This is a genomic window from Neobacillus jeddahensis (genome assembly GCF_000612625.1).
GTDB classification, from domain to species: domain Bacteria; phylum Bacillota; class Bacilli; order Bacillales; family Cytobacillaceae; genus Neobacillus; species Neobacillus jeddahensis.
Window position 1 is genome coordinate 1 of the sequence record NZ_CCAS010000003.1, and the last position, 167,026, is coordinate 167,026.

Consider the following 167,026-nt stretch of genomic DNA (forward strand, 5'->3'; position numbering starts at 1 on the left):
TTGCTGCAAGCGCCTAAAAGAAGTGAAGCTGATAAAATTCCCGCTGCGATTGAATATTTTTTAATTGCCATTTGGTTTTCCCTCCTGATTTGTAAAGCTAATTTTTATATAAGTCTCTACTGTCTGTATGTTAAGTGACAGTAGAGATTTTTCCAAAAGTTACATTATTTGATCGATCCGCTCGTGATGCCTTTGATAATATGTTTTTGCATCGAGAAGAAGAAAATTAACAACGGTATGATGCCAAGCACAAGTGCGGCTAACGCTAAATCCCATTGTTTTGTATATTGACCAAAGAAGAAGAAGGTTGCTAATGGAATCGTCCGTAATTCTGGATCTTGAAGGACTAATGATGGTAGCAAGTAGTCATTCCAAATCCACAAACTGTTTAAGATAACGATGGTGACAGTAATCGGTTTTAGTAGTGGAAAAACAATTCTCCAGAATACCCCGAATCTAGAACAACCATCAATGATCGCTGCCTCTTCTAGTTCGACAGGAATCCCTTTGATAAACCCATGATATAAGAAGATGGTCATTCCTGAGCCAAAGCCTAAGTACATGATGACAAGACCCCAAATACTGTTTAACATCCCAAGATTACCAGCTGTTTTGATCAGCGGGATCATGATCGATTGAAAGGGAATAATCATCGCTGCCACGAAGGTCATGAAAATAATGTTGCTAATTTTCTTTTTTGTTCGAACCAGCATATAGGCAGCCATCGAACAGAATACAACCAAGACGATATTACTTAAAACGGTAATGATGAGTGAATTTGTGAATACCTTCAGATAATCCAATTTTTCAAACGCATTCACATAGTTGTCGAGCATGAAAACCTTCGGTAGTGCCGAAGTGTTTGAAAGGATCTCGGCAAACGGTTTTAAAGAGTTTGAGATCAAATAGTAAAATGGTATTAAAAAGACAAGTCCAAGCAGGATGGCGAAGATTTCACCAATAAATGTCTTTCCTGTATACTTGTTTCCCATTAGGATTCAACCTCCCTCTTCTTCGAAATTGTTACTTGAAGGACGGTAATCGCTGCAACAACGATGAAGAAAATTAATGCTTTTGCCTCACCAATACCATAGCGGTTATTGACGAATGCTTCTGTATAAATATTAAGCGCTAACATTTCAGTGGATTTGAATGGCCCTCCGCCTGTTAACGACAGGTTCGCATCAAAAATCTTAAATGATGAAGCAGTAGTTAAGAATAAACAGATGGTAACAGCTGGTGCGACAAGTGGCATGGTAATGTGACGAAGAATTTGCCATCTGTTAGCGCCATCAATTTTTGCTGCTTCAATTAATTCCTGCGGTACGTTTTGCAAGGCTGCGATGTAAATAATCATAATGTAGCCTGCACCTTGCCAAACACTGACGATCACGATTCCCCAGAAGGCCGTATTTTGATCGCCAAGCCAGGCTAACTCGAAAAATGGAATCCCTGTTAGCTGACCAAGGGATGCAAAGCCTTTTACAAAAATAAACTGCCAGATAAATCCTAGTAGTAGTCCACCCACCATGTTAGGCATAAAGAAGATGGTACGGAGAATATTTCTTGTTTTCAACATTTGCGTAACCAGTAAGGCTAAGCCAAAGCCAATCAGATTGGTCAACAGAATGGATACGACTGTGTATTTTGTTGTAAGTAAAAAGGATGCCTGAAATTGCTTGTCCTCGGTAAATAAGTATTTAAAGTTATCTAGTCCAACCCATTTGATATCTCCGGTAATCCCATTCCAGTCGGTAAAGGCGTAATAAACACCTGTGAAGAATGGTATAAGGACGATAATAGCAAACGCTAACAAAACAGGACCAACAAAGAGGGTAAATAACCCTGCATCCTTCAGCTTCTTTCTTTTAAAGAAAGGAACGGACGCTTGTTTCGTTTGGTTAGGAATGACTGTTGGTTCGACGCTTTTTAGTTCACTTTGATTTTTCACTGACTGCACCTCCCATATCTTCATTTTAGAGATTATTAAAAATTATGAAACGGCTTACATTGACCGGTAGGGTGGAAAATATTGAACAGTAGATTGTAGGGGGTAAAAAATTGTCCAATGAAAAATGAAGGAATTGTATGCTAAAATGGGAGAAATCCACCTCGATGGTTGGACGATCCTAAGGATTGGGAAGGGGGAAGGCTAGTTAGCTATGTCATGCACTAGCCAGATTTATATGCAATGGAGTATTCGCACAAAACTAATTGTTACGTTAATGGCTGTCATCATTCTCCCTTTTGGAATTGCCATTACGTTTACTTATTTTCAAACAACAAAAGCACTAAATGACCGCTTTGTAGCGACAAGCCATGACCTGATTGTCAAGGGGGAGGAGGAACTAAAAACCTACCTAGATGATGTGGCGGAAATGTCAACCGTACTCTATCGCTATACCCCTTTTATGAATGTGATGAGAGACGGGGTAGCACAGAATTTAACTAGTAATCAAGAAGAGGTGCGCAGAGCGTTAGCCTACCTATTAAATTCGCGGCCAGAAATTGAGCAAATGCTTCTTTATATAGATAAAGGAAAAGACTCCTACACCAATTATCATTCGAGGATCAGCGGCAGGGGGAAATATGAGAGTATCTTGTCCAATCCCTATTACTCTCGTTTAAGTCGCTCGGATATCTTTTCTGTCATTGAACCACCACATGAAATTTATAGCTACAATAATCAGTCCGTCATCCCTAATTCCGAGAAGAATCAAGTTCTAAGTTTTCACACTGTGATTCGAGATGTCCCTTTGGAAAATATCTTAGGGTTTATGTCGATTGATATTAATCTTTCTAAAATTAGTGACCTAGCGGGCCGGTTATATACCGATGGAGTTGAAGACCTTTATATCATGAATGAAAAGGGAGTGGTCATTTACTCCTCCGATCAAGAGGTCATTGGAAAGGAAAATAAAGAGAAGTGGTACAAGCAAGTGAAGAAGGAGCGGGAGTCAGGGAAAAGTCTTGAATGGGACGACTCACAATTTTCGGGTGTTATTGTCTATGAGAAATTTACGGATTCGTATAAGGGTTGGTATATTGTCAAAAGAATTCCTTATAATGTTCTCTATCAGAGTGCCCGGCAAACAGCTTTTATTACAATTTTGATTGGGATCATTACACTTGTGATTGTATTAATAGCCACCTTGTATATTTCGTTTCGACTCACTGCCCCGATCAAGGTATTAATTGCCAATATGAAAAAAGTAGAAAAGGGTGAATTTGAAGCGGATTTTGATTCACTAGGAAATGATGAGATAGGAATGCTCGGACGCCATTTCAAGCTAATGATTAGCCGGATAAATGAATTGATTGAGCGTGAATATAAGCTGGAGATTGAAAATAAGTCCTCGCAGTTGCGGGTTCTTCAGTCACAAATCAATCCGCATTTTCTCTATAATGCTTTTCAATCGATTGGGACTCTGGCACTTAAATTGAAGGCCGTCCCCGTGTATTCGTTATTAACCTCATTATCAAATATTATGAGATACAGCATGAATATGAAGGATGATATCGTTCCGCTATCGGCGGAGCTGAAGCATGTCCAATCGTATTTGTTATTACAGAAACAACGATTTTATGAGCAGCTCGAGTTTGAATTAACGGTTGACAAGGATGTCGAGGGGATTTTGGTTCCGAAGATGATTTTACAGCCTGTTGTAGAAAACTGCTTTAAGCACGGATTTGATCAACAAATGGAGAAAGCTTATATTCAGATTGAAGCCAGTCTGAAGGATGAGGGTACTTTGTTAATCAGTGTGAAAGATAATGGAATCGGCGTGAAGCAGGAACAGTTGGAAAAAATGCGCAGCGAATTGTTCCTGGGCCTGTCAAAAGAAGACGGCAGCAGAGAATCGATCGGCTTAAAAAATATATACGATCGCTTGCAGATTTATTATAGTAATCAGGCGAAAATGTCGATCTACAGTGAAGAGAAAGGTGGCTTCACAGTGACGATTGAGATGCCAAAAGCGATGCCGAAAGAGGTGGATCATTCATGAAAGTCTTAATTGTTGATGATGAAAAACACGTACGTGAAGGAATTAGGCTACTAGGTGCTTGGGAGGAACATGGCATTGACGAGATTTTTGAAGCAGCTAATGGAGAAGAAGCGATCGCGCTTATTCAAACCATTCGTCCAGAGATCATTTTCTCCGATATGAAAATGCCCAAAATGGATGGCACCCAACTGCTTGAATGGATTAAAGAGCATCAGCCGAACAGTAAGACCATTGTTGTCACTGGTTATGATGATTATCACTATATGCGAAAGGCGATTCATTTTGGAAGCTCTGACTATCTGTTAAAACCAGTGGATCCTGAGATTCTAAATCATACGTTAGAAAAGGCAGTCAAGGAATGGAAGAGGGAAGAGGCGGAACGAGAAAGCAAAGAAAGTACGATAATCTTACTAAATGAAATGAAGCCTATTTATCGCGATCGCAAGCTCACCCAGCTTTTAAATAGCGAAAATAGGAATGAAAATTTGTTCAGTGAATTCGGCTTAAACGGTTCGCAAAATTATCTAGTTGCCTTAGTACGGATTGATGGAACGACGGTTAAGGCGTTTCAAGGGGATCGTGATCTTGCCTACTTTACCGTCCTAAACGTGATAAATGAAACCGTTATTGAACATGATTGCGGGATTGGCTTTCGTTACTTATCCCATAAGGGTGAGATTGTTATCATCTTTTGGGAGTTGTTTGAGCAAGTTGACAAGCTTTTAGATAATATATATAGGTCGTTAAAGAGTGCCATGGATATCTCTTGTCCAATTGCGATTGGGACGATGGTCCAGCCAAACGAAAAATTACTTGATTCATATCATCATGCTAAACAGGTTTTATTCAATAGTAATATCTTAGATCAGCATGAGTCGAGGGTTTATCGGCATGAACAATTACAAACCATCCCGTTCCTCAATCTGATGTCATATTCATCAAGTTTTGAGCTGGCTTTACAAGCTGGTAAAATAGGTGATGACGTAATCGATCAAATCAGCCACGATCTTACCGAAAACGGCTATTTAACACTAAATCATTTACTTTACTTTGAAAATGAGTATTTGGTAATCAGCCACAAGTGGTATAAAACTTATAAATTGCCGTTTAAGGCATCCGATCATCTTGAGGAACGCATTGCGTTATTTTTCGACCATAACGGAACCTTTCAGCTTGAGGCCTACAAGGAAAGAAAGAAACGTGAAATTGCTGTCTTCTTGAAGAAAGTGAAAAGAACTACCCAGCAAAAAAATAGTAATATTATTTATGATATTGAAAAGTATCTGCAGGCCCATTTCGATCGAGAGGTTAAGCTACAGGAGATTTCTGAGCATTTTTATATCAGCAGAGAGTATATCTCGCGGAAATTCAAGCAGGAGTTTAATGTCAATATCACTGATTATATGGTGAAGATTCGGATGGAGCGCGCTAAATCATTACTAAAAAATAGCCAATTAAAAATCTATGAAATTGCCGGCATGATCGGTTACCAGGATGATAAATATTTCCGGAAAGTGTTTAAAAAGGTGGAAGGCATAACGCCAAATGAGTATCGGGAATTACATACGTTTCAGAAATGAGCTGTCATAAATAATAATAAACAGGGGGTAAATATAACTAGTAAATTTAGTTATGTTTACTCCCTGTATGGGAATGGAATTTATAAAGAGAATTTAAGCATTCGTCGCTTTTACGGCACTGAATGCTTTTTCTCTTTAGTAGGGGTTTAGGGTCCGACATATGTAAGCGTTACAAAAATAGCAAAATAGTATATGTTTTCATTAGATGGTCTATGTTTTATCAACAATATACGTTATAAGATAAGTTTATGGATTTTAAGCGACTTCTTATCAAAGATACTAAGAAATAGGTATGAAAATAGGATGGGAGGAATAGAACATGGAAAAAAAATTACGTGTTGGCATCATTGGATGCGGAGGAATTGCGAAGGGAAAGCATTTGCCAAGTTTGGCTAAGCTTTCACAGGTAGAGATGGTGGCTTTCTGTGATATCGAAGAGGAGCGTGCCGTTGAGGCTGCTACTAATTATGGAACTGAGGCTGCTGCAGTTTATGTGGATTATCAACAACTATTAAAGGACAAGACAATTGATGTCATCCATGTATGTACTCCGAATGATTCTCATGCTGATATTACAGTTGCCGCATTGGAAGCAGATAAGCATGTAATGTGCGAGAAACCGATGGCCAAAACAGCTGCAGATGCCAGAAGAATGGTGGAAGCAGCATCGAGGACAGGAAAGAAATTAACAATTGGTTATCAAAACCGTTTTCGTACGGATAGTCAGTACTTGCAAAGGGTATGTGAACGCGGAGATCTAGGGGATATTTATTTTGCCAAGGCCCATGCGATTCGACGACGGGCTGTTCCTACTTGGGGAGTATTCCTTGATGAAGAGAAGCAAGGTGGAGGCCCGCTAATTGATATTGGAACGCATGCACTCGATTTAACCCTTTGGATGATGAATAACTATAAACCTAAAGCTGTATTAGGAAGTACGTTTCATAAGCTTGGGCAAAAGAAGGATGCCGCAAATGCTTGGGGACCTTGGGATCCAGAGAAATTTAAGGTGGAGGATTCAGCCTTCGGTTATATTACGATGGAAAATGGTGCCACAATTATGCTTGAATCCAGTTGGGCCATCAATATGCTGCAAACAGGAGAAGCCAAATGTACACTAGCAGGAACAGAAGGCGGTGCTGACATGTTGGACGGCCTGCGCATTAATGGAGAGGATTTCAGCAAGTTGTACACAAATCACATCAATTTGGATGCAAAAGGTGTTGACTTTTATGACGGAGAAACGGAAGGTGCAGCCGAATTAGAAGCAAGATTGTGGATTGAAAGTATCATAAATGGTACCGAACCGGTCGTTAAACCCGAGGAAGCCCTAGTTGTTACAGAAATACTGGAAGCCATTTATAAATCAGCGCAAACAGGGGAAGCGGTTTATTTTAATAAGTAAAAAAGGGGGAGAAATAATATGGCAAGTCGAAACTATCAATTAGTGATTGTTGGGTATGGCGGAATGGGGAGCTATCATGGCAAGCTGCTAAAAGAAAATCAAAGCATAAATGTAGCTGGAACCTATGATATTTTAGCAGAGAGAAAGACAGCCTCTATAGCTGATGGATACAAAGCGTATGAGAGTTTAGAAGATGTGTTATCAGATGATACGGTTGATTTTGTTCTTATTGCGACTCCTAATGATGTCCATAAAGAAATTGCAATCGCAGCTTTAAAGGCAGGAAAACATGTCATTTGCGAAAAGCCGGTTACGATCTATAGTGATGAGCTAGTCGAGATAATGGAGACGGCCAAAATCAATGACCGTGCCTTTATTGTCCATCAAAACCGCAGATGGGATGAAGACTTCCTAACGATGAAAAAGGTTTATGATGAACAATCAATTGGAGATGTTTTCCATATTGAGTCACGAGTACAAGGGGCCAATGGAATTCCTGGAGATTGGCGCCACCTGAAAGAATATGGCGGCGGAATGTTGCTGGACTGGGGCGTCCATTTATTAGATCAGCTATTATTTATGGTTGATAGCAAGATTACGAGTGTTTATGCTAACCTGAGTTATATTTTAGGGGACGAGGTAGATGATGGATTTCAGGTGTCAATCACATTTGAAAACGGAATTACTAGTTTAGTGGAAGTTGGAACAACCAATTTCATTCAACTGCCGCGTTGGTATGTAAAAGGAACAAAAGGGACAGCAGTCATTTATGATTGGGATATTAATGGAAAAATCGTGACGCAGAATTTTGGCGAAGTAGAAGCACCAAAACCAATTAAAGCGGGCCAAGGATTAACGAAAACAATGGCTCCTCCTTCTGAGAAAGCTGTGAGTACATCGGAGCTGCCTAAAGTAGAAAAAACAATGGAAAGCTTCTATGAGAATGTCGTTTCAGTGGTGGAAGGCAGTGCTGAACCAATCGTTAAAAACGAGGAAGTTTTACGCGTCCTCCAATTAATGGAAACGATATTTAAATCTGCTGAAACAAATGAAGTCATCAAGGACTTTGAGCTTGCACCAATAACAACAATTTAAAATGTTAAAAAGCTAGAATAGCTCAGCTATCTAGCTTTTTAACCATTATTCAAGACGACGATACATACCAGGAGCAACGCCATATTTCTTTTTAAAAACACGATGAAAATAGGGATAGGTGCCAAAGCCGCAGTCTTCAGCAATTTGTTCGAGTGTATGAGTAGTGTACTTCATCCGTTCAAGGGCAGCGGATATGCGGATTTCTTGCGTGTATTCCATGATGGTTTTCCCAACACTGCTTTTAAAAAGATGAACGGATCGGGAGACACTTAGTCCTGCATGACGTGCCACATCCTCCACTTTAAACTGGGTTGTCGCATGCTCCTCGATATATCGCATCATTCGTGTGACTGGATATGGATAATGGTAGGAGGGGACTGTTTCACCAACAGTACGTTCAAGCGTTAAACAAAGGGCGCGGACTAGATAGTCGGCAAGTTCCTCATTCTGACTTGAACCAGGACGTCTTTTTTCAATAATAATCTGACGCCATAAGAGCAGCAGTTTTTCATCTAATTCAATACGGGAAACGGGAGGCTTGTTGGCACGATTCCACCATTCGTCGAGCCACTCGCCCTCGCATCCGATGTGATAGTCTCCGCTGATTTGCCCTTCATTGACTAAAAGTTCATAATGATCGCCTGGTTTAATTAGGAGGAGGTCGCCTTTCTCAAGTTCTAGTTTTGTTCCTTTTACGACTACTTCGCATATCCCTTCTGTTTGCAGTCGAAAAAGATAGGACGGGTATCCGGCTTTATGTTGGGAATGATATCCCTTTGTATGATAGGAATAGCCGCAAAAAAGTATGTTGGTGGTCATAATTTCCCCTTCAAAAAAGATAGCAGAATAGTAGATGTATTAATTATATCATCTATGTTTATTAGTAGAAATACAATATAAGATGTAATCAAATAAGCTGTGATTATGAGAAATGGAGGAATAACGATGAAAAACATTCCAGTAGCAGTTCAAATGTTCACATTACGGGAAGAAAGTGCGAAAGATTTTGCGGGTACTTTAAAAAAGGTGGCAGAGCTTGGATTTGACGGTGTTGAACTTGCAGGATATCACGGATTAACAGCGATTGAAATAAAAGAATTATTAGATCAGCTTGGACTGAAGACAGCTGCCTGCCATGTACCGCTTGATCAATTGGAGAATAATTTGGCACAAGTGATTGAAGATCAAAAGATATTAGGAAGTAAGTATATTGTATGTCCATATTTAATGCCAGATCGACGCAGTGAAAGTGATTACAGAGCCCTTATTACTTTTTTAGAACATGCGGGTGAGATTACAAGCCAAGAAGGGATATCCCTTTGTTACCATAATCACGATTTTGAACTTGAGCGCTTATCTGATGGCAGAATGGCACTTGAAGCAATCTTTGATGAAACAAACCCTAACATCGTAAAGGCAGAGCTTGATATTTACTGGCTGACTAAAGCGGGCCAAAAGCCGGAAGAGTGGATCGAACGATATCAAAATCGAACACCGCTTATTCATTTAAAGGACATGACAATCGATGACGAACAATTTTTCGCCGAACTTGGCACAGGCGGTGTTGACCTAGAAGCTGTGCTTAATATGGGCGAACAAGTTGATATCCAGTGGTGGGTGGTCGAGCAGGATGCTAGCCGTCGTACCCCTCTAGAAAGTATTGAAATCAGTATCAATTATTTAAAAACAAAGATTTCACATCTCATCAGTAAATAGTTTTGTTCAATATTTTTCACCCTATTTGTCAATGTAAGCAGTTTCATTAATTCGAGCAAGCTTTAAAATAATAGATAAAGTGACCCATGAAAAGGAGCGTTTAATCATGCTGAAAGTAACTGTTTGGAATGAAAATCGTCATGAACAAAAAAGTCCAATTGTAAGGGATATCTATCCAAATGGCATCCATGGAACCATTGCTGAGTTCCTTCAGTCTGAAGGGCTAGAGACAAGGACGGCCACTTTAGATGAGCCGGAACATGGTTTGACGGATGATGTCCTAAGAAACACTGATGTATTAGTTTGGTGGGGACATCAAGCTCATAATGAGGTGAAAGATGATATCGTTGAGAAGGTTCGCCAGCGTGTTCTTGAAGGAATGGGACTGATTGTTCTCCACTCCGGTCATTTTTCGAAAATCTTTAAGACATTAATGGGAACCAGCTGTGATTTAAAATGGCGGGAAGCCGATGAAAAGGAACGTCTTTGGGTCGTCAGCCCAAGTCATCCAATTACAGAAGGAATTCCTGAATATATTGAATTAGAAAATGAAGAAATGTATGGTGAGCATTTTGATATTCCGCAGCCAGATGAACTAATTTTCACCAGCTGGTTTGAAGGCGGCGAAGTATTCCGAAGCGGCTGTACATACCAGCGTGGAAACGGGAAAGTATTTTATTTTAGACCAGGTCATGAAACGTACCCTACTTATCATAACAAACTTATTCAGCGTGTTATTATCAATGCAGTGAAATGGGCGGAGCCAGTAAAACGAGAACGTCCGGTTTACGGTAATGCGAAACCACTCGAAGTTCTTAAGGGAGGAAATTAATATGAAAAAGATACGGATTGGCGTAATCGGCTGCGGCAGTATTGCCCAGCATCGTCATTTACCGGAATATCAAATGAATCCTAATGTCGAACTTGCTGCCGTTTGTGATATTAATCAAGAGCGGGCATTAGAAATTGCTGAAAAATACGGCGTCCTTTCCTATACAAGCTATGAGGAATTGGTGAATAGCGGTAAAGTAGACGCGGTAAGTGTTTGTACACCAAACTATCTTCATGCACCGATCACGATTGCTGCCTTAGAAGCAGGTCTCGATGTCCTGTGCGAAAAACCAATGGCGACCTCTAAAGAAGAGGCGGAGGCGATGATTGCAGCAGCAGAAAAGAATGGCAGAAAATTAATGATTGGTCATAACCAGCGCTTTGTGCCGTCCCATCAAAAAGCTCGTCAACTGATCCAAAGTGGAGAAATCGGTAAAATATACAGCTTCCGTACGGCATTCGGTCATGGCGGGCCAGAAAACTGGAGTGTAGAAGGAAAAGAGGGTTGGTTTTTCCAAAAGGAAAAAGCCTTCGTCGGAGCAATGGGCGACTTGGGTGTCCACAAAGCTGACTTGATTCGTTATGTGTTAGGGGAGGAAGTAACGGAAGTAGGTTCATTTGTAGAAACGAATGCCAAGGATTTTACCGATGTTGATGACAATGCCGTTTGTGTATTGAAAACAGAAAGCGGTATCATCGGGACACTTGCTGCGAGCTGGGCCTATGTCAGCAGGGAGGATAACTCTACGATTATTTATGGCGAAAAGGCCATTCTTCGATTAGAAGATGATCCAATTAATTCCCTAGTTGTTCAATATAGCAATGGCGAGGTAGTGAAGTATGAGCTAGGCAAAATTCAATCGAATGAATCGGGAGGCCAAAACAATACCCATGTCATCGAGCATTTTGTTCATGCTATTCTGCTTGATCAAGAGCCTGCAGTAACTGGTGAAGAAGGGATGAAATCACTAGAGGTTATCTTAGCAGCACTTCATTCAAATGAAACGAAGCAAATTGTTCAAGTAAGGTAACGTTTAAGGAACCTCCATATAGACGAGTTGGCGTATTGGAATGCGGCCAACTCTATGTATTTAATAAATAACAGTTCATAAAAGTGAGGAGAGAGTACTATGAAACTAGGTGTCTTTACGGTATTATTTGCGGATAAAACATTTGAGGAAATGTTAGATACGGTTCAAAAGGCAGGGTTACATGCGGTTGAAATTGGAACTGGCGGCTATCCTGGGAATCATCACTGCGATTTAGATTTGTTATTGGAAAATGAAGAGGCAAGGAAAGCTTATGCTCGTAAAGTGGAGGAACGCGGATTGATCATTAGTGCATTCAGTTGTCATGGAAATCCGATTTCACCGGAAAAGGAATTTGCTCAAAGCTCGCATGAGACACTGTTAAAAACAATTAAACTCGCATCTTTACTGAATGTACCCGTTGTCAACTGTTTTTCAGGTACAGCAGGTGACCACGAAGGAGCGAAGTATCCTAATTGGCCGGTTACCCCTTGGCCGAACGAGTATGGCGACGTCTTAAAGTGGCAATGGGAGGAAAAGCTCATCCCTTATTGGAAAGAAGTCGGTCAATATGCGAAGGACCATGATGTGAAAATTGGTCTTGAGCTGCATGGGGGCTTTTTAGTACATACCCCGTATACACTGTTAAAATTGCGTCAGGAAACATGTGATGCGATTGGGGCGAACTTAGATCCAAGTCACCTTTGGTGGCAGGGAATCGATCCAGTTGCTGCCATAAAGATCTTGGCAAAGGAAAATGCGATTCACCATTTCCATGCTAAAGACACGTACATTGATCAGGAAAATGTCAATATGTATGGCTTAACGGATATGCAGCCATATGGTGAGGTGCGAACAAGGGCCTGGACATTCCGTTCCGTCGGCTGTGGTCATAGTTTAAAGGAATGGTCGGACATGATGAGTGCCTTAAGAACCTATGGCTATGATTATGTTGTCAGTATTGAACATGAAGATCCAATTATGTCGATCAATGAAGGCTTTACCCGTGCGGTTACAAATTTACAAACGATATTAATTGAGGAACCTGTTTCGACTATGTGGTGGGTTTAACTGGATTCGCCGATAAACGTGAAATTCGCTGATAAACCCTTGAACGGTGCAAAAGGTTGACAACATTTCTGTCAAAAACGGCAACTGTTCCAGGGATGGGGCTAATTTTTCAAAAATGAGGTGCAACATGAGTAAAAAATGGTGGAAAGAAAGTGTCGCCTATCAAGTGTATCCAAGGAGCTTCATGGATAGTAATGGAGACGGAATTGGTGATATAAAAGGGGTCACCTCCAAATTAGACTATTTAAAAGAGTTAGGGATCGATGTCATTTGGTTATCACCGATGTACAAATCACCTAATGATGATAATGGCTATGATATATCAGATTACCAGGATATTATGGATGAATTTGGGACAATGGCTGATTTTGATGAACTCCTTGAGGGCGTTCATCAACGAGGGATGAAGTTAATTTTAGACCTAGTCATCAATCATACGAGTGATGAGCATCCATGGTTTATTGAATCACGTTCATCTAAGGATAATCCGAAGCGCGATTGGTACATTTGGCGCGATGGGAAGGATGGCAAAGAACCGAATAACTGGGAATCGATTTTTAGCGGCCCTGCTTGGAAATACGATGCAGACACTGCCCAATACTTCATGCACATCTTCTCAGCGCGGCAGCCCGATTTAAACTGGGAAAACCCAGAAGTCCGCGAGGCGTTACAGTCCATGGTCAATTGGTGGCTGGATAAAGGAATCGATGGTTTCCGTGTCGATGCCATCTCCCATATTAAAAAGGAACCAGGCTTCCCAGATATGCCAAATCCAGAAAATATAGATTATGTACCGTGTTTTCCGAAAATGATGAATGTTGATGGAATCGATGAGTTTTTGACGGAATTCTCACAAAAAACGCTAAAAAACTATGACATCATGACGGTTGGCGAGGCAAACGGTGTCGGGCTGCAGGATGCCGATAAATGGGTCGGCGAAGAAAATGGCTATTTCAATATGATTTTTCAGTTTGAGTTTTTAGATCTTTGGGATAAGGATGTTGACGGATCGATCGATGTTCGGAAGCTGAAAAAGGTATTAACAAAATGGCAAACGGGCTTAGCAGGTCGAGGCTGGAACGCTTTATTCATTGAAAACCATGACCAGCCCCGCCGGGTATCGAGCTGGGGCAACGACCAGGAATATTGGAAAGAAAGTGCCAAAATGCTGGGAACCTTATATTTCCTCATGCAGGGCACGCCCTTTATTTACCAAGGGCAGGAAATTGGCATGACGAATGTCCAATTCCCATCAATCGAGGATTACAATGATGTCGGCATGGTTAACTATTATCAGGTGGAATCTGCAAAGGGCCGCAGTCATGAAGAAATCATGAAGGTGGTCTGGGAGAAGGGCCGCGATAATTCCCGTACCCCTATGCAATGGGATGCCAGCAACAGGGGTGGCTTTACCGCTGCGGAGAAAACCTGGCTTGGCGTGAATCCAAATTATAACGAAATCAATGTCGAGGCACAGGTAAATGATCCAGATTCCATTCTCAGCTATTACAAAAGCTTGATTCGCTTACGAAAAGAGAATCCGATTTTTGTTTATGGGACATACGAATTGTTATTGGCTAATCATCCGAAGCTATTTGTGTATACACGAAAGTTAGGAAAGAAGACAGCCATCGTCATCAATAACTTTAGTAAAAAAACGACAAGATTTAGGGTGCCAGGCACGGTTTCTTATTCAACATCTATATTAGTTCTCTCTAATAATGATGCAGCGGATCAGAAATTACAGAAAGAGTTCACATTAAAGCCTTATGAAACAAGGGTTTATTTCCTAAAGTAATCGAGAAGGGGCATCTGCCCTTTTTCTATTGGTCCTAGTTAGGGAGAATTTTTATAAAAGAGATCGTTATTTTATAAACATTGGATTTATTCTACAAAAAGATAGAGGAATTTTACAAAATTTCGAATGATTCTACAAAAAACGGCCGTGTTTCTACAAAAAACAGCATTAATTCTACCTGGAAATTCACTTACAATTAATGAATTGTACCAACTTTTAACTATTGGGAGGCAACGACGATGAAACATACTTGGTGGAAAGAAAGCGTTGTGTATCAAATTTACCCACGCAGCTTTATGGATAGTAATGGGAGATGGGATAGGAGATTTAGTTGAGATGACGGAAAATAGCCTAGAAATTAGCTTACGACCATATGAAACAAGGGTATATCGCTTATAGTCCTTATTATAAAAAAAGACGATTCGGATATTCGAATCGTCTTTTTGCTGATCACTGTTGCTCCTTATAAGAATTCTGCAGCGTCAAACCCGTCTGTTAATTTTAGGAATGGATTTCAATTGGAAAAACCTACGATTGTTAAAGTTGTTTATTTTTGTTATTTTAAAGGTATCAATAATTTACAACATATTTGTTACCTATTGCTTTGAACAAGGAGAAATCAACGATGAGAACGAAAAAGATAAACACTCAACTACAATGGAAGCTCATAATTGGTTTAATCTTTTTAATAGAGCTGGTGAATGTGGGAATTTCTATTCTCCTTCCTTCTGTTATGTTGGTTAAGTATGTTTCTATTATCATTATGATCGCAACTCTGCCCGTTCTTACTGTAACGTTTAAACAGATGAGAATGACAGATGAAGAGTCTAGCCAAAATAAACTAAAATTAAAAAATATTTTTGATACGCTTGATATCGCGATTTGGTCCCATGATTTAAAGTCCGATACATTGTTAATAACACCAGGAATTGAAAAATTGTATGGCTATTCCTATATTGATTTTTATAAGGACTTAGACCTTTGGAAAAAGGTGATTTACCCGGAGGATCAACATGTATTATCAGAAAGAGCCATGAAGTTAGACAATGGTGAGACCGTTACAAGTGAGTATCGGATTATCCGGCCAGACGGTGAGGTCCGCTGGATTCAGGATAGGGGATTTCCGACTCTAGATAATGAAGGGAATTTTGTTGATTTTAATAGTGTACTATTTGATATCACAGATCGAAAAGAAAGTGAGGCGCGCTACCATAGTTTAGTAGAACTGTCGCCTGATATCATTGCGGTCGTTAGTCATAATAAGATCGAATACATTAATGATGCAGGGTGTAAATTGGTAGGTGCCAATCATCCGAACGAACTAATCGGACAATCTCCGTTGAAGTTTGTTCCAAGAGAAATTGTCGAAGCCTTTAGAAACAAGAAAAATCAACATTATGAAAAAACAATCAGACTTGAATTTCAGATTAAGCCATTAAATGGTGTGACGATTGATGTAGAAATGACAACGGCACCTGTCTTTTTTGAAGGAAGATTTGCAATCCAGGTGGTTGGCAGGGATATCACAGAGAGAAAGATGGCGGAGAAAACGATCCAAAATATGGCGTACCACGACTCACTGACGGGTTTGCCAAATCGAAATCACTTTAGGAATCATCTGAATGACGTGTTAAATGGACTACAAGAAAATAAAATGCTAGCCGTGTTATTTTTAGATTTAGACCGTTTTAAAATTATCAATGATACGAAGGGGCATTCGGTTGGAGATTTGGTCCTTCAAAAGGTAGCCAGCCGATTAGAAGTAGCTGTAAAAAAAGAAGGCTTTGTTTCGAGGCAGGGTGGAGACGAATTTATTATTCTGCTAGAGCAGATTGATAAAGAAAGAGTTACTATGATCGCCCAGCGAATTCTTTATGAATTTTCACAGCCAATAATGGTGAATAGTCAAGAATTCTTTGTCACTCCTAGTATTGGAATCAGCCTCTATCCAACGGATGGAATAGATGAAGTCACTCTAATTAAGAATGCAGACACGGCCATGTATCAAGCCAAAGATCATGGAAAAAATAATTTCCGATTCTATTCTTCTAATTTAGATGGGATTTCCGTACGGAAAATGGAGCTAGAAAATGGTTTAAGAAAAGCCATCGAACAGAAGCAATTGCGCCTTCATTATCAGCCGCAGGTTTCACTAACTACCGGGGAATTAGTAGGAATAGAGGCGTTAATTCGCTGGCAGCATCCCGAGCATGGAACGATTGCACCTTCGGAATTCATCCCACTGGCGGAGGAAACAGGTCTGATTGTTCCAATTGGCAAATGGGTGCTGTGGGAAGCTTGTAAGCAAAGAAAAGCTTGGGAGCAGGCAGGACTGGTTCACGATATTCCAATCGCTGTCAATGTATCGGTCCGTCAATTTGAAGATGACCACTTTATCGAATATATTTCGACAGTACTAGATGAGTTAGAGCTGGAAGCCAACCATTTAGAATTGGAAATTACAGAAAGCATCATGCAGAACTTAGAGAATTCAACGATCATCCTTAATCAGCTGAAAGAGCAAGGGGTATTACTGTCTATCGATGATTTTGGAACAGGCTATTCTTCCTTAAGTTATTTAAAGCATTTGCCGATTGATAAAATAAAAATTGATAAATCTTTCGTGGATGATATTATCTATCACTCGAATCAAGGCATTATGGTGAAAACAATCATTGATATGGGATTGAATTTAAATTTTGCTGTTATTGCTGAAGGAATCGAAACAGATGAACAGCTTACCTTTTTACGGAGTAACGACTGCAAGATCGGGCAAGGCTATCTATTTAGCAAGCCTATATCAGCAAATGAAATGGAAGAATATCTTCAAAAACAAATTGAAAAAAGTGGTATCCAGGTCTAAACGTGGATACCACTTTTTTGAAGTGTGAGTGTTGTCTGTTGATTTTCGCTCCTATCAACAATATCCTTAAAGATTCCTCTTATACAGATATTTTTACTTTTCTTATCCGCTCCCATGGCTTCATTTGCCAACGCTTTAATGCGAAACAGCCTCGGAGCCATTCGTCAGCCCCTTGAGCTAACCAAACCCCTAATAATCCTAAACCGTAATGAATCCCAAGCAAGTAACTAAGGGATACCGCAATGCCCCACATCGAGAGCATGCCGATGACGACAGGAAAGCGAACATCTCCAGCTGATTTTAAAGAACCCATCAAAACGATATTCATAGCCCTTCCAGGCTCAACAAAAACAATTGCCCATAACACCGGTAGACCAATTACAATGATTGCCGGGTCTTCTGTAAACGTCTCGAGAATCGGCGAGCCAATTAGGGCAATAAGTAAGGAGGTAATGGTCGAGGCTACCATAGAAATTTTTAAGGTGCGAATCCCCCGTTTAAGGGCACGATCATATTGTTTACCACCAATGTACCGGGCGACTAAGAGCTGTGTCCCTTGCGCAATTGCCACGGTAAATAAGAAACAAATCATGTTTATATTTAATATATATACACGTGCAGCTAGAGAAGCTGTTCCCATTGAAACGACAAAGCTCGTAATGATCAGCTGGGATAATTGATATGAAAGATTCTCTCCAGCTGAAGGAATGCCAATCGCAAGTAACTCTTGAATGTCATCTTTTTTTGCTGTAAAGATGTCGCGAATGGTCAGGTTTAATGAAAGTCTGTCATACACTAGGTAGATTAATGCAATTACAGCAAAGGCACGGGCAATGACCATGGACCATGATACACCGGTAACACCAGTAATTGGCAACCCGAAAACCCCTGAAATCGCCACGATGTTTCCAATAATACTGATTAGGTCCATGACGACTGTAACGACCATTGACTCCTTCGTGTATCCATGACTCCTTAACACGGCACTGAGCGCTAAGGAAATAGATTCGAAGAAAAGGGAAATCCCGCAAATACGGACAAAGGTCAGCCCATAGTTAAAGACTTTCCCTTTGATGTCAAATAATAATAGCATTTGTTCCCCAAAGAAAAAAACAATCAACGATACGACAATGCCAAACCAAACGTTCAAGCCAAATACAGACCGAGATAATTGATGGGCTTTGCTGAGCCGGCCTGCTCCGAGGTTTTGACTGATTAAAACAGTTGCCCCAATCGAGGTTACCGTGAACACTAAGATAAAGATATTCAATAATTGATTGGCAACACCAACACCGGCGGCCGCTTCATCTGAAAAATGACTTAACATAAAGGTGGCAATAATCCCAATGCCCATATGTAGTGCAAGCTCAATAAATAGTGGCCAAGAGATACTAAAAAGTGATTGTTCTTGATATTTATTTGTAGGTTCTTCCAAAGTCGCAATACTCCTTTTCCCTAGTAACATATTAGAATATAAATTTCATTGTACATCTAACGTGGCGTTAAAAATAGGGGGGAATCGATGATATTTCTACTTTATGCCAATGGTAGTTCAGAAAGACATAAGCAAAAAAATGGCTGACTTTAATCTCATAAAGTCAGCTAAGGAGTGAGTCGATAGAGCTGTGATTAGTAAAATGAATCAAGGGGGATTAATACCCCCATTTCATTGCGACTGTTAAGGTACAGCAGCTTTCGGGTTGGTTTTGGGTAGGCTGCGGTTGCGTCGAGAGAATGAAATGCACACCACTAGGGGTGAACTGGGTCACCACTGGAACCTTTAGACCAATTGTTTTGATGAGTTGATCTACTTCCGCCTTTTTCCCTTGTTGGGCAGCACTCATCATTTTATGCGAGAATTGAGCATCCCCTAACCGATCTAACAAGACACTCCCTTGTTGCATTAACAGATGAAATGACTTTACCGATCCTTCAAAAATTTTTGTATCTACTGGTGGATAAGAGCGGAAATGGGGAGCAACCGTTTGGATTGGATAAGGTGGCAAGGGGATGGTCCGATAAAGATATGGATTGTAGTACACGCTTTACTCTCCTTCCATATAAAAAAACACAGGACATTATACGGTATGACATGATCGGTTCTTTGGTGACCTAGAGTCAAACAGGAACCGTGTCATAAAAAAGCGCAGACATCATAGAAGATCTCTGCGCTTATTCATGTGGATGCCTTAATCAAGGCGACCGGCTTATTTAATTTTAATAACACCGCTCGATACGTCTAGGTCAAGTTTATATTTACCTGAGCCATGTTTCCCGTCAAGACTATGTTTTGTTTGCTTTTGGGCCGTTAATGGGAAATCACATGAAATGATCCCGCTGCTCTTATCACCATTAAGAGTAAAGTCTGCGTTCTTAGGTAAATCAATGGATGCAGCTCCAGAGCTTAGATTTAATTCGACGGAATCTGTTAATTTATCCATTTGAATATCAAGCTTGCCAGAAGAAACAGTTGCATCCACTGGTCCAGTATAATGCTGGATCTCCATTTTACCGGAGCTAAGCTGAAACTTACCCGAATCCGCTTTAAGTGAATCAATCTGTACATTACCTGACGATACATCATGATCAAAGCGTTTGACGATAAGATTCTTAAGGTTCATTTGACCTGAGCCGATATTTACATTTAAATCCTTTAACTTTACTGGGTTATCCGCTTGACCAGAAAAGTTGACCCGACCTGAACCTAAATCTATATCCATGTTACGATCATAGGTTTCCGGTATATAGATTTTTAGTTCCTTCTTTTTAGAGAAGCCCCAGCTGAAGGAATTAAACCACTTGTTTTTGATAGAAACCTCGACGGTGTCGCCATTTTCCCTGACGATGAGCGTTCCTTTGCCATTATAAACAGCTTTTAAATCTTTACGGTCTTCTGGAATAATGGTTGTACTGACACTAGAAAGATTCATGTCAATCAGGTCGATATCGTTGGTAATCGTGGCTTGATTTTCATTTTGACTAGACTTGAACCAGTTAAATTGTGCTGCTTGATGAAAAATAATATATAACCCTGTGATAATCAATAACAGTATTAAAATTCTTTTCAATACTTTCATCCCCTTTTTTACATCTTCTATATACATAATAGGAAATCCTCCGCTTTTACTCAATGAACCAGGGATTTATTTCTTGCTAAGACTTGAGGCTGATTTTCTTCTGCTTAATTGGTGTATCAATAATGCTGTGGACACCTCGTCATTAAGAAGAATGCCCATCATAAAAAAGCATCCTCTCAATATAATCTGAAGGGATGCTTTTTCGTCGTCCGATGCTAAAAATTTTTTACCTTACCTCGATAAAAGGGCTTCTTTTTTAATCGTGAGGTGTGCAAGAATTCCTCTAGTGCACCTGAACCTAATAACACGCCAACCAAAATGAAAAGAAAACCATAAACGTGTGAAAGGGAAATCTTTTCATTCAAAAACAGGACGGCACCAACTAATGAAAAGAAGGGATTGAGGTTAATGAAAATAGCGGATTCGGCTACGCCGACCTTTCCAATCGATGAGTTGTAAATCATATGACCCATAGCGGTGGCGATGATCGCTGATGCTAGGAAAATCATCCACACACCAAAGGATCCGTGGGGAATATCCGCCAATCCATGTGGTTCCTTAATCAAACTAATGATAAATAAAATAATCGATCCCATCACCAGCATATACCCTGTCATTAATCGGGGATCCAATGTTGGTGAGATTTTCTTGATCATCACAAAGCTAAACGCCTGCGTGAAAATGGATAGAAACACGTAAATGTCACCAATTGAAATGGAACTAATTCCGCCTTTATTTCCGATCATCACAATGAACGCTACCCCTGTTAATCCAAAGAGTATCCCGATTATTTTTAAAAGGGTCACTCGGTCCTTTAGAAAAATGAAGGCTACGATCGTAGACAGTAACGGACTTAGTCCTAGAATAAGACCACCATTTGAGGCAGTTGTTTTTGACAATCCCATCGATAAAAAGAAATGGTGGCAAACGACATTAAAGAAACAGGCAATGGTAATGTAGACAGCTTCCTTTTTGGTCGGCAAGCGGACCTTTTTTAAAAAAGAAAGAATGATAAAGACACAGATGCCTGCGGTGAAAACGCGAAGGGAAGTGATCGTGATGGGCTTAAAGCTTGTCACGATAATCTTTGTTGCGATCACATTGAATCCCCAGGAGGCCATCGCGAAGACTAAAAGCATATAGATTTGGAATTTCTCCGTTTTGATCAATTTCTTCACTACTTTCCCGGTCAGTATTATGTATTTTCTGCTCAATTCAGGCAAAAAAATAGATGCCATTATTATACAATGGATTTACACAATAGTATTAGTGTTTTTTTTCGGTTTTCGAAATAAATCTCTAGAACTAAGTGGTAAAATTGAAAATCCCCTTTTTATGAAGGGGATTTTAGTGGTTATTGGGCATCGATCTGAATATGTTCAAATTTAGATACTTGGAACAGGCCTTGGTCCGTCAGTTTTAATTCCGGAATGACGGGTAGTGATAAAAAGGATAAGGTTAAAAACGGGTTGAAATGATCGTTAGCCCCTAGCTGCTTGAGGGCGAGATTAATCTTGTTGAGGTGGGAATACACCTCAGGATAAGGGCGATCAGACATCAAACCGGCAATCGGAAGTTCAAGAGAAGCAATCATCACCCCTTGATTAACAACAATCATACCCCCTTGCATTTCTTTCATGGCATTGGCTGCCACAAGCATATCGCGATCATTCGTTCCCGCAATAATAAGATTGTGAGAATCATGAGCGATGGTGGTGGCAATCGCTCCGGATTTTAGCCCTAATCCTTTGACAATTCCTAACCCAATCGCAGCTGTCATGTGATGCCGCTCCACGACCGCTATTTTTAATTGATCATTACGAATAGAGGGTTGAAAAAATCCTTTATCACACCTGTTTACCTGCTCAATTAAATGGACTGTTACCAGACTATTAGGGATGATTTCAATGATATTTGCTTTGTTACTTTTTAAAGGAATATGAAAGTGAGCTTCCGTTAACTCATGAAACCGAACCGATCCACCTATTGGTTCGGAATCAATAGGGGTGTTGAACTCTGCTTTATTTACCAGTTTCCCTCCCTCGACAACCGCTTTGCCCTCTTTAAATACATCTGTAATTTGGATGGTCTCCAGGTCATCGAAAAGAACAAAATCCGCTTTATATCCAGGGGCAATGGCTCCTTTCTCCCCAAGCCCAAAACATTCTGCTGCATTAATCGAGGCCATTTGAATAGCCGTAATCGGGGAGAGACCAAGTGAAATGGCTAGGCGAACATTATGATCGATACTTCCTTCGTGAACGAGGTCATCTAAATGTTTATCATCTGTAACAAATAGACAGCGACGGGCGTTGCGCTCGTTCACAACTGGAATTAACTGTCGTAAATCCTGCGCAACAGTACCCTCGCGAATCATTAAATACATCCCGAGCTGAAGTCGTTCTTTTGCTTCCTTGACCGTTGTACTTTCATGATCTGTCCGAATGCCAGCAGACATATACACATTCAAGTCAGCACCGCTAAGGCCTGCTGCATGGCCATCAATTTTTTTTCGATATTGCTTACTATCGAGTAGCTTCGTCATCATGTCTTGTTCAGCATGTAAAACAGCCGGGAAGTTCATTACTTCAGCTAAACCAAGCACTTGTGGATGATGATAAAATGGCTCTAAATCTTGCGCATTCAGAATGGCACCAGAATGCTCAAAGTTCGTGGCCGGAACACAGGAGGGGAGCATAAAGTAAAAATCGAAGGGGAGGTTTTCTGAAGAATCCAGCATATATTGGATTCCATCTGCCCCTAACACATTGGCAATTTCATGCGGATCTGCAATTACGGTTGTGACCCCGTGGAGGAGGAGAACCTTAGCAAATTCACGAGCGGTTACGGTAGATGATTCGATATGGACATGGCCATCAATGAAGGCAGGTGAGACATAACGCCCCTTCGCATCGACGACATTTTCCCCCTCATAGTCACCGATTCCTGCAAAGTATCCATCGACAATGGCAATGTTCCCTTCCATGACTTCACCATTAAAGACATCGATGACTTTCCCATTTTTAATGACAGTATCTGCCGGCTCTCTTCCAGATGCTACAGAGATTCTTCTTGTTAGGTGATTTCTCTCCATCGTCAACATCCTCTTTTTTAGGTTATGAGTGTCTAGTTCTTAAATTCCTACTGTTTTTCCAAGTTTAGTATTCCACTTTATCCTGAGAATTCTCCCATGTTTTAAACGGTAAGGCACCAGTTGATGGGGAAATTTGCTTCATGGGGATTTTTCGGAGCTCGACCGGGAGCTCGAGCTGCTCATAAATGAATTGATCATCAAACCCGATCTTAGCGGCATCCTGTTTGGTAGCGGCATAATAAACTGCTTTTGGACGGGCCCAATAAATGGCCCCGATGCACATAGGACAAGGCTCACAGCTCGTATAGATTTCACAGTCATCGAGTTGAAAAGTATTTAAATGTTTGCAGGCATCGCGAATCGCCTGTACCTCAGCATGTGCAGTTGGATCATTTGAGGTGGTTACTTCATTTCGACCCCTTCCAATTATTTTTCCATCTTTGACAACAATGGCGCCAAATGGTCCGCCATGACGGGTGATGACATTATTGAGAGCTAACTCAATTGCTTTTTCCATAAACAGAAAATCTGACATAACAACCTCTCCGATCTACTATATATTAATTAGGTTTGCTTACATGCTGATACGATATTTTATGGGAACATGTGCATCTCCGTAATCATAAGCAACAAGGAAGTTGTGGGAATTTCCTTGACGAATTAGAACTATTATTCTACAACTCTCCTCTATTTTCTCCTATCCTGTAAGGGTATCTGACAGACTTTTTTACTAACCCAGTGTAATGTTAATTTCCGCTTCAGGCACGCAAGCTTCAAGTGGGTCTCTTTTAACCGATTATATGGTTGATTTGGAAAAGTAATGAATAAATACCTTGTGAGATTTTATGACATCAATGTAGATGCATATGCGTCAATTAGATAATATAAGGAAAAAGCTGATGACAGAATTTTTAACACGAATTTCCAGTAATCAGTCGTTGTAATGATCCATGTGTCTATACAAAAAAAGTGACCATGTGATTTTTTTTATTAGGAGGTCTATAGTTGTTTAATTAGGGGGTCTTAGATGGACGGGATACATGAGATTTTAGAGGCCATTTATTCATCCTCACAAGGTGATGTTCTGGCCACCATCATTCGAGTAGAAGGGTCAGCTTATCGTAAAGAGGGTACTTCGATGTTGTTTAGGAATGATGGCTCACAAGTTGGCCTGCTAAGTGCAGGCTGTCTGGAGGTCGATTTAGCTTGTAGGATTGAAGAGACCAAGAATCAACGGACAACTCAAACGGTTGTTTATGATATGCGGGAGGAGGAGGACTTGTCATGGGGACAGGGGGCAGGCTGCAATGGCGTGATTAGTGTACTACTTGAACCGATTGATGCCTGTCTTCGTGATCACCTTTGTAAATTAAAGTTTCATCTAGAAGAAGGAAAAAGGGTTACAATGCTGAAAAAAATAACAGAAAATTACAACGTTTCAGATTATTTATTTGTAACTGATGATGGTAATCTATTTGGAAAGTGGCATGGCGGAATATCTGTCCAAGTGAAAAACCTGCTTACCGAGATTCATCAAACCACTCGAAAAAGTGGGCTGCGCTTTTTGACGGAACTGTCTTCACAAGTTTATCTCCATACATTTGAGCCGAAGCCACGGTTAATTGTGTTTGGGGCAGGTGCAGATGCCATTCCTCTGGTAAGGCTTGCCGCTCAGGTTGGTTTTTCCGTAATTGTGTCTGATTGGCGCTCTGCCTTGTGCAATGAACGGTGTTTTCCAGACGCGCATAAGCGAATCGTTGGCCACCCCAGTGACGTGTTGTCAGCCCTTCCATTATCCAATCTAGATTCTGTCATCATCTTAACCCACCATTTCCAAAAAGATAAAGAATTGCTTCATCAATTAAACGGAAAAAATTTGCTTTATTTAGGCGTGCTAGGTTCATCATCAAGAACGAGACGATTACTGGAGGGAAAGGCTATTCCATCCGACGTTAACAGCCCAGTTGGGTTGGCGATTGGAGCGGAAGGACCTGAAGAAATCGCCGTTAGTATTGTGGCGGAACTCATTCAACGGCAACGGACAAAGCGGTCTGCAAAGGTGGTCTGCCATTGAAGGATCACGGCATCATTGCGGTCCTGCTTGCAGCAGGTAAGAGCAGTCGCATGAAGACAAATAAATTGGCCCTCCCTCTTGGTAGGACAACAATTGGCAGTTCCACCCTACAGAATGCCCTTTTGTCAAACCTGGCCCATATTATCGTGGTAACGCGAGCGGAGGATCGCTTACATTGGATAGACTCCACCCTCTTTGAACCAGTCCTGCGAACAAGGTGGAGTACGGTTACCTGTCAGGACGCTGATCAGGGGCAGGCCCATTCACTAAGCTGTGGCGTACTGGCAGCGATAGAACGGAAGCCAAAAGGGATAATGATTCTACTTGGAGATCAACCTTTTTTATCGTTCCAATTGATTAATGACCTAGTGGAGAAATATGAAGCTCGTAGTCTAAAGGAAGGAACGATTCCTTTTCTTGCCGCCAGTTTTCAAGGGATTCCAAGGCCGCCGATTATCTTTGCACCGGAAATGTTTCCGGAATTAGTAGCGTTAAAAGGGGATGAAGGGGCACGCAAGCTTATCCAAACACAAGCATATCCAGAATTAGTGGTGAATTATGAGAATCGCTGTGATTTTTTAGATATGGATACAAAGGAAGAATATGAACAATGGAAAGGAGTTGGCAGCAGTCATGATTAGGCAGGGAGCAACGATGCTGCATTCTCCAACTGTTTGGCTGCCTGATGAGTTGGTTGCAGCTTGGGAATTCAAACAAACCTATGGATCGGAGGCCAGTTTTATTGCTGGCGGGACACTTCTCCAAACGAACTGGGTGAAAAATCACGCGTTTCCGCCTCATTTAATCAGCTTAGCTGGCATCAAAGCATTACACGGAGTGGGAAAAGAGCTCGTTCATGGAGAGACCGTGATCCGGATTGGTGCGTCCACCACGTTACAGGCATGTAGAAAGGAGTCATTATTGGTCCAACAAGCCCCTCTATTGGAAGAAGCAATTCGGACGATTGCAGCCCCCGCTATCCGCAATCGGGCAACCGTCGGTGGCAATGTTGGTGGCAGATTTGGTGACATCATTCCCGCCCTTTTAGCAATGGATGCTTCGCTCGCCCTATTTGATGGTACGGATACACGACTGGTTGCGTTATCTGATTGGATAAAAGATAGTGAGCCCGACCGTGATTCTATTCTTGTCTATGTGACTATTCCAGAAAAAAGTTCAGCTCGAAAAGAGGCGTATTTTTATAGAAAAATAGGTTATCGTGATGCCTTTTCTCCTAGCATTGTGACTATTTCTGGTTATTGTTACGTGAATGAGGAAAAAAAAATCGAAGAAATTCGACTAGCGGTAAGCGGGGGGACGACCCAACCACAGCGGTTGATAAAGAGTGAGCAGAAGTTAATCAGCTCATGCCTTACAACTGAAAAGAAAGCAATTGCCTTTCAATCGATAACGGCAGAATTTGCGGCAGCAACCGACTCATTTACGACAGCCGAGTATAAGAAAACGGTCGCCGCCAACTTAATCATTTCCGAACTAATGAGATTAGCCGGTTAACGGAGGGAGAAATCCAAATGAACATACCAGGTCAGAAAAAGAAGATCCGTCCTGACGGGCCAGATAAAGTAACCGGCAATCTAAAATACCTCACCGATTTAACATTTCCCAACATGCTATATGGAAAAATAGTAAGAAGTGCGTTACCACATGCCGAGATTTTATCCATTTCCACAGATGAAGCAGTCAAGCTCCCAGGGGTCCAGGCCGTCGTTACGTATCAAGATGTCCCTGGATTCAATGGTTTTGGAATTATTTTTCCAGATCAGCCGGTTTTGTGTAAAAATCGAGTCCGGTATCTCGGTGATGCTCTCGCTGCAGTGGCGGCGGATACAGAGGAAATAGCTGAGCAAGCACTCCAATTGATTAAAGTGGACTATAAGCCGCTGCCAGTGGTGGATTGCCCTGAAGATGCATTACGGCCTAATGCTCCACGGCTCCATCCAGATGGGAATATCCTCCACCATGCTCATTACCAAAAAGGAGAGGTAGATCAAAGCTTTCAGGATTGTTCAGTAATCGTGGAAGAAACCTATGAGCTGCCTAGGCAAATGCATGCCTATATGGAAACAGAGGGTGGCGTGATTGTCCCAGAACCGAATGGAAAATTGACGGTATATGTTGGAACCCAGCATGGCTTTAAAGATCGGTTTCAATTAGCAAGAATATTGAATATGCCTGAGACAGATATTCGGGTGGTTTCAAGTCCAATGGGGGGCTCGTTTGGCGGAAAGGATGAACTAAATATTCAGCCATATGGTGCTTTACTGGCCTTGGCAACAAACCGTCCAGTGAAGATTCACCAGAGTAGACAGGAATCGGTGAGAGCTGGACTTAAGCGCCATCCCATGAAGATTACCATGAAAACAGGGGTGGATAAGCAGGGAAATCTACGCGCCCATAAGGTAAAAATCATCGCCGATACGGGGGCATATGCGACATTAGGGCCTGCCGTGTTAGATTTTGCAGTCGAGCATGCACCAGGGCCATACATGATTCCACATATTGAAATCGAGGGATTCTCTGTTTTTACCAACAATGGGGTAGCCGGTGAATTTAGAGGCTTTGGGGGCAATCAAATCACCTTTGCACTGGAAGGGCAAATGGATCGACTTGCTGAAAAGCTACAAATTGACCCGATTGAATTTCGCCAGAAAAACCTTCGCAAGGCAAACGACCCTGGTCCCTTGGGACAAAGGATTGCCCCAACAAATGGAGCGCTGGAGGTTCTTCAAGCGATTAAACAATCCCATTCTGAAGAAGCATTAGTGTGGAAGGCAGCGCCGACTGAAAAATGGAAAAAGCGGGGTACCGGTATTGCAGTGACGATGCATGGCGGCGGGCTTGGGGTCGACCGGGTCGATCCGGCAGGGGGGCGTCTCTCTTTTTCAAAGGAGGGGAAAATTGAAGTCGCCTTTGGCTTTGAGGAATGCGGCCAAGGACTATTAGGGGTTATTGAAGCCCTAGTCATGAAGGAATTTGCCTGCGAAGCGAGCGATATCCGAATGGTCATAGGCGATACCGCGTTAGTGCCTGTCAGTGGCTCTTCAACCGCTTCAAGAGCCACCAGCATGGTGTGGCATGCCTTAGAAAGAATGAAAGATTCGTTTCGCACACAGCTGTTTGAACTCACACAACTCGTTACAGGGATATCTGCAGATCAATTAGAAATGGGGCCGGGAGGGATTTGGCGGAGGGGGGAAGCAACTACCTCTACACTGTGTGTTTCCTTTTCGGAACTGGCGGAGAAAATGCCGAATGGACGGTCCATTCATGTTCATACCTCATTTAACTTTCCGACTAGTCCTGATGCAACCGTAGGGGGAAGTCACTTTTTATATGCCTTTGCCGCAGTCATGGCCCACGTGGAAGTCGATTTGTTGACTGGAAAGGTAAAGGTATGCGCGCTTGACCAGGCTGTTGCTGCCGGTCCTGTTGTCACGCCATTAGGATACCGAGGTCAGATTGAAGGGGGAGGAGTGATGGCCTTGGGGTATACGTTGATGGAAGAAGCAAAGATGGAGGAGGGAATCTATCTAACAGATAATTTTGATAGTTACTGGATCCCCACGATTTGCGATGTTCCCTATCAGATGAATGTTGAAGCGATCGAAAAGCTGATTGAGGGCGATCCATTTGGGCCAAGAGGGGTTGGCGAGATTGGGACAGTGGCTGTTGCTCCGGCCATTGCTAGAGCGATCTATGATGCGACAGGCTGCTGGGTGAAAAAATTGCCAGTATCTCCTGAATTCCTCTTAAAATCTATCAGTTTGGGAGAGATGAAACCATGGATGTAAACAACAGAGCTGATCATCCAGAACCATTACCGCTGGCAGATAAAATGGACCTTATGCTGACGGTTAATGGTGTCCCACGCAAATTGAAGGTAGCTCCAGCAGCGAGGCTTGTTGATATTTTACGAGAGGATTTAAGGCTGACTGGTACGAAAATATCGTGTGAACTTGGCCGCTGTGGGGCGTGTGCCGTCGAGGTGAATGGGGAATTAGTTAATTCCTGTTTACTGATGGCTTATCAGGCCAGCGATGCCTCCATACAAACAATCGAGGGTGTAATGGAGGATGAAGTCTATCATCCGATTCAACAGGCATTTTTAGAAGAGGGCGGGTTTCAATGTGGCTATTGTACTCCAGGGATGGTGATGGCAGTCAAGGCGCTGTTGACTGACTACCCCAACCCCACAGTCGAACAGATCCAAGAAGGCCTTTCGGGGAATCTATGCAGATGTACCGGATATGGCGGAATTTTTCGCGCTGTTGAAAAAGCAATGACTAGTTTACAGGATAAGCAGATTGACAATCCCCGCTTCGTATTAACGATTCAACAGGTCAATCAAATGGAGAAGGAGCTATTTGTCGACTCCTTCGGCGGGGTATTTGAGCATTCCCCATGGGTGGCGGAAAAGGCGTGGGAATGTCTGCCGTTTCAATCACGTAAGGAACTCTTACAATCGATGAAAACCGTTGTGGAAGCAGCTGATGAATCGTTACGATTGCATCTTTTGCGTGCCCATCCCGATCTTGGATCAAGGTTAGCGATGTCCGAGGCTTCAAAAAAGGAGCAGGCAGGGGTAGGACTTCATCAGTTATCGATGGAGGAATATTCCACGTTTATCGCGCTTAATCAGCGTTATGTTGAAACATTCGGTTTCCCCTTTATCATCGCTGTAAAGGAACAAACCAAAGAGACGATTCTTGCTGCCATGAAGGAGCGTGTGGAGTATCCGTACGAGGATGAATGTGTGACAGCGGTAAATGAGGTATATAAAATCGCCGGATTTCGTTTACAGGATTTAATCGACTAAGGAGATGAGGAAATGAAGAGAACGATGTGCTATGGAAAAGAAGCGGTGTGGGTGTATCGGACATATGCCAAACCGCTTACAGAGGTGCGGGCCATCCCGGAATCACCCTTTACTGGTCGAGGAAATATTCTGTTTGGCATGAATGTGAAGGTAGCGGTGGAGGGAGAGGCTTTTTTGCCTTCTTTTAAAGAGGGGGATAACACCTTAGTGGTCGCCACAGATTCGATGAAGAATTTTATCCTCAAACATGCTGGTGACTACGAAGGTGCCACACAGGAGGGTTTTCTCGAATTTGTCGGCCGCCGCTTCCTTGAAACGTATCCACAAATGACGGGGGTTACGATTTCTGGTGAACAAATCCCCTTCGACGAGCTTCCTGTCCCAGAAAAAGACGGCTTTAAACCGAGTCCACTCGTTTTTCGCTACTCCTTAAATGAGCAGCCATGTGCTTCGATTGATGTGAAGCGGACAGACGATGGGATTGAGACAACCGATCACTTAAGCAGTTTAAAGGGATTGAAGTTGATTAAGGTACGGGGCAGTTCGTTCTTTGGCTATGTAAAGGACGAATATACGACACTGCCAGAATCCTATGACAGACCGCTATTTATCTTTTTAAATATGGAATGGCGCTATAACGATTTGGAGGCAGCACGAGGGAATTTAGCGGAGGGGTATGTGGCAGCCGAGCAGGTCCGCGATATTGCCTATACCGTCTTTCATGAGGCGAACTCGCCGTCCATTCAAAATCTGATTTATCGTATTGGTCAGCGGATTCTTTCTCGTTTTCCGCAATTACTGGAGGTCCGCTTTGAATCGAATAACCGCACCTGGGAAACGATCCTGGATGAAATCCCAGCCTCTACCGACGGAAAAGTGTTCACCGAACCACGTCCACCGTTTGGCTTTCAACGGTTTTCGATGACGCGGGAGGACCTTGAGCAAGCCGAGGATTCGGGCCAATGACGGGAAGACTAACGACACATGTACTGGATCTAAGCATGGGCAGGCCTGCCAGTGGTGTGTTAGTGGAGCTTTGGCAGGTGGAGTCAGAGCCCCAATTTGTCAAGGACAGCTATACAAATAAAGATGGCAGACTTACTGAGCCACTACTAGAGGGCGATAGCTTGAAACAAGGAATCTATGAAATTCGTTTTCATGTGGGCGATTATTTCCGTAAGCTTGGCACGATCCACTCTGAGCCAGCCTTTCTTGATTGTGTTCCCGTTCGTTTCGGAGTGTCCGAACGAGAATCTCATTACCACATCCCGCTGCTGATTTCACCAGGTGGCTACAGTACGTATCGAGGGAGCTGAGGAGCATATGACCAAGGTACTTTGGATCAAAAAAGGACTTGTGTTTATCGATGATCGTTTTCAAGAAGTCGATATCAAAATAATCGATGGGAAGATTGACTCTCTCCACCCGAGTGTAGCAGTACCGCTTCAAGAGAAGGCAGCCACTACCATTGATGCCAGTGGCTGTCTCGTGGTTCCAGGCTTTATCGATGCCCATGTCCATTTTAATGATCCAGGTCGAACCGATTGGGAGGGCATGGAGACCGGCAGCAGGGCAGCGGCGAAGGGCGGGACAACAACCATCTTTGATATGCCACTTAACAGTTCACCCTCGGTCACAAACGTGACAACTTTACGCGAAAAAAAGGAGTACTTATCTTCATTGGCGTCTGTCGATTATGCCCTCTGGGGTGGAATAACCGAAACGAATCTCACAAATCACTCAGAATTAGAAGAAATGAGTTCAGGGATTATTGCTTGGAAGGCGTTTATGAGTGAGAGTGGGATTGCCGATTTTCCGTTTGTTTCTCCGGGGGGATTGGAACAAGCGATGCAAACGGCAAAGGATCACCATAAGATCCTCGCTCTCCATGCGGAATGGGAGGAGGAGATTGCTAGATTAACAGTCCAGTATCAGACCGCAAAAGGGAGTGAGGGACGCCAAGCCTTTTTAGCCAGTCGGCCCATTTCCGCGGAAGAAAAGGCAGTAAGCCATGGTTTGGAGCTTGCGGCTAAGTATGGAACAGCAGTTCACTTTGTTCATATTAGCTCAGCGAGGATAATTGGTCTGATTGATCAAGCAAAAAAAAGTGGTGTTAACGTAACGGTAGAAACATGTCCGCATTACTTACTATTTGATGAGATTGATTTTCTTGAAAAGGGCGCTTTGCTAAAGTGCTGCCCACCGCTTAGGCCACGATCTGAGGTGGAGGGATTATGGGATTGTCTAAAGAATGGGTTGATTGACACGATTGGGTCCGACCATTCTCCTTGCTTGTATTCGATGAAATTGACTCCGTCAATCTGGGAGGCATGGGGCGGCATCCAAGGCGTGCAATTTACTTGGCTTGCTCTCATTGATGAGGCTCTGAGGCGGAATATCCAACTGAGCGAGATTGTGCCATTAGGGACAGCCCGTGTGGCCGATCGCTTTGGTATTGCCGACAGAAAAGGGAGACTTCTTCCAGGGTTAGATGCTGATGTGGTCCTCATCCGTTTAGATGAAACAACACTGGCCACAAAAGAATCGTTTGCTTTTCGCAATCAGTATTCACCCTATGAAAACAAGGAGTTTTTACTAAGGGTCAAGAAGACGATTTTACGGGGGAACGTAATTTTTGATGATGAAGAAAATAGAATCATAGAGAAATACGGTCGAGAATTGTAAGAAGGAGGGGCAACGATGGGCGGGTTTCCGACTACGATCGGTGAAGCGATTGAGTGGCTCAGTGCATATGGAGGAGAAGCAGATGGCGGAGTTACGCGTACCCTCTATTCCAAGCCATGGCAGGAGGCACAGCATGCGTTGAAAGAATGGATGGAACAGCTTGGCTTAGCGGTCAAATTTGATGCAATTGGTAACTTATTTGGCAGATTAGTAGCACGTGATGCCCATGCCCCGACAATCCTCATCGGATCCCATGTCGATACCGTAAAATCAGGAGGGAAGTATGACGGAGCATATGGAGTACTTGCGGCCATCTTAGCAATCGACCAGCTTAACCAAAAAGACGGGCAGCCTGATGTAAACCTGGAGGTGGTCTCCTTTTGTGAAGAGGAGGGAAGTCGCTTTCCCCTTGCTTGCTGGGGTTCTGGGATGATAACGGGCGTGTATTCCTTTCAAAATATCGTGGGTGTAAACGATTCGGACGGGATCACGTTTGCGGATGCGATGACGCAAGCTGGCTTTGGTACCACCCATCCAGCTGAGGTGCGACGGAAGGATATCGATACCTTTCTTGAATTACATATTGAACAAGGTCCGAGTTTGGAGAAACAGGGGAAATCTATTGGGGTGGTCCAGACGATTGTTGGACAGAAACGGTACCGGATCATGATTAAAGGGGAGTCCAATCATGCAGGTACGACCATGATGAAGTGGCGGAGAGATCCGTTACATGGAGCTGTTTCCATGATAGAGGCCCTATATGAAATGGCGAAGGAGTTCGACGAAGATCTCGTCACGACAGTCGGCCAGGTCAGTGTCGAGCCGAATGTGCCAAACGTAATCCCAAGTCAAGTGGTGTTTACAGTGGATGTCAGGCATCCAACTGAATCAGTGTTAGTTTCTTTTTGTGAAGGGATTTCTCGACGATTTCGCGAAATCTCTACACAGAGGGAGTTGGATTATGAAATGGAGCTATGGCATGAGGTTGCACCAGTCCAAATGGATCGAAATCTTAATGAGGTTATTCAAACGATATGCACCAATCACCATCTTCCTTATCAGCTAATGAATAGTGGGGCAGGGCATGATGCCCAGCTGTTTGCACCGATTTGTCCCACAACCATCGTGTTTGTTCCAAGTCAAGCGGGTATTAGTCACTCACCCTTAGAATTTACATCATCCAAAGACTTAGAAGCAGGCTTATGTGTTCTAACCGAATTAGTAAAGCAGTTGGCCTACAAGAAACAAGGAGGAGTGGTTTTATGAATCAAGATAAGGAAAAACTGATCAAGTGGATTGAGGAACATGAAACAGATTTAATCCGTTTTTTAAAAAAGATCGTGCAAACACCTTCCGATAATCCCGGTGGAGATTGCCTGCCGATTGCAACGAAGTTACATCAAGAACTTGACGAACTTGGCTTCGACGATGTTTCTTTAGTACCAGTAGTTGAGGCCGATGTAAAGGCCGTCGGAATGATGAGTGTAGCAAACGTGGTCGGCAGGAATAAATTTGGAGATGGGCAGGGCCCAAGCATTGTCTTAAATGCCCATGGTGATGTCGTCCCACCCGGCTTGGGCTGGAGTGTCGATCCATACGGTGGTGAAATAATCGATGGAAAAATGTATGGCCGTGGCGTAGCGGTGTCAAAATCTGATATAGCTGCCTATTCCTATGCTGTTTTAGCTTTAAAACAGGCACAGGTTCAGCTCACGCTAAAAGGGACTGTTGACCTCGCCTTTACCTTTGACGAAGAAACAGGCGGTGAAATTGGACCAAAATGGCTGCTAGATAAAGGAATCGTTAAGCCGGATCTCGCGATTGCGGCCGGATTTACGTATGCTGCGGTTAATGCCCACAATGGCTGTTTACATTTTGAAATCAAAACAACTGGAAAATCGGCCCATGCCGCCTTACCGCATACGGGAATTGATGCGATAGAAGCGACGACCGATATTTTACAGGCATTATATACCTATCGAAAGACACTCGCGGTTAAAAAATCCGCTGTTCCTGGTATTGATCACCCTACATTGGTGGTGGGGCTCATTTCGGGGGGGATTAATACCAATGTGGTTCCTGATGAATGTACAATCAGGATTGACCGCCGCCTGATTCCAGCTGAAGACGCGGTGCTCGCGGAAGCAGAGTTATATAAGGTGGTCAACGAAGCAGTCGCCCATATTGAGGGTCTAAAGGTGGATATCACGAAGATTCTCCATGCCGATAGCTTCGGACCTGTGCCTGAGGATGCCCCGCTTATTGCCACGTTGGCGGCAAATTGGAAGGCACTAATGCATGGGAAGGGAGAGCTGTCGATTAACGGTGTTCCGATCTATGCTGATGCGCGCCACTTTTATGCAGCCGGAATTCCGACGATTATGTTTGGGGTTGGCCCTAGGCTGTTAGAGGAAGCGAATGGACATCGGGCCGATGAACATATTCGCCTGGAAGATTTACTCGATGCAACAAAAATTATTGCCTGTACCTTATATGACTTATTGGCAGGTAAGCCAGAATGAAATTGACGCAGCGAGAACAGGAAAAGCTCCTAATTGTAGTTGCTGCTGATTTGGCCAGGCGCCGCAAGGATCGAGGCTTGAAACTAAATTATCCAGAGGCAATCGCCCTGATTACGTACGAGATTATGGAAGGGGCCAGAGATGGGAGATCGGTGGCGGAATTAATGAGCGAAGGGACGAAGATTTTGACAAGTGAGGATGTGATGGAGGGAATTCCGGAGATGATTCACGATATCCAAGTCGAGGCCACCTTTCCTGACGGCACCAAACTCGTAACCGTTCATGAGCCCATTCGATAGATTGCTATTTTTAAAGGGGTAATTTTTATAAAAATGGAGTAATTCTACAAAAAGGGTTATTCTACAAAACTATAGAAGAATTCTACAAAAATAAGGGTTAATTCTACAAAATTGAAGAGGAATTCTACAAAAATAAGATTTATTCTACAAAAAATCCAAATAATTAAACAAAATATGTAAAAATTACCCAATTGTTTAAATCCATCAAAATAGGAGCTGAAAGGAATGATTCCTGGTGAATATCGATTACGACAAGATCCAATTGTTTGTAATCAAGGAAGGCCCACGTCAAAGGTACTGGTCCTCAATAAAGGGGACCGCCCCATTCAAGTAGGGTCCCATTTTCATTTTTATGAGGTAAATCGTGCGCTTAGTTTTGAACGGGGCGAGGCGTTTGGCAAACATCTCAATATTCCGGCTGGCACCGCTGTCCGGTTTGAACCAGGTGATGCCAAGGAGGTCGAGCTCGTCCCCTTTGCTGGCAGGCGCGAGGTTTATGGACTGAACAATCAAACTGACGGCAGATTAGATGCAGTAGAGGAGGACAAATCATGAGTTTTCGTATGTCGAGAAAGCAATATGCCGACATGTTTGGTCCGACCACTGGCGACGCCATTCGCCTCGCAGATACCGATTTATTTATCGAAATCGAAAAGGATTTTACCGTTTATGGAGATGAAGTCAAATTTGGCGGGGGGAAGGTGATCCGGGATGGAATGGGGCAGCATCCGCTGGCAACCCGAGCTGACGGAGCACTGGATGCAGTGATTACCAATGCCATCATTGTGGATTATTGCGGAATCTACAAAGCGGATATCGGCATTCGTGATGGCCGAATCGTTGGGATTGGCAAAGCGGGTAATCCCTTATTAATGGAGGGAGTCGATATGGTCATCGGGGCTAGCACAGAGGTGTTAGCTGGTGAAGGCATGATTGTTACCGCCGGAGGCATTGATGCCCATATCCACTTTATCAGTCCGCAGCAAATCGAAACCGCGTTAGCCTCAGGTATTACCACAATGATTGGCGGCGGCACAGGTCCAGCGACAGGAACCAATGCGACCACCTGTACCCCTGGGGAATGGAATATTCATCGTATGCTGGAAGCAGCTGAAGAATTTCCGATGAATCTTGGTTTTTTAGGCAAAGGAAATGCCTCTGCGGAAGAACCGTTAATTGAACAAATCGAGGCTGGAGTAATCGGGCTTAAGCTTCACGAAGATTGGGGCACGACTGCTTCGGCGATTGATCACAGCCTAAGGGTCGCGGACCAATACGATGTGCAAGTCGCGATTCATACCGATACCTTAAATGAAGGTGGCTTTGTCGAGGATACGTTGGCAGCGATCAATGGCAGGGTGATCCACACCTATCATACGGAGGGAGCCGGAGGTGGACATGCACCCGATATTATTAAAGTCGCGAGCTATCCCTATATTTTGCCTTCGTCCACCAATCCCACCCGTCCCTATACAAAAAATACATTAGATGAACACCTTGACATGTTGATGGTTTGTCACCACTTAGACCCGGAAGTACCAGAAGACATTGCCTTTGCTGATTCCCGGATCCGTAAAGAAACAATTGCAGCAGAGGATATTCTTCATGATATCGGCGTGTTTAGCATGATTAGCTCCGATTCGCAAGCAATGGGCCGGGTCGGCGAGGTGATTACAAGGACTTGGCAAACCGCTGATAAAATGCGAAAGCAACGTGGCAAGCTTTCCGAGGATAAGGGGGTCGGTGACAATTACCGAGTCAAGCGTTATATTGCCAAATACACCATTAATCCCGCCATTACGCATGGGATTGTAGAGGAGGTTGGTTCAATCGAGGTCGGGAAGCTAGCGGACCTCGTAATCTGGGATCCCGCCTTTTTTGGGGTGAAGCCGGAGATGGTCATCAAGGGGGGAATGATTGCCCACAGCTTAATGGGCGACCCGAATGCCTCGATTCCGACACCACAGCCGGTCTTATACCGTCCTATGTTTGCTTCATATGGAAAGGCTAAATATTCCACCGCGATTACGTTCCTGTCCAAGGCGGCAATTGAGCTCGGTGTCCCGGAAAAGCTAGGGTTAAGAAAACAAATTAAACCGGTGCAAGGAATCCGTCAACTGCGTAAACAGGATATGAAGCTCAATGGTGAAATGCCAAAAATCGAAGTGGATCCGCAAACCTATGAAGTACTCGTGGATGGAGAACTTATTACCTGTGAACCTGCAGAGGTATTACCGATGGCCCAGCGCTATTTCTTATTTTAGGGGGAACCAAAGTGATTATTGAAAAAATCGTTGGCAATGTCGATGAAATTTCCACATCTGGCCGCCACATTGAACGAGTGTATGTATCAAGTGACGACCTGGTGAAACGGATTCAACGGGTGACTACAGACCATGGAAAAGAACTAGGTATTCGCTTAAAGGAACCGAGAGATCTCATTGATGGAGATATCTTATATATGGATGAGCGAAATATGATTGTGATTAGTGTGACGAGTGATGACCTGCTCGTAATTCATCCAACAACCATGATGCAAATGGGCGAGATTGCCCATCAATTGGGGAATCGCCATTTGCCAGCACAATTTGAAGGAAAGGTCATGCTGGTGCAATACGATTACCTTGTTCAAGAGTTACTCGAACAGCTTGAGGTTCCTTTTTCCAGAGAGGAGAGAAAAGTGAAACGGGCATTCCGGCATATTGGACATTCCCATGAATAATCAGCTCCTCACCTTATTGCAGATTGGGGATTCCAACTTTCCATCAGGTGCCTTTTCCCATTCCTTTGGGTTAGAGACCTATATTCAGGATGGAACGGTTCACAATCAGGAAACTTTTTTTCATTGGTTAAGAATTTACTTGGAAAAACAGCTAGTCTATACCGATGGGCTCGCCTTTCGCCTTACATTTGACCATTTAGCAGACAATCATTTGACTGAAATCTGGCAGCTTGATCAAACATTATACGTGCAAAATTTGCCAATCGAAACCCGTCAGGCAAACCGACGAATTGGTGAAAGGTTTATCAAAATGGGAATCGACCTCTATTCGATTCCTTTATTAGAGCAGTATTTAGCCAAGATCCGCGAAGGTGAAGCTTATGGTCACCCTGCGATTGTCTTTGCGATGATTAGTGATGATTTAAAAATAGACCGGGACGAGGCGATGGTCACCTTTTTGTACTCGACAATCACTTCGCTTGTTCAGAATGGTGTACGCGGCATCCCACTTGGACAAACGGCCGGTCAAAGAATGCTAGTAGAAATTCAGCCCTATGTCTGGAAGGCAATGGAACGAATTAAATGCCTGGAGAGAGAAGACTTTGGAGCGGTGGCTCCAGGGTTGGAAATTGCACAAATGCGGCACGAGCGGCTTCATGTTCGCTTATTTATGTCGTAAATGACCGAGAAAGAAGGGGAAAAGATGGAACCGATTCGGATTGGAATTGGCGGACCAGTAGGCGCTGGAAAGACGATGCTGGTCGAGCGCTTAACAAGACATTTACAGGATGAACTAAACATGGCGGTTGTCACGAATGATATCTATACGAAGGAGGATGCCCAATTTTTAATCAAAAATAGCGTCCTCCCAGCTGATCGGATTATCGGTGTGGAAACGGGCGGCTGTCCACATACCGCCATTCGTGAAGATGCATCGATGAATTTTGCCGCGATTGATGAACTAATAGCGAAGCATCCCGACTTAGAGCTTATTTTTGTCGAGAGTGGGGGCGATAATCTAGCTGCGACGTTTAGTCCCGAACTTGTCGACTTTTCTATTTATATTATCGATGTGGCCCAAGGGGAGAAAATTCCGCGCAAAGGCGGACAAGGCATGATTAAATCAGATTTGTTTATTATCAATAAGATCGATTTAGCCCCCTATGTAGGTGCTAGCTTAGCGGTAATGGAGGCAGATACGAAGGTGGCCAGGGGGAACAAGCCCTATGTGTTCACCAATTTAAAAACAGATACCGGTCTTGACGAAGTGATTGCATGGATTAAACGAAATGCGTTATTGATAGGGTTAAGCTAAGTGGGCGAACTGACCGGATTCTTGCAGCTAACAGGTGCGCGGAAAGGGAGGAAGACGATTTTAAAAGAATCCTATTCTGAAGGTGCCTTTAAACTAACACGACCGCTTTACTTAACGCAGACTGGCGAAGCCTACTTTTATATCATGAATCCTGGTGGCGGCTATGTGGACGGCGATTCTTATAGAATGAAGATTTTTCTAGAGGATGCAGCGGTGGCAGTGCTGACTACCCAATCATCGACCAAAATCTATAAGACGAAAAGCAAGCCCGCCTATCAGGAGATGGACATTTACTTAAAGAGTGGCAGTGTATTGGAATATTTGCCTGATCCGGTTATTGCCTATCAGGACGCGTGCTTCAAGCAAAATATGGTGGTACGAATGGAGCCGGACTCTTCTTTTCTGTGCTCGGATATTATTACCCCAGGCTGGGCACCTGATGGATCCTGGTTTCAGTATGATCTCGTGCAGTCGAAGGTGAAAATTTATATGGGCGAAAGGATAGTTTTATTTGATCATGTTAAATTAGAGCCTGATGTGGATACGACTGGGATTGGCATAATGGAGGGCTTTACTCATTTTGGAACGATACTTGTCATTGATTCGCGGATCGATTCCGCCTTTGTAGAGGGATTACAGGAGCGCTTGGAGCTTATGTCAGCCGTCAGAATCGGCTTATCAATTTTAGCAGTGCCGGGATTTGCTTTAAGGGTATTGGCAAATTCGACGCAGGCAATCGAAGCGATTCTATCACTTTGTCATGAAATAGTCCGAACGAATCTATTTAAAATCGAACCTGTTTTTCTAAGAAAATATTAAGCAACCATCGGCAGTTTTCGTGAGTGCCGATTTTTTTGTGTCTTTTAACTGGAAATTGTGAGGCGGGTCTTTGTTAACGTATAATGGAAGTAACTATTATACATTTCATGGGAGGTCCAGATGACAAAACTATTTGTGGATAAAAAAATTGATATTGCTGCACCTGCAGCACTTGTGTGGGACGTTCTAACGATCAGTGAATTAAATCGACAGTGGGCCGTGGAATTTTCAAGTGGTGGACCACAATTTCATCTTGAATCGACGTGGGAAATGGAAAGTCCTGTTCTTTGGAAGGGTGAGGACGGAACAGTCGTTGTCGAGGGCAATATTACAGCGCTCGAGCAGGACAAACTTCTTCGCTTTACCGTATTTGATGTGCGCAGTCCAGAGCGTCCCCATGTGACAGATGAAGATGGTATTACCTTTAAGCTGTCTGAAAATCAGGGGCTGACGACACTCCATGTGTTACAAGGAGATTTTGGCGTAATGACCGATGGACAGATCTACAGGGATGCAAGTGCGGATATCTGGGATAAAGTGTTGCCAAAGGTAAAAGAAATGGCGGAACAACGTATAAAATAGATCGTTTAACTGGCTGGGAACTTTAAACCTAGCCGTTTTTCTTGACCGCTAGGAAAGCATAACTTTCCCATTAGGCATAAGTGCAACTTTTTTAAAGGAGGAATGTGCCATGAATATCATTGACCTGCATTGTGACGCCTTACTTAAACTCCAGGAGGCAAAAGGGACGATTCGGTTTGCCGATGGAGCAGAACTGGAGACCAATAAATCTCGTTTACTACAAGGGCAAGTGAAGGTTCAGTGCTTTGCGATTTTCATTGAACCAGACATAAAAGGGGATCAGAAATTTCAAGTAGTCCTCGAACAAATCGATTATTTTTATAAGGAAGTGCTTGGAAAGAATCCTGATATGGTCCACATCAAAGACTGGGCTGATTTTGATCGTCTAAAAATAGGTCAAATCGGAGCGATGCTCACACTGGAAGGCGTGGATGCAATTGGCAATGATTTGTCGAAGCTCCATATCCTCTATCAGTTAGGCGTCCGGTCTGTGGGTCTGACGTGGAATCAAGCGAACCTTGCAGCTGATGGCGCTGGCGAACCACGCGGAGCTGGGCTGACACTATTAGGGAAAGAGATTGTCGCGTTTAATAACGAGCATCAAATCTTAACGGATGTGTCGCATTTAAGTGATAAGGGAACGTGGGAGGTACTGGAACTGGCCAAGTATCCAATCGCCAGTCACTCTAATGCAAGGGCACTCTGCCATCATCCCCGAAATCTGACGGATGAGCAGGCAAAGGCGATGTTTTCTAAAGGCGGATTGATCCATGTGGTTTATAATCCCCCTTTTATTAAAGAATCTGGCGAGGTGACGATTGCTGATCTAGTCCACCATATTGACCATTTTTGTTCGTTAGGGGGAGTAAAGCAAATTGGGTTGGGCTCCGATTTTGACGGGATTTCCACCTTCATTACCAATTTAGAGGATGCTTCAAAAAGCCAAAACCTCATTAATGAATTGCTGAAGTATTATAAAGAGGAAGAGGTTAAAGGCTTTGCTTATGAAAATTTCCTCAATCTCCGGCCAGGGATTGGGAGATAGGCTAGGGAATTGGCTCGAACTTTAGACGGATTCCTACTAGAAAACAAGTAAAAAAGGAGACAACCATGTACCTTACTATAAAAGAAACTGCAGAATATTTATCAGTCCCAGAAGCAACCGTTAAGAATTTGATTCAGCAAAAGAAAATTCGCGCCCTATTTGATGGAGAAGAATACCTCATCTACAAAGAACAATTCAACACCCACCTCAAACAACTAGAAAAATACAAACAACTCGTTGAGGACATTTTAAGCGAACCCATTCCGGAAAGTATAGACGTCAAAGACGAAGATTAGGTGCTTCTTTTGATGCTTCCTTTGGTGCTTCTTTTGGTGCCTGACACCATTCGTGGACACTGTCCTCTCGAGGTGGACACTTGATTAGAGGTGATTTTGATGGCGAGGATTATTCTTAAGCGGATTTATGAGCCAGTTGATGAATTGGATGGTTGTCGGATTTTGATTGATCGGTTGTGGCCGCGCGGGATATCGAAGGATGAGGCCAGATTGTCGTATTGGTTTAAAGAGGTTGCACCTAGCAATGAGCTGCGAAAATCGTTTTGTCATGTGCCAGAGCTTTTCGAAGAATTTCGCACTCGGTACCTTGAAGAGCTTCGTACCAACGAAGAGAAGCAGGACTTAATCAGGCAAATTGTCGACTTGGCGGAAAAAGATGCGGTTACCCTTCTATATGGTGCTAAGGACCTTGTCCATAATCACGCCCAAGTTTTGCTAGAGGAACTGAACCGATTAAAAGAGCAATAAGAAAAGCTCCAGGAATCTGTCTATTGGCTCCTGGAGCTGGACAATTTTTGAAGTCAAATTTCCTATCTTTTAAAGAAAAGGCAGATGGCCCCAAATGGTCATCTGCCTTTTAATCTTTGCGGAAACGTCCCATGACTTCTAATGTTTGCGTGATATTGACAAACGCCTTCGGATCGATTTTTCTTATCGTATGTTTCGTTTCGTTGAGTTCGAATTTCGTAATCACTGTCGTTAACACCTTTTTAGGCCTATGGGTGTAGGCGCCTTCAGCATCTGTCACCGTAACCCCCCTAAGATGTAAGTGAATCAATGCCTCAGTAAGTTCTTCATATTGATCGGTGACAATCGTTAGGGTTAATTTATGATGAGTGGTGTACACCATATCCACCGCACGACCCGCAACATAAATGGCAATGATCGTATACAGGGTAATATTCCAGCCAAAGATGAGTCCCGATCCGGCCACGACCAAAAGATTTAGACATGTGTTTAAAAAACCAACCTGTACATTCTTCTTTTTCGCAAGGGTAAGACTGATAATATCCGTTCCGCCCGTTGACCCGCCAATACGAATAATCAACCCTACGGCAATGCCATAGAGTGCTCCGCCAATAATGGAGGAGAGGAGAATATCAGGGCTAATCGCATGAACGGGAATAAATTTCATGCTAAAGGATAAAACAAAAACAGAATAACCTGTTAGCAAAATGAATTTTTTTCCTAAATATTTTAGTCCTAATAAAAATAAAGGAATATTAATCAGTAAGATAACGGTCCCCGTATTCATATTCGTAAAATGATGAATAAAAAAAGCGATGCCTGTTACACCACCGGATGTTAGCTTATGGGGAATTAGAAAAGTATTAAAGGCAAATCCGAAAAGCATCGAGCATAATCCTATGACAACCATTTGAAATATTAGTCGGAACAAACGAAACACCTCTATCAATTTTGTGCTTTTTTATTAAACACCTCTTTTTATTGTGAGTCAATTAATTTTATTTAATGTCATCAAATGTTAAAAAACAATCTGACGTTTTTTTAACATTCTAATGAAGGCTATGTCATGATTATGCTTACTAGGTTGATTTGAACAGAAGCCAACAAATGTAGAAAACAAAAAACGCCTGACAATCGTAATGAGCGGGGTTTTTAATGTGGAAAATATCAAACAGATAATCGATTTGCTTGGCTTAGAAACAGAGGATATTCCAAAGATTGATTTAAATATGGACCAAGTCATCCAATTATTGTTTGGCTATTGTTCCCTAAAAAGGGACCTGCACTTTATTTATGGAAACGTCGTTAACATCGGAGCCAACTGTAATTTTTTCTGATGAACAGTCGTGTATTTTTACGCTGTCTGCTTTATTTTCTCCACCGAAAACTTTAATGGCTGCACCAAAAGTGTTAAAATTTTCGAAAGTGATCTGATTTAACACGATATTTCTGGCCCGATATTGAATAGCAATAAGTGGATTCCCTTGGTAATCATAGTCTGGATCACCCAATAATAAGAAATGGCTAATCACGACATTTTTATAGGCGGACACGACCAAACCACGAGGTGTGGAATCTTGATAGAGGTCTGTGAAAATGGGTGCGATTCCCACTAGGTTAACTCCCACAATATTGTAGGCTGTGAGTGATTCGGTATCTGTGCCTTGATGGTGGCCGATATGGCGGAAATTGAAAGACCGGTTATCGTTCACCGAAATATGCCCGATGATCTGGACATTGGCAGCCGCTGAGGAATTTTCGTGTGCCTTGATTTCGATTCCTCCAAAGCAACGGGCACTAGAATTATTGACGAGAAGAACATTTCGTGAGCCATCGTCAATTTCAAATCCATTCGAATTGGAATAACCTTTTCGATGGGCCCGTCCGCTTGGATCACACATATGGCATTCAGAAATATAAATATAGTCACTATGATGGGTAGTAATCCCGTCATCGCCGAAACCGTAACCGGTAAGAAGGTCAAGCCAGATATATTGGCTGCCACCACGGGCACGATAGCCGTCCCCACCATAATTGTATAGTGTCGATGACACGTCGAAGCAGTGCAAGCCTGGATTAATTCCTTCTACGTTTTTTACCCAGCCGTAGGTTACATTTGCATACGTGAGGCAGCTTGAATGATTTCCCCATGTACTGGTTTTTGTTGCGTCCCCAAGTCGCTCGACATTCCAATCCAAACTCATTCCCTCTATAAGAATATGATGATTACCGCGCCAATGGTTTGCATTTGTGATGAGCCGCGTTCCTTTCGGAGTCTGATCATGAAGCTTAATGGTCGTGTTTCCGGGATCTGAGCCAATCAGGTATGTCCACGATGGCAGTCGAAGTCCCTTGGTCACATACGTGCCAGGTGGGATGATCACCTTGACTCGACCGCGGCCAAGTGCCCGTTTAAATGCAGTGGTGCAATCGGTTATCCCATCCCCAACAGCCCCACAATCGACCACATTGATTTCCGTTGTAATGGTGGTTTGGAGCTTAACGTACTCCACGTCGAGCTTGTCCTTCCAATCTGGGACTACCTTTCCATCCGGATCGATCACCAATCTTGTTGGCTGAGGCAGTGGGGTCTGTTTTGCTATAAGGCGGAACAGCTTTTCTTTGATTTTTTCCGAAAAAGAACGAGGTCTATTCTGAATAGAAAGAGGGAGAACTGAAGTGTTGTGGCATTGCTCCAAATACTGTTCTGCTTCTTGGATTACAATTTTTAAATCTAGTGCTTTATCAGTCATTTCATCAAGCAGTTGTTTATTTATAGACGGGTCATGAGTTTTATCGAAAGTAGTCATTTTGTTTCACCCCAATAATCTTCTTACGGTTATTATAGACTGTTCGAGAATGAAAGGGAAAATGAGTGACAATCTCCACAGAAAGTAACAAATATCTGAATTTTTTTTGAACGATTATAATGGTAGAACAGAATTGCCAGTATTTCGTTTACGATAGGAGGAGGACGATCGAATAGGAGGGTGTTGGTGATGATGAAGTACAAAAAATCAATTGGGATACTGGTTTTCATTATTGCTGTATTATCACTAGTTGTTACCTTGTACGCAATCTTTTCTAATCAAGGAGCAGGGGAATACAAATACAAGTCGATCTTCGGTGAAACCGTATCGATTTATGGGAAGGGACTTTATCAGCACGATTCCGTAACGATGGCCACACAAGCACTAGCACAGGATTATGTCACGTTAGTTTTAGGCATTCCTTTGCTGCTGGTTTCGCTTAATATTGCTAGAAAAGGTCTGCTAAAGGGAAAATTGCTATTAACAGGGACGCTCGGATATTTTTTGTATACTTATACTTCCTATTCGTTCCTAGCCATGTACAATTCGATGTTTCTCATTTATATTTTACTCATGTCCGCTAGTTTCTTTGCTTTTACACTCATGATGATTTCGTTCGACATTCCCAGTTTACCGCAGTATTTTAAGAAAAGATTTCCTGCAAAATTTATCGGCGTTTTTTTATTAACCGTTTCATGCTTATTTACGTTGATGTGGTTAGGAAAAATTATAGTGCCATTGCTTCACCATTCACAGCCAGATGGGTTAGAACATTATACGACCCTCACGATTCAGGCGCTTGATCTTGGCATTGTGGTACCAGTCAGCTTTTTGTCGGGTTTCTTGCTCATCAAACGGAAGCCATTTGGCTACTTACTTGCAACTGTCATCACCATGAAGGAAGTAACCCTATTAACGGCCCTAACCGCCATGATTTTCCTACAAATCAAAGCGGGCATCCACATAAGCCCAGCCGTGATCACACTCGTTCTATTACTAAACATTATCATCCTCTATATCATGTTTATCATTATGAAAAACGTAAACGAGGTGACAGACACCATTCATGGAAAGGTGTACACTGCAGGTGGACATTGAGTTTTTGTTGTAAGAGAGGGTGGTCTGTTGGTGAATGACGGAGTAATAGTGCTAAAAAAATGAAAGCCCTTCCGTTTTTGGGGATGGAGGGCTTTTGAATGGGTAGCAATGTTCATTTCTTCACAAAGGAATGAATCATAATTTATTAAATGACGAATCCGGCGATCAGGAGGGCGATTGGAAACAGGCTGCAGAAAACAATTCTTGCTGGACTGACTTTTCCATATAAAACAACCGTACCGATTTGTTGATCCCAAGTGGACTTCCCATTCTTTTTTAGGTCGAAAAATGAAAAATAAAAGCAGACAAAATTGATGAGTGGTACGCCAAAACCCATGCCAGCAGCGGTTACAAATATTGAACGCTGTAGTGCAGTAAGGAAATCAATCCGATCGCCATTTAGCTTACAGAGACGAACGTTTAGAATGAACTTACCTAAGGTGTTTCCAAAGATAGAAAGGATGATGGCTTCTACCGAAATGTAGAAAATGAGACTGAGCATAAAAATAAAGATTTTTGAAGAATCCACAATAAATTTTGGCGAGAAGATGGATACAAAGGTGATGAGGAAAAGGGAAAATAACGATAGATCAAACAGTCTAGCTAAGTAACGAACAACGGGTCTTCCGCTTGGATAAGTGTCCTTTGCTAATTCCTTCCATTCGCTAGCTACATTCATTGAAGTCTGTATTTCCTGTTTTGATGTAAGGCTGGTTCCTGGAAATAAATCAAGACTATTTGCCAGTTGCCAGTTGTTCATATCCTTTGACCAAACAAAAGTTTCAGTAGATAAAATTCCTTGTTCAAACAATTTTTTCAGTTCAAATAATCCAACAGGACCCTGCTGCTGATGATCCCGTATATAAAACCAAGTATTTCCTTCCGATGGCTCCATTTTTATTCCCCCAATCAAGCTAAATTATACCATGGAGAGACAGGAGCAAATTTTATTGGTAAGGGGTAATTTTGAACAGTTTCTGACATTTTTAATCCAAAGGATAAAAGAAATAAGGATGAAAAATACTAACGGATGTTCGGAGGTGAAATCAAATGGAGCAAAAGAATTTTGAACAAATTTATCAAGAATATAAAGAGCAAAGTGAACAGCGGGCTGAAACTGATCAAGGATTTAGTGCTGGAAAAGAAGGCATCGTGGCAGTGAGGAAGAACGAGGAAGGGGATATTATTGCATTTAAGACAAGTGCTGGCCGAGAGTTGGATTATGTAACCGCGTTAGAAGAAGCAAAGTCCGGTAATCTTAGCCATGTTGATGTTTTTCACAAATATGGCAGAGATATCATTCGGAGTGAGCCGGATGGAATAAAAGAAAATAATCTTGATCAATTACCTGAATTTTAATTTAAACAAAAATGCGCTGGGCCGGGCCCAAGCGCATTTTACTTATATAACAGCTCATATTGCTCAATTTTATCCTCATAGGTTAGCGTAACACCAATTTCATCCCAGCCGTTCAATAACATTTCTTTCGGGTATGGCGCAATATCGAAGGAAAGTGAAAATCCTTCGTTGTCCGATACGACTTGATCTTCAAGGTTAACTGTTAAGCAATATTCACGAGCTTCGGCGTTTTTCATAATGGTTTGCACCTGATCTTCACTTGCTTGAATGGCAAGGATGCCGTTCTTGACACAGTTGTTTTTAAAAATATCAGCAAAGCTCGGTGCAATCACAATTTTAAAGCCAAAGTCCTGAACAGCCCACGGGGCATGCTCGCGTGAAGAGCCGCAGCCAAAGTTTTCACCGGCTACCAAAATCGAAGCCCCTTTATATTTCGGATCATTTAATGAAAAATCAGGGCGAGGGTTACCAGCGTCATCAAAACGCCAATGGTAAAACAGGAATTGACCAAAGCCACTGCGTTCAATCCGTTTTAAAAACTGTTTCGGAATAATTTGGTCTGTATCAATATTGGACCGATTCAAGGGATATACAAGCCCTTGATGCGTACGTAATGGTTCCATATTAGCTTACCTCCTGGGCCGTAAACTGGCGAACATCGACAAAATGCCCCATAACTGCGGCAGCTGCTGCCATTTCAGGACTAACTAGATGGGTGCGAGCTCCGTTACCTTGACGGCCTTCGAAATTTCGATTAGATGTGGAAGCACAGCGTCCACCTGGTGGAACGATGTCATCATTCATAGCAAGGCACATACTGCAGCCAGCCTCACGCCATTCAAATCCTGCTTCTTTAAAGATCTGATCAATGCCTTCTTTTTCAGCAGCCAGCTTGATGCTAAAGGAACCTGGTACGACAATGGCGGTAACCGCTGGATTAACCTTCCGGCCACGGACCACTTCTGCCGCTTTTTGTAAATCGCTTAACCGAGAATTCGTACAAGAACCGATAAAGACATGGTCTATTTTTACACTGGAAATGGGCTGACCTGCCTCTAGCCCCATATAATCAAGGGCACGGACAATTTCATCCTTCTCACTTGGCTTATCGCTTGCATCTGGAGTTGGGACGCTAGCAGTAACAGGAATACACATACCAGGGTTTGTTCCCCACGTAACCTGTGGTTCGACGTCGGCGGCTTCAATCTCAACAACCGTATCATAGACTGCACCTTCATCGGTGGCGAGGGAGCGCCAGTAGGTAACAGCTTCTTCAAATGCCTCACCTTGAGGGACATGTCTCCGACCGCGTAAGTAGTCAAAGGTTGTTTCATCTGGGGTAATTAAACCTGCCCGAGCGCCGGCCTCAATCGACATGTTACAGACGGTCATCCGCTCATCCATGGAGAGGGAGCGAATAGCTTCGCCTGTGTACTCAATTACATAGCCAGTTCCAAATTGGACGCCAAATTTCCCGATAATCGCTAAAATTAAATCCTTTGCCGTAACGCCAGTCCCAAGCTTGCCATTTACTTTTACATTTAGTGTTTTCGGAGGGGCTTGCCACAGTGTCTGCGTGGCTAGAACATGCTCAACTTCACTCGTACCGATTCCAAAAGCAAGTGCACCAAATGCACCGTGTGTGGATGTATGACTGTCACCACAGACGATCGTTTTTCCTGGTTGGGTCAAACCAAGTTCAGGGCCAATGACATGGACAATCCCGTTATCGGGGTGATGAATGTCGGCAAGCGTTACACCAAATTCCTGACAGTTTTCTTGTAAAGTATCAACTTGTTTTTTCGATATCGGGTCATTAATGGTAAGACGTTGGCGTGTTGGGATATTATGATCCATTGTGGCAAAGGTAAGATCAGGGCGGCGGACCTTGCGTCCGTTCATCCGTAATCCCTCAAATGCTTGGGGTGAGGTTACTTCATGAACGAGATGCAAGTCAATATACAATAAATCAGGCTTTCCTGCCTCCCGATGGACAACATGCTGTTCCCAAATTTTTTGAATAATGGTTTTTGGTGTTTGCATAGCTTCCTTCCTCACGTAAATAGATTTATAGGTTGGTAAAAAAGGAGGGTGAGGTGTGGGCCCACCCAATCTATTTCTAAAAATAACAGCTGGCGATACATTTCGATGCATTTTGTGATTTGATATAATCGACAATCAGTTTCGTCATTTCTACTGTCCCGACAATACGTCCATCCTGCACTTGAAGATCACCCGTGTGGAAGCCAGCATCGAGAATGGATTGAACGGCATCCTCAATCACTTTCGCTTCGTCATCTAAGTTAAAGGAGTACCTAAGCATGAGAGCGGTGGACAGGATCATTGCCACAGGGTTAGCAATTCCTTTCCCGGCAATATCCGGTGCTGATCCATGAACGGGCTCATACAGACCAAGACCATCTTCACGTAAGCTTGCCGAAGGGAGCATTCCAAGTGAACCGGTTAATACTGAAGCCTCATCACTTAAAATATCGCCGAAGAGATTTTCCGTCACTATGACATCGAATTGGGTTGGACTGGTAATTAATTTCATGGCGGCAGCATCCACTAAGAGATGGTCGACCTTCACATCTGGATATTGAGCTTTTTTCTCTTCGACCACTTCTCGCCAAAGCTTGCTGGATTCTAGAACATTTGCTTTATCGACTGAGGTTAACTGACCACGTCGCTGCTGGGCTGCCTGAAATCCTTTATCTACAATTCTTTCAATCTCTTTCCGTGTATAGGCAAGCGTATCGACGACAGCATTTCCGTTATCGCGCCGCTCACTAGGTGTACCAAAATAGAGGCCGCCCGTTAACTCACGTACAATAAGGAGGTCGCTTCCGGCAACTACTTCTTCCTTGAGTGGCGAAGCATGGAGCAAATTCTTAAACCCTTTGATTGGCCTTAAGTTTGCAAATAAGTCGAGTGCTTTACGGATTCCAAGTAAGCCCCGTTCCGGACGAAGGTGGGAAGGATTACGATCCCATTTTGGTCCACCTACAGCACCTAGCAAAACAGCATCTGCTTGTTTGCAGGCACCAACGGTTGCTTCTGGAAGGGGAGTGCCATAAAGGTCGATGGCTGCTCCTCCGATTTCATGGGTTTCAAAGCTAAAACTATGATTATATTCTTCAGCTATCGCATGTAACACGTCTTTTGCAGAGTTAATAACTTCCTTGCCAATCCCATCACCGGGAAGTAAGACAATATGTTTTTTCATTAGAAGCAACCTCCTCATTTTTTTGTGAAATTTATTATAGAGCCGGCTCTTTGACAGCAGCTTTTTGATTGAAAAATACACGATTGACGGCGTTCAAGAAGGATTTTGCCGATGCTTCAAGGACATCCTGGGCAGAGCCGCGCCCGCTGACTGGAGTTCCATTGACGGTCATTTTTACATGAACCTCTGCAAGGGCATCACGTCCTTGGCCAACAGAGCTCAACCTAAAATCAGTGAGATGAATTTCCTCTTTAATCAAGGACTCAAGGGTGTTCATTAGTGCTTCGACACTACCTGAACCAGTGCAGGCCGTTTCCACTCGATCTCCATCCGGCGTGGTTAGGGCAACCGTTGCTGTAGGGAGGTTGGCTGAACCGTACTGAACCTGGAAGGCGACCAATTCATATTTTTTCACATCAATCGTGGTCGTTTGAATATCGGTTAAAATGGTAAATAAATCTTCGTCGGTTACTTCCTTTTTTCGATCGGTTAACTGTTTAAAGGCGGTAAACGCTTCACCAAGTTTTTCAGGCGATAAGGTAAACCCCATTTGTTCAATTTTATCCTTAAACGCATGGCGTCCCGAATGTTTCCCAAGCACTAAATCATTGGACTTAACTCCCACTAATTCTGGGGTAATAATCTCGTAGGTTAACGTATTTTTTAAGACGCCATCCTGATGGATCCCGGATTCATGGGCAAAGGCATTCTTCCCAACTACGGCTTTATTAGGAGGAACAATCATGCCAGTAAAGCGGCTGACAAGGTCACTTGTGCGTTTAATTTCTTTTAAAACTAGATTCGTTGTAAACGGATATTTATCTTTGCGAATATTTAAGGCAACGGCTATTTCTTCTAACGAAGCATTGCCTGCCCGTTCGCCAATTCCATTTATTGTCCCTTCCACCTGGGTCACACCGTTTTCGATCGCTGCGAGCGAATTGGCAACAGCCATCCCTAGGTCATCATGACAATGGCAGGACAGGGCGGCTTTATGAATATTAGGGACGTTTTCTCTGATATAGCGGAACATCCTTCCGTATTCTTCAGGCGTTGTATAGCCGACAGTATCAGGAAGATTGATTACGGTGGCCCCAGCATCAATTACTTTTGTAATGATTTGAACAAGAAAATCCAAGTCCGAGCGGGAGGCATCCTCAGCAGACCATTCGATATGCGGAAACCGCTGCTTTGCATAGGCAACCATATCTACTGCTGTCTGAACAACCTGCTCTGGAGTTTTCATCAGTTTATATTTCATATGGATAGGGGAGGTAGCAAGAAATATGTGCAACCTTGGTTCCGCCGCATCCTTTAATGCATCCCACGCAATGTCAATGTCCGATTTTGTTGCGCGTGCCAAGCCTGTGATTGATGAGTTTTTAATCGTCTGTGCAATGGCTTTTACTGCTTCGAAATCGCCTTGTGAGGAAGCCGGGAAGCCGGCCTCCATAATATCAACCCCAAACCGCTCTAGCTGTCGTGCGATTTCTAATTTTTCTAGCTGGTTTAAATTCACCCCAGGGGACTGTTCTCCATCACGTAAGGTTGTATCAAAGATGTTAACGTGAACCATTTACCACCACTTCCTTCTTTGCAGTTACTGGTTTTTTAATAAACGGCATTAACGCACGAAGCTCGCGGCCGACCTGTTCAATTTGATGATTGTTTTCACTGCGGTTGATCGCGTTAAATTGTGGGCGGTTCGCTTGGTTTTCAAGGATCCAGCCTTTCGCAAACGCACCAGTTTGAATATCAGTTAAGACCTCTTTCATCCGCGCTTTTGTATCCGCATTTACTACACGTGGCCCGGAAACGAAATCGCCCCACTGTGCTGTATCAGAGATAGAATAACGCATGTTTTCAAAGCCACCTTCATATAAAAGGTCAACGATTAGTTTCAATTCATGTAAACACTCGAAATAAGCAACTTCAGGCTGATAACCTGCTTCAACAAGAGTTTCGAAACCTGCTTTAATAAGGGCTGTAGTACCACCGCAAAGAACGGCTTGTTCTCCGAATAAATCGGTTTCTGTTTCTTCCTGGAATGTCGTTTCCAATACTCCAGCACGAGCGGCGCCAATTCCTTTTGCATAGGCAAGAGCAACATCACGAGCTTGGCCAGTGTAGTCTTGATAAACCGCATATAGGGCAGGAACTCCGGCACCTTCTGTATATGTCCGGCGAACTAAATGTCCTGGACCTTTTGGTGCAACTAAGAAGACATCGACATCGGCAGGAGGGACGATTTGGCTAAAGTGAATATTGAATCCGTGAGCAAAAACAAGAGAGTTACCAGCTTCGAGATTAGGCTTAATGCTTTCTTCATAAACCTTTGGCTGCATTTCATCAGGGAGGAGTACCATCACTACATCGGCTGCAGCGGTTGCCTCCGCAACGGAACGAACGTCAACCCCATCTTCGACTGCCTTATCCCATGATTTTCCGCCGCGTAAACCAACGACAACATCAAAACCGCTTTCTTTTAAGTTCAATGCGTGTGCATGACCTTGTGAACCATAACCGATTACAGCAATTTTCTTTCCTTGTAAAACTTCCTCTTGAATATCTCCGTTATAAAGTACCTTTACCATGTTTCATCATCCTTCCAGGAATATTATTATTTTAATAGTGCATGTGCTGCTAGTTCGTTAACTTGTGGCTGATGCCCACGTTGTAAGGCTGTCAATCCAGTTCGGGCAATTTCTTTAATGCCATATGGGCGAAGTAGTTCGATCAAGGCGTCAATTTTATCAGGACGTCCTGTGATTTGAATGGCTAAACTATCTTTACTCACGTCAATGATCAGGGCACGGAAGGGGTCAATGATCCCATTAATTTCGCTCCGCAATTGACTGCTGCTAGCGACTTTTATTAAAGCAAGCTCCCGTGCGACAATCGCTTTATCGGTAATATCGGAGACTTTTAATACATCGATTTGCTTGTTTAATTGTTTGGTGACTTGTTCAAGTCGTTGTTCATCTTCCACTTCTACGACCAGAGTCATTTTTGAAATGCCTTCTGTTTCGGTAGGACCGACAGAAATGCTTTCAATATTGAACTGACGCCTTTGCAAAAGACCTGTCACGCGATAGAGGACCCCGCTTCGATCTTGAACCGTCGCTGTTATGATCCGTTTCATGGTTTCACCCCAATCATTTCGTGGATTCCTTTACCAGGTGCGATCATTGGAAAGACCTTCTCTTGCTGAAGCACCCGACAATCGACTAAAACTGGCCCATTATAGGCAAAGACTTCTGGTAAAACCGTGATGAGTTCTTCTTGGGTGTCAACTCTATATCCTCGAATCGAATAACTTTCTGCCAGCTTGACAAAGTCTGGCTGTGTATGAAGAATCGATTCGGAAATGCGATTCCCGTGCAATAACTCTTGCCATTGGCGAACCATTCCAAGGGCACCATTATTGACGATGATGATTTTAACGGGAAGGTTTCTCTCATAAATAATCGATAGTTCTTGAAGCGTCATTTGAAAGCCGCCGTCCCCAACAATCGCGACAACTGTACTATCTGGTGCAGCAATTTGCGCGCCAATCGCAGCGGGGAAGCCAAAGCCCATTGTGCCCAGGCCACCGGAGGTAATCCAGCGGTGCGGCTGCTTAAAGGTGTAATATTGCGCTGCCCACATTTGGTGCTGTCCTACATCCGTTGCGACGATGGCGTCTCCATTGGTCACTTTATGAACGGCTTCGATCACCCACTGAGGACACATACCGTTTGAATCATGCTTAAACCAAAGCGGATAATCTTGCTTGTATTGTTTCAATGTTTCCAGCCATTCCTCATGGTTAGGAGATTCCTTCGTTTCAGTCCTCAGTTCCGTTAATGCTTCCTTCGAATCGGAAACAATCGGAATTTGGGTTGGTACATTTTTTCCGATTTCTGCTGGATCGATGTCGATATGTGCCACCTTTGCATTGGGGGCAAAATGTTTGAGATTGCCTGTTAAGCGATCATCGAACCGAGCTCCGAAATTAATTAATAAATCACATTCGTATAAGGCCATATTTGCTGCATAGGTGCCGTGCATTCCTCCCATTCCTAACGAGAGAGGACTATCTGCTGGGAAGGTCCCAAGCCCGAGTAAGGTGGTCACCACTGGTAGTTGATGCTGTTCAGCAAAGGCCGTTAATTCAGCAGATGCTTTTCCATGAAGCACGCCAGCACCAGAAAGGATGACTGGCTTTTTCGCTTTCGTGATCGAATCAGCCAATTTTTTAATTTGCAGTGGATTTGGCTTGGTTGTTGGCTGGTAGCCTGGCAAATTAATGGTTGCTTCTTTGGGTTCTTCGGAAAGTAATCCAGCTGAAATATCTTTTGGAATATCGACTAAGACGGGACCTGGACGGCCTGTAGAAGCAATATGAAAAGCTTCCTTCACGATTCTTGGTAAATCGGCTATCGATCGCACCTGATAGTTATGCTTTGTAATCGGCGTTGTGATCGCCATCACATCAGCTTCCTGGAAAGCGTCTGTTCCGATGACATTACGTGCAACCTGCCCAGTAAATACCACTAGTGGTAGAGAGTCCATCATTGCATCTGTAATTCCCGTAACCAAGTTGGTGGCGCCAGGCCCTGATGTAGCAATGACGACCCCTGGTTTACCTGTGATTCGTGCATATCCCTCAGCTGCATGAATCATTCCTTGTTCGTGACGGAAGAGGATGTGCTGAATAGTACCCTGAGCTCGATAAATGGCATCATAAATGGGTAGGACTGCTCCACCTGGATATCCAAATAACGTCTCAACCCCTTCTTTTTTTAATAAGTCAATAAGAAGGTCGGCACCAGTCTGTGGAGCCGTACTGGTTTGGAATTCCAGCTCTTTTGCTTCTACTTTCACGTCGAAAACCCTCCTTGTGGATAGTTAAATATTTCAATAATACATCTTAATGCTGTGGCTTTTAAAAATGGATGAAGCTGTTTGGTTTGATTTCCAAATCATTCCAAGTTTTGTAGAATAATTGCGTAATTTTGTAGAATTCTTTGTTAGTTTTGTAGAATTCCTACGAGATTTTGTAGAATAACCAATTAGATTTGTAGAAAACCCTCCCGTTTTTGTAAAATCCCCACAAACATATAGGCGATTTTGCTACTAACACAGTAAAAAAGACCTGTTTCTCCACGAATAAACTGCAGTCAAGACATCAAAAGCAGAATAATCGGGGAGAAAAGGCCTCTTTTTCTCGGTACCACCCGGTTTTTACAGTATCCTTACGAATACTGCCTTATGAAGCGACAATAAAATGGACTTACGCTTCTTTTTGTAACAGGTGCACAAGTTTGGACACCCGATTGAGCCTACTTCAAACAACTGTTCAGCTCAACACTCAGGGATGATGTCGGAATAAGTTGTATTACTGGGCTCACAGCAACCCCAGCTCTCTGAAAATACCATTTCTTATTCCTTTATTCCCGTCATCGATTTCATACTATTTTTTTGTCAAATGAAGATCACTTAACACTTTAGCACCTTAACTTCTTTAAGAAGGGGAGGGGCACTAATGGGTTCCCTATGGTCTTGATCTTTTGCATACTATCTAGCTCCAGCGACCAGCGACTAGTGTACTTCACTAACCGGGTGCTTCCGCTTTAAATCTTCATAATCCCGCCAGTATTGGCAGAGGTAACGAGCTTTGCGTATCTTGCAAGATACCCGGTTTTAATTTTTGGCTCTGGTTTCACCCAGGCATTGCGTCTTTCAGTCAAAACCTCATCATCGACTAGAAGTTCAATGGAACGGGCTTCCAGGTCGATTAAGATTTTGTCGCCATTTTCAACGAGTGCGATTGGACCACCTTCAGCTGCTTCTGGAGAAATATGACCGATGGAGATTCCACGGCTAGCCCCAGAAAAACGCCCGTCAGTGATAAGGGCAACTTCTTTGCCCAAGCCACGACCCATAATAGCGGAAGTAGGAGCGAGCATCTCCGGCATTCCTGGGCCGCCTTTTGGGCCTTCATAGCGGATAACCACAACATGGCCTGCTTGAACAGTCCCATTATTAATATTTTCTTGTGCTTCATCCTGTGATTCAAACACAATCGCTTCACCCAGGAAGGTTTTAATGGAAGGATCAACAGCTCCAACCTTGATCACACTGCCATCAGGAGCAATGTTTCCATATAGGATGGATAGTCCACCAACAGGGCTATATGGATTATCTTTTGTCCGGATGACCGTTTCGTTTGTGATTGTTGCCTCATTCACATTTTCATAAAGAGTTTTACCTGTAATGGTTAAGCGGTCCTTATGCAATGCGCCGTCTACCTTATAGAGTTCATTAATAATGGCACTAACTCCGCCAGCTCGATGGATATCTTCCATTGAATAATCGGATGCTGGCATAATCTTTGCTAAATAAGGGACCCGCTCAGCAATTTTATTAATCTCACTTAAGTCATAGTCAATACCAGCTTCGTGGGCAATTGCCAATGTATGAAGGACAGTATTGGTTGAGCCACCCATCGCCATATCGAGTGCAAAGGCATCATCAATGGCATCACGAGTAATAATGTCACGAGGACGAATATCTTGTTTTACGAGTTCAATTAAATGTTTAGCTGCCTGACGAATTAGTTCATGTCGTTCTTCAGATGTAGCAATGATGGTGCCGTTACCGGGAACCGTCATCCCTAAAACTTCCATTAAACAGTTCATGGAATTAGCTGTAAACATCCCGGAACAAGATCCGCAAGTAGGACAGGCATTCGTTTCAATGTCTAACAGCTGCTGCTGACTGATTGTTCCATTATGATAAGCACCAACACCTTCAAAAACAGAGGTGAGGGAAAGATTTTTTCCAGTCGAAGGTGACACGCCTGCTTCCATCGGACCACCGGACACAAAAACAGATGGGACGTTCGTTCTGGCTGCTGCCATTAACATTCCAGGAGTTATTTTGTCACAGTTGGGAATGTAAAAGACGCCATCAAACCAATGGGCATTGATCACTGTTTCGGCACTGTCGGCGATAAGCTCGCGGCTCGGCAGGGAATAGCGCATCCCAATATGTCCCATCGCGATTCCATCATCTACCCCGATTGTATTAAATTCGAAAGGAATGCCGCCGGCCTCACGAATCGCTTCTTTCACAATCTCACCGAAATGATTAAGGTGCTTATGTCCTGGAATAATTTCAATAAACGAGTTACAAACGCCAATAAATGGCTTCTCAAGATCACTCGTTTTAACCCCTGTTGCATATAAAAGACTACGGTGGGGTGCTCGATCAATTCCCTTTTTAATCATGTCGCTACGCATTTTCTTTGCTCCTAACTAACGTTTGCGTGGGATGCTCCTGCTGGGTAACAAGCCACACCGTCTGTTGTTACAATTTTCCTATATTCCTCTAAGAGAACCTTTGTTACTTCCCCTGGTTTTCCCTCTTTAATTTGACGGCCATCGACATCGATAACAGCGATGACTTCAACGGCTGTTCCAGTTAGGAACACTTCGTCTGCTACATAGACATCGTGGCGAGTGAAGGGTGATTCTCTAACGTCAAAGCCCTTGGCTCTTGCCACATCCAGGATGGCGTTACGCGTAATTCCTTCTAATGCCCCTAAATAAACGGGTGGAGTATAGATGACCCCATTTTTTACGATAAAGATATTGTCTGCTGAGCCTTCAGTAACATACCCTTGATCGTTAAGCATTAATGCTTCCTCAACGCCAGCTTGATTCGCTTCTAATTTAACGAGGATATTATTTAAGTAATTTAGTGATTTCACTTGTGGACTGAGGACATCTGGACGATTCCTTCGACTTGCAACAGAAGCAATCTTGATTCCACGTTCGTAATACTCTTTAGGATACATACTCAATTCTTCAGCAATAATAATTACATTTGGTTTCGAGCAGGAAGATGGGTCAAGGCCGAGATTACCTTTACCTCGGGAAACAACGACACGAATATACGCACTTTCCAGCTGATTTTTTCTAATGGTTTCAACGATTAACTGCGTCATTTCCTCCTGTGTGAATGGAATCTGCAGCATAATGGATTGAGCTGATTCGAATAGTCTTTTTAGGTGGGCATCAAGTCTGAAGACATTTCCGCTGTAAACACGAATACCTTCAAAAACACCATCACCATATAAAAAACCATGATCAAATACTGATATAACAGCATCTTCTTTCTTGACGAATTCTCCGCCAAGGAAAATCCATTGACTTCCCAACTTAACCACTCCTTTTAATGATAGACCGCCACACATAATAAAAATATAATTGAAAAAGTTTGCCTTCCTCAGCATCATTGGATGTTGAATACTGGCAGTGTCAGATATGAATGATTATTTTCGATAATCATACAACCAATCGATAACATGGTCAATATAGAAATCTGACAATTCAAAACAATCAAAATATGTGATAGCGTTTTCATTCTTATTCTAATAAGGAAAAGCACGAAGAAAATTTTTTGAAAATTTTTTCTTTTAGATGTGTAAAGAGGAGGAAAATGGAGGGAATTTAAAGGAGAGTGTAGGAAAATCGATGTGTTTTCAGCCATAAAGGAATCGAATTTATTCTAGTGGAAATAGGGTCTATCCTATTTTGGCAAGATATTCGTACACTTCCCGTAAATCACGAAGACCTTTGTTTTCGGCAAGCTGTAAATAATGTCCCCAGATTTGAGCAGTCATGATTGCATCGCCAAGGGCATGATGCCGATTCTGTATATCAACATTACATTCATTGCATACAACTTCAAGCGGTGCTGACTTGAGGGCCGGGGAAGATAAGCGGATCAGGAAGGAAGTATCAATGATACGGTGGCTAAATTTCGTTCGTAATATGTCCCAAGTCATTTTCTGCATAAAGGATTGTTCATGCTTGGAGTGGTGAGCCACGAGCACATCACTTTTAACATACTGAAAAAATTGCATTAATACCTCAGTGGCAGGTGGCGCTGTACGTAATTCGGTTACTTGAATATTCGTTAATGACGAAATTTCTTCTGAAAGTGGTCCGTCTGATTTCACTAGCGAATAAAAGGTTTCCTGCTCTTTGATGTGAGGTCCCTGCATTTTGATTGCGCCAATTGAGAGGATTTGATCGCCCTTATCGGGAAAAAAGCCTGTTGTTTCTAAATCAAAAACGACTACATTTAATTCGTTAAGTGGTGTATCTAAGTAATTACTTTGTTTCATTTCGCGTTGTAGTTCTCTAAGAAAAGCCATTTGTTGTGGAGTTGATGCTCCTAGCACACTTGCATAAACGTTTGAACTTAGTTTCCCTGATATTTGCCTGAAAAATTGGATCATCTCATTCATCTCCATCGGTATCGTCCTTTTCTAGCAGCCTTCTAACATGATGAAAAAGGGCGGCACCATTTTTGATTATCTCTTTTATTTCCTTCGTTTGTTCTTTTGTAAGCATATGAATGGCCAAATAATGACCGGAATCATAATTTGTGTGATCTCCAAATAACAGTCGGTATTGAAGGAGCTTTAAAAACTGCTGCTGGTAAAATTGTTTGCCAGCAAACGGAAAGCAACTATCTGGTATCTTTTCGAGACGTAAAAGGGTTGAGGTTTCCAATCGTTTTTCTTTAATAGATAAAAGACGTACGGCATTTACATAGGGGTATAACCCAATTTCTTTTATATTAAGAGCCCCAGCATGCGGACCGTGTGTTTCTACTAAAAGCTTGCCTAACACGTTGATTCCTTTTTTGAGATGCAAGGTATTACGTAGAGATTTTGTGAGTAATTGTTCTTTATTGGTTGTTTGATAGAGATGCTTTTTTAACTGGTCAACATAGGTACTTTCGCCATAGAAAGATCTTCCGTCCAGAAAAATTAACAAATAGCGAATCGATTCCCAAGAGGACTCAAGGACCCACTTTGTTAGCTGCTGCTGCCATTCGGCTATTGATTTACACCAGAAGGGATTGCTGGCCATGACGCCACCATCACAATAGGGGTAGCCCGCTTGAAATAATCCTTTAGAAATCTCTCTTCCTAACGTTAAAAAGTAGGATTTAACCTCATCATTTTGATCGTGATAGATAATCCCATGGTCTTGATCACTCCAAACGGATTGTTCAAGCCTTCCAGCACTACCCATTACAAAGAAGGAGAAGGGAGAGGGTGGGGGGCCATGTTGATCGATTACTTGATTAATAGCTACTTCTACCACTTGTTTGATGATTTCATCATGCAAGTGGTTTAGCTTAAAGTGTTCATGAACAGCTTCGTTTATGTGTTCCTGTTTGAATTCTACGATCTTGGAGTAAATGTTATCTTCCATGGTTTCCACCTCCCATCTCAACAAAACAATAAGGTAGTCAATCCCTTGTTTTAAAAAAAGGATTGACTACCAAACTATATCTTAGTTAGTTTAAGCATTGATCTTTTGTTCGGCCTTCAGTAATTCAGGGTAACCGTAGCTACCATGCTCACTCATATCAAGACCAATGATTTCTTCCTCTTCCGTCACACGCAAGCCATTCATAGCTTTTTTCATAATCGCTAAAAGGATGAAGGAAACAATAAAGGCGAAAGCTGCACAAGTAACGACACCCAATGCTTGAACGCCTAATTGGTGGAGGCCGCCTCCATAAAATAAACCTGGTTTACCGACTGTTGCTAATTCCTTTGTGGCAAAGAATCCAGTTGATAGTGTACCCCATACCCCGGCTGTACCATGGACGGAAAGGGCTGCAATTGGATCATCAATCTTCACTTTTTCAAAGAAACGAATGCTATAGAATACGAGAATACCAGCGATAAAACCAATCAGAACAGCTGCCCATGTTTCAACGAAGGCACAGGATGCGGTGATGGCAACCAATCCAGCTAATGCTCCATTAAGCATCATTGGCACATCGGCCTTACCTAATACGATCCAAGAAATGATCATGGCAGCGATCGTTCCAGCAGCAGCAGCAAGATTTGTATTCATGGCAACAAATCCAAAGAAGGCACTGTCAACAGATAAAGTACTGCCAGCATTAAATCCAAACCAACCTACCCATAGAATAAGCACACTCAAGGCGGTAAATACTTGGTTATGCCCGGCAATATTATTTGCGGAACCATCTTTATTGAATTTACCAATCCGAGGTTTTAAGAGAATCGTAGCAGCAAGTGCTGCCATGGCACCAGTTAAATGAACAACAGTTGATCCGGCAAAATCTTGTTTGCCATGCTCTGCTAACCAGCCGCCGCCCCAAATCCAATGTGCGATAGGTGGATAAACAATGACTGAGAATAATAAGGCAAATACGAGATAGGCCCCAAGCTTAGCTCGTTCGGCGAAGCCGCCAAAGGCAATTGTTAACGAAATACCCGCAAAAGCTAATTGGAATAAAAAGAAAACGGAACCTGATAATGGTAAGCCATCGATGTCATAGCCGGAATAGAGGAAATCGGAGAATCCAATCAAAGGATTTCCTTTGCCAAAAATTAACCCGTAGCCAACTGCCCAAAATACGATCGAGCTAATACCAAAGGTAAGTATCGTTTTCCCCGCAATATGTCCTGCGTTTTTCATTCTGGTTGAACCTGTTTCGAGAAGGATAAAGCCGCCGATCATTAAGATGACAAGTACAGCTCCTACCATAACCCAAAGACTGTTCATTAAAAAAATTGTATCCATCTTTTTTCCCCCTTTATGATAATGTTAATTTTTATAACATTCAGTGTAGTTGTATTTTCACATGAATGTCATGTTTGTTTCTATAACTTTGGGAGGAAATCTGACATAGTTTTTGAAAGTAGGCTTATTTTCTGACTTTGCGGAGGACGACTAACAAAGAAAAAACCTCACTCTAATGTAAGAGACGAGGTTTTTATGGGGAAATCTATTACTGGTTCTTTCGCATTCCAAACTGTGCATTAAGCTGTCCTTGAATCATTTTCCGACGAATATCTTCTTGATTTTGTTTCTTTTGTTCGCGCAGCATTTCCTTCCTGATTTCATGTGTCTGGACGCCATCCTCAATTTTGTTGGCGATGTCCATTAGTAATTCCACATCAGAAAAAGAAAATTTACGACTTCCCCCGGCCGATCTTTCAGGGAAAATTAGTTTCCGTTCTTCATAATAACGGATTTGTCTTTCGGATAGACCGGTAAGATCCCTGACAATGCCAATTGTTATGACCTTCTTATCCTTATAAGATAAATCTTTTCCCATGTTAGTCGCTCACCACACCCTATTATCTGCCATATTTAGAATATTGTAAAATATTATACGTTAGATTTTCTCACATGAATCAAGATTTTTCTACTATAAAACTATTTTTAAGAGAGGGACTCATACGGAGTTGAAAAAGACATTATTTTTTGGGGGGAATAGACCTTTTATAGAGACTCTCCAGTTCTCGGATGGTGAGGGATTGCAGTTCAGCCGATGAATCCATTCGTTCTGATTCAATTATTTTTTTTATATAAAATTGCCTTAGACGTTCGAGTCCTCTTCGTAAGTGAGTAGTCAAAGTCCTTCCTCCTTTAAGAGTTAAGCATTTTGGAGTCTTCTTAACAGCTCATTTCCTTTCGAACCCATCGTTTTCATTAGCTCTTCATACAATTCATCTCTTAATTTATCTAATTGCAGAATTCTTTCCGCTAATTTAATTTCATGTCTTTGAACCATTCCTTTTTCTTCCCTTCTATATTTCAGTTTATAATGAAAAGTTAACTGAATTTTTAGCTCTTGTCAGTGAAGATGTTAGAAAAATTCACAAGCTATTTACATTTTTTAATGTCATGTGACAGAAACCCTAACTATGTATATCTAAACAGACAAAAAACCGGACTTTTGAATGTCCGGTTTTGTAGTTTCTAATATTCTCCGTCAAACGGGGTAAAGGGAACATTAAATCTTCTTTCTAAGGCTCGAACGCGTTGATTGACCCGCTGCAGGCGGCGTTGTAATTGGGTTACGTCCTTTTGCAGTTGATCGATCTCTCTTGTTTGACGCTCATTTTGCCTTTCGAGCTGGTTCACTCGACGTTCAAGCTGTTGTGGTTGTCGATTAGGGTCATATGTGTCTAGCTGTACATAGGGATTAAAAGTCTCATTTGGAACGTAAGAATGAAACTGTTCAGTTGGAACAAAGGAATTCATGTGCTCGACAGGAACATACGAATGGTGTTCAATCGGCATTTGCGGTTGTTGATAATAGCCATATGGGTACATGTGGGCATCTCTCCTTATGTGATAATACCCTATAGATTATGTAGCTGTTATGGGTGGGAAACGGCGAATGCCTATTTTACACTACGGATATACAGGTAAATAGGGAGAAAAAACTATTCATGCATTGTTCTATTACCGTATTAATATAGTAAAAAAATATATGATTGAATAAAAAAACAAAAGTTGTTATAATCATTTATATTCAAAATATTATCAATCTTTTAATAAATCACTTTTATAAAAAAATAATTAGGGGGACTAAAAATGAAAAAATTTACATTCGTTTCAACCATTATGATGATAGGGTTGCTCTTAATTCTGTCAGCTTGTGGGACAAGTAAAACGGGGGGAAGCGAGAAAAAATCGTTAAAAGTAGTGACCGATGCCGCTTATGCACCATTTGAGTACCAAGATAAGGGGAAAATTGTTGGCTTTGATGTAGATTTCGTTAATGCCGTTGCAAAAGAAGCTGGTTATGATGTGAAGATTGAGCACGTCGGCTGGGATCCAATCTTTGTTGAGATTGAAAAAAAGACAGCTGATTTCGCCGTTTCTGCGATCACGATTACACCGGACCGCGAAGATTCGTATGATTTCTCTGTTCCTTACTTCTTATCAAAAAATGAAATCCTTGTTCCAAAAGGAAGCACCATTAAGAGTGCCAAGGATTTAGAAGGTAAAAAGATTGCTGTGCAGAATGGTACGACTGGAATGGAAGTTGTTGAAAAACTTTTCGGTAAAAATAATGAAAATATTAAAAAATTCGAAAATAACAATTTGGCAATCCTTGAGTTGAAAAATGGCGGGGTTGATGCAGTAGTTGCTGATAACTCGGTTGTAGAAACGTATGTAAAAAATAATCCAAAAGACAATTTTGAATTCATTGAAGATGACGGTACGTTTGATAATGAATTCTACGGTCTCTTGTTACCAACAGGAAGTAAGCTAAAAGGTGACCTAGACAAGGCAGTGAAAGAAGTCATTGATAATGGTACCTATGCGAAAATTTACAAAAAATGGTTTGATGTTGAACCAGACACTGACATCCTAAAAGATCAACAATAGTAAACTACTAACCAAAATTAAAATTGCGTAACTTCTAAATCAAAGGCGGTTACGCAATTTTTGGTTAAATGCCTAAACTTCACTTACATAGATTTATCCGCACCGTACAATGGAGGGCGATCGATAATGGATTTTAGATGGGATATTATTGTAGAGTACTCACCCTTACTTTTGAAGGGGACATTATTAACAATTGGTTTTTCACTCGCCAGCATTTTGATTGGGACAATCCTCGGTTTATTTATCGGATTAGGAAAAATGCTGCGAAATAAATGGTATGCCTTACCGTTTAAATGGTACATCAACTTTTTCCGTGGTACGCCATTAATGGTACAAATTTTATTAATCCATTTTGCTGTTGTACCGGCCTTCATAGGTACAACCAACGCCATAGCAGCAGCCATTCTAGCCCTGTCCTTAAACTCAGCTGCTTATGTGGCAGAAATCTTCCGGGCCGGGATTCAATCGATTGACAGGGGACAAATGGAAGCGGCCCGTTCACTTGGGATGACCCATGTACAAGCTATGAGGTATGTGATTTTGCCACAGGCACTAAAGCGGATGATTCCACCGCTAGGCAATGAATTTATTGTTCTTGTTAAGGATTCATCGCTGGCAGCCTTAATTGCTGCTCCAGAATTGATGTACTGGGGGAGAGCGATGCAAGGTCAATATATGCGCCCGTGGGAGCCGTATCTCTCCGCGGCTGTCATTTATCTTGTGTTAACGTTATCGTTAAACTACCTGTTAAACTATTTTGAAAAAAGGTGGGCAACCGAATGATCCAGGTGAAGAATTTAAAAAAATCATTTGGCAGTAACGAGGTGCTAAAGGACATTAATGTGACCGTCAAGCCGAAAGAGGTCGTTGTAGTAATTGGTCCATCTGGCTCTGGGAAATCAACATTTCTCCGCTGTATCAATATGTTAGAAACAATCACAGGTGGATCGGTGTTAATTGAAGGGGTCGACATAACTGATAAAAAAACCGATATCAATAAAATTCGCACCGAGGTTGGCATGGTGTTCCAGCAATTTAATCTTTTTCCCCATAAAAAGGTGATTGAAAACATCATGCTTGCTCCGATGAAGGTTAGAAATATTCCGGCCGAAGAGGCCAGAAAGAAGGGCTTAGAGCTGCTACGCAAAGTAGGCTTAGAGGATAAGGCCGATGCCTACCCAGATTCTTTATCTGGCGGACAAAAGCAGCGGGTTGCCATTGCCCGAGCACTTGCGATGGAACCGAACATTATGCTATTTGATGAACCGACATCTGCCCTCGATCCGGAAATGGTTGGAGAGGTTTTAGAGGTTATGAAGGAGCTTGCCAAGGAAGGGATGACAATGGTTGTCGTCACGCACGAAATGGGCTTTGCCAAAGAAGTGGGTGATCGCGTTATCTTTATGGATGGCGGTTTGATTGTCGAAGAGAAGGTTCCAAGTGAGTTATTTGATAACCCACAAGAGGAACGGACAAAGGCATTTTTAAGTAAGGTATTATAATGAAATTTTCTAAGGAGGGGATGACAATCGTCATCCCTTCTTTGTATCTCACTACACATCAAATTCAAATGTTTCCACAATTTTATCCGCTTTGATGCGATTTTGGCAAAGCTTAAATACTTGTTCAAAAAAAGCTTCAACTTCTGCTGCAATCGTTGGCAGTTTAATGTGGAGAGTTGTTGAACCAAACATTTGCTTGAAATAGGCTTTTCTCTGATCGTTTTTCCCATCCCGTTTAAATGGCTTGTAGGTCCAAAGGAGATGAAGGCCTTCCTCCAGTACTTGAATCTGCCGGATCTCTGCACAGGTTGTCGATTTGTCATGTGCATATATGACTAAATAAAAGTTCTGATTACGATGCCAATCAATGAATAGAAAATAATAGCCTGTTTCTGTTGCAGGTCTAAGCACTTCATAGGCAGCCAATGTACTTTTACCATTCGTCCATTGATGAAATTTCGGTAAGGTCCCTCCTCTTGTTTCAAGTTTCCGAATCTCATACGTTTCCGGTCTCGATTTTTCTATTAAATTGGATAGTGAAAGAGCGTGTTCCTTTTCCAATGCTATATTCTCCTTTAAGGGGTTTGTGTTCATTATACTTTGACGATAGGGGAAAAAGGAAGATGCTCAAATCATGGTTTAATGTATTCTTTACGCGAATAGAAGATGGTATACTTTAATTATTGATAATTCTGAAAAATAGGAGGAAGACGATGAATTTTTATAAAGAAGATTTACAGTTTCAATCCTTGTTAAAAGAATTACTAACTCCGGACTTTTTTCAATTCGCCGACAAGGAACTGACAGTGTTTGGTGAAAAATGTGCGACAGTGATGGATGAGCGAGCTAGATTTACCGATCGTGAGGGCCAGCCCCGCTTAATCAAATACGATGCCTATGGAGAAGATGTATCAACCGTCTGGGTAAATGAGGGCTACCGAAAATCGGTAGAAGAAACCTATAATACGGGAATTGTTGGCTATGTTCATAAGGATATTCCGGCACTTGGGGAGAAGGGGAATTATGTGTATTCCTATGCTCAAGGATATTTATTATCACAAACAGAGCCAGGGTTTTATTGTCCAGTCACCCTAACAATGGCCACCGCCTATTTATTAGACCATTATGCATCGGAAGAAATTAAGAAGAGATTTTTGCCTCATGTGATTTCGACAGGTGAAGTCCCGCTTTATGAAGGGGCGACATTTTTAACAGAGCGCCAAGGTGGCTCAGATGTAGGGGCCAATGAAACGAAAGCCGTTCCATTTAACGACCATTTTAAATTATATGGGGAAAAGTATTTTGCCTCCAATGCCGGAGCGTGTGGGGTAGCAATGGTGTTGGCCAGGAAAGAAGATGCCCCGTTAGGAACAAAAGGTCTGACATTATTTGCAGTGCCGTGGCGAACGGCAGATGGTTCGCTGAATGGCATTCGGATTCGTCGCTTGAAGGATAAGCTCGGTGTCAGGGCGGTTCCTTCTGCAGAGGTTGAATTTGATGGGGCAGAAGCTTATGTGGTGGGCGATCCTTCGAAAGGTTTTTACTATATGATGGAAGCGCTTAACCTGTCGAGAGTCTGTAATGCCGTTGCTTCCTTGGGGATTATGCGGAGGGCATTCCGTGAAGCCAAGGAATACGCCTTAAGAAGGGATGCTTTTGGGAGCAAGTTAGCCCAATATCCAATGGTGAAGGATACACTGACAAAGCTTGCTGCTAAATTAGAAATTGAAACACGAACCGTTTTTACCTACCTTCCTTTATTTGAACGAGTCATGAATAATAGCGCCAGCCAGCAAGAGTCAATCCTCAATCGTTTATATATCGCCCTATTGAAAAAGGAAACGGCTGAACAAGCGATACACTTTTCTCATGAAGCCATCGAAATGCACGGGGGAAATGGCTATATTGAGGATTTCGTCACGCCAAGATTATTGCGGGATGCTCAGGTGTTGACTGTCTGGGAGGGTACGGCTAATATTCTTGGCTTAGAGGTTCTCCGCTTAATCGAGAAGTTTAAAGCAGATGAACTCTTTGTGGCGGAAATGAATCGTCGCATCCAAAATATTAGCCAAGGGCTAGTACAATGGAGTAAACTGGTTAAAACTGGGTTAGAGCAATTACAACTATTAATCCAATCATTACGGACCGCTTCAGACGACCATAAAACCTTTCATTCAAAAAAAGTCGGTGAACTGATGGTCAAGATCTTGGAGAGTGTGGTCGCGCTTGAACAGGCCAGTAGCGGGGACCAACGTGCCATGAAGGTAATGGAGGTATTCATTGAGGAAACATGGAAGTCTCCTTATTCGTTCAATGATGACATGCGCACGGTCGCCTATTTTTCTGAGATTGTCTTAACGATCGTAAGCGGGAAGGCTGTGCCAACCCGGTAATCGACTTGCATAAGCCTGCCCAACATGTGCAGGCTTATTGACTTACGAAGTGGTGCCAACTACGAGAATGAACGTGGTTGGACGTCACTCTAACTGGCTGTTTGTCTTCAAAATGACATACAACTGACATCCATTTAAAAAATTCCTCTGATAGAATCGTAATAATTGAGACTTATATTTCATACATACGTCGAATAGTATAAGGAATAATTACGACTCTTTTCCATATGAATGACAGAGAGTGTTGTAATTGGAGGGAAAGAAATGACGATAGATAAGCAATTAATAGAGAAAACCTATTATCAAATGTTCATAAATGAGCATGAAAATATCCACCCGATTCGTGTCCTTGGGGATGTCTTTCAAGAAGAGGCCCAAAAGGATTTGCCTGATTTATCAGCGATTCGCTTTGCACAGGGAGAAGTGTATTTTCATCATAAAGATTATGAATCAGCCATTTTTAAATGGGAAAACATTATCAATGACCTCGAGCCGTGGGCAAAGAAAAATACGGCAGATGCTTATTATGAGTTAGGATTATTATCAACAGCTGAGGATATTTATTGTGCTATTCAAACAGATGATCCAACTTTAGCAACAGAAGTTGCTTTACAATTATTCTCACTCTATATTGAACGGGGAAAATTAGAGGCGGCTGTTTCGACGATTAAAAGGACGATCGTGGCCAATCCCGACTATCCAAATGTGACCGAAATCGCCCGAACCTATTTTGAGAGCCAACAGGATTGGAACAATGCGATTGAACTTGCCGTGAACGAAGCGAAACGGACGGAATCGTTGGAATGGTTTAACATTCTCAACACGTATGTCGAGAAGGGTGTAACCAAAAGTCATGCACCAAGTTATTTTCTTCAAGCGTTAATCCTGTTGTTTAACCTGGATAAAAAGATGTTTGAAATGCTTGTTACTTCATTATGGAATAGTTATCAGACGGAGGAATCGTATTTTTCATGGTTAAGTGAAATCAACCATTTAGTATTAAATCTTGAAGTCAATCGCGACAATACCTGGCATGTGCTGTCTACCTTCCATAAAGAAACCTTTTTTGGCTTAATTGAAGGACGGTATTATATTAAAATGCTTCAAGGTTTTATTCCAGACTTGTTAACGAATTGGCTGCGGTTAGCGGATGATGAAAATATTGTTTTAGCTTCAGCTGCTGTTCTATCATGGAATGAGCTGTTTCCAGCAAGCCTCAGTCTGTCGATTGTCAGTGAGGCAGAAGAGTTGATTGGTCTGACGGAAACAGAAATGGATGAGCTTGATGAGTGCCTGGCACTGTTTGATACGATCATGAAATGGGCCCAAGACCATGATATGGGCGAGAACTACCGCGTAAAATGGCTTGTCCATCAACTAGTTGATTTTGACACACAACATGTTCTCATTACCGGGCTAAGTGGAAGTGGGAAATCAACGTTTGTTAATACGGTTTTAGGGGAGGATCTACAAGATAGCCCTACGTCTTCGGTTGTCATGTTTAAAGATGCGGATGACCAGGAAATAACGGAAATTACCGATCGTGAGATTACTAGTTTATCTGGCTTTTCGGAATTCCAAGAGCGGATGGACCGCCGTCGCAATGCCTTAGAATCGATTATTGAATTTAAGAGTCCAAACTCATTTTTGCAGGAAAATCGAGTTGCCTTCATTGATACTCCTGGCTTAAAAGGAAACCATCATGACCGCTACGAAGTGTTAAGGAACTTACACGTGGCCGATACTATTTTATTTGTCCTTGATGCGAATGCTCCGTTTACCGATAAAGAACAAGCGGCATTGCAACAAATTCAAGAATTAGCACCAGATATTCCGGTTCATTTCCTGCTTTGTAAGATGGATACTATCACAGGTGAGCAGGAAGCTATCCGTATATATGATGAGACGAGATCGAAGATTCACGCTTATTTACCGGATGCTAGAGTGTTTGCTTTTTCTTCTCAATATGAACAAGGGCAGCAGCAAAAGGAAGTCAACGAGTTTCTTCAGTCGGTTAGCCGTCCAAGAAATATCGAGGATAAGCGTCTAGCCAAACTGCTTTATTTTATCCGCACGACGATTGCTAGCCTCTTACAAAAACGGATTGATGTTGAAAATCAACTAGTGGAATCGATACGCTGGAACGAAGAAATGCTCATGAAGTTAACAGGTGCAGTGAATCAATTGAAGGATACCGAAGTACAAAAAACAAAGACGATTAAAAAATCTTACCGTGCGATTAAGGATGAGATTGAGAAGGACCTTACTGATCATCTGCCAGAAATGCTCCAGTCATGTTCTGCATTAATCAAGGAAGATAGCAATTTCAGCAAGATCCATTTAGAGCTCAATGATGAAATGAATAACAGGCTTCAAGCATATTTAGAACAAACGGTCATGCCAAAATTCTACCGCTCGCTACAGGAATGGATTGAGGCGTGTAAAGAAGAGTTTAATCAAAGTCAGGAATTTTTATATGAGATGGGTGAAGGCTTTAATCAAATGTACGGGGAAGAGTGCCTCAAGCTCGATTGTGATTTTAAGGTGCTTGAAGATTGGCATCGGGATACAGACCGGATGACGAATCGATTCCAATTAGAAACCGTTAATATTCTCTTGCGCCGTACTCCGTCACAATTTTTATTAAAGAGTGCTGGGAAATTGTTTGGCGCCATTTCGCAAAATAAAGCAATTCTGTTTAATAAATACAAATCGTTTGTTGAAAATGAGGATTATTCTGAGGCAATGGCTGAAGTTAGTAAGCAATTCTTCCAGCCGTTTGAATTGTTTGAAAAATCATTGGAACGGGATATTGCTTTATTTTTCAAAAACCCATTGAATCTATTAAACCATTCGGTTGAAGAAGCGCGAACAGGCATTCAAACAAATCAAGATATGCTGACGAAAATGAATACCAATCCAGAAATGTTCCGCGATCCATTGACATTATTTGAAGTAAGACTTCGACAGTTCGAATGGATGACCGTGGCTGGTAAGGGAATGCAAACAATCTATTAAAGCTATATGAAAAGGGGGATGTCTGATGGCATCTCCCTTTTGACATTGTCTAGCCTCATGATTAGGATGATTTTGGCGAAATGCTGGAGTATGTAAAAAAGAAGCATGGTTGTACACGCTTCAAAAGGAATGTAAACCTGTCTTTTTGTGATGAAGTCAAGAAGGGATTAGTAACCTCCTCCCATGAAAGAGGCACCAATGATGATCAATAGGATGAAAAGGACAACAATTAAAGCAAAACTGTTTAAACCTCCAGATTCGTAACCAGACATAATCTATCACCTCCTTTTTAATGAGGTACTACATACTATGTTAAGAAGATATTTGTCGAAAGGGACAAGCATGGAATTATTGCGATGGTTAAAGTGGAAAGGGCCGCAACTGTGTGATGAGTTGCAGCCCTTTTTTTATTATTTTTGATTAAGTAACTTTAATAGTAAATCGGGTCGATTGGTCAAAATTCCATCAGCGCCGGCATCTAACAGCTTCTTCATCATTTTCGGATCATCAATCGTCCAATAGTGAATTTGCTGTCCGCGTCGGTGCGCACCTGTAATGAGCTTTTCGTCAGTCAAATCAAAACCGCTGTCTTTGGTCGGCAGTTGAAAAGAATCGGTTTGAGGCTGATAGAGATCTCGCAGAAAGAATTTATGGAAAACGACAAATTTGGTGACTTCTTGTTTTCCACCGGCTGTAGCAACCCGACCTTTTGCATATTGATTAAAAGTATCCAAGATCTCTTGGTCAAAGGAAGCTACTAAGAGTTTATCCTCCATCTTATACTTTTTTATTAGAACCCATAGTTTGGCGGACATTTCTTTGTATCGTTCTGGAGGATTATCATCTTTAATCTCCATCTCAATTCTCATATCTCCAAACTTCTGAAAAATTTCTTCCACGGTCGGGATCGTAACCCCTTTCCCGCGATAGCTGTAATTTCCATGTAGGTCTTTAAACTGATAGCCGGCATCGAGCTTTTGGATCTCCTCGAGCGTCATATCAGCGATCTTGCCATGTCCGTTAGTTGTTCGGTCCACAGACGGGTCATGAATGGCAACCAAGTAGCCATCCTTTGTGATATGGAGATCGGTTTCAATCACATCTACCCCCATATTGGCGGCATTCGTAAACGATGCCATCGTGTTTGACGGGGCAAGAAGTTCTCCGCCCTGATGCGCAATCACGAGTGGACGATCATTCTTGAAAAAGGGCTTCTCCTTGATTGGCTGAACCGGTACAAAGTTAATAGCGATTAAGAATATCAACAGTGCCGGAATGAGGTATTTAAAAAACGACCAAAGACGTTTTTTTTTCTTCGGTTTTTCGAGTGTTACTTGCTGCATACAAAATAGCTCCTTTACTAATAGCCTTTCGAATAACTAACGAGATTAATAGTTGGGGCTATCCCGGAAAGGTACGTTTTTAAGTTTGGGATGAGAATATTTTCCACGACACGCTGATTATAATGCTCGGTAGAACCTGCGGTATGTGGCGTCACAATGACGTTTTCCATTTCCCATAATGTACTATCCGCACTTAATGGCTCTTTTTCAAATACATCTAAGCCTGCGCCCGCAATGATGTCATCTTGTAATGCTTGAATGAGGTCATCTTCAACCACAATTTCCCCACGGCCGATATTAATAAAAAAGGCAGATGATTTCATTGCTTTAAACTGGGCAGCCGCAAATAAGTGGTGCGTTTCCTTTGTATGGGGCAAGGTTACCACCACATAATCACACTTTGGCAGTAAATGATTTAATTGATCTGGTGTGTACATTTCATCAATATGGTCGGCAGGTTGACCTGAGTGCCTGACACCAAGGACAGTCATCCCAAATGCCTTGGCAATTTTCGCTGTTTCTTTTCCAATGGCGCCGACACCAATAATCCCAATCGTTTTTTCATGCATTTCTAAATCCATATGGGCATGGTGCCATGTCTTGGTCTGCTGGTTTTTGACATATGTATGGATTTTTCTTGTTAAGCCGAGCATGAGGGCAAAAATAGTTTCAGAAATGGGAAAGGCGTGTACACCATTGGCACTGGTTAAGATAATCTCATTGTCTTGCAAGCTAGCAAGTGGTAAGGAATCTATTCCTGCACTCCAAGCTTGCAGCCACTTAAGCTTAGAATTCGGGCCAAGGCAGTATGCTTCAATCCCTTTTTTCCAGCCAGCAATAATTTCAGCATCCTTGGCATGCTCTTGCCAGATCTCTTTATCTTTGCTCACAATCACTTCCCAATCAGGAATGACGTTTTTTATTTGCTCCATCTGGCTTTGCTCCAAGTGATGTGTAATGACGAGTTTCCGTTTCTTCAATATTACCCCTCCATTCAAGATGTTGTTTCGTGTATCTAAAAATATCATACCGTATTTTTGCGAAAATTTTAACCATTTTTCTATCTCATCATTCATGCGTATCCCGTACAGAATTCGAGCAATTATTTTACCAAACTGTCCAATTCCTACACAGGTATAATTGAACCGATGTATTGTCGTTCGTCTTACCATCCGGTCATGGTTGGCATGATTCTTGCAAACTATCATCATGAAGAATGATTTAATAGGGGGAGTTTAGATGCAGATTCATACATGCAGAGCTATTGTCACGGGTGGGGCTTCAGGGTTAGGGGAGGCTTCGGTTCGAAGAATTGTGGAGGGTGGCGGTAAAGTCGTTATCATCGACCAGTCTGAAGAAAAAGGAGGAAAGCTCGTCACCGAATTAGGTGAAGCAGTCTTGTTTTTACGAGCTGATGTGACAAAAGAAGAGGAAATTCAGGAAGCGATTAATAAAGCAGTGGATTATATGGGTAGTGTGAATACAGTGATAAACTGTGCCGGGATTGGGATTGCCGAGAAGGTGCTTGCGAAGAAGGGGGTACATAATCTGGCTCTTTTTTCCCGCGTGATTCAGGTGAATTTAATCGGGACCTTTAACGTCATTCGACTGGCAACTGAGAAAATGGCCAGCAATGTAGGGAATGCTGAAAAAGAACAAGGAGTGATTATTAATACTGCTTCCGTTGCAGCCTATGATGGGCAAATTGGTCAGGCGGCTTATAGTGCCTCGAAGGGTGGAATTGTCGGGATGACCCTGCCGATTGCCAGGGAATTAGCCCGCTACGGAATCCGCGTCATGACCATCGCACCAGGACTCTTCCACACACCGATGTTTGATACACTTCCAGAAGAGGCGAGGGATGCACTTGGAAAAATGATCCCGTTTCCGCCAAGACTGGGGTATCCAAGCGAATATGCCCAGCTTGTTCAAAGTATTATCGAGAATCCAATGCTAAATGGTGAAACAATCCGCCTTGATGGAGCGATTCGTATGCAGCCGAAGTAAAGGGATGAAAGACAAAGGGAAACCCATAGATTCGGGCTTCCCTTAATTTTTTTATCAACCTCCAAAAAATAGATCGACGATATTGGAGGCAGTTGAGGTTTTCTTGTTATAAAACTCTGAGTATCCACAGTTTTTGCAAAAAACAACCGTGAAGGTATTGTGCTGCAGATCAAACATCTTTGACAAACCAGTACCTGTCATGGCTACATCCTTTGTCCCCGTATCTGTGCCCCCACATTTAATACAACCTTTATTACTCATTCTCTTCACTCCTCTTTTCCTTCTTTTTACATTTACGTTTTTTTAGATAAAAAGATTCATGATTTTCCATATACTCCATTCTAATCTTAAGAAAATTTTAAGATTTACCATATAGGAATGTTAAGATTTTCCGTTTACTATTATGATGATGATAGAACTGCTAGAAAGTTGGGTGAAAATGGAGCCATATTTTGTACTAGTTGTCGATGATGAGAAGGAAATCCGTGATGCGATAGAAATTTATTTGAAAAATGAAGGAATCACCGTCTTAAAGGCCCAGGATGGAATTGAAGCATTGGAGATTCTAAATGAACAGCAGGTCCATTTAATCATCTTAGATATCATGATGCCTCGGCTCGATGGAATTTCTACTACATATAAAATTCGTGAGAAGAAAAATATACCAATCATTGTTTTAAGTGCAAAGAGTGAAGACACCGATAAAATCTTAGGGCTGCAGGTCGGGGCTGATGATTATGTTACAAAGCCGTTCAATCCAATGGAACTGGTCGCCCGAGTGAAATCACAGCTTAGAAGGTATGTCACGTTTGGCACCTTTGAAGGCGTAAAGAAGGTAATTGATCTTAACGGCCTTACATTAGATCAAACGGCAAAAGAAGTGACAGTACATGGAGAGCCATACAAATAACTTTAAAAGCGATGAGTATGTGGAGCCAAAGGTCGTAAAAGAAAAAGAAAAACAGATAGAAGATTACTATAAAAAAAGGGAAACGTATCGAGCAGATTATCAAAGATATAAAGAAACCTTTCGTTATTATCTAAAAAATATCGAAACAGGTAAAGTCTATACTAATCTGAAAGAAGAAACAACAAAAGGGAATCTTAGTAAAAAAGACTCGCTTTTTGTAACCAAAACGATCGTATCAAGAGATGATGCAATCTATGGAGCTCATAAATTTGATGAGCCCGTTGATTCTCTTATTCCAACAGTGGCTGGGACATTTGAAGGACAAGTTTCCGTACCTGCTTCGCTATCGTCAAGCAATTTTATTATGGATGCATATGAAAATTATCGACAGAATCAAATGATTTTATTGTTTTTCTCCTTGACGGGTCTTTTTGCTTTTATTGGATGCCTACTGTTTTTTAAAAAATCGCAGGTCATTCCAGCGTCCGCAGAAAAATGGCGGCCTTATTATAATAAGATACCTATTGATATAAGGACGATTTTTTTCATCATAGCTATTATTGGAGCGTGCACCGCCATTATTGGTGTCAGCAGCCAAGTCATTTACGTATACCAAAGTACGTATGACCTTGTAGAGACGCTCGTCTGGTTGATTGCTGCTTCATATCTATCGGTACTCTTATTGATCCAGTGGGTGTACATCAAGTCGGAAATAAAAGATTGGCCCAATCTAAAAAAGCAATGGAAAAAAGCATTTTTTATTAAAGTTTTTAAGAGAATGAGAGGATTATTACAAAAATCCCGAGTGGGTTTAACAACGGCCTTTTTGAATCAAAGTACTGGAACCCAATTGTTTATTCTATTAGGGAGTGTCTTTTGCCTTGGATTAGCAGCTATGATGATTGTTATCCACCCTATTTTTGTTGTGCTCTATCTTCTTCTTCTAGCAGCAATTGGCATTCCATTGCTGATCATTTTGGTCAATAGAATCGGCTATTTTAACCAGATCGTGGAAAAAACGAATGCAATGGCTGCGGGTAAGCTGGGAGATAATTTGCCGCTGACAGGAAAATCGGTTTTGGCAGTACTTGCTGGTAATATTAATTTGTTAAAGCAAGGGGTAAAAACTTCGCAAAACGAGCAGGCAAAAAGTGAACGGCTGAAAACGGAGTTAATTACTAATGTAAGCCATGATCTACGGACTCCGCTCACCTCGATCATTACCTATACCGAACTGTTAAAAATAGAAGGTTTGTCAAAAGATGAGAAAACTGCCTATCTGGAAATTATTGATAGAAAGTCAAAGCGTTTGAAGGTGCTGATTGATGATTTATTTGAGGTATCGAAAATGGCAAGTGGCAATATTGAATTGAAAAAGGAAAAAGTTGATCTTGTCCAGCTATTACAGCAGGCACTTGGTGAATATGACGATACGATCAATGCTTCTAATCTGCAGTTTCGTGTAACAAAATCAGATAAGCCAGTTTACTCGTTCGTCGATGGACAAAAGCTATGGCGGGTTTTTGATAACTTAATTGGAAATATACTTAAATATTCCTTAGAGCACTCGCGCGTTTTTATTACCATATCATCAGCGAACGACCAGGCAGTGATTACCTTTAAGAATATTTCAAAGTACGAACTTAGTGAAAATAGTGAAGAGTTATTTGAACGGTTTAAGCGTGGTGATACATCACGGCATACGGAAGGCTCGGGGTTAGGGCTAGCGATTGCCCAGTCCATCGTCGACCTTCATGATGGAAGACTGGAGATTGAAACAGATGGTGATTTGTTTAAGGTAAACATTTCTCTAAAGCTAATGGAATAGCGAATACGGGGGGCTAATGGTGAACAAGGTTGATTTTTCAGAGGTATATAAAGAGTTTTATAAACGGCTCTTCCATATAAGCTATTCCATCACAAGGGATTTGCACCTTGCAGAGGATGTCGTTCAGGAAACGTTTATAAAAGCGATGAATAAAGTAGACACAATCGAAGATGCAAAGAAAGTGGGCGCTTGGTTATCTGTCATTGCCACCAGAACTGCGATTGATTTTGTCCGAAAAGAAAGAAAAACGAAAGCGATTTTGATGGAGCAGGACATGCTTGAATGCTTAGGGAAAGAAATGCAGCAAAACGTGGAGGAGGAAGTGGAATCAGGAATGTTGGCGGAGCAGGTTCATTGTGCTATCGGAAAGCTGACACATGAGTATCGGGATGTGCTCACGCTGAAAATAAGCCATGGGTTAAAAGAACATGAAATTGCCAGTATCCTTGATTTAAACCCAAGCACTGTAAAAACAAGAATTTATAGAGGAAGAAAACAACTAAAACTACTGTGTCTTAAACAAATAAGTGCTTAAGGAATGACAAAACGAGTTTGAGGACGAGAATCAGTTATGGTAAATTAGGGAAATAGGATATAACCATTGGGAGGAATGATGAATGAAAACTGCAAGTCCATACATATTTGTAGATGATTGCGAGAAAGTAATCGCGTATTACAAAGGTTTGTTTGGAGGCGAAATGACTAATGTTCAAAAAACAGATGACGGAAAGTGCTTGCACGCCGAACTACATCTAGGAAGCAGCATTATTCACTTTTCAGATACGTTTGGACAGACACATCAAGGGGATAACGTGCGAATCAGCTTAGAATGTGATAGCGAAGAAGAAATAAAAAGAGTATATGAGTCACTTAGCCAATCTGGAAAAATTACTGCCCCACTGCAGGATACGTTTTGGGGAGCAGTTCATGCAAATGTGGTTGATCAGTTTGGCATTGGCTGGCTGCTAAATTATCAAAAATAGGCACTGAATTATAAAAGTATGGAGTACTATTAACTCTGAAAAAGGTTAGGTCCCGAATGTCATGGACCTAACCTTTTTTTCACCTATTGGTATTTTCTTTTTCTAGCCTGTTGAATTCCCATAGAGGCCAAGCCTGCAAAAACGAGACCAAGACCGGTCATCAAATAGTTGTACATTGGTGATGCGGTATCTGGCAGTTCGTTTGAAGTTGCAGTTGTAGTTGTAGTAGCAGCTGGTGTGTGTGTCGTTGGTGCTGGACTGTTGGTATCCACTGGTTTTGGATTATTGCTAGAATCTGTTGGAATCGGGACTGGATTGTTTTCCGTGTTTCCTGGATTAGGGTTTGCTTCAACTGGTTTAATATTTTCAACCTTGATGGTTTTTACAGCCTTGGTGCCTTTGCTATCTCTGAGGTACACAGTATAAGTTCCATTTTTGCTAACTTGGAATTTGTTGTCAGTGATAGTGGTACCTGTCCCAACTGCTGCAAAATCCTCGATCGTCTTTTCACCTTCAAGCCATTGCAGGGCAAAAACTTTTTCTGCATCTGTAGAAACGGTGATTGTAACAGGGTCTTTGGTTGTTTCTGTCGTAGATGGGGTTAAATCAAGGGAAATTTCCCCTGGCGCAAGTAATGCTGTTGATAAGCCGGCAAGAGCCTGTTGTCCTGCCTCGTTCGAATGGACGTCACCTTTAGGGATTATATATTCTGCTTGCTTCCCTTTGAATGCCGAATAAGCATCCGCATAAAGCGATTGTGATTGAAGTGCAACAGCTTGGATTCCTGGATTTACTAATGGAAGAAATTGTTCGCCAATGGGATAAAGTGACGCTAAAGTATCCGAGAAAGGATTGTAAATATTGTAAATAATGACTTGTGCATCCGTATTTTGACCTTTAATTGTGCCCATGATCGAACCTAGGTTATTAAATAGTTTAGTAGAAATACTAGCAATCACTTGCCCAAAAGCTCCCGGGTCAACTGGTGCTGTTGGATTTGCAATGATCGCTCGGATGGCATCATTTTGTAAAAAATCATTGCTGCCAATATCCAGTGTAATCACATCTGCCTGTTTAATCACTTCGAGATTTTCAGGTTTTTGTATTTCTGCTAATAAACGTTCTGATGTCCATCCTGGGCCACTAATATTTTTGGAGACAACATAATTTCCATTTCCAATTAAATAAGGAAATGCCTTTTCAGATATAGGTTGAGTAGGGGATTTGTCCTCTCCAAGATTCCAACCGTATGTGATCGAATCTCCTAGTGATACTAGATTTGGTTTAACATCCGTTTCCGCAAAAACTAACGACGAGAAGCATGTACTTAAAAGTAACATGAGGGCAAATACAATAGGTAAGCGTTTAAATTTCAAAAAAATTCCTCCTTATTATGTAATTTCCTACAAATTTTATTATAATACCTCATTTTTCGAATCTTCAATAAAAATCATTCTACAAAATATGCAAAATGTCCTAGTAACATAGTATGGTTTTCATAGGTAATAGAGTGAAAAATTAAAATTTTGAAACAATCAGTAATTTTGATACAATTATTGTATATGAAAATTGAGGAGTGACGACATGCTCCAATTGAAAGATATTATGACCCCAATGGATTTCCAAGTCACTGAAGAAACGACCCTACATGAAGCCATTACCCTAATGCATGAAAAGAAGTGGAACCTCTTGCCCGTTACAAACTTAGCTCGGCAGTCTGTGGGGGTGTTTACCCGCAGCAGCCTCTATCAAATGGTCAGTGCAGCTTGTCCACTTACTACCCCGATTAAGCTATACATAAAAAATCAAGTTGAAACAATCATCATGACTACCCCTTATGAAAAAATTGAAGAAATCGTAAGTAAAAGTAAAGTTGGGACTGGTGTTGTCATAGATGAGAGTAATCGTGTCGTCGGCATGTTAACGAAAACAGATATGGTGATGTCCTTGCTCCAAACATCACAAGAATTACAAACGATCAAGAAATTAAAGCGGACGTTAGAGACAGCTATTGATTACGCCTTTGATGGAATCGTGATGACGGATGAAAAGAAGAAGATCCAAATGGTCAGCCCGCCCTTGCTAGAACTATTCAATCTTTCCTTGGAAGAAGTATTCGATCAACCGGCAGAAAAGGTATTGCCACATTTACATCTAGAACATGTTTATGAATCAGAAACAGCGGAGGTTAGCGGCTTCTTAGAAATAAAGGGAATAAAATATTTAGTACATCGAATTCCGATCCTTGAAAATGGAAAAGTTATTGGGGCGATCGGTAAGGTGATGTTCCGTCAATTAAATGAGGTGAGCGAATTATTCAAACAACTTCAAAAAGCAGAAAACAAAGCAAACTTCTATCACCAACAATATCAGAAAGCAGAGACTGCTCGCTTTAGATGGGAGGATATTGTCAGCAGAGATTCTCTTATGGAAAAATTAATAAAAAGCGGTGCAAAGGCAGCGAAGGGCAGGTCAACTGTGCTCATTCGCGGTGAAAGTGGAACAGGGAAGGAATTGTTTGCGCACGCCATTCATAATAGTAGTGCAAGAAGTGCTGGTCAATTTGTCGTGGTTAACTGTGCAGCTATCCCCGAAGACCTGCTAGAATCAGAGTTTTTCGGCTATGAGGAAGGAGCCTTTACTGGTGCCAAACAGAAGGGGAAACTGGGCAAGTTTGATTTGGCAAATGGGGGAACACTGTTCCTCGATGAAATTGGCGACATGTCGCTTTCCTTACAGGCAAAACTGCTGCGGGTCCTTCAAGAACGGGAATTTTACCGTGTCGGTGGAACAGCTAAGATCAAGGTAGATGTCCGAATTATTGCGGCAACGAACAGAAATCTGGAAGAAATGGTTCAAGAGAACTTGTTTAGAGAGGATCTATATTACCGTCTCAACGTCATTTCACTAAAAATCCCGCCGCTTCGTGAAAGGCTAATGGATACTGAATATTTAATCAGTCAGTTCATGATTGAATTTAATCAAATACTTGGTACTAGTATCACAGGAATTGAGAATCAAGCAAAAGACGTACTGCTTTGCTATGATTGGCCAGGAAATGTCAGGGAATTACGAAATGTCATGGAGCGGGCAATGACATTTGCTGAAAATGGAAAGATCAAGCTAGAGGATTTGCCTGATTATCTAGGTCAGCGGGAAAGGGGAACGGAATCTACTATTAATAGGACAATGGTTGAGACTGCCGAATTCGAAACGATTAAACGAGCGCTTATTCAGGTGGACGGAAATAAAGTGAAAGCCGCTAGATTACTAGGGATCAGTCGATCGGGATTATATGAAAAGATGAAAAAATATAATCTTCCAATTTAATAGGTGTCCATTTACTGAACACTTATTTGATAAGAATGTATGGATGAAACACAAAGTTGAACTGGTGGACGGTAAAACAGCTATAGGAACGGTTTTCGGAATATTGGCACAAAAATTGCAGGATGATGTGTGGACCATCATATCAAAGGAGGAACCCAAATGAATATCGGTAGTCTCTTGTCTCAGAGTGCCAGCAAGTTCCCTGAGCTCCTTGCAATCGAATGCGAAGGGAGAAGTTATACGTATCGCCAATTTAATGAAGAAGTAAACCAGCTGGCACATGGCCTGCTGCAATATGGGGTTAAAAAAGGCGACAAGCTTGCCTTGATGATGAAAAACTCTGATCATTATGTGTTTACCTTTTTTGCGGCTGCTAAAATCGGTGCGGTGGCTGTTCCTGTGAATTTTCGGTTAACGGCTTCGGAGGTTCACTATATTCTAGCGCAATCGGATACGGCGATTGTCGTCTGTGATAAAGAATTTGAAGCAACCATTACGGAGGCAAAAGAAGAAACCGATGTCCGCTTAGTGATCACAGTCGGTGAACCTGAAACGGAAGCGTTTTATGCATATGAAACAATCAAAACAGCGAATAGTAAAGAACCAGATGTTGAGGTAACTGAAAAGGATGATGTCGAAATTCTGTACACCTCTGGTACAACAGGGAGACCAAAGGGAGCACTCTTTGACCACGACCAAATTTTTAAAGTGGGGATTTCCGTCGTGATCAATATGGGGATTAGACCCCATGAGCGCATCCTCCATCTTGCGCCTCTCTTTCACTCAGCCCAGTTAAACCTGTTTCTGATTTCCGGTGTTGCCTTAGCGGCCACTCATATTATCCATCGTGACTTTCATCCAGTGAAAACACTTCAAGCGATTCAAGAACATAAAATCACCCATCTCTTTGCTGTACCGGCTATGTATAACTTTCTTCTCCAAGTCCCAAATGCAAGCGAGTATGATTTAACCTCAATTAAAAGAGTAGGATATGGGGCAGCACCAATGGCGCCAGAGCTAGTGAAAAAGAGCATTCAATTATTTAAAACCGATCAGTTTTATAATTTATGCGGCTTAACGGAGGCTGGGCCAGGTGGAATACTGCTTGATCCGGAAGGACATAGGCGTCATCTTGGCAAAGGGGGCAAACCGATTTTCATGACAGAAACAAGGGTTGTCAATGAAGAAGGTGAAGATGTCCTGCCAGGGGTGATTGGGGAATTTATTGTTCGCAGTCCGATGGTGATGAAGGAATATTATAAAAAGCCAGAGGAGACAAGGAGTACCTTGAAGGATGGATGGCTCTATACAGGCGATCTGGCCACGTTGGACGAAGAAGGCTATATCACCTTGGTCGACCGGAAAAAGGATATGATTATCTCCGGAGGGGAAAATGTTTATTCTGTCGAGGTGGAAGGGGTTTTATTCGAACATCCAGCAATCCTTGACGCCGCTATTATTGGTTTACCTGATGAGGTTTGGGGCGAAGCCGTCTGTGCTGTAATTGTGCCGAAGGAAGGGGCAGAGATTGATGAGCAAGAGTTACGCAACTTTTGCCGCCAAAAGCTAGCAGGCTATAAAGTGCCACGTAGAATATTTATGGAGCAGGAGCTCCCAAGAAACGCCTCTGGCAAAATATTAAAATATCAACTGCGTCAGAAAATGAGGAAAGTAAGTTCAAAAATGTAAGCGTTAGCATAAAGAAAGTGAGGTTTTTGAAAATGAAGCATCTCTACTTAAATGAGGACCATGAAATGTTCCGTCAGTCACTACGAAAGTTTTTAGAAAAAGAAGCCTACCCCTTTTATGATCAATGGGAGGAGGACAGGATGATTCCTCGTTCCTTTTGGAAGAAGATGGGTGAGCAGGGCTTTCTCTGTCCTGATATTGATGAGAAATACGGTGGAAGTGAAGTAGATTGGGGGTTTGCTGTTGTCATTAATGAAGAGCTAGAACGTGTGGGCTCAGGCTTAATTGGGATCGGCCTCCATAATGATATCGTCGTTCCCTACATTACCGCGTACGGCACCGAGGAGCAAAAGCAGCGTTGGCTGCCGAAATGTGTGACCGGTGATATCATTACTGCCATTGCGATGACAGAGCCTGGTACGGGTTCCGACTTGGCTAACATTAAGACAACGGCAAAGCTGGAGGGCGATCATTATATCGTAAATGGCCAAAAAACCTTCATCACAAACGGGATTCAATCTGATTTGATTGTTGTGGCGGTAAAGACAAATTTGCAGGCAGTCCCGAAACATAAGGGGGTCAGTCTCCTTGTGATTGAGCGAGATACGCAGGGATTCACGCGGGGCAGAAAGCTGAACAAAGTGGGCTTACATTCCCAGGATACAGCCGAATTAATTTTTGAGGACTGCCGTGTCCCGAAGGAGAACTTATTGGGAGAAGAAGGGAAAGGGTTCTTGTATTTAATGGAGAAACTCCAACAGGAACGACTCCTTGTGGCGATTGGGGCGCAAACGGCATCGGAAGTGATGCTGAAGATGACGATGGATTATGTAAAAAGTCGGGAAGCCTTTGGCAAGCCCGTCAGTCAATTCCAAAATACTCAGTTTAAACTGGTAGAAATGGCAACGGACATTGAAATGGGCAGGGCCTTTTTAGACCAGTTAATTGCAGAACATATTGAAGGGAAAAATGTGGTGACAAAGGTCTCAATGGCCAAATGGAAATTAACCGATATCGCCAAGCGCATCGCCACGGAATGTATGCAGCTTCATGGGGGCTATGGCTATATGGAAGAATACGAGATTGCGAGACGCTTCCGAGATATTCCGGTTTCCAGTATTTATGCTGGTACAAATGAAATTATGAAAACCATTATTGCAAAAAATTTAGGATTGTGAGGATGAAAAATATGTGTGAAGTTGTGATTGTTGAGGGGGTTCGTACCCCAGTTGGCCGGAGAAATAGCGTGTTAAAGGATATCCGTCCGGATGACTTGGCCGGGTTAACTCTAAAAGAGTTAGTCAACCGTGCTGGAATTGATCCTGCGATTGTCGAGGATGTGATCTTAGGTTGTGTGACCCAAGCCGGGGAACAGGCAGGGGATATTGCCCGAGTGGCGGCGTTAATTGCTGGATTTCCCATTGAAGTTCCCGGAACAACGATTGACCGGCAATGTGGTTCGAGTCAACAGGCCGTTCATTTTGCGGCACAGGCGATCCTTGCTGGTGACATGGATGTCGTCATTGCCGGTGGGGTGGAAAGTATGTCTCGGGTTCCGATGGGGACGAACTACAATGGGGTGGAAGAACCTTTCAGTCCTAAATTACACTCTAAGTACGAAATGATCCATCAAGGGCTGTCGGCTGAGCGGATAGCCGAAAACTATGGTTTTACTCGTGAGCAGTTGGATCAATTCTCACTCGAGAGTCACCAAAAGGCGTTAAAGGCGCAGGCAGAAGGATATTTTGCTAGAGAAATTTTTCCACTTGAGGTAACACTTCCAGACGGAACCACTACTGTTGTGAAGGAAGATTCTGGCCCGAGAAAAGGAACCTCACTCGAAGCTTTGGCAGGGCTTCGCACTTCTTTTAAAGAAGATGGGGTCATTCATGCCGGAAATGCTAGCCAGATTAGTGACGGTGCTGCCGCATTATTACTCATGTCACGTGATAAGGCAGAAGAGCTTGGCTTGAAACCGCGATTCCGTGTCCATACCCGTGTGGTCGTAGGCTCAGATCCAACCTTAATGCTGACTGGACCGATTCCTGCTACTCAAAAAGCTTTAGAAAAATCAGGACTTTCCATTGAAGATATCGACGTCTTCGAAGTGAACGAAGCCTTTGCACCAGTGCCGCTTGCTTGGTTAAAAGAAACAGGTGCGGATCCTGTAAAGTTAAATCCGAATGGTGGTGCGATTGCACTTGGACATCCATTAGGTGGGAGCGGTGCCCGGTTAATGGTGACGATGATGCATGAGCTAGAACGCACTGGCGGAAGATATGGATTACAAACGATGTGTGAAGGTCATGGTATGGCCAATGCAACGATTATTGAGCGCTTAGATTAAGGAAAAACATAGGCAATCAGCAACCACTGATTGCCTGTTACTCAAAAAATTAATGGAGGCGATGGAATGGGTACAACGATTGGAAAAATCTTTGACTTAACGGTAAAGAGATTCCCGAACAAAGAAGCCATTTATGATGTTAGGAAAAATGTCCGCTACACCTATAAAGAGTGGAATGAACAAGTGAATAGGCTTGCCAATGCTCTGATAAAGGAAGGCGTGCAAAAAGGTGATCGAGTGTCTACCTTCATGTTCAATACGGAAGAGCTGGGAACGGCTCTGTTTGCCTGTGCCAAAATTGGCGCTATTTTTAACCCAATCAATTTTCGCCTTATGCCAGAAGAGGTGGCGTATATTTTATCCGATGCCTCTCCCAAGGTCGTTCTTTTTGAAAAAGCTCTAGAATCAGTCATTTCAGCGATTGAAGATCGCTTTGACAGCATGTCGTTCTGGTTTATTGATGAGGACAAACCGGAATATGCTTCCTATTATCAAGAGAAACTGGCTGCATCTTCCCCTGATGTTGTTCAGGCAGTGGTGAATGAAAACGACATCTACGCCTTCATCTATACAAGTGGGACAACTGGAAGACCAAAGGGAGTTATGCATAGCCATCGAAATATGGTAGACCAAAGTGTCCTTTGCATTGCTTCAACCAAACTGGATGCCAGCGATGTAGGTCTTGTAACAGCACCGATGTTTCATTGTGCAGAGCTTCACTGTGCCTTTATCCCAAGGGTGCATGTAGGGGCGAGAAATGTCATTCTTCACCAATTCCATCCCAAGACCATACTTCAATTATTTGAACAGGAAAAAATCACAAAATTATTTGCAGCCCCAACGATGTGGAATATGCTCCTTCAAGAGGATTTAAGTCAATACGATATTTCTAGCCTTAAGCTTGGTTTATATGGTGCAGCTCCAATGGCGCCTGCGCTTGTCCGTGCCCTCCATGACCAGATGGGAGTCTCACTTGTTCAAGCATATGGAATGACCGAAATGGGTCCTGCGATTTCCTTCTTATCTGAGTTTGATCAGCTGCGAAAAGCAGGCTCGGCTGGGCAAGCTGCGCTAAGTCATGATATTCGAGTCGTTCGGACGAGAGAGGATGGACCATCGGATCCCGACGATATTGTACCGGTGGGAGAAACCGGTGAAATTATTGTGCAAGGTCCATGTATGATGATTGGCTATTTCAACCGTGACGAGGCAACCGAAAATGCGATGTATAAAGGCTGGTACCATTCCGGTGATATTGGCTATCTCGATGACGAAGGCTATCTTTTTGTCAATGATCGTGTCGATGATATGATCATCAGCGGTGGGGAAAATATTTATCCGCGCGAGGTGGAAGATGTGTTACATGCGCACGCGGGGGTGTTAGATGTCGCCATTGTCGGTCAGCCTGACGATCGCTGGGGGGAGACGGTTACCGCCTTCGTAGTGAAGAAGGACCCAAATGTAACCGAACAAGAGCTGGACGATTACTGTAAAAATAGCGATCAGCTGGCCAATTACAAACGGCCGCGTAAATATGTTTTCTGTGAGGCTTTACCGCGTAATGCTAGTGGGAAAATCCAGAAATTTGTGCTAAGGAAACAACTGGAGGAGCTTTTTGCCCCAGGTTCGAGTCATTCGTAAGGAAGGATTTTGCTTATGTTAACAGGGATTCGAATCATTGACTTCACAAACTATCTTCCCGGTCCGTTTGCGACGTTACGGTTAGCAGAATTGGGGGCTGAAATCATTAAGGTGGAGCCCCCAGAGGGAGATCCTGCGAGAAATACAGTATTATCCCAACAAGGAATGGGCCTTGTCTTTCTTGCAAATAATCGCCAGAAGAAAAGTATTACTCTCAATCTGAAGGAAAAGACTGGAGTAGAAACGGCACTAAAATTGATCGCTAATGCCGATGTTGTGGTTGAAAGCTTTCGACCAGGAGTAATGGAAAAGCTAGGGTTAGGATATGAGACTGTGAAAAAGGTGAAGCCGGAAATGGTCTACTGTTCCATTTCCGGCTATGGACAAAAGGGGCTTTTGAGCAAGCTGGGAAACCATGACCTTAATTATATGGCGTTAAGTGGAGTCTTGGCCCAATTTAAAGATCAACAGGGAAGGCCTGTTCACCCATCGATCACCATAGCCGATTATTTAGGTGGGTTCGCAGCAAATGAGCGAATTTTGGCCGGGTTAGTTTCCAAAATGTTGACGGGAAAGGGAAGCTATCATTCTATCTCTATTACGGACCAGCTTGTGTCATTGCTCGGTAACCATGTGATGGTCGAAAAGGAAACGGGAGAGGCAACCGGGATTAATGTACTGAATGGCAGTGTCATTTCCTATGCGTTATACGAAACTCTTGATGGGCGGTATATGAGCATAGGGGCACTAGAGCTGAAGTTTTGGGCTAACTTTTGTGTGACAAACGGTCGTGAGGACTGGGTCCGGGCTCAGTTTACCCAAACGAATCAGTCCAATCTAGTTTATCAGGAAATTACTGCCTTGTTTAAAAGTAAAACCTTTTATGAGTGGATCGAGTTTGCGCAAAGAGTAGATTGCTGTCTGGCCCCTGTTCTTGAGATAGGGGAACTGAGTGAAAACCCTTATTTTAAAGAAAAGGAGCTCATTTTTGCTTCAGCCTGGGGCGATTATCAAGTCAAAATGCATAGCGACATCGAGCAAAGGGCAATCGCACCTCCTCCTAAAAAGGGGGAACATCAAGAAGAAGTAATCAATTCTATTTTGATATGAACAATTCTTGGAGCGTCCTAATTGCCAAAAGAACATTGGAGAATAAATCCAATGTTTTTTTGCTTAGATTTATAACATTTTTTTAAAATTACAAGCCCAAGCGGTATAATAGAAGCAAGAATGACTTGGAATCAATAGACAGCTGAATAAGAATTCCAAATTGAAAGGAGAAACGATCTTGTTTGAAAAAGCCCTCCCATTACTAGAAAATTATTTTGGTTACAACTCCTTCCGCAACGGTCAAGAACAGGTCATCCGTTCAGTATTATCCGGTAACAATACGATCTGTGTCATGCCAACGGGTGGAGGTAAATCTATTTGTTATCAAATTCCTGCCCTCGTCCTTCCTGGGACCACGATTGTTATTTCCCCACTTATTTCTTTAATGAAGGATCAAGTAGATGCCCTCAATCAAGTAGGAATCCCAGCCACCTTTATAAATAGCTCGATCAGCTTTAGCGAAGCGAATAAGCGGATTTATGGAGCAAAGCACGGGGAATATAAGCTTTTATATATCGCGCCGGAGAGATTGGAATCCTATGAATTTATTGAAGAACTTAAGGACATGGATATTCCATTAGTCGCAGTGGATGAAGCCCACTGTATTTCACAATGGGGTCATGACTTTCGTCCAAGCTACCGCCATATTAAACAAATGGTGAACAGCCTGCCGCAGCAACCAATTGTTGTGGCGCTAACAGCTACCGCCACCCCAAAGGTTCGGGAGGATATATGCCATTCTTTGCAAATTGATCAGGAAAACAGTGTAATTACTGGATTTGAGCGCGAAAATCTATCTTTTTCAGTTATAAAAGGCCAAGACCGTCAAAAGTTTCTCTTGGAATATCTTAAAAAAAATGAACAGGAAGCGGGCATTATTTACGCGGCCACAAGGAAAAATGTTGATCAGCTTTATGAACGGCTTCGCAAAGGAAATGTCAATGTTGCCCGGTACCATGCAGGCATGGGTGATGCTGAGCGGGCTCGGGAGCAAGAGAGATTTTTAGAAGACAAAGCCGCTGTTATGGTGGCTACCTCTGCCTTCGGGATGGGGATTGATAAGTCAAACATCCGCTATGTGCTCCATTTTCAAATGCCGAAAAATATGGAGAGCTATTATCAGGAAGCGGGTCGTGCAGGACGGGATGGATTAGCGAGTGAATGTATCCTTCTTTATTCCCCACAAGATGTGCAAGTTCAGCGTTTTCTAATTGATCAATCAACGGATCGAAACCGGAATACCCAAGAGCTCGAAAAGCTCCAACAGATGGCGGATTACTGTCATACCGAGGACTGTCTGCAAGAATTTATCTTAAGGTATTTTGGTGAAACAGAAACTGAAAAGTGCGGAAGATGCGGAAATTGCTTAGACTCAAGGACAAGTGTGGATGTGACAAAGGAAGCGCAAATGGTGATGTCTTGCGTGATTCGGATGGGACAGCGATTTGGCAAAAATCTAACCGCCCAAGTGTTAACCGGATCAAAAAATAAAAAAGTAACGGATATGGGCTTTGAAAAGCTTCCTACCTACGGCATAATGAAAAATTATGCTGCAAAAGAGGTAAGTGAATTTATAGAGTTTTTAATTTCACAGGATTTAATTGCGATTGAACAAGGACAATTTCCGACGATCTATGTATCTACGAAGGGAAAAGATATCCTGGTAGGAAAGCAGCAGGTGTACCGCAGAGAAGCTGCTACAGTAAAACAAGTTTCGAAAAATGATCCACTTTTTGAAGAGTTACGGGCAGTCCGGAAAAGAATTGCGGAAGCTGCAAACGTGCCGCCGTTTGTGATTTTTTCTGATGCTGCCATCAAGGATATGTGTGCCAAACTGCCGAAAACAAATGAGGAGTTTTTAACGGTCAGCGGAGTCGGGGAGCATAAGCTGCAAAAGTATGGGTTGGATTTTATTCAAGCGATCCGTGCCTTTTTAGAAGCGAATCCTGATTATCAAAATGAGGTGCAAGAAGAGGAGGAAGTAAAAAAATCCCCTAAAAAGGCGGTCCGGGATTCCCATTTAGAGACGTATACTCTCTATAAGGACAATCTCACACTCCGTGAAATTGCAGAAAGGCGAGAGCTGACGATGAAAACGGTGGAAGACCATTTACTCCTTTGCGCGCAGCAGGGAATGGATGTTCAGTTTTCTGAATTAATCCCAGCTGCCTATCTTCCGTTGCTAGAATCGGCAGTAGTGGAAGCCGGCGCTGAACGCTTAAAACCACTCAAGGAGCTTCTCCCTGATGAAGTCAGCTATTTTATGATTAAGGCATACCTTCAATTTTTACGATAAGGAAATAGTGAAAAAGTGGCTGGCTAGGTGCCAGCCATTTCTGTTTAGCCGATTGGGAAGCATAACTTTCCAATCAGGCATAAGTTCAACTACGCCTCTGTCTTCGCCTTAGGGCTCGCCAATCAGCGAGTTTTCTTTATGCTTTTTATAGAAATAAAAGGAAAATATGTTAATATAAAACTATCACAATGATAGAAGGTGGAGACCATCGACGAAGTAATTGTAGCTATTAAAGACTTAGAAATGCATTATGGGGTCAAACAAGTTCTCAAAGGGATTAATCTAACAGTCTATCGAGGACAAATTATTGGTTATATTGGTCCTAACGGGGCTGGAAAAAGTACGACTATAAAAATTATGCTCGGGCTTGAAAGTGACTATTACGGGAAGGTGGAAATCTTTGGAGAGAAAGTATCCGAGAAGAACATGGAATATAAAAGAAAAATTGGCTATGTTCCGGAAATAGCGGAGCTGTATGATAATCTTACCGCGCAGGAATATTTAACATTTATCGGTGAGTTATATGGAATGGATGTCGAAACGGTAAATGAAAAGGCTGAGAAGCTAATGAGAGTGTTTGGGTTGGAGAATGTCTATCATTCCCGAATCTCCTCCTACTCAAAAGGGATGCGGCAAAAGGTCCTGATTATCTCTAGTTTATTACATAATCCTGATCTATTATTTTTAGATGAGCCATTAAGCGGCTTGGATGCCAATAGTGTGATGGTCTTTAAGGAAATTTTAGCGATACTGGCCTCCCAAGGGAAAACGATTTTTTATTCATCACATATCATGGATGTCGTTGAAAAAATCAGCAACCGCATCATCCTCATAAAAGATGGGAGCATTGTCGCCGATGGCAGCTTTAATGAATTGAAGGAGCAAAATAAGGAAGGGACTCTGGAACAGATCTTTAATCAACTGACCGGTTTTAATGAATACAAGGGACTGGCAGAGGAATTTGTGTCCATCGTTCAAGGGGATTAAGTGATGAAAAACTTTCAATCTCTTAAATTTCTTGATTTATTTCGCGGACTGTTTGAACGTTTCGGGATCAATTATCCCATTATGAGAAAAATCTTAGCGGTTAAATTTACGATGGATGGGCGGAGAACCCCGACGATCTTTAATCAACAGCAGGCCAAGAAAAAGAAGAAAGCAGAAGAAAATGGTTTTATTAAATCTTTAGGGATATATGGATTATTTAGTATAATACTTATTCCATTTGTACTGCTGGGAAATAGTCTGTTTTACCAAATGAGTATCTTTTATGGGGTCGTCATGTTTCTTGTCATGACCTCAATGATTTCTGATTTTTCAAATGTCCTGCTTGATGTAAGGGATAAAGGAATCCTCTTGACGAAGCCCGTTGATAAAAAGACCTTAAATGTCGCCAAAACGATTCATATTTGCATCTATTTATTCTTTTTGACAGTAGCACTAACGGCTCTTCCCATTATCGTGGGAACCTATAAGAATGGCTTGTTATTTTTCCTGCTCGCGTTAGTTGGGCTGATTCTCGTTGATTTATTTATTGTCGTTTTGACAGCGATTATTTACTACTTTATTTTGCGATTCTTCGATGGGGAAAAACTGAAGGATATCATAAATTACGTGCAAATTGGCTTGTCCATTACGATTGCAGTGGGCTATCAATTATTGGCGAGGGCCTTTAATATTGTTGATCTAAATATCACCTTTTCGCCAAGCTGGTGGCAATTTTTCCTGCCTCCGATTTGGTTTGGAGCTCCATTTGAGCTACTCTTACGACAGCATACAAGTATGTACCTGGTGATTTTTTCCCTGCTAGCCTTGGTCATTCCGATTATTGCCATCTTCATCTATGTTAGGATGATGCCTACTTTTGAACGGAATCTTCAAAAATTGTCAAACGAAAGTGGAACCAGTAGACGAATCGAACGAAAGTGGAAGACCTGGCTGATCAGTAGGCTTAGTCGTAATCGCGAGGAACGGGTGTTTTTTCGTTTTGCCGATCATATGATGCGTAACGAACGAGAGTTTCGCTTAAAGGTGTATCCTTCGTTAGGTCTATCACTCGTTTTTCCATTTATCTTTATGTTTAACGAAATTCAGCAGAATTCATTTGAACATTTGGCAGCGAGTAAATGGTATTTAGCCATCTATTTTTCCACTATGATGATTCCAAATGCTGTGGTCATGCTGAAATTCTCAGGTAAATACAAAGGGGCATGGGTTTTTAAAACGACTCCACTTGAAAGTCTGGCGCCGCTAACGAGCGCTGCGCTAAAAGTGTTTATCATCAATCTTTTCTTACCTGTTTATGTTATTTTAGGTGCGGTTTTTATTGGTATCTTCGGAGTGAAGGTCATTGATGATGTTTTGGTGGTCTTCGTTACAGCTATTTTATACACTGTCATTTGTTCTAACTATTTAAAAGGAACACTCCCATTTTCGGAATCCTTCGAGGATGCCCAGCAAAGTGGAGGAGTGAAGATGATCCTAGCTTTCTTTTTTATTGGTATTTTTGCTGGAATCCACTTTGCCGCTACGCTTATTCCATATGGAGTGATGAGTTATTTCATTCTGCTTTTAGCAGTCGTGTGGGTGGCCTGGAGACAAGCATATCTGAAGATTTGGGACGTATAAAAAGAAGGGCTGTCGTAAGGAAATTGCCCAAATGACAGCCTTTTTATTTTAGTATAAATTTTTCTGAATATTCGTAATAGTTGTCGATATGTCGCTAATCTTGTTGTTATTTCCCCGGTAATTTGTCGATATACAAACAAGAATAAAAACCGCAACTAATTCGTTAGCTTTCTTTATCGTCATCCAAAAAGGGCTTATTAGCCCAATAATACATCATTCCCATAAACACAGACCCACCAATCAGGTTGCCAATTGTCACGGGAACAAGGTTATGGATAACGCCGCCCCATGAAATTGTACCAGGATGATGCAAGACTAAGGCGATCGCAAAGGTACACATATTAGCGATACTATGTTCATATCCAGAAATAAAGAAACAAAAAACAAATAGCATCATTGCAAATATCTTTGGACCATCCCCTTTTAGACCCATAGGTAGAAAGAAGGCCATACAAACAAGCCAATTACAAAGGATAGCTCGAAAAAATAACTGTGTGATTGGTACCTGCATCTTTACCTCCACAACATGGAGTAGAAATCCATTAACAGACGAATCAGCAAAAAGAGCCGTAGTAAAAATAATAAAGGCGAAGACAGCTGCCCCAAGAATATTTCCTATATAACTGCAAACCCAGAGCTTACATACATCGAGCCAGACCATTTTTTTTCGAAGAGCCGCATACGTATAATAGAACGTATTTCCAGTGAATAAGTCTCCACCGCCATAGGCAATTAAAATGATGGCTGCACCAAACGTTAATGCCGCCATTGGATAGGCGAATGGCGAGTTTTCTACATAGAAGAAGCTTCCTGTTTTAAAGGCAACGATGACTCCAAAACCAATAAACATACTAGCAAGCATTGCTCGTAAAATATAACGAAGGACACTCTGATGATATATTTTCATTTTTTTTAAGGCGAGTTTCTCTACCTCAGCTAATGGCTGCATTTCCATAGTTAGTTAACCACCATTCTGACAATCGTTTTTCTATTAGCTTAGTTTAAACAGAAAATGGTGAGTTATGTATAAAGAGGACAACTTTACCGCTTGTGAGGATCATATGATAAAAGCACCCATCTATTGAATAAAGTTTTTTTTATCAACATAGACTTTGATAACCGTAAAATAACACCTTTATCCCTATATCGGCTATAATGATAAGGTTATCTTGAAGACTGATTTAATAAGGAGTTAAAAATGTTAAAAACAAGAAAGATCAGCCCATTATTTGATCCGTGGGAAGCTTATTTAGACATAGAGGAATATGGAAAGCCACAACTTACCAATATTGAGTTCACTACGACAACTTTATGTAATATGCGCTGTGAGCATTGTGCTGTTGGATATACCCTGCAAACAAAAGATCCGGTCGGACTTCCTCTTGAATTATTAGTACAAAGACTGGAAAAAATCCCAACCCTTCGTTCGCTTAGCATCACGGGCGGAGAACCAATGCTTTCACTATCCTCTGTGAAAAATTATGTGATGCCTATTTTAAAATATGCCCATGAGCGTGGTGTTCGGACACAAATCAATTCCAATTTAACTTTAGATCTAGCTCGCTATGAGCTAATCATGCCATATTTAGATGTTTTACATATATCACATAATTGGGGAACGGTAGATGACTTCGTGGAGGGTGGCTTTGCGAGGATGGATAAAAAGCCCGATTATCAACAGCGAGAGAAATATTTTAAAAGAATAATAGAAAACAGCCGTGAACTTGTAAAGGCGGGGGTTATGGTATCAGCCGAAACCATGTTAAACAAGCGTACACTGCCGCATCTAGAAAAAATCCATCGTCAAATTGTGGATGAAATGCTATGTCAGCGCCATGAAGTACATCCGATGTACCCGAGTGACTTTGCTAGTAATCTGGAGACCTTATCATTAAATGAGATAAGAGAAGCGATTCACCACTTGCTCGATGTTCGGGATGAAAAGGTTTGGATGCTGTTTGGGACCCTGCCGTTTTATGCCTGCAGCAGTAAACAAGAAGATTTAGATCTATTAAAGAGATTATATCAAAGTAAAAATGTTACCGTGAGAAATGATCCAGATGGCCGATCCCGACTCAATGTAAATATATTTAACGGTGATATTATCGTAACGGATTTTGGTGATACTCCACCATTAGGAAATATCAAGACAACCAATCTTTTATCTGCCTATGAGGAATGGCAATCATCTGCTCTGGCAAAGGAATTAAGCTGTCATTGTCCAGCCGTTTCCTGCTTAGGACCGAATGTATTAGTTAAAAATAGCTATTATCAGGAAACAGACTTTACGAACCAATACAACAGAATAACGAAATAAATGATATACACTGTTAAGGATGAGCTTAACAGTGTTTTTTTGATAAATAAAAAAACGGATCAATCAATGTACTCGAGATCGTTCCAAACGTGACGTTCCGATTCAAAAAAAACAGCATCAGATTGGCTGATGCTGTCAGGCTAAATGTTTAGATAGTTTTGGGTGGCGATGAATTGAACCTAACAAAATGATTCCACTCAGGATTAATAAGGCACTCGTACTAATGAAAACGGCCGAGAAACCTAAATAACCAGAGATGAACCCTCCTAACATTGGGCCAATGATATTGCCAAAGAATCGTAAACTGGTATTGTAGCCAAGCACCTCTCCTTGCATGGCAATGGGGGCTTCTTGACGAATATAAGCAATTCGAACGGGAATAATCCCTCCAATTGTGATCCCGAGAGCAAAGCGGATAATAACGAGCTGCCAAAGATTCGTGACAATTGCCCCGGGTAGATAAACAATTCCAGCTAAAAATAGCAGGATAACCAGAATTTTCGTATAGCCGTATTTATCGGCTATTTTCCCCCATGTTCTCGACATCAGTAAGTTGCCCAGACCAGCTGCAGAGAAGGCAATCCCAGAATAAAAAGCGATATTAGCGGGCCCGTGTAGGTCACTAACAAATAAGGATAGAATCGGTTGAATACTAAAATGGGCAATTTGAACAAGAGCGGAAATGAGTAGGACCGTCAATAGCACAGGGTTACGCAAAATATGTGTGATAACTTCTTTACTCGAATAATGTGTTTTGCTGCCTTTCTTTTCTTCGATAAGGAATTCTTTTGTCGCAAAGACCAGCAGGGCAGAGACCAAGATGGAAATGGATGTCCATTTAAATGTAGTTGCATAGCCAAGAGAATCGGCGAGCAGTCCGCCAAGCATCGGCCCTAATAACGAGCCTGTAATGCTGCCCGTTTGCAAGGTACCAAGTACACGGCCTGCAATCTCCTTGGGAGTTTGTGTCGAGATGAAGGCTTGTGACATCGGAATAAACCCTGAGAAAAAGCCCATAAGAAAGCGCAGTAGTAATAACTGCCAGACTGAATGAACATGGCCCATCAGAAAAATCGATAAACCCATTCCAAATCCACAAATAATCAGGATTTTTTTTCTACCGTAGCGGTCGCCGATCTTTCCCCAAATGGGTGAAAAGGCAAAGGCGGAGACAAAGGTTACTGCGAACGTGATTCCTGACCAATGCTGGACGTACTTTTCGGAAAAATGGCCGAACGTCTCAATATACAATGAAATAAAGGGCATAACCATTGTCATGCTGCCAGCGACAAAGAAGTTGGCAAACCACATAATCCATACATTCCGCATTACACGTGCCTGTTGATTCATGGTTTAAACACTTCTTTCTGTATTTATTTCGATTTCCTAAATATTATCATAACGAACTATCACCGTAGTTTAAAGTAATTTTCCCTATAAATAAGGTGAATATTATCATTTTTTTTGATTCAGTTGTTTTGATTCTTTATTCTGTAAAGCTATGAAATAGATCGATGGTACAAAAAATAAATTTTTTTTAATTAAACTTATTGAAATAAGAATTTTTTTTTCGTATAATTAGGTCAATTGAAAGTGCTTTCATCGAAATTTTCGAAAACGTTTACTATTTTTAGAAGGGTGGCAGTTCTATGGATGCCTATTTATTAATCATCACACTTCTCGCTATTGTTATTGTAATTCTAGGAGTTTCATTGTTTAAGTGGCATGCGTTTATTAGCTTAACGGTAGCAGGATTGTTCTTAGCAATTATGTCCGGAATGGATTTAGATAAAATTGTCAGTGCTTATGAAACTGGGGTTGGCGGGGTTCTTGGCCACTTAGTCGGCATTTTGGCGTTAGGAACCATCTTAGGTAAGATGTTATCTGAGTCAGGTGCAGGCCTGCAAATTGCTAATTTCTTCGTAAAAGTGTTTGGGGAAAAGAAATTGCCTTGGGCGATGTTTTTCTCTGGCTTTGTTATCGGAATTCCTGTTTTCTTTGAAGTCGGGATCCTAATCTTATTACCATTAGTGATTTCTGTCCAAAAGGCAACGAAACAGAACATTTTATTGATTGCTTTACCTGCTGTCGCAGGGTTGTCAATCGTTCACGGTCTTGTTCCACCACATCCAGGCGCGATCGCAGCGATTGGAATTTATGGTGCGAACTTAGGTAAGGTTCTACTTTATTCCTTAATCATTGCTATTCCAGCAGGAATCATTGGTGGACCATTGTTTGCAAAATGGATAAATAAACGCGTTGTTCCAACTGGGGAGCCAGAATTGGTAAAAGTTGAAGATATTTCTGGCAAGAAATCAGTGCCAGGCGTTGGTATTTCTTTCTTAAGTATTTTGATGCCTGTTATTTTAATGGTATTAGGAACAGCGGCACCATATATGTCAGTTTCAAAAGGATTTGAGAAATTTCTATTGTTCTTAGGTAGCCCGATTGTCGCTTTATTAATTTCTTGTTTCTTTGCCTTCTTCTTCCTTGGTTTCCGTCAAGGGATGAATAAGGATACGATTAAGAAATTTACAGAAGAATGTATTTTACCGGTTGGTTCGATTGTGTTAATCATTGGAGCAGGAGGAGGATTTAAACAAATTCTCATTGATAGTGGTGTGGGCAACACGATTGCCAATATGTCTGAAAATCTTTCACTTTCCCCACTTGTATTGGCTTTCTTAATTGCTGGCTTAATCCGGGTGGCGACAGGGTCAGCAACAGTAGCATTAACAACGGCTGCAGGAATTGTGGCGCCAATCGTTGCCAATATGGCTGGAGTGAATCTTGAATTGCTAGTCATTGCAACTGGGGCAGGTTCATTAATGTTCTCACACGTCAATGATGCCGGTTTCTGGATGGTGAAAGAATATTTGGGACTCTCGATTCAAGAAACCTTTAAAACATGGACGGTTCTGGAAACAATCTTATCGTTCATGGCATTCGCTGGTGCACTGATCTTAAACGTGTTCATTTAAATGGAATGATGGTAGCTTATAACAGCTATATTTAATAGAAAATGAGGATGGCCATCGCCATCCTCATTTTTCTGTATCATTTGTGTAATGATGGTGAAGATTTTTTACATTCGTGTTTCTGCAATCGCCTCTCGTACCTTTTCAAGTGAATGCTTTGCCTTTTCATTGTTTAACATCATGATATTGACATAAAGAGCATCGATTAAGCTCAATTGGGCTATTCTTGATGATAGTGCTTCTGAGCGATATTCGGTCTCTTCTGAACTTGTATAGAGAGCCACGTCTGCTAACTGACAAAGTGGAGATTTAGGATAGCCGGTAATGCCAATAGTTTTCGCTCCATTTTTCTTAGCAGTTTTTAAGATATTAAGAGTGTCTTTATTTGTCCCAGAATGGGAGATGACCACTGCGATATCTTGAGACCCGAGTTGCGATGCCGACATGAGCTGAAAATGAGAATCGATAAATGCGAACGCTTTAATTCCGGTACGCACAAATTTATGAAAAGCATCCATGGCCACAACACTGGATCCGCCTGTTCCATAAAACTCTACCCGGTTTGCGTGCATGAGTAGCTCGACTGCTGTTTGCATCGAAGCGCCATCAAGAATTTGTAGTGTGTTCTCCAGTGTTCTAATATTGGATTTAAATATTTTCTCTGTCACTGTTTTTTCATTATCATTTTCGCTTATCTCTTCATGGATTTGCTGAATGGGTTCGATTATTTCAGAAGCCAAGGCAATTTTCATCGCTTGATAACCCTTGAAGCCGATCCGTTTACAGAAGCGAAAAACAGTAGCGTCCGCTATTTTAAGATCTTCCGCTATTTCATTGATAGTGCTATGAATAATTTTTTCAGGATTGTTCATGATATAGTCGGCGACCTTTTTTTCTTTTTCACTCAGTCTTGCGTAATAGGATCGTATTTTTCCTAAACAATTTTGCGCCATTTGAATAGTGTCCTCTCTATGTAAACTCTTACATTTAGTATACCATGAAAGGCGAAGTGAAAAAATATTTTTTATTCAGTGTTTGATTTAAGAAAAAAATTTTCGTATAATAGAAATATAATGAAATATTATTTCGGAGGCGTATTTGCATGCAGATTGGTTTAATTGGCTTAGGAAAAATGGGTTATAATTTATCCCTTAATTTAATGGATCAAAAACATCAAGTGGTTGCATTTGATGTTAATAAAGAAGCAGTTGAAAAAATAAGTCAGGATGGGGCAATTGGAGCACATTCTATTTCCGAACTTGTAAACAAACTTTCCAGCCCACGAGTGGTCTGGATGATGGTTCCCGCTGGGAATATAACTGAACAAGTCATAGACGAACTTAAAGGGTTACTAGAGGCTGGCGATATTGTCATTGATGGAGGAAACTCACATTATAAAGATTCGATTCGGAGAGGGAAAGAACTAGCGGAAAATGGGATTCATTTCTTTGATGCAGGGACTAGCGGTGGTATGGCTGGAGCTAGAGAAGGTGCCTGCATGATGATCGGCGGGGAAAAAGAAATTTTTGAATATATTGAGCCTGTTTTCCGAGATATTAGTGTGGAAAATGGCTATCTATACGCAGGTAAGAGCGGAAGTGGTCATTTCTTGAAGATGATTCACAATGGCGTCGAATATGGCATGATGCAAGCTATTGCAGAAGGGTTTGAAGTGTTAGAGAAAAGTGAGTTTGACTATGACTATGAAAAAGTGGCACGTGTCTGGAATAACGGCTCCGTGATCCGCTCATGGTTAATGGAACTAACGGAAAATGCCTTTTCAAAGGATGCGAAGCTTGATTCCATTAAAGGGGTTATGCATTCGTCTGGTGAAGGAAAATGGACGGTAGAAACGGCACTTGAACTCCAAGCAGCGATTCCAGTGACGACATTGGCATTGATGATGCGATATCGTTCCCTTGAAGATGATACTTTCACTGGAAAAGTAGTTGCCGCATTAAGAAACGAATTTGGCGGACACGCCGTAGAGAGTAAATAATACAGAAAAACAAGCATTCGAGCAATATGCCGAATGCTTGTTTTTTATTTTAAAGATAAGAATGCGCCTTACGCTTTTCTTTTTATTTCACCCATTTTTGCTGAAAGCTGGTAATTGCTCCGTATTCTTGTTCCAATAAACGAGAGACACGGATATAAATAGGCGTAATTTCTTCATAAATTTCAACATTCTTTTCAATTGGTTGATGGGCATGGGTTGAACCAACCAATGTTGACATAATCGAGAAATCCTCAATTTCCCCTAAAGCATACATACCAAGCACAATGGCCCCTAAGCACGAGCTTTCAAAACTTTCGGGCACAACCACCTCTTGATTAAATATATCCGCCATCATTTGCCGCCATAATTCAGATCTGGCAAAGCCGCCGGTCGCTTGAATTTTCGTTGGGACCCCAATCATTTCTTGTAGGGCCAGTAAAACGGAATAAAGGTTTAAGATAACACCTTCAAGAACGGCACGAATCATATGCTCGCGCTTATGATGGAGCCCAAGACCAAAGAATGATCCTCTGGCATTAGCATTCCAAAGTGGTGCACGTTCACCGGCTAAGTATGGATGGAAGATGAGGCCGTCAGCCCCTGGTGCCACCCTAGAAGCAATTTTCGTCAATACTTCATAAGGGTCGATACCAAGTCGTTTTGCCGTTTCAACCTCGGATGAGGCCAGTTCATCGCGTACCCAGCGGAAGGTCATCCCACCATTATTCACAGGCCCACCAACAACCCAGTGTTTATCTGTTAAGGCGTAGCAAAAAATTCTCCCCTTTGGATCGGTGACAGGATGATCTGTAACAGTCCTGATGGCACCGCTTGTCCCAATCGTGACGGCAACAACCCCAGGGTCAATCGCATTTACACCAAGATTAGAGAGTACGCCATCACTAGCACCGACAACAAAGGGAGTTTCGGCTAGTAACCCAAGTATGGAGGCATATTCCTCCTTTAAGTCGGTTAAATAATAGGTGGTTGGTACTGGTTCGGCCAGCATGTCACATGTGATTCCAGCGACATTTAGAGCCTCTAAGTCCCAAGCTAAATCCTCTAAATTAAAGAGACCTGTTGCTGAAGCAATCGAATAATCAACAACATATCTGCCAAATAGTTTAAAGAAAATGTATTCCTTGATGCCGATGAATTTACTCGTTTTCTCAAAAAGTTCGGGTTCATCATGGCGAAGCCAAGTAATTTTAGCGAGTGGTGACATGGGATGAATCGGTGTCCCTGTTCTTCGATAGATGGCGAGACCGTTCAATTCATTTTTTATAGTCTCTGCCCAAGTAGTTGCACGGCTGTCAGCCCAAGTGATGCAGCGAGTAAGCGGTTTATCACTTTCGCTCATAGCAATGACACTGTGCATAGCAGAGCTAAATGAAACAAGTTTAAGATTTTTTGAATCAATTTCACCCTTTTGAATCGCCACTTTCATGGTTTCGATGACGGCGCGGAATATTTCATCGGGATCCTGCTCAGCAATGGAAGGGGCAGGGCTAAATAATGGATATTCAACATGATGCATGCTGATGACGGTTCCATTTTCTCCAAAAAGAACTGATTTTGTACTAGTGGTACCGATGTCAACGCCAAGGTAGTAGGATTGTTTCACCATTTTGTTTATCTCCTTCTTCATGAGTTCATTCTCGAAGTCCTGTTACAGGGAGTAAAAAAAAATTCTTCTAATATGACTTAACGAGAAAAAATTTTTCATATATTATTATTGTACCGAAATACTCATAGCTTTGAAACTTTTTTCCTTAAAAGATTTTATTAAAAAACAGGTGAGGGCGAGTTTTAAGTGCCGGCATCCATAATCGGATGGACAAACGCGATTATCATTTTGAGAAACAATTGCTTATCAGCCTGGTTATGATTTAAACTATGTTACATATGTAAAAATAAACTGGTGGGAAATAGATGGAACATGAAGTAGAACAAACTTACGATATTATGGAAGTATGCTTACTTGCAGGCAAAATTATGCTTCAAAGCGGCGGGGAAACGTACCGAGTGGAAGATACAATGATGCGGATTGCTGCATCTTATGGAATAGAAAAAACACATAGCTATGTCACCCCTACTGGCATTATTTTCTCGGCCGAAGGGACAGAACCGACGAAAACGAAGCTGATTAGAATCTCGGAACGGTCAACAGACTTGAAGAAGGTCGCCATGGTCAATAGCGTTTCGCGAAGGATAAGCAGTGGAGAAGTCAGTATGGAGCAAGCATTAACGCAATTAAAGGAAATCGATGCCCTCAATGTCACATTCCCTTTGCGGATTCAGGTGGCTGCGGCAGCTCTTGCTAGCGGCTGTTTTATGATTATGTTTAATGGCGAGTGGAATGATTTTATCCCAGCCGTTATTTCTGGCGGGGCAGGCTATTATGGCTTTGTCCACTTTCATCGTTTTGTCCCGATTAAGTTTTTTTCGGAGTTTTTGGCCTCATTTGTGATCGGATTACTATCCTTGGTATTTGTGCAAATGGGTGTGGGCCATCAATTAGATAAGATTATTATTGGTTCCGTTATGACGCTAGTTCCGGGCCTCTTAGTGACAAATGCGATCAGAGATTTAATGGCTGGACATTTAGTCTCGGGACTGTCAAAAGGAGCAGAAGCGTTTCTGACGGCGTTTGCCATCGGCGCTGGTATTGCTGTGGTATTATCATTTTTGTGATGGTGGAGGTAAATAGGATATGACAATTCTGTCACAATTAATAACAAGCTTCTTTGCAACAGGGGCCTTTGGGATCATATTTAATGCACCGAAAGAATCTTTAGTCAAATGCGGATTGATCGGCATGGGTGGCTGGTTAATTTATTATCTACTTGAAGACTATTTAGATAATCCGATTGTGGCAACATTGGCCGCGACGATTTTCATTGCCGTACTCAGTCAGGAATTGGCTAAATTTTACAAAACGCCTGTAATCATCTTTAGTGTAGCCGGAATTATTCCGCTTGTACCAGGGGGACTCGCTTATGATGCGATGCGGAACTTTGTTGAAAATGATTACAATTCTGCCATCGCATTAGCTGCCAAAGTTCTGATGCTCGCTGGGTCTATTGCTTTCGGGTTAGTATTTTCAGAGGTAATTAATCAGGTGGTTCGGAAAATAAATCAACATAAGATAAGACTGAAAAATCCCCTTTGAGTGTGAATCTTAAAGGGGGTTTTTCTTAAGGATAAATTAAGGAAAAGCAGTTAACCTGTCATTTGGAAAGATCTTACCTTTATTCTAATGCAATTATTTGATATGTTTAGTTAGTCTTATTAAAGTAATGAACAAAGTATATAGTAAGGAATGATCCTATCAAATATGAAGAAACTTATCCTAACGATTATTATTTTATTACTAACCATTTTTAGTGCAAAGGCATTTGCTGGAGTAATCTCTAATCACCAGTCATTGGATCAAGTAATAGATTCAGCTAAGGTAAAAACACGTGATATTTTACTCGAGTCAAAAGAAGCTCCTAGTGCACCGAAAATACCGGATAGCATTCAATTAGATGTACCCCTACTCAATCAGATGGATCAGCCCAAGCTATATAATGGCTGTGAGGTAACGAGTCTAGCAATGATGCTAAATTTTCATGGAGTTGAGGTCACAAAGAACGAGTTAGCAAATAATATTAAAACGGTCCCGTTAACGTATAATAACGGTCAAAAAGGGAATCCCCATACTGGGTTTGTCGGGGACATGGTGAACGGGCCAGGTCTTGGTGTTTATAACGAACCTGTACTTGAATTAGCGCAAAAATACGTTGGTGATAAAGCCGTTAATTTAACGAATCGCTCCTTTTCTGAAGTTTTAGAAAAGGTTGGTCAAGGGCTACCTGTTTGGATTATTACAACGACCACATTTGCGCCTGTCTCCGCTTTTGAAACATGGGATACACCGCAAGGGCAGATTGACATCACCTTTAGTGAACATAGTGTTGTGATTACCGGCTATGACGCCAACTATATTTATATTAATGATCCATATGGTACAAAAAATAAAAAATTGGATCGAGAGAATTTTACCAAAGCGTGGGAACAAATGGGTAAGCAAGCAATTGTGATAGAAAAATAAAGAATGGCCTGGTGCTTATTCCAGGCCATTCTTTGTATTGATACAGATTTAAGAAATGGTCAAAAACTATGGGCCGAGCACTTTTCTTTTAAATTGGACGAAGGCAGAGGGATTTCCCTCTGCCTTCTTAACATTTGATTCAATGAAAGAATCCATATAGTAACTTGTGAATGGTTGTCATATTTAAAGATAAATATCTTTTGAATACTGTCAAGTCAATTGTGTCTAGCGGAATTCGCGAAACAGGCACGTAACTGTATCTTGTCAGCCATCGCAAGGTAAAAATTTATGAAATGTAATTGTTTATAAAAACAAGTTTGCCGCGGTTATTCTTCCACCTGATGGTTTACTACCTAAACGACGTAAGCCCTACCTCTCTTACATCCTAACGGCTCCGAAGCCGATCCAGTGTGAATAAGTTTTTATTTTAAAACATAAGCAGAATGCCAGAAAAAAATTCTTACATTGCGTTATCTCAATTATTCCAAGTTACTTTAATAGTGAAGCACAAATATTAATACTACATGACTTTGTTTCTTTTGTCAATTTTTTATTAAAATGTCATTTGATTTACAATTTTTAAATGATAAACAGATAAATAAACCAATGATAAAAGATTAACAAATAACAATGGAATTTGAAGGGAAATAGAAGAATTTGTCGTATAGATAATCATATAATGTTCACTTTGGGGGAATTATCTTGTTGGCAGAAAAACTTCTTTTGAATGTATTAATTACATTAGCACCTGTCATACTATATAGTATTTTAATTGATGGTAAGCACAAAGCGAAGCCACGTTTTTTAGGTGGCATTTCATTAAGTATAGCTGCACTTGCCTGTATGATATTTTCCTATTCAAATTATGGTTTTAATTGGGATCTTCGCTATGTCCCACTTATCTTAGCATTTCTTTATGGAGGATTAGTAGAAGGCGGGCTAGTGTTAACTACCCTTCTAATTGCCCGATTCTTTTTTGGTGGTGACACAGCTGTTTTTGGGGTAATTAATACATTATTGACTGCTGTCGTCTCCCTTTTCATTAAAAAAAGCTTTTTTAATAAAACACCAAACCAAAGGGTCGTCATTGCAACCTTACTTGGCGCCTGCTCGTTACTTATTTGTTATTTTTCTTTCACTGCTTTTTACTATTTTGAGGGAAATATTTTTAAATTGGTTTTTCATATTCCTGACCTACTGTTGGTTGGTTTAATAGACACGTTAGCTATCGCCTTAGGTGCTAAACTGATAGAGGGAATAATTGTAAGGGATAAAATGAGGTTAGAAATTCAGCGGTCAGAAAAACTTAATACGCTTGGTGAACTCGCTGCCTCTATCGCTCATGAGATTAGAAATCCCTTAACGGTTGTGAAAGGCTTTCTCCAAATCATGCAACAAGAAGAATGCAGCAAGAATCACCAATACCTTTCTTTAGTATTAAGTGAATTAGGTCGTGCGGAGTCTATCATTAATGATTACTTAAATTTTGCGAAGCCAAAATTTGAAAAAATAGATAAAATTGATTTAAACGAGATATTAACAGACGTTGTGCTGTTACTAGACCCACTCGCAGTCAGGCAGGGAGTGCTACTTGATAAAAAGTTGGATTCGTCGAGGGTCTCACTTGTGACCGATCGAAATCAGTTCAAACAGGCGCTTATTAATCTGATCAAAAATGCTATTGAAGCCACTCCCGAAAGTGGAAAAGTTACAATTCATTCGAAGTACACGGATCATAAGGCTAGGATCTTAATTATTGATACCGGCAAAGGAATGACTAATGAACAATTGTCCAGGATTGGTACTTTATTTTACACAACAAAAGATAAAGGTACCGGACTTGGGACATCTGTCTCCTTACGAATAATTGAAACTATGAATGGGACGGTAACTTATCATAGTGAACCGGGATTAGGGACAGAGGTCACGCTAGTTTTGCCAGCTGAACAAAAAGCGGAATTTGTGCTAGTTTAATAAAGGCTAACCACCGAACTGGAGTGGTTAGTCTTTTTTTTCGTAAATCTATAATTTCGAATATCGAAATTATTTTCTTGAAATAATTTTAAATTAATGTACGAGTAAATATGTAGTTAGTTTGAACTGCTAATTATGGGAGTTTTTTGAAATTACTATATTTTTAAAAAATATATTGATTTTTATATCAAATAATTATATTATTTCGATATAGGTTTTTATAATCATTTTTTTCAGAACATTTAGAAATTAAACCCAAGGGGGTTATTATTATGGATTTATTTAGAAAAAAATCAATTCCAGAATTAATTAAAGCAGCAGGGCAAAAAGATGTGACCCTAAAAAAAGAGCTAGGTGCCTTTGACTTATCAATGCTGGGTATAGGAGCGATCATTGGAACAGGGATTTTTGTTCTGACAGGAGTGGCCGCCGCGGAACACGCTGGACCTGCACTTATACTATCCTTTGTATTATCTGGATTAGCTTGTGTGTTTGCAGCACTTTGTTATGCTGAATTCGCTTCTACCGTTCCAGTATCGGGAAGTGCTTATACGTATAGTTATGCAACCTTCGGTGAACTAATTGCCTGGATATTAGGATGGGATTTGATTCTGGAATACGGACTAGCGTCATCGGCAGTAGCAAGCGGCTGGTCAGGCTATTTCCAAGGATTGCTAGCAGGGTTTGGGATTCATTTTCCAACAGCTTTAACAAGTGCCTATGATCCGGCAAAAGGGACATTTATTGATGTTCCGGCGATCTTGATTGTATTGATTATTACGTTACTATTGACTCAAGGGGTAAAAAAATCAGCTCGCTTTAACACTATAATGGTTATTATTAAGTTAGCTGTTGTTCTATTATTTATCGGGGTCGGAGTATGGTATGTGGAACCAACTAATTGGACACCATTTATGCCATTTGGCTTCTCGGGAGTTACAACTGGTGCAGCAACCGTATTCTTTGCCTATATCGGTTTTGATGCTGTATCCACTGCAGCAGAAGAGGTGAAAAATCCGCAGAAAAACATGCCAATCGGGATTATTGCTTCATTATTAGTTTGTACGATCTTATATATTATTGTTTCAGGAATCTTAACGGGAATAGTTCCTTACCAACAGCTAAATGTGAAGAACCCAGTTGCCTTCGCGCTTAATTATATCCATCAGGATTGGGTGGCAGGCTTCATTTCATTAGGTGCAATTGCCGGTATTACCACGGTTCTACTTGTGATGTTATATGGACAAACACGTTTATTTTATGCGATTAGCCGTGATGGTTTGCTGCCAAAGGTATTTTCAAAAGTTGATAAGAAGAAGCAAACACCTGTGGTCAATTCATGGATTACTTGTTTACTAGTTTCGATCTTTGCCGGGTTAGTACCATTAGGAAGACTTGCAGAACTAGTAAATATCGGAACACTATTTGCGTTTATGACTGTAGCAATCGGGATTTTATACCTTCGCAAGAATAAGCAAGCACCAACAACAGGTTTCCGGGTTCCGTTTGTGCCATATATCCCAATTCTAGCCTTCTTATTTTGTGGATATTTAGCCTTACAGCTACCAGCAGTATCGTGGATTAGTTTTGCTGTTTGGCTCTTGATCGGATTGGTTGTTTATTTTGGCTATGGACGTAAACATTCAACATTGAATAGTCATAGTAATCAGGTGAAAAAGGTTAGTTAGTGAATCGATTGAATGAAATGATAGGTTAGTTTACAGAAGGGACTTACACGGTGAGTCCTTTCTGTTTTTTTTTGTGAGATTTATCGAATTGCGTCGAATTGAGTAGTTTTTTCATATTTTATGTCATTTTTTCGGAGGGAAATGGTAATATAGTAGGTAAAGTGATCGTATATTTTTTCAGAGTATTTTGTGTAATAAGAAAGTCAAGGGAGTTAGACGATATGAAGGAAAGTAGTAAAAGTCCGAAATTAATATATGAAGAGAAAAAAGCGATAAAGTTATTTTTGTGGTTGTTCAATATTATCTTTTTTTCTTGGGAGATTTTCTATTATTATATTATGCCTTTCATTTCACGAGGGGAAATTGATTTTTCTAGGGATGGATTTGGTATATCATACTATATTGTTTTTCTCTTAGTTTTAACAGTATCCATTTATTTTACTAAAAAGAAAAATGTTTACATCGTTAAGTATATTTACCTGATTAGCTACCTATTTATTGATTTAATTGATAATTTAATTAGGTATTTAGGGACGGATAAACACTTTACATCAGGGAACATTGTCGAGGTTTTATTTATTTTATTTTCTCCGATTTTTGTAAATAAAAAATATTTTTGGATGGTTTCAATCGGGCTAGTTAGTAAGGATCTATTATTTGGATTAATTTTACAGGATACTTTTGCATTAGTTCCAGCTTTAACTTATTTAATCTTATCACTAATTGCATATATAATATTAACGCGTTTTTACTCTTATATAAGCTCTTTAATGCGTGTCAATGACGAACTCCGAAAAAAAGAGAAGTTAGCTATTATAGGACAAATGGCTACAGCGATTGGTCATGAAATCCGGAATCCTTTGGCATCACTAAAAGGTTTTACCCAATTACAACAAGAACGATATCTGAATACAAATGATTATTATCCTATTATGATTCAGGAAATTGACCGAATTAATTCTATAGTAGATGATTTGATGTATATTGGAAAACCAAAGGCAATCCTATTTGAAAAAGCTAGTATTGAAGAAATTATTGCATATACCCTATCCATTACTCAGCAAATGGCTGAAGGTCAGGGAATAATGATTGAAACCACTTTAGCAGGACCATTACCACCACTTGAGTGTGATAGTAAACAGTTAAAGCAAGTGTTTCTTAATTTAATCAAAAATGCTATTGAGTCGATGCAAGATGGAGGGAAAATAAAAGTTCATGTATATATAAATGAAGAGAAACAAATGAGTATTTCGATTAAGGATGAAGGTTGCGGAATTGCTGAGGAACACATTCTAAATGTAGGTGAACCATTTTTCACTACTAAAAAAGAAGGAACAGGCCTTGGCTTGATGGTAACAAGTCAAATTATTAAAGATCATAATGGAAAGCTAGAAATTGAAAGTGAAATTGGAAAAGGTACAAGGATTCATGTAATTCTACCGGTTTTACAGAAAAATGTTAGTGGTAGCTAGTTTAATATTTATACAAAATTCCAGATAATAAAGTGTTTCGTGGGGTTTCTGTATGAGATATAATGTAGAAGAACAAGGATATTTAATAGATTTTGTAAAAAAATTACTTATTTTATGAAAAATGTCGGTTAATTTTTAATCGATATTAGGCACCTGGAGGTCTATATGATACTTCTTGAAGAGAAGCGAACTATTAAATGGTTTTTACTATTTTTCTATATTATTATGCTTGGATATGATTGCTTTTACTATTTCGTAGCACCAGGACTTATAACTGATAGAAAAATAGGATTACCTAGCAATTATTGGTATTTGAACTATATTGTATTGATGATATTAATACCAGTGACCTATAATTTAAATAGGTTAAATAGGCATGCATTGATAAAATATGTGTTTTTTATTAGCTATTTAATAACAGTTTTCATTGTTGATATTTTTACTTATTTTGGGAGTGAAGAACCATATACTAGCGGGAATATGGTAGAAATATTTTTAATATTATCATTGCCACTATTCTTGGATAAAAAATATTTTTGGATAGTTACTTTAGGAGAAATTATAAAATATCTCATTACTGGAATTGTTTTGCAAACATCTTATGTTATTATGCCGATCATTTTAATTATAGTTGTATCAATTATGTCATTTTTCATCTTAACTCGTTTTTTAGGCTATGTTGGAGCATTAAGTTTGTCTTATGATAAACAGTTAGAGGGTATTGTAAAAGGAGTCATTGCTACACTTGAACTAAAAGACCCTTATACAAGAGGCCATAGTGAACGAGTGGCGAAGTATGCTTTATTATTGGTACAAGAAATCGGTAGATTCTCAAAAGAGGAACAAAAGTCATTTTATCATGCTTGTTTATTACATGATATTGGGAAGGTTCATATCCCTGATTCAATATTAATGAAACCTGGTAAGCTCACAACGGAAGAATTTGAAATTATTAAATCACATCCAGTAGTTGGTGAAGAAGCAGTAAAGGATGTACAGGAAATAAAGGAAGGTATTAGCGTTATTCGTTCTCATCATGAACGGTGGGACGGAAAAGGATATCCGGATCAACTGAAAGGTGAAAATATTCCTTTACTTGCTAGAGTTACAGCGATTGCTGATGCCTTTGATGCTATGACATCATCGCGCTCCTATCGAGCAGCCTTATCTGTTGATGAGGCATATAGACGTATTTTAGATGGTGCTGGTTCCCAATTTGATCCTTCGTTAGTGGAAGAGTTTAAAAAGGTTTTCCATGTATGGGTCAAATTTCATAGAGATTATCCATGGACTAAGTGGGAAAATTATAAGGAGGTAAAGGTATGAAAATTCGTAAATTAAAAAAAATTAAGACAACTTGCTGGTGGTGTCCTTGGATAGGATTAAAGGAATAATTGGTGGGATGTTAGCTTATATGCTAGCATCCTTCTTTATTAGAAAATCCCAAACTAAAAGGGTGTTAAAATGAGCCTTACACTTGATTCAAGACTGTTGTTGGTTCCACTCGCTATTCGAAAAGACAAAAAGAATTACATTGTAGAAGATCAAACCACAGGCGACTTTTTTGAAATGCCTGTGGTTTGTATTGATGCCATTGAATTGATTCAAACTGATTTGCCATTAGGTGAAATAGAGCAACAGCTTAAAGCAAAATACCCAAACGAAGAAATTGATCTGATCGATTTTGCCAAGCAATTATCAGAGCTGAAACTTGTCGTGGAAATGGATGGCGTCATAATAGATCGTAAGGAGAATAAAGGGGAGAGTTTAGGTTATTTGTGGATTTCCCCACAGATCGGCAAATTCTTCTTTAACAAAGGATCATACCTTGTTTATGCTGCTTTATTAGTTATGATTATCTACCTTTTCATCACCAAGCCCGGATTATTTCCCCATTATAAAGATTTGTTTATTTCTGATTACATGATGTTGAACATCCCAGTATGGATCTTGTTAACCTTTTGTTTAGTGTTATTTCATGAATTTGGCCATGTGTTAGCAATGAGGGCAAAAAACCTTCCGACTAGATTAGAAATAGGTCATCGCTTATTCCTTGTTGTCCTTGAGACGGATATGTCTGCAGTATGGAAACTGCCTTCGACCGATCGTAACGTGCTGTATCTAGCAGGTCTTTGTTTTGATACAGTCATCCTTTCGCTTGCTTTATTGGGTCAGCTGATGTTTGCCAATGGATCAGGGGTTTTTCTTAGTATCTTGAATATCATTATCCTAGACACATTTATTCGCATAGTGTACCAATGCTGTATTTATATGAAAACGGACTTATATTACGTCTTTGAAAATACATCTGGCTGTTATAACCTGATGGAAAATGCCCAGGATATGATTAGAAAAAGACTCCCGTTCCGAAAGGCACAATCCTCAGAAGAGGTAATTTTTACGGGTGAAAGAAAGACTGTATTCATCTATTCCATCTTTTATTTTATCGGGGTCGCGTTAACGATTAGCCTATATTTCTTCTTTTATCTTCCACAATTATTGTTTGCCTGGAAAAAGATTATTCCGGGTTTTTCAGAAGGAGCGGCCACCCTCCCTTTTTGGGATGCAATGCTATTCTCATTGCAAATAATAGTAGGACTATCCTTGTTGTTATACTCATGGAGGAAAAAATCCAGCACTACTTAGCGCTTCAGCTTTTCGATTTGTGACAATAATTTGTCTAAAATAATATTTCTAAGGGTTTTTCCCCCCGATGATAGGGGAGTTCCCCTATATAGATGACACATCTATTTTTCTTACAATAAGAGTAAGAAAAACGGATGTGTTATTTTTTTAAGGAGGACGAAAACATGCAGTCAACTATCGCTACGACTAAAAAAAAGGAACGCTCAATCAATGATGCGTTTGCTTCTCATTTTGCAAAATCCATGTTTTTAACAGTTGTTGGACTGTTCATTTTAACGTTTATCGGCACAAGAATGTTCACGCATGTCGATTTAAATCTTTATGGATATATGGTAGGAACGATTGTCTTTATCGGAGGATTTTTCTACCGCTTTATTGCCTGGGGAGAAAGACCACCAACCAAAATTTTTATTAAAAAAGGTCTGAAGCTTCTTTTTCGAAAAAGCACACCGAAAACAGCTGTCAATCATTTAGCCATATACGATTTCATCCGCAATCGTGGGATTTACCGTTGGATTCAGCATATTTTAATTGGCTGGGGCTGTGTGCTCGCCTGCCTGGTTACCTTTCCACTGGTATTCAGCTGGATGTATTTTACGATGGAAGACAATGGATATTATACAATTGTCCTCTTTGGAATGAATGTCATGCATGTGAAAGCGGAAGGGATTATTGCTTGGTTATCCTATAATGCCTTGAACATTGCCGCCATCATGGTGACAGCCGGCGTCGTTATGGCATTAAACCGCCGCCTGAAAAATATGCAGGCCCGAGCAGAACAAAAATTTATGTACGACTTTTTACCATTATACTTACTATTATTTATTTCAATAACTGGATTACTATTAACTTTCCAAAACATAGTCCTACATGGCTGGATGCAGCCGCAAATGTCGTTAATTCATCAATTTTCCGTTATTGTCACGCTTATTTATCTACCGTTTGGTAAGCTTGCACACATTCCGTTCCGCCCAGTGAGCGTATTTGCAAGAAACTACCGTGAACATTATGGCGAGCAACAGATGAAGGAATGTAAGGTATGTGGTGATCATTTTGTTTCAGTTGAACAATCAAGCGATGTCATTCAAGTCTTGGGCGCCAATGAAATTGACTTCAATATGCAGGATGGCTTTAATTTAGCTGAGCTATGTCTGCCATGCCGAAGAAAATATCGCATATCAAGATTTTCAGGATTCGCAACACATCAAGTGAAGGTCAAGGAGGCAAACCAGAATGCCAAAGGATAATTTTCGGAACCCTAGAGATGGATTTTTCAAAGAAGTCGAAAATGTACGCCATCCCAATGAAACTCTTGTGAAAACACACTGCAGCTATTGTGGTATGCAATGTGGAATGAATTTACGAGTTAATACAAAAACAAATAAAATTATTGGGGTCGAACCCCGTTATGACTGGCCAGTAACACTAGGAAAAATGTGTCCTAAAGGAGTTACAGCTTACCAACAAACAAACCATGACGATCGGATCTTAAAACCATTAATCCGTGATGATGCTTCGCTAAAAGGCACGAAAGAGGGCTTTCGTGAAGCAACATGGGATGAAGCCTACCGCTTAATTGCGAAAAAGTTTGCTGAGCTACAAAGTAAATACGGTAAAGACACCCTATCCGTGTTCAGTGGCGTATCGATGACCAACGAAAAGTGTTATTTAACAGGCAAGTTTGCTAGAGTGGGCATGCAAACGCGCTATATCGATTATAACGGTCGTTTCTGTATGTCGAGTGCAGCAGGTGGCTTCCTTCGCTCATTCGGAGTGGACCGTGGTTCAACCTTACCTTGGACCGATGTTCATGAAACAGATTGCTTATTCATTGCGGGAAGTAATACAGCTGAATGTCATCCTACTTCAATGTTCCGCGTTTGGGCTGTACAAGAACGCGGCGGCTACTTAATTGTTGCCGATCCAAGGGAAACGCCAATTGCTAGAAGAGCAGATGTTCACTTGGATTTAAGACCAGGAACAGACCTTGCACTGGCTAACGGAATCTTAAATCTGCTGATCCAAAACGGTTACGCAGATGAAGAATTTGTTAACAACCATACAAATGGCTTTGAAGAAACAAAAGAGCTCGTGAAAGAATTTACACCAGAATATACAAGTGAACTAACTGGGGTTGCTCCAGAAAAAATTATCCGTGCCGCTGAAATATACGGAAAAGCACCAAATGCGATTGTGATGTTTGCACGTGGAATCGAGCAGCAGCATAAAGGCGTTGATAACGTTTCTGGTTATACGAATATGGCGTTAGTAACAGGAAAAATTGGCCGTCCGAAAGCAGGAGTAGCAACGTTTACGGGCCAAGGAAATGGTCAAGGGGGGCGTGAGCATGGTCAAAAATCTGACTTGCTGCCTGGCTATCGCAAAATTACCAATCCAAAGCATGTGGAAGAAGTATGTAAAGTATGGGGAATTACCCCGGAAGAAATGCCGCAGCCAGGTGTATCTGCCTATGAAATGTTTGAATTAATGGAACAAAAAACAATCCGCGGATTGTACTTACTTTGCTCCAACCCTGCAGTTTCAGCGCCAAACTTGAACTTTGTTCGTAAGGCAATGAAAGGCTTAGATTTCATGGTATGTGCTGATTTTTATCTTTCCGAGTCAGCGGAATTTGCGGATGTGATTCTTCCAACGGTTACTTGGTCTGAGGACGAAGGGACCGTAACCAACCTAGAAGGTCGGATCATTAAAATCAATAAAGCACAAGAACCAATAGGAGAATCAAAACCAGATTGGCAAATACAGGCCGAACTTGCTGAATACTTGGGTAGAGGTAAGTACTTCTCCCATTTAAAAACGGCTAAAGATGTAGCCGATGAATTCCGTTTAGCGTCTAAGGGCGGCTACGCCGATTACTATGGTGCAACATGGGATAAGATTGACAAACAAGACGGTGTTTTCTGGCCTTGTAAGGATGAAAATGATCCTGGAACACCGCATATGTTTTTAGATAAAAAATTCTATCATCCAGATGGTCGTGCAAAGATTTGTGCCTTGCCATACCGACCACCAGCAGAAGAACCGAACGAGGAGTATCCATTACGTCTCACAACAGGTCGTGTAGTCTATCATTATTTATCTGGTAACCAAACGCGCCGGATTCAATTTTTGCGCGATATGTGTCCGGAACCGTATGTCGAGGTCCATCCGGAAACGGCTGCCAAATATAACATTGAACATGAAGAACATGTCCGCTTGTATACCCGCAGGGGAGAAGCTGAATATAAAGTGAAAATTACTGAAGCGATCCGTAAAGATACGGTGTTTGTACCGTACCACTTCGGTCACGACCAATCTATTAATCTATTAACGATACCGGCGCTAGATCCAATGTCACGAATGCCTGAATTTAAAGCGTGTGCCGCGCAGATTGAAAAACTGAAACTAAAGAAGGTGCAGTAAATGAAAAAGAGGCTGTATTTAGAACTTGAAAACTGTATAGGATGCCGTTCGTGTTTGGCTGCCTGCACACAGTGTGGAGGACATGAGGAACGCAATCGTAACTATGTTTATGACGTGAATCCACTTGTCAACCGTCAAACGATGCCTCTGATGTGCCTACACTGTGTGAATCCTGCATGTGCGAGAAGCTGTCCGGCTCAAGCCATTCAAATTCATGAAACAGGTGCTGTTCTTTCGGCACTTGTGGAAAAGTGTATTGGCTGTCAAAACTGTACGATTGCTTGTCCGTATGGTATACCGAAGTTTGATACAGAGCAAAATCTAATGTATAAATGTGATCTATGTATTGATCGGACAAAGGATGGTATCCCGCCAATGTGCGCAAGTGTCTGTCCTTCCAATACGTTGCAGTGGTTAACAGATGAAGAAATTGAAGCGAAACAAAAGCAATTTAATCTTGATAATGGTAAATGGGTAACAAGTATGCCTTATTTAGAAGGCGAAACGAATGTTAAAGTGAATCTCCCTGGAATCTTGCAGGGTGTTACTAAACTGTTTTAGGAGGGATTATTCATGACAGATAAAAATAATAAAATCCCGTTCAATGAAGATAACTATACACATAATATAAACCGAAATAATGAAAGAAAACTTGACCGTCGTGGTTTCATGAAAACATTGGTAGGTGCTGCAGGAGTGTTTGCGGTATCTTCCCTTCCATGGGGAGTGTTGGCGGCAAAGGAATTGAATGGGCTCGGGGATAAAAAATATCCGAAGCATAAAATCACCGATGAAAAGTCCTTGCCAATCGGGGACGCGGTTGACTTCGCTTTCCCAGGGGAACATGATAGTGCGATCTTAATCCGCCTTTCAGAGAAAAAATATGTTGCCTATCAAAATGCCTGTACTCATTTACGTTGCCCTGTGTTTTGGAAAAAGGATGAAGGGGAAATGCTCTGTCCATGTCATCACGGGAAATTTGATGTAAACACAGGTGAACCGATCGCGGGACCGCCAAGACGTCCACTCCCTGAAATTCATGTGAAGGTTGAAAATGGCGCCGTCTATGCCGTGGGGGTGAAACGCTATGAAGCGTAGTTATTTACCTGTCGCCTTCCTACTTGCCGTGTTGATGTTGAACCTTATTTTTACACAATATATGGTGCATCAATATTTTTATGAACATTATACAAATACGATTATTGCGGCTGTCATCAATGTTATACTATTCCCAGTCGCCTTCCTTATTTATAAAAAAGGTGTGAATGTCCATGACTAGTGAGACATATATTGATTTTTGTTTCGTACGTCCGGAATTAGGTGGCTTCGCTAACGAAATTAATGAATTATTGAAACAAACCTTTGCAAAGAAACGGTTGAATTGGTTTTTGGAAGAAAAAACAATGGAAGGCGTCGAAATGGTGGTTGCTGAAATCAAAGGGATGAGCAATTGGAATTCTGAGGATGAGACCATCCAATATCTTGAAGAAACAGCGGGGGATAAGTTTTGGGAGTATTTGCAGGGCTACAAGATGTTTATCTATCCGGTCAAGAGAGGATGTACTAGCTGTGGAACTCATTAAATTAGAAGATGTGAAACAGTTTGTCGGCATCCCAGTAGTCATTTCGATCCATGATGACGAAGGTGGAGATCAACCACCTGCTGTAAAGAAATCTATAAAAAAAATTCAGTACTGTCCGGATGGGACACATATCCGTTTTTATTTTGATGATATTTATTTTCTTGCCGTTCCACTCACTAGCAGTGTTAATCGAAATGATGAACAGTGGTCTGCATTTGACCAGGAAAGCGGCTTAGTTTATACAGTAAAAAAGGTCCAGGATATTTAATCACCCTGGCCTTTTTTTAACATTCACTATAGATTGGAGGGAGAATCATGGATGGCTTAAAGGCAGAGCAACTGATCAGCTCGTATATTATTGATACACAGGAAGAGGAAATCAAACGGATTGCCTCAGAGCTGCATGAGGGAGTTGGCCAAAATCTATATAGTATCTTAACAGGATTACAATTTGTTGAATCAGGCATAGGTGAACAGTCTATGAAAAAGTATGTCCGCGGAATGGAACAACTAATTGAAAAGACTATCCAAGAAATCCGATACCTTTCTGTTGAATTACATCCTCCAGCGTTAACAACATTTGGGCTGCTGGCAGCGATGAAAAGCTACAGTAAGTTATATACTTCTACCTTTGGTATACTCGTTGATATCGAATCAACTGGGATTGAAAAGGAGGTATCAGAGCGCAATAATATCGCCGTTTTCCGGGTTTGTCAGGAAGCACTTACGAATATTGCAAAATATGCAGATACCTCAAAAGTGAAAATCAAGTTTATCTGGAGTGAAGAAGAATTAACGATTACCATAGATGATTTCGGTAAAGGATTTAAAGTAGAAGAACTTACCGGCCAGTACAATTCTTCTGGTCTAGCAGCTATGAAAGAAAGAATGCTTCTAACTGGCGGACAATACACAATTTCCTCTAAAATAGGAGAAGGAACGTCTGTTGAGTTATCTCTACCCTTATAGATATAAAGGAGAGTTTATCAGTGATAAAAATTCTATTAGTTGATGATCATGCTGTCGTTAGAAGTGGCTTAAAAATGCTGCTAAATACAAATCCTGAAATCGAAGTTGTCGGCGAAGCCTCGGAAGGAAATGAAGGAATTAAGAAAGCCTTAAAGCTGCAGCCTGATGTCGTCGTGATGGACTTAAGTATGCCGCATGGAAAAGATGGATTGTCGGCAACGATTGAATTAAAGAAATTAAAACCAGAGATCAACATTTTGATCCTCACCATGCATGATGACGAGGAATATCTTTTCCGAGCGATTCAAGGTGGTGCATCTGGATGTATTTTAAAGAGTGCACCCCATGCTGAATTAATGTCAGCCATCGAATCGGTTGCAAAAGGGGATGCCTATCTTCATCCAGCCGCACAGAAGCGCTTAATGGAGGAATATTTGGCTGGTGTTAAACACGATGGGAATGACACTTATCATCTGTTATCTGACCGGGAACAGGAAGTCCTCACCCTGATTGCCAAAGGATATTCGAATAAGGAAATTGCGGAGCAGCTAGTCATTAGTGTAAAGACGGTTGAAACACATAAAGGAAACTTGATGGAAAAGTTGCAAATGAAAACCCGGCCGGAGCTGGTGGAGTATGCAGTTAAAAAGGGGTTATTGGGTTATGGGATATAAGGAGAATGACCTAAAATGACAGAAATCAGGGAACTCCAACAGGTGATCGAAATATGTGACCAGCTAAAGGGCCAGGTTCACTGTGACTTCGTGGGGCTTGCCATTCAAAATGAAATTGGCCCAGATGTGAGATGGCATTATGCTTCCGGCAATTTGAATGATAAGTACAAAAGAATAACGGTTCGGTTCGGAAAAGGAATTGCAGGAAAAATCATTTCAAGTGGAAGCCCGATGATGATGAGCCATTTTCCTCATGATATTTGGGGAAAGGTGACGGATTATCCGATCGCTCTGGCAGAAAAGCTCGTTTCCTGCTATGCCGTTCCACTATTTTTTAATGATGTGCCAAAAGGAGTCTTGTTAGTTGGTAAACGAGAGGCCCATACGTTTAGTGAATTCCATCAGCAGGTGGCAATGGAAGCAGCTCAATCCTTGGAAGAGATATTAAAGGAATATATCGTTCTTTAAATCAGGGGGATGGACATGTTGAAGGATATTCAGCAAACAAGAAATGAATTAATCGATTACAAATTCGCCCTTGATGAATCATCAATCGTAGCGATTACTGATTCACGGGGCATGATTACATATGTGAATGAACAATTTTGTCTGATCTCGAAATATACTCGAGAAGAACTGATTGGCAATGATCATCGGATTGTGAACTCACGCTATCATTCCAAATCGTTTTTTAAAGACATGTGGAGAACAATCGGAAATGGAAAGGTATGGAAAGGGGAGATTCGCAATCGAGCGAAAGACGGGTCCTTCTACTGGACGGATACGACCATTGTTCCTTTTTTAAATGAAAAAGGGAAGCCCTATCAATATTTAGCCATTCGTTATGAAATTACTGAGAGAAAACGGGTTGAACAAGAATTACAAAAAATGATGACCAACATCATTGACGTCCAGGAAGAGGAACGAAAACGCTTGTCTCGGAATCTACATGATGGAATTGGGCAAAATCTCTATAGCCATTTAATTACGATTAATCGCCTCATGTCAGAGGTAGATCATCCATTGCTGCAGCAGATGCAGGAAGAAGCGACACAACTGATTGAAGAAATCCGTGAGATCTCTTGGGAACTCCGTCCTTCTGTCCTTGATGACCTTGGCTTAGTCCCAGCCATTCGCTCTTTTCTTTCTCGGTATTCTGATCATTATAATATTGATGTATATTTTGATTGCGTGTTAAAGGACCGTCTGCCAATCAGTATTGAATTGACGATTTATCGGATTATTCAAGAGGCATTAACCAATATTCGAAAGTACGCAGATGTTTCAGATGCTACCGTAGCGGTAAGAGAACTGGACGATATCGTCAGGGTATTGGTGGAGGATAAAGGAAGAGGATTTGACCGGGAGATACAAACACTCGGTGTTGGTATGTTTAGTATGGATGAGCGCGCCCGCGCTGTCGGCGGTGAACTATTTATCCTTTCTTCGCCTGGTGAAGGGACGAAAATTATATTAGAAGTACCTCTACCTAAATGTGAATGATGAAAAGAACCAGGACGGGATTGTCCTGGTTCTTTTCTTTTAAAGTTTAAACGAACTCTTTAACGATACAATTCGGTTAAAGACTAGTTTGTCTACTGTGGTGGCTTTAGGATCGACGTTGAAATAGCCGTGTCTAAAAAATTGGAATTTCTCCTGTGGGCGGCTTTCTCGCATATTCGGTTCAACAAATCCTTGAAGTACTTCCAATGAATTCGGATTGACATGATCAAGGAAGGTGGTTCCTTCTTCACTTGCTTCCTCTGTTTCATCCAAAATAAGCGGCTCATAGAGGCGGAATTCTGCTGGAACCGAATGAGTTGCTTCGACCCAATGTAACGTTCCTTTTACCTTTCTGCCAGTAAAGCCTGTGCCACTCTTTGTTGCTGGATCGTATGTGCAGCGAAGCTCGACCACTTCTCCATCAGCATCCTTAATAACTTCCTCACATTTAATGAAATATGCATGCTTTAAGCGGACTTCATTACCTGGGAAGAGACGGAAATATTTCTTTGGTGGATTTTCCATGAAATCGTCTTTCTCAATATAGATTTCACGTGAAAACGGAATTTTTCGCATGCCCATTTCTGGATTTTCTGGATTAATTTCTGCATCAAGCAATTCAATTTGCCCTTCAGGGTAATTGGTAATGACGACTTTCAATGGGTTAAGTACACCCATTGTCCGTGGTGCCTTAAGCTTCAAATCCTCACGTACATAGTGTTCAAGCATTTGCGAATCAACGGCACCAGAGCCTTTGTGAACCCCTGTTTCACGGACAAACGCACGGATCGATTCTGGAGTGTATCCCTTTCTTCTCATTCCAGAAAGAGTTGGCATGCGTGGATCGTCCCAGCCATCGACAAACCCTTCTTCTACTAATTGCTTGAGCTTTCGCTTACTCATCACGGTATTGGTCACATTTAAGCGGCCAAATTCGATTTGCTGTGGTGTGCTCTCCATTTCACATTGCGCGACAACCCAATTATAGAGAGGACGTTGATCCTCAAATTCAACCGTACAGATGGAGTGAGTTACCCCTTCGATGGCATCTTCTAGTGGATGAGCAAAGGCATACATAGGATAAATGCACCATTTATCGCCGGTGTTATGGTGGGTAGCGTGGGAGATCCGGTAAATGACAGGATCGCGTAAATTGATATTAGGAGAACTCATATCAATTTTTGCCCGCAGCACTTTTTCACCATTACCGAATTCACCAGCACGCATCCGTTTAAATAAATCGAGATTTTCTTCAACGGAGCGATCACGGTAAGGGCTATTTTTACCAGGCTCTTTTAATGTACCACGATATTCGCGGATTTCATCGGCTGAGAGGTCATCCACATAGGCAAGTCCCTTTTCGATTAAGAGAACAGCTCGATTGTACATTTCCTCGAAATAATCGGAGGCAAAAAACAGGTCATCCCATTCGAAACCAAGCCACTTTACATCTTCTTTAATCGAATTGACAAACTCGATATCTTCCTTTACTGGGTTCGTATCATCAAAGCGTAAATTGGTTTTCCCGTTAAAGTCATCCGCCAAACCAAAGTTAATAATAATGGATTTTGCATGACCAATATGTAAATAACCGTTTGGCTCTGGTGGGAAACGAGTAACGATTTTTTGATGTTTGCCTGATTCTAAATCACTTATCATAATATCTTTAATAAAATTTGAATTGTCCACCATTTTCAACCTCTTTCTTCTTCCTTCTACTATTATAAATAACATAAATGCTGATATTTTTCCATTGTTCCCAACAATTCATGTACAAAACAATACTTTATATGAAAATTTTAAAGGGTAATTTTTGAAAGTCGAATATAAAAAGGCTACAATGATATTTTGAATAGATAAAAAGGAAAGAGGTTGGGAAATGATTAATTTAGCAACAGTCGGTACAGGATGGATCACAGAATCCTTTATTCAAGCTGCATCTCTTAGCAAGCAATATAATTTAGTTGGGGTATATTCACGAACCGAAGAAAAGGCAAAACAGCTTGCCGATCAATATGAATCAACACATTATTTTACAGATATTGAGGAAATGGCGAAAAGTGAAGAAATCGAGGTTGTGTATATTGCTTCACCGAATTCAGTTCATTATGAACAGGCTTTAACTTTTTTGAAAAATAAAAAGCATGTTATCTGTGAAAAGCCTATTTTTTCTAATACAGCTGAATTAGAAATGGCCTACCAGACAGCAGAGGAGAATGGCGTTTATTTATTTGAAGCAATCCGCAATATTCATGCGCCGAATTTCCATATTCTAAAGGAAAAGTTACCTATGGCTGGGAAGCTCAGAAGTGCTGTTCTCCCTTATATGAAGTATTCATCCCGTTATGATCAATTTCTGCAAGGGGAAGAACCGAATATCTTCTCTGCAAAATTCTCTGGAGGAGCGTTAGTAGATTTAGGAGTTTATCCACTATATGTTGCCGTCGGCTTATTTGGCGAGCCGAAAAAAGTATCCTATCACCCGGTAATATTAAGCAGCGGCGTAGACGGTAGTGGTACATTACTATTGGATTATGATGGATTTGTTTGTACCATTCTTTGTTCAAAAATTGTTGATTCCATTCTTCCTTGTGAAATTCATGGAGAGAAGGGGACCTTTTTACTTGGAGATGCAGCCCCTATTTCAGATATTACCTTTATGGATAGCCATACAAAGGAAAGACAAACCATCGGTGTGGACTTAGAGGAACAAAACATGATCTATGAATGTATCAATATTGCAAAGATCATTGCCGATGAAAATAATCAGGAATATGAACGTCTAAAAGAGTGGAGCAAAATCGTTCTGCGTATTACCGAAGAAGCGAGAAAGCAGAATAACATCGTGTTTGCAGTAGAAAAGTAAAAACATGCCAGTGGACCCAATTGATCCACTGGCATGTTTTTTTAAGATAAGTATAAATTTTGACTTTGAGAATGGTCAGCTCCGGGCGCCTTGCGCTTTTCTTTTTTTTGACAAATTTAAGAAGGCGAAGTGACAGCTTTATGACATTCCCTTATACGATGATTTAAATCACTTACCCCCATTTTTTTGTTACTTATAGTTAAGTTAATGAAAGAATGGAGGAAGCCGTATGAAGTCAATCGCTTGGTATAAAAAGCAGTTGAAACGCAAGCCTGTGCAAATCACAAGATATGTCGTTCAGGCTACTTTTCTGTTGTTTTTATTATATGTAGGCTTGCAATTTTATCAATTTTATCAGCATTTTGAAACAAACGGTCAAACACCCTTTGTTGAGCGTCCGTCTGCCGTTGAAGGATTTTTGCCGATCAGTGCCCTTGTGGCATTAAAGGTCTGGTTGACGAGTGGCGATTTTGATGTCATCCATCCAGCCGGTCTAGTGTTATTGTCGTTCTTTGTTGGGGTCGGTCTTATTTTCCGAAAATCATTCTGTAGTTGGATATGTCCTGTTGGAACAGGGGGCGAGCTGATTGGTTGGCTTGGCAGGAAGATATTTCGAAGGAATTTTGAGATTCCCCAATGGCTCGGTTGGTTGTTAACCCCGATAAAGTATATTTTGTTGCTGTTTTTTATTGGGATGGTCATTCAAATGGATATCTTTAGCGCAAAAAGCTTTTTAGAGGATCCTTATAATAAGGTTTCAGATGTTAAAATGCTGTTGTTATTTACAAACATTGGCGGATTTACATTGAAATTTATTATCGTTATTTTCATACTGTCATTATTCTTTCGAAACTTCTGGTGCCGTTTTCTTTGCCCTTATGGGGCATTGATTGGTTTGGGTTCTATTTTTAGAATTACTAAAATAAAACGAAATGAAGAGACATGTACAAACTGTGAAATGTGTACGAAAGTCTGTCCACAACGATTAAAAGTTCATAAGGTAGAAACCGTCAATTCACTCAATTGTTCAGCCTGTATGTCCTGTGTCGAAGCCTGCCCGATTAAGGACACCCTCAACATGACTGTGGCAAGGAAGAAGGTAAATAAATGGTTTGTGCCTGTAGGTTTCTTTATCCTTTTCTTCGTTGTTATCGGAATTGCGAAAATCACCGGTCACTGGGATACGATTATTTCTTATCAAGAGTGGAAAGCGTTAATCCCAGAAGCGAGGTACATCGGTCATTAGGAACTGTTACTTCGAATAAACAGCCGAACTAGAGCTGTTTATTTTTTTATGACTAAATTTTGGAGCCATCGGCCAAGGAATAAAAAAGTTCAGAAAATTTTCATTGTATAATCTGAATAGATATTAGTATCATGGAATGAGTAGGAATCCATGGTTGTTCCATACAAGGAGGGAATACAGATGACAAAGGCAATTAAAGATTATTCGTTACCAGACCTTATGGAAAGAATTGAAGAAATTTTTAATGAAAATCCTGAACCAATGAAAGGATTTAATGCAATTGTTCAATATGATGTTCACGGTGAGGAAACAGGGACCTACCAGCATTATTTTCAGGATGGCAAGTTAACGATCAAAGAAGGAGTGCAAACTACTCCAGATGTAACAATGGCCATATCATATGATAACTTCAAAAAATTCTTGTTAGGAAAACAAAGTGGTGCTGTAGCGTTATTAACAGGGAAAGTTAAGGCAAAGGGAGACATTGGTAAGGGAATGAAAATAGAAACCATACTCCGAAAGTACAACATCAAAGAGCCATTTTAGCTCCTTTCATTAAAAAGAAGGAAACACAAAAGGGACAAAACAAGGCCAACAATCTAGGTTTGTTTTTGTAGAATAATAATATTTCATAAAAATAGTACACTTTAATAGTGTGCTATTTTTATTAGGTCAAAAGAAATAGGGAAAAATACCGCTTCAATTAATTTTGAAATTTTTTAAATGTTTTTTCCAAATACTGATTGACAATTCTGTTTGCAATGAGTAATCTTTTATTTGTATATAAAACCAATCGGATTTGTCGGGTTTTAAAATAGGCCTACTTCAGTAAAGCCTTTTTAAAGTATATAGACAAGTATGATTGATGATTTTTAAGATTTATAACCAAGTAAACAGGGGTGAATAAGGTGAAAAAGAGTTTAAAAGGTTTTGTAAGTGTGATGGCCCTTTCTATGATTCTATCTGCTTGTGCATTGGATAGTTCAAGTCAACAAGAATCATCTTCATCGGCATCGAAGGCCACCAAGCAAAGTACGAGTGCAGAGGTTAAAGAGTATAAAGCAACGGATCTTTCGGCACTGCCAGATAAAGCAAAAGCTAGAAAAGATATGTTTATTGCTGGAATTTCAGCACCAGGTGGAGTGTTCTTACCGTATTTTTATGAAAATGGTTGGGATGGAAATGCAACAGACCCAATGTTCGCGCCATTAGTAAACCTAGATGAAGAAGGGAAGCCAGTTGGAATTCTTGCTGAAAAATGGGATGTATCAGATGATCAGCTTACATACACATTCCACTTGCGTAAAGGCTTGAAGTTCAGTGATGGATCGCCGTTAACCGCAGATGATGTAGCGTTTACCTTGACCCTGCTCCATGATCCAGCCTATGCAGGATATCAAGATATTTCCCTTGCGGCCATTAAAGGCGGGAAGGATTATAAAGAGGGAAAAGCAAAAACAATTGAAGGCATCAAAGTCATCGATAAAGAGACGATTGAAATTACAACGGAAAAAGTAAATGCCAAATCGTTGCTCCTTCTAGGCGGTCAAGTATTATCAAAGGCCTATTATGGAAAAGAGTATCAATATGGCAAACTTGATTATTTAAAAGAGCTTTATCCAAAACCAGTGGGTGCAGGTCCCTATAAATTTGTTAAATATGTACCGGATCAAGAAATTCGCTATGTAGCAAATGAAAACTATTATGCAGGTAAGCCAAAAACGAAAAATTTAATCTTTAAAGTAATCGACACTACTACATCTCTTCAATTGTTTGAAACAGGGGAACTTGATTATGCAGGCTTCTCTGCAGACGATGATACCGTTGAACAATTAAAAAGCTTAGGCTTCGCGAATATTCAAGTTGGACCAGTGAATGACTTTGGCTTTATTTATGTCAACAATACTCGTCCACAGTTCAAGGGTAAGAATGTGCGCCAAGCGTTAATTTATGGCTTGGATCGTCAAAAAATTGTAGATGTGAAATTTAAAGGCTACGGTGAAGTAGCCAACGTTCCAGTTTCTAAAGTTTCCTGGGCTTATAATGAAGAAGGTATAAATAAATACGAATTTAATGCCAAGAAAGCAAAAGAATTACTTGATCAAGCAGGTTGGAAGGTCGGCAAGGATGGGATTCGTGAAAAGGATGGTAAACCATTTGTTGTTCGCTATTTAACGAGGGCTGCAGACGATCCAATCATTCCAATTGCTAAAGAAAACTATGAAGATATCGGCATTAAGTTTGAGCCTGAAATCATGGACTTTAATGCGTTAGTGGCTAAGCTAAACGACAAGGATTATGACCTAGCTTCGGTATCAACCTCGCAAATTTTAGATCCAAGTGATCCTGTCGAAGAATTTGCAACAGGTAACCCGAATAACGCTGCGGGTTATTCAAATCCAAAGGTGGATGAGTTAATTCAAAAGGGCTTAAGTACATTGGATATTGAAAAACGTAAAGGCATCTACCACGATCTATATAAGGAATTAAATGAAAATCCACCGGTTATTTTAATTCATTATCGTCAAAGTGCACGAGCGATCAGTGGGCAAATTCAAGGATTAAATCCTGACAACTATACAGGCATCAGCGCTAGCTTGCCAAATATTTCGATTAAAAAGTAACCATAAAGTGCCTAGCGAATACTGCTAGGTACTTTTTCTGCTAAGGAGGAGAATAAATGAAACAGTATGTGTTACAACGCTTTTTGCAAATGATCGTCATTTTATTCGGGACATCATTTATCATTTTCTTCTTGTTTGCCATGCTTCCTGGCGATTACATTGACTCTAATATCAATCTGACCCCACAAAGGGCGCAGGAATTAAAGGCACTGTATGGCTTAGATAAGCCCGTGCTAGAACGATATTTTTCCTGGCTTGGGAATGCCCTGCATGGTGATTTTGGCTACTCACTCAAGCATCAGGAAAAGGTCACCTCGCTACTAAATAAGTATGTGTGGAATTCCTTTTTTGTGGCCATCTTTGCCCTGTTGTTAACCTGGTCGATTGCCTTAGTGACAGGTGTTTTCTCAGCTATTAAGCAGTACTCGTGGTTTGATGGCTTTGTCACCTTTTTTGTGTTTGCAGCCATGTCTTTTCCATCGTTTTTCATTAGTTTGCTATTTATTAAGTGGTTTGGCGTTGATCTTCAAATTCTCCCCATCGGCGGGATGATCGATACAGGTAGTGATAGTACGGGGCTTGCCTATCTGTTCGAGGTAGGAAAACATATGATACTACCAGTGATTATTTTAACCTTGCTGAGCATTGGATCCTTAACGCGCTACTTCCGAACTGGCATGCTGGAAGTGATCCGGCAAGATTATATTCGAACCGCTCGGGCCAAAGGGTTGAAAGAACGGGTTGTTATTTTTAAACATGCCTTGAAGAATGCCATGCTGCCAGCGATTACTCTGCTTGCATTTGAATTGCCGGGTCTCTTTTCTGGGGCGATTATAATGGAACAAATTTTTAATTGGCCTGGTGTGGGAAGAATTCAGCTAGAATCAGTCAGTTTCCGTGACTACCCTGTCTTAATGGCCTTTACGATGTTTTTATCGTGTTTAACGATTATCGGGAACTTTTTAGCGGATGTTATTTATGCGGCTGTTGATCCCCGCATTAGATTGAAATAGGGAGGGAAGTAGTATGGAAATACAAAATACCACTGTCAATAAGCAAAAGAACAAGACGATGGTAAAATCACCCTCGTTATGGAAGCAAACCTATCGACGGTTAAATAAGAATAAATTAGCGATGATTAGCTTGTTCTTTCTGCTTTTTATGTTTTTATTGAGTTTTGTCGGACCGCACTTTTCCCCGTATATCCTTGATCGAACAAACATAGCAGATATGAACCAAGCGCCAAGTGCGGCCCACTGGCTGGGAACAGATAATTATGGTCGCGATGTCCTAACTAGATTAATGATGGCGGGCCAAATATCGTTAACAATCGGGATTGCTGCCATGTTTTTATCGATCATAATTGGTTCGTTGTTAGGAGCAATTGCAGGATTTTATCGTGGTGTAGTGGATATGGTGATTATGCGCCTTGCTGATATTTTGATGTCGATTCCTGGATTGCCATTGCTGTTGATAATGGGGGCTATATTATCCGAGTGGAAAGTGCCTGCTGAATATCGTCTTTATATTATTATGATTATGCTTAGTTTTGTCGGTTGGCCCGGCCTAGCACGGTTAGTTAGAGGGCAAATATTATCGTTAAAAGAACAGCCGTTCATGCTGGCAACAGAAGTCCTTGGTCTCAGTGATCGTCGTAAAATCTTACATCATTTAATACCAAACACGGTTCCACTTCTTTTGGTGGTGGCGACTTTAAATGTAGCGGGATCTATTTTGAGTGAGTCGGCTCTCAGCTTCCTTGGGCTTGGAGTGGTTCCGCCAACACCGTCATGGGGAAATATGATGGATGCCGCCAATAACTTTATGGATTTTCGGAAACGGCCATGGCTTTGGATTCCTCCAGGAACCGCTATATTTTTAACCGTTGTTTCCATTAATTTACTCGGGGATGGACTTAGGGACGCACTTGATCCGAAAATGAGAAGGTAGGGATAACATATGAATGAGATGCTGTTGGAAGTCAACCATTTGCAAACACATTTTTATACGGAAAACGGCGTCGTTAAAGCAGTAAATGACGTCAGTTTTGCCATCCGTGAAGGTGAAACGGTTTGTATTGTGGGCGAATCAGGCTGTGGGAAAAGTATAACGGCTTTATCACTGATGCAGCTGATTCCGGAAAATGGAAAGGTCGAAGCGGGGGAAATTCACTTTGCCGGTCAAGACCTACTGCGTTTATCGAAAAAGGATATTCGTCGCTTAAGAGGCAATGAAATTGGGATGATTTTTCAGGAGCCAATGACGAGTCTCAATCCTGTGTTCACCATTGGAGAGCAAATGATTGAGCCTTTACAGGAACATTTACTTCTAAGCAAAAAGGATGCTTATAAAAAAGCGATGGCATTGATCACGATGCTAGGTATTCCAAATGCCGAAAAAATCGTCAATCTCTATCCACATGAATTGAGCGGTGGCATGCTACAGCGGATTATGATTGCGATTGCCCTTAGCTGTAATCCGAAGCTTATTATTGCAGATGAACCCACGACCGCACTTGACGTAACCATCCAGGCGCAAATTTTAGATATGTTGCGTGAGATTAAACAGGAATTTAACACGTCGATCCTGTTAATTACCCACGATCTTGGCGTGGTAGCCGAGATGGCTGATTATGTGGTTGTCATGTATGCCGGAAAAGTAGTGGAAGAAGGGCCTGTCCTTGAGCTTTTTGCAAATCCACAGCATCCGTACACGAAAGGATTGTTAAAGGCTAAACCGGTTATTGGTGAGCGGAAGGATCGGCTTTATACGATTGCTGGGCAGGTCCCTAATTTAGTCGACCTGCAAGAGGCTTGTTACTTTGCTGATCGCTGTGAGCATGCGATGGATATCTGCCGGATGAAGCAGCCAGCATTAACCACCATGGCTAATGGGCAAAAGGCAGCCTGCTGGTTATATGAGGAAGGTGAAAATCGATGAGCGAAACTTTATTAGAAGTAACAGACCTGAAAAAATACTATTCTTCCTCAAAAGGTATGTTTAAAAAATTCGGTGACGCTGTAAAGGCCGTTGATGGTGTTAGCTTTACGATTGAAAAAGGAGAAGTGTTCGGACTTGTTGGAGAATCTGGGAGTGGTAAGTCAACGATTGGTAAAACAATTCTCCGTCTTCATGATAAAACAGATGGAGAAGTGAAATATAAGGGTAAGGATGTTTTTTCCTTATCCAAGAAGGAACTTCGTCATCTGCGTGTGGAGACACAATTAGTGTTTCAGGATCCATTTAGTTCATTAAATCCAAGGATTCGGGTTGGTGACGCCATTGGCGAAGCCATGGTCGAACACGGTCTTGTTTCTAAACAGGAGGTCCGTGAGCGGGTATTAGAGGTGATGGAAAAGTGCGGACTCTCACCCTTCCATATTGACCGCTACCCCCATGAATTTTCTGGGGGACAGCGCCAGCGGATTGTCATTGCCCGTGCGATGGCATTAAATCCAGAGTTTATTGTGATGGATGAACCTGTCGCCGCTCTGGACGTTTCCATTCAAGCCCAGATTATTAATTTATTTAGTGACCTGCAGCGAGAAAATGGATTATCCTATTTGTTTATTTCTCATGATCTAAGCGTGGTTGAACATCTGTGTACAAAAATTGCGATTATGTATTTAGGGAATATTGTGGAACAAGCCTCTAAAGAAGAGCTATTCAAAAATCCTATGCACCCCTATACAAAAGCGCTTTTATCTGCTGTTCCAATTCCTGACCCAACCGCAAAGCGCGAGCGGATTATTTTAAAAGGGGATATTCCAAGTCCAATCAATCCACCGTCAGGTTGTAAATTTCGGACTCGTTGTCCGATGGCGACTGATCTATGTGCTGAGAAAATACCTGATTATCATGACGCGGGTGGCGGCCATTTTGTCGCCTGTCATTATGTATAACGTGATCCTGGAGTTACTTCTACTAGATGAAAAAAAAGGGCATGAATCACATAAGGATTCATGCCTCTTTACAATAAATAAACATCTAGATGATCTTTCTTCTAAAAATAAACCAGTAGGATCCAAAGCTGATAAGGAGTAATAGACTGACAACACCTGGGATAATATAGTCCTTGATTGTGGGTTCAGCATCTTTAGAATTTTTTGTTCTCAAAGTAGCCATTTTTGGCTCCTTATTAGCGACTTTGGTCGACAAATTATCAGATGAGGTGTGCTCATTTGCTAATTTAATCATAGTAGATGCAGGCTTAACTGAATCTGTAGAGGCAGTCTTGTTATTTATAGGGGAGATATCTAGATTTGATTGGGCAAAACCGGTCGTTCCTAATAGAAAAAACAACAATATTGAGAGCAGAGAGATCTTATTAATCACTATTTTCAACTCCGTCATCTTGTTAACTTGTTGTTCATTCTATCATCATTCACTTCAACTAGTATCAAATTTCCAGTAAAGTTCACAAAGCTTTCAATTTTATACCCAGAAGGATTTCCCTAGAAATTCACTTTTGTTCCCATTCCGACTGGAATTCCCCCAGTTTTTTTAGGTGGGACAATTCTAGAATCTGTATTTGTCTGCGTCCATTCATCGCAATTAGTTTTTGGGACATAAACGCCAATAACTTTCTGCTTACCGATTCTGGAGTCGTTCCGATATAGCTTGCTAAATCTTTTTTTGTGATCGGCAGGGAAAAGATTCCGTTTCCCTCGTTTAATTTATCATGAAATAAAATAAGGGCACGCGCTAGCCGCTGTTCCACTTCCATTAAACCCAAAAATCCCACTGATTCATCTGCTTCATAGAGACGGTCATTTAAAGCTAATAAAAAGCGATAGGATAACCCTGCATTATGTTCCATTGTCTTAAGAAAGTCATTTTTGTCGATCGAACAAATAACCGTATCAGATTCACCAACTGCTTCTGCATTCATATAATGCCTCTCATCTTTTAATAAGGAAAATAATCCAAAGAACTCACCAGGAAACAGCAAACGGACAATTTGTTCCTTTCCTTCCGCTGATGTTTTAGTGAGTTTAATCAGTCCTTTTTTGACAACAAACAATGTTTCCGAATGGTCACCCTCTCGAAAAATATACTCCCCTTTTAAAAAGTTCCGGCTCTTTGTTACCTTTTGGATTAATTGAAGATCGACCACAGGCAATCCTTTAAAAACAGGGACAGCTGTTACACAGGTAGATTCATGCGTGCAACATTGACTACATCCCATTCTTAATCACTCCCTACATAACATTCCTTTGCTTAATAGTATCTAAAATGTAAGGTCTATGAAGTGATTTGAATCAATCACAGTTCCTTCTTGATTTACATCAATGTTGATGAGAACAATTTTCATTATGATGAATGTAGTAGGAAATAGAATTGGAATTGGCCAAAGAAGAGCAATGGAGGATGGGACAGATGAGTATGATGGAATTTGCCTTGAATGATGTAGCATGCACGGGGTGTATCGGACGGATCAAAAGAAAAATTCAACAAACAGATGGAATTGCCAAGGTCAAGATCGTGTCCGGAAGTGGGAAAATTCAAATTGCCTTTAATGAACAAATCATTCCATCTGCGGAGATTAGTCGGCGGATATCAAAATTAACTCTCCGTATCTTTGATTAAGCTTAATAATGGTAATAAAGAATTTTTATTTAGTTCTTTATTGAGAATGAATTTATGCGTTATAATATAATTATTCGGCTGGTTATAATTTTTTCTTCCCGACAAAATAATAAGTAGAAAGGGAGGAATTAGTTTGGAACATGGTCAGGATAGTAAATTTGAGGAATCCTTTCTTCCAATGACCTCTATTGGTAATGGGGTTGGATTGGCGGTCCTACCGGATGTGTATTGTTATACAGATCAAATTGTTAATCTAGTACTGGTGGGAAACCCGAATGAGACCAGTGATTTTGTCCTGATTGACACGGGTATGCCAAAATCTGCAGATGAAATAAAAAAAATAGCGAAAGAGCGATTTGGAGAACAGGCGCGTCCGAATGCGATTGTGTTAACCCATGGGCATTTTGACCATGTTGGTTCGATAGCTGTTTTACTTGAGGAGTGGGATATCCCTGTGTTCGCTCATGAATTGGAGATTCCCTTCTTAACAGGGAAGGAAGATTACCCACCGGGGGATCCAGGGGTTGACAATGGTCTTGTGGCTAAAATGTCTACGCGCTTTCCTAACCATGGAATAGATATCCATACACATATCCAACCACTTCCAAAGGATGGCACCGTGCCATACATGGATAGCTGGAAATGGATTCACACGCCTGGACACACCCCAGGTCATATTTCTTTATTTCGGGAAAGGGATGGGATGTTAATCGCGGGGGATGCTTTTGTTACAGTAAAGCAGGAATCACTTTATAAAGTAATGACGCAAACACAGGAAATAAGCGGTCCTCCTAAATATTTTACAACCGATTGGAATGCCGCATATGAATCCGTGAAAAAAGTGGAAGAGCTTAAGCCGCAAGTGGCGATAACAGGTCATGGCCTCCCCATGAGTGGAGCAGAACTAGCCGAAAACTTACGATTACTAGTTGAACAGTTTGATGAAATAGCCAAGCCTAAAAGCGGAAAATATGTTAACTAACGAAGACAAGGTTGCTGTTACAAGCAGCCTTTTAGTTTTCTTTGTTTGTTCGTAATAGCGAAAGTGTTTGCATAGATTATATAAAGAAGTTGGTAAATAATAGTGAATGATTTCAAGGAGGAGCGATGAAACCCTGTGTCTTTTTGCTTGCTGCCGGTTTGTTGGATGCGATTTTGACTCATATTGGAATCGTAGCTGGTCTCATCGAAGAAGGAAACCCCTTGATGAGGCTTGTCATGGAACAAAGTTGGTTCACCTTTTATCTCATTAAGATCTTCTTGCCTCTTATATTGCTTGGTTTGTATTATTTTCGACCATTTAAAGGGATCGTTAGAATACTTCTCTATTCAACCTGTTTTCTGTATCTTTCTATCCTCGGCTATCATATGGTTTGGATTAGCCTCAACCTAAATCCCTCAACATGAATCCGCACTAGACACCCTAAGATTAATACGATAGTATCAATAGGATGTGGTAATACAAATAATAAGAGAAGAAACTGCTCATTCTATTTTCATTCTTTCCTGCCAAAACATCCTTTATGGAGAAGGGCAGGGCAGTGATCTATCTTCCAAAAATATAAATTCAAACATAACAAATATGATTTTGATTAAAGGAGTTCAAAATGTTAAACACTTTAAAGCCGTTTTTGCAGGAAGCATGGCAGAAATCAGGATTCCAAACCCCAACCATCATACAAGAAACTGCCATTCCACTCATATTGGAGGGCAAAGATGTCATTGCGGAGTCTCCTACAGGAACAGGGAAGACGCTTGCCTACTTACTACCATTGTTAAATAATATTGAAACGAAGGGGATTTCCTTGCAGGCAGTTGTGCTTGCCTCATCGCAGGAGCTTGTCATGCAGGTCTACCAAGAATTTCAAAAATGGTCTGAGGGAAGCGGGATAAGAGGAACTTCCATCATTGGCGGAGCAAACATGAAACGACAATTAGAAAAATTAAAAAAGCGCCCCCATGTCATTTTTGCGACACCAGGACGTTTACTTGAATTAATTAAGCAGAAAAAAGTAAAAATGCATGAAGTGAGAATGGTCGTTCTGGATGAAGGGGACCAGTTATTAATTCATGAGCATCTTACCACCGTGCAAAATATTTTGAAGTCAACTATGAATGACCGTCAAGTCGTTCTATTTTCAGCGACCATGAAACCAGTTACGGAGAAATTGGCAAAAGAAATGACAAATAATCCTGAGATTCTACGAATTGAAAAGGATGAAATGGCTTCTTCCGGGGAAGTAGAGCATATTTATTTTTCGTGTGAGCCAAGGGATAAGATTAAGTTGCTTGAAAAAATTGCTCGTTTAGAAAAAAGTAAGTCGCTTGCGTTTATTAATGATATTGGTGAAATTCAAGTTTTTAAAGAAAAGTTGTTGTTTAAAGACTTATCAATCGGCGTTCTCCATAGTGATATGAAAAAGCTCGAACGGCAGGCGGCCTTAAAAGCATTCCGTGATGGGAAAATGAAGATGCTAATTGCTACGGATATTGCGGCACGTGGTCTTGATATTCAAGGAGTTACCCATGTCGTCCAAATTGACTCTCCGAAGGACATTGCCCAATATGTGCATCGGGCTGGCAGAACCGGAAGGATGGGGGCAAACGGCACGATCATCTCGCTTGTAACCGAACGGGAAGAACGAGAACTGAAGCGTTATTGTCGTGAGTTAACTATTCCGCTTCATAAACAAGTGTTCTATCAAGGAAAAATCGTATCAGAGGATCAAAGAAATCAAAAAATAAAGCGTTAAGATCGGCAGTGGAAGAGATTCCACTGCTTTTTTAAATGCCTATATAAATGATGAGTGGCTTGAAGAAACGACAATCTCCCTCATGCAGAGAGTTTAGAATAGGTACCAATAAATTCAACCATACTATTAGTGAATTTCTTTAAAAGGAGATGGATGGTATGGGAAGAACGAAGCTTGGAAATGCCAATGCCCAACGGAATAACAATCGGAAAAAAGGGATGAAATCAAGTGAAGAACTTGTTGAATTTTCAACAGGTGAAGATGTAAAGCGGAATCGTCCTAATAGCAAATAAAAACGCAATGCCTCCTGCATATGAGCTAGGAGGCATTCCGTTTTTTGGGCCGAAAGGAAAGCATAACTTTCCCTTCAGGCATAAGTGCAACTACGCCTCTGTCTTCGCCCTTAGGGGCTCGCCAGTCGGTGAGTTTTCTTTAAAATCTATATCTACATTTAAGTATGTTCTGTGTGAAAAAGTAGAAGTAGGCGGACTCTACATCTACTTTCTTCCTCGGTCCTCACTATCACTCTTCTTTAAGAATGGTCAAAGCTCCTTTAGCAGGTCCTTCAATGATATCGCCGGCATACGAATACCGTGAACCGTGGCATGGGCAGTCCCATGATTTTTCTGCATGATTCCATTCACATTCACAACCAAGATGGGTACAGGTTGTGTCGACGACGTAGAGTTTCCCATTCTCGTCTTTATAGGCACCGGCCCTTTTTCCTTTATACATGACGACAGCGCCTTCCCCATCCTGCAAATCATCCGTGATCTTTTCAACAATGGCAAGCTTTCCTTTAATTAGATGCTTTGCTACATCCGCATTAGTGGATACCATACTTTTTACATCTGGATCCGCTTGGAATCGTGAAGGTGAATAGAGCTCCTCGTAGGGGTTTCCTCGACCAATGACATAATCGGTCAATAAGTGACCAGCAAGAATACCAGTTGTCATCCCCCATTTTTTATAGCCAGTGGCAATTAGAATGTTCCTTCGATCAGAGGTTATCGGACCGATATAGGGAACCTTATCTAACGTCACCAAGTCTTGGGCCGACCAGCGATAATCATATTCCTTAATGCCAAAGACTTGTTCCGCAAATGCTTGTAGTGCTTCATAATGCTTCAGGGTGTCAATTCCCTGCCCTGTTTTGTGGTTTTCGCCGCCAATAATCAGCAATTTCTCCTCATTAAAAGGGGTATAACGAATGGAACGTGTAGGGCTGTCCGCACTAATATACATGCCGCCAGGGTAGTCCTGATCTGTTTTAATGGCGATTGCGTATGACCTTTCCGGATACATTCTGGCAAAATAAAGGCCAGGTCGATCGTAGAAGGGAAAATGAGAGGCAATGATGACTTGGTTGCAGGTCACCTTTTGCCCTGATTTCGTAACAACCTTTGGTTGTGAATCATCATCTTCAATATCCTTAGCGGTCGTATTTTCATATACAGAGCAGCCTGCTTTGACCGCTTCCTCCAAGAGGGCTCTCAGGAATTTAAGGGGATGATACTGGGCTTGATTCTTCATCTGGAGAGCAGCTTTGACGGGGACCTTAATTTCAAGTAAATCTTTTAAGGCACCATCGATATTGAGACTTTTATAGGCTTCCCACTCTATTTTCAGCTGATCGACATACTGATCGGATTCTGCATAGACATAGGCATCTTCTTTGCTAAAATCACAATCAATCTGCTTCTCCTTCACGCTGTCTTCAACGAATTGGATGGCCTTTATATGTGATTCATAATAAAGTCTTGCCTTTACTCTTCCAAAGTGATTGATCAATTCGTCATAAAGTAAACCATGCTGAGCAGTTAATTTGGCTGTAGTGTGCCCAGTTGTTCCATTCAAGACATTGCCTGCTTCAATAAGAGCGACTTTTTTTCCCTCCTTTGACAATAAATAAGCTGTCGTAATACCAGTTATGCCTGCCCCGACAATCGCTACATCTACCGAAACATCTTGCTCTAACTTAGGGAATGTCGGCAATTCTATTTCCCGCCAGTAGGTTTTTGGAAATTTAGGTTCTTTTTTAGCTGAACTCATATGTATCCTCCTGTATCAAAATATTCACATGTTTAATTTTTCCTAAAGTGTACAAATCATGTGATGAAGGAAAAACTTTATTTAACTAAAAAAACCCTGTTATTTGACAGGGTTTCAATGTTGTAGGGGTACGGTGGTTCAATAAGGATTAAGCAAGCAGAGGCATGTATTAATCTGGTTTCTGCTCGGATTTCAATTCATCAATGCGTGCTGCATCGTCTGAGTGGAGTGCTTTATTCAAAAAATGAAAAAGAGTCCCTGCTACTAAACCAAGACAAAGGACAAAACCGATCGTTGTTACCCACCAAATTGCCGACATTGGAAATCCCCCTTTTTGTAAAGCATGAGTGTCAAGAAAGACCTAATGCTCTCTAAAATATATGCTTACAGGGGAAGAATTTTTCCAATGACCTTTCGCGGTTGTTAGTCCTTTTTCTTTAGCTCGGAATAATAATCAACCTTTTTAATATTAACACCGACGAACGTTTCGATAATCGATTGGCCGCCAGCAATCGAGAAAATCATGATAAACACAAAGGTTACTTTTGGAAATAGCAAGTAGCAGCCGCCAATTAAAATGGCGCTCCATACACCAGCACACCAATAACATTTCAATAAATAACCAAATAAAGAAGTGGGTACTTCCTTTGTTTCAACACCATTCTCTGTTTCGATCTTCACCTTTTTGACAAAAGGTCGACGCAAAAATTCCGTGATTTTATCAAAAACAATTAAATGTGTTAACCGATAGCTTGCTAAAATCAACATAATATAAGTCATCCAGGAAATATCCGTCACATTACTGTCCTCCAAAACCTTTTGATGATGGCTAAATCAATTACTCTATGCAGATGGGAAAGGAATTTTATTTTCTCAGTTTCTTGTATATTTTGAGCTTGAAATCAAAATTATATATCGGAGGAGGGAAAAAAATGAAAAAATCTTTTTGGATAGGTTTGCTGTTTTTACTATCTTTTTTCTGTATTCCAAGCGTTTCTTTTGCTCAACAAATATACACAGTGCAGCCAGGGGACTCGCTTTGGAAGATTGCTGTAAAGTATCAAGTTGGAATATCTGAAATCATTCAAGCAAATTCACAATTTAAAAATCCCAACTTGATCTATCCAGGGCAAAAGGTCAACATACCAGATTTAGGCGGTGTGAAATCGATTGAAAGCCAGGTCATCTCATTGACGAATCAAGAACGTGCGAAAAATGGTCTTAAAGCATTAACGCCCGACTGGGAGCTTTCCCGTGTTGCGCGCTACAAGGCGATGGATATGCTGGATAAGAATTACTTTAGTCATACAAGTCCAACCTATGGCAGTCCGTTTGATATGATGAAGAACTTCGGAATTTCCTACCGTTCAGCTGCTGAAAACATTGCGGCAGGGCAAACGACGCCAGCCTCTGTGGTTCAAGCATGGATGAACAGCTCAGGACATCGGGCGAATATTTTAAGCACACAGTCTACCTATATCGGCGTTGGCTACGCACAGGGTGGTTCACAAAAATATTACTGGGTACAGATGTTTATTTCAAAATAAAACAAAAAAGGGTCAGTTCTTGAGCAGGAAGCTTAAGGGGCTGACCCTTTCTACGTCTTTAGACCGAGATGAAAATCAAGCTTAGGCGCAATTATGAGAAAAGGAGAAACACGGTAAGATGAGAGTAAGAAAAGAAAGGAGTGAAAAAACAAATGAAAAAATTTGGATTGCTATTAGCTGGTGGAATTGCAGCTGTCATTTTGCTATCAACGATAGGTCCAATGGTGGGGTTACTTGTTAGCATGGCGCTCCTGTACTTCATCTTTAAACAATTTTTAAAAGCAGAATCCACAGGTAGAAAAATTGGCCTAGGAATTATTGGATTTATCGTCTTAATGGCTTCTATCCACAACGCACCAGCTATTATCGGCGTGGCAGCAGCGTATGTTCTATATCTTGTTTATAAAAAATGGAACGAGAATAAGCCTAGCAAAATCAACCACGAATCAGATCCATTCGTTAATTTTGAAAAGCAGTGGAACGAATTAAAACATTAATATGAAATGCTGGACTAATGATCAATTAGTCTTATGGACAACAGAACTTCGAAAATAAAAAATACACATTAACTTTATAAGGAGAGAATAACTATGACAAACTTATTTACTAGAATTAAAAATACAATTACTGCTGATTTACACGAGGCTCTTGACCAAAAGGAAAAGAAAAATCCAATTGCCCTTCTCAATCAATACCTGCGCGAATGTGAAATAGAAACAGAAAAGGTTAGAAACCTGTTAGAACGTCAATATACATTAAAAGAAGAATTTACCAGAGAATATCACGAAGCAGCGAAGTTAGCTGAAAAAAGGAAGTACCAAGCGGAGATTGCTGCCAAGGCAGGAGAATCGGAATTACATCAATTTGCTTCTACCGAGCATGATCAATATGCGGAACGTGCCAACCGTTTACGTGCATCCCTTGATCAAGTAAATGGTCAACTTGGGGAATTAGAAAGAAAATATGAAGAAATGAAGCACAAACTAAAAGATATGCATCTTCGCCGCATGGAATTAATGGGTCGTGAAAATGTCACACGTGCTAATCTTCGGATCAACCAAGTGCTCGATGCTAATACGTATTCCGATAAATCCTACTCAAAATTTAAGGATATTGAAAATTATTTAGATCGCTTAGAACATCAAATGAATAGCTCTTTTTACCGCAGTACGATTGATGCGAGGATTGCTCAAATCGAAAAAACAGGAAAATTGGAAGAAAGCAAGTCCATATAATCCTGCTTATGGTATTCTAAAAGAAATGCCATACGAGTAAATAACGGCTATGTTCGACGATCGTGCTAGACAGTGCCCGAATGACAATGTTATATTTTTCATTATGAAAGGCGTAGGTTTCTGCGCCTTTTGAACATATAAAAAAATAGAAACAATATAAATAGAATCCAAATGCTATAAAAAGGGAGGGTAGCCAATGTTTAAAAATGCAAAAAATGATTATATAGGCTGGCTCGTTATCATCGGAATTGTCATTTTGCTTTTAGAGATTTTATTTTTTAACAGAGGGCTGATATTCTCCCTTTTTATATCAGGTGGAATGATTTATTTAGGCAGAAAGAAGTCTGGGTCTAAATTAGGAAAAATTCTATTTATTGGCGGGATTATCTTCTTTGTCCTAAGTATCGTCAATATGATGACGTTTAAATTTTTACTGTTGGCCATATTAGTGCACTTTTTCATTCAATTTATTAGTGCTAAAAAGAATCCTAAAAAGGTGATACCTGAAATCGTTACACCTGAACCCACTCAGCAGGAAGAAACCTTGATTAAATCAGAGCCACTGTTTGGAAATATCCTTTTAGGGCAGCAAAAAACGCCGATTGGTGTTTATGAATGGGACGATGTCAACATCCAAACGGGGATTGGTGATACCATCATTGATCTTAGTTACACGATGCTGCCTAAGGGGGAAACGGTGATATTTATTCGCAATATCATCGGAAATATTCATATTCTTGTTCCTTATGAAATTGAAGTGAGTATTCACCATTCTTGTGTAGTGGGTTCTACAATGGTATTTGGTAGCCATGAACCTAAAATGTTCAATAAAGTGTATCATTTAAAAACACCTGGCTATGAACAGTCTGAGCAAAAAGTGAAAATTTTCACTTCATTAGCAGTGGGGAATTTAGAGGTGAGCCGGATATGAGTACAACTCAGCGGCAGATTGTCTGGAGTGTCGGCTTTGCCTTTCTCATCGCTCTTATTGTTGGAGCCGTTTTTATTGTTGTATTTCCACTACATGATTGGGCAGAATTATGGAATCGGGATTTCATGGATATTCCGATTGTTATTTTTGTCCCAGCCTGTAGCATTGCCATCGGAATACTCTTAGGTGGCACATCGGGCTTTTTTTGGCGAAAGCAGTTTCTCTCAATTGAGCATTCCCTACACCAATTGGAGGAAGGCAGACAATTAGACGTCAAGGGGAAACCGACTGTTACTGAAATGCAATCGATTGCTGAACGGATAGACAAAATTGGTAAACAAATGTCTGAGCAGGCTAAGCTGTCGCAACGATTAGCAACAGAAAAGGTAGAAGATCAGGAAGCCAGAATTCAGGAAATTATTGAGCAGGAACGGAATCGACTTGCTCGTGAATTACATGACTCCGTTAGCCAACAGTTATTTGCTGCGTCGATGATGATGTCGGCAATTAACGAAACAAAGGGACAATCGGAAAATGAACGAGAAGCAAAACAACTAAAACTAGTAGAAGAGATGATCCATCAATCACAGCTTGAAATGAGGGCACTATTGCTTCACTTACGCCCTGTTGCCTTGAAAAACAAAACGCTCCACGAAGGAATTGAGGAGCTGTTAATCGAATTATCTCTAAAAGTAAGTATGGATATTAATTGGAAAGTAGAGTCATTTCAGTTAGATAAGGGTGTAGAAGATCATCTCTTCCGGATCCTGCAGGAATCTGTTTCCAATACGCTTAGGCATTCGAAGGCAAGTAAGCTTGATGTATTACTGGTCAAGCGAGATGATCTTGTCATTTTAAGGATTGTTGATGACGGTATCGGCTTTGAAGTAACCGAAATGAAAGCAGGCTCTTATGGGATGCAAAATATGCACGAGCGGGCCGTTGAAGTGGGCGGGACGTTAAAGGTCGTAAGTGTAAAAAATAAAGGAACAAGGCTAGAGGTAAAGGTTCCGGTGATGATTAATGGAGATGGTGGGAATGATTAGAGTAGTATTTGTGGATGACCATGAAATGGTGAGGATTGGGGTTTCATCTTATTTATCAGCGCAGCCAGACATAGAAGTCGTCGGAGAGGCCGGAGATGGAAAAACAGGAGTGGAACTTGCTCTTGAACTTCGTCCGGACATCATCTTAATGGACTTGGTGATGAAGGAAATGGACGGGATAGAGGCGACTAGACAAATTATCGAACAATGGCCTGAAGCAAAGGTGATTATTGTGACAAGCTTTTTGGATGATGAAAAGGTTTATCCTGCACTCGAAGCTGGCGCGACTAGTTATATGCTGAAGACCTCTAAAGCAAGTGAAATTGCTAATGCTGTTCGGGCTACATATCACGGCCAATCTGTGCTTGAACCAGAAGTAACCGGAAAAATGATGGTGAAAATGCGCCAAAAGAGTACTCATTTACCACACGAAGATCTCACCGGCCGCGAATTAGAAATCTTATTATTAATGGCAGAGGGAAAAACCAATCAGGATATTGCGGATGAATTATTCATTGCCCTAAAAACGGTTAAGACCCATGTCAGTAATATATTAAGCAAGTTGAATGTACAAGATCGAACGCAAGCAGTCATTTATGCGTTTAAGCATTCGCTCATAAAATAACGTTGAAATAAAAGTCTATCTGAAAACTATTTCAGATAGACTTTTATTTTTTTTAAAATATAATTGATAATTCTTCTCAAGTGAGTGTATGATGGTAATGAAAATGATTATCATTATTAATAACAGTGAGGGAGCTTAAAATTATGAAACTAGTTAAATTGTCAGGCATTTTCCTACTATCAAGCAGTCTTTTATTTGGTTGTTCCAATACGGAGAATACGTCATCAACTGAAAAAAAGAAGGAAACAAACAATACAGCTTCAAAGGCACTTGAGAATGTAAGTAAGGAATACCGGGAATATGCTGTTGGTGAAATTGAAGAATTTGTCAAGGCAACAGAGGAATTTACCAAAGCCGTGAAAAATGGTGATTTAGAACTCGCAAAAACTCTTTATGGACCAGCTAGGATGTATTATGAGCGCTCAGAGCCAATTGCCGAAGTGTTTGGGGATCTTGATCCAAAAATCGATGCGCGTGAAGGCGATGTTCCGGATGAGGAATGGGGTGGCTATCACCGGATTGAAAAAGGTTTATGGGTCGATCACACAACCAGCAGCTCCGAGCAGTTTGCCGAACAACTGATGAAGGACGTTAACCTATTACGCGCCAAAGTAGATACGGTTGAGGTGACCCCTGATCTATTAATCACTGGAGCCGTTGACTTACTAAATGAGGTTTCAACATCCAAAGTGACCGGGGAAGAGGATCGTTACTCACATACCGATTTATATGACTTCGCAGCAAACGTTGAGGGAGCAGAAAAAATCTACCAGCTTCTCAATCCAGAATTGAAGAAAAAGGATGAGGCACTCTCCAACGAAATTCAAACCCGTTTTGATGCGATCTATAGCCTGTTAAATAAGCAAAAAAGCGGTGATGGCTACAAGCTTTATACGGAATTGACGGAAGCACAAGTGAAAGAGCTGAGCCAAGCCATTGATGCTCTAGCAGAACCATTATCGCAAATTGGGATTGTTACGGAGGCGTCTTAATTGACCAAAAATACAAACCTGCAGGATGGAACCAAGATGTCGCGCAGAGATATCCTTAAAACAGCTGGGGTTGGAGGCGTTGGCGTCATCCTTGGTGCATCGGGACTCGGCGGCATCCTTACATTGAACGAAAGTAAAGCAGCGACTTCTAATTTAACAGAAACCATCCCGTTTTACGGGGAACATCAAAGTGGAATCACAACAAAAACCCAAAACCATGTCTATTTTGCATCCTTAGATGTAACGACGACAAAAAAAGCTGAGGTCATCCAGTTGTTTAAAGACTGGACAAAAGCAGCAGCCCTGCTAGCAGAGGGAAAGGCGGTTGGGGAACTGTCAAGTAATGAATTTCTTCCTCCGAAGGATACAGGCGAAGCAGCGGGCTTATCTTCAGCCAATTTAACCATTACCTTCGGTGTCGGTCCAAGCTTATTTGTGAAGAACAACGAGGATCGGTTTGGATTAAAACAAAAGCAACCTAAGGAACTAGTCGACCTGCCGGCATTCCCGTTAGATGCGCTTGAAGAGGCGTGGACTGGTGGGGATATTTGCATTCAAGCATGTGCCGATGATGTACAGGTGGCCTTTCACGCCGTTAGGAACTTGATTCGGATTGCCAGGGGAAAGGCTATTTTACGGTGGGCACAAACCGGATTCCAGCGTACAAAACAAGCTGATCCTAAATCGGGGACTCCCAGAAATTTATTTGGCTTCAAAGATGGGACAGCAAACCCAGATGTGAAGAGTGAAAAAGAAATGGATGAGCACGTTTGGGTTCAGCCTGGTGATGGGCCTGATTGGTTAGTGAACGGCAGCTATCTGGTTGTCCGCCGGATTCAAATGTTTATTGAGGTGTGGGACAGAACAACCTTAAAGGAGCAGGAAAAGACATTTGGCCGTAATCGTGATAGTGGGGCACCGCTTGGACAAAAGGATGAATTTGAAAAACTTAATTTGGAGAAGAAGAATGCTCAGGGTGGATTTCACATCCCAGAAGATTCCCATACCCGACTTTCTCATGGGGATGGTACGCAACAAATTCTTCGACGAGCTTATTCCTATGCTGATGGGATGGATGTGAAAACAGGAAGCTTTGATGCCGGCTTACTTTTTCTATGCTTCCAACGAGCCCCAAGTAAACAATTTATTCCTATCCAGACGCGGTTAGCGAAAATTGATAAATTGAATGAGTATACATCGCATCGTGGCAGTGCTCTTTTTGCCTGTTTACCAGGAGCAAAACAGGGTGGCTATATTGGGGAAACATTGTTTCATTAATGTTTCTCGGTTCATGGAGGAGAGAGACCAATGTGCTATTTAAGAAAAGTTACTAAATTTCTTCCACTTTTTCTGTTGCTTACTCTTTTTGTTCAACCACATCTCCCTGTTACAGCAGCAGGAAATCATGATGAACTTTTCGTGTTGATTGGTGATAGCTTGATGAAGGTGAAGGATGGAGATCAAGAGGCGATTTCCAGGAATATGGAACAGTTTGCTCGCGATTGGAAAGCCATTAAGCAAACCGACAGTAAGCAGGCTAAAAGGGTAAGCCTAGAACTTAAAAATATTCAAATCCTCTTAGCCGATCAATCGAAAGATATTGAAGCAATATCAAAGGGGCTATCATCCCTGTCGAGTGCAGTCGTTTTATATGATCAGGAACAGAATCCCCCAGATAAAGCAAAAGGCAAAGAGCAAGTCAGACAGATACTGCCACTGATCAATAACCTGAAGACATCAGTAGAGACTGAAAAATATTCTGCTATACAAGCACAATACCAAGCGATGCTGAACCAATGGAACGCTGCCGAAAAGGCTGTTCATGATGAAAGTATTGCGGCCTATGGAAATATAGAAAAAGAGATGGCGCTCATTCGGATTGCCATAACCCAAGAGCCAGCAGATTGGGGAAAGGCCAAGGTGAACCTTGATCAATTGACGGGTGAAGTTGATGATTTCCTAGCGGGAAAGATAACGAAATCGGTAAACGAAACACATTCGCTTTCAGAGATTTCCACGTTATTAACGAAAGTAGCGGAACAGATCTCAGAAAAAGATTATCAGAATGCCAGTGAACAATTAAATCAGGCTCTGACTATATGGCCAATGGTGGAAGGAGATGTGCAGACAAGAGATAGTAAGCTGTATAGTGACATCGAAACAAAGATCCCTACTGTGATTAGTATCCTCGAGTCGAAAACCGTCAAGGCCGAAAAAGCCACGGCGATTGTGAAGGATTTACACTCACGGCTAGCACCATTGCTCAGCAAAACAAACTACACAATGTGGGATGCGGCACTAATTTTGTTACGCGAAGGTTTAGAGGCTTTATTAATTGTGGCCACCCTACTAGCCTTTTTGAAAAAAATGGGTCAAACTTCTATGCAGAAGTGGATATGGGTCGGGGTTGCTGCAGGGATTGTTGCCAGTGCAGCGCTGGCAATCGTGATCAATCTAGTTTTCTCGCAAATTGTGGCGGCGTCAAGCCGTGAATATATTGAGGGATTAACGGGTGTGATTGCAGTTGCGATGATGCTGATTATTGGTGCTTGGCTTCATAATAAATCGAGTATCGGTAATTGGAATCAGTATATTCACCAACAAATACAGCAAGCGATTGCTAAAGGTAGTCTTATTTCATTTGCTGTAATCAGCTTTCTGTCTGTCTTCCGGGAAGGGGCAGAGACGATTATTTTCTATGCCGGCATAACACCCTATATAAGTTTTATGCAACTCTTGACAGGGGTTATTCTCGCCATTGCTATTCTAGCTATTATCGGTTTTGCGATTATCAAATATAGCGTAAGAATTCCGATTCGATTCTTTTTTAAAACAGCCACCATTCTTATTTACTTTTTGGCATTTAAGATTCTCGGTATTAGTATCCATGCCTTACAAATATCGAAAGTGGTTTCAACCACGACAGAGATCAAATTGCCGTTCATTGATTGGTTAGGCTTATATCCGACATGGGAGACAACAGCAACCCAAGTTCTTTTACTGGTAGTGATTATACTTTTTACCTACTGGGTAAAAAAAAGAGACAGCAAACAAATCATCATAACCAATGTCTAAAAAGGGCTCTTGTCAGAGCTCTTTTTAATTTTGGCTTTGTTAAACCTCGTTGTTAATTTTTTCACTTAGTTGATTGGAGCGGAAGGCACGAGACTCCTGCGGGAAAAGCGAGTCAGGGGAGACCCCGCAGGAGCAAAGCGACGAGGAGGCTCCCGACCGCCCGCGGAAAGGGAGTGCCTGGAGCGGAAATCAACGGGTAAATTTAATAGAGCTTTAATTTTTAAAAATTCCCTACTATTCAAGATACTTGTCTCATAAATTTAGTAAAGAGATGAAAAAAAGGGAGATTTGGAAATTGGCTATCTATTATAAAGGAATCTTTTTTTTAGCTGCTTCTGCTTTTTTAGGTGAAGGAATTGAAGTCTTGGTAAATATGATTCTTGCCCGTGAGTTAGGTTCGCATGGCCTGGGCCTCTACATGTCCATTTTGCCCTCCATCTTTCTCATCGTCTTATTGTCGAGCTTCGAATTACAGGTGTCGATTTCTAAGTTTATCGCTGAGCGAGAGGAGCGCTACCATCGAAATATTCTCTACCATGCCATCACGATTACCATCGTCTTTACAAGTGTTCTCTTCTTGATTACTGCCGCCAGTCTTCCGTTTATCCCTGTATTTAATACGTATCATCCCTATATAAGATGGCTTGTGATGATTTTAATCCCAGTTATTTCGTTCACTTCTGTGGCGAGAGGCTATTTTATGGGGAAACAGCAGATGGGCAAGATTGCCGTCTCTAACTTTATAAGAAAAATTATTCAACTCGCCGGATTGTTTGTCTTGTTTCGCTTTTTTGCCTTTAATGAGGAATCCTCCTTATTAATTGCGATTGGTACCCTTATTGGCAGTGAAATTGTCGTCTTTCTCTACTTAATCTATCTGTTCATTATTCAATTTCAACAATTGAAACGCCAGCCATTTTCCAATATGAATCGGAAGGTAGTTCGAAAAAACCTAATGGCAGTATCGATCCCAACGACAGGGCTACGACTGTTTTCAGCTTTTACTAATGCCATTCAACCGTTTCTCATTAAGGGAGCCCTCGTCTACTCAGGAATGAGCAACACGCTTGCGACTGAACAATTTGGGATGTTAATGGGGGTGGCCGCGTCGATTGGGTTCTTTCCGGCGTTTATTGCCCACTCTTTAATGATTGTTCTCATTCCAGCTGTATCAAAGACCTATTCACAAAAGGACTTTCCGACCTTACAAAAAATGCTGCAACAAGTGATGAAACTCACGCTTTTATACGGCATTGTAGCAGTAACCATTTTTTACTTTTATGCGCCCGAGTTAACAGCCCTATTTTTTAAATCTGCGACATCGGCAGTTTATTTGCAAATGCTTTGGCCGTTTTTCTTATTCCATTTCTTCATCATGCCGATGCAAGCGTTTTTGATTGGACTTGATTTATTGAAGGAAGCGTTTATTCATATTGTTTGGTCTACGCTTATTTCATATGCCTTAGTTCTGTGGCTGGGTTCTTCTCACGATTGGCAGATGAATGGGGTGATTATTGGCATGAATACGGGCTCCGTATTGTTAGCACTCATGCATTATCTAACGATTTGTAAAAAGATAGGTGTTTCGATTTTTATGAAAGGGGTTATTCAAAAGGCAACCGAACAATAAAAATTTTTCAAAAAAATTCTTCTAAGGTGTAGGGGGGGCTGCTGTCTTTTCCGTCTATTTATATGAAAGTGTTTTACCGAGGGAAAGGATGGAAAGCGATGAATACAACATTTGAGGACTTAGTAAATGAATATGGGAAATCCATTTTTAGATATATTTTATCGTTAGTGAAGCATAAAGAGCTTGCAGAGGATCTTTATCAGGAGGTATTACTATCGGCATATTTAGCCTATCCTTCGATTAAGGAGCCCTGTAAGTATAAAAGCTGGCTGTTTACGATTGCCATCAATAAATGTCGTGATTATTGGCGTAAGGAAAATAAGGCAAAACAGTTTTGGCAAGAAGAGGTGTATTCATACTCAGTTACGGTTGAACCGAATGTCATTCCTGAGGAGGAAGTATTACATAAATATTCGGCCCAGCAAATGGCTGAAAAAGTCATGACGCTGCCAGAAATATATCGTTCGCCCATTTTTCTTTATTACTATCAAGATTTAACGCTAGTAGAAATAGCGAATAAAAGTAATTTGCCCATGTCTACGGTGAAGACTAGAATGAGACGCGCGAAGGACAGGCTAAGGCCAAAGATGCAGTCATTAGCCTAAATAAATAAAAAAAAGGAGCTTGAATTTTTTCAAGCTCCTTTTACAACTAGTCTCTGCTATTAACAATTCCTAAGATTCGAAGGATACTGATGAATAGGTTAATGAAATCTAAGTATAGGTTTAAGGCCATTAATGGTACTTCCTCTGCTCTTACTCCGTAGTGCTTCATGCGGCTGATATCAAAAAGAACGTAACCACTGAATACTAAAACGCCGATAAAGGAATAAGCAAGCATTCCGCCTGAACTTAACGGGAAGAAAATATTAAAAATTGAAATCGCCACTAAAGCTAATATGGCTGCAAGGAGAAATCCTCCTAAGAAAGAAAAGTTATGTTTAGACTTTGCTGCGTAAATAGCAATCCCTGTAAAGACAACGGTTGTACTAGCAAAAGCCATGACCACAACGTTTGCCCCTGAAGTAAGTAAGTAATGCGCTACGATTGGGTATAAGGTAATCCCTGAAATAAAGGTAAAGATATACAGGAACGAATAGGAAATCATCTTTTTCCTTCTAAAAAAGAAAGCGGCCATTAACATGACGAACTCCACAATCATTAACGGCATGAATAAACCAGATGGTACAACAAATGCGCCCGCCATTGTTCCTAAGAAGGCAATCGCTAAAGATAGAGCAAAGGTCCTTAGAACAGAAGGCATATATTGTGTTGATGTTTGTGTGTACAAATTTTTTCACCTCAAATGAATTTGTTACTTAAGATATACGTTTAAGTGGTCAAGATGTTTCGTTTTTTCTAAGAATTTCTTTGTTTTCTTTTAATAAATCACGAATCTCCGTTAACAGCTCTTCTTCTTTACTTATTTTTTCGACGACAGGTGCCGGTTCTTCTTTCTTTCGAAAACGGTTAATGAATTTGACAAACAGGAAAATGGAAAAAGCGATGATGAAAAAGTCAACGACTGCTTGAATAAATTTTCCGTAAGCTAAACCGTAATAAGCAAGGTCAGCAAAGGTGTTTGTTTTCCCGACTAATAATCCGACCAAAGGCATGATGACATCGGCGACAAGAGAAGAGACAATCTTCCCAAACGCCCCGCCAATAATGACCCCGACGGCTAAATCAACGACGTTCCCTTTCATGGCAAACTGTTTAAATTCGTTCCACATGTAAAGTCCCTCCAAACATGTTCTTCTTTTCTTAATTGACCATTGTATCCTTAATCGAGCAGGAAAAGCAAACAGTTTGTTTTTACAATTATATCCAAGGTGAAGCTCTCTTATATAAAGAAAAGGGCAGAGAAATCTCTGCCCTAGTGTCGCTAACCGGTTAAAATGCCCAATTCCCTGCTCTAAAGACAGGTTCTACTTTGCCGTCAGCCGTAATGCCATCGATATCCATCTCAGCTGAACCAATCATGAAATCTACATGTGTAATACTTTCATTAAGGCCATTTTGGGCTAGTTCTTCGGAGGACATTTTCTTACCACCCTCAATACAGAAGGCGTAGGCACTGCCAATTGCTAAATGGTTGGAAGCATTTTCGTCAAATAAGGTATTGAAGAAAAGGACATTCGATTGTGAAATCGGTGAGTTAAAAGGAACGAGTGCTACCTCACCAAGATAATGGGAGCCTTCATCCGTATCGACAAGACGTTTTAAAATATCTTCGCCTTCCTCCGCCTTCACACCTACAATTTTTCCATTTTCGAACGTAATCGAGAAACGATCAATGATGTTGCCTCCATAGCTTAATGGCTTCGTACTTGCAACGGTACCATTTACCCCTGTCTTCAACGGCACGGTAAAGACTTCCTCCGTCGGCATGTTGGCCATAAATTCAATTCCTTTTTCATTGGTACTGCCTGCACCAACCCAAAGATGTTTTTCCGGAAGTTCGATTGTTAAGTCAGTTCCTGGCGCAGTATAATGAAGCTTTTGATACCTTTTTCCGTTTAAAAAAGCGACCTTCTCATGAAGAGTTTCATCATGCTTTTTCCACGCATTAACGGGGTTTTCGGTATCGATCCGAACCGCTTTAAAAATAGCATCCCAAAGCAGATTGACTTGATTTTCTACTGGCTCATTTGGGAAAACCTTGGCCGCCCAAGGTACAGATGGGACTGCGACAACGGTCCAACTCACTTTATCTGTTTGCGCTGCCTTGCGGTATGGAGCTAACGCCTTACCAGCTGCTTTATTGAAGTTGGAAATCCGTTCAGGATCCACCCCCCTTAGCAAATCAGGGCTTGTAGAAATGACCGACATGAAGGCTGCCCTTTGGTCGGCCAGCTCTTCCATTTCCTTTGCCCGCCACACAGGGTATTCAAGGAATGCTTCGTTTGGAGCTAGATCGTATTTAGTGCGGGTAACGGTGTCGTCGTTCCAGTTGACAATAACGTTGAGGGCACCGGTTTCGTATGCACTTTTAACGACCAGACGGACAAAGTCAGCGGCATCTAACGTAGCGTTCACGACAAGGGTTTGCCCAGGTTGAATATTTACTCCTACCTTAACGGCAAGCTCAGCATATTTTTTAAGATTAGTTTGAAATTCACTCATATGTATATCTCCTTTTTCAGAATCTTCCTATATTGTAGCTTTTTTTGAGTAGAAAAGGAAATTGCATAGGCGTTTATAGCAAAAAAAAGTAGAGATGTTCATCTCTAACCGTAACTTGCTGCCATATACTTTTATATTAAAATAAACTCCTGCTGAAAATAATGCTAAAAAGGTAATAATACCAGATACTGAAGTCGGAGACATGAATTGTGATAATTCCATTATTCCCACCGCCCTTTGGAAATGTTTACACTATAATTATAATACTTAAAGGGGTAGATGTGAACAAATTGTTACAATTTCGTTAATTTATTAACTTTTCACCTTGAAAGGCTTTGGCATCCATTATACGGGTAAACGAGTTTTTTGTTTTTCAAACACAGAAAACATTAGCCAGTATAATCCAGCGCTGACAAGGGCGAGTAGGCAAAGGATGATAAAGGTCCAGTCATAGCCAATCCAAACTGTCAGCGGAATTGACAGGGGTGCAATCGTTTTGGCGAGTGTGAAGCGTAAACTGGCTGCAGCGAAATATTGTCCACGGATATGGTCTGGTGCTAGCTTCGAAACAAAGCTTTGCTGCAGGCCGGCCCCCATCAACTCAGCAAAAGTAAACACAGCCATGGCGATAATTAGTCCCCAAATCCATTGTGTTTGGCTGAAAATGATAATCGAGATCGCATAAACAACTGAAGAAAGAACAAACACATTTCGTTCATTATATTTGCTCATCCATTTCGTAACAAATACCGTTAACAACGCAACAAAGAAACCATTTTCAGCTAAAACAAGCCCAAAAGCCTGTTCACCCTTGATTGCAACGCTCCAATCACCAATGGAAAATAGCTGCTGATTTTTCACAAAATCTTTAATATAAACGGGAATCAATAGGTCCAATTGCATAAAGGTTTGACCGGCTAATATTCCTGCAATAATGAATAAAAGAAAGGCCCGATCCTTTACAATCAGTCCGTAATCTTTAAGCTGATTTGTTAAAAAGTCATACCATTTCCCATCACTAGATTGCGAGTAACGCCCCTGCATAGGAACGGTCTCACGTGTCAATTTTGCGAGAATAAAGCCTAGCATGATTCCGATGGCACCAGCGGAAAGTAATAGCTGGAAGCGATAATGAACATAGAAAATAGCGCCAAGGATCGGACCGATGACAACAGCAATATTAATAGAAGTATAAAAAATGGCAAATACAGAGCTTCGATGTTTTTCCTCTACTAAATCTGCTACCATGGCTTGGCTAGCCGGCCAGTAAAAGGATCCGAACACTCCAGCTAATGCAAAGGAGATAAATCCTAGCCATGGCGACTGTATCCAAGGCGAACTGGCGAGGGCAAAGCTTAAAAACGATAAACCTTGTCCAATCGCAGAAAGAACCATCATTCTTTTCCTGCCAAAACGATCCGCACAATAGCCGCCCATCAGGTTAGCAAGAACAGAAAATATTTGCGAAAAAACTAATAAAAAACCAGCTTTATTTTTACCAAACGCTTCAGCAAAATAAATGGTCATAAATGGATAAAACATCCAAAAGGTAATGTTCAACATTGCTTCTGCAAATAGCCGAACCTTTAAATTTGTATCCCAATCCCTTATCCTCATGATCGATCCTCGTTTCTTTCTATTACATGCCACTCCATCATACTATCCGGATGGAAGAGCATTCAAGAAAAAAGAAGGAATCGCTCGGATTGACCTACCGCTCCATGATTGCTTGATAATGAACGAAAGGCTTCGGAATAACTGAATCCATTCGAAACGTATGCTATAGTTAACTTACGGAAATTTGAAAGGATGTTTTAAATTATGTCAAAAAGTGTTGTTATTGCTGAAAAGCCTTCAGTGGCACGTGATATTGCACGAGTACTGAATTGTAATAAAAAAGGGAATGGGTTTCTTGAAGGCGATAAATATATCGTGACGTGGGCACTAGGCCATCTAGTCACCCTGGCTGATCCAGAAAATTATGATGTGAAATATAAAACATGGAAATTAGAAGACCTGCCAATGCTGCCAGATCGGTTGAAATTGACGGTCATTAAGCAGTCTGGAAAACAGTTTCAAGCCGTGAAAAGTCAACTGATTCGGAGTGATGTCAATGGAATCATCGTTGCTACGGATGCAGGGAGAGAGGGAGAATTAGTGGCGCGCTGGATTATTGAGAAAGTAAAGATCAATAAACCGATTAAACGCCTATGGATCTCATCTGTTACCGATAAAGCCATTAAAGACGGCTTTGCAAACCTGAAGCCAGGTAAAGCCTATGACAATTTATATGCTTCCGCTGTCGCGCGTTCAGAAGCGGACTGGTATATCGGTCTTAACGCGACACGGGCACTAACAACCCGATTCAATGCTCAATTGAACTGCGGTCGTGTTCAAACCCCAACGGTTGCCATGATTGCCGCACGTGATGAAGAGATTAGAAACTTCAAAGCTCAAACCTTTTACGGTATTGAGGCGCAAACAGCCGATAAATTAAAGCTGACATGGCAAGATGGTAAGGGGAACAGTCGTAGTTTTGATAAAGAAAAAATCGATGTGATTGTGAAAAAACTAGGTAATAAAAACGCGATTGTAACGGAAATTGAAAAAAAGCCGAAGAAGTCATTCTCGCCAGGCCTGTATGACTTAACGGAATTACAGCGAGATGCCAATAAAATATTCGGTTATTCGGCGAAAGAAACGCTAAATATTATGCAAAAGTTGTATGAACAGCATAAAGTGTTAACGTACCCAAGGACAGATTCCCGGTTTATCTCAGCAGATATTGTCCCAACCATCCCAGAACGTCTAAAAGCATGTGGGATTGGCGAGTATCGATTATTGACAAGCAAGATCTTGAAAAAACCAATCAAGGCTTCGAAATCGTTTGTAGATGATAGCAAGGTGTCTGATCACCATGCGATTATTCCAACTGAAGGATATGTGAACTTTTCTGCTTTTACAGATAAAGAACGAAAAATCTATGATTTGGTGGTTAAACGGTTCCTATCCGTATTATTCCCAGCCTATGAGTACGAGCAATTAACGCTTCGGGCAAAAATCGGTGAGGAGAACTTCGTTGCGAGAGGGAAAACGATTTTATCGCTTGGCTGGAAAGAGGTTTACAATAATCGGCTGGATGAGGATGACGAGAGTGATGATCTGAAAGAACAGATTTTACCTCGAATTGAAAAAGGCGATACATTAAACGTGAAACTGATTGCCCAAACATCTGGTCAAACAAAGCCACCTGCACGTTTTAATGAAGCAACATTGTTATCGGCAATGGAAAATCCAACGAAATATATGGACACACAAAATAAGCAGCTGGCAGAAACGTTAAAATCGACGGGTGGACTCGGGACAGTTGCAACCCGGGCAGATATTATTGATAAGCTATTCAATTCATTCTTAATTGAAAAGCGCGGTAAGGATATTCACATCACATCTAAAGGTAAGCAATTGTTAGACTTAGTTCCTGAAGAGCTTAAATCTCCGACTTTGACGGCTGAATGGGAACAAAAGCTTGATCAAATTGCCCATGGCAAGTTGAAAAAAGATGTGTTTATTAGCGAAATGAAAAACTACACCAAAGAAATCGTTGCTGAAATTAAGGCAAGTAATAAGAAGTATAAACATGACAATATTTCTACGAAAAATTGTCCAGACTGCGGAAAACCAATGCTTGAGGTGAATGGAAAAAAAGGTAAAATGCTTGTTTGCCAAGATCGCGAATGCGGCCATCGGAAAAATGTCGCTCGTGTCACGAATGCACGCTGCCCACAATGCCATAAAAAATTGGAGTTACGTGGTGAAGGGGAAGGGCAAGTATTTGCATGTAAATGTGGTTATCGTGAAAAACTTTCTGTATTCCAGGCACGCCGTAAAAAAGAATCTGGCGGTAAGGTAGATAAACGGACAGTACAGAAGTATTTGAAAAACCAGCAAAAAGAAGAAGAACCATTGAATAATGCGTTAGCGGAAGCATTAAAAGGGCTAAAGTTTGATTAACGTATTTTTCCAGAGAGGAGCTATTCATGATTCTTATGAATAGTTCCTATTTTATGGAGAACCTATTTATTGGGTGTTAATTCCAATTTTTGTAGAATTATTACGGTCATTTGTAGATTTCCCCTTTATATTTGTAGAATAATCCATAATATTGTAGAATTCCTCTTCAAATTTGTAAAATTCTCTTTGATTTAAAAGAAGCCTACTACAAAGTTGTAAAACCACAACGACCCTTTTCTTTATTATCCTGCTAAAGTATTATCGTGCTAAAATTCAGATAATTTAATTGACAGGAAAGCTTTTCCTCACATACAATGATGATAAGTAGGATAGTATTATCGATAGAATGGAATGATACCCATGCGGCATCCCAATCATAAAGATCAAAATGCTCACATTCTTATAAAAGAGGCTGGACTCCCAATCAAGTAAGATTCGGAATCCAGCCTCTTTCTTTATTGTACTAAATTGGTAGAGGAGCGGGATATATGATTACATTAACGGGTAATAGTTTAACATTGGAGCAAATGAAGGCTATTTTATTTCGAAAGGAAAAGGTAACCGCCTCTGGCAAGAGCATGGAAGCTGTGTTCAAGAGCAGAGAAGCAGTGGAAAGAATCGTTTCTGAATCTAGAGTGGTATATGGAATAACGACAGGTTTTGGGAAATTCAGCGATGTCTTAATTGATAAAGACCATGTTCAAGACCTACAGCTTAATTTAATTCGCTCCCATGCCTGTGGAGTGGGTGAGCCCTTTCCTGAGGTAGTGGCAAAAGCAATGGTGCTTCTCCGCGCCAACGCACTGTTAAAGGGATATTCGGGAATAAGGCCCCTTGTGATTGAAAAATTGTTAGAGTTAGTCAATAAGGAGATCATTCCAGTCATCCCACAGCAAGGCTCACTTGGTGCCAGTGGTGACCTAGCCCCGCTTTCCCACTTAGCGTTAGTGTTAATTGGCGAAGGTGAAGTATTTTACAAAGGAAAACGGACCGAATCTATTGTGGCACTACAACAAGAAGGAATCGTTCCCGTCATTTTGGAGGCAAAGGAAGGCCTTGCTCTTATCAATGGTACCCAGGCGATGACAGCTATGGGGGTGGTTGGCTATTTGGAAGCCGAGCAATTAGCATTTGAGAGTGAATTGATTGCCTCGATGACAATCGAAGGACTGAACGGTATCATAGACGCCTTTGCTGAAGAGGTTCAAGTGGCCAGAGGTTACCAACAGCAGATTGACACCGCAGCAAGAATCCGTCACTACTTAAGTGATAGTTTATTAACCTCACAGCAGGGTGAAATAAGAGTTCAGGATGCTTACTCGCTCCGTTGTATTCCACAGGTACACGGTGCTTCATGGCAAGCGCTTGATTATGTGAAAGAAAAATTAGAGATTGAAATGAACGCAGCCACTGATAATCCGTTAATTTTTGATGACGGTGAAAAAGTTATCTCTGGAGGGAATTTCCATGGGCAGCCAATTGCCTTTGCGATGGATTTTATGAAAATAGCTGTAGCAGAATTAGCGAATATTTCAGAGCGACGAATTGAAAGGTTAGTTAATCCACAGCTAAATGATCTGCCGCCGTTCTTGAGCCCTGAGCCAGGATTACAATCAGGGGCGATGATTATGCAATATGCTGCTGCAGCACTTGTGTCTGAGAATAAAACACTTGCCCATCCAGCTAGCGTAGATTCAATTCCCTCTTCCGCGAATCAGGAAGACCATGTCAGCATGGGTACCATCGCATCAAGGCATGCCTATCAAATTATTCAAAACGTAAGAAGAGTTCTCGCCATTGAGTTTATTTGTGCAATGCAAGCGGTCGAATTCCGGGGAATAGAGAAAATGGCGACACAGACAAGATTGTTTTTTGAGAAAGGTCGTGCACAGGTCCCATCGATTAAGCAAGATCGTATTTTCTCAAAGGATATTGAAAAAGCATCTGAATGGTTAAAGACGATAGAATTTAGTCAATTTAGTAAAGATTTAACCTTGGAAAAATAAAGAGGAAAAAGGCGTGAATGGTTCACGCCTTTTACTTCATATGATTGGGGAGCCAGCTTCCTGTATCTTCTCGTCGCTCATCGTCATCCTCGACTCTATTTTTAAATGCTTCTTGGGTGACAATAAGTTCTTCATCCCCAATCGCTTCTTTTACATGCTTTTCCGTCAGACTGTCTTCTGGGAAATTGCCTGGATGATTCTTTTTCTTGTGTTCAAAATGTTCTCCACGTGCCAAAGTCAACACTCCTTTCGTCTACGCAAGTAGTCTTCCCAAACACGGGCAAAAAATTACGGATAGATAGAAAAAAGCTGGCAGATGAAGTGGATCTTTCACTCATCACCAGCTTTTTCTTGTTGTTTATCGGGTTTGCAGATTCGGTCAAGGAAAAAGCCAGCAAACACAATAAAAGCAATTGGAATGGCAAAGTTTAACACATGAATCACGGTCATGAGTCAGCTTCACTCCCTATTTGTTTGAATATTAATAATATTAAGTTTATTTATATGTTGTTTATATTATATGCCATATGTCACAAAATAGACAAATTTTTTATCATAAATGTATAAAAGACTTTAATACATAAACCTTTCATCGACGTTTTTTGCATTCTATTTTCAATTAATTTCATTTTTCTACACAAGGATTTTTGGAGTTAATAGCGTAATAGTTAAGTAGAGAATGTTATCGCAATTCTGACTCATCTAACTATGGTTCCAGAGGAGTTGACCTTGACAATGCAAAAACAGGAAATGAACATTTTAGAGATGATCAAAGCAAATCCGTTTATTACAGAAATTGAAATCGCTGAACAGACTGGCTATCCACTCTTAGAGGTCAGTGAAATAATTTCTTTACTTATTCAAACAAGGCAAATTGTTGGACGTTCTTTTGTGCTTCCAGAGGAAAAGAGTATCCTCTGTATTGGCGGTGCCAACGTTGACCGAAAAATCCAAACACTGAAACACCTAGAATACGGAACCTCAAATCCCGCCATAAGTACAAAAACAAGAGGTGGTGTAGCACGAAATATCGCTGAAAATTCAGGGAGAATCGGTCTTAAGACGACATTATTAGCCTGTGTGGGTGCGGATTCTGAAGGTGAGTGGCTCCTAAAAAATACGAAAGAGTTTGTAGATATAGCTCCAACAGAACTGGTTAAAGGAAAATCAACAGGCACATATACTGCTGTGCTGGATGAAGATGGAGAAATGGCGATCGCTCTGGCAGATATGGAAATTTACAATGAAGTTGACGACCGTTTTTTTGGGAAAAATCGGTCTTATATCGAAAATGCCAAAATGATTTTGTTGGATACGAATTTTCCCGCAACGGTCATTAGCCAAGTGATCAATCACTGTAAAATATGTGGTATCCCGATTTGTATTGCAACGGTATCAGCGCCAAAAACGGCAAAATTACCCGAGTCTTTGGAAGGGGTTACATGGTTAATAGCCAATCATAAAGAGGCTGAAGCCCTGGCTAAGCTAGAGATTGCATCAGAAGGAGATTTCTACCGAGCAGCTGAAGTTATTTTGAACAAGGGCGCAGAAAAAGTGGTGATTACAAGGGGAGAGAAAGGATTAATTTATTTTACAAAAGATGGTGAAGCAGGCGCGATCATCCCACCTTGTGTGCCGGTTGTTGACGTCACAGGTGCAGGGGATTCATTAATAGCGGGAATATTATTCGGCTATTTAAAAGGCCTTAGCACAGAAGACGCCTGCAAAATTGGCGTTACTTGTTCATTGATTACCCTACAGACGAGCGATACCGTAAGTCCCGAGTTAAATCAACAAACATTGCAGGAGAATTTTCAAAAATACTTCAGTAAGGGAGTCAGCCAACGATGAATCCATCCTATATTACTTTTTCAGAGAGAGTTTTAGCGGCAAGGAAGGAAGGACGACCGATTGTTGCCCTTGAATCAACGATTATATCGCATGGGATGCCGTATCCTGAAAATATGAATACAGCCAGGGAAGTCGAAGAAATAATTCGTCAAAATGGTGCTGAACCGGCAACAATCGCCATTATAAATGGAAAAATTAAAATTGGTTTAGCGGATAATGAATTAGAATTCCTAGCAACAAGCAAAGAAATTATGAAAGCGAGTCGGCGCGACCTTCCATATCTTCTTGCGACCAACAAACATGGAGCCACAACGGTCGCTGCCACGATGATTTGTGCTGCCATGGCAGGGATTCAAGTATTTGTAACGGGAGGAATTGGGGGTGTTCATCGGGAGGCAGTGGTGACCATGGATATTTCCGCGGATTTGCAGGAATTAGCGAAAACGAACGTGGCCGTGGTTTGTGCGGGGGCCAAATCAATTCTTGATCTAGGACTAACAATGGAGTATTTAGAAACGAATGGGGTTCCGGTGATTGGATATCAAACAGATGTCCTTCCAGCCTTTTATACGAGGAGGAGTCCATTCACAGTAAACTATCGTTTGAATACGCCAGATGAAGTAGCTTCACTGATACAGGCAAAATGGAATCTAGGTCTAGAGGGAGGAGTCGTTATTGCGAATCCGATTCCAGAAGAATTTGCGATGGAGGAAGCCTTTATTAATAATGTGATGGACATGGCATTAAGTGAGGCCAAGAAAGCGGGCATCAACGGAAAAGAGGTCACCCCATTCCTATTAGGAAAGGTAAAAGAATTAACGAAAGGAACGAGCCTCGAGGCAAATATTGCTTTGGTCAAACACAACGCTGAAATCGGCGCAAAAATCGCGGCTTGTTTAACAACTAGAATATGAATGAAGTCAGGGTGGAAAATAAATTCCTCCCTTTTTTTATATCGGTGGTTTTTTTGTAGAATATTGTTGGATTTTGAGATAAAAAGTTATTAGAAAATTTTTAAAAGTGACAAAATATAACACCCTGTTATAAAAGGACTATATATAATAAACCTATCAGTTAAATTAAGTAAATGGACCTGCAACGAAAGCACGAAAAAACGTATCAGTGGTATTCATAATTAGGTCAGACACAGAAAAAGGCAAACTTGCTGAAAAGCAAGGACGCAAAGCCGAGGATCTAAGGCAAGGTGCATACATTGCTAGGATGGCCGGGCTACCTGGAATACGAAATGTATTTTAGGGGTGAGAGTAATGGTTATTACAGAAAGAGATGTGGAAGTAATCGATCAGGACTGGATGGCACTAATAGTAGAGGCAAAGGAACTAGGACTAACAATAGAAGATGTTCGTGATTTTCTAACTGGTGAAAATCAATAAAACTAACATGTACATACAAAATTAAAAAGCATTCAACAAAAAATGACATTTTTTGTTGAATGCTTTTCGTTTATTCCTCATTATTTTGTGTAATCCGCCACTTATTAAATTCAAGGAAATCACGAAATTGGTCCTTTGATACTCCTGATGACATGGCTTCTTTGACTAGGTTCATCCAATCGCTATCTAATTCTTCCTTATCGATTTGCTCGTGAATTAAATGTTCGATGGGCAAATTTAAGACGGCAGCAATTTTTTCGAGAAATTGAATAGAGGGATTTTTTTGTAAATTTCTTTCCAGTGAACTTAAATATGATTTAGCAACTCCTGCTTGTTCAGCAAGCTCGGAAAGTGACATTTTCTTTTCTAAGCGGAATTTTTTTACGCGGTCACCAATCATTTAGTCTCACACACCTAATTTATTTTATATTTATTACGTCTATTCTACCAAAAAGTATTGAATAGTACCATATTAAGAACGAACTAATATTACAATATAATGAACATTGAAAATATCTAAATAATTGTTTAAGGAGACAGTTATTTTGAAAAAAAGTGATGATAGAGGTAAGATAAGGAGTGTTATCAAGAGTGTCTAATGGATGCATTTAAGGAATAAAAATGAATCTATGACGAACGGTATTCTTACATCTACATAAAAATAAACAAAAAGGAAGGGGACCCTTTTACATGATCGTCCTTAAATCACAACGAGAAATAGAAGCGATGAAAAAAGCCGGAGATATACTAGCAGCTTGTCATAAGGAAATTGCAAAACGAATTAAACCAGGAATTACAACCTGGGAGATTGAAATGTTTGTCGATGAGTTCTTAAAAAAGAATGGAGCAAAACCTGAACAAAAAGGGTATAAAGGCTATGAATATGCCACATGTGCAAGTATTAATGATGAGGTTTGCCATGGTTTCCCAAGAAAAGAACCATTAAAAGAAGGAGATATCGTTACGATTGATATGGTCGTGAATTATAATGGGGCTTTAGCGGATTCAGCATGGTCCTATCCGGTTGGTAATGTATCGGAAGAAACAGATCATTTATTATCCGTAACAAAAGAAGCCTTGTATAAGGGTATTGAACAAGCGGTTGTTGGCAATCGGATTGGTGATATTGGTCATGCCATTCAAACGTACGTAGAAGGTGAAGGCCTTTCTGTCGTTCGCGAATTTATTGGCCATGGAATTGGTGCGGTCATTCATGAGAAGCCAGATGTTCCTCATTATGGATTGCCAGGCAAAGGGGCGAGAATTAAAGAAGGAATGGTATTTACGATTGAACCGATGGTAAATATCGGTCGCTACCAAACCAAGATGGATGACAACGGATGGACAGCCAGAACCATTGATGGTAAGTATTCAGCACAGTATGAACATACACTAGCGATTACAAAAGATGGCCCAATTATCCTAACAGAACAAAAATAAGGTAAAGACCCGTTATGCGGAATGAAGCGATAACGGGTCTTTTTATTTATCTTTTTCTTAGACTGCCAAGTTCTTCAACTAATGCTTGCATTTCATTCGGACTAAATGAATTCTTTCGTAAGACCATTTCATATATTTCTTTTAATTCTTCGTACATTTCTTCATCAAAGTGAGAAGGTTTTATTGCACCCAAATTTAGAACCTTCAATTTTTCTTTTATTTGCTCAATCATATATTCAACATTTTCAATTGACTTCTCTGATAAATTCATTTTGTCACCCTTTTCGAATTAATAATCCCATCTTTTCATGTTAAAAACTACTTGTCAATACGTATACTGTGGTAAGTTTCTAATAGAAAGCAGGAAAATAATCTATGGACTTGCATAGAAATGTTTGATAAAGCAAAATAAATGGTAATATATTTATTGGTATTATTTTCTTTTAGGAACTATTCATGATAATAAATATTCTCGAAGGAGAGGTTAAGATGACAAGGAACAATCAATTTTGGAAGGGTATACTTCTAGGCGCCATTGCGGGAGGAGCAATTAGCTTATTGGATAAACAAACTCGTGAAGTAATGAAGGACAATGTTCAAAAGGCTACTAGTAAGGTTGTCTATATTGTACGCAACCCTAATGAAGTAACCGATAAAGTAAAGGGAACAGCAGCGAAGATTAAAAATACCTTTGAACAAGTAAGCGAGGATATTTCCTACATAACGGATAAGGTTGACGAACTAAGGGAGCTAACGCCACAGGTGGCTGATCTGATCAAAGAAACAAAAGACACGTTTTCAGATAATGAAGTGGAAGATTTGTTAGATGAGGTAGTAGAAAAACAATTAGTTAAGTAGGAGGTTGGAGATGGACAAGGTAAAGAATGTACGCTCCTCGTTATTAAGATTGCTTTGGCATCGGATTGAAGAGGATGATCTTCCAGGATTAAGCGCACAATTAGCCTACTTCTTTCTTCTTTCCCTGTTTCCACTTCTCATTGTTCTATTTACTCTTTTGCCATATTTCCCGATCCCTCATCAGGACATGCTAGGGATGATTAAAGATTTTGCCCCCGTTGAAGCCATGGAACTAATAGAGAAAAATGTGAAAGAGATTATGGCACAGCGGAATGGAGGCTTGCTCTCTTTCGGGATTATTGGCACCATTTGGTCTGCTTCGAACGGGATTAATGCGGTCGTAAGGGCCTTTAATAAAGCTTACAATGTTAAGGAGAGCCGTTCCTTTATCGTTTCAAGGGCGATGGCTATTTTATTAACTCTTGGAATGATTTTCGTTTTTATTCTTGCCATTATTCTCCCTATTTTCGGCAAGGAAATTGGCATCTTTTTATTTTCAAAATTAGGCTATACAACGCAATTTATTAAGCTATGGAATGCGATAAGCTGGCTAGTAAGTTCGATCATTCTGTTCCTTATTTTTACTGGCCTTTATTGGATTGCTCCAAATGTAAAGCTCAAATGTAAGAGTGCCTTTCCGGGAGCAGCGTTCGCAACAATTGGCTGGATTCTCTCATCAATGGGGTTATCCTTTTATGTAGGGAATATTAGCAATTATTCGCTTACCTATGGAGGGATTGGTGCGATTATTGTATTAATGATTTGGTTATACATTTCTGCCTTTATTATCATTCTTGGTGGGGAGATTAACGCTTTTTATAGTGAAAAAAATAAATCAAACTGCTAATACTTTCCTTCATGAAAAAGAAGGATCTGTCTAAACTATGATGGAGGGCATAGCCCGCAACATCAAGGGAGGATCACAAGATGACGAAGCATACAAAAAAAGATGGCAGCACTAAGCAAAAAGGGAAGGGTAGTAAAGGAAATAAAACCTCTGGGTCAGCAAATGGCTCAAATGGATATCACTAATATAGAGTGAAGAAAGGCCGGGTGAATTTATTTCACCTGGCCTTTATAAAAAGATAAGAATGTATAAATTTTGACTTTGAGAATTGTCCAGCTCAAGAAGCCATCGGCTCGAGGTCACAAGCGGGTCCGTCGAGAAGGTTAAAGAACAACCTTCCCGCCGGCTCGTCTTGTGCTTGGCTACAGAAAGCTATCCTTTCTGTACGCATTAAGAGGGACTAAGTCGATTTTCAATCGACTAAGTCTCTCTATATCGACGATTACGGGGCCTTGCGCTTTTCTTACAGGGGACAATCGGAAGTTCTGCGCGTAAAAAGGCACAACTAGTGGATTTGCTAGTGGTGCCTTCGCTTTGTTTTACGAATAAGATATTCGCGAAATTTTTGATTGTCCGAGAAGCATGAAGTCGCGGTACCTGGCCTCGCTCTTATCGGTTTTGAGATCCGGTTAAGCACCCGATCTGATAAATAGACGGAAAAATTCCGCTTATTTAGGAATTATCATCAAAAATAGCCTAAATAGACGGAAAAATTCCGCCTATTGACTCGAAAAACGTGGAAATGAGGGGATTTTTTTTGCATAAGCGGAAAAACTCCGCTTATTTACCCCCGAAACGGGCCCCATTCTGTATTTAACCGGAAAAACTCCGCTTATTATTTTCGTTGGTTACTCAATGGATTTGGCTTATCATTTCACAGTGGCTTTTTCACAACTCCAGCCATGTTTTCATGTGAAAAATGTGGTGGAGAAATGGACCCGGAGTATGATAAAGGAGTTCATAGAATAGAGTACAAA

The 167,026-nt window shown here is 41.1% G+C and carries 155 protein-coding genes, 1 pseudogene and 1 riboswitch; of the genes and pseudogenes, 106 read left to right on the forward strand and 50 right to left on the reverse strand.

From position 1 onward, the window contains the following. Positions 1 to 164 precede the first annotated feature (164 nt). Together TY15_RS01785 and TY15_RS01790 are read right to left on the reverse strand one after the other, a co-directional pair. Positions 165 to 992, reverse strand: a complete 828-nt coding sequence (locus TY15_RS01785) for a carbohydrate ABC transporter permease (protein WP_040206052.1) — start codon at positions 990 to 992, stop codon at positions 165 to 167. Next, complete coding sequence (locus TY15_RS01790) at positions 992 to 1,951, reverse strand: carbohydrate ABC transporter permease (RefSeq protein WP_040206053.1); 960 nt, start codon at positions 1,949 to 1,951, stop codon at positions 992 to 994. Before TY15_RS01790 ends, TY15_RS01785 begins: the two co-directional genes overlap by 1 nt. A 211-nt stretch (positions 1,952 to 2,162) precedes the next feature. Here TY15_RS01790 and TY15_RS01795 point away from each other — a divergent pair, with 211 nt between their 5' ends. From TY15_RS01795 to TY15_RS01810, 4 genes are all read left to right on the forward strand, one after another. Continuing rightward, complete coding sequence (locus tag TY15_RS01795) at positions 2,163 to 4,007, forward strand: sensor histidine kinase (protein WP_244440868.1); 1,845 nt, start codon at positions 2,163 to 2,165, stop codon at positions 4,005 to 4,007. After that, positions 4,004 to 5,587 carry a response regulator gene (locus TY15_RS01800; protein WP_040206054.1) on the forward strand — a complete coding sequence of 528 codons (1,584 nt, stop codon included), beginning with the start codon at positions 4,004 to 4,006 and terminating at the stop codon, positions 5,585 to 5,587. The genes TY15_RS01795 and TY15_RS01800 overlap by 4 nt, the downstream gene beginning before the upstream one ends. 319 nt (positions 5,588 to 5,906) lie before the next feature. After that, a complete protein-coding gene (locus TY15_RS01805) occupies positions 5,907 to 6,992 on the forward strand; it encodes a Gfo/Idh/MocA family protein (protein WP_040206055.1) in 1,086 nt (361 codons plus the stop codon). An 18-nt stretch (positions 6,993 to 7,010) separates the two neighbouring features. Continuing rightward, complete coding sequence (locus TY15_RS01810; protein ID WP_040206056.1) at positions 7,011 to 8,087, forward strand: Gfo/Idh/MocA family protein; 1,077 nt, start codon at positions 7,011 to 7,013, stop codon at positions 8,085 to 8,087. 45 nt (positions 8,088 to 8,132) lie between these two features. Here the strand turns inward: TY15_RS01810 and TY15_RS01815 are convergent, their stop codons facing one another. Further along, complete coding sequence (locus TY15_RS01815) at positions 8,133 to 8,906, reverse strand: AraC family transcriptional regulator (protein ID WP_040206058.1); 774 nt, start codon at positions 8,904 to 8,906, stop codon at positions 8,133 to 8,135. A 126-nt stretch (positions 8,907 to 9,032) separates the two neighbouring features. Between TY15_RS01815 and TY15_RS01820 the strand changes: the two genes are divergently transcribed. The 6 genes from TY15_RS01820 (at position 9,033) to TY15_RS01845 (ending at position 17,394) form a co-directional block, all read left to right on the forward strand. Then, positions 9,033 to 9,803, forward strand: a complete 771-nt coding sequence (locus tag TY15_RS01820) for a sugar phosphate isomerase/epimerase family protein (protein WP_040206060.1) — start codon at positions 9,033 to 9,035, stop codon at positions 9,801 to 9,803. A gap of 106 nt (positions 9,804 to 9,909) precedes the next feature. After that, positions 9,910 to 10,635 carry a ThuA domain-containing protein gene (locus TY15_RS01825; protein WP_040206061.1) on the forward strand — a complete coding sequence of 242 codons (726 nt, stop codon included), beginning with the start codon at positions 9,910 to 9,912 and terminating at the stop codon, positions 10,633 to 10,635. Between the two features lies 1 nt (position 10,636). Next, positions 10,637 to 11,665 (forward strand): Gfo/Idh/MocA family protein, encoded by a 1,029-nt coding sequence (locus TY15_RS01830; protein ID WP_040206062.1) that lies wholly within the window; start codon positions 10,637 to 10,639, stop codon positions 11,663 to 11,665. A 99-nt stretch (positions 11,666 to 11,764) separates the two neighbouring features. Next, positions 11,765 to 12,733, forward strand: coding sequence for a sugar phosphate isomerase/epimerase family protein (locus TY15_RS01835; protein ID WP_040206063.1), 969 nt, complete (start codon positions 11,765 to 11,767; stop codon positions 12,731 to 12,733). A gap of 127 nt (positions 12,734 to 12,860) precedes the next feature. After that, positions 12,861 to 14,531 carry a glycoside hydrolase family 13 protein gene (locus TY15_RS01840; protein ID WP_040206065.1) on the forward strand — a complete coding sequence of 557 codons (1,671 nt, stop codon included), beginning with the start codon at positions 12,861 to 12,863 and terminating at the stop codon, positions 14,529 to 14,531. A gap of 625 nt (positions 14,532 to 15,156) precedes the next feature. Beyond that, entirely contained in the window at positions 15,157 to 17,394 is a 2,238-nt protein-coding gene (locus tag TY15_RS01845; protein WP_040206067.1) for a sensor domain-containing protein, read from the forward strand. Positions 17,395 to 17,473: 79 nt separating this feature from the next. On the opposite strand, the gene TY15_RS01850 is transcribed toward TY15_RS01845, so the two are convergent. The 6 genes from TY15_RS01850 to TY15_RS01875 form a co-directional block, all read right to left on the reverse strand. Then, positions 17,474 to 18,829, reverse strand: coding sequence for an MATE family efflux transporter (locus tag TY15_RS01850; RefSeq protein WP_040206068.1), 1,356 nt, complete (start codon positions 18,827 to 18,829; stop codon positions 17,474 to 17,476). Between the two features lie 217 nt (positions 18,830 to 19,046). Then, the gene (locus TY15_RS23085) at positions 19,047 to 19,436 is read right to left on the reverse strand and encodes a YuzC family spore coat inner layer protein (RefSeq protein WP_052353679.1); all 390 of its coding nucleotides are present in this window, start codon (positions 19,434 to 19,436) and stop codon (positions 19,047 to 19,049) included. A 165-nt stretch (positions 19,437 to 19,601) separates the two neighbouring features. After that, positions 19,602 to 20,462 (reverse strand): LiaG family protein, encoded by an 861-nt coding sequence (gene liaG / locus TY15_RS01860; RefSeq protein ID WP_040206298.1) that lies wholly within the window; start codon positions 20,460 to 20,462, stop codon positions 19,602 to 19,604. A gap of 224 nt (positions 20,463 to 20,686) precedes the next feature. Next, on the reverse strand, positions 20,687 to 21,709 hold the full coding sequence (locus TY15_RS01865) for a DMT family transporter (protein ID WP_081799323.1): 1,023 nt from the start codon (positions 21,707 to 21,709) through the stop codon (positions 20,687 to 20,689). A 116-nt stretch (positions 21,710 to 21,825) separates the two neighbouring features. Continuing rightward, entirely contained in the window at positions 21,826 to 23,565 is a 1,740-nt protein-coding gene (ade, locus tag TY15_RS01870) for an adenine deaminase (RefSeq protein WP_244440870.1), read from the reverse strand. Between the two features lie 64 nt (positions 23,566 to 23,629). Beyond that, on the reverse strand, positions 23,630 to 24,100 hold the full coding sequence (locus tag TY15_RS01875; protein WP_040206071.1) for a nucleoside deaminase: 471 nt from the start codon (positions 24,098 to 24,100) through the stop codon (positions 23,630 to 23,632). 492 nt (positions 24,101 to 24,592) lie between these two features. On the opposite strand from TY15_RS01875, the gene TY15_RS01880 reads away from it, so the two are divergent. The 21 genes from TY15_RS01880 (at position 24,593) to TY15_RS01980 (ending at position 43,229) form a co-directional block, all read left to right on the forward strand. After that, a complete protein-coding gene (locus tag TY15_RS01880; protein WP_040206073.1) occupies positions 24,593 to 25,639 on the forward strand; it encodes an XdhC family protein in 1,047 nt (348 codons plus the stop codon). After that, positions 25,636 to 26,280 (forward strand): NTP transferase domain-containing protein, encoded by a 645-nt coding sequence (locus TY15_RS01885; RefSeq protein ID WP_052353680.1) that lies wholly within the window; start codon positions 25,636 to 25,638, stop codon positions 26,278 to 26,280. The genes TY15_RS01880 and TY15_RS01885 overlap by 4 nt, the downstream gene beginning before the upstream one ends. Continuing rightward, positions 26,273 to 27,154, forward strand: a complete 882-nt coding sequence (locus TY15_RS01890) for an FAD binding domain-containing protein (protein ID WP_211199099.1) — start codon at positions 26,273 to 26,275, stop codon at positions 27,152 to 27,154. The genes TY15_RS01885 and TY15_RS01890 overlap by 8 nt, the downstream gene beginning before the upstream one ends. A 17-nt stretch (positions 27,155 to 27,171) precedes the next feature. Further along, complete coding sequence (gene pucD, locus TY15_RS01895) at positions 27,172 to 29,451, forward strand: xanthine dehydrogenase subunit D (RefSeq protein WP_040206074.1); 2,280 nt, start codon at positions 27,172 to 27,174, stop codon at positions 29,449 to 29,451. Continuing rightward, complete coding sequence (uraD, locus tag TY15_RS25245; RefSeq protein WP_074432761.1) at positions 29,442 to 30,476, forward strand: 2-oxo-4-hydroxy-4-carboxy-5-ureidoimidazoline decarboxylase; 1,035 nt, start codon at positions 29,442 to 29,444, stop codon at positions 30,474 to 30,476. Before pucD ends, uraD begins: the two co-directional genes overlap by 10 nt. A 12-nt stretch (positions 30,477 to 30,488) precedes the next feature. Further along, positions 30,489 to 31,442 (forward strand): factor-independent urate hydroxylase, encoded by a 954-nt coding sequence (gene pucL / locus TY15_RS01905; protein ID WP_040206076.1) that lies wholly within the window; start codon positions 30,489 to 30,491, stop codon positions 31,440 to 31,442. Beyond that, a complete protein-coding gene (gene uraH, locus TY15_RS01910) occupies positions 31,439 to 31,792 on the forward strand; it encodes a hydroxyisourate hydrolase (RefSeq protein ID WP_040206077.1) in 354 nt (117 codons plus the stop codon). Before pucL ends, uraH begins: the two co-directional genes overlap by 4 nt. Before the next feature lie 7 nt (positions 31,793 to 31,799). Beyond that, the gene (allB, locus tag TY15_RS01915; RefSeq protein ID WP_040206078.1) at positions 31,800 to 33,161 is read left to right on the forward strand and encodes an allantoinase AllB; all 1,362 of its coding nucleotides are present in this window, start codon (positions 31,800 to 31,802) and stop codon (positions 33,159 to 33,161) included. Between the two features lie 15 nt (positions 33,162 to 33,176). Then, positions 33,177 to 34,427, forward strand: a complete 1,251-nt coding sequence (locus tag TY15_RS01920; protein WP_040206080.1) for a Zn-dependent hydrolase — start codon at positions 33,177 to 33,179, stop codon at positions 34,425 to 34,427. Beyond that, a complete protein-coding gene (locus tag TY15_RS01925) occupies positions 34,424 to 35,683 on the forward strand; it encodes an ArgE/DapE family deacylase (protein WP_040206082.1) in 1,260 nt (419 codons plus the stop codon). Before TY15_RS01920 ends, TY15_RS01925 begins: the two co-directional genes overlap by 4 nt. After that, complete coding sequence (locus TY15_RS01930) at positions 35,680 to 35,982, forward strand: urease subunit gamma (RefSeq protein WP_040206083.1); 303 nt, start codon at positions 35,680 to 35,682, stop codon at positions 35,980 to 35,982. The genes TY15_RS01925 and TY15_RS01930 overlap by 4 nt, the downstream gene beginning before the upstream one ends. Before the next feature lie 225 nt (positions 35,983 to 36,207). Then, positions 36,208 to 36,537 (forward strand): urease subunit beta, encoded by a 330-nt coding sequence (locus TY15_RS01935; RefSeq protein WP_040206084.1) that lies wholly within the window; start codon positions 36,208 to 36,210, stop codon positions 36,535 to 36,537. Beyond that, entirely contained in the window at positions 36,534 to 38,246 is a 1,713-nt protein-coding gene (gene ureC, locus TY15_RS01940; RefSeq protein WP_040206086.1) for an urease subunit alpha, read from the forward strand. The genes TY15_RS01935 and ureC overlap by 4 nt, the downstream gene beginning before the upstream one ends. 11 nt (positions 38,247 to 38,257) lie before the next feature. After that, the gene (gene ureE / locus TY15_RS01945) at positions 38,258 to 38,704 is read left to right on the forward strand and encodes an urease accessory protein UreE (protein WP_040206088.1); all 447 of its coding nucleotides are present in this window, start codon (positions 38,258 to 38,260) and stop codon (positions 38,702 to 38,704) included. Continuing rightward, on the forward strand, positions 38,697 to 39,383 hold the full coding sequence (locus TY15_RS01950) for an urease accessory protein UreF (RefSeq protein WP_040206307.1): 687 nt from the start codon (positions 38,697 to 38,699) through the stop codon (positions 39,381 to 39,383). The genes ureE and TY15_RS01950 overlap by 8 nt, the downstream gene beginning before the upstream one ends. 24 nt (positions 39,384 to 39,407) lie before the next feature. Beyond that, positions 39,408 to 40,019: an urease accessory protein UreG gene (ureG, locus tag TY15_RS01955; RefSeq protein WP_040206089.1), complete on the forward strand. Its 612-nt coding sequence runs from the start codon at positions 39,408 to 39,410 to the stop codon at positions 40,017 to 40,019. Beyond that, on the forward strand, positions 40,020 to 40,838 hold the full coding sequence (locus TY15_RS01960) for an urease accessory protein UreD (RefSeq protein ID WP_040206090.1): 819 nt from the start codon (positions 40,020 to 40,022) through the stop codon (positions 40,836 to 40,838). A 120-nt stretch (positions 40,839 to 40,958) separates the two neighbouring features. Next, complete coding sequence (locus TY15_RS01965; protein ID WP_040206091.1) at positions 40,959 to 41,420, forward strand: SRPBCC domain-containing protein; 462 nt, start codon at positions 40,959 to 40,961, stop codon at positions 41,418 to 41,420. Between the two features lie 109 nt (positions 41,421 to 41,529). Further along, a complete protein-coding gene (locus TY15_RS01970) occupies positions 41,530 to 42,465 on the forward strand; it encodes a dipeptidase (protein WP_040206092.1) in 936 nt (311 codons plus the stop codon). A gap of 65 nt (positions 42,466 to 42,530) precedes the next feature. After that, positions 42,531 to 42,761 carry an excisionase family DNA-binding protein gene (locus tag TY15_RS01975; RefSeq protein ID WP_040206093.1) on the forward strand — a complete coding sequence of 77 codons (231 nt, stop codon included), beginning with the start codon at positions 42,531 to 42,533 and terminating at the stop codon, positions 42,759 to 42,761. Between the two features lie 99 nt (positions 42,762 to 42,860). After that, entirely contained in the window at positions 42,861 to 43,229 is a 369-nt protein-coding gene (locus tag TY15_RS01980; RefSeq protein WP_040206094.1) for a DUF488 domain-containing protein, read from the forward strand. 109 nt (positions 43,230 to 43,338) lie between these two features. On the opposite strand, the gene TY15_RS01985 is transcribed toward TY15_RS01980, so the two are convergent. Together TY15_RS01985 and TY15_RS01990 are read right to left on the reverse strand one after the other, a co-directional pair. Further along, positions 43,339 to 44,139, reverse strand: a complete 801-nt coding sequence (locus TY15_RS01985) for a YitT family protein (protein ID WP_074432763.1) — start codon at positions 44,137 to 44,139, stop codon at positions 43,339 to 43,341. 358 nt (positions 44,140 to 44,497) lie between these two features. Then, the gene (locus TY15_RS01990) at positions 44,498 to 46,039 is read right to left on the reverse strand and encodes a glycosyl hydrolase family 28-related protein (RefSeq protein ID WP_040206095.1); all 1,542 of its coding nucleotides are present in this window, start codon (positions 46,037 to 46,039) and stop codon (positions 44,498 to 44,500) included. A gap of 189 nt (positions 46,040 to 46,228) precedes the next feature. Between TY15_RS01990 and TY15_RS01995 the strand changes: the two genes are divergently transcribed. Next, positions 46,229 to 47,137, forward strand: coding sequence for a hypothetical protein (locus tag TY15_RS01995; RefSeq protein WP_244440872.1), 909 nt, complete (start codon positions 46,229 to 46,231; stop codon positions 47,135 to 47,137). 145 nt (positions 47,138 to 47,282) lie between these two features. Here TY15_RS01995 and TY15_RS02000 read toward each other — a convergent pair whose 3' ends face one another. Next, positions 47,283 to 48,032: an RDD family protein gene (locus TY15_RS02000; protein WP_040206096.1), complete on the reverse strand. Its 750-nt coding sequence runs from the start codon at positions 48,030 to 48,032 to the stop codon at positions 47,283 to 47,285. Between the two features lie 155 nt (positions 48,033 to 48,187). Here TY15_RS02000 and TY15_RS02005 point away from each other — a divergent pair, with 155 nt between their 5' ends. Then, the gene (locus tag TY15_RS02005) at positions 48,188 to 48,496 is read left to right on the forward strand and encodes a DUF3892 domain-containing protein (RefSeq protein WP_040206097.1); all 309 of its coding nucleotides are present in this window, start codon (positions 48,188 to 48,190) and stop codon (positions 48,494 to 48,496) included. A gap of 38 nt (positions 48,497 to 48,534) precedes the next feature. Here the strand turns inward: TY15_RS02005 and leuD are convergent, their stop codons facing one another. From leuD to TY15_RS02075, 15 genes are all read right to left on the reverse strand, one after another. Continuing rightward, complete coding sequence (leuD, locus tag TY15_RS02010; protein WP_040206098.1) at positions 48,535 to 49,119, reverse strand: 3-isopropylmalate dehydratase small subunit; 585 nt, start codon at positions 49,117 to 49,119, stop codon at positions 48,535 to 48,537. Position 49,120: 1 nt separating this feature from the next. Further along, the gene (leuC, locus tag TY15_RS02015; RefSeq protein ID WP_040206099.1) at positions 49,121 to 50,539 is read right to left on the reverse strand and encodes a 3-isopropylmalate dehydratase large subunit; all 1,419 of its coding nucleotides are present in this window, start codon (positions 50,537 to 50,539) and stop codon (positions 49,121 to 49,123) included. A gap of 76 nt (positions 50,540 to 50,615) precedes the next feature. Continuing rightward, the gene (gene leuB / locus TY15_RS02020) at positions 50,616 to 51,722 is read right to left on the reverse strand and encodes a 3-isopropylmalate dehydrogenase (protein ID WP_040206100.1); all 1,107 of its coding nucleotides are present in this window, start codon (positions 51,720 to 51,722) and stop codon (positions 50,616 to 50,618) included. A 34-nt stretch (positions 51,723 to 51,756) separates the two neighbouring features. Continuing rightward, positions 51,757 to 53,298, reverse strand: coding sequence for a 2-isopropylmalate synthase (locus tag TY15_RS02025; RefSeq protein WP_040206101.1), 1,542 nt, complete (start codon positions 53,296 to 53,298; stop codon positions 51,757 to 51,759). Then, positions 53,285 to 54,316 carry a ketol-acid reductoisomerase gene (ilvC, locus tag TY15_RS02030; protein ID WP_040206102.1) on the reverse strand — a complete coding sequence of 344 codons (1,032 nt, stop codon included), beginning with the start codon at positions 54,314 to 54,316 and terminating at the stop codon, positions 53,285 to 53,287. The genes TY15_RS02025 and ilvC overlap by 14 nt, the downstream gene beginning before the upstream one ends. Before the next feature lie 26 nt (positions 54,317 to 54,342). Next, positions 54,343 to 54,864, reverse strand: a complete 522-nt coding sequence (gene ilvN / locus TY15_RS02035; RefSeq protein WP_040206104.1) for an acetolactate synthase small subunit — start codon at positions 54,862 to 54,864, stop codon at positions 54,343 to 54,345. Continuing rightward, a complete protein-coding gene (gene ilvB / locus TY15_RS02040) occupies positions 54,861 to 56,588 on the reverse strand; it encodes an acetolactate synthase large subunit (RefSeq protein ID WP_040206105.1) in 1,728 nt (575 codons plus the stop codon). Before ilvB ends, ilvN begins: the two co-directional genes overlap by 4 nt. 749 nt (positions 56,589 to 57,337) lie before the next feature. Continuing rightward, positions 57,338 to 59,008, reverse strand: a complete 1,671-nt coding sequence (ilvD, locus tag TY15_RS02045; protein ID WP_040206106.1) for a dihydroxy-acid dehydratase — start codon at positions 59,006 to 59,008, stop codon at positions 57,338 to 57,340. An 11-nt stretch (positions 59,009 to 59,019) separates the two neighbouring features. Next, a complete protein-coding gene (gene ilvE / locus TY15_RS02050; RefSeq protein ID WP_040206108.1) occupies positions 59,020 to 59,928 on the reverse strand; it encodes a branched-chain-amino-acid transaminase in 909 nt (302 codons plus the stop codon). A gap of 366 nt (positions 59,929 to 60,294) precedes the next feature. Continuing rightward, positions 60,295 to 61,014 (reverse strand): exonuclease domain-containing protein, encoded by a 720-nt coding sequence (locus TY15_RS02055; RefSeq protein WP_244440873.1) that lies wholly within the window; start codon positions 61,012 to 61,014, stop codon positions 60,295 to 60,297. 1 nt (position 61,015) lies between these two features. Beyond that, positions 61,016 to 62,002: a DUF294 nucleotidyltransferase-like domain-containing protein gene (locus tag TY15_RS02060; RefSeq protein ID WP_040206112.1), complete on the reverse strand. Its 987-nt coding sequence runs from the start codon at positions 62,000 to 62,002 to the stop codon at positions 61,016 to 61,018. A gap of 90 nt (positions 62,003 to 62,092) precedes the next feature. Further along, positions 62,093 to 63,352: an ammonium transporter gene (locus tag TY15_RS02065; protein ID WP_040206113.1), complete on the reverse strand. Its 1,260-nt coding sequence runs from the start codon at positions 63,350 to 63,352 to the stop codon at positions 62,093 to 62,095. Positions 63,353 to 63,560: 208 nt separating this feature from the next. Next, positions 63,561 to 63,890, reverse strand: coding sequence for a MerR family transcriptional regulator (locus TY15_RS02070; protein ID WP_040206115.1), 330 nt, complete (start codon positions 63,888 to 63,890; stop codon positions 63,561 to 63,563). 321 nt (positions 63,891 to 64,211) lie between these two features. After that, complete coding sequence (locus tag TY15_RS24595; RefSeq protein WP_179301768.1) at positions 64,212 to 64,349, reverse strand: hypothetical protein; 138 nt, start codon at positions 64,347 to 64,349, stop codon at positions 64,212 to 64,214. Positions 64,350 to 64,537: 188 nt separating this feature from the next. Then, positions 64,538 to 64,894: a PspA/IM30 family protein gene (locus tag TY15_RS02075; RefSeq protein WP_052353681.1), complete on the reverse strand. Its 357-nt coding sequence runs from the start codon at positions 64,892 to 64,894 to the stop codon at positions 64,538 to 64,540. A 264-nt stretch (positions 64,895 to 65,158) separates the two neighbouring features. On the opposite strand from TY15_RS02075, the gene TY15_RS02080 reads away from it, so the two are divergent. The 3 genes from TY15_RS02080 to TY15_RS02090 all read left to right on the forward strand — a co-directional run bounded on the left by TY15_RS02080 (position 65,159) and on the right by TY15_RS02090 (position 67,461). Further along, positions 65,159 to 65,959 (forward strand): basic amino acid ABC transporter substrate-binding protein, encoded by an 801-nt coding sequence (locus TY15_RS02080; protein WP_040206116.1) that lies wholly within the window; start codon positions 65,159 to 65,161, stop codon positions 65,957 to 65,959. Positions 65,960 to 66,085: 126 nt separating this feature from the next. Beyond that, positions 66,086 to 66,742 carry an amino acid ABC transporter permease gene (locus TY15_RS02085; RefSeq protein ID WP_040206117.1) on the forward strand — a complete coding sequence of 219 codons (657 nt, stop codon included), beginning with the start codon at positions 66,086 to 66,088 and terminating at the stop codon, positions 66,740 to 66,742. After that, positions 66,739 to 67,461, forward strand: a complete 723-nt coding sequence (locus TY15_RS02090; RefSeq protein ID WP_040206119.1) for an amino acid ABC transporter ATP-binding protein — start codon at positions 66,739 to 66,741, stop codon at positions 67,459 to 67,461. Before TY15_RS02085 ends, TY15_RS02090 begins: the two co-directional genes overlap by 4 nt. A 51-nt stretch (positions 67,462 to 67,512) precedes the next feature. Here the strand turns inward: TY15_RS02090 and TY15_RS02095 are convergent, their stop codons facing one another. Beyond that, positions 67,513 to 68,022 (reverse strand): hypothetical protein, encoded by a 510-nt coding sequence (locus TY15_RS02095; protein WP_040206121.1) that lies wholly within the window; start codon positions 68,020 to 68,022, stop codon positions 67,513 to 67,515. A 152-nt stretch (positions 68,023 to 68,174) separates the two neighbouring features. Between TY15_RS02095 and TY15_RS02100 the strand changes: the two genes are divergently transcribed. After that, positions 68,175 to 69,854 (forward strand): acyl-CoA dehydrogenase family protein, encoded by a 1,680-nt coding sequence (locus TY15_RS02100; protein WP_040206123.1) that lies wholly within the window; start codon positions 68,175 to 68,177, stop codon positions 69,852 to 69,854. A 264-nt stretch (positions 69,855 to 70,118) separates the two neighbouring features. After that, positions 70,119 to 72,872 (forward strand): dynamin family protein, encoded by a 2,754-nt coding sequence (locus TY15_RS02105; RefSeq protein ID WP_040206125.1) that lies wholly within the window; start codon positions 70,119 to 70,121, stop codon positions 72,870 to 72,872. A 167-nt stretch (positions 72,873 to 73,039) separates the two neighbouring features. Here the strand turns inward: TY15_RS02105 and TY15_RS23420 are convergent, their stop codons facing one another. From TY15_RS23420 to TY15_RS02120, 3 genes are all read right to left on the reverse strand, one after another. After that, positions 73,040 to 73,144 carry a YjcZ family sporulation protein gene (locus tag TY15_RS23420; protein ID WP_040206126.1) on the reverse strand — a complete coding sequence of 35 codons (105 nt, stop codon included), beginning with the start codon at positions 73,142 to 73,144 and terminating at the stop codon, positions 73,040 to 73,042. Between the two features lie 138 nt (positions 73,145 to 73,282). Further along, positions 73,283 to 74,215 carry a glycerophosphodiester phosphodiesterase family protein gene (locus tag TY15_RS02115; RefSeq protein WP_040206127.1) on the reverse strand — a complete coding sequence of 311 codons (933 nt, stop codon included), beginning with the start codon at positions 74,213 to 74,215 and terminating at the stop codon, positions 73,283 to 73,285. Positions 74,216 to 74,232: 17 nt separating this feature from the next. Continuing rightward, positions 74,233 to 75,195, reverse strand: coding sequence for a D-2-hydroxyacid dehydrogenase (locus tag TY15_RS02120; RefSeq protein ID WP_040206128.1), 963 nt, complete (start codon positions 75,193 to 75,195; stop codon positions 74,233 to 74,235). A 259-nt stretch (positions 75,196 to 75,454) separates the two neighbouring features. Between TY15_RS02120 and TY15_RS02125 the strand changes: the two genes are divergently transcribed. Beyond that, positions 75,455 to 76,222, forward strand: a complete 768-nt coding sequence (locus TY15_RS02125) for a 3-hydroxyacyl-CoA dehydrogenase (protein WP_040206129.1) — start codon at positions 75,455 to 75,457, stop codon at positions 76,220 to 76,222. A 54-nt stretch (positions 76,223 to 76,276) separates the two neighbouring features. Here the strand turns inward: TY15_RS02125 and TY15_RS02130 are convergent, their stop codons facing one another. After that, the gene (locus tag TY15_RS02130) at positions 76,277 to 76,483 is read right to left on the reverse strand and encodes a zinc ribbon domain-containing protein (RefSeq protein ID WP_040206131.1); all 207 of its coding nucleotides are present in this window, start codon (positions 76,481 to 76,483) and stop codon (positions 76,277 to 76,279) included. Between the two features lie 178 nt (positions 76,484 to 76,661). Here TY15_RS02130 and TY15_RS02135 point away from each other — a divergent pair. The 4 genes and pseudogenes from TY15_RS02135 to TY15_RS02150 form a co-directional block, all read left to right on the forward strand. Beyond that, a pseudogene (locus tag TY15_RS02135) lies at positions 76,662 to 77,129 on the forward strand (response regulator transcription factor); the annotation flags it as partial. After that, positions 77,113 to 78,960 carry a sensor histidine kinase gene (locus TY15_RS02140; protein WP_040206132.1) on the forward strand — a complete coding sequence of 616 codons (1,848 nt, stop codon included), beginning with the start codon at positions 77,113 to 77,115 and terminating at the stop codon, positions 78,958 to 78,960. The pseudogene TY15_RS02135 and the gene TY15_RS02140, both read left to right, overlap by 17 nt. A gap of 16 nt (positions 78,961 to 78,976) precedes the next feature. After that, on the forward strand, positions 78,977 to 79,495 hold the full coding sequence (locus TY15_RS02145) for an RNA polymerase sigma factor (RefSeq protein ID WP_040206133.1): 519 nt from the start codon (positions 78,977 to 78,979) through the stop codon (positions 79,493 to 79,495). An 82-nt stretch (positions 79,496 to 79,577) separates the two neighbouring features. Next, complete coding sequence (locus TY15_RS02150) at positions 79,578 to 79,943, forward strand: VOC family protein (RefSeq protein WP_040206135.1); 366 nt, start codon at positions 79,578 to 79,580, stop codon at positions 79,941 to 79,943. A gap of 83 nt (positions 79,944 to 80,026) precedes the next feature. Here the strand turns inward: TY15_RS02150 and TY15_RS02155 are convergent, their stop codons facing one another. Then, positions 80,027 to 81,319 carry a GDSL-type esterase/lipase family protein gene (locus TY15_RS02155; RefSeq protein ID WP_040206136.1) on the reverse strand — a complete coding sequence of 431 codons (1,293 nt, stop codon included), beginning with the start codon at positions 81,317 to 81,319 and terminating at the stop codon, positions 80,027 to 80,029. 208 nt (positions 81,320 to 81,527) lie between these two features. Here TY15_RS02155 and TY15_RS02160 point away from each other — a divergent pair, with 208 nt between their 5' ends. From TY15_RS02160 to TY15_RS02200, 9 genes are all read left to right on the forward strand, one after another. Next, positions 81,528 to 83,273, forward strand: coding sequence for a sigma-54-dependent Fis family transcriptional regulator (locus tag TY15_RS02160; protein WP_040206137.1), 1,746 nt, complete (start codon positions 81,528 to 81,530; stop codon positions 83,271 to 83,273). 159 nt (positions 83,274 to 83,432) lie between these two features. Continuing rightward, positions 83,433 to 84,962: an acyl-CoA synthetase gene (locus tag TY15_RS02165; RefSeq protein WP_040206139.1), complete on the forward strand. Its 1,530-nt coding sequence runs from the start codon at positions 83,433 to 83,435 to the stop codon at positions 84,960 to 84,962. A gap of 32 nt (positions 84,963 to 84,994) precedes the next feature. Next, a complete protein-coding gene (locus tag TY15_RS02170; RefSeq protein ID WP_040206141.1) occupies positions 84,995 to 86,140 on the forward strand; it encodes an acyl-CoA dehydrogenase family protein in 1,146 nt (381 codons plus the stop codon). An 11-nt stretch (positions 86,141 to 86,151) separates the two neighbouring features. Next, complete coding sequence (locus tag TY15_RS02175) at positions 86,152 to 87,309, forward strand: thiolase family protein (RefSeq protein WP_040206317.1); 1,158 nt, start codon at positions 86,152 to 86,154, stop codon at positions 87,307 to 87,309. Positions 87,310 to 87,375: 66 nt separating this feature from the next. After that, positions 87,376 to 88,950 (forward strand): fatty acid--CoA ligase, encoded by a 1,575-nt coding sequence (locus TY15_RS02180; protein WP_040206142.1) that lies wholly within the window; start codon positions 87,376 to 87,378, stop codon positions 88,948 to 88,950. 15 nt (positions 88,951 to 88,965) lie between these two features. Beyond that, on the forward strand, positions 88,966 to 90,060 hold the full coding sequence (locus TY15_RS02185; protein WP_040206143.1) for a CaiB/BaiF CoA transferase family protein: 1,095 nt from the start codon (positions 88,966 to 88,968) through the stop codon (positions 90,058 to 90,060). A gap of 178 nt (positions 90,061 to 90,238) precedes the next feature. Next, positions 90,239 to 92,356 carry a DNA helicase RecQ gene (recQ, locus tag TY15_RS02190; RefSeq protein ID WP_040206144.1) on the forward strand — a complete coding sequence of 706 codons (2,118 nt, stop codon included), beginning with the start codon at positions 90,239 to 90,241 and terminating at the stop codon, positions 92,354 to 92,356. Positions 92,357 to 92,599: 243 nt separating this feature from the next. Then, positions 92,600 to 93,343: an ABC transporter ATP-binding protein gene (locus TY15_RS02195; RefSeq protein ID WP_179301781.1), complete on the forward strand. Its 744-nt coding sequence runs from the start codon at positions 92,600 to 92,602 to the stop codon at positions 93,341 to 93,343. Between the two features lie 3 nt (positions 93,344 to 93,346). Beyond that, on the forward strand, positions 93,347 to 94,984 hold the full coding sequence (locus tag TY15_RS02200; RefSeq protein ID WP_040206146.1) for a hypothetical protein: 1,638 nt from the start codon (positions 93,347 to 93,349) through the stop codon (positions 94,982 to 94,984). A gap of 163 nt (positions 94,985 to 95,147) precedes the next feature. On the opposite strand, the gene TY15_RS02205 is transcribed toward TY15_RS02200, so the two are convergent. Continuing rightward, positions 95,148 to 95,939: a formate/nitrite transporter family protein gene (locus TY15_RS02205; RefSeq protein ID WP_040206147.1), complete on the reverse strand. Its 792-nt coding sequence runs from the start codon at positions 95,937 to 95,939 to the stop codon at positions 95,148 to 95,150. A gap of 243 nt (positions 95,940 to 96,182) precedes the next feature. On the opposite strand from TY15_RS02205, the gene yfkAB reads away from it, so the two are divergent. Further along, positions 96,183 to 97,301, forward strand: coding sequence for a radical SAM/CxCxxxxC motif protein YfkAB (gene yfkAB / locus TY15_RS02210; RefSeq protein WP_040206148.1), 1,119 nt, complete (start codon positions 96,183 to 96,185; stop codon positions 97,299 to 97,301). A 135-nt stretch (positions 97,302 to 97,436) separates the two neighbouring features. On the opposite strand, the gene TY15_RS02215 is transcribed toward yfkAB, so the two are convergent. Continuing rightward, positions 97,437 to 98,651, reverse strand: a complete 1,215-nt coding sequence (locus tag TY15_RS02215) for an MFS transporter (protein WP_040206149.1) — start codon at positions 98,649 to 98,651, stop codon at positions 97,437 to 97,439. Positions 98,652 to 98,950: 299 nt separating this feature from the next. Here TY15_RS02215 and TY15_RS02220 point away from each other — a divergent pair, with 299 nt between their 5' ends. Beyond that, positions 98,951 to 100,282 carry a GntP family permease gene (locus tag TY15_RS02220; protein WP_040206150.1) on the forward strand — a complete coding sequence of 444 codons (1,332 nt, stop codon included), beginning with the start codon at positions 98,951 to 98,953 and terminating at the stop codon, positions 100,280 to 100,282. A gap of 104 nt (positions 100,283 to 100,386) precedes the next feature. Here the strand turns inward: TY15_RS02220 and TY15_RS02225 are convergent, their stop codons facing one another. Then, positions 100,387 to 101,232 carry a MurR/RpiR family transcriptional regulator gene (locus tag TY15_RS02225; protein ID WP_040206151.1) on the reverse strand — a complete coding sequence of 282 codons (846 nt, stop codon included), beginning with the start codon at positions 101,230 to 101,232 and terminating at the stop codon, positions 100,387 to 100,389. 149 nt (positions 101,233 to 101,381) lie between these two features. On the opposite strand from TY15_RS02225, the gene gnd reads away from it, so the two are divergent. After that, positions 101,382 to 102,278: a phosphogluconate dehydrogenase (NAD(+)-dependent, decarboxylating) gene (gene gnd / locus TY15_RS02230; RefSeq protein WP_040206152.1), complete on the forward strand. Its 897-nt coding sequence runs from the start codon at positions 101,382 to 101,384 to the stop codon at positions 102,276 to 102,278. Between the two features lie 82 nt (positions 102,279 to 102,360). Here gnd and gntK read toward each other — a convergent pair whose 3' ends face one another. Next, entirely contained in the window at positions 102,361 to 103,905 is a 1,545-nt protein-coding gene (gntK, locus tag TY15_RS02235) for a gluconokinase (protein WP_040206153.1), read from the reverse strand. A gap of 305 nt (positions 103,906 to 104,210) precedes the next feature. Here gntK and TY15_RS02240 point away from each other — a divergent pair, with 305 nt between their 5' ends. From TY15_RS02240 to TY15_RS02330, 19 genes are all read left to right on the forward strand, one after another. Next, a complete protein-coding gene (locus TY15_RS02240; RefSeq protein ID WP_040206154.1) occupies positions 104,211 to 104,972 on the forward strand; it encodes a threonine/serine exporter family protein in 762 nt (253 codons plus the stop codon). Positions 104,973 to 104,991: 19 nt separating this feature from the next. Further along, positions 104,992 to 105,450 (forward strand): threonine/serine exporter family protein, encoded by a 459-nt coding sequence (locus TY15_RS02245; protein ID WP_040206155.1) that lies wholly within the window; start codon positions 104,992 to 104,994, stop codon positions 105,448 to 105,450. A gap of 165 nt (positions 105,451 to 105,615) precedes the next feature. Beyond that, a complete protein-coding gene (locus TY15_RS02250; RefSeq protein WP_040206156.1) occupies positions 105,616 to 106,374 on the forward strand; it encodes a C39 family peptidase in 759 nt (252 codons plus the stop codon). A gap of 702 nt (positions 106,375 to 107,076) precedes the next feature. Continuing rightward, on the forward strand, positions 107,077 to 108,348 hold the full coding sequence (locus TY15_RS02255) for an ATP-binding protein (RefSeq protein ID WP_040206157.1): 1,272 nt from the start codon (positions 107,077 to 107,079) through the stop codon (positions 108,346 to 108,348). Between the two features lie 272 nt (positions 108,349 to 108,620). Continuing rightward, complete coding sequence (locus TY15_RS02260) at positions 108,621 to 110,036, forward strand: branched-chain amino acid transporter BcaP (RefSeq protein ID WP_040206158.1); 1,416 nt, start codon at positions 108,621 to 108,623, stop codon at positions 110,034 to 110,036. A 221-nt stretch (positions 110,037 to 110,257) separates the two neighbouring features. Further along, positions 110,258 to 111,508, forward strand: a complete 1,251-nt coding sequence (locus TY15_RS02265) for an ATP-binding protein (RefSeq protein WP_040206159.1) — start codon at positions 110,258 to 110,260, stop codon at positions 111,506 to 111,508. A 165-nt stretch (positions 111,509 to 111,673) separates the two neighbouring features. After that, on the forward strand, positions 111,674 to 112,834 hold the full coding sequence (locus tag TY15_RS02270; protein WP_040206160.1) for an HD-GYP domain-containing protein: 1,161 nt from the start codon (positions 111,674 to 111,676) through the stop codon (positions 112,832 to 112,834). A 138-nt stretch (positions 112,835 to 112,972) separates the two neighbouring features. Then, complete coding sequence (locus TY15_RS02275) at positions 112,973 to 114,154, forward strand: hypothetical protein (RefSeq protein WP_040206161.1); 1,182 nt, start codon at positions 112,973 to 112,975, stop codon at positions 114,152 to 114,154. 164 nt (positions 114,155 to 114,318) lie between these two features. Next, positions 114,319 to 115,401 carry a membrane protein gene (locus TY15_RS02280; protein WP_042374003.1) on the forward strand — a complete coding sequence of 361 codons (1,083 nt, stop codon included), beginning with the start codon at positions 114,319 to 114,321 and terminating at the stop codon, positions 115,399 to 115,401. Beyond that, the gene (locus TY15_RS02285) at positions 115,388 to 117,577 is read left to right on the forward strand and encodes a molybdopterin oxidoreductase family protein (RefSeq protein WP_040206162.1); all 2,190 of its coding nucleotides are present in this window, start codon (positions 115,388 to 115,390) and stop codon (positions 117,575 to 117,577) included. The genes TY15_RS02280 and TY15_RS02285 overlap by 14 nt, the downstream gene beginning before the upstream one ends. Then, the gene (locus tag TY15_RS02290) at positions 117,578 to 118,138 is read left to right on the forward strand and encodes a 4Fe-4S dicluster domain-containing protein (protein WP_007086371.1); all 561 of its coding nucleotides are present in this window, start codon (positions 117,578 to 117,580) and stop codon (positions 118,136 to 118,138) included. It begins immediately after the preceding gene. 12 nt (positions 118,139 to 118,150) lie between these two features. Next, positions 118,151 to 118,675: a Rieske (2Fe-2S) protein gene (locus TY15_RS02295; RefSeq protein ID WP_040206166.1), complete on the forward strand. Its 525-nt coding sequence runs from the start codon at positions 118,151 to 118,153 to the stop codon at positions 118,673 to 118,675. Further along, complete coding sequence (locus TY15_RS02300) at positions 118,665 to 118,856, forward strand: hypothetical protein (RefSeq protein ID WP_040206168.1); 192 nt, start codon at positions 118,665 to 118,667, stop codon at positions 118,854 to 118,856. Before TY15_RS02295 ends, TY15_RS02300 begins: the two co-directional genes overlap by 11 nt. Beyond that, positions 118,849 to 119,160, forward strand: coding sequence for a hypothetical protein (locus tag TY15_RS02305; RefSeq protein WP_040206170.1), 312 nt, complete (start codon positions 118,849 to 118,851; stop codon positions 119,158 to 119,160). The genes TY15_RS02300 and TY15_RS02305 overlap by 8 nt, the downstream gene beginning before the upstream one ends. Beyond that, complete coding sequence (locus TY15_RS02310; protein ID WP_040206171.1) at positions 119,147 to 119,428, forward strand: hypothetical protein; 282 nt, start codon at positions 119,147 to 119,149, stop codon at positions 119,426 to 119,428. The genes TY15_RS02305 and TY15_RS02310 overlap by 14 nt, the downstream gene beginning before the upstream one ends. Before the next feature lie 47 nt (positions 119,429 to 119,475). Continuing rightward, the gene (locus TY15_RS02315) at positions 119,476 to 120,129 is read left to right on the forward strand and encodes a sensor histidine kinase (RefSeq protein ID WP_040206173.1); all 654 of its coding nucleotides are present in this window, start codon (positions 119,476 to 119,478) and stop codon (positions 120,127 to 120,129) included. Positions 120,130 to 120,149: 20 nt separating this feature from the next. After that, positions 120,150 to 120,803 (forward strand): response regulator, encoded by a 654-nt coding sequence (locus TY15_RS02320; RefSeq protein ID WP_040206175.1) that lies wholly within the window; start codon positions 120,150 to 120,152, stop codon positions 120,801 to 120,803. 15 nt (positions 120,804 to 120,818) lie between these two features. Then, entirely contained in the window at positions 120,819 to 121,271 is a 453-nt protein-coding gene (locus tag TY15_RS02325) for a GAF domain-containing protein (protein WP_040206176.1), read from the forward strand. Between the two features lie 15 nt (positions 121,272 to 121,286). After that, the gene (locus TY15_RS02330; RefSeq protein WP_040206177.1) at positions 121,287 to 122,306 is read left to right on the forward strand and encodes a sensor histidine kinase; all 1,020 of its coding nucleotides are present in this window, start codon (positions 121,287 to 121,289) and stop codon (positions 122,304 to 122,306) included. A gap of 39 nt (positions 122,307 to 122,345) precedes the next feature. Here TY15_RS02330 and TY15_RS02335 read toward each other — a convergent pair whose 3' ends face one another. Continuing rightward, positions 122,346 to 123,998: a glutamine--tRNA ligase/YqeY domain fusion protein gene (locus TY15_RS02335; protein ID WP_040206179.1), complete on the reverse strand. Its 1,653-nt coding sequence runs from the start codon at positions 123,996 to 123,998 to the stop codon at positions 122,346 to 122,348. A gap of 190 nt (positions 123,999 to 124,188) precedes the next feature. Between TY15_RS02335 and TY15_RS02340 the strand changes: the two genes are divergently transcribed. The 8 genes from TY15_RS02340 (at position 124,189) to TY15_RS02375 (ending at position 132,944) form a co-directional block, all read left to right on the forward strand. Continuing rightward, the gene (locus tag TY15_RS02340) at positions 124,189 to 125,172 is read left to right on the forward strand and encodes a Gfo/Idh/MocA family protein (RefSeq protein ID WP_052353684.1); all 984 of its coding nucleotides are present in this window, start codon (positions 124,189 to 124,191) and stop codon (positions 125,170 to 125,172) included. Between the two features lie 229 nt (positions 125,173 to 125,401). After that, positions 125,402 to 126,418, forward strand: a complete 1,017-nt coding sequence (locus TY15_RS02345) for a 4Fe-4S binding protein (protein ID WP_040206182.1) — start codon at positions 125,402 to 125,404, stop codon at positions 126,416 to 126,418. Between the two features lie 180 nt (positions 126,419 to 126,598). Beyond that, positions 126,599 to 126,964 carry an SCP2 sterol-binding domain-containing protein gene (locus tag TY15_RS02350; protein WP_040206184.1) on the forward strand — a complete coding sequence of 122 codons (366 nt, stop codon included), beginning with the start codon at positions 126,599 to 126,601 and terminating at the stop codon, positions 126,962 to 126,964. Positions 126,965 to 127,326: 362 nt separating this feature from the next. Continuing rightward, positions 127,327 to 129,042 (forward strand): ABC transporter substrate-binding protein, encoded by a 1,716-nt coding sequence (locus TY15_RS02355; protein ID WP_392391342.1) that lies wholly within the window; start codon positions 127,327 to 127,329, stop codon positions 129,040 to 129,042. A 56-nt stretch (positions 129,043 to 129,098) separates the two neighbouring features. Continuing rightward, complete coding sequence (locus TY15_RS02360; RefSeq protein ID WP_040206187.1) at positions 129,099 to 130,055, forward strand: ABC transporter permease; 957 nt, start codon at positions 129,099 to 129,101, stop codon at positions 130,053 to 130,055. A gap of 58 nt (positions 130,056 to 130,113) precedes the next feature. Further along, positions 130,114 to 130,992, forward strand: a complete 879-nt coding sequence (opp4C, locus tag TY15_RS02365; protein ID WP_392391344.1) for an oligopeptide ABC transporter permease — start codon at positions 130,114 to 130,116, stop codon at positions 130,990 to 130,992. Positions 130,993 to 131,001: 9 nt separating this feature from the next. Then, positions 131,002 to 131,982, forward strand: coding sequence for an ABC transporter ATP-binding protein (locus tag TY15_RS02370; RefSeq protein WP_040206189.1), 981 nt, complete (start codon positions 131,002 to 131,004; stop codon positions 131,980 to 131,982). Further along, positions 131,979 to 132,944, forward strand: a complete 966-nt coding sequence (locus TY15_RS02375) for an ABC transporter ATP-binding protein (protein WP_040206190.1) — start codon at positions 131,979 to 131,981, stop codon at positions 132,942 to 132,944. Before TY15_RS02370 ends, TY15_RS02375 begins: the two co-directional genes overlap by 4 nt. Positions 132,945 to 133,029: 85 nt before the next feature. Here the strand turns inward: TY15_RS02375 and TY15_RS02380 are convergent, their stop codons facing one another. Both TY15_RS02380 and TY15_RS02385 read right to left on the reverse strand, forming a co-directional pair. Beyond that, complete coding sequence (locus TY15_RS02380; protein ID WP_040206191.1) at positions 133,030 to 133,377, reverse strand: hypothetical protein; 348 nt, start codon at positions 133,375 to 133,377, stop codon at positions 133,030 to 133,032. A gap of 127 nt (positions 133,378 to 133,504) precedes the next feature. After that, a complete protein-coding gene (locus TY15_RS02385; RefSeq protein ID WP_040206192.1) occupies positions 133,505 to 134,230 on the reverse strand; it encodes a Crp/Fnr family transcriptional regulator in 726 nt (241 codons plus the stop codon). A 191-nt stretch (positions 134,231 to 134,421) separates the two neighbouring features. On the opposite strand from TY15_RS02385, the gene TY15_RS02390 reads away from it, so the two are divergent. From TY15_RS02390 to TY15_RS25080, 5 genes are all read left to right on the forward strand, one after another. Then, positions 134,422 to 134,631 carry a heavy-metal-associated domain-containing protein gene (locus TY15_RS02390; protein WP_040206193.1) on the forward strand — a complete coding sequence of 70 codons (210 nt, stop codon included), beginning with the start codon at positions 134,422 to 134,424 and terminating at the stop codon, positions 134,629 to 134,631. Between the two features lie 133 nt (positions 134,632 to 134,764). Continuing rightward, the gene (locus TY15_RS02395) at positions 134,765 to 135,613 is read left to right on the forward strand and encodes an MBL fold metallo-hydrolase (RefSeq protein WP_040206194.1); all 849 of its coding nucleotides are present in this window, start codon (positions 134,765 to 134,767) and stop codon (positions 135,611 to 135,613) included. 125 nt (positions 135,614 to 135,738) lie between these two features. Then, entirely contained in the window at positions 135,739 to 136,038 is a 300-nt protein-coding gene (locus TY15_RS02400; protein WP_052353682.1) for a DUF5658 family protein, read from the forward strand. A gap of 200 nt (positions 136,039 to 136,238) precedes the next feature. Then, the gene (locus TY15_RS02405; RefSeq protein ID WP_040206195.1) at positions 136,239 to 137,384 is read left to right on the forward strand and encodes a DEAD/DEAH box helicase; all 1,146 of its coding nucleotides are present in this window, start codon (positions 136,239 to 136,241) and stop codon (positions 137,382 to 137,384) included. 158 nt (positions 137,385 to 137,542) lie between these two features. Further along, positions 137,543 to 137,677 (forward strand): hypothetical protein, encoded by a 135-nt coding sequence (locus TY15_RS25080; protein ID WP_257000245.1) that lies wholly within the window; start codon positions 137,543 to 137,545, stop codon positions 137,675 to 137,677. Positions 137,678 to 137,906: 229 nt separating this feature from the next. Here the strand turns inward: TY15_RS25080 and TY15_RS02410 are convergent, their stop codons facing one another. The 3 genes from TY15_RS02410 to TY15_RS02415 form a co-directional block, all read right to left on the reverse strand. Next, the gene (locus TY15_RS02410; RefSeq protein WP_040206196.1) at positions 137,907 to 139,436 is read right to left on the reverse strand and encodes an FAD-dependent oxidoreductase; all 1,530 of its coding nucleotides are present in this window, start codon (positions 139,434 to 139,436) and stop codon (positions 137,907 to 137,909) included. 169 nt (positions 139,437 to 139,605) lie between these two features. Next, the gene (locus tag TY15_RS24600) at positions 139,606 to 139,755 is read right to left on the reverse strand and encodes a hypothetical protein (protein WP_179301770.1); all 150 of its coding nucleotides are present in this window, start codon (positions 139,753 to 139,755) and stop codon (positions 139,606 to 139,608) included. A 104-nt stretch (positions 139,756 to 139,859) separates the two neighbouring features. Continuing rightward, complete coding sequence (locus TY15_RS02415; protein WP_096911866.1) at positions 139,860 to 140,234, reverse strand: DUF1360 domain-containing protein; 375 nt, start codon at positions 140,232 to 140,234, stop codon at positions 139,860 to 139,862. Positions 140,235 to 140,368: 134 nt separating this feature from the next. Here TY15_RS02415 and safA point away from each other — a divergent pair, with 134 nt between their 5' ends. The 11 genes from safA to TY15_RS02470 all read left to right on the forward strand — a co-directional run bounded on the left by safA (position 140,369) and on the right by TY15_RS02470 (position 151,122). Then, positions 140,369 to 140,983: a SafA/ExsA family spore coat assembly protein gene (gene safA, locus TY15_RS02420; RefSeq protein ID WP_040206197.1), complete on the forward strand. Its 615-nt coding sequence runs from the start codon at positions 140,369 to 140,371 to the stop codon at positions 140,981 to 140,983. Between the two features lie 152 nt (positions 140,984 to 141,135). Then, a complete protein-coding gene (locus TY15_RS02425) occupies positions 141,136 to 141,480 on the forward strand; it encodes a lmo0954 family membrane protein (RefSeq protein WP_040206198.1) in 345 nt (114 codons plus the stop codon). Positions 141,481 to 141,573: 93 nt separating this feature from the next. Beyond that, positions 141,574 to 142,218: a PspA/IM30 family protein gene (locus TY15_RS02430; RefSeq protein WP_040206199.1), complete on the forward strand. Its 645-nt coding sequence runs from the start codon at positions 141,574 to 141,576 to the stop codon at positions 142,216 to 142,218. 196 nt (positions 142,219 to 142,414) lie between these two features. Then, complete coding sequence (gene liaF, locus TY15_RS02435) at positions 142,415 to 143,149, forward strand: cell wall-active antibiotics response protein LiaF (protein ID WP_040206201.1); 735 nt, start codon at positions 142,415 to 142,417, stop codon at positions 143,147 to 143,149. Further along, positions 143,146 to 144,195, forward strand: a complete 1,050-nt coding sequence (locus tag TY15_RS02440; RefSeq protein ID WP_040206203.1) for a sensor histidine kinase — start codon at positions 143,146 to 143,148, stop codon at positions 144,193 to 144,195. Before liaF ends, TY15_RS02440 begins: the two co-directional genes overlap by 4 nt. Next, positions 144,188 to 144,820, forward strand: a complete 633-nt coding sequence (locus tag TY15_RS02445) for a response regulator transcription factor (protein ID WP_040206204.1) — start codon at positions 144,188 to 144,190, stop codon at positions 144,818 to 144,820. Before TY15_RS02440 ends, TY15_RS02445 begins: the two co-directional genes overlap by 8 nt. A 143-nt stretch (positions 144,821 to 144,963) precedes the next feature. Next, on the forward strand, positions 144,964 to 145,812 hold the full coding sequence (efeO, locus tag TY15_RS02450) for an iron uptake system protein EfeO (protein WP_040206206.1): 849 nt from the start codon (positions 144,964 to 144,966) through the stop codon (positions 145,810 to 145,812). Positions 145,813 to 145,848: 36 nt separating this feature from the next. Next, a complete protein-coding gene (gene efeB, locus TY15_RS02455) occupies positions 145,849 to 147,090 on the forward strand; it encodes an iron uptake transporter deferrochelatase/peroxidase subunit (protein WP_081799328.1) in 1,242 nt (413 codons plus the stop codon). Positions 147,091 to 147,120: 30 nt separating this feature from the next. Beyond that, on the forward strand, positions 147,121 to 148,887 hold the full coding sequence (locus tag TY15_RS02460; protein ID WP_040206209.1) for an FTR1 family iron permease: 1,767 nt from the start codon (positions 147,121 to 147,123) through the stop codon (positions 148,885 to 148,887). A gap of 295 nt (positions 148,888 to 149,182) precedes the next feature. Then, positions 149,183 to 150,517, forward strand: a complete 1,335-nt coding sequence (locus TY15_RS02465) for a polysaccharide biosynthesis protein (RefSeq protein WP_040206211.1) — start codon at positions 149,183 to 149,185, stop codon at positions 150,515 to 150,517. A gap of 98 nt (positions 150,518 to 150,615) precedes the next feature. Next, entirely contained in the window at positions 150,616 to 151,122 is a 507-nt protein-coding gene (locus tag TY15_RS02470) for an RNA polymerase sigma factor (RefSeq protein WP_244440874.1), read from the forward strand. Between the two features lie 46 nt (positions 151,123 to 151,168). Here TY15_RS02470 and TY15_RS02475 read toward each other — a convergent pair whose 3' ends face one another. From TY15_RS02475 to TY15_RS02490, 4 genes are all read right to left on the reverse strand, one after another. Continuing rightward, a complete protein-coding gene (locus TY15_RS02475) occupies positions 151,169 to 151,807 on the reverse strand; it encodes a Bax inhibitor-1/YccA family protein (protein ID WP_040206215.1) in 639 nt (212 codons plus the stop codon). A gap of 49 nt (positions 151,808 to 151,856) precedes the next feature. After that, positions 151,857 to 152,249 (reverse strand): large-conductance mechanosensitive channel protein MscL, encoded by a 393-nt coding sequence (gene mscL / locus TY15_RS02480; RefSeq protein ID WP_040206217.1) that lies wholly within the window; start codon positions 152,247 to 152,249, stop codon positions 151,857 to 151,859. A gap of 160 nt (positions 152,250 to 152,409) precedes the next feature. Continuing rightward, on the reverse strand, positions 152,410 to 153,642 hold the full coding sequence (locus tag TY15_RS02485; RefSeq protein WP_040206218.1) for an aminopeptidase: 1,233 nt from the start codon (positions 153,640 to 153,642) through the stop codon (positions 152,410 to 152,412). A gap of 345 nt (positions 153,643 to 153,987) precedes the next feature. Then, positions 153,988 to 155,259 carry an MDR family MFS transporter gene (locus tag TY15_RS02490; protein ID WP_040206220.1) on the reverse strand — a complete coding sequence of 424 codons (1,272 nt, stop codon included), beginning with the start codon at positions 155,257 to 155,259 and terminating at the stop codon, positions 153,988 to 153,990. Between the two features lie 204 nt (positions 155,260 to 155,463). Between TY15_RS02490 and TY15_RS02495 the strand changes: the two genes are divergently transcribed. Together TY15_RS02495 and hutH are read left to right on the forward strand one after the other, a co-directional pair. Continuing rightward, positions 155,464 to 157,653, forward strand: coding sequence for a DNA topoisomerase III (locus TY15_RS02495; RefSeq protein WP_040206221.1), 2,190 nt, complete (start codon positions 155,464 to 155,466; stop codon positions 157,651 to 157,653). A gap of 488 nt (positions 157,654 to 158,141) precedes the next feature. Next, complete coding sequence (gene hutH, locus TY15_RS02500) at positions 158,142 to 159,659, forward strand: histidine ammonia-lyase (RefSeq protein WP_040206222.1); 1,518 nt, start codon at positions 158,142 to 158,144, stop codon at positions 159,657 to 159,659. A gap of 31 nt (positions 159,660 to 159,690) precedes the next feature. Here hutH and TY15_RS02505 read toward each other — a convergent pair whose 3' ends face one another. Next, a complete protein-coding gene (locus TY15_RS02505) occupies positions 159,691 to 159,894 on the reverse strand; it encodes a hypothetical protein (RefSeq protein ID WP_040206224.1) in 204 nt (67 codons plus the stop codon). A 500-nt stretch (positions 159,895 to 160,394) separates the two neighbouring features. Between TY15_RS02505 and TY15_RS02510 the strand changes: the two genes are divergently transcribed. From TY15_RS02510 to TY15_RS23425, 3 genes are all read left to right on the forward strand, one after another. After that, the gene (locus tag TY15_RS02510; protein ID WP_040206226.1) at positions 160,395 to 161,510 is read left to right on the forward strand and encodes a carbohydrate kinase family protein; all 1,116 of its coding nucleotides are present in this window, start codon (positions 160,395 to 160,397) and stop codon (positions 161,508 to 161,510) included. Continuing rightward, a complete protein-coding gene (locus TY15_RS02515) occupies positions 161,507 to 162,424 on the forward strand; it encodes a pseudouridine-5'-phosphate glycosidase (RefSeq protein WP_040206227.1) in 918 nt (305 codons plus the stop codon). The genes TY15_RS02510 and TY15_RS02515 overlap by 4 nt, the downstream gene beginning before the upstream one ends. Before the next feature lie 231 nt (positions 162,425 to 162,655). Next, a riboswitch (cyclic di-GMP riboswitch) is annotated at positions 162,656 to 162,748 on the forward strand. 30 nt (positions 162,749 to 162,778) lie between these two features. Then, positions 162,779 to 162,904, forward strand: coding sequence for an anti-repressor SinI family protein (locus TY15_RS23425; RefSeq protein WP_074432762.1), 126 nt, complete (start codon positions 162,779 to 162,781; stop codon positions 162,902 to 162,904). A 70-nt stretch (positions 162,905 to 162,974) separates the two neighbouring features. On the opposite strand, the gene TY15_RS02520 is transcribed toward TY15_RS23425, so the two are convergent. Next, positions 162,975 to 163,304, reverse strand: coding sequence for a helix-turn-helix domain-containing protein (locus TY15_RS02520; RefSeq protein ID WP_040206228.1), 330 nt, complete (start codon positions 163,302 to 163,304; stop codon positions 162,975 to 162,977). Positions 163,305 to 163,594: 290 nt separating this feature from the next. Between TY15_RS02520 and map the strand changes: the two genes are divergently transcribed. Beyond that, positions 163,595 to 164,344, forward strand: a complete 750-nt coding sequence (gene map, locus TY15_RS02525) for a type I methionyl aminopeptidase (protein WP_040206230.1) — start codon at positions 163,595 to 163,597, stop codon at positions 164,342 to 164,344. Between the two features lie 46 nt (positions 164,345 to 164,390). Here the strand turns inward: map and TY15_RS02530 are convergent, their stop codons facing one another. Then, positions 164,391 to 164,615 (reverse strand): DUF1128 domain-containing protein, encoded by a 225-nt coding sequence (locus TY15_RS02530; protein WP_040206232.1) that lies wholly within the window; start codon positions 164,613 to 164,615, stop codon positions 164,391 to 164,393. A gap of 218 nt (positions 164,616 to 164,833) precedes the next feature. Between TY15_RS02530 and TY15_RS02535 the strand changes: the two genes are divergently transcribed. Then, on the forward strand, positions 164,834 to 165,202 hold the full coding sequence (locus tag TY15_RS02535; protein ID WP_040206235.1) for a YtxH domain-containing protein: 369 nt from the start codon (positions 164,834 to 164,836) through the stop codon (positions 165,200 to 165,202). Positions 165,203 to 165,212: 10 nt separating this feature from the next. After that, a complete protein-coding gene (locus tag TY15_RS02540) occupies positions 165,213 to 166,049 on the forward strand; it encodes a YihY/virulence factor BrkB family protein (RefSeq protein WP_040206238.1) in 837 nt (278 codons plus the stop codon). The last annotated feature ends 977 nt before the right edge of the window (positions 166,050 to 167,026 follow it).

What these genes read in the sequence shown, in the direction of transcription:
- TY15_RS02400 (WP_052353682.1), top strand. Translation starts at nt 135,739, where the DNA reads ATGAAACCCTGTGTCTTTTTGCTTGCTGCCGGTTTGTTGGATGCGATT.
- ilvD (WP_040206106.1), bottom strand. Translation starts at nt 59,008, where the DNA reads ATGCGTAGCGACATGATTAAAAAGGGAATTGATCGAGCACCCCACCGT.
- leuC (WP_040206099.1), bottom strand. Translation starts at nt 50,539, where the DNA reads ATGCAAACACCAAAAACCATTATTCAAAAAATTTGGGAACAGCATGTT.
- TY15_RS02170 (WP_040206141.1), top strand. Translation starts at nt 84,995, where the DNA reads ATGAAGCATCTCTACTTAAATGAGGACCATGAAATGTTCCGTCAGTCA.
- TY15_RS02410 (WP_040206196.1), bottom strand. Translation starts at nt 139,436, where the DNA reads ATGAGTTCAGCTAAAAAAGAACCTAAATTTCCAAAAACCTACTGGCGG.
- TY15_RS01950 (WP_040206307.1), top strand. Translation starts at nt 38,697, where the DNA reads ATGAATAATCAGCTCCTCACCTTATTGCAGATTGGGGATTCCAACTTT.
- TY15_RS02350 (WP_040206184.1), top strand. Translation starts at nt 126,599, where the DNA reads ATGACAAAGGCAATTAAAGATTATTCGTTACCAGACCTTATGGAAAGA.
- pucD (WP_040206074.1), top strand. Translation starts at nt 27,172, where the DNA reads ATGAACATACCAGGTCAGAAAAAGAAGATCCGTCCTGACGGGCCAGAT.
- map (WP_040206230.1), top strand. Translation starts at nt 163,595, where the DNA reads ATGATCGTCCTTAAATCACAACGAGAAATAGAAGCGATGAAAAAAGCC.
- TY15_RS02370 (WP_040206189.1), top strand. Translation starts at nt 131,002, where the DNA reads ATGAATGAGATGCTGTTGGAAGTCAACCATTTGCAAACACATTTTTAT.
- TY15_RS02090 (WP_040206119.1), top strand. Translation starts at nt 66,739, where the DNA reads ATGATCCAGGTGAAGAATTTAAAAAAATCATTTGGCAGTAACGAGGTG.
- TY15_RS01925 (WP_040206082.1), top strand. Translation starts at nt 34,424, where the DNA reads ATGAATCAAGATAAGGAAAAACTGATCAAGTGGATTGAGGAACATGAA.
- TY15_RS02430 (WP_040206199.1), top strand. Translation starts at nt 141,574, where the DNA reads ATGACAAACTTATTTACTAGAATTAAAAATACAATTACTGCTGATTTA.
- TY15_RS02140 (WP_040206132.1), top strand. Translation starts at nt 77,113, where the DNA reads ATGGAGAGCCATACAAATAACTTTAAAAGCGATGAGTATGTGGAGCCA.
- TY15_RS01820 (WP_040206060.1), top strand. Translation starts at nt 9,033, where the DNA reads ATGAAAAACATTCCAGTAGCAGTTCAAATGTTCACATTACGGGAAGAA.
- TY15_RS01890 (WP_211199099.1), top strand. Translation starts at nt 26,273, where the DNA reads ATGATTAGGCAGGGAGCAACGATGCTGCATTCTCCAACTGTTTGGCTG.
- TY15_RS02520 (WP_040206228.1), bottom strand. Translation starts at nt 163,304, where the DNA reads ATGATTGGTGACCGCGTAAAAAAATTCCGCTTAGAAAAGAAAATGTCA.
- uraH (WP_040206077.1), top strand. Translation starts at nt 31,439, where the DNA reads ATGACGGGAAGACTAACGACACATGTACTGGATCTAAGCATGGGCAGG.
- TY15_RS01835 (WP_040206063.1), top strand. Translation starts at nt 11,765, where the DNA reads ATGAAACTAGGTGTCTTTACGGTATTATTTGCGGATAAAACATTTGAG.
- TY15_RS01990 (WP_040206095.1), bottom strand. Translation starts at nt 46,039, where the DNA reads ATGACTACTTTCGATAAAACTCATGACCCGTCTATAAATAAACAACTG.
- leuD (WP_040206098.1), bottom strand. Translation starts at nt 49,119, where the DNA reads ATGGAACCATTACGTACGCATCAAGGGCTTGTATATCCCTTGAATCGG.
- ilvC (WP_040206102.1), bottom strand. Translation starts at nt 54,316, where the DNA reads ATGGTAAAGGTACTTTATAACGGAGATATTCAAGAGGAAGTTTTACAA.
- TY15_RS02175 (WP_040206317.1), top strand. Translation starts at nt 86,152, where the DNA reads ATGTGTGAAGTTGTGATTGTTGAGGGGGTTCGTACCCCAGTTGGCCGG.
- TY15_RS02315 (WP_040206173.1), top strand. Translation starts at nt 119,476, where the DNA reads ATGGATGGCTTAAAGGCAGAGCAACTGATCAGCTCGTATATTATTGAT.
- safA (WP_040206197.1), top strand. Translation starts at nt 140,369, where the DNA reads ATGAAAAAATCTTTTTGGATAGGTTTGCTGTTTTTACTATCTTTTTTC.
- TY15_RS02515 (WP_040206227.1), top strand. Translation starts at nt 161,507, where the DNA reads ATGAATCCATCCTATATTACTTTTTCAGAGAGAGTTTTAGCGGCAAGG.
- TY15_RS02405 (WP_040206195.1), top strand. Translation starts at nt 136,239, where the DNA reads ATGTTAAACACTTTAAAGCCGTTTTTGCAGGAAGCATGGCAGAAATCA.
- TY15_RS02215 (WP_040206149.1), bottom strand. Translation starts at nt 98,651, where the DNA reads ATGAATCAACAGGCACGTGTAATGCGGAATGTATGGATTATGTGGTTT.
- TY15_RS02290 (WP_007086371.1), top strand. Translation starts at nt 117,578, where the DNA reads ATGAAAAAGAGGCTGTATTTAGAACTTGAAAACTGTATAGGATGCCGT.
- TY15_RS02300 (WP_040206168.1), top strand. Translation starts at nt 118,665, where the DNA reads ATGAAGCGTAGTTATTTACCTGTCGCCTTCCTACTTGCCGTGTTGATG.
- TY15_RS02000 (WP_040206096.1), bottom strand. Translation starts at nt 48,032, where the DNA reads ATGGAGCCATCGGAAGGAAATACTTGGTTTTATATACGGGATCATCAG.
- TY15_RS02510 (WP_040206226.1), top strand. Translation starts at nt 160,395, where the DNA reads ATGCAAAAACAGGAAATGAACATTTTAGAGATGATCAAAGCAAATCCG.
- TY15_RS01880 (WP_040206073.1), top strand. Translation starts at nt 24,593, where the DNA reads ATGGACGGGATACATGAGATTTTAGAGGCCATTTATTCATCCTCACAA.
- pucL (WP_040206076.1), top strand. Translation starts at nt 30,489, where the DNA reads ATGAAGAGAACGATGTGCTATGGAAAAGAAGCGGTGTGGGTGTATCGG.
- TY15_RS02360 (WP_040206187.1), top strand. Translation starts at nt 129,099, where the DNA reads ATGAAACAGTATGTGTTACAACGCTTTTTGCAAATGATCGTCATTTTA.
- TY15_RS02065 (WP_040206113.1), bottom strand. Translation starts at nt 63,352, where the DNA reads ATGGATACAATTTTTTTAATGAACAGTCTTTGGGTTATGGTAGGAGCT.
- TY15_RS02130 (WP_040206131.1), bottom strand. Translation starts at nt 76,483, where the DNA reads ATGAGTAATAAAGGTTGTATTAAATGTGGGGGCACAGATACGGGGACA.
- TY15_RS02440 (WP_040206203.1), top strand. Translation starts at nt 143,146, where the DNA reads ATGAGTACAACTCAGCGGCAGATTGTCTGGAGTGTCGGCTTTGCCTTT.
- TY15_RS02260 (WP_040206158.1), top strand. Translation starts at nt 108,621, where the DNA reads ATGGATTTATTTAGAAAAAAATCAATTCCAGAATTAATTAAAGCAGCA.
- TY15_RS01970 (WP_040206092.1), top strand. Translation starts at nt 41,530, where the DNA reads ATGAATATCATTGACCTGCATTGTGACGCCTTACTTAAACTCCAGGAG.
- leuB (WP_040206100.1), bottom strand. Translation starts at nt 51,722, where the DNA reads ATGAAAAAACATATTGTCTTACTTCCCGGTGATGGGATTGGCAAGGAA.
- TY15_RS02390 (WP_040206193.1), top strand. Translation starts at nt 134,422, where the DNA reads ATGAGTATGATGGAATTTGCCTTGAATGATGTAGCATGCACGGGGTGT.
- TY15_RS02005 (WP_040206097.1), top strand. Translation starts at nt 48,188, where the DNA reads ATGGAGCAAAAGAATTTTGAACAAATTTATCAAGAATATAAAGAGCAA.
- TY15_RS01930 (WP_040206083.1), top strand. Translation starts at nt 35,680, where the DNA reads ATGAAATTGACGCAGCGAGAACAGGAAAAGCTCCTAATTGTAGTTGCT.
- TY15_RS02100 (WP_040206123.1), top strand. Translation starts at nt 68,175, where the DNA reads ATGAATTTTTATAAAGAAGATTTACAGTTTCAATCCTTGTTAAAAGAA.
- TY15_RS02275 (WP_040206161.1), top strand. Translation starts at nt 112,973, where the DNA reads ATGAGCCTTACACTTGATTCAAGACTGTTGTTGGTTCCACTCGCTATT.
- TY15_RS02225 (WP_040206151.1), bottom strand. Translation starts at nt 101,232, where the DNA reads ATGGCGCAAAATTGTTTAGGAAAAATACGATCCTATTACGCAAGACTG.
- TY15_RS02470 (WP_244440874.1), top strand. Translation starts at nt 150,616, where the DNA reads ATGAATACAACATTTGAGGACTTAGTAAATGAATATGGGAAATCCATT.
- TY15_RS02220 (WP_040206150.1), top strand. Translation starts at nt 98,951, where the DNA reads ATGGATGCCTATTTATTAATCATCACACTTCTCGCTATTGTTATTGTA.
- TY15_RS02145 (WP_040206133.1), top strand. Translation starts at nt 78,977, where the DNA reads ATGGTGAACAAGGTTGATTTTTCAGAGGTATATAAAGAGTTTTATAAA.
- TY15_RS02160 (WP_040206137.1), top strand. Translation starts at nt 81,528, where the DNA reads ATGCTCCAATTGAAAGATATTATGACCCCAATGGATTTCCAAGTCACT.
- TY15_RS02185 (WP_040206143.1), top strand. Translation starts at nt 88,966, where the DNA reads ATGTTAACAGGGATTCGAATCATTGACTTCACAAACTATCTTCCCGGT.
- TY15_RS02375 (WP_040206190.1), top strand. Translation starts at nt 131,979, where the DNA reads ATGAGCGAAACTTTATTAGAAGTAACAGACCTGAAAAAATACTATTCT.
- TY15_RS01785 (WP_040206052.1), bottom strand. Translation starts at nt 992, where the DNA reads ATGGGAAACAAGTATACAGGAAAGACATTTATTGGTGAAATCTTCGCC.
- TY15_RS23425 (WP_074432762.1), top strand. Translation starts at nt 162,779, where the DNA reads ATGGTTATTACAGAAAGAGATGTGGAAGTAATCGATCAGGACTGGATG.
- TY15_RS01865 (WP_081799323.1), bottom strand. Translation starts at nt 21,709, where the DNA reads ATGGCATCTATTTTTTTGCCTGAATTGAGCAGAAAATACATAATACTG.
- TY15_RS02115 (WP_040206127.1), bottom strand. Translation starts at nt 74,215, where the DNA reads ATGCAGCAAGTAACACTCGAAAAACCGAAGAAAAAAAAACGTCTTTGG.
- TY15_RS02245 (WP_040206155.1), top strand. Translation starts at nt 104,992, where the DNA reads ATGACAATTCTGTCACAATTAATAACAAGCTTCTTTGCAACAGGGGCC.
- TY15_RS02295 (WP_040206166.1), top strand. Translation starts at nt 118,151, where the DNA reads ATGACAGATAAAAATAATAAAATCCCGTTCAATGAAGATAACTATACA.
- TY15_RS01920 (WP_040206080.1), top strand. Translation starts at nt 33,177, where the DNA reads ATGGGCGGGTTTCCGACTACGATCGGTGAAGCGATTGAGTGGCTCAGT.
- TY15_RS02195 (WP_179301781.1), top strand. Translation starts at nt 92,600, where the DNA reads ATGCATTATGGGGTCAAACAAGTTCTCAAAGGGATTAATCTAACAGTC.
- TY15_RS02105 (WP_040206125.1), top strand. Translation starts at nt 70,119, where the DNA reads ATGACGATAGATAAGCAATTAATAGAGAAAACCTATTATCAAATGTTC.
- TY15_RS02205 (WP_040206147.1), bottom strand. Translation starts at nt 95,939, where the DNA reads ATGGAAATGCAGCCATTAGCTGAGGTAGAGAAACTCGCCTTAAAAAAA.
- TY15_RS24600 (WP_179301770.1), bottom strand. Translation starts at nt 139,755, where the DNA reads ATGTCGGCAATTTGGTGGGTAACAACGATCGGTTTTGTCCTTTGTCTT.
- TY15_RS01995 (WP_244440872.1), top strand. Translation starts at nt 46,229, where the DNA reads ATGATGAAGTACAAAAAATCAATTGGGATACTGGTTTTCATTATTGCT.
- TY15_RS02250 (WP_040206156.1), top strand. Translation starts at nt 105,616, where the DNA reads ATGAAGAAACTTATCCTAACGATTATTATTTTATTACTAACCATTTTT.
- TY15_RS02055 (WP_244440873.1), bottom strand. Translation starts at nt 61,014, where the DNA reads ATGATCCAATTTTTCAGGCAAATATCAGGGAAACTAAGTTCAAACGTT.
- TY15_RS02240 (WP_040206154.1), top strand. Translation starts at nt 104,211, where the DNA reads ATGGAACATGAAGTAGAACAAACTTACGATATTATGGAAGTATGCTTA.
- yfkAB (WP_040206148.1), top strand. Translation starts at nt 96,183, where the DNA reads ATGTTAAAAACAAGAAAGATCAGCCCATTATTTGATCCGTGGGAAGCT.
- gntK (WP_040206153.1), bottom strand. Translation starts at nt 103,905, where the DNA reads ATGGTGAAACAATCCTACTACCTTGGCGTTGACATCGGTACCACTAGT.
- TY15_RS02270 (WP_040206160.1), top strand. Translation starts at nt 111,674, where the DNA reads ATGATACTTCTTGAAGAGAAGCGAACTATTAAATGGTTTTTACTATTT.
- TY15_RS02200 (WP_040206146.1), top strand. Translation starts at nt 93,347, where the DNA reads ATGAAAAACTTTCAATCTCTTAAATTTCTTGATTTATTTCGCGGACTG.
- TY15_RS02530 (WP_040206232.1), bottom strand. Translation starts at nt 164,615, where the DNA reads ATGAATTTATCAGAGAAGTCAATTGAAAATGTTGAATATATGATTGAG.
- TY15_RS02460 (WP_040206209.1), top strand. Translation starts at nt 147,121, where the DNA reads ATGTGCTATTTAAGAAAAGTTACTAAATTTCTTCCACTTTTTCTGTTG.
- TY15_RS23420 (WP_040206126.1), bottom strand. Translation starts at nt 73,144, where the DNA reads ATGTCTGGTTACGAATCTGGAGGTTTAAACAGTTTTGCTTTAATTGTT.
- efeB (WP_081799328.1), top strand. Translation starts at nt 145,849, where the DNA reads ATGTCGCGCAGAGATATCCTTAAAACAGCTGGGGTTGGAGGCGTTGGC.
- ilvN (WP_040206104.1), bottom strand. Translation starts at nt 54,864, where the DNA reads ATGAAACGGATCATAACAGCGACGGTTCAAGATCGAAGCGGGGTCCTC.
- TY15_RS02085 (WP_040206117.1), top strand. Translation starts at nt 66,086, where the DNA reads ATGGATTTTAGATGGGATATTATTGTAGAGTACTCACCCTTACTTTTG.
- TY15_RS02385 (WP_040206192.1), bottom strand. Translation starts at nt 134,230, where the DNA reads ATGGGATGTAGTCAATGTTGCACGCATGAATCTACCTGTGTAACAGCT.
- TY15_RS25080 (WP_257000245.1), top strand. Translation starts at nt 137,543, where the DNA reads ATGGGAAGAACGAAGCTTGGAAATGCCAATGCCCAACGGAATAACAAT.
- TY15_RS02485 (WP_040206218.1), bottom strand. Translation starts at nt 153,642, where the DNA reads ATGAGTGAATTTCAAACTAATCTTAAAAAATATGCTGAGCTTGCCGTT.
- hutH (WP_040206222.1), top strand. Translation starts at nt 158,142, where the DNA reads ATGATTACATTAACGGGTAATAGTTTAACATTGGAGCAAATGAAGGCT.
- TY15_RS02265 (WP_040206159.1), top strand. Translation starts at nt 110,258, where the DNA reads ATGAAGGAAAGTAGTAAAAGTCCGAAATTAATATATGAAGAGAAAAAA.
- TY15_RS01935 (WP_040206084.1), top strand. Translation starts at nt 36,208, where the DNA reads ATGATTCCTGGTGAATATCGATTACGACAAGATCCAATTGTTTGTAAT.
- TY15_RS02495 (WP_040206221.1), top strand. Translation starts at nt 155,464, where the DNA reads ATGTCAAAAAGTGTTGTTATTGCTGAAAAGCCTTCAGTGGCACGTGAT.
- TY15_RS01815 (WP_040206058.1), bottom strand. Translation starts at nt 8,906, where the DNA reads ATGACCACCAACATACTTTTTTGCGGCTATTCCTATCATACAAAGGGA.
- TY15_RS01800 (WP_040206054.1), top strand. Translation starts at nt 4,004, where the DNA reads ATGAAAGTCTTAATTGTTGATGATGAAAAACACGTACGTGAAGGAATT.
- TY15_RS02305 (WP_040206170.1), top strand. Translation starts at nt 118,849, where the DNA reads ATGACTAGTGAGACATATATTGATTTTTGTTTCGTACGTCCGGAATTA.
- TY15_RS01795 (WP_244440868.1), top strand. Translation starts at nt 2,163, where the DNA reads ATGTCATGCACTAGCCAGATTTATATGCAATGGAGTATTCGCACAAAA.
- uraD (WP_074432761.1), top strand. Translation starts at nt 29,442, where the DNA reads ATGGATGTAAACAACAGAGCTGATCATCCAGAACCATTACCGCTGGCA.
- TY15_RS02060 (WP_040206112.1), bottom strand. Translation starts at nt 62,002, where the DNA reads ATGGAAGATAACATTTACTCCAAGATCGTAGAATTCAAACAGGAACAC.
- TY15_RS01805 (WP_040206055.1), top strand. Translation starts at nt 5,907, where the DNA reads ATGGAAAAAAAATTACGTGTTGGCATCATTGGATGCGGAGGAATTGCG.
- TY15_RS02490 (WP_040206220.1), bottom strand. Translation starts at nt 155,259, where the DNA reads ATGAGGATAAGGGATTGGGATACAAATTTAAAGGTTCGGCTATTTGCA.
- ade (WP_244440870.1), bottom strand. Translation starts at nt 23,565, where the DNA reads ATGGAGAGAAATCACCTAACAAGAAGAATCTCTGTAGCATCTGGAAGA.
- TY15_RS02335 (WP_040206179.1), bottom strand. Translation starts at nt 123,998, where the DNA reads ATGGTGGACAATTCAAATTTTATTAAAGATATTATGATAAGTGATTTA.
- TY15_RS02345 (WP_040206182.1), top strand. Translation starts at nt 125,402, where the DNA reads ATGAAGTCAATCGCTTGGTATAAAAAGCAGTTGAAACGCAAGCCTGTG.
- TY15_RS02165 (WP_040206139.1), top strand. Translation starts at nt 83,433, where the DNA reads ATGAATATCGGTAGTCTCTTGTCTCAGAGTGCCAGCAAGTTCCCTGAG.
- allB (WP_040206078.1), top strand. Translation starts at nt 31,800, where the DNA reads ATGACCAAGGTACTTTGGATCAAAAAAGGACTTGTGTTTATCGATGAT.
- mscL (WP_040206217.1), bottom strand. Translation starts at nt 152,249, where the DNA reads ATGTGGAACGAATTTAAACAGTTTGCCATGAAAGGGAACGTCGTTGAT.
- TY15_RS01965 (WP_040206091.1), top strand. Translation starts at nt 40,959, where the DNA reads ATGACAAAACTATTTGTGGATAAAAAAATTGATATTGCTGCACCTGCA.
- TY15_RS02535 (WP_040206235.1), top strand. Translation starts at nt 164,834, where the DNA reads ATGACAAGGAACAATCAATTTTGGAAGGGTATACTTCTAGGCGCCATT.
- TY15_RS02330 (WP_040206177.1), top strand. Translation starts at nt 121,287, where the DNA reads ATGTTGAAGGATATTCAGCAAACAAGAAATGAATTAATCGATTACAAA.
- TY15_RS01830 (WP_040206062.1), top strand. Translation starts at nt 10,637, where the DNA reads ATGAAAAAGATACGGATTGGCGTAATCGGCTGCGGCAGTATTGCCCAG.
- ureC (WP_040206086.1), top strand. Translation starts at nt 36,534, where the DNA reads ATGAGTTTTCGTATGTCGAGAAAGCAATATGCCGACATGTTTGGTCCG.
- ureG (WP_040206089.1), top strand. Translation starts at nt 39,408, where the DNA reads ATGGAACCGATTCGGATTGGAATTGGCGGACCAGTAGGCGCTGGAAAG.
- TY15_RS01810 (WP_040206056.1), top strand. Translation starts at nt 7,011, where the DNA reads ATGGCAAGTCGAAACTATCAATTAGTGATTGTTGGGTATGGCGGAATG.
- efeO (WP_040206206.1), top strand. Translation starts at nt 144,964, where the DNA reads ATGAAACTAGTTAAATTGTCAGGCATTTTCCTACTATCAAGCAGTCTT.
- TY15_RS01840 (WP_040206065.1), top strand. Translation starts at nt 12,861, where the DNA reads ATGAGTAAAAAATGGTGGAAAGAAAGTGTCGCCTATCAAGTGTATCCA.
- TY15_RS02080 (WP_040206116.1), top strand. Translation starts at nt 65,159, where the DNA reads ATGAAAAAATTTACATTCGTTTCAACCATTATGATGATAGGGTTGCTC.
- TY15_RS02285 (WP_040206162.1), top strand. Translation starts at nt 115,388, where the DNA reads ATGCCAAAGGATAATTTTCGGAACCCTAGAGATGGATTTTTCAAAGAA.
- opp4C (WP_392391344.1), top strand. Translation starts at nt 130,114, where the DNA reads ATGGTAAAATCACCCTCGTTATGGAAGCAAACCTATCGACGGTTAAAT.
- TY15_RS01985 (WP_074432763.1), bottom strand. Translation starts at nt 44,139, where the DNA reads ATGGTTGTCATAGGATTATGCTCGATGCTTTTCGGATTTGCCTTTAAT.
- TY15_RS01825 (WP_040206061.1), top strand. Translation starts at nt 9,910, where the DNA reads ATGCTGAAAGTAACTGTTTGGAATGAAAATCGTCATGAACAAAAAAGT.
- TY15_RS02445 (WP_040206204.1), top strand. Translation starts at nt 144,188, where the DNA reads ATGATTAGAGTAGTATTTGTGGATGACCATGAAATGGTGAGGATTGGG.
- TY15_RS24595 (WP_179301768.1), bottom strand. Translation starts at nt 64,349, where the DNA reads ATGGTTCAAAGACATGAAATTAAATTAGCGGAAAGAATTCTGCAATTA.
- TY15_RS02025 (WP_040206101.1), bottom strand. Translation starts at nt 53,298, where the DNA reads ATGGTTCACGTTAACATCTTTGATACAACCTTACGTGATGGAGAACAG.
- TY15_RS01980 (WP_040206094.1), top strand. Translation starts at nt 42,861, where the DNA reads ATGGCGAGGATTATTCTTAAGCGGATTTATGAGCCAGTTGATGAATTG.
- TY15_RS02125 (WP_040206129.1), top strand. Translation starts at nt 75,455, where the DNA reads ATGCAGATTCATACATGCAGAGCTATTGTCACGGGTGGGGCTTCAGGG.
- TY15_RS02325 (WP_040206176.1), top strand. Translation starts at nt 120,819, where the DNA reads ATGACAGAAATCAGGGAACTCCAACAGGTGATCGAAATATGTGACCAG.
- TY15_RS02540 (WP_040206238.1), top strand. Translation starts at nt 165,213, where the DNA reads ATGGACAAGGTAAAGAATGTACGCTCCTCGTTATTAAGATTGCTTTGG.
- TY15_RS01975 (WP_040206093.1), top strand. Translation starts at nt 42,531, where the DNA reads ATGTACCTTACTATAAAAGAAACTGCAGAATATTTATCAGTCCCAGAA.
- TY15_RS02070 (WP_040206115.1), bottom strand. Translation starts at nt 63,890, where the DNA reads ATGGGAAAAGATTTATCTTATAAGGATAAGAAGGTCATAACAATTGGC.
- TY15_RS01875 (WP_040206071.1), bottom strand. Translation starts at nt 24,100, where the DNA reads ATGTCAGATTTTCTGTTTATGGAAAAAGCAATTGAGTTAGCTCTCAAT.
- TY15_RS02280 (WP_042374003.1), top strand. Translation starts at nt 114,319, where the DNA reads ATGCAGTCAACTATCGCTACGACTAAAAAAAAGGAACGCTCAATCAAT.
- TY15_RS02425 (WP_040206198.1), top strand. Translation starts at nt 141,136, where the DNA reads ATGAAAAAATTTGGATTGCTATTAGCTGGTGGAATTGCAGCTGTCATT.
- TY15_RS01845 (WP_040206067.1), top strand. Translation starts at nt 15,157, where the DNA reads ATGAGAACGAAAAAGATAAACACTCAACTACAATGGAAGCTCATAATT.
- TY15_RS02180 (WP_040206142.1), top strand. Translation starts at nt 87,376, where the DNA reads ATGGGTACAACGATTGGAAAAATCTTTGACTTAACGGTAAAGAGATTC.
- liaF (WP_040206201.1), top strand. Translation starts at nt 142,415, where the DNA reads ATGTTTAAAAATGCAAAAAATGATTATATAGGCTGGCTCGTTATCATC.
- gnd (WP_040206152.1), top strand. Translation starts at nt 101,382, where the DNA reads ATGCAGATTGGTTTAATTGGCTTAGGAAAAATGGGTTATAATTTATCC.
- TY15_RS02075 (WP_052353681.1), bottom strand. Translation starts at nt 64,894, where the DNA reads ATGTACCCATATGGCTATTATCAACAACCGCAAATGCCGATTGAACAC.
- TY15_RS02150 (WP_040206135.1), top strand. Translation starts at nt 79,578, where the DNA reads ATGAAAACTGCAAGTCCATACATATTTGTAGATGATTGCGAGAAAGTA.